Source organism: Enterobacter cloacae subsp. cloacae ATCC 13047 (genome assembly GCF_000025565.1).
GTDB lineage: Bacteria > Pseudomonadota > Gammaproteobacteria > Enterobacterales > Enterobacteriaceae > Enterobacter > Enterobacter cloacae.
Genome location: NC_014121.1, coordinates 4,365,146 through 4,595,831 on the forward strand (window position 1 = coordinate 4,365,146; position 230,686 = coordinate 4,595,831).

A 230,686-nucleotide genomic window follows, 5' to 3' on the forward strand; every position below is an offset into this window, starting at 1 on the left:
AAAACAGCTAGTAAAGCGTCTTCTGCGGCGGCCCGGCAAACTTCAGCGCGCCAATTTGTCCCATCCGCACTTCCACTACCGACGGTCCCGGCATCGCCAGCGCTTCCGTCATCACCGCATCAAAATCCTCTGCCCGCTCAACGCTCCATGACTGCAGGCCAATCGCCTGTGCCAACAGGGTAAAGTCCGGCGTATGCAGCTCGTTATAGTACTGACGGCCACCGAAATATTTGTCCTGTATACCGCGCATCACGCCGTAGCCGCCGTCATTCATGATAAGCAACGTCACGTTGGCCTTCTCCTGCGCCAGCGTCGCCAGTTCGCCCAGATTCAGGCTCAGACCGCCGTCCCCCACCAGCCCCACCACTTTGCGCTGTGGGTTGGCAATCGCGGTGCCAATCGCCATCGGCAGACCCATGCCAATTGCCCCGGCCAGAGAGTGAATATTCATCAGCGGCCCCCTGGCGCGGAACAGTCGGCTGCCCCACAGGCTACCGGAAACGGTAATATCGCGCACCAGCAGACCATCTTCAGGTAGCGCTTTCTCTATGGCATCGTTGAGTTGCGCATAGACGCCGCACTGTTCACGCAGCCCACGTTCTGCCTGTGTCACCGCCTCCTGAACCAGACCATCCCACTGAGCATTCCCCCATTCACGCCCCTGTGCTTTTTCAGCCAGCGCGCTCAGCAACGCTGAGCAGTCGGCTACCAGCGTGTTATCCATCAGATAGTTACGGCTTGCCGCCGCCGGGTCGATATCGATCTGTACGCGCGGAGAAGGCAGTTCGAGCGTCCATGAACGGGTCTCATTGCTGCGCAGACGTGAACCGGCGATCAGCGTAAAGTCACACTGCGCGATCAGCGCTTCAACCGATGGCGAGTTGTGGAATGCCCGCAGGCTGGCGCGATGGCTGTCCGGCAGTACGCCGCGCGCGTGAGTGCTGGAGATCACGGTGATACCTGCATCCGCCAGCTTTTTCACTGCGTCCGCGCAGCCCAGCGCACCGCCGCCCAGCCACAGCAGCGGCTGTTTCGCCTGCTTGAGTTGCGCCCAAAGCGCATTAACACTCCCGACATCTACCGGCGAAACCGACGCCGGTTTCACCGGAGCGGTCACCAGCGACAGCGGAATTTTCGCGCCCTGAATATCAATCGGGATCTCCACGGAGACCGGCCCGCACGGCGGCGTCTGCGCCTCCTGAATCGCTTTATGCAAAATCGCTATCGCCTGACTGGCATTGCTGATGCGATACGCCCGTTTTGAGCTGGCCTTCAGGAAAGTCAGCTGGTCGCGGGTTTCATGGATAAACCCGGTGTCGGCATCCAGCCAGGCTTTTTCTACCTGCCCGGTCAGGTGCAGCAGCGGCGTGCAGGCGTTCATCGCCTCCACCAGCGCGCCTACGGCGTTACCCGCGCCCGCGCCGGTGCTGGTCAGCGCCACGCCAAGGCCGGAAAAACGTCCGTGGGCATCAGCCATGGTGACAGACCCCGCTTCGCCGCGTGCCGGTACAAAGCGGATGTTGCCGCGCTGCCCTACTGCATCCGCGATGGGCAGGTTGTGAATAGAGATGACGCCGTAGATGGCCTCAACCTGATACTGCTCCAGCGTTCTGGCGATGGCGTCGCCGACGGTTATCATTTCGCTCATTGCTCACCCTTTCTCAGTCGCACCAGTGGTTGACGCTGTTACCCGTCGCCAGATAAATGCTCTTTTGCTGCATCCAGGCTTTCAGCCCCTGAATGCCCTTCTCGCGGCCCAGACCGCTCTCTTTAAAGCCCCCGAACGGGGTCGAAATCGCAAATACTTTGTAGGTGTTGATCCACACCGTGCCGGCCTCAAGCTGTTCGCTTAAGCGCAGCGCGCGCCCGGTATCGCGTGTCCAGATCCCGGCGGCCAGGCCGTAAACCGAGTCGTTGGCCTCGCGGATAAGCGAGGTTTCATCGCGAAACGGCATCGCCACCAGCACCGGGCCAAAGATCTCCTCCTGGCAGACACGGGCGCTGTTGCTCAGCCCTTCGATAATCGTTGGCAGGAAGAAGCTGCCGCTTGCCAGTGTGGGATCGGCCGGGATCTCTCCACCGCACAGCACGCGGCCCTCTTCACGCTTTGCCAGCTCAACGTACGCCTGTACGCTCTGACGATGTTTTTCATTGATCAGCGGCCCAACGTGGACACCGTCGGTAAACGGATGTCCGACGCGCAGACCGCGGGTTAACTCCAGCAGCCGCGCCATCAGCGGGGCGTAAAGGCTCTCGTGGATAAACAGCCGTGAACCGGCGATGCACGCCTGCCCCGCCGAGCTGAAAATGCCGTAGCAGATCCCGCGCGCGGCCTGCTCGATATCCGCATCCTCCAGCACGATAGTCGGCGATTTTCCGCCCAGCTCCAGCGATGCCGGGATCAGTTTTTCCGCCGCCACGTGGGCCAGGTGACGGCCCGTGGTGGTACCGCCGGTAAAGGAAATTTTGCGTACCTTAGGGTGGCGTGCCAGCGCGTCGCCAATCACCGAGCCTTTGCCCGGTAGCACGCTCAGCAGCCCGGCGGGCAGCCCGGCCTGTTCAAATATCCGCGCCAGCTCCAGCGCCATCAGCGGCGTGGCTTCGGCGGGCTTGAGGATCACCGCGTTACCCGCGGCAATGGCCGGAGCGACCTTCTGCATCTCGCTGGCAATCGGCGAGTTCCACGGCGTGATGGCCGCCACCACGCCGAGCGGCTCATAGCGGCTCAGGGTCAGTAAATCCGGCTGGCGCGGCGTCGGAAGTTCCCCTTCCAGCAGCTCGCAGGCGGCGGCAAAGTAGCGCGCCGTTCCCGCCGCGCTCATTACCAGCCCACGGGCCTCCGCCAGCGGCTTGCCGTTATCGCGGCTCTGCATCTGCGCCAGCTCGTCGACGCGGGATTCAATGAGATCTGCCACCTTGTGCAGGATCTTCGCCCGTGTATGCGGCAGGCTGTGGCGCCAGGCGGGATCGCGCCACGCGCGCTCGCCGGCCTCGATCGCGTCATGCAGATCGTCGGGACTGGCCGCATTCAACGTCGCGTTGATCGACCCGTCTGCCGGGAAATAGCTCTGCATCGGGTTGCCGCCACCGTGTCGCCACTGGCCGCCGATAAATATCTTCAGATCGTCCATCGTCACTCCTCAGCTCATGGCCAGCTCGCGGCAGGCGCGTACCGCGCTGAGTGCCGCCAGGGTGGAGGTTTTCGGGTTAGAGGCAAGCGGCAGGCCGCTTAGCTCCAGATGGAATTCACCAAACGCGCCTTCAACGTGCAGTGTGTGGGTGTTACGTTTCGTTGACGGGTCGACCATCAGCTGTACGCGCGTGTCGTCCATTCCCACGCCGCCGAGTGCCACGGTGGCCGCCACGTTGGCGTTGGCCGGAAACAGTCGTGCCGCCTCGCGGGCGCTGCCTTCAAAAAAGACCTGCGCAGCAGTTACCGAATTAAGATCGATAAGCTGCTCGGCATAGCTGCCGCGCCAGCTGGCTGGGCTTTTACGCGACTGGTAGGTCACGCGCGCCAGCCCGCCCTCTTTCGCCGCCGCCAGCCCGTCGATACCGGCTACCGCCCCGGAGAGCAGCGTCAGTCTGCCGCCGGCATTGAGCAGGCGCTGATCAAGCGCGCTGTCCGCCAGTGCGCCGGTCGAAATAACCGCCAGATGCCAGCCGCGACGTAAAATGTCCTCACCGTACTGCGCTACCGCCTGCTGGCTGGCGCACTCCAGCACCAGGTCGGGCGTTTGCGCGCATTCCTGCGGTGAGGTCAATGCCACTACCGCATCACCAAGCTGCGCGTGAATCGCCGCATGATGGGCCTCGCGCGCCACAATCCAGCCGATAGCCACGCCAGCGGGCAGGCGCTCAATCACCGCCTGCGCCATGGCGCCAAAACCAATCAACATAATCTTTTTCATGATGTGTCCTTACAGATGGCGGCAAAAGCCGCCGGAAACGTCCAGTGCCGCACCGGTGGTAAACGAAGCCAGCGGCGAGGCGAGGAACAGCAGCGCCTGCGCGGGCTCCTGCGGCTTGCCGAGACGCGCCATCGGAATACCGCGTTTGCGGGCGATCTCCGCCGTCCACTCCGGCCAGCTCTGGCTTTTGTCTGTCCGGTTTTCAAAGCGACGCTGCCACTGCCCGGACTCCACCATGCCAAGCAATATCGAATTCACGCGGATGCCTTTGCCCACCAGCTCTTTTGAGAGCGTCAGCGTCATATTCAACAGCGCGGCGCGGGCGGCAGAGGTGGCAATCATGTGCTCCTCCGGCTGCAGCGCCAGCAGGGAGTTCACGCAGGTGATGGAAGCGATGTCGGACTGCGCCAGCAAAGGCTGAAACGCCTGCACCGGGTTGATCACGCCAAACAGTTTGAGTTCAGCTTCATGCAGCCACGCCTCGCGCGGGGTGTCATGAAAGTGCGCCACGTATCCCTGCCCGGCGTTGTTGATCAGCATGTCCACGGCACCAAAGCGCACCTGAACGGCATCCGCGAAGGCCTGCATCTCGTCAGCGTTCAGCACGTCGCAGCGATAAGAGAAAACCTCCCCGTCGGGGTATTCGTTATGCAGCGCGGCATGGGCGCTGGCGAGGCGATCCGGATCGCGGCCACAGAAGGCCACTTTTGCCCCCTCGCCCAGCAGCAGGCGTAGCGTTTCAAAGCCAATACCAGAAGAACCGCCGGTGACGACCGCTACGCGTCCGTCAATTTGTGCATTCATCGCGCACCTCTTCGTTAATACGTAAAAGCTGTTGGTTAAAAAACGCGTCATTATCGAGATAGCTGGCATGTCCCGCCTGGGCAATGGCGATAAACGGCATGCCGTAGCGCAGCGCCAGCCCCTGCACCAGCTCGGGTTGCGTGATCGCATCCTGCTCGCCGCACCACACTTCAAAGTTGCCTGAATAGCGCTTCAGCCAGCCATGAATATCGTCGTGCGCCAGCATCCACGCGGCGGCGAGGTAGCCCTCGGGGCGAAGCCTGCGCATGCCCGCTGCCACGGTGGCGATATCCGCTTCACGCGCGCCGGGACGCAGCAGTTTTGCGGCGCGGGTCTGCGCGAGGATTTCGCCGCCGAGTGCCATCTGCTGCTCGCGACTGCGCCAGACCTGCTCGCGCTGCTCCGGCGCGGCCTGGCCGTAACCTTGCGCGGCGTCCGCCAGCACCAGATGCAGCACTCGATCCGGATATTTCGCCGCAAAGGCGCTGGCAACCAGTGCCCCGAGTGAATGGCCCACCAGCACCGCCTGCCACACGCCAGCCCGGTCAAGCATCGCCGCCAGCGCATCGGCGTAATCCCCCGCGTTCGCCCGTTCCGCGGCCAGCATCGGGCTTTCGCCATAACCGGGCATGTCCCACGCCAGCACGCGAAAACCGTTCAGCGCCATCTGCTTGTGCCAGGAGGCTGCGCCAGAGCTGATCCCGTGCAGCAGCATCAGCGGAATGCCGCTTCCCTGTTCACGAAAACCCGTCATCATGCCCCCTTAGTTCCGCTTCACTTTCGAGAGCGGATGGTCCGCCGGGTAGGTCGGAATTTCCGGCTTGTTGGTGCCCAGCATGACGCACATCAGCGCCTCTTCTTCGCCGTGGTTAAACAGCCCGCGATAGATCCCCGGCGGAACGGAGATCAGGTCACGCTCGCGCAGCACGGTTTCGGTGTAGTTATCGCCGTCCTGGATCATCAGCGTGATCTGCCCTTTGAGCATGAAGAACACCTCTTCCACATCGTCGTGCAGGTGCAGCGGCCCTTCGCACTTCGACGGCAGTACCATGGTGGAAAAGGTAAAATGCTCCGCCTGTACGGTGTTGGTGTCGCTCGCCACGCCGGTAGCACCGGTGCCGATATAGCGCATCTGCGCGCGGCGGTATTTCGGGTCAAAATCGGCCTGGAACTTCAGCGCGTTCCAGTCGTATTTGCGGCCCTCAAAGCGCGCAATACGGGACTCGACCCACTCTTCCATCGTCAGGTGGTCAGGTTTGATGCCAGATGGGTTGGTTACGGTTGAATCAGTCATGACACTCTCCTCAGTAACGTCTCAGCAGCGGCAGTAACAGGACGCAGCCCACCGCCGCCATCACCGCCAGAAAAATCAGCCCGGAATCCATGCTGTGGGTGAAGGCGATAAGCGCGCCCATCACCGCTGGCGACAGCGCGCCCGCAAAGTTTCCCAGCCCGTTGAAAATGCCGCCCGCCGTGGCGCTCACCCGTGGATGGGTGGCCTTTGCCAGCAGGGCGAAAATGTTGGGTGCCCCGGTGCCCCACATGAATGTGCTGAAGCTCATCGCCGCAATGATGGTCAGCGGGGTATCGAGGTGCATTACGGCCGTGAGCCCGACAGCGGCCCCCGCCATGGAGATGAAGCAGGCCGCTGCGCGCTTATCGGCCCGGTCAGAGAGCCATGCGCCAATCACTTCCCCCGCCAGCATGGCGATGAACGGCATCGACGACAGCCAGCCCGCATGCTCCAGATGAATGCCCTTCCCCTTGATCAGGTAGCCCGGCAGCCAGCCGTTAATGCCCCACAGGTAGGTCAGGAAAGCGATGTTAAAGATGCAGATGATCCAGAAGTGCGGGCTGACAAACAGCTCGCGCCGTGCAGCACGCCGTTCGTCCCGGGAGGTCTGTGACGTACCGCTCTTCGCCTCCAGACGGATCCCGCGCAGACCGACGCGCACGAAGATCAGCACCGGTACGGTCAGCATCGCCATCACGAAGAAGGTGCTCTGCCAGCCGAAGGTGTTCAGCAGCCAGAGTGAGAGCGGGAAGCCAATCGCCGCCCCTACCGGCGTGCCCAGCAGCCACAGCATGGTGGCGCGCGCCTGCAGATGCTGTGGGAAGTTGTGGCGCACAATGGCGAAGGCCAGCGGGAACAGCGGCCCCTCCGCCACGCCCAGCAGAATGCGCAGCACGATCATCAGCGTGTAGTTATGGGTAAAGCCCATCGCCACCATCAGCACGCACCACACCACCATCATCCCGGTGAGCAGCCGCAGCGGGGCGATTTTGTCCCCCAGCCCACTGAGAAAGACCGATGAAAAGCCGTAGCTCAACAGGAAGGCGCTCATCAGAATGCCGAGGCGCGTGGTGTCAAAATCGATGCCCATCGCCTGCTGGAAGTGGCCGTCAGAAAACAGCGCGGCAATGCTGATTTTGTCGAAAAACGCCAGCAGCACGCAGGCCAGCAGCGACAGCGGGATGGCCCAGCGCACCGCTTTTTCAGGCGTGCGGGTCCCCTCACCGCTCGCCTCAACGGGCGCGGTGTTGGTCTCTAATGTGGTCATGTCTCCCCCTACGGGTGCGGGTTAGCTATCGCAATGACATCAGTGAAAAAGTCGGGTCGGCGAGCGGCACGTCTGATAAATCCCGCCCGGCCGCCATCCAGCGCTTCGCCAGCTTGACGGTGCGCGCATCGTTGAACGCCACCAGTTGCGTCAGGCGCCCGTTTTCGTCCAGCGAGAAGTACAGCGCGTCTTCACGCACTATGGTGCGGCTGCCCGGCTGCGGAATGCCGAGGATCTGGATGTTGTGCTGGTATTGATCCGACCACAGCCACGGCGCGTCGTCATAACCTGCCGCATCGGGGTTAAGCATCGCTTTTGCCGCCGCCACCGCCTGATTCTGGGCGAAGGCCCAGGACTGAATACACAGGCCGTAATGATGATGCTGTGCCACATCCCCGGCAGCGAAGATGGACGGATCCGACGTGCGGCCCTGCGCATCCACCACGATCCCGCGTTCGGTTTGCAGCCCCGCGTCGCGCGCCAGTTCCAGATTGAGATCGACGCCGATCCCTACCACCACCGCATCAAAGGTTTCACGTTTGCCATCACAGTGAATGACCGGCAGGCCGTTATCGTCTTCCAGCTCCAGCGCGCCGCAGCCGGTTCGGATCTCCACGCCCTGCTCACGGTGAATGGTCTCTAAGCGCTGCGATACCTCGCCGCTCACCGAGCGCATGCACAGCGCAGGCTGCTGCTCGAACAGGGTGACCGCGACGCCGCTTTTGCGCGCAGAAGCGGCAATCTCCAGGCCTATCCAGCCGCCGCCCACAATCGCCAGCTTTTGACTTTCCGCAAGCCGACGTTTCAGGCGCTGCGCGTCCTGCCAGTGGCGGAGGGTGTAGACCTGCGGATGCGCAGCCCATGCCTCGCCCGGCAGGCGCGCCCGCCCTCCGGTGGCAATTAATAGTATGTTGTAACTAAGATGTTCGCCGTTGCTCAAACGCACCGTTTTCGCATTGCGGTCAATCTGCTCCGCGCGCAGCGGACGGTACCAGGTCAGATTCAGCGCCTGCTGAGCCTCTTCAGTAAAGAGTCGCGGAAGCGTCGCGTCCGTCTCCAGCAGAGCCGCTTTCGACAGCGGTGGACGTTCATAGAAATCCCACGCCTCTTCCGCCACCACGCAGATCTCACCGTCAAAGCCCTCGTCGCGCAGGGTTTTCGCCGCCCAGCCTCCCGCCTGACCGCCACCAATAATGACAATGAGCGACGTCATACCACCTCCGGTTTTTTCTGCTGGCGGCGCGTGTCGTGATCGATCCCGCCTTCCACCGCCCACTCGGTAAAGGAGACCAGCGAATGCTCCAGCTCGCGCGGCTGCCAGTTTTCCGTCAGGTAGTCGTCATTGGTGTAATACTCGAACGCCCCGCCGGTCGGGCTGTTGACGTACCAGAAGTAGGCTGACGACACCGGATGGCGGCCGGGTCCGATAAACGTGCTCCAGGCGTTTTTGTTCATCGCAATCCCGCCGCCGATCACTTCGTGAATATCGCGCACGGTAAAGGCCACGTGGTTCAGGCCGCGCTTGCGGTTCGGCAGCTGCAGCAGGAACAGGTTGTGATGACCCCCGCGCACGCAGCAGCGCAGAAACACGGCGCGGTTGATGTAGCGGTCAGAGACCTGGAAGCCGAGCACCTCGCGGTAAAATGTCTCCACCGCCGCGAGCTCCTCCACGAAGAACACCACGTGCCCCACGTTAATGGGCTGGGCGCGATCGTAAACCGGGCTGGGGGTGTCGATACGGCGAGCGTCGCCCCACTGGTTGATCGGCTCAACATTCAGTTCCACGTCGCTCTGCTGGCTGACCTGCACACGCAGCGTCATGCCGTTCGGGTCAAGACACTCCAGGGCATCACCCACTTCGCGAAAGCCGGGCTGCTGCGCAAGCTTCGGGCGCAGCGCATCCAGATCTGACTGTGCGGCAACCGCCCATGTCATGCGGCGCAGGGTGTTGCCCGCTTCAAACGCCGGGGGCAGGTCGGGGCTGTCGATCGGGTTAAGTTCCACGCGCGCGCCGCTCAGGGTGGTAAAACGCTGGCCGCTGGCATCGCCCGTCAGGCCAAAATCACGCATAAATTTGGCGCAGTGCGTCAGGTCTTCAACGCCAAATTCCAGCTTTTCAATTCCGGTTACACTCATCGTTCGTTGCCTCATCTGGCCCAAATTGGGCGTAAAACATGCCCGACGCAGCAAAGCGCCTGACGTTAACTCACTGATTTAACTGGCCTGTGATAAATACCCTAAGAAGCCAGAAATTTTGTCCGCCGCCAGACGAACCTCGTTTTGCAGTCGCTCGCGGTCGGCTTGTGGGATCTCTTCCGACGGCACCAGAATGCTCACTACCGCCGCCACGCGATGGCTTCGGTCAAACACCGGATAAACGATGGAGGAGATACCGTGGCGGAAGAAGGATTCACCGATCACGTACCCCCGGGCTTTGTCCTGCTGCACCATCTGCCACAGGGCTTCACGATCGTGAAGCTGACCCGGTGTGTTGCCCGGCAGGCGCTCGTGCGGGAACAGCTGTTCGAAATCGGCGCGGGAAATATCGGTCAAAAGCATGCGGCCAAGCGAGGTGCAGTGCACCGGCAAACGGGTACCAATGCTGACCTGGTTGATGCGTGATCCGGCGGCGCTGACGCGGGCGATGTAGATGATGTCGCGCCCGTCGCGGATCGCCAGATGGCTGCTGCACTGGCTTACGTCGCGCAGCTGTTCAATCACCGGCTGACCCACCTGCGCCACATCCAGCGAGGCGATGTACTCAAAACCCAGACGCAGCACGTTCATGCCGAGCGAGAAGGTATTGGTACGGGTGTTGCGTTCCAGAAAGCCCATATACTCCAGGGTCTGCACCACGCGGTAGGCGGTGGCCTTCGGCATATCCACCAGCCGGTGCAGCTCGGCAAAGGTCAGTTCGCGATGCTGCTCGCCAAAGGCTAACAGCAGCTGCAGGCCACGCTCCAGCCCCGGTACCAGATACTTCACTTCCTGATCGTTTGCCATCATCGCCCTACCTTAGTTAAAGACAAAACCGCCGTTGACCGGGATCAGCTGCCCGGTGATAAACCGCGACAGATCGCTTAACAGCCAGACCACGCTGCCGGTGACATCTTCCGGCTGCTGTGCCCCTGTTAACGCCCGGCCGTTTTCGTAGAGTTGGTGTCGTTCGGCGGGAACATATTCCGTTGCCTCGACGCGGGTCAGCCCCGGCGCGATGGCGTTGATTCGAATACGCTTTTCACCAAGCTCGCGCGCCATTGAGCGGGTCATGGCAATCACGGCCCCTTTGCTGGCCACGTAGGCCATCAGGCGCGGCGCACCCCAAAGTGCTGTGTCGGACGCCACGTTCACGATCCCTGCGCCATCGCGCAGCAGCGGCACGGCGGCGCGCGTCACCAGCCAGGTGCCTTTGACGTTGACGCGCATTACCCGGTCCCACAGATCCGGGTCGTAATCGAGCATGTTTTTGCCGCCCACGCCGGTCGCCATCGCCGCGTTATTTACCAGCCCGTCAATCTGCCCCTGCTCGCCAATCGCATTGAACACCTGCTCAATGGAGGCCGGATCGGCGAGATCGATAACGTGCGATTCGATCGTAAAACCCTGTGCCCGCAGAGCGTGTGCGCTTTCGGCCAGCTCGCCTTCAAGAATGTCGCACATCACCACCGCGGCGCCCTGCTCCGCGCAGGCGCTGGCGAAGTGATAGCCCAGCCCGCGCGCGGCGCCGGTCACCACAATGCGTTTTCCGCTCAGCAGCGCATTCATCAGGCCGCTCCCTGCTGCGCTTCACGCATCGCCAGTTGCTCTTTAGCGGCCTTTTGCATCATGCGGCGCAGGCGCGAGAGGCCGACATCATGCTGGTACAGGTATTCGTGGTCGCGGGCGTTTGGCGCCAGGCTTTCCAGTACTACGCGGTCCTGCTCCAGCACCTCCCAGTGCAGCTTTTCCAGGCGGTTGCGGTACATGAAGCGCCACATATCGCGCTGCCAGCCCTGTACGCGGCGGATACGCCAGAAGAAGACGCGGCAGTTGTCGTTATCTTCCGGCACCACCATGCCAACGATGAAGAAGTGGCCACCCGGTCCGAAACGCTTCTTATAGGGAATGGACAGTCGCATCCAGCAGGTGCCACTATTGCCCAGCTCCACCCAGTCGAAGTTGACGCCGCTCTGCCCTTTTTTCTCGAAGATAAAGCCGGTCTTCGTCGGCTGCAGGACCATGTCGGCCTTGCGATCCCCTTCCGCCATCGAGTGCGAGGAGGAGTGGAGATACGTACCGTGCATTGGATCCATCACGTTTTCCAGCGCGTACTGGTAGTTACATTTCCAGGCTGCGGTGCAGAGGAAGTTGCTGAAATGTTCCGTGTCGGCGAGTTCATCCGGGAAGGTCAGCTCGTCCGGCTGCTGATCGGCGGTGACGCCAAACCACAGGAAGATGGCACCGTGCGCCTCCTGCACCTGATAGCTGCGCACGCACTGCTGGCCGACCAGCGGACATTTGTCCACGGCGGGCACGTCTTTCACTTCACCGTTTCCCGCCACTTCCACGCCGTGATACCAGCAGGCGATGCGGTCGCCAAGGTTCCAGCCCATCGACAGACGCGCGCCGCGGTGCGGACAGCGGTCTTCCAGCGCCTGCACCTGACCGTCTTTATTGCGCCAGACCACAATCTGTTCGCCCAGACGAGTAATGCCCACGGGCGCAGACTGCACTTCCCAGCTCGCCAGCACCGGATACCAGAGGCCACGCAGACCTTTATCGAGATAGTTTTGTACGGTAGTTGTCATCGCGTCGTCCTCAATAGCCGTTAACCTGTAAGAATGCCTGGAAGCTGGCATTGCTCCATGGCTCGCCCTGCTGGTCATGCATGCGCACTGCGTTCAGCCCGTTGACCAGCTCCGGCAAGGTTTCAACGCCCTGCTCAAAGAGATCTTCCAGCGTGGCGATAAGGCTCATTTCCCAGTTTTCCGGCACCCGGCTGCGGGTCTGCCAGATCAGGTTCTGATACTCACCCGGTTTATGAATGGCGCCGTTCCCGCCCTCTGCCGGGGGCGTAAACTGGCGGCTTTCGGGCAGCGCCGGGTTGAAGTTCAGGATGTCGCTCATGCCACGGTCTCCTCGACAAAAGTAATCTGGATTTGGTTTTCAAATACCCGAACCGGGTAGCGGTTGAGGTTTCGGCCGCCGGGGCCGTGCAGGCACTGGCCGGTTTTGACGTCGAACACCGCCTCGTGCAGCGGGCATTCCACTTTGCCGTCCTCGACAAAGCCCTGACTCAGCAGCGCATAGGCGTGCGGGCATACGTCTTCCAGCGCGTAATATTCGCCGTCGATTAAATAAACGCCGATCTCTTTACCTTCAACGTTGCCGCTAAAAGGGAAATCTTCCTGTACTTGTTCTGCGTCACATACGCCTATCCAGCTCATCACGATCCTCCAGGCTTTTGTTTCATATATGAAACTCTGTTTCTTATTTAATACGGTCAATATAAAAGCGATGAATGTTTCGTCAAGCGTCAATGTGACGAATTTGTTAATAAATCGGCAATTAATAAGCTAAGTGTGCAAGGGATCACGAAAAAATGCAGCGATATGAAATTTTCATTATTAAGGCGTGAATGAATACGTTTTAGTGATGAACTCAAAGCGCAAATAAAAAATATTGACTTCTTTTCTTTTTCTTCCTTAAAAATAAACAACTGAAAAAGCACCGTGTTTCACCTGTGAAACACATTTAAAAATACATCTTTAAAAACAACAAGTTTCACTGGTGAACCATTTTACATCCGTGACAATCACATTGATAAAAATATAAATGCGAGAACGCATAAGGCGGGCAATATGACGGCAAGATGGCAAGGCACAATTGCACTGTTATTTCTCATTATTATTTCCTACATTGACCGGGTAAATATCTCGGTGATGATTTTAAACCCGGAATTTGCCGAACATTTCCAGTTAAATGAAAACAGAATGTTACAAGGAATGTTAATGACCTGCTTTCTTCTGGGTTATGGATTATCGGCTTTATTATTAACACCGGTTATCGAAAGCAAACTGCATTATCGACATGGATTATTAAGCAGCATTGCGATTTGGGCTCTGGTCTGCGCCATTTCTCCCTTACTCGGATCGCTAATGGGAATGCTCATCGCCCGTGTGATTCTGGGGATCGCTGAGGGACCGCTCTTTTCACTCAAAACTCGCTTTATCAGCGATAACTTTCGTGCGGAAGAGGTTGGCAAACCCAACGCCGTGACCGCACTGGGCGTCTCACTCGGTCTGGCCGTGGGCTTTCCGCTGGTGACCTGGCTGATGGCCCATCTGGGCTGGGCCGGATCGTTTTATGCGCTGGCGGCAATCAACCTGGTGCTCGGTGGCGGCCTGATCTGGCGTTTCCTACCGGCACCGCGCGGTACAGTAAAAATGCACAAACGGGGGCTCGCAGAGACAGTGATGCTTGCGTGGCAAACCCCGCTGTTGGGCTGGATCCTGCTGGTTGAAATCGCCACGCTGAGCTATCTCTGGGGGAGCAGCGCCTGGCTCCCGGCGTGGCTACGCGACGAACATCACTTCTCGCTGCACGCCACGGGCATGCTCGCGGCCATCCCCTTCCTGTTGAGCCTGGGCTCAAAATTCCTTGGCGGGGTACTGCTCGATAAAATGCGGCCGGAACAGGCACCGCTGCTGTTTGTCGCGGGCGGGGCGCTGACGGCGTTGTCCGTGATCGCGCTGATGCTCAGCCATCAGCCTGCCTGGCTGGCGCTGTTTATGCTGTCGGCTAACGTCTTCTGGGGACTTCAGGGCGCGGCCATTCCGGCGGTGATCCAACATCACGCCGCGCGGGAGGCGGTGGGAAGCGCGTACGGCATCATTAATGGGATCGGCAATATTTGTGCCGCCTTTATTCCACTGCTGATGGGGATGGTGATGAGATCGGTGGGGTCGGTCAGCTCTGGCTTTTCCGTGCTGGTGGTGTCGCAGATTATCACCCTGCTGGCGGGGGGAATGTTGCTGCTGCGCATGCGTCGCGCAGCAGCAATCAGCGCGTAAGGTTTATTCGCCTTTTTTCGCAGCCTGGATATAGAGCATTTCCAGTGCCAGGGTCGCCGCGGCCAGCGCGGTGATCTCGGACTGGTCATAGGCAGGCGCCACTTCCACCACGTCCATCCCGACAATGTTCAGATCCTTCAGGCCGCGCACCAGTTTGATGGCGCGGTCTGAGGTCAGCCCGCCGATCACCGGCGTACCGGTACCCGGGGCAAACGCCGGATCCAGACAGTCGATGTCGAAGGTCAGGTACACCGGCATATCACCGACGATCTGCTTAACCTGCGCGATGATGTCATCCACACCGCGATCGTTCACCTGACAGGCGTCCAGTACGGTGAAGCCGTTGTCTTTGTCAAACTCGGTACGGATACCGATCTGCACGGAGTGGTTAGGATCGATCAGACCTTCGTTCGGTGCGGTGTAGAACATGGTACCGTGGTCGAACTCGCAGCCGTTCGCGTAGGTGTCGGTGTGCGCATCGAAGTGCACCAGCGCCATTTTACCGAAGTGTTTCGCGTGGGCGCGCAGCAGCGGCAGGGTCACGAAGTGGTCGCCACCGAAGGAGAGCATGCGTTTACCGGCAGCCAGCAGTTTCTCGGCGTGGGCCTGCAGCTTTTCGCTCATTTCACGGGCGTCACCGAAGGCATACACCAGGTCACCGCAGTCCACCACGTTCAGGCGTTCGCGCATGTCGAAGTTCCACGGGAAGCGGTTATGCTCCCAGGCCAGGTTGGTGGAAACCTGACGGATCGCCGCCGGGCCGTGACGACCGCCCGCACGGCCTGATGTGGCCATATCAAACGGCACGCCGGTGATCACCCAGTCAGCATCGCTGTCGTACGGCTGGAAGTTCATCGGAAGGCGTAAAAAACCAAACGCGTTAGATACCAGAGAGTTGTCGTACTGATGACCTAAAGTGCTCATGTCCTGACCTCTTTTAAAGTCGATGCGTTAAAAACAGATGAAAAAAAATCCCCTCCGCGTCGTTAAACCCGACGAGGAAGGGATTGATTCGTAAATCGCTTATTGGGGCGAATTATCGCCGTTAATTCATACGGGTTCAAGTGAGTATAGGGCATTGTGCGGTCTTTGCCCCTCACCGTAACCCTCTCCCACGGGGAGAGGGAGGTTTGCCTTACTCGTCTTCCAGGTAGGTGTACCCGTACAGACCCGCTTCAAACTCTTCCAGGAACTGCTGCTGCAGCGCGTCATCCAGACCGGTGTTTTTCACCTGATCGCGGAATTGCGTCAGCAGGGTTTTCGGATCCAGCTGCACGTATTCCAGCATGTCCGCCACGGTGTCACCTTCGTCAGACAGCTCCACTTCCACGCTGCCGTCAGGGAAGACAAACACGTCAACCGCTTCGGTATCACCGAACAGGTTATGCATGTTGCCAAGGATCTCCTGATACGCGCCGACCATAAAGAAGCCCAGCATTGGCGGGTTCTCCGGGTCGTATTCCGGCATTGGCATGGTCGTTGCGATACCGTCGCCGTCAACATAGTGGTCGATGGCACCGTCGGAGTCACAGGTGATGTCCAGCAGCACCGCACGACGTTCCGGGGCGTGATTCAGCCCTTCCAGCGGCAGAACCGGGAACAGCTGATCGATACCCCAGGCATCCGGCATCGACTGGAACAGCGAGAAGTTGACGTAAATCTTGTCCGCCATACGTTCCTGCAATTCGTCGATAATCGGACGGTGCGCACGGTTGCTCGGGTCCAGCTGTTTCTGCACTTCATGGCACATGTTCAGATAAAGCTGCTCGGCCCACGCGCGCTCCTGCAGGCTAAAGGTGCCTGAAGAGTAGCCGACGTGGATATCATGCAGGTCCATCTGGCTGTCGTGCAGCCATTCGCGCAGTGAACGGCGCGTGCCCGGCTCGTGCATTTCCTGCCAGGTTTCCCACATGCTTTGCAGCGAACGCGGGGCATCGTCTTGCGGAGGCGTCGCTTCGGTGATTTCGCTGCGCTCAACGCCGATGATGTTCGAGACCAGCACCGTATGGTGCGCGGTCACCGCGCGGCCAGACTCGGTGATCACCGTCGGGTGCGGCAGGCCGTGCTCTTCACAGGCATCGCCAATCGCCCAGATAATGTTGTTCGCGTATTCGTTCAGGCCGTAGTTCACGGAGCAGTCGGACTGCGAGCGGGTACCTTCATAGTCCACGCCCAGGCCGCCACCCACGTCAAAGCACTGAATATTGACGCCGAGCTTGTGCAGCTCAACGTAGAAACGCGCTGACTCACGCACGCCGGTAGCGATATCACGAATGTTGGCCATCTGCGAACCGAGGTGGAAGTGCAGCAGTTGAATGCTGTCCAGACGACCGCGCTCGCGCAGAATTTCCACCAGCTGCAGTACCTGGTTTGCCGCCAGACCGAATTTAGATTTTTCGCCGCCGGAGGACTGCCATTTACCGGAACCCTGCGAGGCCAGACGCGCACGCACGCCAAGACGTGGCACCACGTTCAGGCGCTCGGCTTCTTCCAGCACGATAGCGATTTCTGTCATCTTCTCGATAACCAGATAGACCTTATGGCCCATCTTCTCGCCAATCAGCGCCAGACGAATGTATTCACGGTCTTTATAGCCGTTACAGACGATCACTGAACGGGTCATGCCCGCATGCGCCAGTACGGCCATCAGCTCTGCTTTTGAACCCGCTTCCAGGCCCAGCGGTTCGCCGGAGTGGATCAGGGATTCAATGACGCGGCGGTGCTGGTTCACCTTGATGGGGTAAACCAGGAAGTAGTCGCCTTTGTAACCGTAAGATTCACGCGCACGCTTGAACGCGGCGTTAATAGAACGCAGACGGTGTTGCAGGATCTGCGGGAAGCAGAACAGTGCAGGCAAACGCTGGCCCTGCGCCTCACGTGCTTTCACCAGTTTGGCGAGATCCACGCGCGCTTCAGGGACGTCCGGGTCCGGGCAGACGCTGATGTGGCCCAGCTCGTTGACGTCGTAGTAGTTATTGCCCCACCAGGCAATATTATAAGTGCGCAGCATCTTGCTGGCTTCCTGGGAGCTCATCGCAACCTCCTGCATGGAACGTAGTACACCCTGTTCGCCCGCTGACGAAGGCGAAAAAGAAGACATGTCGTCAGACATAGCGAACCTCAACTCTTTGTATTAAGTGTAAAACAGTTGACTACTATCGCAGCGTTATACGGCGATAACAACCCATAAACGGCTCCGTTTCCCAGCAGAGTATGCTGAAATCCAGACCGTGCGACCGGTTTCTTATTCATATCATTGTAAAACACGTATCCGAACTCTGTATGACAAGGTTCGGCGAAACCACGAGAAAACTCTTGTATTAACAAGAGCGCCCTTGTTCAGTTTTCACAAAGCGTGACCGGCTCTGGAATCCTGAGAAGCGCCGAGATGGGTATAACATCGGCAGGTTTGCAGACTAGAAGTGCGGGTTGCGGGAATCAAATGCGCGCCAGAACGGCTGCGCTGAATTAGCGGAAAACGATGGTTCATTATCTCGTATCACCTCCACGGCCGCCTCTGCTGAAACGGACCACAAGCCAAAGCTAAAAGTTCACTGCTTAACCCGGCTGGAAGTGGCGACACGATGAGTTCATCGAGCGCTTTTTTGGTATGAGCCGCGCGCCGCGTTTTATACCGAGAACAGGGGTAAAAAGCAAAAGATAAATACGCGGGTTGCCAGTAGCGTCAGGAAAAATTTCCAGTAATGAATTCAACTCAGTGACAGCGTTGTCAAAAAAAACTGGAAATCGGGCGAAGAAGTGACCTAAAATAGCCATCCAGATGTTAATCCATCTATACTGATTAACACTCATACTGCCAGTGTCAAAAAACCTGCGGCCTTGGTAGAATTATCTCCTTTGGCTATTCCACACAGCAGCTTGAGCTAACCAAATTCCTCTTAGGTGAAATAAAACATGGCAAAACACCTGTTTACGTCCGAGTCCGTATCAGAAGGACATCCTGATAAAATTGCTGACCAAATCTCCGATGCGGTGCTGGATGCGATCCTGACTCAGGATCCGAAAGCGCGCGTAGCGTGTGAAACCTATGTCAAAACCGGCATGGTTCTGGTTGGCGGTGAGATCACCACCAGCGCATGGGTTGATATCGAAGAGATCACCCGTAACACGGTACGTGAGATCGGTTATGTACATTCTGATATGGGCTTTGATGCCAATTCCTGCGCGGTTCTGAGCGCAATTGGTAAACAGTCTCCAGACATCAACCAGGGCGTTGACCGTGCCGATCCGCTGGAACAGGGCGCGGGTGACCAGGGCCTGATGTTCGGCTATGCAACCAACGAAACCGACGTGCTGATGCCAGCACCGGTGACCTACGCGCACCGTCTGGTGCAGCGCCAGGCTGAAGTGCGTAAAAACGGCACCCTGCCATGGCTGCGCCCGGATGCAAAAAGCCAGGTGACCTTCCAGTACGACGACGGCAAAATCGTCGGCATTGACGCGGTGGTTCTGTCTACCCAGCATGCCGAAGATATCGATCAGAAATCCCTGCAGGAAGCAGTGATGGAAGAGATCATCAAGCCTGTTCTGCCAACCGAATGGCTGAGCAGCGCAACCAAATACTTCATCAACCCAACCGGACGCTTTGTGATTGGCGGCCCAATGGGTGACTGCGGTCTGACCGGTCGTAAAATCATCGTTGATACCTACGGCGGCATGGCGCGTCACGGTGGCGGTGCATTCTCCGGTAAAGATCCATCAAAAGTGGACCGTTCTGCTGCTTACGCTGCACGCTATGTGGCGAAAAACATCGTTGCTGCAGGCCTGGCTGACCGCTGTGAGATCCAGGTTTCCTACGCCATCGGCGTGGCAGAGCCAACCTCCATCATGGTTGAAACCTTCGGTACTGAAAAAGTGCCTTCAGAACAGCTGACCCTGCTGGTGCGCGAGTTCTTCGACCTGCGTCCATACGGCCTGATTCAGATGCTGGATCTGCTGCACCCAATCTACAAAGAAACCGCTGCATACGGTCACTTTGGTCGCGAACATTTCCCATGGGAAAAAACCGACAAAGCCGCTCTGCTGCGTGAAGCTGCCGGTCTGAAGTAATCGACTACCCGCTGCTTAAACAGGCCAGCCTTTGTGCTGGCCTTTTTTATGTCGGGTGGCGGCAATGTTTGGAACCGCTTACACCTCACTTTCTAAACCCCGCTTTCAGAATATTCTCTTTGCATGATCGCCTTTCTTCTGCTGTTACATTTCCTTTCAGTTAAGTCTGAAATTCACACAAACGCGATGCGCATCAATTAATTTACCTCTATATTTTCAAAGCTTTAATTATTTTTACGGTTGCAGCTTAGTGTAACCGATTACACCATTGTGATTTGTCTCACATATTTTTACGGGTCGCTCACCTACCCTTAACATCGATAAAACTGATAACCCAACTGGAGGGCATAATGCCTGACAATAATAAACAGGGGCGTACGTCCAACAAGGCGATGACTTTCTTCGTCTGCTTCCTTGCCGCCCTGGCAGGATTACTCTTTGGCCTGGATATCGGCGTGATTGCCGGCGCTCTTCCCTTCATCGCAGACGAATTCCAGATTAACGCACATACCCAGGAATGGGTGGTCAGCTCCATGATGTTTGGCGCGGCCGTTGGTGCCGTCGGCAGCGGCTGGCTCTCTTTCAAGCTGGGACGTAAAAAGAGCCTGATGATTGGCGCGATCCTCTTCGTCGCCGGTTCCCTCTTCTCTGCCGCCGCCCCTAACGTTGAAGTGCTTATTCTTTCCCGCGTGCTGTTGGGGCTGGCCGTGGGCGTCGCGTCTTATACCGCGCCGCTTTACCTGTCAGAAATCGCGCCGGAGAAAATCCGCGGCAGTATGATTTCGATGTACCAGCTGATGATCACCATCGGTATTTTGGGTGCTTATCTTTCCGATACCGCGTTCAGCTACAGCGGCGCATGGCGCTGGATGCTGGGCGTGATCATCATTCCTGCCGTTCTGCTGCTGATTGGCGTCTTCTTCCTGCCGGACAGCCCGCGCTGGTTTGCCGCCAAACGCCGCTTCCACGATGCTGAACGGGTACTCTTACGCCTGCGAGATACCAGCGCAGAGGCGAAGAACGAGCTGGAAGAGATCCGCGAAAGCCTGAAGGTGAAACAGTCTGGCTGGGCGCTGTTCAAAGAGAACAGCAACTTCCGCCGCGCGGTGTTCCTTGGCGTGCTGTTACAGGTAATGCAACAGTTCACCGGGATGAACGTCATCATGTATTACGCGCCAAAAATCTTTGAACTGGCGGGTTATACCAATACCACCGAGCAGATGTGGGGCACCGTGATCGTGGGGCTGACCAACGTGCTGGCGACCTTCATCGCCATCGGTCTGGTCGACCGCTGGGGACGCAAGCCAACGCTGACCCTGGGCTTCCTGGTGATGGCCGCCGGTATGGGGATTCTCGGTACCATGATGCATATGGGCATTCACTCTCCAACCGCGCAGTACCTGGCGGTAGGTATGCTGCTGATGTTTATCGTCGGGTTTGCAATGAGTGCCGGTCCGCTGATTTGGGTTCTGTGCTCTGAAATCCAGCCGCTGAAAGGGCGTGATTTCGGTATCACCTGCTCTACCGCGACCAACTGGATTGCCAATATGATCGTCGGTGCCACGTTCCTGACCATGCTCAACACGCTGGGTAATGCGAACACCTTCTGGGTCTACGCCGGTCTGAACCTGTTCTTTATTATTCTCACCGTCTGGCTGGTTCCTGAAACCAAACACGTTTCACTGGAACACATTGAACGTAACCTGATGAAAGGTCGTCCGCTGCGCGAAATCGGCGCACACGACTAATCCTCTTGCGGGAGGCGCCTCTTGCGCCTCCCCGCTTCGCGCTTTATGCTCTGCCCCTATGAAAGCACCCCGTCTCCCCATCGCCATTCAGCAAGCCGTTATGCGCAGCCTGCGGGAAAAACTCGCCCAGGCCAACCTGAAGCTCGGCCGTAATTATCCGGAGCCGAAACTCGTCTACCACCAGCGAGGAACCGCGGCGGGTACCGCCTGGCTGGAATCCTATGAGATCCGCCTGAACCCGGTTCTGATGATGGAAAACCAGCAGGCGTTTATCGAGGAGGTGGTACCGCACGAACTGGCACACCTTCTGGTATGGAAACACTTCGGCCGCGTGGCTCCGCACGGCAAAGAGTGGAAATGGATGATGGAGGCGGTACTCGGCGTTCCGGCACGCCGTACTCATCAGTTTGAACTGGAATCGGTACGCCGTAATACCTTCCCCTACCGCTGCCAGTGCCAGCAGCATCAGCTCACCGTTCGTCGCCATAATCGTGTGGTACGCGGCGAGGCAACCTACCGCTGCGTGAAGTGCGGCGAGCCACTGGTCGCAGAATAACCAACTGAACTTTCAGGAACTTTCCTGATCTGGCTGATTGCATACCGGAACAACTTTCGCTACGTTGCGGGCTCGTTTTGACACGGAGTGTAAGATGTCCCGTAATTTCTCTCTCGCGGTTGCCTTTTTGACAACGGCCCTCTCCGGCCAGGCTCTGGCCGACGGTATCAACAGTTTTTCCCAGGCCAAAGCGGCAGGCGTGAAGGTCAACGCTGACGTGCCGGGCGATTTCTACTGTGGCTGCAAAATTAACTGGCAGGGTAAAAAAGGGATCGTTGACCTTGAATCCTGCGGCTATAAGGTGCGTAAAAACGAAAACCGCGCCAGCCGCATCGAGTGGGAACATGTGGTTCCGGCATGGCAGTTTGGTCACCAGCGCCAGTGCTGGCAGGATGGCGGACGTAAAAACTGCGCCAAAGATCCGGTCTATCGTCAGATGGAAAGCGATATGCACAACCTGCAGCCGGCGGTTGGCGAAGTCAATGGCGATCGCGGCAACTTTATGTACAGCCAGTGGAACGGTGGCGAAGGTCAGTATGGCCAGTGCGGTATGAAGGTTGATTTTAAAGAGAAAGTCGCTGAGCCACCCGCCCGGGCACGCGGCAGCATTGCCCGCACGTACTTCTATATGCGCGATCGTTACAACCTCAACCTTTCCCGCCAGCAAACCCAACTGTTTAACGCCTGGAATAAACAATATCCGGTCACCGAGTGGGAATGTCAGCGCGACGAACGCATCGCCAGGGTCCAGGGGAATCATAACCCTTACGTCCAGCGGGCTTGCCAGGCGCAAAAGAGCTAACCTACACTAGCGGCAATTCGCTTACACAGCATGACACATGGAATTTTTGACTATGCGTATTCCTCGCATCTATCACCCTGAACTGATTACCGCTGGCCGCGAAATCGCCCTGTCTGACGATGCCGCCAACCATGTTGGCCGCGTGCTGCGCATGGGGGCAGGCCAGGCGATTCAGCTGTTTGACGGCTCCAACCAGGTTTTCGACGCGGAAATTACGCGGGCGGATAAAAAAAGCGTGCACGTCAATGTGCTGCGCGGCGAAATCGATGACCGTGAATCGCCGCTGCACATTCATCTGGGCCAGGTGATGTCGCGCGGGGAAAAGATGGAGTTCACCATTCAGAAATCCATTGAACTGGGTGTAAGCCTCATTACGCCACTTTTTTCTGAGCGCTGCGGCGTTAAACTGGACGCGGAACGTCTGAACAAGAAGATCCAGCAGTGGCAGAAAATTGCCATTGCTGCCTGTGAACAGAGTGGCCGCAACCGTATTCCGGAGATCCGCCCGGCGATGGACCTGGAAGACTGGTGTGCAGAAGAGGAGAGCGGGCTCAAGCTCAATCTCCATCCGCGCGCCAGCGCCAGCATCAATACGTTGCCGCTGCCCGTTGAGCGTGTACGCCTGCTGATTGGCCCGGAAGGCGGCCTGTCGGCAGATGAAATTGCCATGACGGCGCGTTACCAGTTTACTGATATTCTGTTGGGACCTCGCGTTCTGCGCACTGAGACAACGGCACTCACAGCCATCACCGCGCTACAGGTGCGGTTTGGCGATCTGGGTTGACCCATTAACGGAGAAGAACATGATCAAGCTCGGCATCGTGATGGACCCCATCGCAAACATTAACATCAAGAAAGATTCCAGCTTCGCCATGCTGCTGGAAGCGCAGCGACGCGGCTATGAGCTCCACTATATGGAGATGAACGATCTTTATCTGATCAACGGTGAAGCCCGCGCACGCACCCGCATCGTTAACGTCGAGCAGAATTACGACAAATGGTACGAATTCGGCAGCGAGCAGGATATTGCGCTCGCCGATCTCAACGTCATCCTGATGCGTAAAGATCCTCCGTTCGACACCGAATACATCTACTGCACCTATATCCTTGAGCGCGCAGAAGAAAAAGGGACGCTTATCGTCAATAAGCCGCAGAGCCTGCGCGACTGCAACGAAAAGCTCTACACCGCCTGGTTCTCCGATCTGACGCCGGAAACGCTGGTGACCCGCAGCAAAACACAGCTTAAGGCATTCTGGCAGAAGCACGGTGATATCATCATGAAGCCGCTGGACGGCATGGGCGGTGCGTCTATTTTCCGCGTAAAAGAAGGCGACCCGAATATCGGCGTGATTGCCGAAACGCTGACCGAACTGGGTACGCGTTACTGCATGGCACAGAACTATCTGCCCGCGATTAAAGATGGCGATAAACGCGTCCTGATCGTGGATGGTGAACCCGTGCCTTACTGCCTGGCACGTATCCCGCAGGGGGGCGAAACCCGTGGCAATCTGGCGGCCGGTGGCCGTGGCGAACCGCGTCCGTTAAGCGAAAGCGACTGGGAAATTGCCCGCCGCGTCGGCCCAACGCTGAAAGCCAAAGGCCTGATCTTTGTTGGCCTGGATATCATTGGCGATCGTCTGACCGAAGTGAACGTCACCAGCCCGACCTGCATTCGTGAAATTGAAGCGGAATTCCCGGTCTCGATCACCGGAATGCTGATGGACGCCATCGAAAAACGTCTCCAGAAATAACTTACCAATACTATTAGTGACAGCACCCCGGTTTGTCCGCATACTGGGGCTGTCGCTTTTTAAACCAGGAAACAGTACCTCTGACAATGAATTTACAGCATCACTTTCTTATTGCCATGCCTGCTCTCCAGGACCCGATTTTCCGCCGCTCCGTGGTTTATATTTGTGAATACAATGAAGACGGCGCGATGGGCATTATCATCAACAAACCGCTGGAAAACCTGCAGGTTGAAGGGATTCTGGAAAAGCTGAAAATTACAGCTGAAGCGCGCCTGCCGGAAATCCGTCTTGATAAACCGGTAATGCTGGGTGGCCCCCTTGCAGAGGATCGCGGTTTTATCCTGCATACGCCGCCCATTTTCTCTTCCAGTATTCGTATCTCTGACAACACGGTGATCACCACCTCCCGCGATGTGCTGGAAACGCTGGGCACCGCAGAACAGCCTTCCGAAGTGCTGGTGGCACTGGGTTACGCCTCCTGGGAGAAGGGTCAGCTTGAACAGGAGATCCTTGATAACGCCTGGCTCACCGCACCTGCGGATATGAATATCCTGTTTAAAACCCCTATCGCCGATCGCTGGCGTGATGCGGCGAAACTGATTGGCATTGATATTCTGACCATGCCAGGCGTAGCGGGGCACGCGTAATGAGCGGCACACTTCTGGCCTTCGACTTTGGCACGAAAAGCATTGGCGTCGCCGTCGGCCAGCGTATCACCGGCACCGCTCGCCCGCTCACGGCCCTTAAGGCGAACGACGGCACACCGGACTGGAACCTCATTGAGCGTCTGCTCAAAGAGTGGCAGCCAGACGATGTGATTGTCGGTCTGCCGCTGAACATGGATGGCACTGAACAGCCGCTTACCGCCCGCGCGCGTAAGTTTGCCAATAAAATCCACGGTCGCTTTGGCGTTTCCGTGAAACTCCACGACGAACGATTGAGTACCGTCGAAGCGCGTGCCGGCCTGTTTGAGCACGGGGGTTTCCGCGCACTCAACAAAGGCAGCGTCGATTCGGCTTCTGCCGTCATTATCCTCGAAAGCTATTTCGAACAGGGTTACTGAGCGCCGGGGCTTACAACCGCCCCTGCGCCCGTCGCTCTGCCAGGCTCTGGTCAAAGTTCTGCATCCCCGCCTGCTGACCGGTTTGAATAATCCCGGGCAACTGCCACGTTTTACCTTCGCGGATAAGGTTCGCTGCCGCTGGCGTATTCACCAGCAGTTCATACAGCGCGACGCGCCCACCCTGCAGGTCGGGAAGCAGTCTTTGCGCCAGCACCGCCCGCAGGCTGCCGGCCAGCTGATTACGCACCGGGTCTTTCTCCTGCGCCGGGAACGTATCGATCAGCCGTTCAATCGCCTGAGAGGCACCGCGGGTGTGCAGCGTCGCCAGCACCAGATGCCCGGTTTCAGCGGCCGTCAGCGCCAGGCGGATCGTTTCGCTGTCGCGCAGTTCTCCCAGCAGGATGACATCCGGATCTTCACGCAACGCAGCGCGCAGCGCCTCGGCAAATGAGGGACTGTGCAGGCCGATCTCTCGCTGCTGAATCAGGCAACGTTCACTCTGATAGACAAACTCCACCGGATCTTCCAGCGTCAGAATATGCCCATCCGTCTGGTGATTAAGAAAATCCACCATTGCCGCAAGGGTGGTAGATTTGCCGCGGCCGGTTGCCCCCGTCACCAGTATCAGCCCACTGTCGTGGGATAAGAGTTCCGGGATAGCCCGGGGAACACCCAAAGCGGAGAGCTGCGGACAGGCCCGGGGCAACAGGCGTAGCGTGATGGAGTTGCCCTTCATCTGTTTAAAGGCACTTGCGCGCAGACGCTGGTTTCCCGTAAGGGTCACGGCAAAATCCACCTGCCCGCTTGCCCACCATGCCCCCTGCTGCTCATCGTTGAGCCACGTTTTCAGTAACGCATCCACATCGGGAGAGGGAAAGGGAGCCGGTTCAAGGCGGCCTACTCTGCGCCAGCGCGGTGGCGAATCACTGCACAGGTGTAGATCGGAGACATTATGCTTTACACTAAGGGCCACAATTTCTTCCACATCCATACATTACTCCTCGGAAAATGAACAACATTGCGCATAACCTGGCACAGGTCCGGGACAAAATCTCAGCCGCAGCAACACGTTGCGGCCGTGCTTCAGAAGAAATTACGTTACTTGCAGTGAGCAAAACCAAGCCTGCGAGCGCCATCGCAGAAGCGATTGATGCAGGCCAGCGTGCATTTGGTGAAAACTACGTGCAGGAAGGCGTGGATAAAATTCGCTACTTCCAGGAGCAGGGGAATACCGGCCTGCAATGGCACTTTATTGGCCCACTGCAGTCGAATAAAAGCCGTCTGGTGGCAGAGCACTTTGACTGGTGCCATACCATCGACCGTCTGCGCATTGCCACACGTCTGAACGATCAGCGCCCGGCGGAGATGCCCGCGCTTAACGTGCTGATTCAAATCAACATCAGTGATGAAAACAGCAAGTCCGGCATTGCGCTGAGCGAGCTGGATGCGCTGGCGGCTGAAGTGGCCGCGCTGCCGCGCTTAACCCTGCGCGGTTTGATGGCAATCCCGGCGCCTGAGTCAAGTTATGAAAGGCAGTTTGCCGTGGCACAGCAAATGGCTGTAGCATTTGAGGCGCTTAAAGCGCGCTATGAAAAGATAGACACGCTTTCTCTGGGCATGTCGGATGATATGGAAGCCGCCATCGCGGCAGGCAGCACTATGGTGCGCATCGGCACGGCAATATTCGGTGCGCGCGACTACACCCAATAATAAGGAAACCTGAGGAACGCCATGAAGACGTTGACTTTCCTGCTCTCAACGGTCATTGAGCTGTATACGATGGCGCTTTTGCTGCGCGTCTGGATGCAGTGGGCCCGCTGTGATTTTTATAACCCGTTCTCGCAGTTTGTCGTGAAAATCACCCAACCTGTTGTGGGGCCGCTGCGCCGTATTATTCCGGCGATGGGCCCCATTGACAGCGCATCGCTGCTGGTAGCGTTTATTCTGAGCGTTATCAAAGCGATTGTGCTGTTTATGGTCATCACCTTCCAGCCGATCATCTGGATTGCTGCCGTCCTGATCCTGATTAAAACCATCGGTCTGCTGATCTTCTGGGTGCTGCTGGTCATGGCCATCATGAGTTGGGTCAGCCAGGGCCGTAGCCCGGTGGAATATGCATTGATTCAGCTGGCCGAACCGCTGCTGCGCCCTATCCGCAACCTGCTCCCGTCAATGGGCGGCATCGACTTTTCCCCGATGATCCTGGTTCTGCTGCTGTATGTCGTTAATATGGGCATTGCCGAGCTGTTACAGTCCACGGGCGATATGCTGCTGCCGGGGCTGTGGATGGCGCTATGAGTGCAGTAAGTACCTGCGCTGATGGGCTGGTTTTACGGCTGTATATTCAGCCGAAAGCCAGCCGTGACAATATTGTTGGACTGCATGGCGACGAGTTAAAAGTCGCCATAACCGCCCCACCGGTAGATGGCCAGGCAAATGCGCATCTGACCAAATATCTGGCAAAACAGTTTCGCGTTGCTAAAAGCCAGGTCATCATAGAAAAGGGTGAACTTGGGCGGCATAAACAGGTAAAAATCCTTAATCCGCAATCCATCCCGACGGAAGTCGCGGCTCTGATTTAACAGGATAAAACGATGCAGAAAGTTGTTCTCGCTACCGGCAACGCCGGTAAAGTGCGCGAGCTGGCCTCGCTATTAAATGATTTTGGGCTGGACGTGGTGGCGCAGACCGAGCTGGGCGTGGAGTCCGCCGAAGAGACCGGCCTGACGTTTATCGAAAACGCGATCCTGAAAGCACGCCATGCCGCACAGGTCACCGGCCTGCCCGCGATTGCCGATGATTCCGGTCTGGCGGTTGATTTTCTGGGCGGTGCTCCGGGCATTTACTCTGCCCGCTATTCAGGCGTGGACGCCACCGACCAGCAGAATCTGGAAAAGCTGCTTGTCGCCCTGAAGGATGTGCCTGACGAACAGCGTACCGCGCAGTTCCACTGCGTGCTGGTCTATATGCGTCACGCTGAAGACCCCACGCCTGTCGTCTGCCACGGCAGCTGGCCGGGGGTGATTACCCGTGAAGCAGCCGGTAACGGCGGCTTTGGCTACGATCCGATTTTCTTTGTCCCGACTGAGGGCAAAACCGCTGCGGAACTGACCCGCGAAGAAAAAAGCGCGATTTCCCACCGAGGACGCGCCCTGAAACTGTTACTGGAAGCCCTGCGTAATGGCTAATTTGCCGCCTCTGAGTCTTTATATTCATATCCCCTGGTGCGTGCAGAAATGTCCGTACTGCGATTTCAACTCGCATGCGCTGAAAGGTGAAGTGCCGCACGATGATTACGTTGCGCATCTGCTGGCCGACCTGGATGCCGATGTACCTTACGCACAGGGACGTGAAGTGAAGACCATTTTTATTGGTGGCGGTACGCCGAGCCTGCTGTCAGGCCCGGCGATGCAGTCACTGCTGGACGGCGTGCGTGCGCGCCTGAATCTGGCAGCGGATGCTGAAATTACGATGGAAGCCAACCCCGGTACCGTTGAGGCCGACCGTTTTGTCGAGTATCAGCGGGCGGGCGTGAACCGGATTTCCATCGGCGTGCAGAGCTTTAGCGAGCCGAAGTTAAAACGACTGGGGCGTATTCACGGCCCGGAAGAGGCGAAGCGGGCGGCAAAGCTGGCTACTGAGCTGGGTCTGCGCAGTTTTAACCTCGACCTGATGCACGGCCTGCCGGATCAGTCGCTGGAAGAGGCGCTGGACGATTTGCGTCAGGCGATTGCCCTGAACCCGCCGCATCTTTCGTGGTATCAGCTGACTATCGAGCCCAATACGCTGTTTGGCTCTCGTCCGCCGGTGCTGCCGGATGACGATGCGCTGTGGGATATCTTCGAGCAGGGCCATCAACTGTTGACCGCCGCAGGCTATCAGCAGTACGAAACGTCGGCCTATGCGAAGCCGGGCTACCAGTGCCAGCACAACCTGAACTACTGGCGCTTTGGCGACTATCTGGGCATTGGCTGCGGCGCGCACGGTAAAGTGACGTTCCCTGACGGGCGTATCCTGCGTACCGCAAAAACGCGCCATCCGCGCGGGTATATGGAAGGTCGTTATCTCGAACGTCAGCACGATGTCGAGGCGGTGGATAAGCCGTTTGAGTTCTTTATGAACCGCTTCCGCCTGCTGGAAGCCGCGCCGCGTAAAGAGTTTGCCCTTTATACCGGGTTGCCGGAAACCGTGATTCGCCCACAAATTGACGAGGCGCTGGCACAGGGGTATCTCACGGAATGTGAGGAATACTGGCAGATCACCGAGCACGGCAAACTGTTCTTAAACTCCCTTCTTGAGCTGTTCCTCGCCGAAGAATCTGAAGGCTGATTCAGGATTTTGCATCCCGTTCTGCCAGCTAAGGGAAAGGCTGGCATGTCATTCGATTCTGGAATAACGAACTCTGGAACAACGAAGAGGCGGTATTAGAACAAATACGGGAAACCCTGCAAATGCTACTACCCTCACCCCGGCCCTCTCCCTGAAAGGGAGAGGGAGCAAACCATTCCCTCGCCCCCTTGGGGAGAGGGTTAGGGTGAGGGGTGAAGTTAATTACTTCAACGTCCCCACCAGCGCCTTCCTGCTGTCTTCCAGCGACACCACGCGTTTACACACGTCTTTACCGAACTGCTGGAAATCGGCTTCCTGATTCTTCCACTCGTTCTGAATCGAGGTCTGCAGCCCCCCCAGGCTACCCAGCACGCCCTGCAGCGGGTTACCGCCGCCTTTCAGTACCGCTTTGGCGCCCATCTCGTTAATACTGTCCTGCAGGATGCCGCCCATGGCCTGATTCACCAGCTGCTGGCCGTCAGCACGCACCTGATCAATCGCTTTGTAGTGGAACATCAGGCCGTCGGTACGATGCTCGATAATCCGGTTCATCTGCTCTTTCAGCTGTTTGTCGAGCTTCGTCAGGCGGGTGCGCATGTTGCTGCTCTCACCCACCTCTTTGGTAATGATCTTATCCAGCGCAACGCGGCCTTTCTCAACGCGGGTCAGGGCGCCTTCGTCAATCCACGGCAGCGCAGTACGCAAATCGGCCTGGTAGTCTCTGGCCTGCTCACGCTGCGCGGCGGTCAGGTTGTACTGTTTGCCATTGAACGTGACATCACCCTGCGGCGTGATGACCAGATTGCCGTTCTCACCTTTAACCTGAACGGTTTGCGGACTTAACACCACGTCATCACGCGGGGTGACGCTACATTTATACTCCGCATGGGCGGTGAATCCGGTTGCCATTAAGGCAACAGCCAGCAACGTTTTGCGCATCTTTAACACTCCCTCAGACAAAATGGGCCAGCTAATGCTGGCCCCTGACTTCTTTATTAGTCCCACCAAACGTCGAAAAGTTCGCTGACGCGGACATCTTCCAGTTTGTGGTCTTCAAGCCATTTACGTACCAGCGCCTGATGTTCTTCGGTGCATTTACCCACTTCCTGGGTGCAGATAAGACCTTCCCACGCCAGATAGCCGCTACCGTCGAAGGCCAGCTTGTTTGGCTCGATCACCTCGTTGATGAACGCATCAACGTCCTGATCGATCTGCTCAACGCTGGTGCCTTCCGGGAAACGCCAGGCAACGGAGAAGCCCACTTCCTGGAATTCTTCGATGTGCATCTTTTTACGCAGACGACGGCTACGATTCTTTGCCATTATTTCACCCTCTCGAACATTAAGTCCCATACGCCGTGACCAAGACGATGGCCACGCTGTTCAAATTTCGTTACCGGACGCGATTCCGGACGCGGTACATAGTCGTTGCTCTCTGACTGGTTTTTATACCCGTCCAGAGACGACATCACTTCCAGCATATGTTCCGCATACGGTTCCCAGTCGGTCGCCATATGGAAGACACCGCCCAGTTTCAGCTTACTTTTTACCAGCTCAGCAAACGGCGCCTGAACGATACGGCGCTTATTATGACGTGCTTTGTGCCACGGGTCAGGGAAAAAGAGCTGAACCATGTTCAAAGAATTGTCAGGAATCATTTTGTGCAGCACTTCCACCGCGTCGTGACACATCACGCGCAGGTTCTCTACCCCCTCTTCGTGGGCGGTGGCCAGACACGCGCCAACGCCTGGAGAATGCACTTCTATGCCGAGGAAGTTCTGGTCCGGGCGGGCTTTCGCCATGGTCACCAGCGAGGTGCCCATACCAAAGCCGATCTCCAGGGTCACTGGCGCATCGCGACCGAACAGGTCGGCAAAGTCGAGCGGCTGCTCGCTGAACTCAACGCCCATCACCGGCCAGTAGTTGTCCAGCGCGTGTTGCTGCCCTTTTGTCAGGCGACCCTGACGGCGGACAAAGCTGCGAATACGGCGCAGCGGGCGACCGTTTTCATCAAATTCCGGTGAAATGACGTCGTTTTTCATAAAAGAGTTGTCTGCTTGTGAGAATGTTCGGGAAACGGGCATTATCCAAAGTTAAGGCTTCTATGCAAGCATGGGAAAGATCCGGTTTACAGCAGATTGACGCTGTGCTGCAATCGGCGTCCCTGATTATACGAATCGATGACCATGCAAGCCTCTCAATTTTCAGCCCAGGTGCTGGACTGGTACGACAAATACGGGCGTAAAACCCTGCCCTGGCAAATTGAAAAAACGCCTTACAAAGTATGGCTCTCCGAAGTAATGTTGCAACAAACGCAGGTTGCCACGGTGATCCCTTACTTTGAGCGTTTTATGGCGCGCTTTCCCACGGTAACCGATCTGGCCAACGCGCCGTTAGATGAGGTGCTGCACCTGTGGACAGGGCTTGGCTATTACGCCCGCGCGCGCAATCTGCACAAAGCCGCACAGCAGGTCGCGACGCGCCACAACGGTAAATTCCCGGAAACCTTCGACGAGGTGGCGGATTTACCCGGTGTCGGACGATCCACCGCGGGTGCCATCCTCTCACTGTCCCTCGGCAAGCATTTCCCGATCCTTGACGGTAACGTGAAGCGCGTGCTGGCACGTTGCTATGCGGTTGACGGCTGGCCGGGGAAAAAAGAGGTCGAAAAGCGGCTGTGGGAGATCAGCGAAGCGGTAACCCCGGCAAAGGGCGTGGAGCGGTTTAACCAGGCGATGATGGATCTCGGTGCGATGGTCTGCACGCGCTCGAAACCAAAATGCGAGCTCTGCCCGCTCAATAACCTGTGCGTGGCGTACGCAAATCATTCCTGGGCGCAGTATCCCGGTAAAAAGCCGAAGCAGACGCTGCCGGAGCGCACCGGTTACATGCTGTTGATGCAGCACGGGGACGAGGTCTTTCTGGCGCAGCGCCCGCCGAGCGGCCTCTGGGGTGGTCTATACTGCTTCCCACAGTTTGAAGATGAAGCCACGCTGCGGGCCTGGCTTAAACAGCGCGGCATTGCTACCGATAACCTGACGCAGCAGACCGCGTTTCGCCACACTTTCAGCCATTTCCATCTGGATATTGTGCCGATGTGGCTTCCCGTGTCCTCCTTCGCCTCGTGCATGGATGAAGGCACCGCTCTCTGGTATAACTTAGCGCAACCGCCATCAGTCGGGCTGGCGGCTCCCGTGGAGCGCCTGTTACAACAATTACGTGCCGGTGCAATGGTTTAGCATCGGCTAAAAAAGAGGAATGAGTATGGCCAGAACCATTTTTTGTACTTTCCTGCAGCGCGACGCTGAAGGCCAGGACTTCCAGCTCTATCCGGGCGAACTGGGTAAGCGCATTTATAACGAGATCTCCAAAGAAGCCTGGGGACAGTGGCAGAAAAAACAGACCATGCTGATTAACGAGAAAAAACTCAGCATGATGAACCCGGAACACCGCAAGCTGCTGGAGCAGGAGATGGTGAACTTCCTGTTCGAAGGTAAAGACGTCCACATCGAAGGCTATACGCCGCCGGAAAAATAACAGCGCGCGGGGGAAACCCCGCCGTTCAAGCAAACACAACACGCACTCCCGGAATGATGAAAAAAATTTTAGCGCTAGCCCTTGTTGCGCCGTTGCTTGTCTCGTGTTCATCAAAAAAAGGCGATGAATACAACGAAGCCTGGGTTAAGGACACCAACGGTTTTGATATTTTGATGGGGCAGTTTGCCCACAACATCGAGAACATATGGGGATTTAACGAAGTTCTTATCGCCGGACCTAAGGATTACGTTAAGTACACCGACGCCTACCAGACCCGTAGCCACATCAACTTCGATGACGGTACGATCACGGTTGAAACCATCGCGGGGACTGACCCTGCGGCGCATTTACGGCAGGCCATCATCAAAACCCTGCTGATGGGCGACGATCCGGGTTCTATCGATCTCTACTCCGACGCCGACGACATTACCATTTCTAAAGAGCCGTTCCTGTACGGTCAGGTCGTGGACCAGACCGGTCAGCCAATCCGCTGGGAAGGCCGCGCCACGAAATTCGCCGACTATCTGCTGCAAACGCGTCTGAAAAGCCGTACCAACGGCCTGAAAGTGATTTATAGCGTCACAATTAACCTGGTGCCGAACCACCTCGACAAGCGTGCGCATAAGTATCTGGGCATGGTGCGTCAGGCGTCACGTAAATATGGCGTGGATGAGTCGCTGATCCTGGCGATCATGCAGACCGAGTCGTCCTTTAACCCGTACGCCGTGAGCCGTTCCGACGCGCTGGGGCTAATGCAGGTTGTCCAGCACAGCGCCGGTAAAGACGTGTTCCGCGCACAGGGGAAATCGGGCACGCCGAGCCGTAGCTATCTGTTTGACCCGCAAAGCAACATTGATACCGGTACGGCCTATCTGGCGATGCTGAATAATGTTTATCTGGGCGGGATTGATAACCCAACCTCACGTCGTTATGCGGTCATTACCGCGTACAACGGCGGTGCAGGCAGCGTGCTGCGTGTCTTCTCGAATGACAAAGTGCAGGCCGCAAATATCATCAACAGCATGGCGCCGGGGGATGTCTACGCCACCCTCACCACCCGCCATCCGTCTGCGGAATCCCGTCGTTATCTGTATAAGGTGAATACGGCGCAGAAGAACTATCGTCGCCGCTAGAAAATAACACCCCTCACCCTGCCCTCTCCCAAAGGGAGAGGGTATTCAAGTTCCCTCTCCCTTTGGGCTGAGGGATCCCCAGTAATATGGTCATGCCACCATGACCATATTACTGTACTCTTTTCCCAGCTTTTTCATCTCGTTAACTATATTCAGCCGTCTCACTTTCCCGGGCTCATGCCGGATGACTTCTTCTGCCAGACTCAGGTATGACAGAACCCGTCTGTGCCTGATGCTGCTTGCCTGATAGTGCCAGTGTAAACACTGCCTTTCTGCCCTGTAACCTGCCAGCCACATCACCAGGCTTGCCATTGCCGCGACCATATTCAGCACTTCCAGTCGCCCTTTTCCCTGACTCCGGCTCAGCCTCAGACCGAACCAGAAGCGTGGACTTTTGTCGTCCCGGAAGTTTTGTTCTATCTGCATTCTGCGGCTGTACAGGGCCATTATCTGGTGCGGCTCCAGTCCCTCTGCATTACTGAACAGCAGCCAGGGCTCCCGCGCGCTACTGCGGTGTTCCCGCTGTGTTTTCGGCATCCCCCCTTTTCCCTGACGCCCTGCGTCAGGGCGCTTATGCAGATAGAACCGGCCGTAACAGGGCGTTCGTGGTTTACGGGACAGGACACCGTAACCCACGCAGACCGGTTGTCCGGTAGCCTCAAGCTCACTGATTTTCATCCATTTTTTATCTCCGTCCAGCCGGAAGCTGATGCAGCCCCTGACCCTGCCGGTGAAGCTCCAGCCCAGCTGGCTGACATGCCGGAACCAGTCTGTCCGGAAGCCTGCATCCGTAATGATGGTGACGGCTTTATCTTTCGGGATGGCATCATGCAGGCGGTCAAGGAAGCGGCACTGTACATCGCTGTTCTGCGCCAGCTCTGCGGGGACAACCTCACTCATAAGCGGCAGTGAGCGACCATTACAGACCAGGCTTGCCCGCAGAAGATACCAGTTCCTGTCATGCCAGCCTGTCCAGTCGACAGCAATCACACAGAAGGGCATCAGGGAGGTGATGGTATGTGTGAGCAGGTGCTGAATACGGGGAATATCCCGGTGAAGGGCGGTATTACCCAGGGCACGGTCAACACGTTTAATTTTATTTTTGACGTGCGCCCTGCCGGGAAGAGAGCGACCAAGGCTGGTCAGGGTCAGATCCGCACCGTGCGTGAGGGCAACGGCCATGGAAACAAGGACATTAATCCGGAAGCTGTGAACGTCCGGTAAAGACGCGGAGAAAAATTTCTGGCAGACTGTCTGTAAAGGCACGATGAGGTCTCTTCTGATTTGTTAGCGCAACCAGTAGATCACACTTCATCGTGCTTTTCATTTTTCTGGGGAACCCTCAGCCCACAGGGAGAGGGTTAGGGTGAGGGGGCATCAGGCCGCACCTACCCCATCTCACCCCACCCATACGAAAATGTTATTTGCATCACAATCCAAACTGCAAATTAATGTGGATTGCATTTTTTTGCGGGAGGTAACAAAACATATCGTTGCCAACTGATAGAATTGCATCAAATAACAACCCTGAATGTTCCTATAACAACATATCTCCCGCTCACTTGTGAGGAAAGTAACATGAACCTTAAGCTGCAGCTTAAAATATTGTCGTTTCTGCAGTTCTGCCTGTGGGGTAGCTGGCTGACTACACTCGGCTCCTATATGTTTGTGACGCTCAAGTTCGATGGTGCGTCAATCGGTGCCGTCTACAGCTCGCTGGGTATCGCGGCGGTCTTTATGCCAACGCTGCTGGGGATCGTGGCGGATAAATGGTTGAGTGCGAAATGGCTGTACATGCTTTGCCACCTGGTGGGTGCGGGCACGCTGTTTATGGCAGCCCAGGTCACCACGCCGGGGGCGATGTTTATGGTGATCCTGCTTAACTCGCTGGCCTACATGCCAACGCTTGGGCTGATCAACACCATCTCCTACTACCGCCTGAAATCCGCCGATATGGATATCGTGACCGACTTCCCGCCTATCCGTATCTGGGGCACCATCGGTTTTATTATGGCAATGTGGGGCGTGAGCTTCGCGGGCTTTGAACTGAGCCATATGCAGCTCTACATCGGTGCGGCGCTCTCCGTGGTGCTGGCACTGTTTACCCTGACGCTGCCGCATATTCCGGTATCTAACCAGCAGAAAAACCAGAGCTGGAGCACCATGCTCGGCCTGGACGCTTTCGCGCTGTTTAAAAACAAACGCATGGCGATCTTCTTTATCTTCTCCATGCTGCTGGGCGCGGAACTGCAAATCACCAACATGTTCGGCAATACCTTCCTGCACAGCTTCGATAATAACCCGCTGTTCTCAGGCAGCTTTATCGTTGAACATGCGTCGGTAATGATGTCCATCTCGCAGATCTCTGAGACGCTGTTCATCCTGACCATTCCGTTCTTCCTGAGCCGCTACGGCATCAAGAACGTCATGCTGATCAGTATTGCCGCGTGGATGTTGCGCTTCGGCCTGTTCGCCTACGGCGACCCAAGCCCGTTCGGCACCGTGCTGCTGGTTCTGTCGATGATTGTTTACGGCTGCGCCTTCGACTTCTTCAACATCTCCGGTTCGGTGTTTGTGGAAAAAGAGGTGAAACCTGAAATCCGCGCCAGCGCACAGGGTATGTTCCTGATGATGACCAACGGCTTCGGCTGTATCCTGGGCGGCGTGGTGAGCGGTAAAGTGGTTGAGATGTATACCACCAACGGCATTACCGACTGGCAGCCAGTGTGGCTTATCTTCGCCGCATACTCGCTGGTGCTGTTCTTCGCGTTTATCGTGCTGTTCCAGTACAAGCATGTACGCGAACCGCACGGCGCACAGCCAGTCGCGCATTGATTATTGTGCCGGGTAGGCGAAGCCGCCACCCGGCTATTTTATTGCAGCAAGCACCCACCCCACCGACAGCAAATCCGCGCTGCCGCCCGGGCTCAGGTTGCGTTCAATCAATGCGTTATCCATTCTACGCAACGCTTCACCATCCCAGCCGTCAGCCAGCAGTTCCCGCGCATAGTCCTGAACGTAGCCCAGCCCCTCAATGCCGCCGCGCGACACCAGATTGCTGTCCTGATTGATTGCCATCAGGCGTAACAGCAGGCCGTGAAGTGAATGTCCGTTCCACTGCGCCAGCGCTTTACGCACCGTCGCAAAACCACTCTCCGCCTCGCCGCGCGCGCCGGTTAAGCCGTACTGCCGGAACTGCCGCTCCCCCGCCGTCGCCTGCCCGCTGCGTTCGGCCAGCTCTCGCGAAACCAGCCCGTGGCAGATGTTACTCACCTCACAACAGAGGCTTTCTGCGGAGATATTTTTCACACGCCCGGCGGCGAAGCAGAGTAAACCAAGGGCAAAAATGCCCCCTTTGTGCGTGTTCACCCCGTTCGTCGCGGCATACATCGCCTGCTCACAGGCCATCCCCATCGGGCGGAGGAGCCGTAACTGTTCGCCTGCGGGTTTATCGGCATGCGTGTTACCCAACTCAGCAAAGCGCGAAAACCACGGCGTAATCGCCATAATGCTGCGGACAAACAGCGCGTGATCCATATCGCGATGGGAGCCGTTATTGAGCCTGTCCACCAGCCCCGGTTTCGGTGTCAGCGCCAGCTCCTGCCACAGCGCCTCTGCGGCAAGCGCGGGGACGTCATGCGGGCGCGGTTTAGTCGCGAGCAAACCAGTCATCGATCATCTTCTCCACGCGCGCCACCACCTGCTCCACAGGATGTTTGCGCGAACGGGAACAGGCGTGGGCCGGTTCATCACAAATCAGGCAGCGTCTGAGATGGGAGCCCAGCGACTGACGTCCAACGTGGCCGTTTTCAGGGCAAATCACATCCAGATCCCACAGCCTGCCAAGCGGGTGCGTCTGCTCCAGCTCCGCACAGTGGGCTTTGATTTCTGCCGCGGGATGGGCCACACACCACAGCGCTTCGGGCCCGGTCGGGAGCCACAGCACCTGGCGGTCCAGCACCTGCCAACGGTTTTCCCACAATAGCTGGTCGCACATTTGTAACGCCACGCCCATGGTGTTGCGATAGCGCAGGCTGTCTTTGATCTCCCCGGGTGTTACCAGCGTGAGGGAGATCACCGGTTGTTGATAGTGCGTAAGCCAGTCAGCCTGACGGGCTGCGCGGCGCTCTTTCGCCGCCAGCAGCGCGTCCAGGCTGACACCCGCCCGCACGGGTGTCGCAATGGTCATATTCACTCCTTTACCTGTCGAACGGTGTCGATCACGCTGCCGTCGCGGTAGCGGATCACCCCGACAATTTTGTCTGTGAATTCAATCGGTTTCGGTACGCCTGTCAGCGAAATTGCCCGCTCATAGAGGGCGTTGATATCCACAACCTTCAGCCCTGCTTCCATGAGGCGTTCGCGGATCTCCGGGCGCGCCGGGTTGACCGCAATGCCGTGATCGGTGACCAGCACGTCGATGCTTTCGCCCGGCGTGAGGCGTGTGGTAACGCGCTTCACCACCGTCGGAATGCGGCTACGCAGCAGCGGCGCAACGACGATGGTCAGGTTCGCCGCGGCGGCCACGTCGCAGTGCCCGCCGGACGCGCCGCGCATCACACCATCGGAGCCGGTAATGACGTTAACGTTAAAATCGACGTCAATCTCCAGCGCGCTGAGGATCACTACGTCCAGCTGGTCGCAGCTTGCCGCCTTACTGCCGGGGTTGGCGTAGACGTTAGTGGAGATCTCCACGTGGTTCGGGTTGCGCGCCAGCGAGGCCGCCGCCTGGCCGTCGAAGCACTGGGTATCGAGCAGCTTTTCGATCAGCCCCTTCTCGTGCAGATCTACCAGGCTGCCGGTGATGCCACCCAGCGCAAAGCGTGCCTTCACGCCGCTGCGCTCCATCTTCTCTTCCATAAAGCGGGTGCAGGCGGTGGCCGCCGCGCCGGAGCCGGTCTGCATCGAGAAGCCCGGTTTAAAATAGCCGGAGTGCTCAATCACATCCGCCGCATAGCGGGCAATCATCAGCTCGCGCGGGTTGCTGGTGACGCGCGCCGCGCCGACGCTGATTTTTGCCGGATCGCCCACGCTCTCCACCTGCACGATGTAGTCCACCTGATCCTGTACCAGGCTGGCAGGCATATTGGGGAACGGCACCAGCGCTTCCGTCAGCAGCACCACCTTGCGGGCAAAATGGGCGTCCACCATCGCGTAGCCCAACGAGCCGCAGCACGATTTCCCGTGCGTGCCGTTGGCGTTACCAAACTCATCGCTGCACGGCACGCCAAGAAACGCCACGTCAATGTTCAGCTCACCGTCCTGCAGCAGCTTTACGCGCCCGCCGTGAGAGTGAATTTGTACCGGCTCGTCCATCAGCCCGTGGGAGATGGCATCCGCCAGCTTGCCACGCATGCCGGAGGTGTAGATCCGGGCGATCACCCCGCTTGCAATATGCTCGATCAGCGCGTCGTTGCAGGTCATCAGTGAGCTGGAGGCGAGGGTCAGGTTTTTGAAGCCCATCCGCGCCAGCAGCGCCACGACGGTGTTGATCACCCGGTCGCCTTCACGAAACGCGTGGTGGAAGGAGATGGTCATTCCGTCCGTCAGGCCGCTACGCCTCACCGCCTCTTCAATGGAGGCGCAGAGTTTGCGGCTGTGTTTCGCGTCGCTGTCCGCCAGCCACGGCGTGGCGCTGTGGGCGGTATCAAACGGTTTTAACTCCCGCAGATGGGGAAAATTCACATGGAGAAGTTCTGTCTGGTTCATTGTGTCATCCTTACCGACGCACGCCGGAAGCCGCCGCGCGTTCGAGCACCACCTGCGCGTGGTTAATAATCGGTGCATCCACCATCTTGCCGTTGAGCGACACCACGCCAAGGCCGTTACGTTCGCCCTCTTCTGCCGCTTCAATCACCCGCAGGGCGTGATCCACCTCTTCCTGGGTCGGCGCGTAGGCGTTATGCAGCAGGTCTATCTGGCGCGGGTTGATCAGCGATTTGCCGTTAAAGCCCATCTTGCGGATCAGATCGACCTCGCGCAGGAATCCGGCCTCATCGTTAACGTCTGACCACACCACGTCGAAGGCGTCGATGCCTGCCGCGCGGGCGGCGTGCAGCACGGCGCAGCGGGCGTAGAACAGCTCGGTGCCGTCGCCGCGCTCGGTCTGCATGTCCATCACGTAGTCAAAAGCCGCCAGCGCAATGCCGATCAGGCGCGGCGAGCTGCGGGCAATCGCCACGGCGTTGATAACGCCAATGGCCGATTCAATCGCCGCCATCACGCGGGTGGAACCAACCTCGCGCCCGCACTCCTGCTCGATACGCTCAAGGTGACCTTCCAGCTCGTAGATGTCGTCCGGGGTGTCGGTTTTCGGCAGGCGGATCACGTCCACACCGGCGCGCACGGCGGCTTCCAGATCCAGCAAGCCAAACGGCGTGCTCAGCGGGTTTATGCGCACCACGGTTTCGATGTCCTGATACATCGGGTGCTGCAGGGCGTGGAACACCAGCATTCGCGCGGTGTCTTTCTCGCGCAGAGCAACGGCATCTTCAAGGTCAAACATGATGGAGTCTGGACGGTAGATAAACGCGGTTGAAAGCATGGCGGCGTTGGCGCCCGGCAGGAACAACATACTGCGGCGGAGTTTGCTCATTTCAGCGCCCCCCAGTTAATGGCCTGTTCATCGGCAGCACGCAGAAGCGCACTTTGCAGGCGGGCGCGGATCACACAGTCCAGCGCCCCTTTGTCTTCAATAATGATAAGTCCCTGGTGCACATTCATGGCGCGCAATGTCTCGTTGACCACCTGGCGAATTTGCTCGCCAAACTGCTTAATCACTTCACTGTGGATGACTATCTCCAGCTCGCCGTGAGCGGGAGCAATTTTCACCATCAGGTCGCTGGACTCCTGCGTTCCGGCCAGCGCCTCCCTTACAATTTTCATGATAAATTCCTGGTAGTTAAGCGACTTCGGCACTCGCACGGTAGTGTGTTTCGAGGTGCGCGAAGGTGGAGTCCGGGACAATCTCCCGGATCCGGGAAAACTGCTGAGTCTTGAGCAAGCGGCGCACTTCGGACGCTGAAATGGCATTGCCGGTGGCCTTGATGCGCGGCATTTCCACCACCTCAATCTGCGGGCTCAGCAAGGCGTGCAGCGTCTGGTTGTACTGACGGGTGATATCGCAAAACGGCTCGGAGCCGATAAAACGATGGGTAATGCCCAGCGCCGGTGCGATAAAGTCGCGGAAGATCAGCACGTCGATTTCGCTCCACGCCTGCTGCACTTTGCCGGTCTCTTTCAAAAAGTAGGCCGGGAAGGTGGCGCGGGAGATGATGTACTGCGAGCCTTCGTGCACGGTCACATTTGGCAGATGCGCGACGCCCGCACGCACCATTCCGAGGCGCGCGCTGAACGGAAAGAACGAGGCATCTTCACGCACCACAAACAGGTGCAGGGCGTCACACTGCATCGCCGCCTGCTCCACCAGATGACGGTGGCCGAGGGTGAACGGGTTGGCGTTCATCACTATCGCGCCAGTCTTCTCCCCGCCCTTGCGCATCCTGCCCAGGGAACGGCAGTAACGCTCGATCCCCTGCGGAGTGTTCTCCATCAGCACGGCGTTGTTGCCGCTCTGGGCAATCGGCCAGAAGCCGCTACGCGCAAAGCGCTCCTTATTGCACGGTCGCGTGCAGAGGAAGAGGTGAAAATGACCGCGCTCCAGCGCCGCATTCTGCACCTCCGCCAGCAAGCGCGCACTGAGGTTCTCGCCGCGAAGCTGCTCGTTCACGGCCACACACTTGATGACGTTGGCGGCAAGACCGGCGCAACCCACCAGCTGCGCGCCGGACCAGGCTTCGACAAACAGCGTGATGTCGTTGTCCAGGCCAAGGCCGCTGTCTGCCAGCAGATAACGGATCTGGCTTAAGCGTTCCGGGTGTTTCGCCACCAGCGTGTGGCGAAAATCGATGGGTTGACTGTTCATGCCGCCTTTCTCAGTGTGCCGCCGCAAGCCCGCTGGCTAGCGCTTCCACAATCACGTTGCTCAGATGACCGATATGCTCGATCTCCACTTCAATGCGATCCCCCTCTTTCATAAACAGCGGCGGATTACGCTTTTTACCCACCCCGCCCGGGGAGCCGGTGATGATCACATCGCCCGGACTTAAGCGGGTAAAGGTGCTGATGTACTCGATCAGCTCCGCAACCTTGTGGATCATGCTGCTGGTGTTATCTTCCTGCACCATGCGGCCGTTCAGCCAGGTGCGGATCGCCAGCCTGTGCGGGTCCGGGATCTCATCGGCCGTTGCCATCCACGGGCCAAACGCGCCGGTCTGACGCCAGTTCTTACCGGCAGTAAACCAGGTGTGCTGCCAGTCGCGGGCGGAGCCGTCCATGTAGCAGCTGTAGCCCGCCACGTGGCGCAGCGCCTCGTCACGGCTGATGTTTTCCCCGCCCTTGCCGATGATCACCGCCAGCTCGCCTTCGTAGTCGAATTCGCTGGAGTGACGCGGCTTCAGCACCGGCTCGTTGTGGCCGGTCTGCGAATCCGGGAAGCGCACGAACAGCGTCGGTGCCGGGTTGTGCTGGTCAAACTCCTTGCGCTTGTCGGCGTAGTTCATGCCCACGCAGAGGATTTTTTCCGGCTGCTCAATCACCGGTAAGAAGGTGATGGCGCTCATCGGCACGTCCACGGCATCGTTCAGGTAACGGGTGGCCTGCGCCAGCCCGTTGCCCTGCAGCAGCGCTTTGAGGTCGCTGTAGCGGTCGCCGAGACGGCGACCTAAATCAATCACACCTTCGGCCTGGACGATGCCGTAGCTGCGTTTTCCCTGGTATAAAAAGCTTGCGAGTTTCATTGTTCTTTCCTGAAAACTTAAACGAGGAAGTTGCCCAGAATCAGCAGTGAGATAGAGACGTTAATCGCGCCGCCGATACGGGTAGCAATCTGGGCGAAGGGCATCAGGCTCATACGGTTGCCTGCGGTCAGGATCGCCACGTCACCGGTACCGCCCTGGCCACTCTGGCAGCAGGAGACGATGGCGACATCAATCGGGTGCATACCAATCTTTTTGCCGACGAAGAAGCCGGTCGCCACCAGTGAAGAGACGGTACTGATAATCACCAGCAGGTTAGTCAGCGTGAAGGCCGCGACCAGTTCATGCCATGGGGTGATCGCCACACCGACCGCGAAGAGGATGGGATAGGTCACTGAGGTCTGGAAGAATTTGTACACCACCTGAGAGCCTTCCAGCAGACGCGGAGAGGCACCGTTGCAGAGCTTCACCAGCACCGCCATAAACAGCATGCCAACCGGCGCAGGCAGACCAATCAGCTTGTGGCCGAGCATGCCCAGCATGTAGAGCAGCACCGCCAGCAACGCACCGGAGGCGATGGTGGTGACGTCCGCTTTGCCAGAGAACGCCGGTTGAGAAACGGTGGCATCGGCATTCGCGCGGTTCGGCATCAGCTGACCTTCACCGGTCAGGTGCGGATAACGCTTGCCCAGTTGGTTCAGACAGCCGGAGATGATGATAGCGGTCAGCCCGCCGAGCATGACCATCGGCAGCACGCGACCGAGCGCCACGCCCTGATCCATGTGCAGCAGGGTGGCGTAGCCGATGGAGAGCGGGATAGCCCCTTCGCCCACGCCGCCTGCCATAATCGGCAGAATGATAAAGAAGAAGATCTGGAACGGCTCAAGACCCAGCGCCAGACCCACGCCCATCCCCACCAGCATGCCGACGATCTCGCCGCACAGCATCGGGAAGAAGATGCGCAGGAAGCCCTGAATCAGCACGGTGCGGTTCATGCTCATGATGCTGCCGACAATAATGCAGCAGATGTAGAGATAAAGAATGTTGGTGGATTTATAGAACTTAGTGGTGGATTCCACTACCACATCCGGCAACAGGCCGTAATAGACCAGCGCGGAGGGGATAAAGGTGGCGCAAATCGCCGCCGCGCCGAGCTTGCCGACAATCGGCAGGCGTTTGCCGAACTCACCGCAGGCAAAGCCGAAGAACGCCAGCGTCGCCACCATCACCACGATATCGCTTGGCAGTTTTCCGCCCAGACAATCAATGGCAATCAGCGCGCCCGCAAGGACAAACAGCGGCAGAGGAATAATCCCGATTTTCCAGGTATCCATAATATGCCACCAGCGCTCTTTGAGCGATGGCCGCTGAATATCAATCGGGTCGTGGGTAACAGAGAAAGAATCGTCAGTTGTGCTCATAATAAGCCCCTTAGTTATTTTGTGCGTTCAGCTTAGAGTCACAAAGGCTTACTTTATGTGAGGAATGGCATATTAAAAGCGAAGTTTTAATGGCGACTATGGTTTTAATGGTTTCTTTTATTTAATGTGATTTGCCCCTTATTTATTGCCGTGGTTTTTATGGTTTCTTTTCTAAACCGAACAAACAAATAACATTTACACGGTGGTGTTTAAGGGAAAACCCTTTCAGATAATTCTTTTGCAGGCCTTGCTGTGCAAGGGATCACAAGTTTTCGGCAAAGCGGGTATCCACGCGAAAAAAGATGATATATTGACAAACTTCGTTGATACCACGCGTGATTGTTATGAAAGTATCGTTTCAGATTAAGCTGTTTGTTTCGCTGGTTGTCTTTTTCTCAGTGCTTTTTGCTTTACTGGGCGGATATTATTATGTCGACGTTAGCCGACAGCTTTATCAGGAAATGAGCGCACGCGCAAAAATACAGGCGGAAGAGATCGCCCTTATTCCGTCATTACGAAAAGAGGTCGAACAAAAAGATATCAACGCCATTCACGATTTTATGCAGAAAATAGCCACCCACAGTGATGCCAGTTTTATTGTGATTGGCGATAACAAAGGGCTGCATCTGTTTCATTCCGTTTTTGCGGACAGAGTGGGCCATACGCTGGTCGGCGGAGACAACGAAGAAGTCCTGCGCGGTAAAAGCACCACCACCATCCGCAAGGGAGGATTAGGCATTTCGCTGCGCAGCAAAGCGCCCATTTTTAACGATGCCGGTCAGGTAGTGGGGATTGTCTCGGTAGGCTATCTCACCAGCTATCTTGAAACCATCACCGTCAGTAAAGTGGTTAACATCCTGATCGCCGCCGTACTGTTACTGCTTGCCCTCTTTATCTTCTCCTGGTTCTTTACCCGCAGTATCAAGAAGCAGATTTTCTCCCTGGAGCCGCGAGAGATTGGTCTGCTGGTGCGCCAGCAGAAGGCGATGATGGAGTCCATTTATGAAGGGGTGATCGCCATTGACGATGAACGGCGAATAGAAGTGATTAACCAGGCGGCACGCAAACTGCTGGGCCTGAGCCAGCCGGCCCGGGAACTGCGCGGGCAGCTGATAAGCGAAGTAATCGATCCTGTTCCGTTCTTCGAAACACAAACGATGCTCGCCAAAGATACCCATGACGAGATTTGCCGCTTTAACGATCTCACGGTGATCGCCAGCCGGGTGCGCATCATGCTTGAGAACTCTCTGCAGGGCTGGGTGATCACCTTCCGCGATCGCAACGAGATCGACTCGCTCAGCGCCCAGCTCAGCCAGGTCAAACGCTATGTTGATAACCTGCGCATTATGCGTCACGAGCAGCTGAACCGGATGACCACTCTCTCCGGCCTGCTGCATATGGGCCGCTACGAGGAGGCGATTGGCTACATTCAGGCGCAGTCGGAACACGCTCAGGAGCTGCTGGACTTTATCTCTTCGCGCTTCAGCTCCCCGACACTGTGCGGCCTGCTGCTGGGGAAAGCCGCGCGGGCGCGGGAGAAAGGCGTCGAGCTGAACTTCGACCCGACCTGTCGTCTGGACAGACCGTTCCTGGCGCTGCCTGAAGAGGCGCTGATTTCTATCATTGGCAACCTGCTGGATAACGCCATTGAAGCGACCCAGCGCTCGCCGCTTCCGCATGCACCTGTGGAAGTGCTGATAAAACTGAGCGAACAAGAACTCATCATCGAAGTGGCCGATCAGGGCGTGGGCATTAAACCGGAGATCCGTGACAGGATATTTGAGCGCGGCATCACCACCAAAACGCGCGGCGATCACGGCATTGGTTTGTATCTGATCGAAAGCTATGTCACACAGGCTGGCGGTGCAATTGAGGTTGCCGATAACACGCCGCGGGGGGCGATTTTCTCACTGTTTATCCCCGCCACGTGAACCGCCCGGCATCCCGCACAGGAACAGGAAGATACCGATTATGCAACATGAACTTATCGACGTACTGATAGTTGAAGACGAGAACGAACTGGCGCAACTGCACGCAGAGCTGATCGGCAAACATCCGCGTCTTAGACTGGTGGGGATTGCCTCGTCGCTGGCGCAAGCGCAGGTTGAGCTTGAAAGTAAACAGCCGCAGCTGATGTTGCTGGATAACTACCTGCCGGACGGGAAAGGCATCACTCTTATCAGTAACCCGATGCTCGCCCGCGCCAACTGTTCGGTGATTTTCATCACCGCCGCCAGCGATATGGACACCTGCAGCCAGGCCATTCGTAACGGGGCGTTTGATTACATCCTGAAGCCGGTTTCCTGGAAGCGGCTCAGCCAGTCGCTGGAGCGTTTTGTGCAGTTTGCTGAGCAACAGCGGGTCTGGAAGATTGTTGACCAGCAGAACGTCGATTCTTTATACCAGCTACAGGCGAAAAACTACCGCCAGGACAACGGCAGCAAAGGTATTGAGGAAAATACTCTGGCGCGGGTGCAGGCGCTGTTTAACGACAAGGCGACGCACTGTTTTACGGTGGATGAGGTGGTGAGTGAAACGGGGCTGAGTAAAACCACCACCCGGCGCTATCTGGAGCACTGCGTGGAGGCAGGTTTTCTGACGGTGGAGATGCTGTACGGCAAGATTGGGCATCCGCGGAGGATGTACAAGCGTAGTGCGGCTTAACACCCCTCACCCCGGCCCTCTCCCCAAAGGGGCGAGGGTGAAAAGACGGCTCCGTGCAATCCCCTCTCCCCTTTGGGGAGAGGGTTAGGGTGAGGGGGCTACTTTAATACATACCCATAAAGCCGCTTAATCCCGTCGGCATCCTTTTCGCTGTAAACGCCCTGCAGCTCCGGCGAGAAGCCCGGCAGCAGGTTAATCCCCTCTTCCAGCGCCAGGAAGTAACGCTGCACCGCCCCGCCCCAGACTTCTCCCGGCACCACGCACAGAACGCCAGGCGGATACGGCAGCGCGCCTTCAGCAGCAATGCGCCCTTGCGCATCACGGATGCGCACCAGCTCCACGTTCCCGCGAATGTACGCCTGATTGGCATCCTGCGGATTCATCACTACCGCAGGCAGGCTCTCCTTGCGGAACATCGCTTTCTGCAGATCTTTCACATCAAAACTGACGTAGAGATCGTGCATCTCCTGACACAGCTGGCGGAGTGTGTAATCCCGGTAGCGTACCGGGTATTTCTGATAGATGGTCGGCAACACGTCCGCCAGCGGCGTATCGTCTTCAATATGCTGTTCAAACTGGCCAAGCATCGCCACCAGCTGCGCCAGCTTCTCGCTGCTTTCGGCAGGCGTCAGCAGGAAGAGGATCGAGTTGAGATCGCACTTCTCCGGCACGATGCCATTTTCCCGCAGATAGTGCGCAAGGATGGTCGCCGGAATACCGAAATCAGTATATTCCCCGGTTTCAGCATCGATGCCCGGCGTGGTCAGCAGTAGCTTGCACGGATCGACAAAGTACTGATCGCGGGCATAGCCCTCAAATCCGTGCCATTTGGCCCCCGGCTCAAAGCTGAAGAAGCGACGTTCGCTGGCGATGACCTGAGTTGGATGATCCTGCCACGGACGGCCTGCCACCACTGGCGGAATAAACGGTTTGATCATATGGCAATTTGCAATGATCGCCTTACGCGCTTCAATCCCCAGCTCGACGCACTCCGCCCACAGCCTGCGTCCGCTCTCCCCTTCGTGAATTTTTGCGTTCACATCCAGCGCCGCAAACAGGGGATAAAACGGGCTGGTGGAGGCGTGCAGCATAAATGCGTTGTTCAGGCGTTTGTGCGGACAGAAACGCGCCTGGCCCCGGATGTGGTTATCCTTTTTATGGATCTGCGAGGTTTGCGAGAACCCGGCCTGCTGTTTATGCACCGACTGGGTCACGAAAATGCCCGGATCGTTCTCGTTCAGCTCCAGTAACAGCGGGGAGGTTTCCGCCATTATCGGAATAAATTGCTCGTAGCCCACCCAGGCAGAGTCAAAGAGGATGTAATCGCACAGATGGCCGATCTTGTCGATCACCTGACGGGCGTTGTAGATCGTGCCATCGTAAGTACCAAGCTGGATCACTGCCAGGCGGAACGGGCGGGTCTCGTCTGCCTTCTCCGGCGCAACGTCGCGGATCAGATTGCGCAGGTACGCGTCGTCAAAGCAGTGTTCGTCAATCCCACCGATAAAGCCAAACGGGTTACGCGCCGCTTCCAGATACACCGGCGTCGCGCCCGCCTGAATCAGCGCCCCGTGATGGTTGGATTTGTGGTTATTGCGATCAAACAGCACCAGATCGCCACGGGTCAGCAGCGCGTTGGTCACCACCTTGTTGGCCGCCGACGTACCGTTCAGCACGAAGTAGGTTTTATCCGCGTTGAACACTTTCGCGGCGAACTTTTGCGCATGCTTGGCGGAACCTTCGTGGATCAGCAGATCGCCGAGCTTCACGTCGGCATTGCACATATCGGCGCGAAAAACGTTCTCGCCAAAGAAGTCATAGAACTGTCGTCCCGCCGGGTGTTTTTTGAAAAACGCCCCGTGCTGGTGGCCCGGACAGGCAAAAGTGCTGTTGCCCATTGCAACATACTGGCTCAGGGTGTCGAAAAACGGCGGTAACAGGTTCTCTTCGTAACGGCTGGCGGCAGATTCCAGTTCCAGGAACTCCTGCGCTTTACCCGAGATGACAGCCGTGGCGCCATCGGGCACGTCCGTCGGCTCTTGCGTGAATAAATAGACCGGTAAATGAAAGCCCGTGCGTTTCAGCAACGCAAGAATGCCACTGCGACTCTCCGCGAGCGTAATGACGACTGCCGCCACATCGGTGAAATCAGTGTTATCCAGCGTCACCTTTTCGCGATGCGTGGACACAGAAGAAACCAGCTCACGGCTGACGGCGATTTTCATGGTTTTCATAGGCGCTATATACCCTCACCGAACGGTGAGACAGGGAGGAGAAAATTCGCGCAATAATGTCACCTTTTATTTTGAGGTGCAAGAAGGAATCAGTATGCACTTCACCACCCAAAGCTAAGCGTAAAGAAGCACTGGCGTGTCATAATCATGCAATACCTATGATTAAGTAACAGGAGTTTTCCGTGGTTATCGGGCCATTTATCAACGCGAGTGCCGTATTGCTGGGCGGCGTACTCGGAGCAGTGTTAAGTCAGCGATTACCGGAGCGTATTCGCGTCTCTATGCCCTCCATTTTTGGCCTGGCCTCCCTCGGGATTGGCATTCTGCTGGTGATCAAATGCGCCAACCTGCCGGTGATGGTGCTGGCCACCCTGCTCGGGGCGCTGATTGGCGAGTTTTGTTATCTGGAAAAGGGGATTAACAACGCGGTCAGCAAAGCGAAAAACCTGATAGCCCGTCCGGGCAAAGCCAAACACGGCACCCACGAGACGTTTATTCAAAACTACGTTGCCATCATTATTCTCTTTTGCGCCAGCGGCACCGGGATTTTCGGTTCGATGCAGGAAGGGATGACCGGTGACCCCAGCATTTTAATCGCGAAGGCGTTTCTCGATTTCTTCACCGCTACTATTTTTGCCACCACGCTCGGTATCGCGGTGGCCGCGATTTGTGTGCCAATGCTGCTGATTCAGCTGGCGCTCGCCACCTGCGCCACCCTGATCCTTCCGCTGACCACGCCCGCGATGATGGCAGATTTTACCGCCGTTGGCGGTCTGCTCCTGCTGGCAACAGGGCTGCGCATCTGCGGGATCAAGATGTTCGCGGTGGTGAATATGCTGCCCGCCCTGCTGCTCGCCATGCCGCTTTCCGCGCTGTGGACCCACTTTTTCGCTTAAGATTGCGACGAACTGGTGAGAGATTGTGCATCCTGTAACGAAAACAACATTTTTCGTTGACGGCGGAGAGTGAATCGGGTTTAATGCGCCCCGTTGCCCGGATAGCTCAGTCGGTAGAGCAGGGGATTGAAAATCCCCGTGTCCTTGGTTCGATTCCGAGTCCGGGCACCACTATTTAAAGAACCCGCCCAAAAGGCGGGTTTTTGCTTTTGAGCCAGTCTAACAGCTCAATGCTTCCTTCTTTATGTTCTTAGCCAACGCGGTGCTTTTAACGTTTCGGCACAGGATCATGGCGCTTCCCTAAAACGCTCGCAGTTACCCGCGAGTTCCGTGAAGTCGGTTTTGTGATTGAAGGGAACGGTAAATAAAGGGCGAATCGAGGTTGGGATAGTAGCCATAGCGCTCTTTATTCAATACTAAAGAGTTCTGTATATCTGCTAAATACTCGCCATCAAATCCCCCAACGTCACCATCAATATCATCGGATCCATTGGCGATGGCTCAAACCCCACCCGCAGATAAAATTCCCGCGCTTCATCCGACAGCGCATGAACCAGCATTCCGCGAATGCCGATGGTCTCCGCCACCTGGATCACCCGCAGCCCGGCGTCGCGTACCAGTGCCCGACCAACGCCCTGCCCATGCAGAGACTGATCTACCGCCAGGCGTCCCAGCACGACAACCGGGATGGGATCGGGCATATTGCGACGAAAGCGACCGGGTGCGGTATTCGTCATGACCGCGCTGGATGCCAGCGAGTAATAAGCCAGAACGTTAGAATCGTTGCCACAACAGACAAAGGTACGGGATGCACCACTGACCTGATTTTTCATCGCCCGCTGCTTCAGCCAGTTATCCATCGAATCCACACCACAGCAAAATGGAGTAAGAATATGACCGGCGTGAAGGGGCTCTGGGGCAGAGATCATTTTTCCCGCTCCCACGGCGCAGGGGTCTGCATAGTTTTACGCAGTGTGGCATTAGGTGCTGGAGCCTGATCCAGACGAGCCAGAAATTCCTGATAAGCCTCTGGATCGGCCATTATGATGCGTTGTTCGATCAGTGCCTCTTCCGCAGCAGCGCGGGCTGCTTCCAGCACAAAGTCAGTGCGGTTTTTCCCTCTCGCTTTCGCCGCCCGATCGATAAGATCTCGCTCGGCAGGCTTGATACGCAGGTTCAGGGTTTCGCGTTTCATCGCCATAGTGTTTGCAGTTGGCATGGTGTTGTCATCCTGTGTTTCATTGGGTATTAAGTATACAACACGTGTAACGCAGATGTCATTACGATGATTCTAAAGGAATCGAACCGAAAGGATTTCTACTTATTAATATTCACCTTTATGTTTTATAAAATGAAATAAGACTCACTCTCTGGGACTTCACAATAAATAACAAAAGAATTTTCGAAAGAAATCAAATCGGTAAGTAATTTGGAACCCGCAAAAAATCAATACTTCTACACGCCCTTCTATCCACGACTCCCCGACCACTGTGTCAGCAACGCATGCAGTTTAGCCGGCTCCAGAGGCTTACGTAGCACCATGTACCCTTCCTGCTCCGCCTCCAGCAGAACCGGCGAATTAAATTCGCCGCTGACCATCGCGCCACTCATGTCCGGCAGACGTTCAAATAGCGCTTTCAGGATGTCGAAGCCGCTTTCGCCGGATCGCAGACGCTGGTCGCACAGCACGGCGAACGGCGTGAAGCCATCGTCGATGATAGCGAACGCTTCTTCAGCGGAGGCCGCACAGCGCACGTTGATTCCCCAGATGCTCATCAGGCTCTCCCAGGCAGACGTCACCAGCGGGTCGTCATCAACCACCAGACAGGAACCGTGCAGCGGCGCATAGCGTACTGGCGTGGCGATGTTGTCATAGGTGGGTGGCATCTCCGGCGCGATCTCTTCGCCAGCATATTGGGTAAAGCACATCCAGAAGCGTGAACCTTTACCTTCAATGGATTGCATCCCGTATTTCACCTTCATCAGCTTGGCACAGCGGGCAACGACAGCCAGACCCAGCCCGTGTCCTGCACTGTCGATCTTCCAGGCCAGTTCGGGGCGATAGTAAGGTGAGAAGATTTTACCTTTCTCGTCATCGGCAATACCGACACCTGTGTCCCACACCTCCACCATACACCTGTCACCACGTGGTCGGATGGCGACCAGCACGCCGCCCTGTAGCGTGTAGCGGAGGGCATTTTGAATAAGGTTAATGAGCGATTGTCGCACCAGCAGCGGATCGCCCATCACGTAGATGCGGCGTTTAGGCCGCCAGGTGCGCAGCCTGAGTGCACGGCTGTTGGCCTCTTCGCGAAACAGCGTGATCACGGAGTCGAGCAGCGCGCCGATGTCCACTCTGGCAGGGGCAGTAAGCACATTCCCGGATTCAATCTTGCTGAGGTCAAGGAGGGAATTGAACATCAAATGCACCGAGCGGACGCTCTGCTGCAGATCAAGCAGCTGAGGCGTGAGGCTGTCGTCCCGGTTTCGGTGGATAATCGCTTCGATCAGAAACCCCATGGCGTGTACCGGTTGGCGCAGGTCGTGGCTGGCGGTCGTCAGGAACTGATTTTTATCCAGCAGCGCCTGCTCAGCTTCCTCTTTGGCCTGGCGAAACTGTTCTGCCAGGCGTGAGCTTTTTTCCTCAAGCAGCGCCTGCTGAATAAAGAACGCGTGCGATGTTAATGCATGGCGGTAAATGGCGAAGCCGTACAGCAGGTTCAACATCAGCACAATGAACATCAGATCGTCCAGCCGCCAGATAATGCCAAGATTCAGTACACCCCAGGAGGCGAAGAAAAAGCATGTAAAGGTGCTGATGACCGGCGTCAGATGCGTCGCATTGGCGGCAACGATGGCGGCAATACTGATATTGAGGAGCAGGAAAAAGTCAAAGTTCTGCGTCTGCGGCGTAATTAAATAGAGAGATGAAATCCCCAGCCCGTGAATAAAAGCGATCTTATTTATACGCGGCAGCCAGCGGCGCAGGACGTCCGCTTCATCATGCTCTTTCGCTTCGCGCTGGTAGCGTCGGTGCAATATTCGGATCGCCACGGCACATAGCAGGTAAATAATTATCCAGGTAATGGTTGGGCCGAGTTCATCGCCCAGCAAATTAATCCAGATGGCGAAAGGAATACCGACGAAAGGGACAGCGCTGAAACTGAACACCAGCCGCAAAAAGGTATTATTTAGCAAACGGATCTGCGCGGGAGGAGAGATGCCAGCGTTCTGTAAGCTCTGTAAAAATCTCATTCCGACGGTTCCCGTTTGCCATGCAGAAGCGTGATGGCTTCGACCCGACTGTTAACGCCTATCTTTTTCAATATATTGCTGATGTGCTCTTTGACTGTAGGCTCAGAAATAGAAAGTTGCGCGGCAATTCTTTTATTTGGCAGGCCACGCATAATCATATTTAACACGTCTATTTGTCGCGGCGTTAAGTTAAATTTACTTAACTTCTCATTATTCGACTCAACGGAAAATTCGTTTCCCTCAGGAAACCAGGTGAGATTATCAGTGAGGGCAAAAACGGCCCGTGAAAACATTTCAGGTGGCTCGCTTTTCAATACGAAACCGTGCCCCCCGGCGGCGTGAACTTTCTGCCAGATATCGTTATTGTCATCCCCACTAACCACCAGGAGCCTTACCTGTGGGTAAAGTTGTTTTACTTCTTTGAGTAATTTCAACGCGGTACCGGACGAGAGCCAAAAATCGATTACCAGCAAACGTGGCGGGCCATTATCCCTAATTTGACGGTAGCAATCATCCTCATTCGTCACCACACTCGCCTGCTTAAATCGGCAATGTGTAATCAGAAAATTGGCGATACCGCTTGCTACCAATGGATGGTCATCAACGACCAACGCATAATTCTGCCCCAAAGGATCCTCCTTTTACCTTCGCATATTAGAGAGTACGGATGAATTATTATCTACCCACCCTACTTTAGGAGGGTTTTTTCGATTAGGAAAGGGAAATATATTATTCGCAGATTTGAGTAATAGAAAACATAAATACAATCAGCGAAATTAACTGATTGGATATAAAGGATAATTTATGAAAAAACCACTACTCTTTTTAACCGTTACGTTGATGCTAGCCGGTTGTTCCACGCTAAAAACCGATCAGGCCATTCCACTTCTGCAGGCGGAAACCGCTAAAATGCTGGGGCTGGGCTCATCGGATGAAATAACCGTAACCAATGTTAATGGCGCCCAACCGGATGCACTGGGAGGGCAAAAGCTGTCTTATCGCGCTACGACGGAAAAAGGGCGTATTTTCGATTGCTCATCGATGATGATGCCAGGGATTTTAGGATCCGCCCCGACGCTGAGCGCGCCAACCTGTACACCTGTGGTCACCCATAAATAATTAACTTCACATCATAAGGCGTACACATATTACGCCTTTTACTTTTTCTGTCGTATCGCATTTTTCATATAAAACCGATTTTCCAGACATCACGCTAATGAGTACGGAGATACCCTGTGAATAACTCTACATCGCATTCTTTAGCGGTAAAGACGCCGCTTTCCAGGCTTTACCTCGCTCTATTTTCCGCGCCGCTGTTACTGCTTTCACCTGCCGATTTCGCGCGTGCAGCCGATGCCATTTTTGATGGCGACTCACGTATTACCGAAACGCTGGGTTACACCGGAGACGTTTACGTTGGACGCAATCAACGTGGAAACCTGCTGATCGATAATGGCAAAATCACCGCCTATAACATCAATATCGGTCGGCTGTTCGACGGCCAAATTTATGAAAGCGTGGTCACAGTCCGTGGGCCAAACGCTGAGCTTAACGCGGTGAACGATCAGTACGTCCTGCGCGGCGACCTGAATCTTGGCCTCGGCACCCTGCGAGTCGAAGAGGGCGCGCTGGCGAGCGCAAAAGAGATCGTTGTCGGCACCACCCGCGGCTACGACAGCCACCTTATCGCCACGGGCGCCGGATCTCGCGTAACCAGTAATTTCCTTAGCGTAGGTACCGATCTGGGCGCACGCTCCACGCTGGCTATTGAGGACGGCGCCGCGCTCAATACCACCTACGATGCGCGCATCGGCAATGGTACCGGGCCAGATGAAACCGACACACTGAGCCCGAAAGCCACCGTCACGGGGAGCGGCTCACAGTGGAATGTTGGCCGTACGCTGACGCTTAATGGCGACCTGGACGTGCTGAACGGCGGAGCGGTTAACGTTGGCGGCGTGCAGGTGGCGGGCGTCTCCGGGGCCGGGAAAACCGCCGAGCTGGTTATTGCAGGCAAAGACTCGCGCTTTACCAGCGACAGCAGCGTTAGCGTGGGCGATTATGGCAATGGCGTGCTGTCGGTTATTGACGGCGGTTCATTTTCCGCAGGCAGCAATGCGCTGATTGTAGGGACATCGGGCTCCGGTTCGAACCGGGGGGCGCTCATCATCGGCAGCCGCGGCAACATGGACACCGGCACGGGTATAACTGAGCCAACGCTTGGTACGGCAGGCGGCGCGGGTACCCTCGATGCGAAGACGGCAATCAGCCTGCGTGGCGGGCTATTCGGCAGTTATGTCTATTTCAACCATACCGACGAAAATTACATCTTCAGCAACAAGATGAGCGGCGAAGGTGAGGTGATAAATACCTCCGGGCAGACAACGCTGAACGGCGATCTTTCAGCGCTTCAGGCGAACGTGACCGCGCGCGGTGGCAAAGTCATTATTGCCAGCAACATCAACACCCAGCCAGAAGACGATATTTTTTAAATTCAGACCCTTAGCGCCGAAAACGGCGGTACGCTGATCCTCAACGCAACGGCGGGATCCGACGTTAACAACGGACAAGGTTACAGTAGCGCCGCGTCAATCAAGGCCGGTGGCACGCTGGGGGGGAACGGCACGTTGGGCCAGACTGAGATCCTGTCCGGCGGGCATATCTCACCAGGGGATGGCGATATCGGCACGCTGACGCTGAAACGTTATCTGAATTTTATCGGCGAATCCTTCTATGACGTTGATATCGCGGGAGATGGCCGCAGTGACCAACTGCTGGTATTGGGCAAAACCACCATCAGCAATCAGGCTAAGGTACAGGTCACCGCGCTGGATCCGCAAACCAGCTACAAAACGGGCCAAAGCTATCGCATTTTAACCTCGAACGGGGGTATTGACGGCCAGTTCGCCGGAGCGATTTCCAAATCCGCCTTCCTGGACGTGGCGCTTAAGCAGAGCACCGACGCCGTCGATCTGACCATCGCGCAGAAAGAGACCGGCGGCGAGAATCCTGGAGGTGAAAACCCGGGCGGTGAAAACCCGGGGGGTGAGAATCCAGGAGGAGAAAACCCCGGCGGTGAAAACCCGGGTGGTGAGAACCCGGGAGGAGAAAACCCCGGCAGCGGCAAGCCAGGGATTTTCCAGACCGTGGCAAAGAGCAGCAACCAGTGGAATACCGCCGGCGCGCTCTCCACGCTCACGCAAAGCGGCCCGTCGCTGGCGCTGTATAACTCACTGCTGGTGCTGAGCGCACCGAAAGCGCGCGAGGCGTTTAACCAGCTGTCCGGAGAAGTTTATCCGTCAATGCAATCCAACCTGATAGCCGGCAGCACGCAGGTGTTTAACGTGTTAAACCAGCGTATGCAGCGCGCGTTTGATAACGACAGCCTGCCGATACCACCGTTAGCGATGTCGCTGGTGCAGCAGCCGGAGCCGCAAAACAATGGCGTCTGGGGCCAGACCTTCAGCTCCTGGAGTCGAAACAGCGGCGACGGTAACGTGGGCAAGCTGGACGGCAACACCACCGGTTTCCTGCTGGGGGCAGATCGTAAGCTGGCGGATCATAACGTACGTGTCGGTGGTTACTTCGGCTACAGCCGCGGTGATTACGACGTCGACAGCCGTCGTTCCTCAACAGATACCGACAACTATCACCTCGGCCTGTATGCAGCGGGTCAACAGGATGCGTTCTCCCTTCGCGGCGCACTGGGTTACACTTGGCACAAGATCGAAGGCGAGCGCAATGTTGATTTCAGCGGCTTCTCGGATCGGCTGAAGTCTGATTACGACGCCAACTCGCTGCTGGCGTTCACCGAAGCGGGCTACCGTTTCGGCCAGCCAGAGATGAATGTCGAGCCCTTTGTTAACCTCTCCTGGATTCGACTGCATACCGACAGTTTCAGGGAAGACGGCGGTGCCGCCGCGCTGAGCGTTCACAATGAAACCATGAACACCTTCTATTCCACGCTCGGGGTGCGTGGTGTGACCGGATTGCCGAAGAACGTTAACCTCTACGGTTCGTTGGGCTGGCAGCACGCCTATGGCGATAAGAATACCTCTTCGCGCATGGCATTTGCGGGCAGCGACGCCTTCATTACCCAGGGTCAGGCCGTGGATGAGGACGTGATGGTGGGTGATATCGGCGTGAGCGTACAACTGTCGCGTGCAGCGACGCTGGATGTGGGCTATCAGGGGCAATATGGTGCCGATACCCGCGTCAACTCGGTTAACGCTAATCTGCGCTGGTCGTTCTGATTGATATCAACGCTAAAGTGCCGGGTTGCGCTACGTCGACCCGGCCTTCGTGGCGGTTTTTTCTTTTGGTTTATGACCCAATCAGGGATCGTTCCCATCTCCATCCAGCAGTTTGTTTTTAAAGATAAACAAACACGCCTCGTTAAAATTCTCCGCCCCCAGTCGTTCAGAGAGCGCCGTTCGCGTCCGGTAGAGGCTTTTAATCGAGGTGTTCAGTTCGTCCGCCACCTCTTCCATCGACATGCCCGCCCTGAGCAACCGCAGCATAATCGCTTCATGGGTACTCAACCGTAAGTTAAGCAGCCATTTGGTCGTCAGGCGCCTGCCTTTCATATTCAGCACCAGATTAAACAACGACGCCATGTCAGCCACCGGAAGCGCAGTATTCATAAACATCCTCATGCTGAGCTGATTCTCCTCCCGGTGCCGCATATCGAGCATGACGCAGCCGATTGTTTTTCTCGTTCTGGCCGGATGGCGTATCAGATAATCATACAGACGGAGCGGTGAACGGCTGTCAATCAGCACAGAATATTCATCTGCACTGTTATCAAATATCTTTCTGTCAATCGAGTCCAGCAGGATAATATCCGGAAAAAATATCCTCATTCCTCTGACGAGGTAGCGATCCTGTGTCACTAACACTATTGAAGTTGCCACTAACCATCCCTTTTAGATTAAAGCAAGAACGACCCTTCAGAAAGAAGACGCCTTCGTTTTATAGCGCTTTTACATGAACGATAAATGTATTCTGGCTTTGATCATCCCTCGACACGCACATTGATTTGTAAGACTTCCCATAGACTATCACTCAATGTCTGCTATTAATTATAAGTAAAAAACAATCGCAGAAAAGTCACCTCTCAAGATATTAAGAATTTTTGTCACGAAACTTCCCAAACATGCACCAGAAAGTACTTTAATTTATGCACCAAAGCCGCATTAAAAATATAAACAAAAACGTCACAATAAAAATAAATACATTATATATCAACGCATTACAAATATAGACTCCGTTAAAAATAATCATAAAAATCACCCGGATACAGAATTATCTCAAAACAACAACCCGGCTTTTCAACATATTTATCCGTCAACATATCAGGTGTACATTACCTTTCACCGGTCCATAACGATAAGGATCCATAATTACCTTTAAGTAAGTACCTCATAACGTAACTGCATTCACATTTTACGCTCTCATTTATGGCCTTTAACGCTACGTATAAAGGCGGCCGTGTTGCGCAATGGATTTATGATAAACAAATGGCAAATAGATATGGAAAGATCACTTCGCTTCAATACTTTATTCTTTTACCGCGTTCCAAAATTATTGTGTCTGCTATTACTGTTTCCCATTCTGGTTCAGGCTGCCGAATCCGTATATGAACAACAGATTCAGCAGGCGCGCAATGGTAATTACACTTCGTTTCTCCATTACCTGCAGCGTTATCAACAACAGCATGCTCTGACGCCAGAACAAGTGGCAGACTGGCTGCAGGTTGCCTCCTGGGCGGGACGCGATGATGAGGTTATTGAGGTGTGGTTGCGTTATCACGTTTATATGCCCCTGCCCGCCCGGGGAGTGGCCGCAGCCGCGCAATCCAGGAGAAATCAAAAGCAGTGGCAACCTGCGCTCGCGCTCTGGAAGCAGGCCTGTAGCCTTGCACCGGAGAACGACGACTACCGTATCGGGTATATCAAAACCCTGGCCGATGCCCGCATGGATCGGCTGGCCCTGCAGGAAGCGCAAAAACGGGTAACAGCCCACCCCAGCCAGATAAACCTTGAGACGCTCGCCTATGTGTACTTACGCCAGGGAAAAAGCTGGGATCGTCTATTAGCGGACACCCGCGCCCTGAAGAGCGCCCCCGAGAATCACGTACTGCTCAGCGCGCTCGTCGACGCCCTGAACGATAACCGGGTCAGTACGCCTGCCCTGCGGCTGTCACAGGGGATTTCTCTGCCGCCCGCACAACGGCGCCAGCTTGAACTTAACGCCGCCGCCGAACAGGTACGCCTTGCCGATGCGCCTGGGCGGACGGAAAAAGAGCGCCTGCGTCTCGCGCAAGCCGCACTGAATCGCTATGACGCCCTGCTTGCCCGCTGGCAACACGAACCGCAGGCGGCAGAAGATATCATTCGCGCCCGCGTCGACCGTCTTGGCGCGCTATATGCGCATGGTGATTACCCGCAGGCGATCGCTGAATATCGTGCGCTGACGTCAGCTCACCATCCAGTGCCGGGCTGGGCAATCGGCTGGGTGATCTCTGCGTATCTTCAGGAGCAAAACGCCGATGCAGCCCTGGCACTCCTGCAAAAGTATCCTGACTATGCGCGTAACCCACAGGATGAAGAACATCAGCTTTTCTATGCATATCTGGACACCGGACAGTATCAGGCCGCCCGTCACTATCTTGCGCAGATGACCCGCAACGTTCCCTGGGCTCGCTACGATTACGGCTCGCCAACCGCCCAGCCCAACGATCAATGGCTTATCGGCCAGTCGCTCACGTTTCAGTATTTGCTGGCAACCCATGCCCTGCCGCAAGCAGAAGCCGTGGCGCACCGTCTGGCTGCCACGGCACCCGGCAACCAGGGGCTACAGATTGATTATGCCGCCCTGCTTCAGGCCCGCGGCCTGCCACGGGCCGCAGAGCAAAAGCTCAAAATGGCGGAGGTACTGGAGCCGTCAAATACAGAGCTGGAGCAGCAGCAGGCTTACGTCGCGATGGATCTGCAGGAGTGGCGACAAATGGAACTTCTGACCGACGACGTGCTCGCCCGTGCGCCACGTGACCGCAGCGTCCAGCGCCTGGACAGGCTCAGAAATGTGCATCATATGTCTGAACTGCGTCTGAATGCAGGCAAGGGATTGCACTCCGACAACCCGGTCAGCGGGACACACGATCTGAACTGGGACGCCACGCTCTATGGCCCACCAGTCGCTGATAACTGGCGACTGTTTGGCGGCACCCGCTTTGCCGAGGGCAATTTTGACGAAGGCAAAGGCACCAGCCGCCATCTGGTCGGCGGCGTCGAATGGCGGTCACGGGATATCTGGCTTGAAGCAGAGCTCTCCGGCAACCGTTATCACGGCACCCACACGCCTGGCGCTCGCCTCTCCGGTCAGTACAGCCTGAACGATCGCTGGCAATCTGGCGGCAGCCTTGAACGTCTGTCACGCACCACGCCGTTGCGGGCGTTACGCAATGGGATCCGTGCAGACCGCGCAGAAGGCTGGGTGCGCTGGTATCAGAACGAGCGTCGTGAGTACCAGCTCAGCGCCGCCATCAGCCATTTTTCCGACCATAACCGCCGACAGGAGTACACCCTCACCGGCAAGGAGCGGCTCTGGCAAACGCCGACCCTGACGCTGGATCTTGAACCGGGCATCTCCGCCAGCGCGAATAGCCAGCGGGATACGCTCTATTACAACCCCGAGCGGGATCTGTCCGCGACGGCTGCGTTGTCCGTCGATCATCAGCTGTACCGCTATTACGACACCCTCTGGAGCCAGCAACTGGTCGCCGGAGCCGGAGGATACTGGCAGAAAAATCAGTCTGCTGGCGCCATCACCCTGCTCGGCTACGGGCAACGCGTTCAATGGAACAACGTCGTGGATACCGGCGTGATGTTGAACTGGGATAAGCGCCCTTACGACGGCAAACGAGAAAGCAATCTCGCCGTCACTTTCGATGCGACTTTACGGTTTTAAGGATGAATATGTTGACCATTCGTTTTCCTGTGGGCCTGCTCATCATCGGCTGGTTATGCTTCAGCGCGAGCGTCTGCGCCCAGGCCATTTCGTTTATTTCGCCCAACGAGAGACCTCAGCCGGAAGCCAGTAAACCCTGGCCGAAGAATCACTTTCTCGTGCTGGCCTATCACGATGTGGAAGATGACGCCGCCGATCAGCGCTATCTCTCCGTGCGGACCAGCGCCTTAAACGAGCAGATAAGCTGGCTTGTGCATAACGGGTATAACGCCATCAGCGTGCAGGATATTCTGGATGCCCACGACGGTAAAAAAACGCTGCCGCCAAAGGCCTTTCTGCTCAGTTTTGATGACGGCTACAGCAGTTTTTATACCCGCGTCTGGCCGTTGATCCAGGCCTGGAATGTGCCGGCGCTGTGGGCCCCGGTAGGCAGTTGGGTGGATACGCCAGCACATCAAAACGTGAATTTTGGCGGTTTGATGACACCCCGGGACCGTTTCGCGACGTGGGACATGGTGCGCGAGTTAAGCCAGTCCCCGCTGATTGAGATCGGCTCGCATACCTGGGCTTCGCATTACGGTATACCGGCCAATCCACAGGGAAGCCGCGAACCGGCTATTGCCAGCCGCTTTTACGATAACGCGACAGGGCGTTACGAAACTGACCAGCAGTTCAGCCAGCGCATCGGCGATGACGTGCGGAAAGTCACCGAAAAAATCGCCCAGGTGACGGGCAAAGCGCCGCGTGCCTGGGTGTGGCCCTACGGTGCTGCCAACGGCACGTCGCTCGCCATTGCCAGAAAGCAGGGTTATCAGCTGGCCTTTACCCTTGAGGACGGGCTGGCAGATGTGCGTCACCTCGACAACATCCCGCGCCTGTTAATCTCCGGGAATCCTTCGCTTAAAGCCTTTGCCAGCAGCATCGCGCAGATTCAGGAGACCGATCCTGTGCGCGTCATGCATGTCGATCTGGATTACGTTTATGACCCCGATCCGGCTCAGCAGACCAAAAACATCAATACGCTGATCCAGCGGGTCTACGACATGAAAATCAGCCATGTTTTCCTGCAGGCATTTTCCGATCCCCTCGGCAACGGCACGATTAACGCGCTCTACTTCCCCAACCGTCGGCTGCCCGTGCGTGCCGATCTCTTTAACTTTGTCGCCTGGCAACTGCAAACCCGCGCGGGCGTAAAAGTCTACGCGTGGATGCCGGTTCTCTCGTTCGATCTCTCCCCTGCACTGCCGCGTGTGCAGCGTCGGGATCGGCAAACGGGCCAGGTACGCGTCGCCACCGAGCCCTATACCCGGCTTTCGCCGTGGGATCCGCAGGTTCGACAGCAGGTGACAGAAATCTATGAAGATCTGGCCCGCTATGCCAGCTTCAATGGGATCTTGTTCCATGACGATGCGGTGCTGACGGATCAGGATGATGCCGGGCAGCAGACAACGCGCCAGAAAAGCCAGACGCTAATCGGGTTTACCCACGCCCTGAGCCTGGCGGTGAAGCATATCCGCGGTCCGCAGATAAAAACCGCGCGCAATATGTTCGCCCTGCCGATCCTAGATCCAGCGAGCGAGGCGTGGTTTGCGCAGAATCTTGATGACTTTCTGGCGGAGTATGACTGGACGGTGCCGATGGCCATGCCGCTGATGGAGTCCGTCCCGGCAGACGAGAGCAACGCCTGGCTAACGCGCCTGGTTAAGACCGTCGCCACTCGCCCCGGCGCGCTGAATAAAACCATTTTTGAGCTGCAGGCCCGTGACTGGGCGCAGACACCGCAACGCGCCGTACCCGATAGTCGCCTGGCGGAGTGGATGCGCGTGCTCCAGCTTAACGGCAGCAAACATTACGGTTACTACCCCGACGATTTCATCCATAACCAACCTGATCTTTCCCGTATCAGGCCTGAATTCTCTTCGTACTGGTATCCTGACAATGACTGATCGCCTTATCGCCTTCTCAATTTTATGCCTGGTATTTGGGTTGCCATTAGGCGTGGCCGCCCTCTTTACTGGCGAACTGATTCTGGATTTTGTCTTCTTCTGGCCCCTGTTCATGTCCGTATTCTGGATCACCGGGGGGCTCTATTTCTGGTTTCAGCTTGAACGACACTGGTCATGGAACAGAAAAACGCCCGCCCCGACGTTAGAGGGCGATCCGTTAATTTCGATCCTCATTCCCTGTTTCAATGAGGAACGCAACGCCCGGGAGACGATCGGTGCCGCGCTGGCCCAGCGTTACCCGAATATTGAGGTCATCGCCATCAACGATGGTTCTTCCGATAACACCGCGCAGGTGCTGCAACAGCTGGCGCAGGAGCAGCCGCGACTGCGCGTCATTCATCTGGCGGAGAATCAGGGGAAAGCCGTGGCGCTGAAAGCGGGCGCAGCGGCGGCCCGGGGAGACCTTCTGGTCTGTATTGATGGCGATGCCCTGCTCGATCGCGATACCGCCGCTTATCTGGTTGCCCCGCTGATCCAATACCCCCACGTGGGCGCCGTGACCGGGAACCCGCGTATTCGCACGCGCTCCACGTTGATTGGCCGCATTCAGGTGGGCGAATTCTCCTCCATCATAGGGCTCATTAAACGCACGCAGCGGATCTATGGCCGGGTCTTTACCGTCTCTGGCGTCATCGCGGCCTTTCGCCGTCAGGCGCTGGCGGACGTGGGATACTGGAGCCCGGATATGATCACCGAAGATATCGACATCAGCTGGAAGCTTCAGCTTCGCCACTGGGATATTTTTTTCGAGCCGCGCGCGCTGTGCTGGATCCTGATGCCGGAGACGCTAAAAGGGCTGTGGAAACAGCGCCTGCGCTGGGCTCAGGGCGGCGCGGAGGTGTTTCTGGTCAATCTTCGCAAGATCCTGCGCTGGGAGCATCATCGCATGTGGCCGCTGTTTTTAGAGTACGCCCTGTCAACGCTGTGGGCGTTTGCGTATGCGGTGACGGTGCTGTTATTTATCATCAGCTCCCTCACGCCGCTCCCGGCAAACCTGACCGTCACGAGCCTGTTCCCGCCGGAATTCACCGGGCTCCTGCTGGGGGTGATGTGCCTGCTGCAGTTCCTCGTCAGTTTGTATATCGAGCGACGCTATGAACGTAACGTGGCGAGTTCGCTTTTCTGGATCATCTGGTTTCCGATGGTGTACTGGATGATCGGCCTGTTCACCACCCTCGTCGCCTTCCCAAAGGTCATGCTTAAACGCCAGCGCTCACGCGCGCGCTGGATCAGTCCGGACAGAGGTAAAGGGAGCATTCAATGAACGAAAACACGTTAATCCTGACTGAACATCGGCTGGTGCCCCGGCTGTTTGATGCAGCGTTAACCCTGCTGGCCTGGGGAGGATTTCTCTTTTTCCTCTATGCCAACCTGTGGATGCAGATAACCAACGAGAGCGACTACCGCTGGGGCGTGATTATTGCCTCCTTTAAGACGGTGCTGATCTATTTGCTGATCGCCGCGCTAAACGGCTGGCTGCTGATCCTGTGGTATCAATATAATCGCCGCCGCGCGCATGCAAGACGACATCGCCGCCCTGCAACGCTTAAGCACGACGAGCTGGCCCGCAGCTTTAACGTGACGCCGCAAATCATCTCTGAGATGAGCCAGTACAATTTACTGACGGTCTATCATGACCAGATCGGCCGCATCATTGATTTGAAAATCAGTCAGCAGGACGAGGAATAAACCTCAGGCATCCGCAGGTTCTCCCTGCGGATGCTGATTCTACCCGGTTACTTATCCTTCACTACAATCAGCGGTTCAATATCGCTCTCTTTTTTCACCACCAGCGTTTCATCCCCACGCAGGCAGGTTCCGCCGTAATTCCCGCCCACGGTAAAGGTACAGACCTGAATATATTTGCCGTCCACCTTCGGCAAACACCACAGCTGCTGATAGATATTCTTGCGATCGACAAACTTGCCGCTGGATTTATCCAGCAGTTCATCCTGGGCGCTGATCAGATCGATATTACTGCCGCAACGGCCGGCAATGGGTTTGACGGCATAACCTGTCTGCTTCAGCAGCGCGTTAACCTCAAAATCGGTATCGAGCAGGTAGCGGTGGTTCGGGAACAGCTGCCACAGCACCGGCAGGATCGCCTTATTGCCAGGGATCACCGTCCACAGCGGTTCAAACACCAGCACTTCCGGGCGCAGCAGGACGTCAATCAGCCGCACCTCGCCTGCCGGGTGACCGGTGCGGATTGGCACGGCAGCGTATTCGGTTTCGCTGACCTCCCGAATCTGCTCGATTGCCGTCTCCCACGCCCAGGTTTTCCACACGCAGTTGACGTGGCGACCTTCGTCGTCGATTAACTGCCCGGCAGCATCCCAGCTCAGCGCGCCCAGACCGTGCAGAATTTTGGTCTCAAACCCGGCCTGCAGCAGCGAGCGCTGAATGAAGAGCGCGTGATAATCCTCTTCGACATCGTTGTCCTGCATGATGTGCACGAACGGACGCGCATGGCTGTGTTTCCACGCCCCGGTCAACTCTTCCAGCAGACCTTCTGCCGGGTTGTGCCCATTGCCGCGATAGCCGTTTTTGACCCACTCTTCCAGAATTAACCCGCCCTCGGTGTGGCAGGAGGCGGAATCAGCGTTGTACTCGTAAACCTTAATGCCGCGCTCATCCATACAGAAATCCATACGACCGGTGATCATATGGTGGCGACGCCACTGCCAGGAGAGACGCAGGCGCGGCCAGAGGATTTTGGGGATATCGAAAAGCGCCAGTAAGTTATCATCTTTCAGCACTTTGTCGGTGGCATGCAGGTACATCAGATGCAGTTCATTGGTCGCTTTAATCAGCTCCTGCTCGGCGCTTTCGGTAATCGTGAAATAGTGGCAGGGATCGTTATTAATAACGTGGCCGTTGGCGCGGATGTAGGCCTGCTGCAGGGCGTCATTTTCGTTGAGCCATTTTCCGTCGTATTGACGTTTATTCTTCAACCGCGCACCGCTGATTTTCAGCAGTTCGCCGTCAGGTTCGGGCTGGAGAATGCTGTGCTCCGTGTCGTCCGTCTGGATCATCCAGCCAAGGATTTCGGTATCGCTGAAGGTGTCATGAAGCGTGTAACAGCCGTTCTCAACGGTCATGCGCAGTTCGCGGGTCCACTGCTGTCCGAGCGGAAGCGGGGAGTGAATAACATTCTGCTCGGCAATGCGGACCTTACCATCCAAAAGCTGGGTGATTATTGCGACATGGCCGGTTTCATGGAACTCGCCGCCCTTTTGCCAGATGAGCAGCGCCCCGGCCTGCGGCGCGCGTTTCGAGCCGTTGGCAAAAGCCTGTAACGGCAGAATATTATCGTTCACCACCTGGCGCAAAAAACGCAGGGAGAAGATCTCCCACGCCATCCCGACATCGGTAAACACAAAGCCATAGTTGAGGAACAGAAAACGGCGGGCGAACTCTACACACTGCCACTTGTGGCCCATGTATTCGTTGCCGATATAGCTGCGGAAATCCGCGTCTTGCGGGTACTTACGCGGGTCCAGACTGCCGTAATTTGAAGAGTAAATCGCCACGCCACCGGGCGCATAGCCTAACAACGTCCCGAATGGCGCATCACTGCTTAACTTTCCTTTACGCATGTATCCAACCTAAAACAGGCAGGCGGCAATTTTTGGAAGGGTTGTCGTCGTCTGCACGTTGTAATTAACCTGACAGAGGTAGGGTTATCATACACCTCCCCTGACCTTTGCGCTCAGTTCGTTAAACGGTCTATTCATCTCCTGCTACACTGCCTCAACACATCACAAAAAAGGCAGGTCAACATGTCAGACGAAAATACCTATCAGCCACCCAAAGTGTGGGAATGGAAAAAGAACGGCGGCGGGGCGTTCGCCAACATCAACCGTCCTGTTTCTGGTGCCACGCATGAGAAAGATCTGCCCGTCGGTTCGCACCCGCTACAGCTTTACTCCCTGGGCACGCCGAACGGCCAGAAAGTGACGATCATGCTCGAAGAGCTGCTGGCGCTGGGCGTAACGGGCGCGGAGTACGACGCGTGGCTGATCCGCATCGGTGAAGGCGATCAGTTCTCCAGTGGCTTTGTTGAGGTGAACCCGAACTCGAAAATACCGGCGCTTCGTGACCACTCCACCACCCCGCCAACGCGCGTATTTGAATCCGGCAACATTCTGCTCTATCTGGCAGAGAAGTTCGGGCATTTCCTGCCAAAAGATCCGGCTGGCCGCACGGAAACCCTGAACTGGCTGTTCTGGCTGCAGGGCGCGGCCCCGTTCCTCGGTGGCGGTTTCGGCCATTTCTACAACTATGCGCCGGTGAAGATCGAGTACGCGATTGACCGCTTCACGATGGAAGCCAAGCGCCTGTTCGACGTGCTGGATAAACAGCTCGCCCGCGGCCGCTACGTGGCGGGTGAAGAATACACCATCGCCGATATGGCGGTCTGGCCGTGGTTTGGCTGCGTGGCGCTGGGCAGCGTCTACAACGCCGCCGAGTTCCTGGACGCAGAAAAGTACACCAACGTCCAGCGCTGGGCGAAAGACGTAGCGAACCGCCCTGCCGTGAAGCGCGGACGGATTGTGAACCGCACCAACGGTGAGCTTAACGAGCAACTCCACGAACGCCACGCGGCGAGCGACTTCGAGACCAAAACCGAAGATAAGCGTCAGGCGTGATGCAATGCCGGGCGGGTAACCGCCCGGCCAGGCAAATCCTTGCCCAGGGCATGATTAGCTTAAGGGTTGGGCCGGTATTACTGGCACTATGCGGACGTTTTTCTCCAGCCAGACGGCGAGAAGCGACGTTTCAACCGACAGCAGTCACAAAGGATTTGTTATGAAATCAATCAATACAGCGCTGGTGATCAGCATCCTTCTTTTTTCTACCTCAGGTATGGCGATGGATAAAACCGCCGCCGGTGCGGTAGCAGGCGCGGCGATTGGGGCGGCCACAGGTAAAGATCTGAAATCCACCGTAGGCGGCGCGGTCGTAGGTGCAGGCACGGGTGCGATGTTCAAAAACGGTGACAAAGGTAAAGCCGCGCGTAAAGGCGGTGCCGTAGGCGCTGTTGTTGGTGCAGGTGCCGCTGCCGTAACGGGCAACAGCGTACTGAAAGGTGCAGCTGTCGGTGCGGGTTCAGGCGCGCTGATTGGTGAAGCGACGCACTGATAAACGCCGTAGGTCTGCATTTCAAACCGATATGATAAAGAAACCCAGCTATTACGCTGGGTTTTTATATTCTCTCGGTTCCGATTGAGAAACAGGAAGTATTGCCGCAATCGTTACGGGTAGCCCCCTGCTTGCGGTTTCCTTATGTACTGAACTTTCTTCGGTAAGTTTTCAGCGTCCATTCTCCGTAATTTCTTTTATTTTGCTTACGCTGGTCACCTGGGGATTATTGGTCTGATACTGTATACTTTCGCCTGATTAGGGAGGACGTGATGGCTATCAGTGAGAAAGACCTGCTTGAGGCGGGTTTCAGCAAAAGCGAAGTAGACAATTTACAGGGCCGACTCACAGCAGCCGGAGGCACAATGCAGCATCTCATCGATGCGCTCTCACGGCGCTTCCGAGTTTCGGTATGGGTCACGGTCGCGCTGGTTCTGGTTATGCTGGTCACCCTTATCATCGGCAGCCTGACACACATTCTTTCCGGGGGCATGAGTTCCCTTGTTGTCCTGATCATCGCCTGGGTGACCTTTCCACCAGTTCTGGGCTGGAAAGCATTCCGCCTGCAAAAGACTATTTCCCGGCAGGCTCGATAGTCAGTAAATCAAGCGCCACTTTGGCTTTAACACCCCATCCCGCAATTTTAAGCGCCATCGCGGGACGTGGCGTATCGGATACTTTCCTGAAGAAATCGGGCCTGGTCCAGTACCACAGCCGTTGTGCTTCGGGTTTCAGCCTCAGACCATACGCGCCGTAGACTTCACTGAAGAGCGTGACAGCCTTATAGGTCCCCAGCCCTTGCTGCCGGCTGAAGCCCAGGAATTCTGCGACCTCCATCGAGCCGTCAGCGAAAATTCCCTCCGTTTGCTTATCACCGAGGAGGTTGTGTGCGGCCTCACGTGAAATAGTGTTAAGCCCGTTAACAACAATCACGGCACCGGCCACCACGCCCACCGGCGTCATGGAGGACATCATGACGATCCCGCCAAAGATAGCCGCCCCTGCTACCACCACGTCAACAGCCGAGATGATGTAGCCCACAATTTTGTTCTCGTCCCGGACAACCTTCACCTCGGCATAGAGTTTTGCATAGCCGGTTTTAAGAGCACGGGACTGTTCAAGCAGACTGGTATTCTCAGCACGCAATGCCTGCAGACAGGCCATACAGTCATCATCCGTTTTTGCCCGGCGTGCGGCCTCAAATTGAGCCATGATGAATGCCCTGATCTCATCTACAAACTGAATCCGGATAAAACCATCCTGAAGATGCATAGCCGCTACCGTATTGGCCGTATTAACCAGTTTCCTGGCCTCCAGGTTGATCATAGTTTCTGCCCAGGCACGGGGGTTCTGGCCGGGTAAAAGCAACGTGTCCATTTATTGCCTCGCTTATCGGTTTTTGAAAGCATATTCCCGAAACGATTTTTGACAACAAATAATAGCGTTGAAATTCCCCTGTCCGTCGCCCACTGAGTGAAAACTTGCCACCACATTCCTGAGAACAATCCGGTGAAAGGCCGCACGAGGCGGCCTTTACATGTTATGCCGTGAGGCGGAACTTCTGCACCGAACGCTGAAGCTCTTCGGTCTGCCGCTCAAGTGCCGCTGCCGCGGCGGAGACCTGCTCCACCAGCGAGGCGTTTTGCTGGGTCACACCGTCCATCTGCGTAATGGCAACCCCGACCTGGGAAATGCCTTTGCTTTGCTCCTCAGAAGCTGACGCAATCTGCTTCATGATGGTGGTCACTTCCGTTACATCGCGCAGAATCGCTTCCATGGTGGTCCCCGTGTCGTTCACCAGTTGAGCCCCCTGCTCGACGCGAGCGACGGAATCGGCAATCAGCCCTTCAATCTCTTTCGCCGCGTTGGCGCTGCGGCTGGCCAGATTACGCACCTCACCTGCCACCACGGCAAAGCCACGGCCTTGCTCACCCGCTCGCGCCGCTTCCACTGCTGCGTTGAGCGCCAGGATATTGGTCTGGAAGGCGATACTGTTAATCACGGTGGTGATTTCAGCAATTTTCTTCGAGCTGTCGGAAATACCGCTCATGGTGGTCACCACCTCCTCCACCAGCGAGCCACCGCGGCTGGCCGTGGTCGATGCCACATCCGCCAGCTGGCTTGCCTGACGTGCACTTTCGGCGTTCAGCTTCACGGTGGCAGTGAGTTGCTCCATGCTGGCTGCTGTCTCTTCCAGCGCGGCAGCCTGCTCTTCGGTACGGGAGGAGAGATCGTTGTTACCGCTGGAGATCTCGGTCGCCCCGCGCCAGATATTTTCACTGCCCGCGCGGATCGTGCTGACCGCCTCGCGCAGGCTGTCCTGCATGGCACTCAGCAACGGCACCAGCTGTCCCACACAATTACGACCAAACGGTTCAATGGGCTGGCTGAGATCGCCCTGCGCAATCTGGCGGAACTGCTGACGAATTCGGTCCAGCGGTTTCACCAGCATCGCCACCAGGTAACGGTCGCTAAAGAGCAGGATCAGCAGACCAAACACGGTGGCGGCAATAATCACCGTGCGGGTCATGCTGGTCAGGCCATCCACCACTACGCGGGTACTGTCGAGGGCCTTCGCAGCGGCGTTATTGAACTCCTCAGCGGCCGCACCAAACGCACGGCTCAACTGTGGCGTGACGTTATTAGCCTGCTGGCGATAACCATCCAGCGCGCCCAGCTTCGCCTGCTGCATTTGTGGCGTAACGCCCTGCTCGAGCAGCGCCTGCCAGGTGCCGATCACCCGGGAGGAGACCTGTTCATCCATCGGGCCCGGAGAGATCGCTTTCATCTCGGCCAGTTTTTTGCCCATGTTATCCAGCGCCTGCTGGGCGGAGGCCAGATCCGGCGTACCGCCGGCGGCTTTGACTTCCATCGCGCGGCTCAGTCGGGTGACAAAGCGGAAATACTGATCGTTGCCCTCGCTGAGTATGGTCATCTGTTTCACCAGCTGGCGATCGACTTCATTGCCATCCGAAACGCGAGAGAGGGACCAGGTGCTGTAGAGTCCAACGCCTGCCCACATTAAACAAAAGATCCCCAGGATCGTCAGCATGACGAAACGGATCGTGAAATTACGGAGCATGTTCATAAGTGTTCCTTGCCGTGAGGGTGAGTTCGCCCAGAGGCGAGTACTACTCTCGTTATCGGCAGGAACCGCGGAAATTATAACCTTTTGTAACTATTTTTCGTTAGCGTGGCTTCACAGGTACCACAGCACCGGTTAACGCTTAGAGGCCTTTCCCGCCGCGACATCGCTTCACGAGCAGATTTATGGTTTGATAATCAAAGAATGAAAACGCTGTTTCGAAAATTCATCGATAAGAAAGGAGACATCATGTCCTGGCACCCTAACCCCGGCCGTTATGAAAATATGCAGTACCGCTACTGTGGCAAAAGCGGGCTGCGCCTGCCTGCGCTGTCGCTTGGCCTGTGGCATAGCTTCGGCCACGTTCAGCCGCTCGACACCCAGCGTGCGCTACTGCGTAAAGCCTTCGACCTCGGTATCACCCATTTCGATCTTGCCAATAACTACGGCCCGCCTGCGGGGAGCGCGGAAGAGAACTTTGGTCGCCTGCTGCGGGAGGATTTTGCCGCCTGTCGCGACGAGCTGATTATCTCCACCAAAGCGGGTTACGACATGTGGCCGGGACCGTATGGCTCGGGCGGCTCGCGCAAATATCTGCTCGCCAGCCTCGACCAGAGCCTGAAGCGTATGGGTCTGGAATATGTCGATATTTTCTATTCCCATCGCGTGGATGAGAACACGCCGATGGAAGAGACCGCTGCCGCGCTGGCCCATGCGGTGCAGAGCGGTAAAGCGCTGTATGTCGGAATTTCGTCCTATTCAACGGCGCGCACGCAGAAAATGGCTGACCTGCTTCGCGAATGGAAAATCCCACTGCTCATCCATCAGCCGTCGTACAACCTGCTTAACCGCTGGGTGGATAAAACCGGCCTGCTGGAGACGCTAAAGCAAAACGGTACTGGCTGTATTGCGTTTACCCCACTGGCGCAGGGGTTGCTGACCGGAAAATACCTCAACGGTATTCCTGAAGGTTCGCGGATGCAGCGCGAGGGGAATAAAGTGCGCGGGCTGACGCAGAAGATGCTGACCGAAGCCAATCTGAACAGTCTGCGCTTGCTCAATGAGATGGCACAGGCACGTGGTCAGACAATGGCGCAGATGGCGCTAAGCTGGCTGCTGAAAGATGAGCGCGTAACGTCCGTGCTGATTGGTGCGAGCCGCCCGGAACAGCTGGAAGAGAACGTTCAGGCGCTGAAAAACCTGCGCTTTAGCGAAGAGGAGCTGATACGCATTGATAAGCATGTTGCGGATGGAGAGTTGAATCTGTGGCAGGCGTCGTCGGATAAATAGTGCGGTCTGTTGCCCTCTCCCACAGGGAGAGGGTGGTTAAGAAGGAAATTACTTCTTGCTGATCTTATCCAGATACCCCATCACAAACGCCGAAAGCACAAACGTCAGATGGATAATGACATACCACATTAGTTTGTTGTCCGGGACATTCTTTGCGTCCATGAACACGCGTAACAGGTGGATGGAGGAGATCGCCACAATCGAAGCGGCCACTTTATTCTTCAGCGACGTGGCATCCATTTTGCCCAGCCAGCTCAGCTTTTCTTTACGCGCGTCGATATCAAGCTGGGAGACAAAATTCTCATAGCCAGAGAACATCACCATCACCAGTAAGCCCCCCACCAGCGTCATATCCACCAGTGACAGCAGAACCAGAATCAAATCTGCTTCGGCAATGGAAAAGATGTTCGGCAGAACATGCAAGATTTCCTGGAAGAACTTAATCGTGAGCGCAATCAGCGCCAGCGAAAGGCCAAAATAGACGGGTGCCAGTATCCAGCGCGAGGCGTACATAGCGTTTTCAAAGAAGCGTTCCATAAAGTCCTGTCTGCAAACGAAACCAGCACTCAGTATATCGCAACGGCGCTAACTGTTTGCAACAACTAACCATTACACGTTGTCAGGATCCACCTCAGGGCGCGCATACTCCGGCCAGACCAGCACCACCAGCTCCGGATAGGCTTCCAGGCTGAACTCGCGAAAGCACTGACGCAGGTTTAATACGTCTAAATCGGAATACGAGACCTTCTCACCATTCAGACAGCGCTTTTTGATATTGTCGTAATATTTATAGACCGCTGAATTCAGGTCACTGCAGCGACGCTGCGCTTCAAACAGGCCCGGCGTGTCATTAATTTCCGACATTTTCATCCGCTTTATTGTCGCGTGCAAAAAGTCGATATATTCATGGTTCACCCGCCAGTACCAAACCGGCGTCACCGAGTTCATCAAAACAGAGAAATGGTCTTCACCTTCCTCTTTAGTCATCAGTTCAGGCTGTGGGGTTTCACTGGTGTCTTTCGACTCTTTCGTTTTATTGAACTCCTGCATCAATAAAAGAACACCAGCGGTCAGTAATAGTAATGTAATGACCGTAAAAAAGATGCTGTTCATGGGTTGGCTCCATTTTTTTTGATTTTAAAATTGCCTCATGATATTGTCAACGAATCTCACGCCTTTATCTTCCCCACCTTGTTGAAATTAAAGGAAATTAAAAAATGTTGCCCGACTATCTCGTCCCGGCTAAGTACCACATCACGCCTGTGGAACAGCAACCGACGGAAGCAGAAAAAGAGGCTAATTTCACTCAGGGAAAAAGAAAGCTCGCTGATTTTGAGCCTGACATATTAATTGGTGTTTCCCGGAGCGGCAAATCCCGTAATATGTTGCTGGAAGAACACGATCGTCATATAAAAGATCGCTTATTTCGCGCCATCAAAATTGAAGCCTTTGTCCACCTGTTAAATGACCTGCAGGCAGAAGGCGAAATAGATGCCCAGAAACTAAGCCAAATAATGGCCGAAAAGACCAAAGAAATAAATGAAGCGGGCAATGAAATTTGGCTTAATCTAATTACGCGAGAAAAAAACAACCCTATTTTTTATAACCTGGGGGAAGATTAATGTGAAAGACGTTAAAGATAACGATGTCTATTTGACTTTAGATGAGAAAAAAAGTGACGAATTTATCTTAAAGCAAAATCTCGAGGCTTTGCGTAACACCAAAAACGCCGAAATGACGCGTATTACCCAGGATCTGGTTTCCATTCCGGCGACGCTGGTGCGCCTGAAATGGCAGAACCGCCGCGAGATTTATCCCTTACAGGTCAAGGAAGAGATTTACGGCGCCGTGATGAATGCCATCATCGAACAACGGCCCGAGCTGAAAGAGAAGCTTCTGGGGCGTCTGGAGGCCAATTATCAGTATCTGCTGGCCAGAGAAACCGCGACCCTGCGCCTGACGCGCAAACTGTCCGACGGCGAGTATCGTACCTCAAACATCACCAGCGTCGCGCTTGACGAGGACGCGCTGGCAACCCTCTCTCCCGCGTCGACGGATAACAAAAACGAATAACCCGACAGGCATAAAAAAAGCCGGCTTTCGCCAGCTTCTTCGTTATTTCGCGGCCGCTTTCTCTTCGCCGACCAGCCCAATCTTCAGATAACCCGCCTGATGCAGTGTATCCATGACCTTCATCATGGTCTCGTAATCAACGGTTTTATCCGCACGGAAGAAGACCGTCGTGTCTTTCTTACCGCCAGTGAGCTGATCCAGCGCCGGGATGACAGAGTCAGCCGTCACCGGGTCGTTGCCGAGGAACATCGATTTATCTGCTTTCACCGACAGATAGATGGGCTTTTCCGGGCGCGGCTGCGGCTGGCTGGACGAGGCCGGCAGGTTTACCTTCACGTCGACCGTCGCCAGCGGCGCAGCAACCATGAAGATAATCAGCAGAACCAGCATAACGTCGATAAACGGCGTCACGTTGATTTCATGCATTTCGCCGTTATCGTCCAGATTTTCATTAAGACGCATTGCCATAATTCATTAACCTACGCGCAGTTTGGACGCCGCGTGCACCGGTTTAGCGGCACTGGCATTCAGATCAAGATCGCGGCTTTGCAGCAGCAGAACCTGCGCGGCGACGTCACCGAGGGTGGCTTTATAGCTGCCAATCATGCGCGCGAAGACGTTATAGATAACCACCGCAGGGATCGCCGCAACCAGACCGATAGCGGTCGCCAGCAGCGCTTCGGCGATACCCGGTGCAACTACCGCCAGGTTCGTCGTTTGGGTTTGCGCAATCCCGATAAAGCTGTTCATGATGCCCCAGACCGTACCGAACAGACCCACGAATGGCGAGATGGCCCCGATGGTCGCCAGATATCCATTGCCCCGGCCCATATGACGGCCCACGGCGGCGACGCGACGCTCCAGACGGAAGCCGGTACGTTCTTTAATACCTTCGTTATCTTCACTGCCTGCGGAGAGTTCCAGCTCGTTTTGCGCTTCGTTAACTAACAGGGTGGTCAGGCTTTTCGCGTGGAAGGATGAGGTCATGTCAGACGCCTGATCCAGAGAGCGGGCTTCAGCCAGCTGCTGTTGCTCACGCTTGAGGCGGCGCTTCTGAGAAATCAGCTCGGCGCTCTTGCCAAAGAAGATAGCCCACGTGATCACGGACGCCAGAATCAGGCCGATCATCACAATCTTAACCACGATGTCAGCATGATGATACATGCCCCAAACGGAGAGATCCGTCTGCATCAAATTATTACCCACTCTGTATCTCCAGGACGCAAATCACAAAATCTGAACGTAATAATATCAAAACATCGTCGAATTGATAGTCGTTCTCATTACTATTTACATAGTGCCGCAATTTTCGCTCATATTCCTTGCGCTTACGCAGTAAAAATTTCTTATGCGGTTTTTTGCTAATATTTTCTGCTTATTCGATAAGCATCCGGGTGCAGATTTTCACATTCGTGGTAGTCTGGACGTCCAGACGTATAAAAACAGGGTTAGCGAACATGACCAAGAAGCATCTTGATACCACGCTGGTACAGGCCGGGCGCAGCAAGAAATATACTCAGGGTTCGGTGAACAGCGTGATCCAACGGGCCTCCTCGCTGGTGTTTGATACCGTAGAGGACAAAAAAATCGCCACGCGTAACCGCGCCAAAGGCGGGCTGTTTTACGGACGTCGTGGCACGCTAACCCACTTCTCACTGCAGGAAGCCATGTGCGAGCTGGAAGGCGGCGCAGGCTGCGCGCTGTTTCCGTGCGGTGCGGCGGCAGTCGCCAACACCATTCTGGCGTTCGTGGAACAGGGCGACCATATTCTGATGACCAACACCGCCTATGAACCGAGTCAGGATTTCTGCACCAAAATCCTCTCCCGACTCGGCGTAACCACGGGCTGGTTCGATCCGCTGATTGGCGAAGGCATCGCAGAGCTTATTCAGCCCAACACGCGCATTGTGTTCCTGGAATCTCCGGGTTCGATCACCATGGAAGTACACGACGTGCCGGCCATTGTGAAAGCCGTGCGCAGCAAAGCGCCAGAGGCGATTATCATGATCGACAACACCTGGGCGGCAGGCGTGCTGTTTAAAGCGCTGGAATTCGACATTGATATCTCCATTCAGGCGGCGACCAAATATCTGATTGGCCACTCAGACGGGATGATCGGCACGGCCGTGTCTAACGCCCGCTGCTGGGATCAACTGCGGGAAAATGCCTACCTGATGGGGCAGATGGTCGATGCCGATACCGCCTACATGACCAGCCGAGGCATCCGCACGCTGGGGGTGCGCCTGCGTCAGCATCACGAAAGCAGCCTGAAGATAGCTGAGTGGCTGGCGCAGCACCCGCAGGTTGAGCGCGTCAACCATCCGGCACTGCCGGGCAGTAAAGGGCATGAATTCTGGCAACGAGACTTTACGGGCAGCAGCGGTTTATTCTCATTCGTTCTAAAAAAACGGCTGAATAATGACGAGCTGGCAAGCTATCTGGATAATTTTACCCTCTTCAGCATGGCCTACTCCTGGGGCGGGTTTGAATCCCTGATCCTGCCTAATCAGCCGGAGCAGATTGCGGCCCTGCGCCCCGGCGGTGAAGTGGACTTCAGCGGCACCCTGATTCGCCTGCATATCGGTTTAGAAAACGCGGACGATTTAATTGCCGATTTAGCAGCAGGGTTTGCGCGTATCGTGTAGAGTGCTGGCAAACATGTACTCCATGGATGCTTTTGTGGACACCGCCAACAGAAAAGTCTGCATTAGTTGCGCCCGCGATCAACCCCATCGGGCAAATAAGGGAGTACAATAGTGCTATATCTGTTGTTCCACAGGAAAGTCCATGGCTGTTATTCAAGATATTATCGCGGCGCTCTGGCAACACGACTTCGCCGCACTGACCGATCCTCACGTTGTAGGTATCGTCTATTTCGTGATGTTCGCGACCCTGTTTCTGGAAAATGGATTACTGCCAGCCTCATTTTTACCCGGTGATAGCCTCCTTTTGCTTGCGGGGGCGTTAATCGGTAAAGGTGTCATGGACTTCGCGCCGACCATGGTGATCCTCACCTCCGCGGCAAGCCTGGGCTGCTGGCTGAGCTATCTGCAGGGCCGCTGGCTCGGCAACACGCGCGTCGTGAAGGGCTGGCTGGCGCAGCTACCGCATAAATACCATCAGCGTGCGACCTGCATGTTTGACAGGCATGGCCTGCTGGCCTTGCTGGCCGGGCGTTTTCTGGCCTTTGTTCGCACCCTGCTGCCCACCATGGCAGGCATTTCCGGCCTGTCGAACCGCCGCTTCCAGTTCTTCAACTGGCTGAGCGCGTTGTTATGGGTGGGTGTCGTTACCACTCTCGGCTACGCACTGAACATGATCCCGTTTGTGAAGCATCATGAAGACCAGGTAATGACCTTCCTGATGGTGCTGCCGATGTTTCTACTGGTGGCTGGACTGGTGGGAACGATTGCGGTGGTGATTAAGAAGAAGTACTGCAGTGCATAAATAAAAGCCGGGTGGCGCTATCGCTTACCCGGCCTACGTTTGCCGTCAGACTCCCTGCATGGTTCGGATGCGTGACGCATCTTCCCCCGGCGTGACGCCGAAGTAGCGCTTAAACTCCCGACTAAACTGCGATGCACTCTCATACCCGACCCGCATCGCCGCCGCGCTGGCCTTCATGCCGTCGTGGATCATCAGCATCCGCGCCTTATGCAGACGGTAGGTTTTGAGGTATTGCAGCGGCGAGGTGCTGGTCACTGACTTAAAGTTGTGGTGAAACGCCGAGACGCTCATGTTCGCTTCCGCCGCCAGCTGGTCAACGCTGAGGTTTTCCGTGTACTGGCTTTCGATGCGCTTGAGCACGCGGCTTATCAGGCTGAAGTGGGTCTGCCGACTGACCAGCGCCAGTAGTGCCCCGCCCCCGGCCCCAGCAGCACATGATAGAGAATTTCGCGGATGATTTGCTTACCCAGAATACGCGCATCCAGCGGCCTCTCCATCACGTCCAGCAGACGCTCAATGGCACAGAGGATCTCCTCTGACAGCGTGGCTGAGTTAATGCCGCTCGCCGCCATCGACGGCTGGAAAAGCTCGTCTTCGCCAATGTCCATCAGCAGCTCCTGAAGCTGAAGAATATCGACATTTACGCGGATCCCCGCCAGCGGTACCTCCTCTGTCGCGAAGGTTTCACATTCGAAGGGTAAAGGTACTGTCAGCAGCAGATATTCATTGGTGTCATAACGGAACACGCGTTCATTGATATAACCAATTTTATGGCCGGAAAAGAGAAAAACGATGCCCGGCTGATACATCACCGGCGTCCGCGTTCCCGGCTGCGTCCCGTAGAGCAGGCGAATATCCGGCAGCAGTTCGCCTGGGTTATTTTGCTTATCAATCAGTCTTTTAATCTGCGAAGTGAGCTGAAGACAGATGGCTTCACGGTTCATTTAGCGTTACTCCGGGTACGGTTTGCGACCCTCACAGTCTGCGCATTTTCCTGACGTTTCTCCAGTGCTCTGTAGAAATGGGCAAGACATCGGCAGGAATGTGCATTGAGAGGATATCCCCGGGCAGCCACAATGTGCAGCATCAGGTAGCCATCCGCGCCGCCACGATTTTTCACCCACGATAGGGAACGAGCCATGAATAATTTTAATCTCCATACCCCAACCCGCATCCTGTTTGGTAAAGGCGCTATCGCCGATCTGCGTGCACAGATCCCCGCTGACGCCCGCGTGCTGATCACCTACGGTGGCGGCAGCGTGAAAAAAACCGGCGTGCTGGATCAGGTTTACAGCGCACTGGAAGGTCTGGACGTGCGCGAGTTTGGCGGTATCGAGCCAAACCCTTCTTATGAAACGCTGATGAACGCGGTGAAAATCGCCCGCGAAGAAAACATCACCTTCCTGCTGGCTGTCGGCGGGGGTTCCGTGCTGGACGGCACGAAGTTCATCGCCGCGGCAGCACACTACGCCGACGGTATCGACCCATGGCATATCCTGGAAACCCGCGGCAGCGACATTAAAAGCGCGATCCCGATGGGCTCCGTGCTGACCCTGCCAGCCACCGGTTCTGAATCCAACAAAGGCGCGGTGATCTCCCGTAAAACCACCGGAGACAAACAGGCCTTTATGAACGAGCACGTTCAGCCCGTATTCGCGATCCTCGATCCGGTGTACACCTACACCCTGCCCGCGCGTCAGGTCGCGAACGGCGTGGTCGACGCCTTTGTTCACACCGTTGAGCAGTACGTGACTTATCCGGTGGATGCCAAAATTCAGGATCGTTTTGCGGAAGGCATTCTGCTGACGCTGGTCGAAGAGGGTCCGAAGGCGCTGAAAGAGCCAGAAAACTACGACGTGCGTGCCAACGTGATGTGGGCTGCAACGCAGGCGCTGAACGGCCTGATTGGCGCAGGCGTGCCGCAGGACTGGGCAACCCACATGCTGGGCCATGAACTGACGGCGATGCACGGTCTGGATCACGCCCAGACGCTGGCGGTGGTTCTGCCGGCCCTGTGGAACGAAAAACGTGATACCAAACGCGCCAAACTGCTGCAGTACGCGGAACGCGTCTGGAACATCACCGAAGGTTCTGACGACGCGCGTATCGATGCGGCAATCGAAGCGACCCGCAACTTCTTTGAAGGCCTGGGCGTGCCGACGCGTCTGTCCGGCTATGGTCTGGATGGCAGCTCTATCCCTGCCCTGCTGGCTAAACTTGAAGAACACGGCATGACTCAGCTGGGCGAACACGGCGACATTACGCTGGACGTTAGCCGTCGTATCTACGAGGCGGCGCGCTAAGCGTTTTTGGCATCCTGCCTTTCGTTTTTTGACATTTCGTCCAGACTTAATGCACACCCCATCGCCGGAGTCCCCCTCCGGCGATGCGCACCTGAAGGAGGAAAAATGGCAAACCAAACCGTAATCAAGCTGCAGGACGGCAACGTGATGCCCCAGTTGGGGCTAGGTGTATGGAAAGCCGGTAACGACGAGGTCGTCTCCGCCATTCATAAAGCACTGGAAGTCGGCTATCGGTCCATTGATACCGCCGCCGCCTACAAAAACGAGGACGGCGTGGGGAAAGCACTGGCCAGCGCCGGTATGTCCCGCGACGACCTTTTTATCACCACCAAACTGTGGAACGACGACCAAAAGCGCCCACGCGAAGCGCTGCAGGAGAGCCTGGAGAAACTCCAGCTCGATTTCGTCGATCTGTATCTGATGCACTGGCCGGTTCCGGCTATCGACCATTATGTTGATGCCTGGAAAGGGATGATTGAACTGCAAAAAGAGGGGCTGGTGAAAAGCATCGGCGTCTGTAACTTCCAGGTTCATCACCTGCAGCGTCTGATTGACGAAACGGGCGTTGTGCCGGTGATTAATCAGATTGAACTGCACCCGCTGATGCAGCAGCGCCAGCTTCACGCCTGGAACGCCACACACAAAATCCAGACCGAATCCTGGAGCCCGCTGGCTCAGGGCGGTGAAGGGGTGTTCGACCAGAAAATTATCCGCGATCTGGCGGATAAATATGGCAAAACCCCGGCGCAGATTGTCATTCGCTGGCACCTGGACAACGGCCTGGTAGTGATCCCGAAATCGGTCACGCCATCGCGCATCGCCGAGAACTTCGACGTCTGGGATTTCCGCCTGGATAAAGATGAGCTGGGCGAGATTGCGAAACTGGATCAGGGCAAGCGTTTAGGGCCCGATCCGGATCAGTTTGGCGGGTAGTAAAAAGCCGGGTGGCGGCTGCGCCTTACCCGGCCTACGCTCTGAGTTGTAGGCCCGGTAAGCGAAGCGCCACCGGGCAATGAGACTAGCCGCTCTTACGTTTCACATTCTTTTTCGTTCCCGCGCTACCGTTCGAACGCTGATGCACAATTGGCGTATGCTTGGTCAGCGCCGGGCGCGTATGGCGGTTCTGGCGACGCGCTTCGCGCATCTCATCCAGCGTTGGTGCCGGCACCAGACAGTCGCGACGCGAGCCAATCAGATGCTTTTTCCCCATCTCTTCCAGCGCCTGGCGGATCAGCGGCCAGTTAGCCGGATCGTGGTAGCGCAGCAGCGCTTTGTGCAGACGACGCTGTTTATCCCCTTTCGGCACCACCACGTCTTCACTCTTGTAACCAATTTTACTCAGCGGGTTTTTGCCGGTGTAGTACATGGTTGTGGAGTTGGCGAGCGGTGACGGATAGAAGTTCTGCACCTGATCCAGACGGAAGCGACGCTGTTTCAGCCACAGCGCCAGGTTCACCATGTCTTCATCGCGCGTACCCGGGTGGGCGGAGATGAAGTACGGGATCAGGTACTGCTCTTTCCCTGCCTGCTTTGAGTAGGTATCGAACAGCTGTTTAAAGCGATCGTAGCTGCCCATCCCCGGCTTCATCATTTTCGACAGCGGGCCTTCTTCGGTGTGCTCCGGCGCAATCTTCAGATAGCCACCGACGTGGTGCGTCGCCAGCTCTTTGATGTAACGCGGATCTTCCACAGCGATGTCGTAACGTACCCCGGAGGCAATCAGGATTTTCTTGATACCCTTCAGATCACGCGCGCGGCGATAGAGGTTGATCGTCGGCTCGTGGTTGGTGTCCATATGTTCGCAAATGCTTGGATAGACACAGGAGAGACGGCGGCAGGTTTGCTCCGCGCGCGGCGATTTACAGCGCAGCATGTACATATTGGCCGTTGGGCCGCCGAGGTCGGAGATCACCCCGGTAAAGCCAGGCACGGTATCGCGAATGGCTTCGATCTCGTTGATGATCGAATCTTCAGAACGGCTCTGAATAATGCGCCCCTCGTGCTCGGTAATGGAGCAGAAGGAGCAGCCGCCGAAGCAGCCGCGCATGATGTTGATCGAGAAGCGGATCATCTCATACGCCGGGATACGGGCGTTGCCGTACGCCGGGTGCGGCACGCGTTTGTACGGCAGCGCAAAGACGCTGTCCATCTCTTCGGTGGAGAGCGGGATCGCCGGTGGGTTGATCCAGATAAAACGCTCGCCGTGCTTCTGCATCAACGCACGCGCACAGCCGGGGTTGGTTTCATGGTGCAGAATACGGGACGCATGGGCGTAGAGCACCTTATCGGCTTTCACCTTCTCGTAGGACGGCAGCAGCACATAGGTCTTTTCCCACGGTTTCGGACGCGGCGGCTGCACGACGATTGCCTTCGCTTCCGCTTTCTTTGGCTCAACCGGTTTGTTATCGGCGCACGGCAGATCTTCGCCATACGGGTGCGGGATAGGATCGATTTTGCCCGGCATATCGATGATGCGGGAATCCACCCCGCGCCAGCCCGGCAGCGCTTCTTTCACCATGATGGCGGTGTTGCGCACGTCGCGGATGCTGCTCACCGGCTCGCCCTGCGACAGACGGTGCGCCACTTCTACCAGTGGACGCTCGCCGTTACCGTAAATCAGCATGTCGGCTTTGGAGTCCACCAGCACCGAGCGGCGCACGGTATCAGACCAGTAATCATAGTGCGCGGTACGACGCAGGCTCGCCTCGATGCCGCCCAGGATCACCGGCACATCTTTCCAGGCTTCTTTACAGCGCTGGGTGTAGACCAGCGTGGCGCGGTCAGGGCGTTTGCCCGCCACGTTATCCGGTGTGTACGCATCGTCATTGCGCAGCTTACGGTCGGCGGTATAGCGGTTGATCATCGAGTCCATGTTACCGGCGGTCACGCCGAAGAACAGGTTCGGTTTACCCAGACGCATAAAGTCGTCTTTGCTGTTCCAGTCTGGCTGGGAGATGATCCCCACGCGGAAGCCCTGCGCTTCAAGCATGCGGCCGCAGATGGCCATACCGAAGCTCGGGTGGTCAACGTAGGCATCGCCCGTGACCAGAATGATATCGCAGCTATCCCAGCCCAGTTGGTCCATCTCTTCCCGGGACATCGGCAGGAACGGCGCCGGTCCAAAGCAGGCCGCCCAGTACTGGGGCCACGAGAAAAGGTCACGATCCGGCTGGATCAGGGAAATTGCGCTCATAATGCTTCCGAAGAAAAAATAGACAAAAGGAGCCGGATTATACGCTGTTCATCCGCCGGATTTGAAGAAAAGGATGCAAGAGGCAGACAGATATTCACAGAAGTCGTTAAAATACAGCGCCCTGATTATTTTGGCTCATAATATTCACTCTAACTTCCGGTGATTTTCCCCCGGAACAGGTTCTTGCGCGGAGTTCTGTTGTGAAGTTCAACGATTCGTTACATGTCTCCCAGCTGCGGGTTGTGCTTCATCTCTGCGGGTTTCTGGTTCTTCTGTACAGCCTGTCTATGCTGCCGCCGATGGTTATCGCTCTGCTGAATAAAGAGCGAACCTATTTTGCTTTTTTGACCACCTTTTTGACCTTTTTCAGCCTCGGCGGCCTGGCCTGGCGGGCAACCCGTCACGCCGGTATACAGCTACGCACCCGCGACGGATTCGTGATTATCGTCCTGTTCTGGCTGCTGTTCTCATTAATCAGCGCCATGCCGCTCTGGATGGACGATGGCCTGCAACTCTCCTTTGCTGACGCACTTTTTGAAGGCGTTTCCGGGATCACCACCACGGGCGCAACGGTGATCGGCGACGTCAGCGCCCTGCCCAAATCGTACCTCTATTATCGCGCGCAGCTCAATTTCATTGGCGGGCTGGGCGTCATCGTGCTGGCCGTCGCAGTCCTGCCGCTGCTGGGCATCGGTGGTATGAAGCTGTACCAGTCAGAAATGCCCGGCCCGTTTAAAGAGGAGCGTCTGACGCCCCGGCTCGCCGATACCGCACGCACCCTGTGGGTCACCTATCTGGCACTGGGGATAACCTGCACGCTGGCGTACTGGCTGGCGGGGATGCCCTTTTTTGATGCCGTTTGTCACGGGCTCTCCACCGTATCCCTGGGCGGCTTTTCAACCCGCAGCGAGAGCATCGGTTTTTATGACAGCCACGCGATTGAGCTTGTCGCCGGCACCTTTTCGCTGCTTTCGGCGTTTAACTTTACCCTCTGGTATGTCGCCCTTGTCAGACGCACGCTGAAGCCGATTCGCCGCAGCCCGGAGGTGAGATTCTTTCTGGCCGCTGCCGCGGTGCTTATCGCCATTACCGCCTGGCAGGTCTGGCACGCGGGAATGTATAACCCTCTCGACAGCCTGGTGCACGCCTTCTTCCTGGCAAGCTCAATGATGACCGATAACGGCCTTTCAACGGCCGATTACGCCCACTGGCCTGCCCACACCATATTCCTGCTGCTGAGCGCCAGCTTCTTTGGTGGCTGCGTGGGTTCGACCTGCGGTGGGATTAAGGCCCTGCGTTTTCTGATGATGTTCAAGCAGAGTATCCAGGAGATGAATCAGCTGGCGCATCCGCGGGCGCTGCTGACCATCAAGGTTGGCAACAGCGTGGTGAATGAGCGCGTCCTGCGTTCGGTATGGAGCTTCTTCTTTCTCTACGTGATGATCACAGGCTTTTTCGTCTGGGCGCTCAATCTGATGGGCTATGACCTCTTTACATCATTTGCGACGGTGGCTGCCTGTATCAACAATATGGGGCTGGGCTTTGGCGAAACGGCATCAACCTTCGGGACGTTAAAGGAAGAGGCCAAGCTGTTGATGTGCGCAGCGATGATCTTAGGACGTCTGGAAATTTATCCGGTGTTGATCCTGTGCTCGCGCTTTTTCTGGCGGGCATAACGCATTCCCGGCGCACCGGGAATGATGTGCTTACGGCGCCGGGTTAACCAGCATTTGCCCTACGGAGCCCCTGTCCATCATCTCCAGCGTCTGGCTGTGGAACAGGAACGGGAAGTGCGGCCAGGAAGGCTGGCCGTAGTAGACAAGCAGTTCAACCTGACCATCCACCCAGACGGTGTCTTTCCAGCCCCTGTCTTCCGGGAACGGCATCGCGCCGTTCACGTTGCGGATCAGGAATGACACACCTTCAATATGGAACGACTGCGGCATGTCGGAGCGAACGGTCCAGCGCTCCCAGGTGCCCTGCTGCGCGGTAATGTCGATACGGTTAACGTCCCACAGCGCGCCGTTGATGCCCGGGTCGTCGCCGAGGCTGATATCACGGCTGCGTACCGGCGAACCGCTCATGATCTCCTGCGGCAGCAGGCGCATAGGCAGGCTGTCGGTCACCAGCGGCAGCAGACCGGTTGGGCGCAGGGTCAGCACCAGCGTGGAGACCAGAATGCTCGACGGCTCAAAGAAGCCACGAATGCGATCCACAATGCTCGCCGCTTCGCCGCAGGTCACCGAGACTTCATCGCCGTTGGTCATATCCACGAGGATTTCACGGCGTTCACCCGGGGCAAGCGCCAGCTGTTTAACGGACACCGGCGCGGGTAAAAAGCCCTGGTCGCCAGAGATCACATGCAGCGGGCGGCCATCGCTCATCTGCAACAGATAGCGGCGCGAGTTAGAGGCGTTCAGCAGACGCAGGCGAACCCAGCCGCGCGAGACTTCGACATAGGGACTTTGCGCGCCGTTGACCAGCAGCGTGTCGCCAACAAAGCCACCGCTGCCCGGCTCGCTGTATTCCGGTGTGCCAAAGTTATCCAGACGCTTGTCCTGGATAATGACCGGGAAATCATCCACGCCGTAGTGGTTTGGAATGGGCAGAGATTTACTGACCTCGTCTTCTATCAGCCACATCCCGGCCAGGCCGTTATAAACCTGCTGGGCAGTGCGGTTAGGGGTATTAGCGTGATACCACAGCGTCGCCGCGCTCTGACGGATTGGCAGTACGGGAGCCCAGTCGGCGTTAGGCGACATCATGCGCGCGGCCCCGCCAATCAACGGGCCGGGAACCTGCAACCCGCTGATGGTCATCGCCACATTTTCAGGCGTGCGGTTGCTGTAGATGAGCTTTACGTCATCGCCATTCCACACGCGGATGGTCGGCCCAAGGTAGCGCCCGTTAATGCCCCAGACTGGCGCGCGGGTTCCCTGGGTAAACGACCAGTGGCTTCGCTGTAGCGTCAGGAATAGCGGCTGCCCGCGACGGGATTCAATCAACGGCGGAATGGGCAGCGGCTGTTGCTGCCCGGCGGCGCTGGCTGTCAGCGGCATCGCACCCGCACAAAGGGCGATCCCTGAAGCCTGAATAAACTGACGCCGACTGAGTGACATATAAGCTCCATCTGAAACGACTAACAACGCGGGAATTCGTTTTCCCTTTTAACGCCGGATTAGATCTTCCCGGCAGCTTCTCTCTCTGCGACTTCTTTGTCGAGCTGAGCAATATGCTGAACCATCAGTTCACGGCAGTGCGCTGCCAGCTCGCGGACCTGATCTTTACCGTATTTGCTGGTATCGACCGGCGGCAGCATCTCGACAATCACCAGCCCGTTATTCAGGCGGTTAAGATTAATCTTATTCGATGTATTGGAAACACACACGGGAATAATTGGAACGCCCGCCGCAATTGCGGCATGAAACGCCCCGGTTTTAAACGGCAGCAGACCGCGACCGCGGCTGCGCGTGCCTTCCGGGAACATCCAGATAGAAATGCGGCGCTTTTTGAAGTGGTTCACCACTTCCGCAATGGTACCGTGCGCTTTTGCGCGGTTATTACGGTCAATCAGCAGGTTGCCCGTCAGCCAGTAGAGCTGGCCGAAAAAGGGGATCCACAGCAGGCTCTTCTTACCCACCGTCACGGTCGGCGGCAGCACGATGTTAGAGGCAGTCACCATATCGTAATTATTTTGATGGTTTGCGATATAGATGGCGTTACCGAAATTCTCCGCCCCTTCCGGCAGACGCTTTTCAACCTTCAGGCCAAACAGCGGCGCAAGACGACCAAACATGTGGCCGAAGGTGGCGACATGCTTCGGGTTACGCGGGCTGAACAGGCAATAGATGCAGCCGAAAACACAGACCAGAATGCAGTAGATAACGGTAAGAATAAGACGAACAATGTATAGCATAGCGACCTCTGAAGCCCTGACAGCTGACAATTATACTTCACCTGTGGCCAGGTAAGGACTTTATTACGAGCGCGTATTGTTAATCGCAACGCACGAATTAACAACGGTTTTACGGGAAATTTTATTGGATATCCCCCTCCGGAACAGAGGGGGATCGAAACGCGTTACTCTTCGCTGTCGCCCGCGTTGCTGCGTGCAGGAGAATCGATCTCCACGCGGTCGATACGCTGCAGGCCGCGCATCAGCGAACCGCGGCGTCCGCGCTCGCCCACCACCTTCTGCAACTCTTCCGGACGCAGCTTGATTTTACGCTTTCCGACATGAATGGTCAGCGTGCTCTGCGGCGGCAGAATGAAGAGATGCGCCAGGCCATCTTCACCTTTTGCGGCTTCCGCCGACGGGATGTTGATGATCTTATTGCCCTTCCCTTTTGACAACTCCGGCAGGTCGCTGACCGGGAACATCAGCATGCGCCCGGCAGACGTGATGGCCAGCAGCATGTCGCTCTCGTTCTCAACCACCAGCGGCGGCATAACATGTGCGTTATCCGGCAGGCTGATCATGGCTTTACCGGCACGGTTACGTGACACGAGATCGTTAAAGGTACAGATAAAACCGTAACCCGCATCTGAGGCCAACAGCAGTTTCTGGTCGTCGGCTTCCATCAGCATGTGGTCAACCGTCGCCCCCGGCGGCAGCGTCAGCTTGCCGGTCAGCGGTTCGCCCTGACCACGCGCGGAAGGCAGCGTGATCGGATCGATGGCGTAACTGCGGCCCGTGGAGTCAATAAACGCCACCGGCTGGTTGCTCTTGCCTTTCACGGCCGCCTTGAAGCTGTCGCCCGCTTTGTAGCTCAGCCCCGGCGCGTCGATATCATGGCCTTTGGCGCTACGCACCCAGCCGCTCTGGGACAGGACGATGGTGACCGGCTCTGAAGGCTGCATGTCATGCTCGTTCATCGCCTTCGCTTCTTCGCGCTCATGCAGCGGAGAACGGCGGTCGTCGCCGAAGGCATCGGCATCGGCCTGCAACTCTTTCTTCAGCAGGGTGTTCATTTTGCGTTCGGACGCAAGGATCGCCTGCAGCTGATCGCGCTCTTTTTCCAGCTCGTTCTGCTCACCGCGGATCTTCATCTCTTCCAGCTTAGCGAGATGGCGCAGCTTCAGTTCGAGGATCGCTTCAGCCTGGGTTTCACTGATACCAAAGCGCGACATTAATACGGGCTTCGGCTCGTCCTCGGTACGGATGATCTCAATGACTTCATCAATATTGAGGAACGCCACCAGCAAACCTTCGAGGATATGCAGGCGCTTAAGCACTTTCTCCAGACGGTGGTTCAGACGACGGCGCACCGTATCGCGACGGAAGGTCAGCCATTCGGAGAGGATCTCCAGCAGGTTTTTCACCGCCGGGCGTCCGTCCAGACCGATCATGTTCAGGTTGATGCGGTAGCTTTTTTCCAGGTCGGTGGTGGCGAACAGGTGGTTCATCACCTGCTCCATGTCCACGCGGTTAGAGCGCGGCACGATCACCAGACGGGTTGGGTTTTCGTGGTCGGATTCATCGCGCAGGTCGTCCACCATCGGCAGCTTTTTATTGCGCATCTGGGAGGCGATCTGCTCCAGCACCTTGGCACCAGAGACCTGATGCGGCAGCGCGGTGATCACTACGGCGCCATCCTCTTTGGTCCACACCGCGCGCATGCGCACGGAGCCACGGCCGTTCTGGTAGATTTTGCGGATTTCCGCACGCGAGGTGATGATCTCAGCTTCGGTCGGGAAGTCCGGCCCCTGAACGATATCCAGCAGCTCGTCCAGCGAGGTTTTCGGCTGTTCAATCAGGGTGATGGCGGCTTTCGCCACTTCACGCAGGTTGTGTGGCGGGATGTCTGTCGCCATACCGACCGCGATACCGGTGGTGCCGTTCAGCAGGATATTCGGCAGACGCGCAGGCAGCATTTTCGGCTCCTGCAGCGTGCCGTCGAAGTTTGGCACCCAGTCCACCGTCCCCTGGCCGAGTTCGCCCAGCAGCACTTCGGCATATTTAGACAGGCGGGATTCGGTATAACGCATCGCCGCGAAGGATTTCGGATCGTCCGGTGCCCCCCAGTTCCCCTGACCGTCCACCAGCGGGTAACGATAAGAGAACGGCTGGGCCATCAGCACCATCGCTTCATAGCAGGCGCTGTCGCCGTGCGGATGATATTTACCCAGTACGTCACCGACGGTACGGGCGGATTTCTTGAACTTGGCGGTGGCGTTCAGCCCCAGCTCGGACATCGCATAGACGATGCGACGCTGAACGGGCTTCAGGCCATCCCCGATAAACGGCAATGCCCTGTCCATGATGACGTACATGGAGTAGTTCAGGTAGGCGTTTTCCGTGAATTCATGTAGCGCGAGGCGCTCTGCCATATCGCTCATTACGTGTGATTCCTCAACTCAGAAACCGATGGGTTTCAGGCAATATTGCCGCAGATACTACCCTATCTGGCGAGTTGAGTCACAAAGAAAAAGGGCCGGATAAGCGGCCCTTTCTGGGTTATTTCGTCAGCTTGATAACCTGCTTCACGTCGATTTCAAATTCGTTCCAGTCTTTATCGACCTTACCCTGCAGCTCGACTTTATCTTGCGGGGACACGGTCACACCGTTCCAGCGCTTATGATCAATCTCAACCACCACCGTGCCGGTCTCGTCGCGGAAGGTGTAGCGGTCATCGGACAGGCGTTCGGTGATGTTCCCGCGCAGCTTCACCCAGGCGTCGTCCTTCAGGTCTTTGACTTTCGCGGCCGTTGTCAGGTTGGCGTTGTTATCAACAAAACCGCCTGCCTGCGTCTGAGTCTGGGGTTGGGTAGCTGATGGGCCCGTAAAACCGCCCTGAGCAGCGAAGACCGGTGCGGTGGTCATCATCATGATAGCAGCCATTGCAGCGAATTTTTTCATATTCATCTCTCCCTTTAATGTGGTGTCGCAATCCATTAAACAGGGTAATCCTTAACAACTTCTTAAGGGGAAAATTTATATTTTTTTACTGTACAGCAGGCGGATCCAGAGGGTTTACTGACGCCATCAAGGAGGGGATATGCGCATATTACTGGTAGAAGACGACAAGCTGATTGGTGATGGCATCAAAGCGGGCTTAAGCAAAATGGGCTTCAGCGTGGACTGGTTCACCGACGGAAAAACCGGCCAGGCGGCGCTCTGTTCTGCCCCTTACGATGCGGTGGTGCTTGACCTGACGCTACCGGAGATCGACGGTCTGGCGATCTTGCGCGCCTGGCGCGAAAGCGGGCGCAGCGAGCCGGTGCTTATCCTGACCGCGCGGGATGCGCTGAATCAGCGCGTCGAGGGGCTACGCCTGGGGGCCGATGATTATCTCTGCAAACCCTTCGCGCTGATCGAAGTGGCCGCCCGCCTTGAGGCGCTGGTGCGTCGCAGCCACGGTCAGACGCGCAGCGAGCTGCGTCACGGCAAAGTGACGCTCGACCCGACGAGCCTTATTGCCACGCTGGAGGGGGAAACGCTGGCCCTCAAGCCCAAAGAGTTCGCCCTGCTGGAGTTACTGATGCGCAATGCGGGCCGCGTCCTGCCGCGTAAAGCGATCGAAGAGAAGCTCTATACGTGGGACGATGACGTCTCCAGTAACGCCGTGGAAGTTCACGTCCATCATCTGCGGCGTAAGCTGGGCAGCGAGTTTATCCGCACGGTTCATGGCATCGGCTATACCCTGGGTGACGCATGAAACTGAGCCTGAAACTCCGTCTGACGCTTCTTTTTCTGCTGCTGTCGCTGACGGCCTGGTTTGCCGCAAGCCTTGTCGCCTGGCAGCAGACGACCCACAAGCTCGATAAGCTGTTTGATACCCAACAGATGCTGTTTGCTAAACGGCTGCTGACGATGGATCTGGATGAAATACGCGCTCCGGAGCGGATGCGCGAGATCCCCAAAAAAGTGAAGCACGGTCGCCTGGACGACGATGCTCTGGCCTTCGCCATTTACGCTACCGACGGCACGATGATCCTCAATGACGGGGAAAACGGCCGCGACATCCCGTATCACTATCGCCGCGATGGGTTTGATGACGGCAGGCTCAAAGACGACAACGATGACTGGCGTTTCTTATGGCTGTCCTCGCCGGACGGGAAGTACCGCGTGGTGGTCGGTCAGGAGTGGGAATACCGGCAGGAGATGGCGCTGGATGTGGTCAGCTCGCAGCTGACGCCGTGGCTGGTGGCGCTACCGGTGATGCTGCTGTTGCTGATTGTCCTGCTGAGCCGGGAGCTTAAGCCATTGAAAAAACTGGCGCAGACGTTGCGCCTGCGCTCGCCGGATGCCACCGACACCCTGCCGACACAGGGCGTGCCATCAGAAGTACGCCCCCTTCTGGACTCCCTGAACCACCTCTTTACCCGAACCCAGGAGATGATGAGCCGCGAGCGCCGCTTTACCTCCGATGCCGCCCACGAATTACGTAGCCCGCTGGCGGCCCTGAAGGTGCAAACCGACGTGGCGCAACTCTCTCTGGACGACCCGCAGGCGCAGGAAAAAGCGCTCTCGCAGCTCCACGCGGGGATCGACCGGGCATCCCGGCTGGTGGATCAACTCCTCACTCTCTCGCGTCTGGATTCTCTGGAAAATCTCGACGATGTCGAACCGATAAAGATGGCCGATTTACTGCAATCAGCGGTTCTGGACATCTGGCATCCGGCGCAGCAGGCGGGTATCGACCTTCGCCTGAACATCAACGCCCCGCAGGCTGAACGCACGGGTCAACCGCTGCTGTTGAGCCTGCTGGTGCGTAACCTGCTGGATAACGCCGTTCGTTACAGCCCGCGCGGCAGCGTGGTTGAGGTTACGCTGGACGCCCGTTGCTTCTCCATACGCGACAACGGACCAGGGATCGCCCCCGAGGCGTTGGCCCGTATTGGCGAGCGTTTTTATCGTCCACCCGGCCAGGATGCCACGGGCAGCGGGCTGGGATTATCGATTGTAAAACGCATTGCTGCCCTGCACGGTATGCATGTTTCACTGGATAATGCTGCGGAAGGCGGCGTTGACGTAAAGGTGTGCTGGTAAGGGATTATTGCATTTAACGCAAAAGACTTTGCACATTTTGCTCATTTTACCGTATCGCCCTCGCGCGTAGAATACTCGCCATACTCTCATCGACGAGGACAAATAATGAGCAACATTCTGATTATCAACGGTGCGAAAGAATTCGCCCACTCTAAAGGCCAGTTGAATGACACCCTGACCGAGGTCGCGGACGGCTTCCTGCGCGACGCCGGGCATGATGTTAAGGTTGTGCGCGCAGACAGCCATTACGACGTGAAAGCCGAAGTGCAGAACTTCCTGTGGGCTGACGTGGTTATCTGGCAGATGCCGGGCTGGTGGATGGGCGCACCGTGGACCGTGAAAAAATACATGGATGACGTGTTCACTGAGGGCCACGGTTCACTGTATGCCAGCGACGGCCGTACCCGTTCAGACGCGTCTAAAAAATATGGCTCAGGCGGCCTGATTCAGGGTAAGAAATATATGCTCTCCCTGACCTGGAACGCCCCGCTGGACGCGTTCACCGATAAAGATCAGTTCTTTGAAGGCGTAGGGGTAGACGGCGCATACCTGCCGTTCCACAAGGCTAACCAGTTCCTCGGCATGGACCCGCTGCCGACCTTTATCGTCAACGACGTGATTAAAATGCCTGACGTCCCGCGCTATATCGCAGAATATCGCAAGCATCTGGCTGAAATTTTTGCTTAACTGGTAACCTGGAATTAGAAGGAGTTAATTATGCTTACCGTTATTGCTGAAATCCGTACGCGTCCTGGCCAACATCACCGCCAGGCGGTGCTGGATCAGTTCGCGAAAATTATCCCAACCGTACTGCAAGAAGAAGGCTGCCACGGCTATGCGCCGATGGTTGACGCCGCAACCAACGCCAGCTTCCAGGCCACCGCGCCGGACTCCATCATCATGGTTGAGCAGTGGGAAACCGTGGCGCATCTCGAAGCGCACCTGCAGACAGCACACATGAAAGCGTGGAGCGATGCGGTAAAAGGTGACGTGCTGGAAACCCACATCCGTATTCTGGAGCAAGGGGTGTAAAACCTGCCTTCCCTCTCCTTTCGGAGAGGGAAATATCTCTGACCTGCTATGCTTATTCTGACTTCATGATTAACAGGAGGATGGAATGGGACTTTTTAACTTCGTAAAAGAAGCAGGCGAAAAGCTGTGGGACAACCTGACCGATCATAAAGGCCAGAGCGACAAAATCACCGAGCACCTCAAGAAACTCAACATTCCCGGCGCGGATAAAGTGCAGGTCAACGTTACCGACGGTAAAGCCAGCGTAACGGGCGACGGGCTGACCCAAGAGCAGAAAGAAAAAATCCAGGTCGCCGTCGGCAATATTGCGGGCGTCAGCGAGGTGGAAAACAACATCACCGCCACTGATGCCAAAGATGAAGCCACCTACTATACGGTGAAATCAGGCGACACCCTCAGCGCCATCTCCAAAACCGTTTACGGGGATGCCAACCAGTACAACAAGATTTTTGAAGCGAACCGCCCGATGCTCTCCAGCCCGGACAAGATTTATCCCGGCCAGACGCTGCGTATTCCTAAGGCGTAACCCACACGTCGGGGGCGCGCCCCCGACCTTTTACCAGTACGGCTTCCAGCTCTGGGTGAACCGCACCAGCGCCTCAACGTAGAAGTAATCGCCCCAGCTCGCACACTCATCCACGCCTTTGTTGCTCGCCAGGTGATAGACAGCGTGCTTAAGCAGCCCGTTCCCCTTCTCGTCTTTGCCCATCAGATAGTGCTTTGTCAGTGACGACATAATCCCTTTAGCCCAGTCCAGATAACGTTCACGATCCGGATCCGTGACCGGCAACTGTTTTACCAGCTCCAGCAGCCCGCAGACGGCAATGGCCGCCGAGGAGGAATCCCGCAGCGCATCTGTCCCCAGCAGCGCCAGATCCCAGTGGCAGACATAATCCTCCGGCAGACGATTAAGAAAGTAGTTTGCCAGGCGTTTTGACAGCGCAATCATCGTCTTATCGCCGGTATAGAGATAGCTCAGCATAAAACCGTAGATCCCCCACGCCTGCCCGCGGGACCAGCAGGAGTCGTCCGCGTATCCTTGCTGCGTGTTGCCGTAACGAGGCGCGCCGGTAACCACATCCATGTAGTAGGTGTGGAACGTCGAGGCATCTTCACGAATCAGGTACCTGGCGGCCTGCATCACGTGGGCTTTTGCGGCGTCAGCAAAGCGCGCGTCGCCGGTTTGTTCCGTCGCCCAGTAGAGCAGCGGCAGATTCATGTTGCAGTCGATTATCATCCGTCCGGCCTGCTCCGGGTCTGACAGATCGCCCCAGGCCTGAATAATCTTCGCCTTCGGGTGAAAGCGCTCCAGCAGGGCTTCAGCCGCCAGCAGGGCGAACCCGCGCGCCTCGCGGTTGCCGGTCAGTCGCCAGGCCGCCACGCAGGAGAGCGTATACAGGAACCCCAAATCATGAGTGTTGGTATCATTACGCCCGGCGATGCGCAGGCCAAACGAGCGCACGTGTTTTTCAGCCATCTCGCGGAACGTTGTCTCACCGCTCATCTCCCACGCCAGCCATAGCTGACCGGTCCAGAAGCTGGTGGTCCACTCCACATTCTCCGTCAGCGGATAAACCCCGTTCTGGCAGGTTTCTGCCGGGAATCGGTCACCGAACGCCACCAAATGACGGCTAATCAGCTCAAGCACGTGGCTGCGGGCAGAGCTGAGTTCATCACGTAATGTCCGCGATTCAACGGGGACAGGAATAGCCTGCAGGTGTTCCTCTTTGATACGACTTAACATGTTTCGGGTCCTTTAAATTACCGGGATGAGGGTTCTGCTGCGTTCAGCGAGCGGGTACCGCGCCATTTGCTCTGGCAGGCGGATAACGTAAAGGCAGAGATAAACGTAAAGGTCAGCGCCGTGGCTCCCATAATGATATAGGTGTGCTCAAAGCCGATGCGGTCATACAGATAGCCGGCAGGCGAAGAGACAACCACGTTGCCCACGTAGAGCATGGCCTGATAGCCCAGCAGATACATGGTGGCGTTAACGCGTTTATCGAAATGCTCAGCAATATATTTAAAGACCGATACCAGCAGCAGACATATTTCCAGGCCATACAGCGGTTTCAGTACGGAAATTAACAGATGGGAATCGCACAGGCCGGAAATAATCAGTCGCGCACCAACCACCAGCCCGACAATTAACAGTCCACGCTTGGCACCAATACTATTCACCAACAGCGGGATCACCATATACATCACAAATTCCATACCCGACTGTACGGTTCCCAGATAACCGAACACCGCGTTACCCTGGTGAATATCATCAAAGAACGTGACGAAATAGCGTGAGAACTGCTGCTCGGCAATAAACATCATCCACGCCACGCCCGCCACATACAGGCAGAACGCCCAGAACTTGCGGTTACGCAGCAGGGCATAGACATCCGCAGGGGCGATTTTCTCTTTGGTCAGCACCTCGCTGGCGTGAGCGGAGTTAGTGTTCACTTTCAGGCTCACAAGGACGATCAGCATGATGATGGATGCGACGCTGCCCAGAATAAAGTTATACGCCGGTGAGAGATTAAACAGCAGACCGGAGAACGAGGACGCCACGGCCCAGCCAAGCGATCCCCACATGCGAATTTGCCCGAACTCCATACCGTTTAAACGGCTAAATCGGTCAGAATAGGATTCACACGCCGCCACGCCCGCGTACCAGGCAAAACTTAAATAGAGCGCGCCAATGATGATCCCCACCAGGGTATTGGACATCAGCAGCGGCTGGTAAACATAAATAAAGAACGGCGCCATCAGTGCGGACATGGCAACCACAAAATAGAGCAGGTATTTACTCATGCCGATCTTATCGAGAATATAGCCGTAGATCGGTTTAAGAATGACTGAGAAGATACCGTTGACCGCAAAGACAGTGCCAATTACCGAGCCGCTGAGATTCGCCTTTTGGCCGAGCCAGATGGCTAATAGCCCAATACTGGCGGACCAGGTAAAGAAATAGAGAAATATAAAGCTGCTGATTTTGTAATATTCGGTTCTATTCGTTGTAGATGCACTTTTCATATCATCCTCGCCGACGTGTAGGGTCAGATTTTTTATAATGTGAACGACAGCTTACGTTCGCCTCCGGGTTCGCGGATCGCGACCTGGTCAGGGGTCATCTTCAGTTCAGGTGCCAATGCCGCGGGGGGTTTCTCGCTGGCCACGACGGCGCAACAGAGCCAGCTCTCTCCCTGAGGGAGATCGGTTTTTAACAGCGGAATGGATGCGCATTCCGGGAACATAATGTTGCTGTTCGGCGGCGTGACGATGCTGTCTGGCTCCCGGGCAATGACCGGGGAGAGATCGACAATCATGCTGCTGCCGTTGCTGGCCGTCAGGTAACAGCCACGCTCATGAATGTGGTGTTCGGTTTTCATCACCGCAAAACCGCCCTCCACTGCCTGAAGGGTGCGAGCGCTGTTAATGCGGTGCAGACGCACGTGCCACTCGCCAAAGGGAATTTGCCAGGTTTCGACATGGACATCATGCCAGGGTGACCAGCGTGAATAGAGGTAGTTCTCATCCACCCGCACCTCCGCGCATTCACGACGCCCGCGGAAGTAGTTATCCCCCTCCGCCAGCAGTAACATCGAGTCGCAGGCGGCATGTTTCAGGCCAAAGCGCCCCCGTTCGAGGGTGAAGCCAAAGCGGCTTGAGTACGCAAATTTGGTGTATTTGGCTTCGGTGTTGACGTAGTTATTCAGCTCAAGCTGACCGGCAGTGAGCATCGTGACGTGCTGTGAGTTATCCGCATGCATCAGGATGTGCTGCGCTGGGTGGATCACACGTTTTTCCGCCAGCGAGGGGAGCGGCTGCTCTTCTGCCTGCCAGAACGGGTGTGACTCCGGCAAGGCCAGAATCAGGTACGTTTTCAGCGCCCAGTACGGTGAGCCGGGGGCGTTATAATCCTCGCACATCACCAGGTTGGGATAAGTAAAACCGAGGGTCAAAATACCGTCGCGATCGGTCATCGGCTGCCGCTGCCACCAGCGAAGATGGCGCAGCACAATGCCCTTCACGATGCCCGGCGAGAAGACATTCAGCCCGGAAAAGGCCACGGCGCTCCAGAAAGCGACCATCGCGAAGCGATAGGTAAGGCTCCGGCCAAACGGTACCGACGCGCCGTCGGCGGCAGACCAGTAAATAAAATCTTCGGCAAACTGACGGGCACGCTCACGTAACACCTCCGCCCTTTTTTCATCACCGCTGAGGGTGGCATAAATCAGGCCGTAGAAGTGGAACGCCATTGAGATGTAGTAATCCTTCGGGCGGCCCGGACCGTCAGAATACCAGCCGTCACCCAGATAATACGCCTCCATCATCGCAAACCGACGGTCGATGGCGCGCGGATCATGCGGCAGCCCGGCACATTTGAAGCCAAGCTGCACCATAATCGCGAAGTAGTTCCAGTTGCTGTCCGGCATCTGCGCATCGGTGATCTGGTTGAGCCACGTGTGCAGGTTCATTACCTCACGTTCGCTGAAGCGGCGGGTGAGCTTATCCCCCAGCAGCGCCAGCCCCAGGCCATAAGCCGCCATCTCCACCAGACGCTGGTCGTACGGGCCGGTTTCCCCCCAATAGCCCGGGCTCTGCGGATCGGTGCCGAGCTTAATGGCGGTCAGGTACTTCTCACTAAACGGCTCGTCCCCGCCGCCCGCCATCAGCGGAAACAGCCCCCACAGCGCACGGGATAGCCCTTCCATCTGCGCAATCTCCGTGGGGTAGTGCGCACAGGTTTCTCCCAGCGAGAACCGGGAACAATCCTGCGGAAAGGACTTATCCAGCGCGCCCAGCAGGTCATGTAACGACGCCACCACCTCCTGGCGCGAAGACAATGGATTTGATTTTTTAGACATACGCTCGCCCTCGTCATCAACTGCGACGAAGGATAGTGAATCCGCAAGGGGGATAAATGTTAGCCACGTCACAGCCGTGAAGGCTAAATAAACCTCCAGTTGAGAAAATTTAAAAAGGTGGTTTATAACGAGAAGATAACGGCAGAAAATTGAGTTTTATTGCACTATGCGCGACACGCCCACCTCCGACCGGCTGGAACTGATCACCTTAAATGACACCGTCGTGTCATTCAGCCGTCTGTTTGCCAATACCGTGCGTTATCATCACTGGCATCAGTGTCTGGAGATTCTGTATGTAGAAGAAGGATTTGGCGTCGCCATTGTCGATAACCGTCACTACACCATGCGCCCCGGGCGGCTGTTTTTCTTTCCGCCGTTTACCCTGCATAAAGTGAGGGTGGATGAGCAGGCAGAAGCGATTTACCGACGTACCATTATTCATCTCGACCCTCACGCGGTGCTCACAGCCCTGCGCGATTTTCCCCACACGCAGCAGCGGCTGCAGAAACTTTCTGCCCGCGGCGCGGGAGCGTGGGTCGCCGATCTGGCGCACTGCCATCACCATGTCGATCATCTGCTCGGCTGTTACCCGTCGCCTTTAACCCGCGAGGGAATAGCCGCGCTGTTGATTGGTTTATTCGCCATGCTCCCGGACGATAATGCCCGTGCGCCGGGCAGTAGCCTTGGGCTCGCCAGCCAGGTGATGTTCTGGCTGGACGAACATTACCAGGAGAAATTTCGCCTGGATGCACTGGCAGAAACGCTGGGGAAATCCCGCAGCTACGTATCGCGAAAATTCCATGCGGAAACGGGCGAGAAGATCCATGACTATCTGAATACGTTAAGGCTGCGCAAGGCCTGCGAGCACCTGCTGCACAGCGAGGCGAGCGTACGCGAGATTGCCACGCAGGTGGGATTTTCCGACGTGACGTGGTTTATCAGCGCGTTTAAGAAGGGGATTGGCGAGACGCCGTTGCAGTACCGGAAGAACCATGCTGACCGATAAACGACGTGAGCGCCCGGCATGCTTTAACCGCTCTTCTTCCCCGGCTTTAACCCACGATGAAACTCGTTGATGCGCTTCATGGATTTGATGGTGCGCTGCGGCTCGGTGGAGGCGACGGACAAAATAATCATCTCCAGGCACAGCAGCACCGTACCGTGCAGCGGGATTTTGCCCTTTTCTCCGCCGCGCGGCACATGGATCACCACGCTGGCCTCTTTGCTGAAGCGTGAGTCCAGGGCGTTGGTCAGCAAAATCGTCGGGATCCCCAGACGTTTGGCTTCCCGCAGCGTGGTTTGTCCTTCCCGGTGTGCAGATTTTTGCGCCATCATCACCAGCACATCGCCGCGCTGGAGCGCAATCAGCTGTTCGGCAAGACCTATCCCGGTGCGGTTGAGCGGCATGGCGGGGAGCCCCATCCGGCTGAATAATCTGGCGGTGTACTCGGCCAGAATGCCGGAGGCACCAATGCCGAAGATCGCCACCTGCCTGGCCTGTGCCAGCAGCGACACCGCCTGCGCCATCGCATAACGGTTGTGCGGTTGCGACAAGACCTCACAGGTGTGCTGATGCCCTTCCAGCACAAAATCGATGCTCGCGTTGACGTCGCTGGTGAGCGTGTTAACCGTCGAGGAGATCTTTTCGCTGGACGTCACCACCGGACCAAACCACTGCTCCAGCGTCTGCTTCAGATCGCGCAGCCCGGCAAAACCCAGCGCCTGGATCGCGCGCACCACGGTGGCGTCCGAGGTTTTTAGCAGCGTGGCGATCTCCATTGCCGTCTGCTCCATCACCGCTTCCCGGTTCTCGTTGATGTAGCGCGCCACCTGCAGCAGACGCGGCGTCAGGTGATGCGCACGTGCGCGAAAGCGCTCCCCGTAAACATCCACGCGCCCTTTCTCTTTACGGATCACGGTGATACCTCCGGCAATGGCCGCCCGGCAATCTGCGACTGTACCTGCGCGGCCATCAGCCCTAAAGAGGCGAAGGAGTTCGAAATGGCCTCTTCGCGTGAAATCAGCACGTAGTGGCCGGTCCGACAGGCGTTCAGGAACTGGCACCAGCCCGGCATCACCGCCTCCATCGCCGCCAGCTCGTCCTGCGGTTTACCCCCGGTGTCGCCGCGCCAGGTGGCAAAGACAAAATCGGCGTCCAGCTCCGGCAGACGTTCGGCGCTGACGTCAATCCGTCCCCCTTCCGGGATATTCTCAATCAGCGGCGGGAAGGTAAATCCGGCGTCACGCAGCACGCGGCCTAAAGAGTGGTAGCTGTGCATGGCATTGATTTTTCCCTGGTTAGCCTGAATCACCGACACGGTGATTTTGCGCGTATCGATGGTCGCCTTCAGCGCCTTGATTTGTTCCTGATAGCGGCGCTCCAGGATTTTCAGCCGCGCCTGCGTACCGGTGAGCTGCGCCAGCTTGCGGTAGATCTCCGGTGCACCGCCGTCGAGATGGTCGATACTCACCGTCGGGGCAATCTTCTCCAGCTGTTCCACCGGCGTGTTGCGGGTCGGCTCGGTGATGATCAGATCGGGTTTGGCGGCGGCAATGGCTTCAATGTCGATATCCGCCGTGCCGATGAATTTGATGTCGGAATTATCGAAATCCACCCCCGTCAGCATGCCGCTGGCGCGCAGAAAATGGCTGCCGTCCGGGCGCGTGCGGCCGTGGCTGGCGACGGGCGGTACGCCAAGCTCAATCAGTGGAATGGTGATATCCAGGTCGTGCAGCGAGACGATCCGCTTCGGGTGAAGCGGCACCTCCACCTTACGCCCGAGATCGTCAGTGAACGTCTGCGTCGGCTCTGCCGCACCCACCGCAAACCCTATCAGCAACAGCATCGAAACAAATACGCGCATCATAGTCCTCTAAAATCTGTCCCGACGCTGCCAGAGCAGCAGCAGGAAAAACGGTCCGCCAATCAGTGAAATCACAATCCCCGCCGGTAACTGCAACGGCAGGAATGCCAGCCGCCCGACGGTATCCGCCAGCAGCACCAGCAGCGCCCCCAGCACGGCACTGCCCATCAACAACGCGGTTTGCCCACCGCGCATCACCAGACGCGCCATATGCGGCGCAATCAGCCCCACAAAACCAATACTCCCCACGCAGGAGACACAGGCCGCCGTTAACACCACCGGCGCGAGAACGCGCAGTAGCGCTAATCGTGCGGTGCGAACCCCGAGCCCCGTTGCGGCGTGGTTACCCAGCAATGCCACGTCAGCCGCGCGGGCAGTAAAGAGCAGCAGCGCAAACGCCGGGGCCGCCCAGGCTGCGGCGATACCGACCAGCGTCCAGTTTGCCGCGTGCAGGCTCCCTGCCAGCCACAGCATCGCCGTCTGCACATCGCGCACGTCGGCGGTGGTCATAAAGATCCCCATTGCCGCAGAGAAGGCCCATGACACGCCAATCCCAATCAGAATAAAACGCGGACGCGAGATATCGCGGGCCAGCGCCACCACCAGCAGCGCGGTAATGAGACCACCGGCCATCCCGACCAGCGGACGCCAGGCCAGCCCCAGCGCAGGGAACTGAAAAATCAGCAGCAGTACCGCCGCGCTGCAGCCCTCTTTCACACCAATAAGCCCCGGATCGGCCAGGCCATTGCGGGTGATGGACTGCATCGCCGCTCCCGCCATGCCCAGCATCGCGCCGCTTAAAAATGGCCATCAGCAGCCGTGGCAGGCGGATATCCATCACGATATAGCGCGCATCGGCCTCCAGGGGTTCTCCGGAGAACAGCGCGCGCCCGATGGCGGAAGTGGGAATGGGAAGCGAACCGTGCGTCAGGCCAAACCCCAGCAGGAGAATGCCCATTAGAGCGATAAGCGTAACGCGCACCACTGCCGCCGGGCGTACCTGCCCGGAAAACGGCCCGACACGCCATGCACGCAGCCCGGCCCGGCTCATTTGAACATCCTCGATGCCATCAGGATAAAGAGAGGAGCCCCCACCAGCGCGGTCATGATCCCGGTCGCCAGCTCATACGGCGTAAACAGCGTACGGGCCGCGATATCCGCCAGCAGTAACACCAGCGCCCCGCACAGGGCAGAAAGCGGCACCATCACGCGTAAGTCCACCGACACCAGACGGCGGATCAGCTGTGGCACGACCAGGCCAATAAAACCAATTGGTCCGGCAATGGAGACGGCTGCGCCGCAAAGCAGCGCAATCGCCAGCAGAGCCAAAAGCCGAGTTTTGAGCAGCGACACGCCCAGCCCCTGCGCCATCCGGTCGCCCAGAGCCAGCATATTGAGCGACGGCGACAGCCAGAGCGCCAGAGCGAACCCCACAGCGGCAACCCAGGATGCGCTGCGAACGATCTCCGCCTTAAGGCCGGCAAGATCTCCCGCCAGCCAGGTGCGCATGGCAAGCAGCGTCTGTTCATCCAGAATCAGCACCGTGGCGGTAATCGACGACGCAAACGCCGACATCGCCACGCCGCATAAGGTAATTTTCATTGGCGTGAGGCCGGTTCGCCCTAAAGAGGAGAACGTCAGCACCAGCATAAACAGCGCGGCGGCACCGACAGCGGCAATCAGCGGGCGGCCAAACGGCAAGATAAACCCAAGCGCGCTGGTCAGCACCACGGCCAGCGCCGCCCCCGCGTTAAGCCCCAGAATATGCGGCTCGCCCAGCGGGTTACGGATCACCGACTGTAACAACACGCCCGCCACGCCCAGCGCCGCCCCGGTGACCATGGCGGCAGCCAGCCGTATCAGGCGTAATCTGACAATCACGTTGTGATCGAAATTGCGCGGGTCGAAATGAAGCAAGGCCTGCACCACCGTCTGGGGAGCAATGACACGCGCACCGATACCCAGGTGGGCAATCGCGCCCATCACCAGCAGCAAGGCAAACAGCAGGAAAGCCAGTGACGTTCGCATCATGATTTTTCCGCCGCCTGGCGGAATGGCATAAAGAACGGCTTACCGGTCAGCGGATTAACCGACATATGGACATCGACATCAAACACCGCTTTGATGAGTTCCGGCGTGCAGACGTCGCCTTCATGCAATACCCCCTCGACTTTGCCCTGGCGTAAAAAGACCAGGGAATCGCCATAGTTGACGGCGAAGTTGAGATCGTGGAGCACCACCACCACCGTACGGCCATGCTGGCGGGTCAGGGTATGCAGCAACTCGAGGATCTCCACCTGATAGCGGAGATCGAGAAAGGTTGTCGGTTCATCCAGCAGGATATAGGGCGTTTGCTGCGCCAGGGCCATTGCGATCCAGCAGCGCTGGCGCTGGCCGCCGGAGAGGCTTTCGACGGGCTGATGTGCAAACTCTGCCGTACCGGTCAGGTGCAGAGCCTCTTCAACGGCCTGCTCGTCTTCATCGCTCCACTGGCGCATAAAATTTTGCCAGGGAAAACGGCCGCGTGATATCAGCTCAAACACGGTCAGCCCTTCCGGCAGCAGCGGAGATTGCGGCAGGATCCCCAGCTGGCGGGCTACCGCTCTGGTTGGTTGCTCGTGAATGGCTTTGCCATCAAGCAGTGCGGCCCCGCCAAGTGGTTGCAGCAGACGCGCGATAGTGCTCAGCAGCGTGGATTTTCCACAGCCGTTCGCCCCTACCAGCACGGTCATTTTCTGCCGGGGGATCGCAAGGGAGATATCATCGACGATGATTTTTTTCTGGTAGCCCGCGGAGAGGTTCTCCAGAACCAGCCCCGGTTTATGGGTGTTGTGCGCCACGTGAATGCCAACTTAATAAAAAACGAACAAATAAAAATAAAACTCATTCTCTTTTGAGAGTTTGCCGCTGCGCCATGTAGTAGTCAAGGGGATAAACACCCTGATAAAGCCAGGGTTAAATAACAGGTACTACAGCAGCGGTGTTATTTTTTTAATAAATATTTTCAACAAGTTATATGCGCTTCGTTTGTCTCAAAACGGGAGAGTTCAGGCTGTAGCCGATTTTTGCTTTTTTCCATTTACTACTACATTGCCGCATGATTGAATGATTCTCAATTACATGTTCGATGCCACACGGCTAACGAGCAGACAATTAAGGGCAATGACTCATACATTCTTCCGCGCCCTTCATGCGCGGGATCTTTTGGGAAAACAGATGTAATGGCTACGTTCACACCTTCTCTCTCTGGGGTAAAAGGGCGCGCGCTCTTTTCACTGCTGTTTATGGCACCGCTGGTGCAGGCGGCCGACACCGCAACGGCTAACGACGGCGAAACGCTGACCGTCACCGCCGATCCCCATGCCGTGGCTGAGGCCACAACCGGCTATCAGCCGCTTAACACCTCCACCGCCACGCTAACCAACATGCCGATGCTGGATATTCCGCAGGTGGTGAATACCGTCAGTGATAAAGTGCTGGAAGATCAGCACGCTACTTCGCTTGATGAAGCCCTTTATAACGTCAGCAACGTGGTGCAGACCAACACCCTGGGCGGTACGCAGGATGCGTTTGTGCGCCGGGGATTTGGCGCGAACCGCGACGGGTCAATAATGACCAACGGTCTGCGCACGGTGCTGCCGCGCAGCTTTAATGCCGCGACCGAGCGCGTGGAGGTGCTGAAAGGGCCGGCCTCGACGCTGTATGGCATTCTCGATCCTGGCGGCCTGATCAACGTGGTTACCAAACGCCCGGAAACCCGCTTCGGCGGCTCAATTTCCGCTACCTCCTCAAGCTTTGGCGGCGGCACCGGGCAGATTGATGTCACCGGCCCGATTGACGGCACGCGGCTGGCGTATCGCCTGACGGGCGAGTATCAGGATGAAGATTACTGGCGTAATTTTGGCAACGAGCGCAGCACCTTTATCGCCCCGTCGTTGACCTGGTTTGGTGATGATGCCACCGTGACCGTGCTCTATTCACATCGCGACTATAAAACGCCGTTCGATCGAGGAACCATTTTCGATCTCAGCACCAAACAACCGGTAAACGTAGATCGTAAAACCCGCTTTGACGAGCCGTTTAACGTTACCGACGGGCAGTCCGATCTGGCGCAGCTTAACGCCGAATACCGTCTTAACAGCCAGTGGACCGCAAAGTTTGACTACAGCTTTAGCCAGGATAAATACAGTGATAACCAGGCGCGCGTGATGGCCTATGACGCCAAAACGGGTAACCTGACCCGCCGCGTGGATGCCACCCAGGGCTCGACTCAGCGTATGCACAGTACGCGTGCGGATCTGCAGGGGAACGTAGATATCGCGGGCTTTTACAATGAGATCCTGACCGGTGTGTCGTATGAGAATTACGATCTGCTGCGTACGGACATGATGCGCTGTAAGAACGTTAAAGATTTCAATATCTACCATCCGACCTACGGCAATCTCAGCAAATGCACCACCGTCTCCGCCGCTGATAGCGACCAGACGCTCAAACAAGAAAGCTACTCCGCCTACGCGCAGGACGCCCTGTATCTCACCGATAAATGGATTGCCGTTGCCGGGCTGCGTTACCAGTATTACACCCAGTATGCGGGCAAGGGCCGCCCGTTCAATGTGAATACCGACAGCCGCGATGAACAGTGGACACCGAAGCTGGGGCTGGTCTACAAGCTCACGCCATCCGTCTCGCTGTTTGCTAACTATTCCCAGACGTTTATGCCGCAATCATCCATTGCGAGCTACATTGGTGACCTGCCGCCGGAAACGTCAAATGCTTACGAAGTGGGGGCTAAATTTGACCTGTTCGATGGCATTACCGCCAATATCGCGCTGTTTGATATTCACAAGCGCAACGTGCTGTACAACGAAAGCGTGGGGGGTGAAACCATCGCCAAAACCGCTGGCCGCGTACGCTCGCAGGGTGTGGAGGTGGATCTTGCCGGATCGCTGACTGAGAATACCAATATTATCGCCAGCTACGGCTACACCGACGCCAAAGTGCTGGAAGATCCAGGCTACGCGGGTAAGCCCCTGCCAAACGTGCCGCGTCATACCGGTTCCCTGTTCCTGACTTACGACATTCATAACGCGATCGGCGGGAATACCCTGACGCTTGGCGGCGGTGGGCACGGCGTGAGCCGTCGTTCAGCGACCAACGGTGCGGATTATTATTTACCGGGATACTTTGTTGCCGATGCCTTTGTGGCCTACAAAATGAAGCTGCAGTATCCGGTGACGCTGCAGGTGAACGTGAAGAACCTGTTTGATAAAACCTACTACACCTCGTCCATTGCGACCAACAACCTGGGCAACCAGATTGGCGACCCGCGCGAAGTGCAGTTTACGGTGAAGATGGCGTTTTGATGTAAAAAAGCCCGGTGGCGCTAGCGCTTACCGGGCCTACGATTGCTATGGCTGAGGCATCAGGCCTCAATATCCGCCATATCGCCTTTCTCCTGCAGCCAGTTGCGTCGGTCTTCCGAGCGTTTTTTGGCCAGCAGCATATCCATCATGGCGTTGGTTTGCTGTTCATCTTCATCGCTGATGGTCAGTTGAACCAGACGACGAGTGTTAGGATCCAGCGTGGTTTCGCGCAGCTGCATTGGGTTCATCTCGCCCAGCCCTTTAAAGCGCTGAACGTTTGGTTTGCCCTTCTTGCGCTTGAGCTGCTCCAGCACACCCGCTTTCTCTTCTTCCGTCAGCGCGTAGTACACCTCTTTGCCGAGATCGATACGGTAGAGCGGCGGCAGCGCGACGTAGACGTGGCCGTTTTTCACCAGCGTGCGGAAGTGCTTCACGAACAGTGCGCACAACAGCGTGGCGATGTGCAGACCATCGGAGTCCGCATCCGCGAGGATACAGATCTTGCCGTAGCGCAGCTGGCTAAGATCTTCGCTGTCCGGATCGATACCGATCGCAACAGAGATATCATGCACTTCCTGCGAGGCCAGCACTTCATCGGACGAGACTTCCCAGGTATTCAGGATCTTACCTTTAAGCGGCATGATCGCCTGGTATTCACGGTCGCGCGCCTGCTTGGCCGATCCCCCTGCCGAGTCCCCTTCCACCAGGAACAGCTCGGTACGGTTAAGATCCTGCGCGGTACAGTCCGCCAGTTTGCCCGGCAGCGCAGGGCCGCTGGTGAGTTTTTTACGTACCACTTTCTTCGCCGCACGCAGACGACGCTGCGCGCTGGAGATCGCCATTTCCGCCAGCATCTCTGCAGCCTGAACGTTCTGGTTCAGCCACAGGGTGAAGGCATCTTTGACCACGCCGGAAACAAAGGCCGCGCACTGACGCGAGGAGAGACGCTCTTTGGTTTGCCCGGCAAACTGCGGATCCTGCATCTTCACGGAAAGCACGTAGGCGCAGCGATCCCAGATGTCTTCCGCCGACAGCTTCACGCCGCGCGGCAGAATGTTGCGGTATTCGCAGAATTCACGCATCGCATCCAGCAGACCCTGACGCAGCCCGTTAACGTGCGTACCGCCGAGCATGGTTGGGATCAGGTTGACGTAACTTTCGGTCAGCAGCTCACCGCCTTCCGGCAGCCACAGCAGCGCCCAGTCCACCGCTTCGGTGTCACCAGTGAAATTACCGACGAACGGTTTTTCCGGCAGCGTCGGCAGGCCGTTTACCGCTTCGCACAGGTAGTCGTTCAGACCGTCGGCATAGCACCAGCTCTGCTCGGTATTGTTAACGTTGTCCTTAAACGTGATTTCCACGCCAGGGCACAGCACCGCTTTGGCTTTCAGCAGGTGCGTCAGGCGAGAAACGGAGAAACGTGGGCTGTCGAAGAAGCTTTCGTCAGGCCAGAAGTGGACGCTGGTGCCGGTGTTGCGTTTACCGCACGTGCCGACAACCTGCAGATCCTGCACTTTCTCGCCGTTTTCAAACGCGATGTTATACACCTGGCCGTCGCGGCGAACGTTTACTTCCACGCGCTTAGACAGGGCGTTAACCACGGAGATCCCCACGCCGTGCAAACCACCGGAGAACTGGTAGTTCTTGTTGGAGAACTTACCGCCCGCATGCAGTCGGCAGAGGATCAGCTCAACGGCCGGTACGCCCTCTTCCGGGTGGATATCCACCGGCATGCCGCGACCGTCGTCGATAACTTCCAGCGACTGATCGGCATGCAGGATAACGTCGACACGTTTGGCATGGCCTGCCAGCGCTTCGTCGACACTGTTATCAATAACTTCCTGGCCCAGATGGTTTGGGCGCGTCGTATCGGTGTACATCCCCGGGCGGCGGCGAACCGGCTCAAGCCCGGTGAGTACCTCAATGGCATCAGCGTTATAGGTTTGCGTCATGATTTAAACTAGCAATTCGCATTGATTGTCAGAGGCTGTGCAGTCCAAGAAAATCGACAATCTGGGTGAAATGATCTTCAAAGCCCGTGAAAGCATGATTTCCGCCCTCTTCTATAGTCTGGCGGCAGGAGGCGTAATACGCCACTGCCTGGCGGTAATCCAGCACTTCATCACCCGTTTGTTGCAGCAGCCAGATCAGGTCCGGTGCTTCAGGCGGGTCGACCTGCATAACTTTGAGATCGTAAATATGGCGTGACTCTAGCACATATTGTTGGCCGGTGTAGGGGTTCTCGTTTTCGCCAAGAAAGTCCCGCAGCAGCTCAAACGGTCGAACCGCCGGGTTAACCACAACGGCGGGCAGCATAAAGCATTGCGAGAGCCATGTGGCGTAATACCCTCCCAGCGAGGAACCCACCACGCCGAAAGATTCGCCGCCGTGTTCCAGAACAATGGATTCCAGCATCTCCGCCGCCTCTGCCGGATAAGGCGGCAGCTGCGGGATAATCATCTCAACGTGCGGATGATGCTCGCTCAGCCACTGGCGTAACTGTGTCGCTTTGGCAGATCGCGGCGAGCTGTTGAACCCATGCAGGTAGAGGAGCGTAGACATCAATAGCCTTCTGAAGCGGTATCGGGGCGGAATTGCGCGCCTGCCAGACGGCAGACTTCCGTGGTCAGTGAACCATCCGCATGCAGTTCCAGCCAGCGCCAGCCCGGCGCGATGGTATCCAGGGTAAAGTTCGCGCAGTGCGGCTTAAACTGAACGCAGGTCGACGGCGTCGCCAGCAGACGGCGGCCATTCCAGTCGAGATCCTGTTCCTGATGAATGTGTCCGCACAGCAGATTCTTCACGCGTGGGAATTTCGCCAGCACGCTATCCAGGGCGGCAGAATTGCGCAGGCTGTGTTGATCGAGCCAGCTACAGCCCGCCGGAAGCGGATGATGATGAAGCAAAAGCAGCGTATGTCGCGCCGGTTCGGCGGCCAGTTTGGTCTCCAGCCAGTCGAGCTGAAACTCGCTTAACTCACCGTGCGGGACGCCAAACACCTGGCTGTCGAGCAGCAGGATCTGCCACTGCTCACCGGCAAACACACACTTCGCCGGAGAGATCCCCGCCTCCTGAAGAGAGCTGTACATCGCAGGCTGAAAGTCGTGGTTGCCCGGAAGCCAGACGCACGGCACGCTAAAGCTCGCGATGCCTTCAGCAAAATGCTGGTAGGCCGCGGAGGATTGATCCTGCGCCAGATCGCCCGTTGCAACGATCAGATCGCAGGCACGATTTTCAGCGTGAATAGCGCTAAGTACAGCCTGATAACTCTCCCAGGTGTTCACCCCCAGCAGCGTTTCATGCTTTTCGGCAAAAAGGTGAGTATCGGTGATTTGTAATATCCTGACTGGTGCCCCACCAGCAACAGTCAGGTTCAACAGGCTTTCCAAATGGTGTCCTTAGGTAGGTTTATGACGCTAACAAACCGGAATCGCCATTGCTCCATGTGCTAAACAATATCTTAGCCAGTCGGCTAAAAACTGGTTAATTTGATGCTTTTCGTCGCGTTGATGCAACTTTTTATTCGGGTAATCATACCGCGCTTTAAAACGAAAGATCTGCTGACTTGAACACACTTCAGCGACCATCGCGTCGTGGTAGAGCCGCACCGTCATTGACGGCAGGCTCCAGTAGCTAATGCTGGGTGCCGTTTGTTCGATTTCCACCAGCGTAGTGTAGCGCGTTGATTCTGTTATCGTTAATCGATACTGCGCGTTGCTCACCTGATAGCTTACCGTTTCGCCGGGTGCGTCGTTTCTCGGCAGCAGGCGGCGCAATTGTGCGAAATTGGTTTCGCACAGGCGCATCATTTCTGGGAAGTCAGGTGTATAACGCTTCATTTTTTCCACTCGTTTCGTAATGTCTGATAATGCAGTTGCAGCCATTGCAGGGCGATGACAGACGCTGCGTTGTCGATTTTCCCCTCTTCTACCCACTGGTAAGCCTGCTCCCGACTCACCACATGAACCCGAATATCTTCGTTTTCATCTGCCAGACCGTGGATCCCATCCGCGGTCGTGGCGTCCACTTCGCCCACCATGATGGACAAGCGCTCGCTGGTCCCTCCCGGACTGGCCAGATAGCTGAGCACCGGTTTTGTGCGGCCAACGATCAGCCCCGCCTCTTCCAGCGCCTCGCGGCGGGCAACGTCTTCAACCGACTCGCCCTCTTCGATCATGCCGGCGACCATCTCCAGCAACCACGGGCTTTCACTGACGTCATACGCCGCAATGCGAATCTGCTCAACCAGTACGACTTCATCACGCACTGGGTCAAAGGGTAGCAAGACTGCTGCATGCCCGCGCTCAAAAATTTCGCGCCTGATTTCGCCGCTCATCTCTCCGTTAAACAGGCGATGCCTGAAACGGTAAAGTTCCATTGAAAAAAAACCGCTATAAAGCGTTTCTCGTGCAATAATTTCTACATCGTTTTTGGCGAATGTCACGGGCAACTTATCTGGTTTTTGCATGAGTCGAGTCCTGGTAGCAATGGTGATGAAATTATGAATTTCAAGGCTGTTTGGCTGCCGTTTGCAAGGCTATATGGTAGATTGGTGCAAATTAACGCCACATGGCACATTACGCCAACCTTTTGGTGTGGATGATTCTGTTAGAATCGGCAATTATTTTTAATTAGATCAGCGCTAATACTGCTTCACAACAAGGAATGCAAATGAAGAAATTGCTCCCCATCCTTATCGGCCTGAGCCTGACGGGCTTCAGTGCAATGAGCCAGGCGGAAAACCTGTTACAGGTCTACCAGCAGGCACGTCTGGGCAACCCTGATTTACGTAAATCAGCGGCCGATCGTGATGCTGCGTTTGAAAAGATTAACGAAGCGCGTAGCCCACTGCTGCCGCAGTTAGGTTTAGGTGCAGATTATACCTACAGCAACGGTTTCCGCGACGCTAACGGCGTTAACTCCAATGCTACCAGCGCCTCACTGCAATTAACACAGACGCTGTTTGATATGTCCAAATGGCGCGCACTGACCCTGCAGGAAAAGAGCGCGGGTATCCAGGATGTGACCTATCAGACCGACCAGCAAACGCTGATCCTGAACACGGCGACTGCGTACTTCAACGTGCTGAGCGCGATTGACTCGCTCTCCTATACTGAAGCGCAGAAACAGGCAATTTACCGTCAGTTAGATCAAACCACCCAGCGTTTCAACGTGGGCCTGGTCGCCATCACTGACGTGCAGAACGCCCGTTCACAGTACGACAGCGTACTGGCCAACGAAGTGACCGCGCGTAACAACCTCGACAACGCGCTGGAATCTCTGCGTCAGGTCACCGGTAATTACTATCCAGAACTGGCTTCCCTGAACGTAGATAACTTCAAGACCGATAAGCCGCAGGCGGTGAATGCCCTGCTGAAAGAAGCGGAAAACCGCAACCTGACCTTACTGCAGGCGCGTCTGAGCCAGGACCTGGCCCGCGAGCAGATTCGTCAGGCGCAGGATGGCCACCTGCCAACCCTGAGCCTGAGCGCCTCCACCGGCGTGTCTGATACCAGCTACAGCGGTTCTAAAACCAACACCGCCCAGTATGACGACAGCAACCAGGGCCAGAACAAAGTCGGCCTGAGCTTCTCACTGCCGCTGTATCAGGGCGGTTTGGTGAATTCTCAGGTGAAACAGGCGCAGTACAACTTTGTTGGCGCAAGCGAGCAGTTGGAAAGCGCCCACCGCAACGTGGTGCAGACCGTGCGTTCGTCGTTCAACAACGTGAACGCTTCTATCAGCAGCATCAACGCGTATAAACAGGCCGTTGTGTCTGCCCAAAGCTCCCTGGATGCAATGGAAGCTGGTTACTCCGTCGGTACCCGTACCATTGTTGACGTGCTGGACGCGACCACCACGCTGTATAACGCGAAACAGCAGCTCTCCAGTGCACGTTACCAGTACCTGATTAACCAGCTGAACATCAAGCAGGCGCTGGGTACGCTGAACGAGCAGGACCTGCTGGCGCTGAACAATGCGCTGGGTAAACCGGTCTCAACCTCGCCGGACAGCGTGGCACCGGAGAATCCGGAGCAGGTTGCTGCGGTTGATAACTTCAACGCTAACAGCAACGCCCCTGCTGCACAGCCAGCCGCTGCGCGTACCAACACCGGCAGCAATCCGTTCCGTAACTAAGAGTGTCATCACGCCCACTGCGGCCTGATGCCCTCACCCCAGCCCTCTCCCACAGGGAGAGGGAGCATCTGAATCACATCCGAACGTAAGCCAACGTAAAGATCCCCCTGATTCCGACCCTCTTCGCTTCATTTTCAACCACTCATCCTCTATCCTGAGCGTTATAACCACTGGGTCCTGGAAGACAAATATGAAACGGACAAAATCCATAAATCACGCTTCGTTCCGCAAAAGCTGGAACGCGCGTCACCTCACCCCTGTTGCGCTGGCGGTTACCGCTGTCTTTATGCTGGCAGGCTGTGAGAAAAGCGATGAAACGGTCTCTCTGTATCAAAATGCGGAAGACTGCTCAGCCGCAACCGGTAACGCGGCAGAATGTAAGACCGCCTATAACAACGCCCTGAAAGAAGCGGAACGTACCGCACCGAAATATGCCACACGCGAAGACTGCGTGGCAGAGTTCGGTGAAGGCCAGTGTCAGCAGACACCGGCTCAGGCGGGAACGGCGCCAGAAAATCAGGCGCAGGCTCAGTCCAGCGGCAGCTTCTGGATGCCACTGATGGCCGGCTATATGATGGGCCGCCTGATGGGCGGCGGGGCGGGTTACCAGCAGCAGCCGCTGTTTAGCTCGAAAAACCCGGCCAGCCCGGCCTACGGCCAATACACCGATGCCAGCGGCAAAGGCTATGGCGCAGCAACGCCTGGCCGCACCGTGACCGTACCGAAAACGGCGATGGCTCCGAAACCGGCTACCACCAGCACCATCACCCGCGGCGGGTTCGGTGAATCTGTGGCGAAACAGACCAGCATGCAGCGCAGCGCGACGGGCACGTCTACTCGCTCAATGGGCGGCTGATCATGGAACGAGTCAGTATCACCGAGCGCCCGGACTGGCGCGAAAAAGCGACCGAATACGGTTTTAACTTCCACACCATGTATGGCGAGCCGTACTGGTGTGAAGACGCTTATTACAAACTGACGCTCGCCCAGGTGGAAAAACTGGAGGCGGTGACGGCAGAGCTCCATCAGATGTGCCTGAAGGCTGTCGAGAAAGTGATCGACAGCGACGAGCTGATGGCTAAATTCCGCATTCCGAAGCACACCTGGGGCTTTGTGCGCCAGTCGTGGAAAACCAGCCAGCCCTCGCTCTATTCTCGCCTTGATCTGGCGTGGGATGGCGTGGGTGAACCTAAGCTTCTTGAAAATAACGCCGATACGCCAACCTCTCTGTATGAAGCGGCCTTCTTCCAGTGGATCTGGCTGGAAGACCAGATGAACGCCGGAAACCTGCCGGAAGAGAGCGACCAGTTCAATAGCCTGCAGGAAAAGTTGATTGAGCGTTTCGCCGAGCTGCGTGAACAGCACGGTTTCAACCTGCTGCATCTCGCCTGCTGCCGTGACACGGAAGAAGATCGTGGAACGGTTCAGTATCTGCAGGATTGTGCTGCCGAAGCGGAAGTCGCCACCGAGTTTCTCTATATAGAGGATATCGGTCTGGGCGAGAAAGGTCAGTTTACTGACCTGCAGGATCAGGTGATCAGTAACCTGTTCAAGCTCTACCCGTGGGAATATATGCTGCGTGAGATGTTCTCCACCAAGCTGGAAGACGCTGGCGTGCGCTGGCTGGAACCAGCGTGGAAGAGCATCATCTCCAACAAAGCCCTGCTGCCGATGCTGTGGGAAATGTTCCCGAACCACCCGAACCTGCTGCCGGCATACTTTGCGGAAGATGATTATCCGCAAATGGAAAAATATGTCGTGAAGCCAATTTTCTCCCGCGAGGGGGCAAACGTCTCCATTATCGAAAACGGTAAAACGCTGGAAGCGGTTGAAGGGCCTTACGGCGAAGAAGGAATGATCGTCCAGGCATTTTATCAGCTGCCGAAATTTGGCGACAGCTATACGCTGATTGGCAGCTGGCTCATCAACGATCAGCCAGCCGGGATTGGCATCCGCGAAGATCGCGCGCTGATCACGCAGGATCTGTCACGGTTCTATCCGCACATCTTCGTCGAATAAGGCTTGCCCGGTGGCGCTACGCTTACCGGGCCTACACGCGAGATGTAGGCCCGGTAAGGCGAAGCCGCCACCCGGCATGTTTTTTACCCCACCTGCACCGACAGCATACTCAAACTCCCCATCTCAATACCGTCGACCGGGATCATCACCGGTTCCTGGCCATCCCACGCGCCAAGAACGTACAGCAGCGGCAGGAAGTGTTCCGGCGTTGGGTTAGAGAGCGAACCGCCTTCGTGATCCAGATAGTTCACCAGCGGATGCTGCTCAACCGGGCCTTGCCAGGTCAGATTGTCTTTAACGTAATCGTTAAAGGACGTTGCCCATGGGTAAGGTGTATTTTCACCGTGCCAGCGCGCCGTACGCAGGTTGTGTACCACGTTACCGCTTGCCACCAGCATAATGCCTTCATCACGAAGCGTAGCCAGCTTGCGGCCCATCTCCATGTGCCAGGCTGCCGGTTTAGTACTGTCGATACTCAACTGCACCATCGGGATGTCGGCGTCCGGGTACATTTTTATCAGCACGCCCCATGAGCCGTGGTCAAAGCCCCAGGCCTCTTTATCCAGCGCGACCGGGACAGGTGCCAGCAAATCCACCAGCTTCTGTGCCAGCTCGGGCGAGCCGGGGGCCGGATAATGCGTGTCGTACAACGCCTGCGGGAAACCGCCAAAATCATGGATTGTTTTTGGCGCCTCCATGGCAGTTACGCCAGTGCCACGGGTGAACCAATGTGCAGACACCACCACAATCGCCTTCGGACGCGGCAACGTCTCGCCCAGGTGACGCCATGTGCGGGTGTAGACGTTGTCTTCCAGAACGTTCATTGGGCTACCGTGGCCTAAAAACAGTGCTGGCATACGTGAAGAAGTCATGGCGATATCCTTACAGAAGGTGTCAATTTGATGGTGCTACATTACGCTTAACACGATGAAGATGAACGCAGATAAGCGTGAAGATCATCATCAGGAAATTTGAATGTAAGGAATATGTAAAACAGAGGTTCCCCTCTCGCTTTGGCCAACGTGAATTATTAGTATTAATGAGAATCATTATCACAAGGAGCATTGCATGTCCGTCCCCTTGATCCTGACCATCCTGGCGGGTGCCGCCACCTTTATCGGTGCGATCCTCGGTGTGCTTGGTCAAAAGCCGTCTAACCGCGTGCTGGCCTTTTCACTGGGATTTGCTGCCGGCATTATGCTGCTCATCTCTCTGATGGAGATGCTGCCTGCCGCACTGGGCACAGAAGGCATGTCTCCGGTACTGGGTTACGGCATGTTTGTGTTTGGTCTGTTGGGCTATTTTGCGCTCGATCGCATGCTGCCCCATGCACATCCGCAGGATTTGATGCAAAAAAGCGTCGCGCCGGTGCCGCAAAAGATTAAACGTACTGCCATCCTCCTGACGCTCGGCATCAGCCTGCACAACTTCCCGGAGGGTGTCGCGACCTATGTCACCGCCAGCAGCAACCTGGAGATGGGTCTGGGTATCGCCCTGGCGGTGGCCTTACACAATATTCCTGAAGGGCTGGCCGTTGCCGGACCGGTTTATGCCGCCACGGGATCAAAACGCACCGCCGTGTTCTGGGCCGGGATATCGGGAATGGCGGAAATTCTCGGGGGCGTACTGGCGTGGCTGATACTGGGAAGCCTGGTTTCACCGGTGGTGATGGCCGCCATTATGGCCGCGGTTGCGGGGATTATGGTGGCGCTGTCGGTTGATGAACTGATGCCGCTGGCGAAAGAGATCGATCCTAACAACAATCCGAGTTATGGGGTGTTGTGCGGAATGTCTGTAATGGGATTAAGCCTGGTGTTGTTACAAACGGCGGGTATTGGCTGAACGGTTGCGCTTCCTTATTTGAGGGAGCGCAATTTCTTTTAATGTCAGTGAATACCAACTATCAGTATTAATGATATAAAGTCCGGCACCATACTTTCTAATCGGCATAGAATTCACTTAAGAAATATTATTTATAACTATTCCCCGTAAAATAATTACCGCTTCGTGTATTTAAAAAAACTCAAAAGATTGATGTCAATCACTATTTAAACCGAGTATTCTGGCTGTTGAGTAACAGCATTTTTCCCATTTATAACTTCAAATGATTTATTAATAGTCTCTAAATCCCCCATTTAGAAATGCTCACGAGATGAACCATATTGCGACTGGTATATTTCGACCGCTTTAATGAAATAAAAGTGTTGCAATATTAATTCATTAAAATTATTGCGCCATCCATTCCTAGATAAAGGATTATATCTTCATGTTTAACAAGACTATTCTGGCAGTTGCGACAACTGCATTGCTTTCTGGTCTGTCATTTACTGCTATGGCAGCAGATAACCAGGGCTCGGGGAAGATCACGTTCACCGGTGAAGTTATCAGTGCGCCTTGCTCTATCACCCCGGGAGATGAAAATCAGACGATTGAATTAGGAGAAGTCGCGGATAGCGTGCTGAACAGCGGTAAAAACTCGCTGCCGGTTGACGTGAATATCCACCTGCAGGATTGCATTCTCTCTTCTACCACCGGACAAACCACCACCACGATCGACAAAGTGAAGGTCACCTTTGCCTCCGCAAGTACCGATTCGACCGACACCAGCCTGATGAAAAACACGCTTGACGGCAACATCGGCGGTGCAACAGGTGTGGGCGTTCGCTTGCTGGATAGCGGCAGCAATAAAGTCACGCTGGGTACGCCGATTGAAGTGTCATTCCCTACCACAAATGCCTATCAGGAACTGAACTTCAAAGCCCGCATGGAACCGGTAGCTGGCAGCCAGGCTACCCCGGGTAACGTTCAGGCCCAGGCGAACTATATCCTTGAATACAAGTAATTTGATTGCCGTCTGAAAACGTAGCCGATGAAGGACTCATCGGCTTTTATGCCTTCTTTTTAAAAGCGAAACGGATTTATGCTAAAACACTCAGCGCATCAACTCTCCCGCCTCTCTGCTTTTATAAAGTATTCGCTGAGTGTCACACTTTACTCAGCTTTATTCGTGTTGCCTGTCTCCGCGGTTGAATTCAACACAGATATGATTGACGTTGAAGACCGAAGTAATATTGATATTTCCCAGTTTGAGAAAAAAGGCCACATCGCACCGGGTATCTATCTCGTCCGCATTCAGGTCAATAAAAACACGTTGCCTCAATCCGCAACAATGGAGTGGATCGCAACGGAAAACGAAAGCGGTTCGCAAATTTGCGTGAATGCCGGGCAGTTATCCGCTTTCGGACTGAGCACCGATTTTATTTCGCGGCTCCATTATTCTCAGGACGGACGTTGCCTTGATCTTTCGGCTGTTCCGGAACTGGGCTTTTCCCTTAATAAAGGGACGATGGTGCTTTCTGTCACCGTTCCCCAGGCATGGATGAAATATCAGGCGAAGAACTGGACGCCGCCGGAATATTGGGATGAAGGCATTGCGGGTGTTTTACTTGATTATAATCTCTATGCCAGCCAGTACGATCCGTACGGGGGCGACGACAGCCAGAATATCAGCGCCTACGGCACGCTCGGGTTTAACCTCGGCGCGTGGCGTCTGCGTTCAGATTATCAGTATAACCAAAACTTTCGTCACGGTGAGTCTACAGGCAGCGACAGCAGTCTGGCACGAACCTATCTCTACCGCCCTATCCCTTCGCTGTCATCAAAAGTGACGCTGGGGCAATATGATTTAAGCTCAGATATTTTTGATACCTTCCACTTTACCGGTGCCTCACTGGAAAGTGATGAAAGTATGCTGCCGCCTGATTTACAAGGTTATGCACCACAAATTAACGGCATCGCGCAGACCAATGCCAAAGTGACCGTCTCCCAGTCTGGCCGCGTTCTTTATCAAACAACCGTCGCGCCGGGCCCGTTCACCATTTCTGACCTGGGTGAAACCTACCAGGGACAGCTGGATGTGGTGGTCGAAGAGGAAGATGGACGCAAAACCACCTTCCAGGTGGGTTCATCCTCAATCCCCTTCCTGACCCGAAAAGGCCAGGTGCGCTATAAAACATCCATCGGTAAGCCCACCGCTACGGGCCATAACGACATCAATAACCCGCTTTTCTGGACAGGTGAACTCTCGTGGGGCTGGCTGAGTGATGTGTCACTGTATGGCGGCACCCTGCTGACGGCGGATGATTATCAGGCCATGACCACCGGTATCGGCTTCAACCTGGATTCGTTCGGCTCGATCTCTTTTGATGTGACGGGCGCCGAGGCCACGCTCCATCAGGGAAAAAATGAGACACAGCGTGGGTACAGCTATCGCGCCAACTACGCAAAACGTTTTGAGGCGACCGGCAGCCAAATCACCTTCGCAGGTTATCGATTCTCGGATAAAGAATATGTCTCAATGAGTGAATATCTCGCCTCCCGGGACGGAGATACCTCAACGACAAACGAAAAAGAGAGTTACGTTATCTCCTTCAACCAGTACCTTGATTCGCTGGCATTAAATACCTATCTCAACGTCACCCGTAACACCTACTGGGACAACAGCAGCAACACAAACTACTCCTTTTCGCTGAGCCGCAATTTTGATATCGGCAACTTAAGAGGTTTATCCGCATCGCTGGCGCTAAGCCGCGTGAGCTGGGATGACAGCGACGAAAACCAGGTCTATTTCGCCTTCACCCTCCCGCTGGAGCAAAATCGTAGCATTATGTACAGCTACCAGCGTTCAGGCGGCGACAGCGCGTCTCATATGGCTTCTTACTATGACGCCTCCGATCGCAACAATACGTGGAATCTCTCGGCCTCTACGACGGAAGACGATTTGCGCGAAGGCGAACCGTCATTGCGCGGCGGATACCAGCACTATTCTCCTTATGGACGCCTGAATCTTTCAGGAAGCGTTCAGCCCAATCAATACCGTTCGATCAGCGCGGGCTGGAACGGCTCGATCACCGCCACGCGGTATGGCGTAGCCCTGCATGATTACAGCCCGGCCAATAACGCCCGCATGATGATCGATGCCGATGGCGTTGACGGAATTGAGGTCAACAGTTCGCGCACGCGCACTAACGCATTCGGTATTGCTGTCGTCCCCTCACTCAGCAACTACACCACCTCCACGGTGCGCGTTAACAGCAACACGCTGCCTGATGGCGTGGATATAGCAACCTCCGTTATTCGCACCACGCTGACGGAAGGTGCCATTGGTTACAGCAAGCTGAACGCCACCACGGGCTACCAGATTGTCGGCATTATTCGACAAGAAAACGGTCAGTTCCCTCCTTTGGGCGTCAGTATCGTCGACAGCGCTACGGGTAAAGAGGTCGGTCTGGTTGCCGAAGAAGGGTTCGTTTATCTCAGCGGGATTCAGGAAAACAGTACGTTACGTCTCACCTGGTCTGACAAAGCGTGTGAAATCACGCCGCCGAACCAAAGTAACCTTAACGGTGACGCTATATTTTTACCTTGTAAAACAGTGCATTAATTCAGGATGAATAAAATGAACATCACGATGATTTCAAAAGGACTTATCTGTTTCCTTGGCACGTGCAGCTTTGCCTGGGCCACCGTATCGCCCGACAGAACACGCATCATTTTCAACGCCTCCGCAAAAAGCGTGTCGGTCAGACTGATAAACCAGAGTAAAACCGATCCTTATCTGGCTCAGTCGTGGATTGAGGATAAAGCGGGTAAAAAAACGCGCGAGTTTATCTCTCCTGTTCCGCCACTGCTGCGTATCGAGCCGGAGGAACAGGCGCAGGTTCGCCTGATGGCGCAGCAAAACCTCAGCCGACTTCCAGCCGATCGCGAGTCGCTGTTTTATTACAACATGCGGGAGATCCCACCCAAAGCCGAGCAGAAGAACGTGATGCAAATCGCCATGCAAAGCCGCCTTAAACTGTTCTGGCGGCCAAAAGCCATTGAGCTTAAGGAGGGCCAGTTTGTTCCGCTGGATAAAGTGGTTATATCCCGCGCCTCGGGTACGCTGCAGTTTAAAAACAGCAGCCCCTATTACATCACCGTGGGCTATATCGGACTGAACGGTAAAACCTTATTGCCGGGCGCAGAGAGCGTAATGATTGAGCCGTTTGGTCAGGCCAGCCAGTCACTGGCTAAGCTGCCCGCTGAATTTCAAGTCGGGTATATCAGCGATTATGGCGGTCTGGAAATGTTTAAGGTGAGTTGTAACGCGGTGCAACCTGCCTGCCAGAGCAAACCGGTGAATAAGGGATAATGATGAAAAAAATATATCTCGTGGTGATTGCCCTTTTATGTTTGTTCTCATCCTCCGCATGGGCGATGGACTGTTACAAAGATTCATTGGGCGGTCAAAGTCTGGTCACAACAACGCTCCCGACGTTCACGGTCCCAGCCAACGCCCCAGCCGGACAAAAAATTTGGGAAAGCGGCGATTTGCTGGTGACGGTATATTGCGATCACGCCACCCGCGACAGTACAAAACCTGTCTCGCAGGATCCCTGGAGTGAACACGTTTATGCCTATATCCTGGACAGTTTTCATAACACCGATAGCCTGATGACCAACAATCCCTATCTGGCGTTTGGCGTAACCTATAACGGTATTGACTATGACATCCCCGATATCAAAATTGATACGGGAGCCTGCCTTGATAAGCAGGATGATAAGTGGGGTGACTACAAGGAAGCAGCCTGCAATGGCGTCACAATTCAGAAAAACATCACATTTAGCGTGCGCTTTCGTCTCTACGTGAAGCTAAAAGCGATACCAAAAGAGCAGTTTGACTATACCTTTCCCTCCGTCACCGTACTGACGTTTGACGGTTCAGGCGGAATCAACACGCTTCCAAAAGCAAAAAACCTGCATTACGACATTACCGGGCTGTCAAATATTCACTTCCTGGACTGCGGTGTGGATATCCGGATCTACCCTGAAAATCAGATCGTGAATTTTGGCCAGTTTACGGAGAGCGCAGTCAACGCCAACGCCGTCACCTCACCGTTTAGCATTTCGACAATCCGGGATGCCACTGCTGGCTGTTCAGAACAATTTGACGTGACGACCAGCTTTTACACCACCGATACGCTCTACGATAATACGCATCTGGACATGGGAAATGGTTTACTCATGCGTCTCATTGATAAAACCAATGGCGATGTGACGTACAACCAGTATCTTCCTTTTGCAACCTATCACCCTGATGATACGGAGACGACGCTGACGCATGACTATACGGCGGAGCTAACCCGTAAACCTGGTGAAGCCGTTATTCCTGGACCATTCAGTAAAGACATTATTGTCAAAATCAATTATCAATAATTGATCAAAAAGCAGACCAGCATCTCCTGTTGGTCTGCTTATTTAGCCCCTCGCCCTCTTTTTTCTATGTAAGCCATTCACTTCAATAATTAATAAACGCAAACTTAAAGAGTCTTTAATTATTTTTTAATCACGCATTGTTACAATTAGTTTTAGAATACAACCGCCTCAAACATCAATATCTCTTAAATATTATTCATAACAAGGATATTTCATGCGAAATATTTCAAAAACACTTTTGGCGGTTGCTTTAGGCTCTTTTATCTCTGGCAATGCACTGGCAAGCGATCAGGGCTCCGGTAAAATCACCTTTAAGGGCATTATTATTGACGCACCATGCAATATTGCACCAGACAGTATTGATAAAGAGATTGAACTTGGCCAGTTCACCACGGCGGTGATGAATGTGAATAAAAAATCCACGGCGGTACCGGTTGATATCAACCTGGAAAACTGCCAGCTTGACGCTGCAGATGAAACCGCAACACCCGTCACCAAAGTGGACGTAACCTTCAGCAGCACCGCTACCGACGCAACCGATACCAGCCTGATGAGCAACACCTATGCGGGCGGCGCGCAGAACGTGGGCGTTCGTCTGCTGGATAATGCAGAGTCCCCTATCACGCTTGGTACGGCTCAAACTGTCGATCTTTCTGCGGGTTCAGCGACCCAGACGCTGCACTTCAAAGCGCAGATGGAAGTGGTCGATGGTAAAACAGCAACGGCAGGCCAGGTCGAATCTACCGCGAATTACATCCTGTTGTATAAATAAGCCCATACCGTTAATTATATTTCGGCTGGCAATATATTTGCCAGCCATTGCCGTAATTTTATTTGAGAGCTGAATGATGAAATACAGTGCATTTTCGATCATCATTGCTGGCTTTCTTACGCCTCTTCCACTGGCCGCCGTTGAATTTAATATTAACGCTATCGATAAAGATCAGCGCGGCAATGTTGATTTATCCCAGTTCAAAGATAAGAACCACGTTGCGCCGGGTCATTATTTCGTTACCGTTGCAATTAATAATACGCCACTCGCTAATGGCTGGCAGTTAGCCTGGTATAAAAAAGACGATACAACGGAAGTCTGCATTCCGTCCGATCTGGCGGACACTTTTGGTCTGGACGATAAGTACCGCAGCATGCTGACGGTTAACGCGGGCTGTGTCGACTTTTCCCCGCTGCCGCAGGTTCGTTTCGAGTTTATTCAGGCGACGCAAACGCTGGAAGTCACCCTACCTCAGGCCTGGCTACAGTACCGTTCCACCAACTGGATGCCGCCCGCGACCTGGGACAACGGTGTTTCAGGCGTGCTGCTGGATTACAATCTGTTTGCCAGCCGCTATCAGCCAGATGAGGGGTCAAGCAGCGATAACGTCAATACCTACGGGACCGCTGGCGCCAACCTGGGCGCCTGGCGACTGCGGGGAGATTATCAGTACGCCCTTAACCGTACGGATGGGAGGTCGCAGAGCGACGGCCGCCTTTCTCGCGCCTACCTTTTTCGCCCTCTGCCTGCACTCGGCTCAAAGTTCACGCTGGGTGAGTCAGATTTTCAGTCGGATATTTTCGACGGATTTTCCTACACCGGAGCCTCACTTATCAGCGACGAGCGTATGCTTCCCTGGTCTCTGCGCGGCTACGCGCCACAAATTTCTGGTATTGCTCAGACGAATGCCACCGTGACCGTCAGCCAGGCGGACAGAATTATCTATCAAACCAAAGTCCCACCGGGCCCTTTCGTCATCCAGGATATCAACCAGTCCGTACAGGGAACGTTGGACGTCACCGTCGCCGAAGAAGACGGTCATACCAGCACCTTTCAGGTTTCTGCTGCTTCTGTGCCTTTCCTGACGCGAAAAGGCCAGGTTCGCTATAAGCTGGCGGGCGGTAAACCCCGTCAGGACAGCTCGCATCAGGTCGAAAACGAGGCCTTTTTAAGCAGCGAATTCTCCTGGGGCGTACTGTCCCGGACCTCCCTGTACGGTGGGATCCTGAACAGCGGTAATGATTACCGCGCGCTGGCGGCTGGTATCGGGCAGAACATGGATATGCTGGGCGCGCTGTCATTTGATGTCACCCAGGCCAGCAGCCAGCACGAGGGAGAAGCAAAGCAGACGGGATACAGTTACCGCATCAACTACAGCAAGCGTTTCGATACCACCGGGAGTCAGCTCACGCTTGCCAGCTACCGCTACTCCGACAGCCGCTTTCTCAGCTATGCCCGCTTTCTTGAAAAAGACCGGGATCACGCGGAAACGGAAAAACAGACGCTGAGCATCACTGCCAGCCAGTACATTCCCGCCCTGTCGCTAAACCTTTACCTTGGTATGCTGCGCCAGACCTGGTGGGACAGAGCCCCCTCCACCACCGGCACACTCACGGCAGGATACAACTTCGACCTTGGTCGCTGGAAAAATCTTGGCGTGACGGCCTCATGGAGCAAAACACATTATCAGGATCAAGGCGATGACACGCAGGTTTACTTCTCTTTAAGCATCCCCCTCGATCCGGATCATCGCCTCAATTACGATCTGAGAAACAGCGACACGACGCGTCAAACGCTCTCCTGGTATGACTCTTCAGACAGTAACAATACCTGGGGTATATCCGCTGGTACCGAGAGCGAAAAAACTGACGCCGGGGCGCAAGTCAGCGCAAATTATCAGCACTATGCCGGGACGGGAGATCTGAACCTGTCCGGAAGCTACAAAGCCCATGACTACCGTTCCGTCAGCGCGAGCTGGAACGGCTCGTTTACCGCAACCGCCCACGGGGCGTCGCTTCATCGCCGGAGCTACGGCAACGAACCGCGTGTGATGGTCAGCACGGAAGGGATCGGCAATATACCGCTGAATATGTCCCGCGATGCCACCAACATGTTTGGTATTGGCGTCCTGCCCGCCTTTTCGAGCTATATGCCCGCCAGCGTACAGGTCAATCTGAATAACCTGCCAGAGGGTGTCGATGTCGATAACCACGTCATTCGCTCCACCTGGACCGAGGGTGCAATCGGTTATCGGCTGATTGCCTCCCGTCAGGGTCAGGATGTTGCCGGGATCGTGCGTACCGCCAGCGGCACGCCGCCTCTCGGCGCCCAGGTGCGTGAGCAGGATTCAGGCAAAGAGGTGGGCATTATCGCCCAGGACGGACATATCTGGCTGGGGGCGGTAAAAGCTGAACAGCACTTTATCGTCACCTGGGGAGACGATCAGCAGTGTCATTTCTCCCTGCCAGCCTCTCTCGACAACACCACGCAGCTGATGCTGCCCTGCCAGTAACTTATCACTATGAAATCATACGTTTATTTAGCAGCACTCCTGTTTTGTGGCTCCGGCGTCTCGCAGGCGGCAATTAACCTGGACAGGACGCGCATCGTCTTTGCCGAAAGCGATAAAGCCAGCAGCCTGACCATTGAAAACCAGAGCAAATCGCTTCCCTACCTTGCCCTCGCCTGGGTGGAGGATCGGGACGGGCGCAAAGAGGACACCCATTTTATGGTCCTGCCGCCTATTCAGCGCATTGAACCCGGCGCCTCGTCACAGGTGCGGATCGTGAAACAGGCCGCGACGCAACAGCTGCCGGAGGATCGGGAAACGCTGTTTTATTTCAATCTGCGTGAAGTGCCGCCCAAAAGCGGGAGCCTGAAAGAGGAGCGCAGCGTCATGCAGGTGGCTATGCAGAGCCGCATAAAGTTGTTCTGGCGGCCGGAAAGCATTCGTAAAAAAGCAGGTGAAGAGACGGAGATGCAGCTGTCGGTGACGCTGTCGGGCAAAACCATGCGCCTGAAAAACCCAACGCCCTATTTCATTACGCTGGCATGGCTGAGCAATAACGGAAAAACCATGATGCCAGGCTTCGACAGTCTGATGATTAGCCCGTTTGCGACCAGTACGCTGACGCTAAGTGAAACAGAAGGAACGGGCTACAGCATAGGTTATATTGATGATTATGGTGCGCTACGCAAGGTCAATTTAACCTGTACCGGGTCAACACCATGCACGCTAACGCCGCGCAAGGTAGGGCAAAATGCGACATCTCGCTAAGCTTTTCCTTTTAATGCTGGTGATGTGCCCCCTTAAGCAGGCGCTGGCGCTGAACTGCTACCTTGGCACACAAAATGGCCCGGTGGAGCAAACCAAAACGGTGTCAGAATTCTCAATCCCCAGCACAGCCAGGGTTGGGCAAAAGATTTGGGAATCCAGCGATATCAAAATCCCCGTGTATTGCGACAGAAATACCGCGTCAAATCATGAGAACGAAGACGTCTTCGCCTGGGTGAACCCTTATCCGTCGGTGTCGGATCCTTACTACGAGCTCGGTGTAACCTACGAGGGTGCAGATTACGATGCCATCGGGCAAACCTACGGCGTGGATACCCGTCAGTGTCTGGACAACAACAGCCTGAGCAAATACACGGCCGAACAGTTAAAAGCAATGGGCTGGGAGAAATACATCTGTTCGGGGAATGCGTGGGATGTACATACCTCACGAACCTTTGCGGCACGCTTCAGGCTGTATGTTAAGCTCAAAGCGATACCGCCTCAGGGCTACGTCAGCACGCTTGGTGATTACATCGTCGTGCAGTTTGACGGCAAAGGCGGCGTAAATGCGCTTCCTGATGCCAAAAACCTCAAATACCACATTAACGGGCTGGAAAACATCAGGGTACTGGACTGCGGAGCGACGTTCAGTATTTACCCTGAAAATCAGGAGATCGACTTTGGCACCTTCAGCGCACGTGACATCGTCAATCAGGGCACGCGTACGCGAACGTTCTCGGTTAAAACCAGTAAAGTACAGGATGCGCAGTGTTCAGACGGATTTAAGATCGACTCGTCGTTCTATACCGATAGCGAGCTGACGGCCAGTGATACGGCGTTGCTGATTGGTAATGGCCTGAAGCTGCGCATTCTTAACGGCACACAGCCCTACACCTTCAATCAGTATGACGAGTACGCTGATTTTACCGGTTCGGTGCTGCATTTCGAGACCACGTACACCGCTGAGCTTTCACGTGCAGAGGGAAAGGGTATCGATTCTGGCCCTTTTGAAACGGTCGTGCTGTTTAAAATTAACTACCACTAGAGACAAAAAAGCCGGGTTTCCCCGGCTTTTTCATTCGTGCACCGTTCAGCTGGCTTTGCGCTCGTGCGCCTGACGGTACTCGATCAGATCTTCAATTGTCACGACCGGCATGTTGTGCAGGCGTGCAAAGGTAATGCACTCTGGTGCGCGCGCCATGGTGCCGTCATCGTTGGTCAGTTCACACAGTACGCCCGCAGGTTTGAAGCCTGCCAGCGTCACCAGATCGATGGTCGCTTCAGTGTGGCCACCACGGGTCAGCACACCGCCCGCCTGCGCACGCAGCGGGAAGACGTGGCCAGGACGGTGCAGGTCGGATGGCTTGGCGTCATCGGCAATTGCTGCACGGACAGTAGTCAGACGGTCAGCCGCGGAGACACCGGTAGTCACACCATGCGCGGCTTCGATGGTCACGGTAAAGCCGGTACCAAAGGCGCTGGTGTTGTTTTCGACCATCATCGGCAGCTCGAGCTGCTTACGGCGGTCTTCGGTAATACACAGGCATACGATGCCGCTGCCGTGACGGATGGTCAGTGCCATCTGCTCAACGGTCATGTTTTCGGCGGCGAAAATCATGTCGCCTTCGTTTTCACGGTTTTCATCGTCAAGCACCATCACGCCGCGGCCTTCGCGCAGGGCATCCAGTGCATGTTCAACACGTTGAGTTGAAGTGCCAAAAGAGGAAAGTAGCGTCTGATTCATGGTAAAAAAACCTCATTAACATTATGGTTACCAGAATCAGGGCAGTCTTAGGAGCGCCGTATAAGCGGCAAAAAGATAACGTGAGCGGGCCCATGCCCGACTGGATCGTTACTCTCTCCCATCCGGACTTTAACCGTCGGCCCCGGAATTACACCGGATCTGCTGACCTTTGAGAGTTCACCCAAAGCGCTCGCGGGCTTTCAGCATGACGCTGATTTACCGCCGGTGGGGAATTTCGCCCCGCCCTGAGAATAAGCGAGATAACTATAACGCTATTGATTAACCTGGGCAATGCATAAGCTTCAAACAAATCTGCTTTATCCTGGAGCATGACGCGCTACAATGTTCATCAACACCGTCTTATCAAGGGAAGCCACTATGATTGACCCGAAGAAAATTGAGCAAATTGCGCGTCAGGTTCATGAGTCCATGCCAAAAGGTATTCGTGAATTTGGTGATGACGTTGAGAAGAAAATCCGCCAGACGCTGCAGGCGCAGTTGGTTCGCCTTGATTTAGTGAGCCGCGAAGAGTTTGACGTGCAGACACAGGTTCTGCTGCGCACCCGTGAAAAGCTGGCGCTGCTGGAACAGCGTCTTACCGAGCTGGAAAACCGCAATACCCCGGAAGAAGTGAAGCCGGCACCAGCGATACCGCCGGTGGATGACCAGGCCTAAGTGCGGCCTGATGCCCTCACCCCAGCCCTCTCCCACGGGGAGAGGGTGAAATAACGGGCCAACTGGCCCGTTTTTTACTGACTGTCTTTCTGGATCTTTTTGATGATGTTGGTGGTTGAACACCCGTCCTCAAAGTTGAGCACCATCACTTCACCGCCGTTGGCCCAGACCTCTTCGCTGCCCGCAATTTGCTCCGGTTTGTAATCGCCGCCTTTTACCAGCAGGTCAGGCAGAATGCCTGCAATCAGACGCTGAGGCGTATCTTCTTCAAACGGCACAACCCAGTCCACCGCTTCCAGCGCGCCGAGCACAATCATACGCTGCTCCAGTGGGTTCACCGGACGCGTTTCGCCCTTCAGACGTTTGGTCGAGGCATCGCTGTTCACCGCCACAATCAGACGATCGCCCAGCTTGCGTGCATTCGCCAGATAAGAGACATGGCCCGCGTGCAGAATGTCGAATACGCCGTTGGTCATCACCACTTTCTCACCGCGTTTACGCGCGGCGGCAACGGCCACTTTCAGCTCTTCTTCCGTCATGACGCCAAAACCGGTATCGGCGCGGCCGCGCACAGCGTTTTCCAGTTCGATTGGCGAAACGGTAGAGGTCCCGAGTTTACCGACAACCACGCCCGCCGCGGCGTTCGCAAAGTAGCACGCTTCTTCGAGGGAGTTACCCGCCGCCAGCGTTGCCGCCAGCACGCCAATCACCGTATCACCGGCACCGGTCACGTCATAGACTTCCTGCGCCTGGGTTGGCATATGCAGCGGCGCCTTGCCCGGCTGCAGCAGCGTCATTCCCTGCTCGGAGCGGGTCACCAGCAGTGCAGACAGCTCGAAGTCAGCGATGATCTTCATGCCGCGCTCGACGATCTCCGCTTCCGACTTACACTTGCCCGCCACCGCTTCAAACTCAGAAAGATTAGGCGTCAGCAGCGTTGCGCCGCGATAGCGCTCAAAGTCAGTGCCTTTCGGATCGATCAGTACCGGCACATTGGCTTTACGCGCCAGCTGGATCATCTGCTGTACGCTTGCCAGTGCCCCTTTGGCATAATCAGACAGTACCAGCGCGCCGATATTGCCCAGCGCCTGATTAATGCGCTCGTGCAGCGGCTCAGGATCCACACCCTCAAACCCTTCTTCAAAGTCGAGGCGGATCAACTGCTGGTTACGCGACAACACGCGCAGCTTGGTAATGGTCGGGTGCGTCGGAACAGAAACGAAATCGCACTTCACGTTCACGTCCGCCAGCGACTTGCTCAGCGCGCGCGCCGCATCGTCGATACCGGTGAGGCCCACCAGACGCGAATGCGCGCCCAGAGAAGCAATGTTCATCGCCACGTTTGCCGCGCCGCCAGGACGCTCTTCAATGGTATCGACCTTAACGACCGGTACCGGTGCTTCCGGGGAGATACGGCTGGTCGGCCCATACCAGTAGCGATCCAGCATCACATCGCCGACAACCATAACTCCAGCACGTTCAAACTCTGGCAGTGTTACTTTCATTCCTGACTCCAGAAAGATTCACAATTTGCGCGCGATGATATCACACTTGTTTTGTTACGCACGGTTCCACCAGCCACTTCTGCCAGCTCGCTTTCACCTGGTCGCGTTCACGGGTAAAGCAGTCGAGCGCCACGTGGCCCGGCTGTTCCTGCAAGGCGAGGTGGTGCAACTCATCGCGCAGCGTGGTGTAGGCGCGGGTTAAAGCCTGCGCCTCCTGCTCATCCATGATGTCGTTTTGCGCAAGCAGCTCCAGAATGCGCACATTATCAGACCAGCGGGTCAGCTTCGGCTTGTCATGCGCGTGCAGGAGCACCAGATACTGGGTGATAAACTCAATGTCGGTAATGCCACCCTCATCGGCTTTAATATCAAACCGATCGCGGTGTTTATTGCCCAGATGCGCACGCATTTTTTCACGCATTTCGCGCACTTCGGTCTGCAACTTACTGCCTTCACGCGGGGTGGTCATCACCGCTTTACGAATGGCATCAAACTGCGTTTTTAACTGCGGATCGCCATACACCACGCGGGCGCGCACCAGCGCCTGATGCTCCCACGTCCAGGCTTCGTTTTTCTGATAATCGGCGAAGGATTCCGTTGAGGTCACCAGCATGCCAGCCGCGCCGGACGGGCGCAGACGGGCATCCACTTCATACAGAATCCCCGATGACGTGCGGGTGCTGAACAGGTGCATAATGCGCTGGGCCAGACGCAGATAGAACTGGCGTCCGTCAATTTCTCGCTCGCCGTCGGTCATCACGTCTGCCGGGCAGTCGTGCAGGAAGATTAAATCCAGATCGGAGCTGTATCCCAGCTCCCACCCGCCGAGCTTGCCGTAGCCCACCACGGCAAAACCACGGCCTTCTCGTTCAGCAAGATGTTTTGGCTGACCGTAACGCGCCACCATCTGGATCCACGCCTGGTGCACCACCGCATCGATGATCGCTTCCGCAAGCCAGGTTAAGTGATCGCTCACTTTCATCACCGGTAGCGTTTCGGCAATATCTGCCGCCGCGACGCGCAGCATCTGGGCCTGTTTGAACTGGCGTAGCGCTTCCAGCTGCTGCTCTTCATCTTCTTCCGGAACGCGTAGCAGATACTGGCGCAACTCATCGCGGTAGGCATCGGTCGCCGTCGGCTGATAGAGGGTATTAGGATCGAGCAGTTCATCCAGCAGCAGCGGGTAACGCGCCAGCTTGTTGGCCACCATCGGTGACGCCGCGCAGAGCGTAATCAGGTGCTTCAGCGCCCCCGGGAATTCGCTCAGCAGTTCAAGATAGGTGGTACGCGTAATGATGCCGCTCAGCAGCGGCATCATGCGGGAAAGCGGCACCGGGGCGTCGGCACGGGAACAGACATCGCTCAGCAGGTGCGGCATCAGGTGATCCAGCACCTGGCGACCACGCGGACCAATGGCACGCTTGTTGAGTTCGAGGCGGAAATCGGCGATCAGCGCCACCACCCGATGGCGATCGTCGTCGCTCAGGTGCGCCAGCACGGGCGTGGTGTCATCTTCCTGCAGGGCATCCTGCCACAGTTCACGCCAGTGTTCAGAGAGCGTATCGTCCTGCGATTCGCTTTCATCATCGCCAATCAGCTCGTTAAAGATACGGCGCACGCCTGCCATATGCGCCTCCAGCCGTTCGGTCAATGCGGCCCAGTCGTCCACGCGCATGCCCCACGCCAGACGCGCCCGGTTCAGGTCATCCCCCGGCAGGGTCTGGGTTTGCTCGTCATTGATGCTTTGCAGCAGGTTTTCCAGACGACGCAGAAACAGGTATGCCTCACGCAGGGTTTGCGCGTCCCCCTCTGGCAGGAGATGGAGTTGCTCAATCGCCGACAGCGTCGGGATCAACGAGCGGGATTGCAGCGACGGCTCGCGACCACCGCGGATAAGCTGGAAGACCTGGACAATAAACTCGATTTCACGAATGCCACCCGCGCCGAGCTTAATGTTATCTTTCAGCCCACGACGGCGTACCTCACGGGCGATCATCCCTTTCATGTTACGCAGGGACTGGATCACGCTGAAGTCGATATAGCGACGGAACACAAACGGGCGCAGCATGGCGCGTAGCTCGTTGGCGTAAGCGTCGTCGCTGTCACCCATGATCCGCGCTTTGACCATCGCGTAACGCTCCCAGTCGCGCCCCTGCTCCTGGTAGTAATCTTCCAGCGCCGCAAAGCTCAGCACCAGCGGGCCGCTGTCGCCAAACGGACGCAGACGCATATCCACGCGATAGACAAAACCGTCCTGCGTCGGCTGATCCAGCGCCTTGATCAGACGCTGGCCAAGACGGGTGAAGAACTGGGCATTGTCCAGTTCACGACGGCCTCCGCGCGTGGAGCCGTTCTCCGGCCAGGCAAAAATCAGGTCGATATCGGAGGAGAAGTTCAGCTCGCAGCCGCCCAGCTTGCCCATCCCCAGAATCAACAGCGGCTGAGGAACCCCTTCCTCGCTGCACGGCGTGCCCCACTCTTTACAGCAGGCGGCGTAAAGCCAGTCTCGCGCAGCGACAATCAGCGTCTGCGCCAGCTCGCTCAACTGCTGGAGCGTGCTCTCTTCGCTGACCAGCTCAAGCGCCTGCGCCCAGGCAATGCGCACCATCACCCGGCGGCGAAACTGGCGCAAAACGCGCATCAGCGTGGCTTCATCCGCCACCTCAGCCAGCGCGCTTTGCAGCCAGCCTGCATAATGCCGCCACTCGTCAGCCTGCGGCGGGGCGTTTTCAAGCTCCACCAGCCAGTCCGGGTTAGCAGTAATACTTTCCTGCACAAAATCACTGAACGTGAGCACGCGCTTTGCCTGCTCGCTTAACGATGACGCCGGTAATGACTCAGGCAGACGTTCGCAAACGGTCTGCCACTGCTGCTGTAACTGCGAAGAAAGCGGCATTATAGGGGTTCCTTGCCAGAGTTAACGTTTTCCGCTGTGCAGCCAGAATGGCTCCTGCGAAATGGCCTCGTTGCGGAAATGCTCAATCTCAATATGCTGACGGGTTTCGATGGCATGTTTCAGCCCCTGCCAGTTTTCCAGCCATGCCTGCGTTTTGACGTCATCATAGGCACCCGACAGCAGTAGCATGCAGTCGATGTTGCGCGTCAGACGGATCAGCTGGTCGCCGTACTGGTCACCCAGCGGATAAGCAAAGGTGGTTTTCAGCTCTGCGGCATGGCGGGAGAGGTGGATATCCGCGAAACGTTTAAAGTTTTCTGCGATTTTGGTCTGGGCTTTCGCGTCCAGGAAAGTGCGCCAGCCGCGCGTCACCAGAAACTCGGTCAGCGCCAGTTTGGCGGCCGCGGTTTGCGGGCTGTAGATCGCCGTTTGCGCAGACACATCAGAGAGCATCAGCGTTTCAGTTTGCGTCAGCAGATCGCGTAAGTGAGCACTTGCTTTGCGAGGCACGATGCCGCCAAACAGCATCAGAGTATGACGAACCAGACCGATGGCGGCCAGGACGTGGGCTTTTGCGTTTTTCACATTACGCACCCAGAGCTCTTCGTGGTACTGCCACTGCGAAAGCGCCAGCTCCAGAGCCGCCTCCATGCCCTGCTCAACGCTGGCTTTTGGGGCTACGCGTAACACAGGGGTCTCTTTCAGCGCCCGTGGCGCATTCCCGGCGGCAAGATGATAGCCGCGGGCGGCTTTGCTAAGGCTGCCCTGACGCAAGCCTGACTGACTCACTAGCTTACGCGCCAGCTTCAGCACATCGTTCGTCTCGCCTTCCAGCAGTTCAAGCTCCAGTTCGCAAATTGGCTCCTGGTATTCCCCCGCTTTCACCTCGCCCAAATCAAGGGCGATTTCAATGCGGCTTTTGCCTTCCGTTACCAGCCATTTCTCGCGCCAGAAATCGGTGCTGAACAGCGGCTGCACCTCAGCTGCCAGGGTGGATGGCAGTTCGCCGTTTGGCCACACTTCTGCCGGAAAACGTTCCAGCTCAAGTTCTGGCTGATTGATGTCGATATTGTATTCGGGGCGCTGATGCAAACCGCCCACAACGCGGCCGGCGATTTTCATCGTCATCTCGTAGCGCCCGTTCGCGCCGCGGATGCGCAAGCCCATATCATGACGACGCAGCCAGTTGTCCGGCGTTTCGTAATAGATATTGAGCAGCTGTACGGGTTCATGGTGTTCGCCGGACAGCGTTTGCAGATGCTGGCGGAGCGCGTCAACGCTGTCTTTTTCGACGATAAACTTTAATTCGATCTCTTGTGCCATAGCCTTGTACTTTTGCGTGCGTCACAGACGCGTCGATGAAGGCGAACTTCCTCGCCATTTGTTTGTCAGTACATAGTATTTTGCGCCAAATTGCCACGCAATGAGCAATTTGACGGGCGTAAAAAGTTTGCAGCGGCGGCGATCGGGACACAGATGATTCTGATTGATGACGAATCCTTTGCGTAGAGACACTGATGCCACTACTATCGTTCCACTATTTATGAAAATAACGACTGATATGCTTAAATTACGCCTGATTGGACTTACTTTACTCGCTTTTAGCGCCGCGACTGCGGTCCACGCTGAAGAAAAGCGTTACGTTTCTGACGAACTGAACACCTGGGTACGTAGCGGCCCCGGAGATAATTATCGCCTCGTGGGTACGGTAAATGCCGGCGAGGAAGTCACCCTGTTACAGACCAACACCGAGACCAATTATGGTCAGGTTCGCGACAGTTCCGGCCGTACCTCCTGGATCCCCCTGAAAGAGCTGAGCACCGTGCCAAGCCTGCGCACCCGCGTGCCGGATCTGGAAAACCAGGTGAAAACCCTCACCGACAAGCTGAACAACATTGACGGTACCTGGAACCAGCGCACCGCTGAAATGCAGCAGAAAGTCGCGCAGAGCGACAGCGTGATTAACGGTCTGAAAGAAGAGAACCAGAAACTGAAAAATGAGCTAATTGTGGCGCAGAAGAAGGTAAATGCCGCTAATCTGCAGCTCGATGACAAACAGCGCACCATCATCATGCAGTGGTTTATGTATGGCGGCGGCGTGCTGGGTGTCGGCCTGGTGCTGGGTCTTGTTCTGCCACACCTGATCCCAAGCCGTAAACGTAAAGACCGCTGGATGAACTAATTCGTCTTCTCTGCCAGACTTACGTATTATCTTGCCAAAAGAGAAAACGGGAGTGTAGGGCGTGAAGAGTTATCTGGTCGGTGGTGCGGTACGTGATGCGTTGTTAGGTCTGCCGGTCAAAGATAAAGACTGGGTGGTGGTAGGCGCCACCCCCGAAGAGATGCTTAACGCGGGCTACCAGCAGGTAGGCCGCGATTTTCCCGTGTTTCTCCATCCGCAAAGCCGGGAAGAGTACGCCCTGGCGCGTACGGAGCGTAAATCCGGTTCCGGCTATACTGGCTTCACTTGCTATGCCGCGCCCGACGTCACGCTGGAGCAGGATCTCCTGCGTCGCGATCTCACCATCAACGCGCTGGCGCAGGACGAGAACGGCCAGATCGTTGATGCTTATGGCGGCCAGGACGATCTGCGCAACCGTCTTTTACGTCACGTCTCCCCGGCGTTTTCGGAAGATCCGCTCCGGGTGCTGCGCGTGGCGCGCTTTGCCGCACGTTACGCCCATCTCAGTTTCCGTATTGCCGATGAGACGATGGCGCTGATGACCGCCATGACCAAGGCGGGTGAGCTTGAACACCTGACGCCAGAACGCGTCTGGAAAGAGACGGAGAACGCCCTCACCACCCGCAATCCACAGGTCTTTTTCCAGGTGCTGCGCGACTGCGGCGCCCTGAAGGTGCTGTTCCCGGAGATAGACGCGTTGTTTGGTGTACCCGCCCCGGCGAAATGGCACCCGGAAATCGACACTGGCGTGCACACCCTGATGACGCTCAGTATGGCGGCCATGCTCAGCCCGGAGGTGGACGTGCGCTTCTCGACGCTGTGCCACGATCTCGGTAAAGGCTTAACACCAAAAGAATTCTGGCCTCGCCACCACGGGCACGGCCCGGCTGGGGTGAAGCTGGTCGAGGGGCTGTGCCAGCGCCTGCGGGTGCCGAACGAGATCCGCGATCTGGCGAAACTGGTGGCCGAATTCCACGACCTTATCCACACCTTCCCGATCCTGAAACCGGCCACCATCGTTAAGCTGTTCGATAACATCGATGCCTGGCGTAAACCCCAGCGCGTCGAGCAGATCGCGCACACCAGCGAGGCTGACGTGCGCGGGCGCACCGGGTTCGAAGCGTGCGACTATCCGCAGGGGCGCTTGCTGCGCGCCGCGTGGGAGGTGGCCAAAGCCGTGCCAACCAAAGAGGTCGTCGAAGCAGGATTTAAAGGCCCGGAAATTCGCGAAGAGCTGACGAAACGGCGGATTCAGGCGGTATCAGAGTGGAAGGAAAAGCATTGCCCTCAGCCAAAAGACTGAGGGCAGCCGGTCAGAAGAAGACCACGTAAACCGCAGCCGCGACGATAAAGCGGTAGATCGCGAACGGGATAAACGAGATACGCTTAATCAGTTGCAGGAAGGTTTTAATGGCAATCAGCGCCACGATAAAAGCGGTGATAAAGCCCACGGCGAACATCGGAATATCGCCCGTGGTGAGAAAACCAATGCTTTTGTAGAGGTCCAGCGCGGTGGCGCCCATCATCATCGGCACCGCCAGCAGGAACGAGAACTCAGATGCCGCGTAACGGCTTACACCCATCAGCATCCCGCCGGAAATCGTTGCTCCTGAACGGGAGAAGCCCGGCCACAGCGCCAGACACTGGAAGCAGCCAATGATAAAGGCCTGGCGATACGTCATATCATCCAGACCTTCTGCGCGCGGCGTTTTTGGCTTCAGCACTTCCGCCGCAATCAGCAGGAAACCACCGACCACCAGCGCGTACATCACGTTAATCGGGTTAAACAGCGATTTGATGGTGTCGTGGAAAACCAGCCCCAGCACCACCGCCGGGATCATCCCGAGCAGGATATGAATCAGCGTCAGGCGGCCCTTGCTCTCTCCTTCACGCTGTGGCAAACGCCCGAAGTGGATGCCGATCAGCCCAAACAGACGACGCCAGAACATCACGACCACAGCCAGAATGGACCCCAACTGAATGACCACCTCGAACGTCTTTGCGGTATCGCCTTCAAAGCCCAGCAGGTGGCCAACAATAATCATATGGCCCGTACTGGAAACCGGCAAAAACTCCGTCAATCCTTCGACCACACCCAGAATTGCCGCCACCAGCAGCGAGTGCATATCGCTCATCTATAAACCCCTAAAAAAATATAAAAAAAACGGTCGCCCCAACAGCTACCGTGAAAGATACAGCTTTAAGACCGATATAACCTAAAATGGTTTAGCTATTATGACGTTAAATCTTTCCTTTCAGATTTGTGCCACGCTCGATGATGACCCCCACATTGGCGGCACGCGCCACCGCGCCCGGCTTACTCAGCTTAATGCGCACCCACGGCGAGTTGAATTTGGTCAGCAGTAACTCTGCCACCTCTTCTGCCACGCGCTCCACCAGCGCAAAACGCTGCCCTTCAACGTGGGCGATGACCGTTTCACTGATGTCGGCATAGCTCAGACAGTCATTCACGTCGTCACTTTTTGCCGACTTGCGGTTATCCCAGCCCATTTCGATATCGAACACCAGCTTCTGCTCGATGGTCTGTTCCCAGTCGTAAACACCAATAGTGGTGATTACCGAAAGTTGCTCTATAAATACAATATCCATCACGACCTGCCTGCTTTTTGGCTAAACCGGATACCACTTCCGGTGAATTATGCGTATTATCCACAGATGCTGAGAATACAGATACATTTTCAAAACGGAACAGCGTTATGAGTGCAATCGCGCCTGGAATGATTCTCCTCGCCTACCTTTGCGGCTCAATCTCCAGCGCCATTCTGGTCTGCCGCATTGCCGGGTTACCTGACCCGCGCGAAAGTGGCTCCGGGAATCCGGGAGCGACCAATGTACTACGAATTGGCGGCAAGGGAGCAGCCGTAGCGGTTTTGATTTTTGACGTTCTGAAAGGGATGTTACCCGTCTGGGGCGCGTATGCGCTGGGCGTGACCCCGTTCTGGCTGGGGCTTATTGCCATCGCCGCCTGTGTCGGCCACATCTGGCCCGTATTCTTCGGTTTTAAAGGTGGCAAAGGCGTCGCGACGGCTTTTGGTGCCATCGCGCCCATCGGCTGGGATCTCACCGGCGTAATGGCGGGCACCTGGCTGCTGACTATTCTTCTGAGCGGCTATTCGTCGCTGGGCGCCATCGTCAGCGCGCTGATCGCCCCGTTCTATGTCTGGTGGTTTAAACCCCAGTTTACCTTCCCGGTGTCGATGCTCTCCTGCCTTATCCTGCTGCGTCATCACGATAATATTCAGCGTCTGTGGCGACGTCAGGAGACGAAAATCTGGGCGCGGTTAAAGCGGAAGAAGAGAGAGACGCGGTAGGGCTTTATTTACTTTTAGTGGAATTGTTCCGTTCACTTTATGACCAACAGAATATGACGTTCCGGAACCCGTGAACGTGATAAGGGGGCCACCGCGGCCCCCTTATCAATCCCCGCGGCCCCGCGACGAAATCGGTGCTTCGCACTGCGCTCACCTCACGACCCGCTGCCTGCGGTCGGCTCAACTCGACATCCTGTCTCGATTCGCCTCTGGCCGCCATCCCTGGCGTCCAGCCCTTGTCATCCGGTCTCCGGTTCGCCGATTTCAGCGGGGACTCAACACCCGTGCCACATTCAAACTGCTGAGAAGGTTGAGGAAACGCCTGATCCGGCTGAAAATCGCTGAGGCGTTGACCGCTGGCCGGGGCGAGGCGCATGGATGCGCCAAGAGGGCGTGACCTACATGGATGTAGGATCACGCCCGACCCGATAGCCGGAGGGAATAAGCCGAAGGGACCGCGCAGCGGCGATTTTCTTTGCCGGGAGCCGGGATTGTTAAGGGGGCGGCGGGAGCCCCCTTAACACGTTCACCGCAGCGGGATACCCATAAAGCAGAAAAGCCATAGTGAACGGAACCCTTCCACCGCAGCCCCAAAATACAGGCCCCCATCCATAAGCGACTCATATGACAGCCTTCATTTCCGCCAGGGCATACTGAAACGTATCTCCCGGGCGCGCGAATGGAAGCACCATGTTAGCAACTCAGGTCACTGATAGTTCGTACAAAGGCTGGCAGGCCTCGCTTGACCTGCGGTTTTGCCACACGCCTGAGAAAACCCTCCTCCATGCCGCGCACCACGTCGGGCCGCTCACGGTACAGCGTCCGTTCTACCCCGAAGGGGAAACCTGCCACCTTTATCTGCTGCACCCGCCGGGCGGTGTGGTGGGCGGTGACAGGCTGGATATTACCGTACGTCTGGACGCCAATAGCCACGCGCTTATCACCATGCCCGGCGCCAGTAAGTTCTATCGCAGCAGCGGCCCACAGGCCCGCCTTAACCAGCACTTTTATCTCGATGAGGCGTCCACGCTGGAGTGGCTGCCGCAGGACACCATTATCTTTCCCGGCGCCAATGCCGCGCTGCGCTCCGTCTTCCACCTGAAGGCCTCCAGCACGCTGCTGGCGTGGGAGCTGTACTGTCTGGGTCGCCCGGTGATCGGCGAGACCTTCAGCCACGGCACGCTGGAGAGCCGCCTTGAGGTCTGGGTGGATGACGAGCCACGTCTGATTGAGCGTCAGCATCTCAGCGACGGCGATCTTACCCCTGTTGCCGGGCAGCCGTGGCTCGGCACGCTGCTGTTCTATCCGGCCGGAGACACGCACCTCGACACGGCGCGTGAGCTGCTCGCACCACTGAATACCTTTGCCGGGGCGACGCTCACTGACGATCTGCTGTCGGTGCGTTTTCTCTCCCACGACAACCTGATTTGCCAGCGGGTGATGCGCGATATCTGGCAGTCGCTTCGCCCGCTTCTCACTACCAAAACCGCCTGTTCGCCGCGTATCTGGCAGACATAAGAGAAACGTTATGGAACTGACCCCCAGAGAAAAAGACAAGCTGTTGCTGTTCACCGCCGCGCTGGTTGCCGAACGCCGCCTTGCGCGCGGGGTAAAGCTCAATTACCCGGAATCGGTCGCGCTGATCAGCGCCTTCATTATGGAAGGCGCGCGCGATGGCGAAACCGTCGCCTCGCTGATGGAAGCGGGCCGTCACGTCCTGACGCGTGACCAGGTGATGGAAGGCGTACCGGAGATGATCCCGGATATTCAGGTGGAAGCCACCTTCCCGGACGGGTCAAAACTCGTCACCGTGCATAACCCGATCGTGTAAGGAGCGCGTGATGATCCCAGGCGAATACCAGATCCAGTCCGGCAATATAGCCCTCAACGTCGGGCGAGAAACCCGGCTTATCATCGTCGAAAACCACGGCGACCGACCTATCCAGGTAGGGTCGCACTATCACTTTTACGAGGTGAACCCGGCGCTGAAATTTGACCGGGAAGCCACCCGGGGCTTTCGACTGAATATCCCGGCAGGCACCGCGGTGCGGTTCGAACCCGGCCAGAAGCGCGAAGTAACGCTGGTGAAGGTCACCGGGGCGCAACGCATTTTCGGTTTCCGGGGGGACGTGATGGGAGAAGTGAAAAATGGCTGAGATTTCGCGCCAGGCTTATGCCGATATGTTCGGCCCCACCACCGGCGATAAAGTGCGTTTAGCCGACAGCGAGCTGTGGATCGAAGTCGAAAACGATCTCACCGTCTACGGCGAAGAGGTCAAATTCGGCGGCGGGAAAGTGATCCGCGACGGTATGGGCCAGGGGCAGATGACCGCGGATGACTGCGTGGATCTGGTGCTGACTAACGCGTTGATTGTCGATCACTGGGGGATCGTGAAAGCGGATATCGGCGTGAAGAACGGGCGGATCTTTGCCGTTGGCAAAGCCGGTAACCCGGACATTCAGCCCGGGGTGACGATCCCGATCGGTGCCGCCACAGAAGCGATCGCCGCCGAAGGAAAGATCGTCACCGCTGGCGGGATCGACACTCACATCCACTGGATCTGCCCGCAGCAGGCCGAAGAGGCGCTGGTTTCCGGCGTCACGACGATGATCGGCGGCGGCACTGGTCCCGCGGCAGGGACCAACGCCACCACCTGCACGCCGGGGCCGTGGTATATCGCCCGCATGCTGCAGGCTGCCGATACCCTGCCAGTGAATATCGGCCTGCTGGGTAAAGGCAACGGTTCTAACCCGGATGCCCTGCGCGAGCAGATAGCCGCCGGGGCCATCGGGCTTAAGATCCACGAAGACTGGGGCGCGACGCCTGCGGCCATCAACTGCTCGCTGGAAGTGGCGGAAGAGATGGATATTCAGGTGGCGCTGCACAGCGACACACTGAACGAATCCGGTTTCGTCGAAGACACGCTGGCAGCCATCGGCGGGCGCACCATCCATACCTTCCACACGGAAGGGGCCGGTGGCGGCCACGCGCCGGATATTATTACCGCCTGTGCGCACCCGAATATTCTGCCCTCCTCCACCAACCCGACCCTGCCCTATACGGTTAATACCATCGATGAACATCTCGATATGCTGATGGTCTGCCACCACCTCGACCCGGATATCGCCGAGGATGTGGCTTTTGCCGAATCGCGTATTCGCCGGGAAACCATCGCTGCGGAAGATGTGCTGCACGATATCGGCGCATTCTCGCTGACCTCCTCTGATTCCCAGGCGATGGGCCGCGTGGGCGAAGTGATTCTCCGCACCTGGCAGGTGGCGCACCGCATGAAGGTGCAGCGCGGCGCACTGCCGGAAGAGACTGGCGATAACGACAACTTTCGCGTGAAGCGCTACATCGCCAAATACACCATTAACCCGGCGCTGACGCACGGTATCGCCCATGAAGTGGGCTCCATCGAAGCGGGTAAGCTGGCGGATTTAGTGGTCTGGTCCCCGGCATTCTTTGGCGTGAAACCCGCCACCATCGTTAAGGGTGGGATGATTGCCTGCGCTCCGATGGGGGATATCAACGCCTCGATTCCCACGCCGCAACCGGTCCATTATCGTCCGATGTTTGGCGCACTGGGTGCTGCGCGTCACGCCACCCGGCTGACGTTTGTCTCGCAGGCTGCGGACGCGCAGGGGATAACGCAACAGCTCAACCTGCAGAGCGCCACGGCGGTGGTCAAAGGCTGCCGCACGGTGAAAAAGGCCGACATGATCCACAACGGCCTGCAGCCAAATATCACCGTCGATTCGCAAACCTATGAAGTGCGCGTCGACGGCGAACTGATAACCAGCGAACCGGCTGACGTTCTGCCGATGGCGCAACGCTATTTCCTGTTTTGAGGAGTGATGATGATCTATTTAACCCAACGCCTGGACCATGCGCATCCGATTACCGCCAGCGTCACGCTGCCGATTGACGTGCGGGTGAAAAGCCGTGCCCGCGTGGCGCTGAATGACGGGCGCGAAGCCGGGCTCATGCTGCCGCGCGGTTTACTGTTGCGCGGCGGCGACCTGCTCTGTAACAAAGACGGCAGCGAAGTCATCGAAGTGATTGCCGCCCCGGAGTCCGTCTCCGTGGTGCGCTGCGACGATCCGTTCCTCCTCGCCCGCGCCTGCTATCACCTGGGCAACCGCCACGTGCCGCTGCAAATCATGCCCGGCGAGTTGCGCTATCACCACGATCACGTCCTCGACGACATGCTGCGCCAGTTTGGGCTGGCGGTCACCTTCGCCAGCCTGCCGTTTGAACCTGAAGCGGGGGCCTACACCAGCGAGGCCCACAGCCATAGCCACTCTCACGCTCATTCACATTAAGGATTAATCATGCGTAAGTATTTACCCCTGTTACTGCTGGCCTTTTCCCTGCCTGCGCTGGCACATCCGGGACACGGTGCCGACAGCTTCCATGCTGGTTTTTTCACCCGCTGACCGGACTTGATCATCTGCTGATGCTTGCCGGTGCGGGCGTGCTCTCCGCGCTGAGCGGCCGCAAGCTGCTGCTGCCTTTTGCCACTCTCGGGATGATGCTTGTCGGTGCCATTGCGGGCAGCCTGCTCGGCGGCTTTAGCGGCATGGAGATGCTGATTATCGCCTCGCTGGGCGTCTGCGGCGTGATGATGTTTAAAACTGAAAATCGTCTGCTGCTGGCGGTGCCTGCCCTGGCGATGTTCCACGGCTGGGCGCACGGGGTGGAGATGTCCGGCCACAGCTTCTGGCTCTTCACCAGCGGCTTTATGCTGGCCAGCGCCACGGTGCTGTGCGCCAGCTTCGCCGCCGGATTACTGCTGCGCCGCCACGACGGACTGCGTAAAACCTTTGGCGGTGGGCTTATCGTCTCTGCCCTGCTGGCGCTGATGAGCTGATGGAACTCGCCCGCCAGCGGCTGCGTCTGATGCAGCTCTCCAGTAGCAGCCTGCCGGTCGGGTCGTTTACCTGGTCGCAGGGGCTGGAGTGGGCCGTCGAGACAGGCTGGGTTACCGACGCAGAGGCGTTCAAAAACTGGCAAACCCTGCAGATGGAGCAGAGCTTTTTCTGCGTCGACCTGCCGCTTTTTGCCCGGCTCTACCGGGCCTGTGAAGAGGGCGATCTGGCGGCAGCAAAACGCTGGACGTCATACCTGCTTGCCTGTCGGGAAACCCGTGAACTGCGGGAAGAAGAACGCAATCGCGGCGCCGCCTTTACGCGGCTCATCAAAAGCTGGGAGCCGGACTGCCCGCCCCTCTGGCAGCCGCTGTTTATGCAAAGCCAGCTCAGCGGCATGGCGTGGCTTGGCGTGCGTTGGGGTATTAGCGCGCACGAGCTGGCCCTGAGTCTGGGCTACAGCTGGATTGAGAGCGCGGTAATGGCCGGCGTCAAGCTGGTACCGTTTGGGCAACAGGCCGCACAACAGCTGATTATCGAACTCAGCGACCATTTTGCCGCCGGGTTTGAACAGGCATTTTTACGTGACGATGAGGCACTGGGCGCGGCGACGCCGCTTTCCGCCATCGCCTCTGCCCGCCACGAAACACAATATTCACGGTTATTCCGTTCCTGAGGATGCAACATGGCTGATTACAAACATCCCCTGCGCGTTGGCGTGGGCGGCCCGGTCGGTTCGGGCAAAACCGCGCTGCTGGAAGCGCTCTGCAAGGCGATGCGCGATACGTATCATCTGGCGGTGGTGACGAATGATATCTACACCAAAGAGGATCAACGCATTCTGACCGAAGCGGGCGCGCTTGAGCCGGAGCGCATTGTGGGCGTAGAGACGGGCGGCTGCCCGCACACCGCCATTCGCGAAGATGCCTCGATGAACCTGGCCGCGGTGGAAGCGCTCAGCGAGAAGTTCGGCAATCTGGATCTGATCTTCGTCGAAAGCGGCGGCGATAACCTGAGCGCGACCTTCAGCCCGGAGCTGGCGGATCTGACGATCTACGTGATCGACGTCGCCGAAGGGGAGAAGATCCCGCGCAAGGGCGGGCCAGGGATCACCAAATCCGATTTTCTGGTGATCAACAAAACCGATCTCGCGCCGTACGTGGGTGCCTCGCTGGAGGTGATGGCGCGCGACACTAACCGCATGCGCGGCGAGCGTCCGTGGACCTTTACCAACCTGAAAGCGGGTGACGGTCTGGCAACGATTATTGCGTTTCTGGAAGAGAAAGGGATGCTGCGGATCTGAAAAAAGGCCTGGCGCAATGCCAGGCCGTGAGGGTTATTTACAGCTGTTACTGGAAGAACCCTGCTCGCGCCACGCGCCCCACTGGCCGCCGGTTCCCGGGGTTTCCTGACCCGGGTTGACATACCACTGGTTGAACCAAATTTTACCGTTGTAAGAGACTTTGGTGCATTTGGTCGGGTAAGCGATTTTGGCGTTATAGGCCGGTGCGGCAGGTTTTACCGGCGTATCGTCTTTTTCCGGGGTGTCGTCTTTCTCGGGTACCGCCGGCTTAGTGACCTTAATGGTCATGCTGTCCGTCGCGGTCCGGCCATCCGCGCCGGTTGTGGTCAGCGTGAAGACCGCTTCTCCCTCGCTGTTGGCAGGAATAACGGCATAGGCATGCGCGCTATCCACGCTCTTCACCAGCGTGCCGTTCAGGTTCGCCTCCAGCGAGAAGGTTTCCGCCCCTTTTGTCACGCTCCAGTTATAGGATTTGGCATTCAGGCTCTTGCTGCCATCCAGCGGGTAGGTGCTCACGCCCGTGGTCGGGGAGACCATGGTGTAATCCGCGCCTGCCGCAGCGGTTGGGGCCGGAGCGACAGGGGTGTTACCGTCTTTCAGCGCCATAATACGGGCTACCGCACGCTCCATGTCAGGCTGTGTCCCCACTTTTGCCGAATCCCCGTTCGCCAGCGGCGTACCGGTCTCCGCCAGAATCTGACGCATCTGACGCGGTGTCACGGTAATACCGTTGGCTTTGGCGATGCCTGACAGGCTTGCTACCACACCCGCAATAATCGGGTTCGCGGAAGAGGTTCCGGCAAAAGTCGCGGTATAGGAATCGTTAACGCCAGCGTTTTTATACAGATCGCCATAACCGGTGGTCACCACATCCCAGCAACCCCAGGCAGAGCTGGTGATGCGCGAGCCATAGGAGCTGAACGACGCTTTTTTACCGTCTTTCGCACAAAACGCACCCGCCAGAATAGCCCCGGAGTCCCGGACATTCACGTCATACTCCCCCCGGAACCCTGGGCTGTCCATGTTGATATTCCCGTTACCTGCTGCCTCAATAACGTGAACACCTTTGTCGGTCAGCGCCTTAATAATATCGTAATAGGCGGTCTGGGATTCCATTGCGACCCAGCAATCCTTCTGGCAGCCCGCCGGATAACCCCCCGCAACTTGTATCCCGATCTGCACCACATCACCCGCTTTTAGCTGGGGGATTAAATTATAGAGGTTATTACTCGCGGAGGCCGCATACCCCATCCGGCTTTTCCAGGCTAAACCGCGAATACCGGTGCCCATATCTTTCGCCGCCATAATCCCCACTGAAGCGGTGTCGTGATCATGGCTTGCAACATACGTCGTCTTGCCAGAGCTGAGGCTCATCGGCGGTAAGTTGGCATGGCTGGTATTCCAGGCATCAATCTCCGCCGAAATAATCGTTACCCCTTCACCCGCACTGCCTGCATAGCGATCAACACTGTCACGGTTGACGCCCCCCATATAATAACCGGTGCGCTTAACATCCGGCGCTTTGAGATAATCCTGCTTATTGCGGAAATCCGGAACGGCGGCAGACGTTAAATTATCATTCAGTGAGGACTTTAACTGTGGCTTAAGGGCCGTGTCATCCAGCGATACCGGCTCGGCTTCCGGGTACACAAACTCTACGTTCTGATTTTGTTCAAGCTCGGTGATAATATGGTTAATATATGTTTTATCCTGACTTTTATCTTTCGGTAACTCGATGCGCAGATAACGGTCAAAACCATAGCGTTTATTAAGCTCCGTCAATTCAGAGGACTGAGTAGAACTACGCAAGTTGGTCGGACGGAACATATTTGTTGTTGTCAGGGAAGCGTCGCTCAAGGTAATTTTATTGTTTGTGGCTTTTAACAGACCTGTCGTCGGTTTTAGCTTGAGCACAATTGCGGTGTAGGTGGCATTATCCTGTGCAAATTCATTTTGCACCAGGGTTTCAGCCGCAGCAGAGAATGAAATTGCTGCACAAATAAAAAGAGATAAAGCGCTTTTTTTCATGATAATCACGGTTCCTGTGTGAATTGAAATTTTTCCTTTTTCAGTATCACTGACACACGGACCGCGAAGAATAAGAGTGGCCTACTCTGATGAACAGAGTTTTCTCTAAATAATTAAGAAAATTCCATACTGCGTTAATTTATATTTCGCAATACAACGATACACTTAGATACAAAAAACGTAAAGCTTAATCATTATGAAATAATCAAGAGCCGTCGGCGTTAAAAATATTCTCGTTGCTGCTGCGACTTTACCGCAAAATGAATTTTAATAACATTATATCTTGCGAGGTGCTCCAACCGCCGTTGGCCCCGCCATTTCATGAAAGGGTTAATACGACGCATCATTATGGACATTAAAATCGTTATCGCTGAAGAATCCTCGTTAATTCGACGCGGCTTATCCTCCATGATGCAGTCCCTCTCGTTACCCGCCGTTGGCATGGATCAGAGGTGCGTTCTGATCGGTGAGGCAGCGGCCTCCGCTGAACTTCAGTCGCTTCTTGGCCAGCATAATCCGGATATCGCTATTCTTGGCTATTCGCTGACAACCAGCCTCAGCCGCCCTCCGCTCGGGGGAATGGACGGGCTGAAGCTCTTGAGATGGCTTAAACAGACCTATCCTGCGCTTAATATTATCCTGCTCTCGCCCTATGCAAACGCCACGCTTATCCGTCAGGCGCTAAAGGAAGGAGTCAGAGCGTACTTATCACGTGATATCAACGAGAAAACCTTAAGCCAGGCGATTACCACGGTCCTGAAAGGCGAGATTTATATCGAAAACCAGCTGGTGAATATGCTTTTCCGTCATGAAAAGACGGACGTGGAGAAACTCTCTCCGCGGGAAATTGACGTGCTGCGCCTGATTTGTAAGGGATTAAATTTGAAGGAGATTGCACAGTTTATGCATTTGAGCATCAAAACGGTCAGCGCACATAAGGTCCGGGCGATGGAAAAGCTGGACGTACAAAACGATTGCCAGCTTTACTCTTTGATCATCAAGAACCAGATGTTTGAGATCGGGATGTAAACGTCTCCCGCCGCTAAGACGGGAGCGTCGGTCAAGCTTCCGGCAGCTCCGCCAGCGGCCAGCGTGGACGTACGGAGACGCTCAGATCCGCCGTTGCGCCAGCGTTCAGGCGCACCATCCCGGCGTAGGCGATCATCGCCCCGTTATCGGTACAGAATTCCGGGCGCGCATAAAACACTTCCCCGCGACGCTTTTGCATCATCTCCGCCAGCTTCGCACGCAACGTACGGTTAGCGCTTACGCCACCCGCCATCACCAGGCGCTTAAAGCCGGTCTGATCCAGCGCGCGTTTACACTTGATCATCAGCGTATCGACCACCGCATCTTCGAATGCGCGAGCGATGTCCGCACGGGTCTGCTCGCTGTCATCGTTATTGCGGATGGTATTGGCGGCGAAGGTTTTCAGGCCGGAGAAGCTGAAATCCAGCCCCGGACGGTCGGTCATTGGACGCGGGAAGACAAAACGCCCTTCCGTGCCCTGCGACGCCATTTTCGAGAGCATCGGGCCGCCCGGGTAATCCAGACCCAGCAGCTTAGCGGTTTTGTCGAAGGCTTCTCCGGCGGCGTCATCAATCGACTCGCCCAGCAGCTCATACTTGCCAATACCCGTCACGCTAATCAGCTGGGTATGGCCGCCAGAGACCAGCAGCGCCACAAACGGGAATTCGGGCGGATTCTCTTCCAGCATCGGTGCCAGAAGATGCCCTTCCATATGGTGAACCGGAATGGCCGGAACATCCCACGCGAAGGCCAGGGAACGGCCCACCGTCGCACCGACCAGCAGCGCGCCGACCAGACCCGGGCCTGCCGTGTAGGCGACGGCATCAATATCAGTTGAGTTCAAGCCGGCCTCTTTCAGCGCCGCCTGAATCAGGGGAACCGTTTTACGCACGTGGTCACGAGAGGCCAGTTCAGGCACGACGCCGCCGTAGTCAGCATGCAATTTCACCTGACTATACAGTTGGTTGGCAAGAAGCCCTTTTTCGTCGTCGTAAATGGCGATGCCGGTTTCATCGCAGGATGTTTCAATACCCAGTACACGCATGACTTGTTTTACCTCGTTTCAGTACCGCGCAGTGTAGAGCCTGGGCGGGTTGATGTAAAACTTTGTTCGCCCCAGGACATCCGCTCGTGTATACTCTTCCCCCTTATAAAAGTCCCTTTCAAAAACGCGTCGGTGCTTTACAAAGCAGCAGCATTTGCAGTAAAATTCCGCACCATTTTGAAATAAGCTGGCGTTGATGCCAGCGGCAAACCGAATTTATCAAAGGTGAGAGTTACATGCCGGTAATTAAAGTACGTGAAAACGAGCCGTTCGACGTAGCACTGCGTCGCTTCAAACGTTCATGCGAGAAAGCAGGTGTTCTGGCTGAAGTTCGTCGTCGTGAGTTCTATGAAAAACCAACGACTGAACGTAAGCGCGCTAAAGCTTCTGCAGTGAAACGTCACGCGAAGAAACTGGCTCGCGAAAACGCACGCCGTACTCGTCTGTACTAATCCGTTGAGGGCGACAGTCCTCAATTGACAGACAGAGTAATAGTCGTAAGGCCGTGCTTCCGGAAGGAATGCGCGGCTTGTTTTCGTTTATGAGTTGCTAAAAACTTTTGGGGCATATGGCCGGACGAATCCCACGCGTTTTCATCAATGACCTGCTGGCAAGAACCGACATCGTCGATCTTATCGACGCGCGGGTAAAGCTGAAAAAGCAGGGCAAGAACTACCATGCGTGCTGTCCTTTCCATAACGAAAAAACCCCCTCCTTCACCGTCAACGGTGAAAAGCAGTTTTACCATTGCTTCGGCTGTGGCGCACACGGTAATGCCGTCGATTTTTTAATGAACTATGACAAGCTCGAGTTCGTTGAAACCGTCGAAGAGCTGGCGGCGATGCACAACCTTGAAGTGCCGTATGAAGCGGGCAGTGGACCAAGCCAGATAGAGCGCCATCAGCGTCAAACGCTGTATCAACTGATGGATGGCCTGAATTCGTTTTACCAACAGTCTCTTAAGCACTCTGCGGCTGAGCCTGCGCGTCAGTATCTGAACAAGCGCGGACTGAGCGACGATGTCATTGCGCGTTTCGCTATTGGTTACGCCCCGCCCGGCTGGGACAACGTGTTAAAGCGTTTTGGCGGCAATAGCGAAGATCGTAAATCGTTGATCGACGCAGGTATGCTGGTCACCAACGACCAGGGACGAAGCTACGACCGCTTCCGCGAACGGGTGATGTTCCCGATCCGCGACAAGCGTGGCCGGGTGATTGGTTTTGGTGGTCGCGTGCTGGGTGATGCCCTGCCCAAGTACCTCAACTCCCCGGAAACTGACATTTTCCATAAGGGCCGTCAGCTTTACGGCCTTTATGAGGCGCAGCAGGCAAATGCGGAACCTCCGCGTCTTCTCGTCGTCGAAGGGTATATGGATGTCGTTGCGCTGGCGCAGTATGACATCAATTACGCAGTAGCCTCGTTGGGCACGTCCACCACGGCCGATCATATTCAGCTGCTGTTTCGGGTGACCAAAAACGTCATCTGCTGCTACGACGGTGACCGCGCAGGGCGCGATGCCGCCTGGCGTGCGCTGGAAACTGCGCTACCTTATATGACCGACGGGCGGCAGTTACGCTTTATGTTCCTGCCCGACGGTGAAGACCCGGATACGCTGGTGCGTAAAGAGGGCAAAGCGGCGTTTGAAGCGCGGATGGAGCAGGCTCAGCCGCTCTCCACGTTCTTGTTTAACAGCCTGATGCCGCAGGTTGATTTAAGTACCCCTGACGGGCGCGCGCAGCTCAGCACGCTGGCGCTGCCGTTAATCAGCCAGGTGCCCGGCGAAACGCTGCGCATCTATCTGCGTCAGGAGTTAGGCAACAAGCTCGGCATTCTGGATGACAGCCAGCTTGAACGTTTAATGCCAAAACAGGCTGAAAACGGCACGGTTCGCCCCGCGCCTCAGCTAAAACGCACAACCATGCGTATACTGATAGGGTTACTGGTCCAAAACCCCGAACTTGCACCGCAAGTGCCATCGCTGGCGGGTTTGAACCACGAAAAATTGCCCGGGCTTGGCTTATTTTCAGAACTGGTCAACACATGTTTGTCTCAGCCAGGTCTGACCACCGGACAACTTTTAGAACATTATCGCGGCACAAAAGAGGCCGCTACCCTTGAAAAATTGTCGATGTGGGACGATATAGCAGATAAGGACATTGCAGAAAAAACGTTCACCGACTCACTCAACCATATGTTTGATTCGATGCTCGAGCTGCGCCAGGAAGAGTTGATTGCTCGCGAGCGCACGCACGGTTTGAGCAGCGAAGAACGCCGGGAGCTCTGGATGATAAACCAGGAACTGGCGAAGAAATAAGCAAAAAGACAAAAGTATTTAACGGCTTAAGTGCCGAATATCGATCGGGAAGCCCCCGGCAGCCGCACTGAGAGGCAGCGGCAAAAATATAAGTACGCCCTCGCTTTAAAGGTTGGCAAACCATCGCCGACACCAATCAAACGAATTAAGTGTGGATACCGTCTTATGGAGCAAAACCCGCAGTCACAGCTGAAACTTCTTGTCCAACGTGGTAAGGAGCAAGGCTATCTGACCTATGCCGAGGTCAATGACCATCTGCCGGAAGATATCGTCGATTCAGATCAAATCGAAGACATCATCCAAATGATCAATGACATGGGCATTCAGGTGATGGAAGAAGCACCGGATGCCGATGATCTGTTGCTGGCTGAAACCTCCAACAACACTGACGAAGATGCGGAAGAAGCTGCTGCACAGGTACTGTCCAGCGTGGAATCTGAAATCGGGCGTACCACTGACCCGGTCCGCATGTACATGCGCGAAATGGGTACCGTTGAACTGTTGACCCGCGAAGGCGAAATTGACATCGCAAAACGCATCGAAGACGGGATCAACCAGGTTCAGTGCTCTGTTGCTGAGTACCCGGAAGCGATCACCTATCTGCTGGAGCAGTACGATCGTGTTGAAGCGGAAGAAGCGCGTCTGTCCGATCTGATCACCGGTTTTGTCGACCCGAACGCTGAAGAAGATATGGCGCCAACCGCCACTCACGTCGGTTCTGAACTGTCTCAGGAAGAGATGGATGACGACGAAGACGAAGATGAAGAAGAGAGCGACGACGACAGCGCCGATGATGACAACAGCATCGACCCGGAACTGGCACGTGAGAAGTTCGCCGAACTGCGTACCCAGTACGAAGTGACGCGTGACACCATCAAAGCCAAAGGTCGCAGTCACGCTGCTGCCCAGGAAGAGATCCTGAAACTGTCTGAAGTCTTCAAACAGTTCCGCCTGGTGCCAAAACAGTTCGACTACCTGGTGAACAGCATGCGCGTGATGATGGATCGCGTACGTACCCAGGAACGCATCATCATGAAGCTGTGCGTTGAGCAGTGCAAAATGCCGAAGAAGAACTTCATCACCCTCTTCACCGGCAACGAAACCAGCGAAACCTGGTTCAACGCGGCTATCGCAATGAACAAGCCATGGTCTGAAAAACTGCACGACGTGAAAGAAGACGTGCATCGCGGTCTGCAGAAGCTGCAGCAGATTGAAGAAGAGACCGGCCTGACCATCGAGCAGGTCAAAGACATCAACCGTCGTATGTCCATCGGTGAAGCGAAAGCCCGCCGTGCGAAGAAAGAGATGGTTGAAGCAAACTTACGTCTGGTTATCTCTATCGCCAAGAAATACACCAACCGCGGTCTGCAGTTCCTGGATCTGATTCAGGAAGGCAACATCGGTCTGATGAAAGCGGTAGATAAGTTTGAATACCGTCGTGGTTACAAGTTCTCCACCTATGCGACCTGGTGGATCCGTCAGGCAATTACCCGCTCTATCGCGGATCAGGCGCGCACCATCCGTATTCCGGTGCATATGATTGAGACCATCAACAAGCTCAACCGTATTTCCCGCCAGATGCTGCAGGAGATGGGTCGCGAGCCGACGCCGGAAGAGCTGGCTGAACGCATGCTGATGCCGGAAGACAAGATCCGTAAAGTGCTGAAGATCGCCAAAGAGCCAATCTCCATGGAAACACCAATCGGTGATGATGAAGATTCGCATCTGGGTGATTTCATCGAGGATACCACCCTCGAGCTGCCGCTGGACTCTGCCACCACCGAGAGCCTGCGTGCTGCCACGCACGACGTTCTGGCTGGCCTGACCGCCCGTGAAGCGAAAGTACTGCGTATGCGTTTCGGTATCGATATGAACACCGACCACACGCTGGAAGAAGTGGGTAAACAGTTTGACGTTACCCGCGAACGTATCCGTCAGATCGAAGCGAAGGCGCTGCGTAAACTGCGCCATCCGAGCCGCTCTGAAGTGCTGCGTAGCTTCCTGGACGATTAATCCAGGTAAACAGCAAAAAGCTCCCAATCGGGAGCTTTTTTTGTTTATGCCCTCTCCCTGTGAGAGAGGGCCAGGACGAGGCATCAGGCCGCAGAGGCCCCTGCCCCTACTAAAGCCCCCGCACCACCAGCGCCTCGTCGAGCTCCCTGTAAGCTTCCACCAGTTTATCCAGCGTTGCCCTGTTAAGTCCGCTCGGGTTTGGCAGCACCCATACCTGCGTCACACCGATGGTGATGGCCTGTTTACCCCATTTCACCCCGCGCTGGCTGAACGCCTGCTCATAGGCCTGTTTCCCCAGAATCGCCAGCGCGGCAGGCTGGTAGTCTTCGATCTTCTTAATCAGTTCCCGCCCGCCAGTGCGCAGCTCATGCAGGTTGACTTCGCTCGCCTGCACGGTTGGTCGCTCCACCAGCATGGTGATCCCGCAGCGCGTATCCAGCAGATGTTGCTCCTCTTCAGGCTTGAGTAACCGGTCGGTAAACCCGGCCTGGTAGAAACGGTTCCCCGGATGAGCAAAGTGAAAACCGGTATGCGCCGAGGATTTACCGGGGTTGATCCCGCAGAACACCACCCGTAGTCCCGGGGCCAGAATATCGTTGATCATATTTACTCCCGATTGATACATCATCATGGAAGTATAAAGGATTGATTATGCGTTGTTTATAAAAACAGCAGGCGGGTGTGAATGGCTGGATTGCTGCGGGGAGTTACATTATAATCCACCGCCACGGCCCCTTAGCTCAGTGGTTAGAGCAGGCGACTCATAATCGCTTGGTCGTTGGTTCAAACCCAACAGGGGCCACCAAATTTTAGCTTTAGAATCATATAATTAAGCCACTCGAAAGAGTGGCTTTTTTGTTATCTGGATATCCGTTGGCAGCAAAATGGCAGCAGGATTTCAGCTACCATCAACAAAAAACCCGCCTAAGCGGGTTAATTTGTTAGAAATTCATGTGTCCCTGACCACTATTTAATGGGTGTGGCGGAGCATGATCGACAAGTCCAGGGGTAACAATGTAGCGCACGACGGTTTCATGGGTAACAAAAGTGGTGCCACAATTAATATTTTGGCACTGGCAGTAGCGTTCTTTTGTGTTATCAGACACCCGAAAGCTACTACGAGTATGTGCAGCATGTCCGCATTTCGGACAATTCATCATATCCGTCTCTCCCCACCGATTCCTCGCAATCACATAATGATACACCACGCATCCATTTTGTGAACAAAATCATTCCATTTCTAAATCATCAATTTTTACTTCAAGCTCCAGACTGGTAGTAAAACCATTATCTGGGCTGACCGTATGCGTCAAAGTTGTAATGGTCCATTCGGCATCGTCGATAGGCTGCTTAAAGCCGCTCACCTTTACCGGCATTTCGGTGTAGAGATCTGCCCGGCCCTCAGCGAGCTGCAGGGAGAAAGACGCAACACCACGCTGCAGGCGCTCCCATTGCATTTTTGCCGCACGCTCAGCATTGCTGCGGTTTGCGTAAGTACGATTAAGAACCAGAACGTTTTCATCCGTTCCCACCAGATAATCACCCTGTTTTGCTTCCGGCTCTTTGGGCGCGGTGGTTTTCTTCCGGCGGCGCTTAACCTTAGTTGTTTCTTTTTTCTTGGGTTCGCGGGTATGCAGCCAGCTGGCAATTACACCGGTATAAGCACCACGATCAGCCAGGGTAAAACGATGACCGTCACCGGCTTTACGTTGAATGGTGATAACCGGCAACAGCTTTCCGCTCGCCGTTCTTCCCTGCCCCTGCCTGATAAACAGCAGGTTTCCATCCTTAACGGAAGCAATCGCCCCATACTGGCGCGCCAGCTTCATCAGGAAACTGGCATCGCTTTCATTGGTCTGGTCCATGTGATCCAGTGCCTTGTCCGTCAGGTCTTTATCCAACGCCATTTTGAGGTTATGCCGTGCTGCGATTTCCTTTACCACATCGCCAACGGTTGTCTGGTGCCATGACTTTTCGCGCCGGGTGTTGAGGGTTTCACGGAAATCAGCGCTACGGGCACGGATAGTCAGGCGATCAGGAGCACCGCTGTGCTCAATCTCATCCACCGTAAATGCCCCTTTTGGGAAAAGCGGCTGGCCCTTCCACCCCAGCGCCAGCTGAATAACGGCACCACGTCGCGGCAGAACGATCTGCCCATCGGCGTCGTCCAGCTCCAGATCAAGCTGGTCAGCCTCAAAACCCCGGTTATCGGTCAGCGTCAGACTCATCAGGCGCGCATCCAGCGCGGTGGTCACGTCCTTACCTTCAATAGTGATACTGAAAGCCGGGCTTCTGCTGTTCAGGTCAAAAAGATCAGAGCTAAAATTCACTGCAGCAACCCTCCAACCGTATTTTTAATATTACCTATCGCAGACGTTGCAGAGTCCTGCAGGTTACTGAGCTGATCGCTGAGACTGCCGAACATATCAGACAGCGACTCATCAACCCTTTTCAGGGTCAGCGTAAACTCAATACGGCGAGGCATTCCGCTTTCAAAAAACTCTGTTTTTGTCTGACTCAGGCTCTCGATCACAAACATGCCGTAAATGGTCCCGCTTCCCTCAATCAGAGGCCATGCTTTGCCCAGCTCTGCCATTTGCTCCAGCGCGAGCAATGACAGCCTGCCCCCGGTGACTTCCGGCAGCAGTACGCCAGATAACGTCAGCGAGTCATTATCCGGGCCAAGAAACTGCGTTGATGGTCGCCGGTTCACCCGACTGTTGGCGGCGTGTCGCCAGCTTCGCTGATACTGCAGCTCCTGATATGGCACTGTACGCAGCATGAAGACATATAACCCCAGTACCATCATCATGATTCATATCCCCCTTGATCACTGAAATTGCTGCGTGCTTTAGCCCTGGTCTTGCGCTCGCGTTCGTCAAGCTGTCGGGCAACTTCACGGGCAATATCCTGCGCACTTTGCCCTGGCTGAGCATAGATAGTGATCGGCGCGTGGGTTTCAAAGTGCATCACAGGCGGCACGCTGGCAGATTTCGCTGGCTGGCTTTGTTTATATGCCACAGTAGGCAGACTGTAAGGATGTAGTGGAGCAGCCTCTGCAGGCGCTGCCGCTACGCCCATGACGCCTGCAACGACGGAAGCCAGCGCAGCAGTGCGCCGTCTGCTGGTCACATTTGCGGGACCGTTCACTATTTCTGGTCCGTTCTCCCCAACGATGCCAAACTGACCACGCGGGATCGTGCCACCGTTGTCATACATGCCTGCAAACGGAACCGCAGCAGCCTCTGCAGGCGCTGCCGCTACGCCCATGACACCTGCAACGACGGAAGCCAGCGCAGCAGTGCGCCGTCTGCTGGTCACATTTGCGGGACCGTTCACTATTTCGGGGCCGTTCTCCCCAACGATGCCAAACTGACCACGCGGGATCGTGCCACCGCTGTCATACATGCCTGCAAACGGAACCGCAGCAGCCTCTGCAGGCGCTGCCGCTACACCCATGACACCTGCAACGACGGAAGCCAGCGCAGCAGTGCGCCGTCTGCTGGTCACATTTGCGGGACCGTTCACTATTTCTGGGCCGTTCTCCCCAACGATGCCAAACTGACCACGCGGGATCGTGCCACCGCTGTCATACATGCCTGCAAACCCCATCGACGGAAATCCGCCAGGCGGCAACACCACCTTACCGTCACTGTTCACCGTAGCAGGCTGCTGTCGTGTAACCTGTTCAGGTAGTTTTGCTTTTGCCGCTTCCTTACTGACGATGCCAAGTTTTTCCAGCAACCACGACACGCCTGACTTGAGAGACTCAAGCGGGTGCATCACCATATTCAGCCCTTCCGCCAGCGCTTCGCCAAACTGCCGCCCCATCGAAGCCGCGCTTTGCAGTTCTGCAGAGGTGGATTTAACCGGCGTCAGCAGATCAGTAAACCAGCCCCACAACGCCTGGACCTTGTCACCTATCCACTGGAAAACAGGCTGCAGTGGCTCAAACGCCGCACTGATAGGTGCAGCTGCAGCTTTGAATCCTTCAACCACTCCGCCTAAAAATGCGCTTATCGGCTGCCAGTATTTCCAGACGACCAGCGCCACGCCAGCCAGAGCCGCCACGACCAGCCCTATAGGGCTAAGCAACACCCCAAGCACACTACCCACTCCCATCAGAGCTGTGCGCAAAAGTGCAAATGGTGACATGACCAACCACCGGATAACACCTCCCGCCCCCCTTACAGAAGTAACTAGCGGTGCTAACGCAGCGCTTGCCAGCCCTCTGATTTTCGTACCAAGCTGACGGATAGCTTCACCTGGATTACGAAAAGAGGACACCAGGCCTTCGCCCGCCTGCTGGGCATGTTCTTTGACTTTATCCAGCATCCCGCCTCGGAACGCATCCAGGATACCGTCACCGTCATCTTCCCCACCGCCGCTGAGCGCCTCACGAATACGACTTATCCAGCTAACGGCCTCACTCGCTTCATTTCCCGAAAACAGCCCAAACAGCTTTTTCAGTGCATCACCTGACTGGAATAAACCAGGTGTGAATGATTTGAATGCCTGGCTCAACCGGCCCAGCAGTGGACCGAACCTCCCCAGACTAGTGATGGCTAGCGATTTCATCCCAAAGCGCAATAATGCCAGCGGCCCCAGAACAGCAGCCATGGCAATAGCTAATGTCCCAAGCGCCAACGTCACTGAGGCGACCACAGCGGCAATCTTCATCAAAGTGCCCGCCAGCTGCGGGTTAGTCTCAACCCATCGACGCAGCGCCCCGGTCACGCTTTTGACGTAACCCATGATATCCATCAGCGGCTGGCGCAGCGTTTCCCCCAGACTGCTAAAAGCGTTCTGCGCGCCCGTTTTAACAAGCAACCACTGCGCAGAAAGTGAATCCTTATTGATATCGGATTCTTTCTGCATGGAGCCGTTAGCCTCAGTGCCTGAAGTTAATTTCAGCTGTCGCTGCAGCTCCGGCAGGTTGTTCGCAAGCTTCGCCGCATCATCGCCAAACTCCTTGCCAAATATCATCGTCATGGCGGACAGGCGTTTATCCTGCGGCAGCTTGTTGACCTTCTCCAGCACCCGCTGAATAGTCCCTATTGCATCACGGGTCATATCCTTCTGAATCTTTTCCGGGTTTAGCTTTAGCAGGTCCATGCCTTCATAAAAACCCTTACTTTGTTGCGTTGCAATCGACAACTCACGGACCATCGCATTAGCTGCACTGGCTGCTACATCCGGCGCTGCACCAAGTGACAAAAAGGTAGAACCCAGCGCGGCAGCTTTACGGAAGTCGAGCCTGTCAGCCACGCCCCCCATGCGCTGCAGCACGTCGATAATATCCGCGCCCTTCGACATAGCGTTATCGTCCAGGTAGTTCATCGCGTCGCCCAGCTGTTCAATATTGCGGGTTGGTACTTTATACAGCTGCGCAATTTTACCCAGCCCTTCCGCCAGCTCGTCAGCGGGTAGCTCAAATGCCGTTGCGGCTTTTGCCGCCGTGGATGCAAAAGCCAGCAGGTCACGCTTCTGGTCTTCGTATGGATCGTCCTGGTTGGTTACGCCCATACGCGCACCACCTTCAACCAGAGCGGCATAGTCTATAGCCCCGTTCTCCATCGGCAGCTGTTCGCTGGCGGCCTTGATGGCATCCTGCATGTCATAAAACTGTTTCGTGCGGTTGCCGTTATCGTCCCGCAGCCCGTTTACCTGCTTTGCCACGCCTTTCATGGCATCTTCCATGCTGGCGTAGCTTTTTACCGCTGCCATGACCGGCGCGCCCATTGCCAGACCCGCTGCCGTGGTGGTTGCCCCTGCCCCTGCAATGCGATCCCTCACCTCAAGACGGCGTGAATATTGCTCACGTGCGGCATTCATTTTCGCTTGCTGTTCGCCCAGGCGTTTGAGGGATTTCTGCTGACGTTCCAGAGCCTGCCGGGTTTCGTCGGCATTTTTACGCAGTTCCCGCTGGGCGCTACTGAGCTGTTTAGTATCAATGCCGGATTCTTTCAGTGCTTGCCGCTGCCGTTGTACCGAACCCAGCAGGCCGTTGTAGGTCTGCTGCAGCTCCTGCACACGGTTTTTTGCCTGGCTAAATAATTTAGCCTGAGCAGCAGTTGGGCGATTTGTTGCAGCAAACTGCGTGGCAAGTTTTGCGGCTTCTTCGCGTGCAGCACTGAGATTTGTTGCAGTGATTGCAAGCTGTGACCGGGTTTTACGGAATTCATCAATACGCCCGGCCTGTTTATTCAGTTCTTTCAAACTGTTCCGGGTAGTTTGAAGCGCAGTAGCCAGCTCTTTTGAGCTGGCCTGCGCGGATCGGAATGGGCGGGTGAGCTTGTCAACCGCATTAAGAATCACCTGCAAACGCAGGTTAGTATCACTCATCGCTGGCCCCGCTTCTCTGAATCGCTTTATGCCGCCACTCCAGCACTTCGGTCAGCGGCATAACGTCAGTGACGGACGGCGGCCAGTGAAAAATGGTGGCGATATCAGCCACCAGGTCTTCTACCGTCAGGCTGTCGGCAAACCGGCAAGCACCGATTTCTTCAACAAAAAAGTGACCACCTCAACCGACAGCGCGGTGAGATCGGCGGGGTCCATTTCAGCCATTTCCTGAGCGGTCAGCGCGGGCGTGGAGATGCGGGGAATAATCGTCATCATCGCGCCCACGTCCATATCCATGATCGCCTGCAGACGGGTGCCACGCAGCGCGCCGGACTGCGGCTTGCGCAGCACAATTTCGGCAATTTCGGTTTTACCGCGTTTGATTGGGGTGTCCAGCTGTACGGTTTTTTCAGTCAGTTGTTCGCTCATTGTCATTTCCTGTTAATAAGGTACTGGCGCGGCTGCCCGCGCCTTTAAAGTAGATCAGAGGCCCAGGGCGTTGCGGTGTTCTTCCATCAGGTCCACGCCATCAACGATTTCAATCATGTTGATCACATCAACCTCATAGAGCACCTCGCCGTTAATGGTCAGCTTCGCGTAGCTGTTGGTGCTGCTGACTTTTGTGGTGTTGCTCTCGCCGGTTTTCCATTCGCCGGAATCGACTTCTTTATGTCGCCCGCGCACAACCAGCTCAACGGCCTGCACTTCGCCGGTATCATCACGTTGAATGGAGCCGGTGAAACGCAGCTGGATTCCGTCAACGGTGGCTTTACCCATCTGCTTGAATAACAGCAGTTCGGTGCCACCGATTGAAAACTCCGTGTCCAGCGCGCCATCATCAAGCCCCAGGTCAACATCAGCCGAACCGGGCATACCGCCGCCGCGATACTTTTCAAACTTGCGGCCGAATTTAGGCAGGGTCAGGGACTCAACGATCCCCTGATAGTTATTCCCGTCGTTAAACAGGTTCAGGTGTTTTAACTTGCGTGGTAAAGCCATTTTGTCCCCTTACGCGCTGACCTGGCTGGAGAAATCCAGCAGATACTGATCGGTGATGCGCTGGCGCAGCATCAGGTTTTCCAGAGGCGGTACCGGCGTATAGTCGTAATCGATTGTGAGCTTCCCGGCTTTCAGGGAATCTTTATCGTTTACGGACTCATCCAGCCAGCAGTCGGCGCCGATGATGTAGCCCTGCGTTTTCAGGTTACGCAGTTTGGCGCGGATACCTTCGATAATGTCGCGGGCCAGCGACGGGTTAAGCACGCCATCCACCGCCCACATGTGCGCTTCTGCGATGGTATCAGCCAGTACCTGCGCGGTGCGGGTGTAGTTTTCAAAGGCAAACAGAGGATCGTCACTGAGGCAGCGGGAACCCCAGAAACGGAAACCGTCTTTGCGGATCAGCGTGGTGACATCGTTCTGGTTCAGCAGCCCCGCATCGGTTGCCGGGTCCTGCAAATCCCAGAACACATCAGCAGAAATGCCGGTGACACCATTCACGCCCACGTTTGACAGGGATTTGTGCCAGCCGGTCTGTTCGTCAATTTTGGCACGCAGACCAAGCGCACGGGCTGAGGCGTAAGCCGTTGCGTCAGCATTCAGCACGGTGTCAAAACTGATGAAATCAGGCCAGATCAGCATTCCCTCGCGCTGGCTGAAATTAGCGCGGTAGGCAATTGCTTCCTCTACCGTTTTGCATCCATAGGCGGACAGATAAGCAAACCCGCGCAGACTTTGCGCCACGCTCAGCAGCTCAGTGGCAACCGCCTGCGTGTCGTGCCCCGGCACGCCCAGAATGCGCGGCTTAACGCCGAGCTGGGACTGCGCAGATAACAACGCTTTCATGCCCGTTTTTTTACCGTCAGCGGTCACGCCGCCGATAATGTTGGAGGTGGTTTCCGCTTCGGTTTCGCCCTGCGCCACGCGCACAACGACGGTCACGGGTTTAGCCTGGTCTGCAATCGCATCCAGCGAACGGGCCAGCGTGCCGGACTCGCCCGCTTTACCGCTGGCAGTCAGCACATCAGTCAGCAGGACCGGCTTATTGAGGGGAAACATGGACGCATCAGCATCATCGCCGGTGCAGACCATACCCACGATGGCGGTGCTCACCGTGGTAATGGATCGGGTGCCCTCGTTGACTTCAACAACGCGCACCCCGTGGTGGTAATCCTGAGCCATAAGGCAGTCTCTCCGGTTTACAGGGGGGTGTGCCTATGTTCTGGTTGATATGCGCGCGGCGCACGCGCCGGGCTATGTGTGGGGAATGGCACAATGGAAGAGGTAAAAAAAATCCCCGCAGCTGCGGGGACGTGATTAATCTTCTGGCGGCTCAGGCCAGTCAATATCAGGAGCCAGCGATGTATCTACGCGATTAAGATTCACTCGATACCTTTTCCAGAGTTGTAAAAGAGACGCCTCCTTTTCCGTTGAAATGCCTAAATCAACTGCGTCCTGTAATGGCTGGATAATCTCATTTGCCTGAGACATCAGCTGCGTGCGCTTGTACTCAGCAACTCGAAGTAATTCAGCACCAGTAACTGGAGGGGTGTCAGACCAGGCAGGAAAATTATCAGCACCGCAAACCCTTATTTTTCCATCAGGAGGCGTTGCCGAAAAGGTCATAAAGACTGATTCGCTAACAATCACTCCATCACTAGGCCAGTTGCCACTTTGCTTGTATTCCTCCTCTAGAGAAGCATCATAAAAGAGATTTCTGGATGGGCTGTAAATAAAGTCAGTCATAGTTAGTACCCATATACAAGATAGACAGTTGTCTGTAGCCGGTTCGGAACGTGCGGATAAGGTGAATTCGACACGTCACGAAATACTGCAGTGAACCCTGAATTTGTACGCTGATTAAACGAAACACTGAAGCCACCGTTTTCAGTATCAAGCGGCCCAAATGATCCGCCCAGACATGCCGACGGGAAAACGACTGGAAACGTTGTACTACCGGATATCCCAGAGCCACCATTAGAAACAGTGCCCCACTGGATGATGAAAACGCGTTCAACAGAACCGATCAATACAGGTATTTTGATATAACCACTACCTGATAACGCACCGGTTATACCGTTACGCTTGGAAGCATCTGACATACCGAGATATGCAAGAATATCACTCGCTGTTTTCCCGGAAAGGGCTGTCAGCGTGCTGTCCAGTGGTTGCTTACCGGCAAGCGCGTTTGTCATGGTGGTGGCAAAATTCGGATCGTTACCCAACGCAGCCGCCAGTTCATTCAGCGTGTCCAGCGCCGCCGGGGATGATGCCACCAGTGCAGCAATAGCTGATTTCACAAATGCCGTGGTGGCAATCTGGGTATTGTTGACTGTCTGCGCAGCAGTTGGTGCCGTTGGCGTTCCGGTCAGAGCCGGACTTGCCAGCGGGGCCTTAAGCGCCAGCGCGTTATTTAGCGCAGTGACCACAGCCTGCACAAACGCTGTGCTGGCAATCTGCGTGGTATTGGTTCCGGCTGGCGCAGTGGGCGCTTTTGGCGTGCCTGTCAGCGTCGGGCTTTCTTTCGGCGCGTACTGCGTGTGCGGATCAGCGGCGGCGATATGCTTCGCCATCAGATCATCCACATACACCTTAAGCTCCAGCACCTTGTCATCCACGTATTTGCGGGTTGCCAGCACCACTGCCGGGTCAATTTTCAGGGTGATATTATCGGTACTGCTGGTAATCAGCACCATGCGCACGGTCTGCGTGCGCCCGCTCCCCTCCGCCAGCTGCGGCTTGTAGCTCTCCGGGCAGTTGCCCACGGCAATCAGTGCGCCGGCATCATCGAACAGACCGACCTCACGAATCCACCAACCGCCCTCAGTTTCGGGGATCACCTGCTCAGCAATAATCTGGCTACTGTTCTGCGGATCGATGTACAGCATATTGAGGGAAGCGCGGCGTTTTTCAGCAACCAGCGCTGTCTGCTGTGCGCTTGGAGTCGGCAGGACGCCGCCACCGTCGCCCACCGCCATCTGGGTAATTTTCAGCGGGACACCGAGCGCGGCGGCGCTTGCCAGTTTCGCCGCGCCGATATCCGTCAGCAGGGTATAAAATTTTGCGCTCATGGATTCACTCTCATTGTGTCAATAACATGGACCGCCCCGCCCTCGTAGGCGGTGCCGCCGGAAATAATGGTTTCGTTGATATACGGGTAGATCGTGATTTCTTCGCCGCTGTAGGTGGCTGCGCCCACAAAATAGGGGCCGCTGGTCTGCAGGTTGATGGACATGCCGATCAGATGGCGGCTGCACGGCTTGGCGTCACCGATCAGGCGCTCCAGTTCCAGATAGGTTTCTTCCGTTATGCCCTGGTCCTGCACGCCAATATCCAGGCGAAACGTCCCCGGCGTCTCGCCGGTCTGCCACCACTCAATGATGCGGATCAGGAAGCCGAACGGCTCCACCACGCGCCGCACGGCGCTGGTTGTCCCCTTGTGCTGATGGATATAGAAAGCGTCCTGCACCACGCGGCGCTTGACGCTTTCCGTCCAGCTTTCATCCCAGCGGTCAACGGAAAACGCCCACGCCAGATACGGCAGAAAGCTGACCGGACACGTTGCCGGGTTCCACAAGTCGCGCAGCGGCACCTGCAGATCGGAAATGCCGCTGCAGGTCTGCGCCAGTCGGCGCTCAAGCGGCGATGAACCGGGCGGCAGCAGGCTATTCATCCGTGCCCCCGTTGGTCACGCTCCATTCCGTACAGGACGCCGCCTGCGTCTTATCCAGCACCACATCATCCAGCGGAGAGGCCAGCTCCACACGCTGGACGCCCTCAACGTGCAGCGCGGCATAAATGGCGCTGCGGCGAATATCGCGCCCCAGCCGCGTCTGACTGGCGATGTACTTCTGCAGGCTGGCTTTTGCCGCCGCCATCACCGGCTCAGCTTCCGGTCCCGGATAAAGAAAAATCGTCGCATACACGCTGTACGGGATAATTTCGGCGCTGCGCACCGTCAGGCGGTCTGCTACCGGGCGCACGTTCTCGCTGTTAAGCGCCTGCTCCACCACTGACAGCAGATCAGCCTCTGCCGTACCGTCACCTTCACGGCTCAGTACGGTAAGCACCACCTCCGCCGGTGCTGGGCTGGTTGCGCTGGCATCTGCTACGCGCCCGTCCGCGCTTTTGGCGTGAAACTCATAGGCCGCCGTCGGTCCTGCAACGGACAATCCTTCAAACGCAGCCGGAACACGCAGGCGCAGCGCCTCATCGCTTTCCATGACAGCAGCAACCGGCGGCACCGCGTCATTGTCAGCAGGCGTTACCGTCAGGCGTTTCACGTTGTAGTTGGCTGCCAACTGATCGAGATCGCCGCCGATGGCATACGCCACCATGACCGCCTGCGCGGCCTCGTTAATACGCTGGCGCAAAAGGATTTCGCGGTAGGTGCTTTCCTGCAGCAGCTTGGTGACGGGTTCAGATTCCAGCGCCAGCGTGCGCCGCACCGCGTCCTGCTCATCCGCCGGATAAAGGGCCACAAAAGCGGCCTTGCGCTCAGCCAGCAGCGTCTCAAAATCCGGCACGTCCACTATCTGCGGCGCGGGCAGCTGGGAAAGGTCAATCACTGCCATTGTCTGCTCCTGTTGATACGGAAAGGGAAACCGGCTCGCCGTTATTGCGCTGCCCGGTAAGTTCAACCACCATGGAACCGTCAAAATTGCTGCTGATGGTGATGGAATCCAGCGTAAGCCGTGGCTCCCAGCGACTCAGGGCCACATAGACCGCAGACATGACCTGCAGGCGTAGCGCCGGATTCTGCGGCTGGTCAATCAGGGCGGACAGCAGGGAACCATATTCCCGACGGGCAATCCGGCTGCCCTGTGGGGTCAGCAGAATATCCCGCACTGACTGGCGCAGATGGTCAGTATCAGTAATGGCCTTGCCGTTACCCTGGCTCATGCCGATATACAGCGTCATACCGGTCCTCCTGACGTATCGCCGCCGGACTTAACGCCGGTGTGACCGTGTTTATCCACCACGATCCCGTTGGAACTCATCGCGCCGCCGCCCTGGGTGACGCCGCCATTGATCACCATCTCGCTGTTAATGCGCGTGGTGTCAGCCTCCACCACAAACTCACCGGTTTTGAGAGTGATATTGTCCGCCGCCTCGATCACCATGGATTTGATGCCCCGGACATGCCACCGCCCGGTGGCGGGTTCATACTCAAACCAGCCCCCGTCCGGGTACTCCGTCACGCAACCGTCCACGGAATCCGACGGCGGCGCAAACTGATTGGAGTAGATGGCAGGCAACGCAAAAGCAGTTTCCAGATTGCCGCCCATGCTCAGCACCACCACCTGCTCATCCGGCGACGGACACCACCATGTACGGGCACCACCTGCACGCAGCGTCAGCCAGTTAATCCAGTTGGTTTCAAGCTCGCCCACTCTCACCCGGCACAGCCAGTTTTCCCGGTCCACTTCGGTCACGGTGCCGGTGCGGATCAGGTTGGTGATAAGGCGCATGATTTCGGTCAGTTGTGCATTCATAACGAAAGGTTGCCATCAGAGGGAAAAGGGAGGCAGCGCGGGCGCTTGTGCCAGCGGTGGCACAAAAATCACCCCGCCAGCCAGCGCAGCAGAGTGTCACGGGTGATGGTTTCCACCTCATCATTCACGCCCAACAGGCGGCGCTCTGCGTAGCGGACCTCCGGGCCTTTTCGACTGACGCGATCCCGCAGGCCGTAATGGTGAACACGGGCAATGCGCTGCACCTTGCCATCAAACTGCACGCTGGCGGAGTCCGCATTGGCGGTGGTTTTCAGGTATTTTGTGGTGCGAAGCTTTGCAAACATCTGGCGTTTGATGCGTCCCTTCTTGCTGCGGGCAGTCACCCGGCGCGGCTCATAGCCGCTGCCGTCAGGATTACGCTGCAGCCTGATGTTCTGCTGCTGCGTCCGGCGCAGCTGTTGCGCCAGTTGCCGCATCATACGGCTGCGCGCGGCAGGCTCCAGATTCGCCAGTAGCGCCGTCAGCCAGTCATCCATCCTCTGCAGTTCATCCACGTTTCACCGTCCACATTTCTTCGGGTTCGTCCGGCTCCGGCACCGCTTCAACGCTCGACACGCTGCCGTCAGTGCTGACCAGCACGCGCTCCGTCAGCTGCAGGTTCAGGCTGATATCGCACACATCGTTGCGCAGAATATCTACTTCAAAGGTGAACAGTTTTTCGCGCAGCTCCGGGTTATTGATAGCATCCGGCTGGTTGTCACTTAGCCACAGCAGCACAGGAGCCATCAGCAGATTCTGGTCGCCGCTGAAATCTTCGATCACCACATTCAGGGTGTAGCGGTACTCCCATGACATGGAGCTGGCACCGGTTGCCACCAGTGAGCCGTTATCAACGAAAAGGTGCAGCTTGTCCGGGTTGTCCCGGACATAGGCAACCGCTTTATTCAGGGCGCTGCGTAAGGACTGCGGTTTGTTCACTGTCTCGCTCCTGACACGCAATAATCGTGTCCACTTTGTCAGCACAGACCGCCCAGGCGGCCTCGGTTTCATCCAGCACCGCATTCAGATCGCCGTTACTGCGCGGCGCTGACCTTTCCAGGCGGCACTGCGTCACTCTGGGACAGCCACTCACGGTAAGCTGCACCTCCGGCGAGGGCCGGACGCTCCCGCAGCCGGATAATGTCAGCAGGCAAAGGAGTATCAGCCCAGCGGCGCAAATCCTCGTTTTCACGTTTCAGTTCCTCGATCCGGTGCTGGCGGCTGCGCAGTAGTGCGGTGGTCTGTTCCGCTGCCGCATAAAGCCGCGTCTGCTCCCGGCTGTTGGTTTCAGTCAGAATGGACAGGCCGATCAGCTGGCTGTTTTTCTTCGTCAGCTCCTGCGTTTTGCTTTTCAGAGCCGCGCCCTGCGTCTCGATGGTGTGGCTGGCATTGTTAAGCCGCCACGACTGCCAGCCCAGCGCCGCAAGTGCCAGCGCCAGCACTACCGCCAGCGCACGCATCAGGCCGCCATCGGCTCATGAAGCTGCGCGCGGGCAATCTGATACAGAACCAGCGTCAGCAGGTAAAACACCAGGGTGATCACCCATCCCGAAAACGCCAGGCACAGAACAATAAGCAGCCTGATTATCCATGTACGCACGGGTTTTACAGGGTGCGCCCTGAATTTCAGCAATGCCGCCCTGACCTCATCGCGCGCCCGATCTCCGGCGAACCACCCGACAGCGCACAGCGCAGCAAGCAGCCAGGCGAGGAAGCATGACACCCAGACAGACGCACCAACCAGAACCGGCGCACCACTGCGCGGATACAGCAGGCTGATAACCAACAGCGCAGTCCATGCCAGCTGGAAAAAAACGCTCATGACTTTCTTTTTCATTCCGTTATGCTCCTTTTAAGCACCAGGCCATTTCCCGCGCGCGGCGGTTGTCCAGCCCCTGATTAAAAACACCTTTGACATATACCCAGCGCGGCAGCTGATGGCAGGCATCCGCCCAGCGCCGCTGGTTCAGCAACTTAACCAGCGTGGAGCTGCAGGCGTTGCCAGTGCCCACGTTGAAAGCAAACGACACCACCGCGTCATAGACCTTTTGCGGCATCGGCTGCACCACACATTTATCCAGCGCCCTCTCTACGCGCAGCACATTGGTGATAAGTCCCTGCGCCGCCTGCCGTTCCGTGATGGTTTTGCCCGGCACCACACCAGATGTATTGCCGATCCCGTCGGTCCATACGCCCGCGCTGCACTGATAAGGCTGCAGGCGGCATCCCTCGTAATCGGCGATCAGTTTCAGCCCCTCAACGGAGGTATGAAGCGACTGGAAGCCGGGCAGCGTGGCGGCGATAGCCAGCACCGCCCCGACAAGGCAGCGCTTAACGATTGAAGGATTCATATTCCCCCCGCGAAATTTTGCCGCCACGTAACAATTTGAAAGACTGGTGTTTGTAGTACCAGTTGATAGCCAGCATCAGTACACCAATCAGTACGCCGCCAACCGTTGACGCATCCTTGAGCGACAGATCGCCCAGCCATGCCAGCAGCACGGCGATGCAGTAAGTGATAAAGGCGCTGATTCGTTCAAGCGTCATAATTCAGTCCCATAGCTGGACGGTCTGCGCCGTGGTTGACGCCGTAATGTCCGGCAGCTCCACCTGCAGCCCGTGCGGTAAAAATGGGCCGTACTCAGCCAGCCCCGGATTTGCCTGCAGAACCTGCTCAGTGACACCCTGCGTGTGCCCGTAATGACGCCAGCAAAGCGCGTCCACCGTGTCATACTGATGCGCACGCACTTTCATCAGATAAGCTCCACCGTACAGTGCGGTGCATCCTGCACCCGGCTGATAGCCCAGCGGGCATCACGCCACAGATCGCCGCTGGCCTCCGCCAGCTCCTCCCCTCGCTTCACACCTGACGCCGTGGCGTCATAGTCCTGATAACGCTCATTGAGCACAGCGCGCGCCCAGCAAAAAACAGCGTTGTGGTAGTGCCGGATACGCTCGCTTTTGCCGTCCAGCATTTCTGCGGGAACCTCAGCAAGTGTCCGCCAGCCCAGCATCTGCTGACGGTTGCGGAAGTCGTACAGCTCAGCGTTAACTTCAGAGATCGCCGTCAGCACGACCTGCTTTAAACGCGGCTGCGTCACCGTGCCATCAGTGCGCATCACACTGCGAAATTCCGACAGGTCCACATCAGGCCAGAACGGCGTATTTTTGATGACCTCCGCCTGTTCCGGTGCCTGTTCGGGCGCAACAAACTTCATGCGGCTTTCTCCTGAATAAGTGGGCGGTGGACGGGGTTTTGATGTGGCAGTGCCTTTCGCCACCCCGTGCCGCCCGTGCGCTGGGCACGTTCTTTAGCGGCTGTCATTGCGCAGTCTGCGCTCCAGCTGCTGCTTTTCTTTTTTAACGCCACAGCGGGGATCGAGCTGCAGCGCATGGGTAAGGTGATTCAAAGCTGATGCCGGGTTGCTTTCGCTCAGTACAGCGCCGATGGCTTTATGCAGACGCGCCCGCGACTGGTCCGGCATATCCAGATCGGTTGTCAGGTCCAGCGTCTGCAAAAGCAGATCGGCATCAAAACCGGCTGCGGCCAGCAGAGCGCTTTGCGCCGCGTCTGCCATTTCTTCTGCCAGCACGGTCTGCACGTTACGGTTGCCCAGCGGCATTACCCAGCCATGGCGCAGCGCATGACGCCCGATTTCCAGCGCACCGGCATAATCACCGGCGTCGATACGCCACAGCATCACGTACATCAGCACGTCATCCTGCTGCGTACCTCCGGCAGCCAGCACGCCCTCCGCCCAGGCGGAATATTTCGGCAGCAGCTCCACCTTGATTTCCGCCTTTTTCACCGTGGACTGGACGCCCTTGAGGCGGCGACGGTCTTCTGCCAGCTGCAGCAGCATCAGGTCATAGCCCGACGCATGGCGAACACTGCCGCCCTCACGGGCGGCCTGTTCGGCCTGAATGCGCAGGCGGTGCTGCCGTGCGGGACTCAGGCTCATACGTTATTCCCCACCTTCCGGTGCGGCAGGTGCGCTGAAATCACCGATTTCAATGTTTTCAACCAGCGCCGCACAGCGGTAGTCCTCGACCACATACGCCTCGTTGACGGATTCAAAGTTTTCAATCCGGTCACGTTTCGGGTTGTCGATAACAGAACGGCGGCGGGTATCTTCCTGCCAGTAGATGGACAGGTTATCCAGACGGGTGATCAGCAGGGCATTTGCCGGGAAATAAGGCGCGCGCACAGCCTGCAAGCCGCCCATACGTTTCTGGCTGATGATCAGATCGGCGGCGATTTTCTCGCTGTTGTCCTGCTCTTTGTTGACCAGCGGGAAATACTTGTCAGACAGCAGTTCACGTCCGCAGACGACAACCAGATCGTCATCATCCTGATAAACCGCGTCGATCAGCTCGTTGACGGCATCCATCACCACGGCGTCCAGGTTGGCATAGTCGCCGCCCTTGCCCACCTTGACCGCGCCTGCAGTCGTTGCACCGTCTTTCGTGGTGCTGCCCATGACGTGATCCGGCGCGTCTTCGCGGATTTTCTGCAGCCAGCCTTTATTGACGTCCTGCAGCAGCGGGTTTTCAGCACGATTGGACGTTTTGGCGCGCTTCACGCCGTTAAAGCCGATCATGATGCGGTCCAGCGCCTGACGCTTGACGATGGCGTTGCGGATACGCACCTGGAAGTCCTGGAATTTCGCCCACAGGTCCAGTTTTGCGTAGGTCAGCACCGTATCAAAGTTGGTCTGCTCGCATTTGTATTCCACGTCTTCCATCAGCGTCGGATCGGTAGGCTCGCGCTCTTTGGTGGTGGTATCGGTGGTTCCGGCAATGGTGCTGCCAACGCCCAGCCCCAGCAACTGACCGGACTGCTCAGTGACCGGCGTGATGTTAATCAGCGTCAGGAAAGCGGCGGACTGCTGGATCTGGTCTTCCAGCGTCTGCTGCACGGACGGCTCTACGGTGAACTTACTGGAGAGTTCTTCAATCTCCACACCGTTCAGGCGCGCCAGCTGCTGCAGGTAAGCGTTAAAGGCAAAGCGGGTTTTCTTTTTCATCGGGTTTTATGCTCCATCAGCAATTGGTCAGGGTGCCTGCCGGTGCGTCACCGCCCGGCGCGCGCTGGCGGTAGTCTTTACGGCTGTCTTCGCTGCTCAGCTTTTTCTCAAGCTCGGCAAAGGCGGCCTGCTGCTCCTGCAGGGAGGACTCCAGCTCAGAAAGGCGCTTGTCCTGTTCGGACAGGGATTTATCAGTGCGTTCGCTCAGGTTCTGCTGCTCGGTGGCGACCAGTTCCACGGCTTTATGCACATCGGAGAAACACGCCTCATCGGTCTGCTCTTTTTTGGTGAACAGCGCGGTGACGCGGGCAAAGATGGACGGCTTTTCGTCCTGGGCTTCTTCCAGTTCAATCAGCGTTTCAACCGCTTCCGAAAACAGGTTTTCAGGGTTCTGCTTACGGTTCGCCAGCGGGTTATGCGCGGCGCTGGCGCTGAATGCCAGCATTTCGGTGCCAAGGCTCGCCGGATCGTCCGTCGCACCCAGCCCCACAAGGTAGGCTTTGCCGGTGTCGGCAAACTTCGTGCTGACCTCCATGGAGGTGAAAAGCTTCTGGCCTTTCTTTACCAGTTCCACCAGGGCGTCCGTGGGTTCGATATCGGCATAAAGCGCCATCTTGCCCGCCAGCGGCCCGTCCTTGATTTCTTCTGCAACCAGCCCCGTCACCCTGCCGTAGCGGTTAAAGGTGCTGTCCGGCAGATAAGACTTGATGTGCTCAAGGTTAATCAGCGCGGTATAGACCGTCTGGTTGTAGCTGGCAGCCATCTGTACCAGCCATTCACGCTGGATTTCGCGCCCGTCAGTGGTGGCACCTTCCACCCCGATACGGAAACGCTTTGCTTTCACTGTCATGAGCCGTGCTCCGTTAGAAAAAACTTACTGGAGCCTTATGTTTGCGGTGATGGGGGGAGTGAAACAACGCGCGGCACTTGTACGGTAAACCACACAAACCGCAGCCGGGGAAAGCCGTCAGGCAAGGCCGTATGTTTGGGCCATGAACACGACACTAACCCCCGCAGACCTCGATCCCCGTCGGCAGGCCATGCTGCTGTACTTTCAGGGATACCGCGTAGCCCGCATTGCTGAAATGCTGGGCGAGAAAGTTGCAACCGTTCACAGCTGGAAGAAGCGCGACAAATGGGGCGACTATGGGCCGCTGGATCAGATGCAGCTCACCACCGCCGCACGTTACTGCCAGCTCATTATGAAGGAGCAGAAAGAAGGGAAAGACTTCAAGGAAATTGACCTGCTGGCGCGTCAGTCAGAGCGCCACGCCCGGATCGGTAAATTTAACGATGGCGGGAACGAAGCAGACTTAAACCCGAAAGTTGCCAACCGTAACAAAGGGCCACGCCGCCAGCCCGAAAAGAATGTTTTCACTGATGAACAGACCGAAAAACTGGAAGAAATCTTCCGCAACGGCATGTTTGAATATCAGCGCCACTGGTGGCAGGCGGGCGTAAAACACCGCATTCGCAACCTGCTTAAATCACGCCAGATCGGGGCAACATACTTTTTTGCCCGTGAGGCGCTGATTGACGCCATCACCACGGGGCGCAACCAGATTTTTCTCTCAGCCAGTAAGGCGCAGGCACACGTTTTTAAGCAGTACATCATCGACTTTGCAAAAGAGGTGGATGTTGAGCTGAAAGGCGACCCGATGACGCTCAGCAACGGCGCGTGCCTGTACTTCCTCGGCACCAACGCCCGCACGGCGCAGAGCTACCACGGCAACCTGTACCTTGATGAATATTTCTGGATACCGAAATTCCAGGAGCTGCGCAAGGTTGCCTCCGGCATGGCCATTCACAAGAAATGGCGACAAACCTACTTCTCCACGCCGTCCAGCCTGACCCACAGTGCCTATCCGTTCTGGTCCGGCGCGCTGTTCAACAGGGGCCGTGCCAAAGCGGACAAGGTGGATATTGACCTGACCCACGGCAACCTTGCGCGCGGCGTGCTCTGCCCGGACGGACAGTATCGCCAGATCGTCACCGTGGAGGATGCGGTGCGCGGCGGCTGTAATCTGTTCGACCTGGACCAGCTGCGCATGGAGTACAGCCCGGACGAATACCAGAACCTGCTGATGTGCGAATTTATTGACGATCTGGCGTCAGTGTTCCCGCTCAGCGAGCTGCAGGCGTGCATGGTGGACAGCTGGGAAGTGTGGGCAGATTTTCAGGCGCTGGCGCTCCGCCCGTTTGGCTGGCGCGAAGTCTGGATCGGATACGACCCGGCGAAAGGCACGCAGAACGGTGACAGTGCCGGGTGCGTGGTGGTGGCACCGCCAGCCGTACCGGGCGGCAAGTTCCGCATTCTTGAGCGGCACCAGTGGCGCGGGATGGACTTCCGCGCCCAGGCTGACGCCATCAAAAAGCTGACGCAGCAGTACAACGTGACCTATATCGGCATCGATTCGACCGGTGTCGGTCACGGTGTCTACGAGAACGTGAAAGCGTTCTTTCCTGCGGTGCGGGAGTTTGTCTACAACCCCAACGTCAAAAACGCCCTGGTGCTCAAGGCATACGACATTATCAGCCACCGGCGTCTGGAGTTCGACGCCGGGCATACCGACATTGCGCAGTCCTTTATGGCTATCCGCCGGGCCACAACCGCCAGCGGCAACCGCCCAACCTATGAAGCCAGCCGCAGCGAAGAAGCCAGCCACGCAGATTTGGCCTGGGCAACGATGCACGCACTGTTTAACGAACCGCTGCAGGGCGAAGCCGCCAATACCAGCAATATTGTGGAGATTTTCTGATGGGAAAGAGTAAGAAGAACCGCGCTGCAGCTAATCAGAGCGTTCAACAGAGCAGCGGCATGTCTGCAGAAGCTTTCAGCTTTGGCGACCCGATACCCGTGCTGGACCGCCGGGAATTGCTGGACTATGTGGAATGCGTGCAGATGGACCGCTGGTATGAGCCGCCAGTGAGCTTTGACGGACTGGCGCGGACCTATCGCGCCGCCGTGCATCACAGCTCACCGATTGCCGTTAAGCGTGACATTCTCAGCAGTACCTACATTCCTCACCGCCTGCTCAGCCAGCAGGCTTTTGCCCGTTTCGTCCAGGACTATCTGGTGTTCGGTAACGCCTATCTGGAAAAGCGCACAAACCGGCTCGGCGGCGTTCTCTCGCTGGAGCCAGCACTGGCGAAGTATACACGGCGCGGCGTGGACCTCGACACCTACTGGTTTGTGCAGTATGGCATGACCACGCAGCCCTATGAATTTACGCAGGGCAACATCTTTCATCTGCTGGAGCCGGATATTAATCAAGAGATTTACGGGCTGCCCGGATATCTCTCCGCCATCCCGTCAACCCTGCTCAACGAGTCCGCAACACTGTTCCGCCGGAAGTATTACATCAACGGCAGCCATGCGGGTTTCATCATGTATATGACCGATGCAGCACAGAATCAGGAGGACGTTAACAATATCCGCCAGGCAATGAAAAGCGCCAAAGGGCCAGGCAACTTCCGCAACCTGTTTATGTACTCGCCCAATGGTAAAAAAGACGGCATCCAGATCATCCCGTTGTCGGAAGTTGCGGCAAAGGATGAGTTTCTCAACATCAAGAACGTTAGCCGCGATGACATGATGGCAGCGCACCGCGTGCCACCGCAGATGATGGGAATTATGCCGAGCAACGTTGGTGGGTTTGGAGACGTGGAAAAAGCTAGTCGAGTATTCGTTCGTAATGAATTGATTCCACTTCAAAAAAGATTAATGGAATTAAATGAATGGCTTAATGACGAAATTATTCGTTTTGACGAATATAAATTAGGCGATGCTTGATTAAAGCCTGTTTAAACTGGCTGTCGAAACAGCCAGTTTAAACACCGGCACCAATGAAATCGCCATATGAATCTTCTTCAAGGCTGATGTATTCCACCCTCCATTGATCCATCCGCCTCAATGCATACAGGGAGAAATGAGTATCGGCAACAGCAATGCACGTATTCAATTCTATAAGCTCTGAATGTCCCAAGATTGGATCACCATAAAACTTATAAAACAATGCCTTTAGATCAGAACAGGTTTGTTCAGCCGCCCCTCTGGCATCGGGGCCACCTTCAGTTGCATCATAAACAACATTGATAGAAAGCTCATATGGTATGCCTTCCTCAAGATCGTTAAATCTTTCTTCGCCCAAATCGAAAAAAACTCCGATCAAATGCTCTGCGTTTGTGGCGATAATGTCCGCAACTTCTTTTTCGAAAATAAACTTTTTATCCTCGTCGTAAGCCCGCAAGCGCTCTTCAAACGAGTTAGGAAACGCTGGACGACCATACTTAGCTGCTAACCATTGCTTAAGAGCTTGTTTCTCTTCTGTGCTAATGGAGAATGCCGGATCGTTTTCCTCACAACGGAAAGCTTCTTTAGAAATGATGACTTTTCTTTCATGCCGAAGCTCTACTGCGTTCTTCTTAGCACTTTCTGGGTTTTCAAAGCATAGATCGAGGATTCTCGGATGCTTAGCTCTTTTCATCTTGCTTGACCCCTTTTTCAAGGGGCCAAACATCAGTTCCACGTTTTTTTCAGAATTACTCTGTAAATCACAATCATGCGTTATAACTACAACTTTATGGTTCGTTTCATCAGGCTTCAGAAGTCCAAGTGAAACGGCATCATCATGTTTAAGAACATGCCCCTGACGCCATGATGTTCCTCGTACCAACATAAATGTGATTTATTCCTCTACTGTTCCAGGAATTGAAATAGATGACTTCCAATCATCTGTCGGTTTCGCCTTGCTTGCTAAGTAATTGGCCGATTCAGCAGCTGCATTCATCGCTTTAGCTTCATCAATCAGTACCTGAACTGGCTTGTTCCAATCCTCACCTTCTTTTACTAAGTCCATCAATGACCTACCATTGAATGCTTTCATTTTCACCAATAGCTTCGCATCATTGAGTCCAGCTTTGGAAAAAGAGTCAGCAACATTACTGAGGTTGGTAATGAATTGGACTTTTGAAGCATCATCAGGCTGGTTCTCCCCTGACAACCATTTATAGAGAGCCTGCCGAGTTATCCCCAAATCCTTAGCCAGTTCTGACATTGATGGAGACAGCACTTCTCGAATATTAGCCAAATGTTGGGCAACATTCCTGACATCAACCTCAGGAGAAATTGCAGGCGTGTACGTTGACTCTAAGGAATCAAATGCAAACTGAACCCTTGGCTGAACATACTGACGCCATTGCTTATAAGCATTTACAGGGTATGAAGCCCCCGTACCAACTAATAGTAAAGATGCGGCGACAGCAACAACACCTGATACACATGAGCTTGACTGCGAATCTGGAGTATACCGATCTACGGAGCCTATGCTTCCAGTAGGAATTGCATACATTTTAGTCACCTCCGTTGTTTCAGTGCCATCTAGCACGGGCAAAATCTGAAACCATGCCTTCAAATGCTTCTTTAACTTTACTATGCAACGAAAGAATCTGTTTTTCAATTAACTGCAAATCAGTTGACATGTTGCCTTCAACATAATGATCTGTATCAATTATTGCGTGCATACGATGCTCTGTGTTACTAAATCTCGGCAGCGGCAGTAAACCATTAGGAATCATATCTGGCGGAAAACCTAGTTGACCATTCATCTTATGTATGCGTGAAACCATAAATCCATTAGAGATCAATGGCTCAACACATGTCTGATATACAGACTCTTGTATGGACTGTATTGGCGTCCATCCAAAATCAACACCATGAAGTTCCTTTACAAGATACTGCTCAATTGTTTCGCTTTTCTCAGGAAACACAGCATCCAAATATCGAAGACCAATCCGGCTTACCAACGATGGCTTAGCAAATTCAAGAACTTTGCTCAGACCAAGTATTAATGACGAGATGAAAGGTACATGATTATCATAATCTGTTGTATGGAACGTAATGAAATCGTTGCCTAAAACAAAACCAGACCTTCTATCTGCATCAATCATCAACCAACTTGTCACAGGCTCAAATGAATGTACCGGTGGCTCATTGGGGTTTTTCATTTCAAATTTCAGCTGAGTTGTATTGGAAACTTCAAATAAAGGAAATCCTTCAACTCTTAGCGCATCTTGTATGTCTGGAACATACTTACTCATTGCAGCTACTGGAGTAAACTTTACTTGCACCAATGCGTAGTAAACGGGCGCATTGGACATACGTTCGCTGTTAGTTCTCATGCCGCCCTCCTTGAAGTTGTTTCATCTCATATCTCTCTATCTCACTAACTGTAGTTTACACATAGGTTGACACTTTCTCCATCATTAAGTTCACTATGACATCAATAGCCAAAACTCTTACATAATCGCTTCGGCGCGCGCTCGTATCCCCGCCACGCCTGCCCGCTTTGTGTAGTGGTTTTCATGCACCTGCATGACATAAGCAAAAGCCCGCCAGTTCTGGCGGGCCTGAGCAAAAACGATCCTCAAACGATCATGCGATTTCATGCGGCATAGACATGCACAACAGCACTAACGCCTCGCGTGGCTCGTTGTTCAACCTTGCGGACGGTAAAAACCAGTTTTATCGTCCGCAACGTTCGCTAGTGTAACCAGCTGTCATCCTCCCAGACCTGCTGCATTATTTCCATCACTCGCTTTTTGTCTTCATCCAGTTTTAACCCGCTCAGCTCAACGCCGTTGGCGCTGCCCTTACGGATACGAATTGCTGTTTTGGGATACAGAGGGCGCAAATTACGGTAAAGCTCGGATTCAAGGGCGTCCAGTGTAGCCTGGCTAATCTTCTGCTCTTTATCGATCATTATTTCAATGCGCATACAGATTCCCCTTAACTGGTTACATCCATTGACCGGCAGTATTCATGGCTGCGGATTTTCGCCATCAACTCGTCGGTCAGTTCGGACACCCACTGGATAGCCAGTCGCTTTTCTTCGTCGCTGCACTCACTAGCCGCTACAAGCTTGATAAAAAAATCAATGCGCTGGAGCTTCAACGACTCCAAAAGATAATCCTGCATTTTCCCTCCTATCACTACCACGGACATACAAATACTGTATATATATCCACTGTTTATAATTACAGTATAGTAGGAATTTGCGAATGTAAACCGTTTTTTATCTGTCAATTAGATCGCTCTGATGCGGATCAATAAGAGCAAGAATTGTTAAATCCTTGGCATCAGTACCACTGACGCCATTTGTCATCTTCCTGCAGGCGGTAGTTGCGGTAAAAAATACGCAGCCCGCCACCTGACGGAATACTGCCGCCGCGCAGAAGCAGGTCAATCTCTGACTCGCTACCATCGAACCCTCTTGAACTCAGCTCTGCCTCAAGCTGCAGGCGCTGCTGATCCGAAATATTCTGTTTGTATGCTTTTTTCCGCTTCGGTTTTACCAGCCTTAACCTGGCTGTCAGCTCCCGCCGTTCCTTCTGACCCATGTTGTGGAGATATTCCTGCAACTCCTTCTCATCCATGGTTTTAATATCGGGTAAATCACCCCCTGATTTGTTCAGATTTTCAACAGGGGGACAGTTATTGCCACGAGTCCAAGGGGCGCAAGCGCCCTGGTCGGCTGCCGCCTCCTGAACGTCAACGGCCTTACGAACCTTTTTCCACTTCACCGCGTGCGTGCAAATCTTGCCCTCCGCAATCGGGGACCAGATGCCATAGATACGGATACCGTGATCGCCGTAGGCGCTCGGCTCGTCGTTAAGCTCATATGCCGTGCGGACAAGGTGATGTTTGCGGGGAACCAGCACACCACCCTGCTTCATGATGTAGGTGGCAAAGCAGCCCGCATCAGCCGCCGCCAGTACCGCATCCAGACGCGGATTATCCAGTACCGGCGCACCCGCTTTGCGTTCGCCCTGCACTCTCGCCGCCTGACCAGCCAGCAATCGCAGCTCGCGGTATGCCTGACGCCCCGGAATACCAAAGAAGCGAAATTGCTGGACACGGTGCAGTGACGCCCAGGCGCTGACATGTTCGGCGCTGTCACGCAGTGATCTGCCGGTTTCTTTGCTGATTTCTTTAGCCAGCCCGCGCCCGTCGATGTTCTTGCTGATGTATTTGGCGATGTAGCTGGTCGGCGTGCCCTTGCGCGGGTTGATTAGCTCGGATTTGAAACGCGGCCCGGTGTTGGTGCCCAGCTCCTCGCGGTCTTCACGGATGGCAAACTTACGCAGCATCGCAGTGATGGAACGGCGGTCTTTTTTGCGCATGAAGCACAGAAGGTGCCAGTGCACGGTGCCGTCATGGTGTGGCTCTGCAACGCGGACGCCATACCAGCGCAGCCCGGCCTTGTGCATTGCCTTGCGGAAAGCGGCGAACGTATCAACCAGATAGTCACTGCTCTGGCGGACAGTGGCACTGGTCCACTTCGGATTAGGTCTGCCGTTGTTGAGGGTTGCGTGGAAGCGTGACGGGCAGGTGATGGTATAGAACACTGCGCAGTCTCCGCGCATTTCCGCGATCAGCTCCAGTCCCTTAACGCAGGCCATCATTTCATTACGGCGGTGTGCCGGGTTGCTGTTGCTGGCGTTCACCACGTCTTCCATGTCCAGCGTGTCGCCGTCCTCGTTGACCAGCTCATGCGAGCGGAAGAACTCCAGCGATTTGCGGCGCTGCTCGCGTTTGTGGATCACGGCTTCATAGCTGACATACGGGGACGCTTTCTTGTTGACCAGGCAGACGGCGCGCAGCTGTTCCTCCCGCCACTCGCAGCGCATCTGCCACAGTTTGCGATACCACCAGTCCGCGCACAGCATACGGGCCAGCGACGGTGGGATCAGTTCATAAGGCACCGGCTTGCGGCGGCGCTTTTTGCGGCGCAACTGCTCAAAGGCAGGCGGGATGACCTCAAGGCGCATCGCCTCTGCTGCAACCCTTTCCCATGCCTGGCGGATTTCTTCTGGTTTAACATCATCGCTGACAAACAGATCACCACAGGCCGCATCGAGACACATGCTCATATGTGCCGCAACCAGCGTGGAAAGGCGCTTGACCTGATCCTGATTCATTTCAGGCAGTACCAGCAGCCCCTCCAGCCCGTCATGGCTCGCCATGAACCGGAAAGAGGCAGACACCTGACTGTCACGCACGCGCTCCAGCCGCTCAAGACACGGCCTGATTGTTTCGCGCAGGTAGCGGGAATAAGCCTTTACCCTACCCAGGCTATGGAAATATTTAATCCGTTCCAGCAAAGGCTTGCTGATGTGTGGCGGCATGGCGTTAACGTCAGCCAGAATGACCAGATCAGGATTAAAACGCTGCTGCTCGCGCGCCATTTTGGTACGACTAATCAGCCGGTCCTGCTCCATTTCGCGCTGGACAGGATCACGGGATTCAATGAAGAAATAGCGCTCCCAGACCTCATCGCTCAGCGCCTCACGGCGCAGCTGCTCCTGCTCGTTATCCGCAGCGTAAAGAGCGATCAGGTTTGAAAGCGCAGACTCCGGCGCAACTTCCGCCGGGTCCAGATAGGGGTTAACCGCTTTTTTGGGGTTATTCCATGAAAAGGCCACGGCGGCCTCATTCGAGCCGCCGGTGGTTGGTGCATTATGTAATGTGAATTTACTCACTGCCACGCCCGCACCTCAGTTTCCACCGAGATATCTGGACCGGACGCCAAATCGACACCAAACCAGCCTGCTGATTTTGTGGCGATGATTTCTGCTGCAGATTTACCATCACCGGCAGCGACACCCATGCTGCGCTTTGCAATGATACGATGGCGGGTAAAGTTACGATAAATCGAACGGGTCAGGGACGTGTCGCTGTTGGACACGATAACCGGATGACCTTCTGATGACCGGCGTTCAAGAATAGACGCCAGATGATACCGATCGTCCTCCGTAAAACCGGCAGTGTGATAAGCGGTAAACGTGCCATCGTATGGTGGGTCACAATAAACAACATCACCTGTCCGCAGCAGCGCCAGTGTTTCGTCATAGCTGGCACAGATAAACGTTGCGCGTTGAGCCTTTTCTGCAAAAGCACGTATCTCATTTTCAGGAAAATACGGATTTTTATAATTACCGTAAGGGACATTAAAATGACCGCTCAAGTTGTAACGGCACAGCCCACGATAACCATGACGATTGAGATAAAGGAAATATACTGCTTTCATGAAATCAGTAATTTCAGAGGAATGATTAAATTCATGCCTAATGTTGTAATAAGCCACTTCTCTATTCGCAATCGCAAAAATACTTTTTGCGCGTGATATGAAAGCTTCACAATCAAGGGCAATTTTTTTATAAAGATTGATAAGATCTGGATTAATATCCGCGACAAGATAATGAGGATAGTCTGTTGCCATCATCACAGCACAGGAACCGGCGAACGGCTCTACCAGTCGCTGACCTGCAGGCAGATGCTTAATCAGTTCCGGCATGATGGCGGTTTTATTTCCCGCCCATTTCAAGATAGTGCTCATACAGCACCCCCGTTGTAGTGTTTGCCTTTCAGCTCTGCGATTTCCTGACAAGTGACGCAGCACTGCACGCCCGGAATGGCGCGGCGGCGAGCTGGCGGGATCGGCGCATCGCAATCAATGCAGAGAACACGGGAAACACCCGGTGCCTTATTGCGGGCGGTGTGGATGTGGCGCTGGCGTTCTTCTTCAACGCGCTGCTGTACGAGGTCCATTGAATCAGCCATCAGTGGATCTCCTGCGCTTCGTTCTGAATCTTCACAGCTTCCTGACGCAGCAGTTCAGCCGCTTCCGTGTGGTTAAGCTGACGTGACACGATACGGGCAGCTAAAGAATCCAGACGCGCAGCCATCACATCTGCGCGTCCACGGCGTTCTTCTTTGCGTGCCTCAGTCAGCAGCAGGTTGAGTCCAGCATCATCTGGTACTGTTTTAGTGGTACGGGTTTCAATATTTCGCATAGCTGTTTCTCCTGAATTTGGGCAATAAGAAGCCCGGCGGGTTTACGCCATTAATTTCTGTTGTGGGTTAATTCGGCATGGTTAGCCGCTTTGGAAATAAGCTCACCACTGCACGAAAATGATTCATTGCTTTCACCAGTTCCCGCTTTTCGTCAGTAGTCAGATCACTAATATTGACGCCGTGACGTTCTGCCGGAATTTTTGCCATATAAAAAATGGCTGCCAGTGCCCGCTCATTCTGTTTATTATTTACGTCGCGTGGATCGCGCATATCTTTAATAAACCTTTCAAGCTCCGGCTCAATATTCAGACCAAACACTTTAGCCCTCAATTCCGCAATATGGTTCAGTCCGTCCAGGCGTTTACCGGGGCTTAATGGAACAGTCGCCGTAGCGCCTTCAATAGCCATGATTTCCCCTGTTTGTTTGTGGACAGGTCAGCCAGCAGTTCATCCTGAGAGCGGCACGGGTGCCAGCGTTTGCCATCCTTGCCCATGATCCAGCCGTGACCGTAGTGCATTGCCGGGCTTTGCTTTACGAGAAGTGATGCGAAAGATGGTTCCTTAGTCAGCATAACCACCTCAGATCAGACCAAACGAAGCGCCGAGGCCCGTCACGGTATCCACCGCGCTTGCCATCGCCGGATTAGCCTGCAAACGCGCCTGCATCGAAACGGCAGCCAGAGCCATCAGACGAGTAACAGAGTTAATGCTGCTGATAACATCGCGGCGGCCTGCGGTGGTTTTCACATCACCCGATACGGCACCGGCAGCAACACGTCCGATTTCAGCAGTAGCGCTCATGACGTAATGCGGCAGCTTCTCTTTTGCCACTTCGTTCATCGGTACGCATGGCAGGCAGTGAATCTGAGCCAGAAAACCGTCAACCAGCGTGGAGTCCTCAGTAAGATCGGTAAGCAGCCAGATTTCCGGCGGCGTCAGTTGATGTGGCTGGTCCGGGTTCAGCTTATTGCGCAGAGTCTGAACATTCATCCCTGCGCGGACGGCCAGCTGTGCCATGTTGTGGCGTAGCGCGAATGACCGGCATGCTTCATCGAAATGTGGATGTTTGGAAATTCTGAAATCAAACATGTTTGTAATCCCTTTTTATCCCAAAATGGAACTATCAGGCTTGCATTGTGACTTCGCAGCCTTGGGCTGCTTCCATAGTCAGAGCGAACATGTTTACTTCGACGAGGCTGTTTACCCCCTCTTTTTTGCGGATGGGTAGGCGACCCTCACGGATCATCTGGCGGGCATAGCTGAGTTTGTAACCGGTACGGCGGCAGAACTCATCAAGGGTAATGAATGGCTCTGACACCACAAGATTGATGCTAGGACGCATTGAAAAATTACGATTCATGATGCACTATTCCTCAGTTTGCGGCGCTTTCTACACTATTCGCGAGCGTTAAACACTATTCGACAACAAATCACATTACGTAAATACTATGATCCAAAAATGGAACGGTCAACAAAAAGATTTAACGAATCGTAAGTCCATAAAACTACCGGAAGGTGGCAAGGACCCAATCGACCGCATTTGCGCTGCGTATGGCTTCACATCTAGGCAAGCTCTATGCAGGCATCTCGATGTATCGCAAAGCACTATGGCTAATAGAGTTATGCGAGGAAACTTCCCTTCAGACTGGGTTTTAATATGCGCAATGGAGACCGGTGCATCACTCGACTGGTTAGTTTATGGGCGCGGAGAAGTGCCCGATTTTGCCGCCGAAAGCGAAAAAACCCAAAATGAACATGATGCAGATAAAAAAACCCTTTTGAGATATACAAAAATTCAAAATGGAGTCATTCACCATCAAAAGCAGATTGTAGTCTCCACCGAACTGATCCCTGTCGGCACGACCTCCCCTCAGTTCGTCAGTTCTGACGGTCTGATCTGGGTAGTCGATGATTTCTCTGGAGAGCTTGTTGATGGTTTTTGGATGGTTGAAATGGATGGCGTGATCAGTATTCGTGAAATATATCGTCTTCCTGGTGGACGTGTCCGTGTTGAGAATGGGAAGGCCTCTTTTGAGTGCAGCGCTTCTGATATGAAAGTTCTTGGTAAAGTAGTTAGTAAAACGGAACTGTTAAATGCGTAGCTTAATATCATTCGCAATATTTTTAGCCTTCTCTGGCTTCGTGCTACCAGAGAGGTCTTATAGTTCCGATTCATATTCAGAAAGATATTCAATACCGGACAGTCTATATGACCAGTTGGATCAAATTGGTTTCAACGAAAACGAGCTTGAAGAAATCGCAGTAGATGGCAGTGTGCTTTCTATTAAATTTGACTCTGAAAAATTGAATACTAAAAGAGCATACAAAATAATATCCGTCATTTGTGACTACACAAGAAACAATCCAGCAGAATGGCAAGGCCTCGAATTCGCTACAATTGAAATCATGGATTTTTTACAATCCAACCGATTAATTTTCTTTGGTGGTATTAAAGGCTGCTTACGACTCCCTGCGCATCCAAACGATGAGCAAATTAAACCTTATACGGAAATAAAAAGAGGTTATTAGATATGAAAAAAATAACTGCAATAGCTACCTTAGTATTTCTACTTTTGTCCACACAAACATCATACGCACGCAACTACCCCTGCTCAGGTAAAAAAGGAGGCGTATCTCATTGCACATCAGATGGTAAGTTTGTTTGCAAGGACGGCACCATTAGTAAATCCAAGAAAATTTGCTCAAAAAACTAATTATGGCTGTATCGAAACTCACTAACGGTAAGTGGCAAGCACAGGTTTTCCCGAACGGTAGGGATGGGCGGCGCATTCGTCGGCAGTTCGCTACGAAGGGGGAAGCCCTAGCTTATGAGCGCCACATAAAAGAGCAGTCACAGGATAAGCCCTGGTTGGGTGAAAAGGCAGATAAGCGACGGGTGAGGGATCTGGTTACAGCATGGTACAACGCGCATGGCGTGACTCTAGCCGATGGCGAAAAACGCAAAGGTGCAATGGAGTTTGCCTGTTATGCCATGGGCGACCCCCTCGCAACTGAATTTAACGCTAAAATATTCTCGACCTACCGCGAGCAGCGCTTGAGCGGAAAAATAACACGCTCTGATCGAGTTAAGACAGTAACTCCACGCACTGTAAACCTTGAACTGGCTTATTTCCGGGCTATGTTCAATGAACTGAAAAGACTTGATGACTGGACCGCGCCCAACCCTCTTGAAAACGTCAGAGAGTTCAAGATTGCTGAGGTTGAATTAGCCTGGCTTACAGTTGAGGAAGCAACGCGTTTGCTGGAAGAGTGCGAGAAAAGCAAAGCAGATGACTTAACAGCCATCGTTAAAATTTGCCTGGCAACCGGAGCAAGATGGGGTGAGGCGGAAAGTTTAACTGGAAAGCAGATAAGCCCCGGAAAAATCACTTTTATCAAAACGAAAGGCAAGAAGAACCGAGCTGTTCCAATCAGTGAAGAGCTTTATGAATTACTACCCAAAAGCCGAACCTCTAAACCGCTCTTTACCGGATGTTACTCAGCATTCAGGAGCGCAATAAAACGGGCGGGAATTGAGCTTCCTGACGGTCAGCTTTCGCATGTTTTACGGCATACTTTTGCCAGCCATTTCATGATGGGCGGCGGCAATATTTTAGTCTTACAACGCATCCTCGGACATACAGACATCAAAGTCACTATGCGTTATGCTCACTTCGCCCCTGACCACCTTACAGAAGCGGTTCAACTTAACCCATTAAACCTGATAAGTGGCAGCAAAATGGCAGCACAGCGCAGCACTATGCAATACTTTTCGACAATATACGAAATGCTATGCGTTTGATTTAACTGTATATCTTTGTTTTTATTAGAATATAGTTCGGACTCATAATCGCTTGTATCAAAATGCCAAAAAAGCCAACCCCGCACTCCCACGGTGTTGGCCCTGTTTTAAAGCAGTGACGGCCACAACAGGTTAAAACACGTAACGCATACCCAGCGTAAATTCGTTGGAGACAATATGCGCTTTCATCTGCTCGTCTTTTAAGCCGCGCGCGTTAGTGAAATTGTTATATCCGCTTTCGATCTTACCCATATCGATATAGCGATAGCCCAGGTCGACATACAGACGCTCAACCGGCGTGTAGCTTACGCCCGCTCCTAACGCGTAGGTCAGGTTGCTTTGGGTGGTCGAGGCGTATTCACGTCCGGCGTTACCCTGCCAGCCGCCCGCTTTGATCTTGCTTACGCCAAGCCCTGCGGTACCGTAAACAGAGACACCGTAGCCGAGTTCATAATCGCGGTAGACATTCAGCATCAGTCGTTCAGTTTCGGTCTGCAGGTGGTTAAAGCTGTTCGCGAATGTGCTGGAGCCGCTGGTGTACTCCGTTTTTTGTTTAAAGGTGTATTCACCTTCGGTACGCCAGCCGTTACCGAACTGGTAACCTGCGGCAATCGCCGCGCCGCCAAAATGCTCTTTCTCTTTACCGCCCACAAACTGCCCGACACCCGGACGCGCGCTGGTATCCATCTCTTTCGCACGCTGTTCAATCTGCAGGTATTTTGCCGAACCGTAATACCCTTCTTCCGTATTTGCTGCCAGAACGGTAGCCGGGATCATCGCCACAGGCAGGGCGATTAAAATTGCTTTCATCTTCATCTACACTCCATTGAAAAACAGTCAGTGAGACGAATCATAAGCAGTCCCGAAAGGGCAAACTATTAGGATGAATACGCGTTTTACCTGGTAATTTTACGTAGGAATTTGTCTCGCTTTTTGTCCTGTTTATTTTTATTTCAATCGGTTACTGGTTGGGGAAAACGCAGCAGGACAATCGCGCCATCGGTGGGCACCGATTCCAGTTCCGTCACATCCAGCGCGGTGTTTTCCGGCAAGCTGAGGCTATCGACCGTAATGCGGTTCACTCGCCATGGCGTTAAGTAACTCACCAGCAGCTCACCTCTGGCATTGGTTGTGGAGCCAAACTGGTTATAGAAGCCAATGCCAGGCGAGTCCGGCACGTCCACCAGCGCAGCGGTGCTGCCGAGCTGTTGGCCCAGCGTCACGCCGCCTGCGTGTACCAGAATGCTGCCGCTGGTGTCGGCATGATAATCACGGCGCGTTCCCCCGCGCACCATACTGAGGTTCAGCTCGCCCGCGTTGTACTGATAGCCCAGGCTCGCAGAAAACTCATCATTGCGGTGTAGGGTATGCGTCGCCTGCAGATCGTAACGCAGGCTGTAATCACTCAACGCCGAACCGTACACAGTCACTCCATGGCTATCTTCCTCCCGGCTGGCGAGCTCGGTGATATAGCCGACATTACTCATCGTCCCCCAAAGGGATAAAGGCACACTGATGTTGATACCCACGGTGGTTTCATCCGGGTTTTTACCGTAGCGTTCATAACCGCCGTACAGGCTGACATCCACGTTCTGTAAGGTCGCATCCAGGCTCAGCGTCATCCCCATGCTGCCTGCGTCAGGTTCACGTGACTTCAACCCGTGCCACGACAGGCTCAGGCTGGCGTCCTCGCCAAGATTCTGGTTAAGCTCCAGCTGCCCGCGCAGCGCCCGCCGGGTGACGTCATCGTCCCAGCCATATCTCAGCAGCTCCGCCCGCGTGATTTTTTCTTCCAGCGACCGGTAATGTTCATTACGTGGATACCACTGGAGCTGGGCAGTGAGGCTGGTTTCGGTCGTAAAGAACGCTTTGGCATAGCGCAGACGCCACACCTTGCCCCGTAGCGTCTCCGCCTCTTGCGTATAGCGAGCCGCGCTGACATCTGCGGAAAACGCCCCCCACCGCCCGAGGTTAGCGCCAAAACCCGCGACCTGGCTGAAATAGTGCTCCCCTTGCTGCAGGCCGGCAAACACGGTGACCTGCGGGGCAACTCCCCACGAGAACGTACTCTGCCAGAAGCGATCCGTGTCCCTGTCGATACCGTGAAAAGGCTTATACCGACCGGCGGCCAGTTCGTAGCTAAAGAGCCCGTGATGCACCAGATTAGGCATGCTGGAATAAGGCAGCAGGCGGGTACGCTCCGTACCGTCGCTCTCCTGCACCGTCAGCTCCAGGTTGCCGTCCGGGTCCGGCGGATAAAAATCGCGAATGGTAAACGGCCCGGGCGGGACGTGAATACGGTAAACACGTACCCCGTTCTGGTGAATGGTGACTTCCGCCTCTGTGCGGGCATAGCCGTTGATCCACGGGGAATAGGGTCGCCAGCTATCAGGGTACATCGCCTCGTCACTGGCGAGTGATGCACCGCGAAACGCCAGGCTGTCGAACATATTTGAAGAGGTATTGCCGTCGCCCAGCGTCACGCGCGAACGCAGCGGTGTGATGCTGCGCCAGAGCGACATCGCATTGGTGTACGAACCGTGTTGCCCCTCTTTTTCACGCCAGAAGGTGTTTTGATAACGCAAACGCCAGGGGCCCACATTAAGGCCGTTGTCCAGGCTCAGCGTAGCGTCAGTACCGGAACGCTCCCAGTCATACCGCGCCTGGCTGTTATCCGCATCCAGACAGTAGTTGATAAACAGTGCGTTGATGCCATCATCCCAGCGGCTGGTGCTGACGCCGTTCTGCTGCGGGCTAATGGCGTCTGTCGGGAACAGAAGCGTCAGCAGTTGCGCCTGCGGGCGATACCAGTATTTGAGGTTAAACTGCTCTGCAGACTGTGGTGTCAGGCACCCTTTGGCATCCCAGACCAGACGCGCAAGCACCGCGTCACGTACACCCCACTCCTCCATCAGCGGCTGGCTAAGGCAAGGCCCTGAGGCAGACACCTCAAACGAAATCGCCCCTTTATAGAGGTTATTGAGGATCACCCACGTCTTTTGGCTTACCGCACGACTTTCTGCCATGGCGAACAGCAGCATAAAACAGAGAAGACGGAGTAACGTCATGATGGCAGGCAGCGCAAAAAGGTGAGGAGGCTCACGCCCCCTCACCTGTTTTACAAAAAAGCGTTATTTCTGCAGGGAGGCAAGCGCGGCGCGTGCGCGGCTCAGCTCTTGCTGAATGCTGCTCAGATCGCTCTGTTTTTCAGCCAGTTTGCGCTGGTATTTCGCCACTTTCTTGCTGTCGCCTTTGGCTTTCGCTTCACGCAGATCGGCCTGAACCTCGGCAATATCTTCGCGCTTCTCGGCCAGTTTCTTCTCCAGCTTCTTCACCTCTTTTTGCGCGTCAGCCTGTACGCTTGCCGGGGTGCAGTGCGCTTTCACTTCAGCCAGCGCTTTTTTCAGGCCGTTGACCTTGTAGGTATTACCGTACTGCTGGGCGATACGGATCTCTTTTTCCAGTGCCGCGGCTTTGGCAGAGCAGCTTTCTGCCGCCTGGGCGGAGGTGAACATACCAACAGAAGCAATAACGGCCAGCGCGGATACGAGTTTTTTCATCGGGATATCTCCTTTATATGTGAACGTCCTCGAATAAAAGAGTACCCCGGCGGACGGGAAGCTTACGCTGTACGCCCGTCCTCATTCTGCTGTAGGACGGTCTCGCCCGGTTGTAGTCCCGTCTCGCGCCAGCGCTGTAATGCGGCCCTTAATGCCTGAATCTCCTCCTCAAGCTGACGGATGCCGCCGCTGTCGGCAGCCTGCTCCTGCTCCAGACAGCGCGCCTCAAGCGCCGTCATACCGAGCAGTTGAATACCGCCCCGCAGCCGGTGCAGCGCCTCCTTCAAGGGTGTACCGGGGTCCTTTCGCCACAGCGCAATATCGCCCAGCGTCTCCTCCAGCACGGTTATCTGCAAATCCAGAAACGTTGCCAGATGCTCACCGTCCAGCAGTGCTGGGGGGAGCGTGATGGAATATAGCGAAGCAACCGGCGATTTACCGGAGGGGGCCAGAGGGGCAAGCAGATTTTCCAGCGCAACCAGCGTGACCGGCTTGAAGATACAGTCGCGCATGCCTGCTTCCCGCGCCTCATCCCGCACGGATTCACGCGCGTCCGCCGTCATGCCAAACACCGTGACACTGGGGTAATGTTCATTGATGATGCGCGACAGGGCATAGCCACTCATCTCGGGCATGTTGCAGTCGGTGATCACCGCGTCCGGCTGTCGGATTGCCAGGCTCTCAAGCAGCTTTGCCGGGCTGTCGTGCTGGGTGACCGCATGCCCCAGCCACTCAAGCTGCTGGGTAAGCAGCATCCGCCCGACCGGATTATCATCTACCACCATGATGGTCAACGCTGCGCGTTTGCCGGGTGGCACACAAGCTTTAGTCTCTTTCTCTGGCAGTGCGGCCATGACGGGCAGCCTGAGCGTCACCGTGACCGTTGTCCCCTCACCCGGCACGCTGTTCAGCGTCAGATCCCCGTCCATCATGTCCGCGAGCTGGCGGCAGATATAAAGCCCCAGCCCACTGCCCTGCGCCCGGGTACGGCTCTCACCCTGACTAAAAGGCTGGAACAGACGCTGTTGCGTCGCGATATCAATCCCCTCGCCGGTGTCTGCTATTGTCAGTTCCAGCAGCATAAACTCACCGTTCTGCCATTGCGGCTGCGCCCGCAGCATCACCTGACCGTGGTCGGTGAATTTAATGGCGTTACCCAGCAGGTTGGTGACGATCTGACGAAAACGCATCACATCGATCAATACGTCCCCTTTCAGGGCGGTATCCATTTCCAGCATCAGCTTCAATGATTTCTGCGCCGCCAGCCCCTCAAACTGCGACACCGTTCCTTCAATCAGGTTTCGAAGCGAGGCGCGCTCCGGGCGGAGCACCAGACGGCCGGACGCAATACGCTCCACATCCAGGATATTCCCGATAAGCAGCAACAGCGACTGCGCCGCGTCCCAGGCGACCCGTATCGACTGCGGGTTTTGCGGGGCATGGTCGGGACGTTTCATCACCAGCTCCAGCATGCCGATAATGGCGCTGACGGGCGTGCGAATTTCATGGCTCATGGTCGCCAGAAAGGCGCTTTTTCCCCGACGGGCTCGCTCTGCGCGCTGTTTCGCCGCACGCAGCGTCTGAATAAGCTTGCGGATGCGCGCCTGTTGGATGCGCCGCCGACGGTAGATCCATCCTGCCACCAGCGCCAGCAAGGCCAGACCGGCGGCGGTGAACGTCACCAACCACGTTATCGACAGCGCCGACGTCGACACAGAGGCAAACGCATTGCCCGTATTACTGCCGCGCGTCAGGGCGTGGAGATCTTCCGGCGGGATGTTGATCAGCGCTTTATTTAGAATGGTGATCAGCGGCCAGGCCTGCCGCGATGCGCCAAAGGCAAAGCGCAACGGTTCGGCATCGATGCTGGCGAGAATTTTCAGTGAGGCAAACTCTTTGCGGGTGAGCTGGGCGTTGGCAATGATCAGCGGCACCACCATCATGTCGTTTTTATCCTTCACCACGCTGTTAAAACCCTGCCACCAGGTATCGACCTTCGCCGTCTGGCCGCTATTTTGTCGGCCAAGCCAGCCATCTGGCGCTTCACCGCGCAGGCTCACCACACGGGGCTGAAGCGCCTCCTTCCCCGGGAGAGCACGTCCAACCATAACCCAGGAGTTATACAACCAGGTTCGGGTGGTGAGGAGATCCGCCTGCCAGATCCCCTCCTGCGTGACGCCTGCAATCAGCTCGGCCTCTCCGCGATTTATGGCCCTGAAGGCGGCGGCCTGGCTGGGATAACGGCGGATCTCAAAGGTAAACCCGGTACGCAGGCGGAGCGCGGTCAGCAGATCCGCCAGGATGCCGCGCAACTGCCCGCGCTCGTTGAAAAAGGCAATGGGGGCGTTATCCTGCGCCACCGCGACGCGGATCCGGGAATGTTCTTTGATCCATTTATGTTCGAGCGAGGTGTAACGCGGTGGCTCTTCGCTCAGGGAAAGCGGGATCCCCCCGCTCCAGCGACGGTGGATCTCCACCCCCGCGTTCTCCGGCAGCGCCGTCAGCATCTTGTTGAGGATCGCGATCCAGACCGCCATCTTTGGCATCGCGGCGAACGAGAATCCCGACGCCTCGAACGTGTCCGCCACCGGACGAATACTGAGATTGCTTAAATTGGACTGACTCGCCAGATAGCGCGCGGTGATCGCATCGCTGAAGAACAGATCGATTTCACGAAACGCCAGCGCCTCCAGCGCATGTCGCGTGGAGGAGAAATTCACAATGTCAGCCCCCGGATAACGGGCCAGCACGTCGCTGCGGCTGTAGACAGGCGAAACGGCGATCCTTTTCACCGGCTCATCGGGCGAGGCATCGGTATTCACCACTTCAACCGGGATGTTGTCGCTGTAGGGTACACTCAGCATCAGCCCCTGTTTTTGCTGGCTATCCCCTGCCTGAGGCATAAAATCCGCCTTGCCTGCCCGCAATGCTGACAAGGCATCGTCATAGGTGGGATAACGCACCACCTCGATCTCCAGACCGAGGTTTTCCGCCACCAGCCCGGTGAAATCCGCATTGATACCACCGTAATCATTCAGCCCGGTGGTGATGTCGTAAGGGGGCATCATCGGCTCCCAGACCGCCAGACGGATTTTGCGGTGTTCGCGCACCCAGCGCCATTCGCTACCGCTGAGTCCCGGCTCGATCACCTTTTCATGGCTACGCGCCAGCAGGCGAAGGGATTCCCCCGGTTGCGTGGCGCACACGGTAAAGGCAATACAAAAAAGCAGGATAAAGGTAACGGCTCTCACGTCTCTGGCTCTGAAGTATCAATAAGATCGAAAAGTTGTTCAAAATGCGCAAAGCCGCTTTTTTTCATCATTCGTGCCTTATAGGTGCTGATGGTTTTGTTGCTGAGCGCCAGCCGGTCGGCAATCTCCTTGTTGCTTTTGCCCTGCTTCAGATAGTTCAGCACCGCGATTTCACGATCGGAGAAACTCGCCAGCAGCGCCCGGGTATCATGTTGTATTTCAGTAGCCTCGACGATTTTCGTGAACGTCTCTTCCGGGAAACAGTGATAGCCGTCCAGCAGCAGCTGGCAAACCGGCTCGACGCGCTCCAGCGCCAGGCTTTTATTGATAAACCCGCTCGCCCCGGCCTTCAGCGTGCGCAGTGCGTAGATCCCCGCAGACTGGTTGGTATAAACCAGCACCCTGAGCGCAGGGAAGTGGTGCTTGATACGCGGAAGAAGATCCAGCCCGTCAGCGTTTTTGAGTTCCAGATCGAGGATCAGCAGCGACGGCTGTTCACGATGCAGCAGCGCCAGCAGGTTCTCGCCGGAGGATGTCGTCACGGTAAAATCCGGATTCTTTTCCAGCAGCACCTTGAGCGCAAAGCAGATTGCCGGATGGTCATCCACAAGCAGTATTTTTGTCATTGGTGTTTATTCTTTCCTGAGGCATTAACGGCTCCATTACACGCTATACACCATAGCCTACCACGTGTTGAATCAGGACAAGGTTTGTCTGGTTTGAGAATAATTCAGAAAAAATACGAAATACACGACCACAACCTACTTTTCATTAGGCATAATGATTTAAATAAATGGGTTTGGAATTTAAATGCCGGATATAACAGGGTTGGTTTAATGCAGCAAAACGCTAAACCTGTCCTGTGATGAAAAAGGTTCTGGAAACCTCAGTCACAAACTCGAAATCACTTATCAGGCCATGAGAATGACTCAGAAAAACAGGCGAAACAGAACTTTCCTTCCTTTCAAAACAAGCAGTCTGGATACTTTGTATTTTTGTTTTATCATCCTTACCCTCAATTAATGAGAGCAGGAAATGCATACCATCCGAATGGATGATGAGCGTTTTTTGATTATCAACATCTACAATATTAACGCTTCCCGTATTCCTCCTGAGCTGATGAAGCGCATCGTAAACATCTGACCATAAGGGGAAGTCCTTTTTACTTAAACCTGTATTTGCGCAAAACAGGGAAAGCTTCATTTTCATCGTTTGTCCTTTAACAATGTTGTTTGCTACGTATTTTAACATGGAAGATGAACAATCCAGAGCAGGATAAAGTGATGTCGCTGGCAAATTACACATTTTAGGAATTTTATGGTAAACCGGGCATAGGGGGGCGGGGTAATCAGAATGACAACTGCTAACAAGCCCCGCAACGTGTAATGAGAGTAAATGTAACAATTGATATAGGATTTCCAGCACGGAGGTAGGGATCATTCAATGATATTGTTCAAAAATATTTTCCGAAGCTACTTCGCCATTCCCATAATTATTTTTATCAAAAGCTAATTTTCATACAGATAACATCCCGGTTTTAAAACCGGGACTGTTTTGATACATATGCTATTTCTTCAGCAAGCGCGGGAGTTGATTATTTAATTCCATGATACACGCATCCATATATTTTTGGGTTTCAATCGTCACCTTCTTATAATTATCGCGTTCCCATTCTGACAGATTCGCTTCCACAGGAATGGGGGAACATTCAGCTACAGTATACGCGGAAAACATATTCCCACCCTCAGGTTTCTTATAGAAAAGCACCTTATATTTCAACTGATAAACGGGAGTGGTTGCTGTAGCATCTTTAAAAATCAATGCCCAGGTAGCATGGCCAATATTGAGTTGTTCTTTATAAACATAACCGCTGGATTGGGAGTCCATCCACTTACTGATACTTTTCTTTGCACCTTGAACAAGATAGGTATCAGTAGGATTTTTGATCGACTCGATGATTTCCCCTTTATAATTTTCTTTATCAAAACTGCTGGGTTTTATGTTTCCGGTTAACACAGACAAAACGGCCAACCCTTTTCCTACAGCGTTATGAGTCGGAGTAACTACGCGTAGTGAATTATCTGCGATACGATTATTGTTAAGATCTGCCTGTGCTGACACAGCCATAATCTCAATTGAACTACCATTGGAAGAGGTTACTGTTTCAGGCTTTATTTTGCTGGCACAACCCGTTAGCGCTACAACGAATAGTAAAGTAGTTACTGTGAATGTTGTTACTTTCATTTTCTTTCCTTGAGATAAAATAATGAAGGAGAATATCCTTCTGCTTGCTTACGCTTACCGCTCTTTCGTACTTAATTCAGGGCTAATTCGGCGTTTACCCCTTCCTGAAATATCCATGGCCGTTGAGGTCAACAATCTGTCAGTGATCCAGCGCAGATACGGGAACTTCGAGTAAAGCCTGACAGAAAGCTCCCGGCTCGGTAGTGAGCTCTGTTTCAGTTGTTAAGACTATGATAAAAATCTAAAACACTATTTAGATCTGTATGCCATTCAGATATTTTCATGCCATCTCCGTCATGCGTAGTACGGCTCTCTATAAACTTATTTATATTTTCCGGGGAAAAACCATGGCATTCCTCTAAAAAAATGACGTTATTTTGCACGTAAACTTTCTCATCTTCAAAATATAAAACCCATGTAAATATAAAGTTAGTTTTTTCAGGCTCATACATTGAAACAGCTAATGCTGAGTGAGTCTTATTGGATAGCCCTTCGCCGAGAGACTTTAACCAAGAATTTTTGTAATCTTTAATATCCCAATAGGATAAGGGCAAATGCAATTCTTCCTCATAATCATTGATAACAATGGATGATGGTTGTACCAACTCACCTTCCATACTCACTGGTTCACCTTTAGAGAATATTCCAAACATACCACTAGTCCTTAATCCTGTTTAGTCCGCTATCGTAAGTACCGATACGCTTACCTTTACTATTGAACATCTTCCAGCCATTAGTAACATTATGACTATCAATATCGGGGGTAATGTAGTTCTTGCCATCATAAAATACAGGCTGACCGTGTGAATTAAATGGCGCTTTCTGAGGTGGAATTCTGCGATCGAAACCTAAATTGCTTGCAGCCTCCTGAGCTTCTTTCCCTTTTAATGCCAGATAAGCAATATCATCTTTACTCGGCCCGTTAGGGATCGGCGTTATCGTCGTGTTCCCACCTGTATTCGGTGCACCTTCTGTATTGCCGGTGTTATTCGAACCGGAATCATTCTGACGATTCGTATTCCCTGTGTGATTTGGCCCCGTATCCACAGACCCTGTGTTATTACCCGTATGACCAGGCAATGTTTCAGGTAGCAGGTTACCACCAGTATGGGAAGGCGCATATTTATCGTGGAGTAAACTGACGTACTTAGCAATAATCTCATCATTACCCATCATTTCTAGGGTAACCAAATGCTCCAGTTCATCGGAGGTCATCTTATCAGCCATATCCTTGACCGCCGCTCCGGCAAGTCCCGCGATACCCGCTTTCGCACCGATCTCCAACAACTGCTCTGCGACCTTCGTCCGGCAGGGTGCAGCAACCGCGCAACCTCTGGCAACCAGTGCCAGCGAGTTATTCTCAGCCGCATTCTTCCCTGCCTGCCCCCCGGCCACCGCCGAACCCGTACTGTCTCCAGCAAGCCCGCCAGCCATCCCGGCCGATATCGTCGCCAGTGCACTGACCGTCTGCTTCTGCTCTTCGCTCAGCGTCGATAAATCTTTGACGTCAGGGTACAGCATACCCGCTATCGCCTTCGCCGCAAGCTCACCGGTCGCCGCTCCGGCCGCACCCGCTGCGGCACTGTTTCCCTGCAGCGCCGCAACCGCACCGCCCAGGATGGCATGCGCAATGGTTTTCGCTGCCGTATTGTTATCGATCCCCATGCCGTGACCAATACGATACGCCAGCTCCGGCGCGGATGCCCCCGCCAGTGCTGCAGTCAGGTCGCTACCCGCCAGCCCCTGAAGCGCGGCCGTCGCCGCCTGGATCCCCCTCTGCAGGTCGCTACCCGTCCCGTATTTTGCCGTCGTGGTCTTATATGCATCGGTCTCGCGCAGGGCATTCTGATATGCGGCTTTAACCTCGTCGCTGGCATCCGCCCCCGGCTCGGTTATCCCTTTATCTGCAAGCTCTTTTCTGCCTGCGTTCAGCCCGTTTATTTCCCCCTGCGTGTTCGCAATATCCACCACCTGCGAGCCAATCTCACCAATCAACTGCACTTCCTGCAGGCGCTGCTGCTCCTTCTCCTTGTCAAATATCGGGCTGATGCTGCCGTTCGCATGCTCCGCATCGCGGCTCAGGTCAGCCACATCCTGCTTCTGGTTCTCCTTATCGCGGATGATGAGCGTCCCTTCGCTCACCGCCGCCTGTGTTGTCCCTTCCGCGTGACCGCTGTTACCGCCTCCGGCCAGCAGAGCGTTCGCCATATTCCCGGCAAACTGCTTGCCGATGCTGCCGCCCGAACTGATACCCGCGCCCTGATGCTCCGTCTTAAAATCCGCCTGGTTGTGGATATCGCTAAAGCCCAGCGTGCCCGTATCTAGACGGTTTTTATCCGCCGTCGCCGTGGAGGCAATCACCCCGCTGTCGAGCTGCGTATGGTTGCCCACCGTCACGTCAAACCCGCCGTTGCCTGCAAACAGCCCGCTCTGCTCCTGCACCGAGTCGTAGTCGCTGGTCATTTTGTCGCGGCTGACATTGATGCTGCCGGAGAAACCGCCTGCACCAAAGGTGTAACCCGCACCTCCGCTGACGCTGTTCTGCTTGCTGTTGTAGTGATCGCTGTCCTGGGTGCTGGCAATCGTCAGGTCGCGCCCGATATCCGCCACCACGGTTTCGCCGCTCACCTGCGCCCCGGCGATCGTCGCGTCGCGCCCGGTGTTGATGGTCACGCGGTTACCCGCATCAACCGTGGTCTCGTTCTGCCAGACACCGTTGCCCTTCTCGTGCCCCTTGCTGCTGTTTGCGTTCGCCGAGATGCTGATGCCCGCCCCACCGGAACCGACACCCACTCCAACACCCAGGCTACCACCGCTGCTGCTGTTTTTACCCGTTGTCTGCTGCGTGTCCTGCGAGGCAATCAGGTTGACGTCCCGTGCTGCATCAAGCGTCACGTCCTTCCCGGCCTTAATCTGGCTTCCCGCCACGGTGATGTCGCTTCCGGTGGCTTTTATCGTGACGTTATTGCCCGCGCTCAGGGTGCTGCCCGTGGTCGTTTCGCTCTCCATGTGCGATGAGGATTTGGACGACTGTGACCCAATCGACGCGCTGACGCCGATGGTGTTGTTATTGCGTTTGTCAGAGTCGCCCTTCACCTGGTCCAGCGCCACGGCCTGTCCGGCCTGTACGCCTGACAGCGCCGCCTGCGTACCCTGCAGTGCCGCCAGACGTGAGTCGCTGCTCTGCTTCGCGCTCTGGGCCGTGGTGACCGCGTTATTCACCGCGCTCCCCGCCGCCCCGGACAGCGCCACCGTCAGCCCGCTGCTCTTCTGCTCAAATTTCTCATCGCGGGTGCGTTTGTCATGTCCTGGCTCAATCACCACGCTGTCACCGGTCAGGCTGATATCCTTCTGTGCGATGATATCTGCCCCGCCGATATGCGCCTGTTTGCCCGCTGCAATGCTGACGTTGCCGCCCGTCGAGCCGACGGTGCTGAAGCTCTCGCTCTGGGTGGTACCCTGCTCGCGAAGATCGTGGGTGGACTTGCTGCTGCCGATGGTGAAGCCAATGCCGCCCGTGCCCATCAGGCCGGACTTTTTGGTCTCCTTAAAGCGCCAGGCCGTGTCGGTGTTGGTCGCCGCCACGATGTCCACATTGTTGCCTGCGGAAAGGGCCACATCGCCATCGCCAGCGACCGCAGAACCTAACACCCGCAGGTTGTTACCCGCCGACACCGTCACATTATCGCCGCTCAGCAGCGAGCCTTTCTCCCGTGTCGCGCTCTCTTCCTCGATGGTGTGGGTGGTCTTTTTGCTCAGGAAGCCGCTACTGGTTTTAGTTTGTTCCCGATAGCGGTAATCGCTCTCCGTCGCCGTCGTCAGATTTACGTCGCGGCCTGCCGCCACGCCGATATCGCCCTGCGCTGTCACGTCAGCTGCCTGCGCGGTTACGTCGCGCCCTGCGAGGATCACCGTATTCCCCCCGCTGGCAATCTCCGTACCCTGCTGACGAACAGATTCGTCAATGGCGGTTTTTTTCTTCGCCTGGCTGCTGGAGCGTTCCATCGACGCTTCCGCCAGCAGGTCCACATCCCGACCGGCCTGAATGCCCACATCGCCTTCCGCCGCTATCGCTGCCGCACGGGCATTCACATCGTTACCTGCCTGCAGGGTGAGGTCATCGCCCGCGCTCAGGGTGCTGCCCTGATGTGTGACGGACGCCGTCTCCGTGGTCGCGCGGTTGCGCCCGGCGCGTCCTTCGCTGGTCACAATCTCGTTGGCGGTGATGTTGATATCATTCCCCGCCGCCATTCCCAGGCTGCCACCCGCCGACACGTTTGCGCCGGTCACGTTGATATCCTGTCCGGCGCGCATCGTCAGCCCGTCGGTGGCGGTGATGGAGGCCGTCTTGCCGACATCGGTGCCACTGAAATGCACATTTCCCGCATCGACATTCCACTGCTGTGCGCGGGTGATGTTGTTAATGCTGCCCGCGACGCTCTCCAGCCCTACCGTTTTGCCGCTGATGGTGGATCCGATGTTATTGATATCCCCCAGCGCGCTCAGGTTCAGCCCGCCACCTGCGCTCAGCAGCCCGGCGTTGAGGTTGCTCAGGCTGTTGCTGCTGTCGATTGAGAGCCCATTCTGCGCCGCAATTGTACTGCCGCTGTTAATGACGTTACCGCCCGCCAGCTGGACGTTATTGCCGCTAATCACGCTGCCGCTGTGAACGGTGACATCCTTCGGCGACAGGTAGACTTTCGGGATCATCACCGTCTGACCATTGATGGTCGCTGACTCCCACCAGAGCATGCTTTTATCGAGCGCGGCAACCTGCTCAGCCGTAAGCGCCACGCCGAATTTCAGCCCCAGCGTTTTTTGTTGCTCTGCGGCGCTGTCCATCAGGTAGCGCATCTGATCGAGATCGGAGCCGATGCCATTGATATAGCGGCTACCGGTCTGGTTCAGAATCGCGTTGCTGACGTAACGGGTATCAAACGCCGCGTCGCCGAGGAACCGGTAGTCGCGATCCGGGTTCAGGCCGAGCCTGTCCAGGAAATAGGACGAGCCAAGGAACTGGTTCCGATCGGTATACGCGCTGTTGGTTTCACGCGGTGTGGCACCGGGTGTTATGCCAAGCAGGTCATACAGTCCATTAAACAGGCTGTCGTCCATGTTGCCGAGTTCATCGAGCTTCGGGTTCACCGTAATCAGATACGGGCTATCGGGATCGGTGGATGGAACAAAATAGCCGTTGTTGCCGGACGGCAGTGGATAGTTACCGCTGCTGCCGTTTTGGTCGGAGAGCGATGAACCGCCGGAGATATCTTTCAGGGCGTCAGTGATATTGCCCAGTTGTTCAGGGAAACGAATGTCCGCACTGCCACCTTGTGCCAGTGATTCACTGTTAAGGCCCTTACCAATAGCTTCAGGCGAGAGCGTATTCAGCGTTGGGGCATCAATCGTATTACTGAACTCACCCGAATTTGCGGTGACGTTAGTATTGCTGATATCACTCGTAAAGTTTGCGCTAACGTTACCGCCAGCACTGATGACTGAGCGGTATACACCGCCATCAGCCACAAATTCGGTTGTGCGTTCACCGAGGATATAAGGCACCCAGCCATACCAGCCGTAGTCCTCATCAAACCAGCCCCAACTTCCGTCCGGATATTGTGTCAGAGGCTCCCATTTGCTATCGCTGCAGTCCCGGTAAAACCACTCGCAACGGTATTCAGCCTGAACGTACGTAACGCGGCGTCCACCTTCCGCAGAAAGGTTATTCAGTGTTCCCCCAGCAAGAACGGCATTACGGCCAGCAAGAATATGGCTGGCACGGTTATCCAGCGTTCCGGCATTAATCGTAATATCGCGTCCGGCAGCAATTCGGGCTGAACTGCCAGTGGCGGATACGGAAACCACAGACTCACTCAGCAGGAACTGCCGGATGTCCTCCCCTGTGAGGCGATAATCAACCCTGTCCCTGCACTGACCACTGCCATTAGCACCACTCCCAAGGCACTGCTCATACCAGTCATACACAACCTTACTGCCATCGTTTTTCCAGTCTTCAAGAAGGAGGACAAAATCCGAACGTCTGCCGTTGAGATCATAACTAAAGTAGTGTTCATCTGCGGCAGGAATGGCATCCGGGTATTCCCGTTCAGACTGGCTGACAGTCAGGCCATCGGCTTCATTGAGTAAATGGCCGGTATTAACGGTGATATCACCGCGTGTGGTCTCAATCGTACCGGAGCGGTTAACAACTTCAGCGTTTGCCTCCCCGACTGCATTCTTCTGCATCCAGAGGCTGTTATCCGCAAGAATATCGCCGTATATGTTGTGGATACGTGCAGCAAACAGAGAGATATTATTGCCCGCATAAATCAGCGCCGTGTTCAGCAGCGTACCGGCGGCCGTCATCGTCAGACTGCCCGCTGTACCGGTGAAACCGTTGACGGTGATATTTTCACGTGAGGTAAGCTGCACATCTCCGCCTGCCTGAAGCGAGCCGGACGCATTGAGCAACAGGCTCTGCGCGTTGAAGGTACTGCTACCGTTCCCGGTGGTGAGCGTACCGTTGTTCGTGAACGCTCCGCCAGCACTGAGGGCAATGGCATTGCCCTGCATTACGCCGCTGTTCGTCATGGCATTCTGCGATGAGACAGACAGCGTTTTACTTGCCGCCAGGGTGCCGGTGTTAACGAGCGCGTTAACCAGTTTCAGCGTGGTGTCGCCCAGAGAAACCACATCACCACGGCCGCTGTAATTACGCACGTCGAGCAGCAGCTTATCCCCGCTGTAGAGCTTACCGCTCTCGGTATTATCAAGAGCGTCACCGTTTATCGTAAGCGAAGTGGTGCCTAATACCGTTCCGCTGTTGGTAACGCTCTGGTAATTTGCCTGCAAATCAGCGCCCTGGAGTGTGCCGCTGTTATCAAGCGAGCTGCCGCGCAGTTCTGCGCGTGTCGTTGCGAGGACATTTCCGCCATTCACGGCTTTCACCACATCCAGCAGCAACCTCACCGCCTGAACCAGCCCGCTGCTGCTGTTCGCCAGTTCCGGTGCGGTCAGTGTGAGTTTGCCACCGGAGAGCATTTTGCCGTCGTTCTGTACGCGGGTGGTGGCCTTCACCGAAGATTCCCCACCGCCCTGCAGCGTGCCCTGATTGTTCAGCGTGGCTGTCGATACAGTCAGCGCATTCTCGCTCAGCAGCACACCGCTGGCGGTATTGTTCAGCGCGCCCGAGGCATTCAGCGTCAGCGCTTCTCCCTGAAGCCGTCCGCTGTTAATGAGTTGACCGGCGGTAACCGTGGTCGCTTTCCCCTGGATTTGCCCGGCGTTCGTTGCATTTTCCACATCAAGCGTCAGCGCGCCTGCGCTGAGCAGTTTTCCTCCGGCCTGGTTATTCAGCTGCGTAAGGGCGACCGAAAGCGCAACAACGCCGGTGATCTCACCGCTGTTGTTCAGGGTACTGGCCCCCAGCGTGAGGTGTTTTGCAATCCACTGCCCGCTGTTTGCCAGCGTCAGTGCTGAGAGCGCCAGTTCTCCATTGGAGGTGATTTTGCTGCCCGCTGTCCCGGTAAGGGTGCTGTCGATTTGCGCATCCAGTAAATTTTCTGCCTGGATCGCACCGCCGTTCGTAAGCGCCTGCGCATGAATAAGTACCCGTTTCCCCTGCCATTGCCCTGCGTTACGCAGATCGCCGCCAGTCACGGACAACTCGCCCGCAGTCAGTAACGATCCCGACGCGTCATTTACCAGCGTCAGTAATGGCGCCGCCATCTCCAGGCGGGCGGCCAGCATCAGGGCGGCAATCCCGGTCAGCGTTCCGCTGTTCGTGATGGTGTCCTGATGCGCGGTGACGCGATTCCCCTGAAGCGTACCGCTGTTGCGCAGCGTCTTTCCGTTAAGCGAAAGGTCACCGGCCGACAACATATTGCCGCTGTTAACGGTAGTGACCGCATTCAGCGTCCCGTTGCCCTGGCTCATCAGTTCGCCGGTATTGCTGAGCGTTCCAGCGGTCGTAACGTCAAGTGAGCCGGTCGCGAGGGAACTTCCGCGGTTAGTCCAGTCGTGGGAACGGATGCTGACATCCTGTCCCTGGAGCTGCCCTGCGGTAGTCAGCGTGGTACCTGAAAGGCCGAGCGCTCCGCCCGTCAGCGTGCGGGAGCCTGTCAGTAAATTCAGGATTCCGGCGGTCAGTGATAATGCGCTATCGCCCTGTAACAGACCGGCACTTTCCAGGCGATCGGCATTCAGCGTCAGGGTGTTGCCCACCATGCTGCCCGCACTGGACACCGACTGTGCCGTGATGCGGTTTGCACCTTGAGCCAGCAACATCCCCTCCGCGCTGTTCTTCAGCGTCTCGTAATCAATTGCCAGTGAAGTCCCGCTCAGCTCGCCGCTGTTGGTCAGATTTGAACCAGAGAGGGAAAGCGCCGCGTCGCTGGTGATAATACCGGCGTTGTTCAGTTCAGAGAGGGAAAGTGACAGTGCCGACGGGCTGTACAGCACGCCGCTGCTGCGGTTATCCAGCAGACGGGTAACCAGCGACAGCGTTTGTCCGGCGTGGATCAGACCACCGTTAATGACCTCAGGACTGTCGATTACAAGCGCGGAGGCCGTCAGGGTTCCACTGTTGCTGAGATGGCCGGTTTCAACCTTAAGCCCTGAAGCTGATGATTTCCCCGTGTGGTTGAGACTGCTGTCAGCCTTCAACGTCATGTTGCCTTTGGCAGCCTGAGTTCCTTCAAGTTTTGCGTTTTGCACGGCCACGCCGACGCTGTTGCCCTGTGTCTGTGCCGTGGCCGTGGTGTTGAGGCTGCGGCCCTGCACGGTAACGGCGCCACCGGCACTGGTTTCACCAGCAAGCGTGGTATCGGTGTTGTTCAGCGCCACATCCCCGTCGCTTTGGGTCACTGACGTTGCGCTGGCGGTGAACGTCTTCCCTGAGGTGGTGAGCCCCCGGACACCGGAAAGCGTACCGCTGTTGACGATTTGCGCCGCGTTCAGCGTTAGCGTGTCATCGCTGATAAGCGTGCCGCTGTTGTTCAGATTGCCGCTGGCGGTTACGGTGGTTTTCCCTTTCGCGCCGGTCTCACCGGAAAGCGTGGCATTGTCTGCGCGGATATCCAGCGTGGAGGCGCTCTTCAGCGCGCCGGAGCTGGTGATATCCGTCCCGGAGACGGTAAGACTGTTGCCCTGAACGGTGCCGGTATTGCTGAATATACCGGTGTTTATCCGGGTATCCGCCACGGCGGCTAATGCGCCATGGTTAGCGAGGCTGCCCGCGCTGACGGCGAGAGATTGTCCGGCGGTTGTGCTGCCTTTCAGTTGGCTGTGGCCAGACGTGGTGAGCGTGATATTCCCGCTGGCATTTGTTGTGCTACGGCTCTCTTGGGTCAACGTCTGCGCGTTGAGGGCAATCTCGGAAGCACTGAGATTTCCCTGCTGCACCAGTTCGCCACCCTTAACCGACAGTTGCTGCCCCGCCACAACAGAACCGTTAAGCGCCGCGTTTTTCTCAGCATTTACGGCAAGATGACGACCCGCGCTTGCCTGGGCATCTACGCTCTGGATCAGGGTGGTCGCGGCAAGCGTAGCGTCATTTGCCGCCGTGAACGCACCGCCGTTTTGCGTCAGCGTGCCGCGGGTTGTTAACTGAAGGTTGTTATCGGCGGCAACGTGAGCCTGGTCAAGCGTCAGCGCCGTCTGGCCGGAGACCGTGACGTTGCCACCCGCTTTATGGTCCCCGCGTAACGTTACGTCCGCTGCGCTGACCGTGGTGCTGCCGCTGGCAAGGGTGTTTTTCAGCACCACTTTTCCCGCACTGCTGAGCGCAATATCCCCCTGTCGCGCGTTAAGGTTGCCCAGGTTTACGCCCACCCCCGTTTCACTGGAGACCAGACGGATCCGGTTGGCATACATGCCGCCCAGCGCGCCGGTGTCTACCGCGACCTTCGGGGCTGTACCTTCACCTTTTAACGCACTGACGCTGCCATCCGCCGCTACGCGGTTCGCCCCTGCAACGACACGTAAATCTTTCGCATGCAGTTGCACGTTGATCTCCGTCGCACGGGAGATGATCGACACCGCATCGCTCTGCGAGCCATTGAGGCCCGCGCCCTCGATGGTGACCGCCCCCTGGGTTACATCAAGAGATTGCAGCTTACCGCTGGCATCAAGCACCGGTTTACCCGTGGTGAGGGTCACATTCGGCGTGTTGATAAATCCGCAGCCGTTACAGGTGATACCGTAGGGATTCGCCACGATGACGTTCGCCGCCTTGCCGGCCACTTCGGTATAGCCCTGCAAATTTGAGCGGTTAGCGCCGGTGACTTCGTTGATGATGCCTTTGGCTTCCTGCCCGGCCTTCAGGTTGGGGTTATTCTGGATAAGCCCGCCAAGCTGAGTCTGGTTAAGCTGCCCGGTCGCGTTATTGAGGATCAGCCCCTCTTTCCCGACGTTGTAGTCGTTGTATTTGTTATGGGAAATACCGGACTGGTTCGGCGTGGCGATGTTCACCACCGGCACGCCGTTAGCCGCCTTATCCATCTGCGTATTGCCGGACGGGGTGATGGATGCCGCCACCGCAGGTAACAGCGGCTGCGTCGCCAGCAGAACGCTCAGTAACGCGCTCAGCGCGCGCTGTGAAAAACGAACCTGATCCTGTTTCATCATCCCTGTCCCTTAGAAAGCCACTGATACGCGGTAGTAAATCGTGAGGTGATCCGGTGCCAGCCAATCCGGATACGCCATCGGTGTGCCAACGGTAAACTGGCTTGAATAGCCGCGATGAGCCGTCGTCAGACCAAACGCGGCGCCCCACAGTGTGCCGGAGGCGTAACGGTCAAATCCGTCCTTCTTCAGCCAGCCACCGTCAACTGCCGCCAGCAGGCCGACATCCCCCACCCACGGCAGCGTAAAGAGCGAATAATTGAGTTCATTTCGCCAGTAACCGCCGTTATCACCGGAGAGGTACTGCTCTTTGAAGCCGCGCACGGAGGCCTCTCCCCCCAGCGTCAGGCGCTCGCTGCCGTACAGCCGGTCCGGCGACCACTGAAAATAGACGCTGGTCAACCACCACAGCCCGTCAGCAACCGGGCGCTGAAAACTGCCGTTGACGCTCCATTTGCGGAACTCGGCTTTCGGCACATCGCCATGTTTGTCGTTATCATCTTCGGCGCCAAACCACGGCACACCCTGAGTGAAGGTCGGGTTCAGGGTCGCCACGCCGGAGGCAATTTTTTGCGTGTGGTTAAGGCCCAGGGAGAAACTTGAAAGTTTGCGGCTGCTGGTAGCCAGCAGAACATCGTCGAGATAGTTATGGTTGATGCGGTGGGTGATGCCCGCCGACACGCCGGTTTTGATATCGCCATTGCGGAACAGGACCCATGAGCCATTCAGACGGTGGGTTTCGGTGTCGCCCGTCGAACGCCAGAGCCAGCCGTTATTATCGATGGTGCTGAGGTAGTTGCTCCAGCTGTAGCTGTAGTCCAGCAAGCCGTAGCCGTAAGGCACGCTGACCCCGGCGGCAAAATTCTGAGCATCATGGCTGTTCGAAAAATCGCTGCTGCGCCCGCCGCTGATAAACCACTTATCCGCCAGCCCCAGCAGGTTATTGCCGTACAGCGCGCCATTGAGTTGTCCGGTACCGGTACTCTTTTGCCCGCTGTTATCGAAACTCACTGAACCGCTGAGCGGGAATTCAGGCGAAGCCGTCAGATTGACGATTGAATAGCCCTGTCTGTCGCCGGGCAAAATTTCTATTTCAACCGGCGTCTGGCGCACGCGATTAAGCTGCTCCATGCCCTGTTCGATATCGCGCAGGTTAAGAATTTTCCCTTCGAGGCCGGGGAAGGTCATGCTCAGCGTGCGGGCGGGAACCCCTTCAAGCCGGATTTGCTGGAGTTTGCCTTCCAGTACCGCGAGATGCAGTACGCCACCAGAGAGATCCTGCTCGGTTAAAAATGCGCGGCTGGTGATATACCCCCGGCTGATATACCAGTCAGAGACGGCGTTGGTCAGGGCGTTGAGACGCGCCATATCAAGACACTGGTTCACCCACGGCGCAACCAGGCGATCTTTGGCTAACGGAGAAAGAAGGGTGGTACCCGTCAGCTCAATGCGCGAGATAACAAAACAGGGACCTTGCGGAGTCGCGGCACTGTCGGGCTGAACAGGACGCGGTAATACCACGCTGCGCTCCAGCTCTTCACGCTGGCGCTGGTTTTCATCCAGCAGCTGCTGCTGTTGCTGCTGAATAGTATTACGGTCGGCCGGAGACAGGGGGGCCGCCTGCGCAGCACCTGCCAGCAAGGCCATGCCAGCCAGCACCTGTAGTATCGACGTTTTCCCTGACATCACTGCCACTCCTTGCTAAAAGTCCGTTTTCAGACTTGCCTGTCAAAAAACGCGCAACTTATGTCAAAAAGTAAACAGTGTAAATACACACATTTAATTTAAGGTCTATTTTGCTGCATTTTCAGAATTTAGCGGGTGACACTGCGTAAATCTAAAGAAATCCCCCATCGCGCCGATCATCATCCGTGTGTATTATTTCCTGTAGCGTTTCCAACAACTAACCTTAACTCAAATACTTAAGCGCCAAAGCGAAAGGCATCATGAGCACACCGATCAAACGGCTAGAAATCATTAAAAATGCCATTGAACTGGAAGATGACGACATCATTCAGAGCCAGCTAACCCGGCTGAAAAATGAAGCGTTTGACGATGAGCTACAGGCAATCGTCGTGGCGCTTGAGCAGAAAAACTACACCGCGGCCATCGCCGCGATCGTCGCGTGGCTACAGAGCCAGCGTGCCGTGACGCCATGGCGCGATCCGCAGGTCGCCGCGAGCAAACTGGAACTGAAAGCGCTGGAAGAGCGACTGCGCGATCTGATTGACCGCCGTAACGCGCGCGTACAGCAGCTTGATGAGTTCAACGATCTCTATTTCTCCCGCCTGGGTCCGCTGATGCAGCAGATCCTCGCCCTGCGTAAAACGCTGGCCGAGCTGAACCTGCGCCGCCAGCAGGCTGAGGCCCGTCGTCGCGAGGAAGACTATCGCCGCTGTCAGCGCTACATGGCCCAGGCCGTGGAGGTGCTGGCAACACTCACCCAGCGCTGGCGCGAACTTCCTGCCGATTCCGTACAGGCAGCCGAGGCGCGTAAGCATCTGCAGCAGCAAAGTAACCTGATTGCCAACCTGCTTGCCGAGGCGCTGGAGCTGGAGAGCGGCTTAACGCGTGAGGAAGAGCCTGCGCGTCAGGCGCGTGACGAGGCCAACGAAGAGTACGAGAAATACCGCGAGCAGCATCAGGATGCCGAAGTGCGTCTGCGTAAAGGGAAAGATCTTTCACAGGAGGATCGGGACGAGCTGAAACGGCTCTGGCGGCAGGCGAGCAAGCTGTGTCACCCGGATCTGGTGGCGGACGATTTGAAAGAAGAAGCCAACGCGATGATGGTGCAGCTCAACCAGGCTAAACAGCGTGGAGACGTCAAAGCCATTCGTTCTCTGGTGGCGCGCCTGCAGCAGGGCTTCGAGCCGCTGATGGCCAGCGACAGGCTGAACGATCTGGAGCGCATCCGCAAAAAAATGGCTCAGGTTCGCGAGCAGATCGACACCTTAGTGAACGAGCTGGCAGAACTGGAGAAAGAAGAATCCTGGCTGCTGGTGTCGTCGCTCAGCAATATGGAAGCGTACTTCGCGCAGCAGGAAAAGGCGCTGAACGAGGTCCGCGCCTCGCTCGAACATCAGGTGAGCGAAGCGCAGCTCGATTCAGCAGCGTAATTATTTCGCGTGCCAGTACGCGCTGGCACGCACCAGCTGCTGATCGATAGCCTCAGTCTCAAACAGTCGGCTCAGGTTTTTAACCACCTTCCCTTCCCCGGTCAGCCAGATAAAGTAATCTTCCGCCGGAACGTTCAGCGACGGCAGCTGCTCAACCACCGCCTGCTCGCTGTGGCCGATCACCCAGGTGATGTTGAACGCGCTCAGGTGCGCCAGATAATCCTTGTATGATTCATCCCCGACGGTGACCACCGCGTGAATTTCCGGGCGTTTCGGCAAGCTGGCGATGCCTTCCAGGCGGCGACGCAACGCCGGCATCCCGGACTCATCGCACACATACAGCTGCCAGGCGTAATCCTTCGGTACCACCAGCGAACCGCGCGGGCCACCAATCGTCAGCCTGTCGCCCACTTTCGCCTCTAGCGCCCACTGGCTGGCAACGCCACCGTCATGCACGAAGAAATCAAGCGCCAGCTCGTGCTTCGCGGCGTCGTACAGCGGCGTGTAATCCCGGCTTTGCGGGCGCACGCCGTCGCCCCAGTCAATGCCCTCGTCGGTGACCACCGGTGGAACAAACGTCGTTCCCGGGGCCGGGAAAAACACTTTGGTGTGATCGTCGAAACCGCGGGAGCTAAAGCCCTCCAGCGCTTCGCCGCCTAAAACTATGCGCTGAAAACCAGCGCTTACGCGCTCAACACGGAGCACGGTCAGTTCACGAAAACGCAGTTCGTTACGCACGCGTTGTGGATAGCGGGTGGTTGCCATGTTAAGACCCTTCTCAGGTGAATACGATATATCTAAATTGATTTTAAATGATAATGATTGCTAATCAGCAAGAATGCAAGATCTTTTAGATTGCATCTGAATATATCTTAGATATAGTTTAGATATATCAATTTACGAGGCACACTATGCGACACGAACATGATGGCGGCGGACGACGACCGCGCTTTTTTGGTCACGGCGATCTGCGGCTGGTGATTCTGGATATTCTGACCCGCAACGCGAGCCACGGTTACGAGCTGATCAAAGAGATTGAGAACCTGACCCAGGGGAACTACACCCCGAGTCCTGGCGTGATTTACCCGACGCTGGATTATCTTCAGGATCAGGCGTTTATCACCATTACGGAAGAAGAGAATGGGCGTAAGCGCATTGCCATCAATGCGGCAGGACAGCAGTGGCTGGAGGAAAACCAGGAACAGCTTGAGCAGATTCAGGCGCGTATCAAAGCCCGCGCGGTCGGTTTCCAGCTACGCAAAAACCCGCAGATGAAGCGGGCACTGGATAACTTCAAAGCGGTGTTAGATCTGAAGGTGAATCAGGGAGCGCTCAGCGACGCGCAGCTTAAGCAGATCGTTGGCGTGATCGACCGCGCGGCGCTGGAGATCTCCCAGCTGGATTAAGCCGGTGCGTGCGCGCTCACGCGGAAGACGCGTACCAGCTCTTTCAGGTGCATCGCCTGCTCGTTGAGGGAGGCCGCCGCAGCAACAGACTCCTCCACCAGCGCGGAGTTTTGCTGGGTGGTGGCATCAATCAGGCCAATCGCGCTGTTAATCTGCGAGATCCCCTCTGTCTGCTCGTGGCTGGCCTGGCGGATCTCACGCAGGATCACATCCATCTCTTCCACGTTGCCCACCATGCCATTGATAAGCTCGCTCGCCTTCTCGACCAGGTTCATCCCGTCCTGCGTCTGGCTGGTGGAGCTTTCAATCAGCTCACGGATCTCACTGGCTGACGAAGCACTCTTCTGCGCGAGCTGGCGCACTTCACCAGCCACCACCGCAAAGCCACGACCGTGCTCGCCCGCCCGGGCCGCTTCCACCGCCGCGTTCAGCGCCAGAATATTGGTCTGGAAGGCAATGGCATCGATCAGGTCGATAATGTCGGACATCCGGTTCGAGGTCTCGTTAATCAGGCGCATTTTGCTGGTCACCTGCTTCATCATCTCACCGTTGTTTTTGACCACCTTCGCGGCATCCGCCGACAGGTTGGTCGCTTCTCCGGTATGCGAAGCGGTGTTTTTCACCGTCGCGGTGATCTGTTCCATCGAGGCGGCGGTCTGCTCCACAGAGCTAGCCTGCTCTTCCGTGCGCGCAGCCAGATCCTGGTTCCCGGCGACAATCTGCGCGGCGGCGCTGGAGATATTCTCCGAGCCGGTCTGCACCTGCTGCACAATGTCCAGCAGACGCGTTTTCATCTCCATCAGGGCATGCAGCAACAGGCCGGTTTCGTCTTTACCGTGCGAGGTGATACTGCCGGTGAGATCGCCATCCGCAATCGCCGCCGCAAAATCCACGGCCTGGCCCAGCGGACGGGTAATGGAACGCACGATAAACCAGCCAATCAGGCTGCCTGCCGCCACGCTGAAGAGAGTAATGAGGATGAGCAGCAGACGGTTGCTCCTGAAATCACTTTCCACCTGCACCCCGGCGTTCTGCATCTCAGTGTTCTGAATCGCAATCAGCTGCTGCACTTTGGCTTTATAGGCCTGCTGCAGTTTGAGGGTGTTGGTCATCATCTCCTGAAGCGCACCCGCGCGATCGTGGTTCTGCACCGCCTGCAAAATACGATAGCGCGAGTCCAGATACTGCTGGCGCACGCCGCGTATCTCGGCGAGCACCTGCTGCGATTGCTGATCCTGCAGCACGTTGTTCAGCTCACCGAGGAGCACCGTGATGTGCTCGCTAATCTCTTTAAGATGCTGCTGCGACTGCGCCGTGTACGTTCCCTGTTCATCCAGCAGCATGAGCTGCTGAGTGCTAATAAATTCCTGGAAGTTATCGATTAACTGGTTCGCTTTTACCGTGGTTGGATAATCACTGGTAATAATGGATTGCATCCCGTTGTTTGCCCGGTTCAGACTCATTAAAGACAAACTCGCGCTCACCACCATCAGGACAATAAAGAATCCAAACGCCAGAAATAATTTCGTGCCGATTTTTACGTCATGTAAGAACATATTTACTCCATCGATGTGATTATTTCTCAGACGATCACCGTTATCGGTAACGAAACCGCTAACTTTATGACTTTGATCGTTTTTTTATTTCATAACCATCACAATGGATAGGCAGAGGCTATTAATATAGCCGTATCGATCGTTACTCAACCACCAGACGGGGCATTTATGAAATAGCATCGGGGAAAAATGACTTAGGCAGGGATAAATAACTGAGGCACTTTCTTTAGTTATTTAATATAAAATTAACAATAAATCGCAGGAATAATTACAAATGAAGCGACGAAAGCCGTTTATGCCTGGCAGAATAAACGGCTTTTCTGGAACATTACAGACTCAATGGAGAACCGTCACTGCATCCTGAAGACGTCCGGCCCGGTGTTTTACCATCGCGGAGATCTGCGCACTCTCTTCAACCAGATCGGCGTTTTTCTGCGTGATGCTGTCCAGTTCAGCCACTGCGCGGGTTAACTCCGAAAGCCCGGTAGCCTGTTCAGAGGTGGCATGGCTAATCTGCGCGATCAGCTGCGTGACGTTTTTCACCTGCTCAACGATATCATCCATGGTGCGTCCTGCGGCGTGTACCTGCTCGGAGCCGGACTGTACCTTGCTGGCGCTGGCATCAATCAGCTTACGGATATCGTTGGCGGCATTAGCGCTGCGGCTGGCAAGATGGCGAACTTCCCCTGCCACCACCGCAAAGCCTTTGCCCTGCTCACCGGCCCGTGCCGCTTCTACCGCCGCATTCAGGGCGAGGATATTGGTCTGGAAGGCAATATCGTTGATCAGGGTGGTAATGGAGCCGATACGCTGGGTACTGTCGGCGATATCGTCCATGGTTTTGACTACCGTCTGCATCGCGTTCCCGCCTTTGGTCGCCGCACTGCTGGCGGCTACGGAGAGCTTATCGACCTCGGTGGCGGTTTCAGAGTTACTCTGAACGGAGGCCGCCATCTGGTTCATCGTCGCCACGGTCTGCTGCACGTTTGCAACGGTCTGACGCGTGCGGTCGTTCAGATCCTCATTACCCTGTGCCAGCTTGTCGCTGCCGTCGCGCACGCTCACCACCTGGCTTGATACGTCATTGATTAGCCAGCGACACATCAGCCCCAGTTGCCCCACCGCGCGAAGGGTCAGGCCCAGTTCGTCGCTGCGGTTCAGGTGCTGCACGCTATTGCGCTCGCCGGTTGCCACCTTCAGCGCCTGTCGCGCCACATTCTCTACCGGCCGGACAATCTGCTGTTCAAACAACAACGTGCCCAGCAGCATCATTATCGCTGCTGCGACCAACGACACCCAGCCTGCTGAGGTTGCCACCAGCGTAGCGGCGAGCGCGCCAAAGAGCACCGCCATCACGCCGCGTACCCGCCAGCGCAGCGGCATTGCCGGTAGTTTTCCGAACCAGCCCTGACGCACCACCAGCCCTTTATGGATCCGTTTAGTACAGCGTCCGGCATTCAGGGCCTTATAGAGTGGCTCCACGGTAGCGATCTCTTCTGCCGTCGCTTTGGTGCGAATCGACATATAGCCGGTGACCTTCCCGTGGCGCACCATCGGCACCGCGTTGGCGCGCACCCAGTAGTGATCGCCATTTTTACGGCGGTTTTTGACAATTCCGCTCCACGGCTCGCCCTGTTGCAGGGTGTACCACATATCGGCAAAAGCGGCTTTAGGCATATCAGGATGGCGCACCAGATTATGCGGCTGACCCATCAGCTCATTAAGCTGATAGCCACTCACCTGAACAAAGGTGTCGTTAGCATGAGTCAGATAGCTGTGGACGTCTGTGGTAGACATTAAGGTGGTGTCATCGTCCAGAAGATATTCATTCTGGGTGACATAGGTTGGAGAGGACATCGTGAGCATCCCTTGCAGGTTATTTGAATGTTAATTTTGTGGTTTATTGTTTTTTCGGCGGTAAACAATTTATCTTTAGTTGTTAAACTTGATGGAGATCGCAGATTTCACTTAAACCGCACTTTTTGTGAGATTTTATAATTGATTGATTTTAAATACTTTCACAATGAAATTACCTGCAAAGGATGATCTGTTAACGCCCACTTAAGTCGCACCGCCTGCCCCCCCCTGGTGCAATTGACCCCATCCACGTCTTCCTGCCCCCGTTTTCCGTACCGCTAAATCCCGTCTGGAAAACATCGGCATGATTAAATATTGCGCAACATTATTTTAACCTGGCGTTTATCCCGATTTTCGTTAAGTCCGCTGAAGTGGCGTAATCCCTGCAATACTTAACGCAGTATCATGTGATACGCGATCCCCGGGAGCATATTTTGAACAGGTTACCTTCCAGCGCCTCGGCTCTTGCCTGTACCGCGCACGCACTGAATCTCATTGAGAAGCGAACGCTTGATCATGAGGAGATGAAACAACTTAACCGAGAGGTCATCGATTACTTTAAAGAGCACGTCAATCCAGGTTTTCTGGAGTATCGCAAATCTGTTACCGCCGGCGGGGATTACGGAGCCGTAGAGTGGCAAGCGGGAAGTCTGAATACGCTTGTCGACACCCAGGGACAGGAGTTTATTGATTGCCTGGGTGGTTTTGGCATTTTCAACGTGGGGCACCGTAATCCAGTAGTGGTTTCCGCCGTACAGAATCAACTCGCGAAACAACCTCTTCATAGCCAGGAACTGCTCGACCCGCTTCGCGCCATGCTCGCGAAAACGCTGGCAGCCTTAACACCCGGCAAACTGAAATACAGCTTCTTCAGCAACAGCGGCACGGAATCGGTCGAAGCGGCGCTTAAGCTCGCCAAAGCGTACCAGTCGCCGCGCGGGAAATTCACTTTTGTCGCCACCAGCGGCGCGTTCCATGGTAAATCCCTGGGCGCCCTGTCTGCGACCGCCAAATCCACCTTCCGCAAACCGTTTATGCCGCTGCTGCCGGGCTTCCGCCACGTGCCGTTCGGCGACATTAATGCCATGCGCACCGTGCTCAGCGAATGCCGTAAAACCGGCGATGACGTAGCCGCGGTGATCCTGGAGCCGATTCAGGGCGAAGGCGGCGTGATCCTGCCTCCACAGGGCTATCTGCCTGCCGTACGTCAGCTGTGCGATGAGTTTGGCGCGCTGCTGATCTTCGACGAAGTGCAGACCGGCATGGGGCGTACCGGCAAGATGTTCGCCTGCGAGCACGAGAATGTTCAGCCGGACATTTTGTGTCTGGCGAAAGCGCTCGGCGGCGGCGTAATGCCGATTGGTGCGACGGTTGCCACCGAAGAGGTCTTCTCGGTGCTGTTCGACAACCCGTTCCTGCATACCACCACCTTTGGCGGTAACCCGCTGGCCTGTGCGGCCGCGCTGGCCACCATCAACGTGCTGCTGGAGCAAAACCTGCCTGCGCAGGCGGAGCAGAAAGGCGACATGCTGCTGGACGGTTTCCGTCAGCTGGGACGTGAATACCCGGATCTGATCCAGGAGGCACGAGGTAAAGGGATGCTGATGGCCATTGAGTTTGTTGATAACGAAATCGGCTATAGCTTCGCGAGCGAGATGTTCCGCCAGCGGGTGCTGGTGGCCGGCACGCTCAACAATTCCAAAACCATCCGCATTGAGCCACCGCTGACGCTGACCATTGAGCAGTGTGAGCAGGTGCTGAAGGCGGCACGTAAAGCGCTGGCGGCACTGCGCGTGAGTGTGGAAGAGGCGTAAAAAAATGCCGGGTGGCGCTGCGCTTACCCGGCCTACAACACCAGCCCGGTAAGCGTAGCGCCACCGGGCTGCTTTTTATCGGTGAAACTCCGCCACCGTCATGGTAAAGCGCAGCACCTTTTTTCCCTCATTGGCATAGCCGTGCGCAGCTTCCGTTTTCGCCACCGCCGATGCCCCGGCAGCAACCTGCGTAACCGTCTCGTCCACCGTCAGGGTTAATATGCCTTCGTTCACGTGCAGCAGCTCAAAGGTGCCCGCAGGATGCCCCGAAGAGGTAAAACGCTCTCCCGGCTGCATCTCCCACTGCCATAGCTCAATCATATCCGGGCCCGCGGTTCCTGCCAGCAGTCTGGCGCGTCCGCCCTTTTCCCCCTGCCACAGCACCGGGATCGCGGCTTCTTCGATAACGTGCACCAGCGGCTCGCTGGAGACGTTAACGATATCCGCCACTGAGATACCGAGCGCGGCAGCCAGCTTGCACAAAATGGCGATGCTGGGGTTGGCTGCGCCCTTTTCGATCTCCACCAGCATGCCTTTGCTGACGCTGGCACGCCGCGAGAGTTCATCCAGCGACAGTTTTTTCTCTTTACGCCAGTTGCGTATGCGGTTCGCTACGGCCAGGCTTACCTGGGCGATATCGGCACCCTGTTCAGTCATTATATTGACTTTTTCAGTCATTGGTCACTACCATGGTATAAAACAGTCAATACAGGATTATTTATGTCTCTCGTTACGCCGTCAATAGACCCGCGCCTTGCCGCAATTGCCCCGGGCTTTCGGGCGCTGAGCATTCTGGTTGAAGCTGCGCCGGTTACCCACCCGGAAGTCGCTCCGGCCGTGCTCACGCAAGCCTGCCAGCAGATGCTTAATGATGATGTGCCGTGGGCTGACGCGCACCTTTCCGGCTGGGATGAGGTATTTAAGGCCTTCGGCGCAAAACCGAAACGTACGCCCTGCTCGGCATCCGCCTTACGTAAGCGGGTCTTAAAAGACGGCTCGCTGCCACCGCTCGATCCGGTGGTGGATATCTACAACGCGGTGAGCATTCGCTACGCCATCCCGGTTGGTGGAGAAAATCTTGCGACTTATTCAGGCGCGCCGCGCCTGACGCTGGCGGACGGCAGCGAGCCGTTTGATACCTTTAAAGAGGGGCAGCCGGTGGTGGAATACCCGGAGCCGGGCGAGGTTATCTGGCGCGACGACCTCGGTGTTACCTGCCGTCGCTGGAACTGGCGCCAGGGTATACGGACGCGTCTTGACAGTCAGGCGCAAACCATGTGGTTTATTCTGGAAAGTCTGCCGTCAATGCCGCTTACGGCACTGGAAGAAGCCGGAGCGGATCTGATTGATAACCTGCAACGTCTGATGCCGGGTGCAGTGGTGCACAGGCAGTTACTGACCCTGTAAGAGGATAAAAAATGTTTCGTGGAGTCAGCGCATTTCCGTTAACGCCCCTGAAAAACGGCACGTTTGATGAGCAGGCCTTTACGCATCTGCTCTCTCCCGTGGTTGAGGCAGGCGTCGATTCACTGGGCATTCTTGGCTCGACCGGGAGCTATGCCTATCTGACCGTTGAAGAGCGTGCCCGGGTGACACGCTGTGCGGTGGAACATGCCGGTAACATACCGGTTATCGTCAGCATCGGCGCAATGCGGCTGGACGATATTCTGCGTCTGGCTGACGACGCGCAAACGGCCGGAGTCTCCGGCGTGCTGATGGCACCCGTGTCGTACCAGCGATTAACGGATGAGGAAGTATTTAAGCTCTATGAAACGGTGACCCGCCAGCTCTCCGTACCGCTGTGCATTTACGATAACCCTGCCACGACCGGTTTTGCGTTTAGCAATGAATTGCTGTTTGCCGTCGCGTCTCTGCCATATGTGGGCTCCATCAAGCTTGGCCGCGTGCCGGAGGACCTGTCGCAGGTACGTGCCCGGCTTCCTGATACGGTCACACTGGGTATCGCCGGTGACTGGCGGGCAGCCTCAGCCCTGCAGGCCGGGTTTGACGTCTGGTATTCGGTTCTCGCGGGGTTGTTCCCAAAAGCGGCGCTGGCGATAGCGCGTTCGGGGAAAAGTACAGAGTCAGAACGGTTAGAGCCGCTATGGGATCTGTTCCGTCGTTACGGTAGCGTAAGGGTCATCGCGGCAGCGGCGGAAATGAGGGGAAAAGTGGCAACACCCGGCTTGCCGTTCCCGTTGCAGGCAATTCAGGGAGAGCCGCGCGAGGCGCTTTCAGCGATCCTTGCGGAATTGGAACTGGCCTGAAAAACGCCGGGTGACGCTGCGCTTACCCGGCCACACCGCATCATTCATAAAGTAATCATTCTCAGGAATGGTTGAGAAAGCAACGTCCCCGCCCTCGCAGTTTGTCCCTCTGTCTACGTGTAATTATCCCGGTAAAAATACGTCTTCTCGACTCTTAATAGAAATCAGAAGATTGAATAATAGTAGCGCTAAAATTATAATGCTTAGATTCATTTGCGAGGACGTTTAAGCTATGCAGTACCTACTTGACGGGATAGTGCATTATAATGATGAATCGCGCATTTTAACCGATAATAAACGCGAAGTTGAGCTTTCACTGGCGACGTCGCGATTATTAAATGCACTTATTGACGCCAATAATTCTCAGGTCAGCCGTACTGAACTCCTTGAAAAAGTCTGGGAAGAACATGGTCTGGTTGCTTCTGATAACAACCTGAATCGAAACATATCCCTGTTGCGAAAAGCATTTCTTGAATTCTCGCTTGAAGACAAAATCGAAACAATACCAAAGCAAGGATTTGTACTGCACTGTCAGTGTACTCGTGTTAGTACTACACGTAGTAGCACGTACGAAAAATTTAAAAAAATCTGTTCCTCCCACAAAGGTTTTTACATTAGCACAATAGCATTAACCGTTTTAATGGTGAGCACCATCACTGCCTTTTATTTGTACCATTTAAACGATAGCACTATGCATAAATATAAGTCAGTCGGATTATGCGATGTCTATACTGACGAAAATGGCGTCAAACAAGAGAATATTGACTCATTTTTTAATACAAATTTAGGGCAAAGAATCGCATTAAAATGCCAGCAATATCCCAAAAATATCTATTTTGATGACAACAGAGCGCCTTTAAAAAGCAAGGTGTACTCAACTCACATTGCCCTGTGTGGCAAACAAAATACAGGGAAAGGACATGAATGCGAAAACTTCGTCAATATTAACAACAATTAATATTGTTTTATGCCTGTTGATGCTTCCCTTGCTTGCAATGGGAATATACAAGCTTGTTGGTGTTTATGATTACCTGCCGATGAACTGTATGTCGACGGTACATATCAACTATGAAGATTCAAATAATGTCCAGCAAGGGATTAATGGAAATATCAAAATTGTTTTCCACATTACCAACGATGGTCTCGTCACGGTGAGCGAATACGGCACGTTGAACTATTATGGTAAAGAGTATCTTGTCGATCGTACAGGAAACATGACCATCGACACAGACGTGCAAAACGGATTCCACAAAGTCACAAAAGGTAAATTTCTTGCTAATCCGCAGGATAATGCACCTTCTTTGCTGATTGAAAAACTCACCACCAGCCAACCTGTCCTGCACTATAAGATCCAGAAGCTTGACCCCAAAACCTGGAGAATAAGCGATTTGCAGCGTGCCATATTTATTTGCCGAAAATGAGTTTATTGACGCAAGCACATGGCTCATTGTGCTAATGTTATGAATGCAAGACAGATGTATAGATTGTTAAATCAAGAAATAAAATTCGCACTTAACTCTTAACAAAAACCCAACCAGAAAGCAATTGGAGCAACCATACGTTCATCTAAACAAACACTCCACACGCCAAAAAATCAGAACAAAAATCTTATTAAATGTGATTTTTCTTGATTAAATTCTACTTCCTCTGCTTTTCTCATACTCTTCCCTTCACTTCTTTTATTCTGCATTTTTTTATTTTGTATTTCTAATATCCTTCATAAAAGAATTGTTTGAATTTATTTCGAAAGTATTATTTAGCCAACTTTTTGGTGACGATGCTTTTATCTTAAAGCATAGAAATCCATTTCATAAAATGTCATTAACCCTAACAGGCGAAGCAACAAAGTGAGAGGAAGATATGCGCGTGTTAATATTAGATCCTAACATTATAAATCAGCATTATTTGAAAACCCAAATTGAAGAGGCAGGTATTTTAACTGATGTATCTTCGAGTATTGAGGAAGTGGAAATGTTTATGTTTTCAAATAAAGCTGAACTCCTGATTATGGCATCTGAAACGCTTTCCACTGCTGAGTTACAGGCGATTCGTAAGTGGCGACGCGAAGGGCGCACTATCCGCATCATGATCCTTAACAGCAGCAACGATATTGAACACAAGGTGAAAGCGTTTGAAAGCGGTGCTGACGATTATGTTGTCAAGTCTAGTCATATTGAAGAGATTATCATCAGAATTTGGGTTTTAGTACGCCGGAATTATCTCACCCCTTCCAGCCGTATTACTGCAGGTAATTTAGAACTCGACTTAAACAGCAAGGTACTCTTCATCAACAAGCAAAAAATTCGACTGACCCGTTTTGAATTTGAAATTATGAAGCTACTGGTGAAGAACAAAGGCAAGGCGCTGAGCAAACGTAAAATCATGAAACATCTCTACCACGACTGGATGGGTAAAGAAAACAATACCGTCGAGGTGCTTATTGGTCGTCTGAGAAAGAAACTGGCACCCTACAACAGCGGGCAAATCAGAAATCAAAGAGAAGAGGGTTATTATTACGATCTAAACGGTGCGATCTGAGTTACACCCAGCCCCTGTGCTGCCTTGATGGCATAAAAATTAACTTCATTTAAGTACGGTATATTTAACGCTTTTAAACTCACACTTCATCAATCACAGCTTCATTGTTAAGAAAATTATATGAACAAATCTACGACCAATACGCTATCGCTTTGGTCTTTAACGACGCTTGTCGTCGGAGCGATGATCGGAGCGGGTATATTTTCATTACCTGCTGCATTCGGACGAGCAACCGGTGGGCTTGGTGCAATTATTGCCTGGGTGATTGCCGGTGGCGGTATGCTGATGCTGGCATTTGTATTCCAGAACCTTGCGCAAAGAAAGCCTGAACTCAATGCGGGCGTCTTTAGCTACGCTAAAGCCGGTTTCGGCGAATATCCGGGCTTCATTTCGGCACTTGGTTTTTGGGCGGGTACATGTATCGGCAACGTATCCTATTTTATTTTAATTAAATCAACATTAGGCGCTTTTTTCCCTGCATTTGGCGAAGGTAATACGCTGCTGGCAATCGCTGTCTCATCAGTTGTTTTATGGTCTTTTCATCTCCTGGTATTGCGGGGTATTAAAGAAGCGGCCTTTATAAATACCCTGGCCACCTGTGCCAAGATCATCCCTATTTTTGTATTTATCGCCATTCTGATAATGGCATTCAAAAAAGAGATGTTTATGCTTAATTTCTGGGGCGGGGCCGCCGGAGAGCCACCTCTCTTCAGATCAATCTTTTCCCAGGTCAGAAGCACCATGTTGGTGACCGTATTCGTATTCCTTGGAATCGAAGGGGCAAGTATTTACTCGCGTTATGCAACTAACCGGAAAGACGTTGGCCTGGCGACCGTATTCGGCTTCATCGGGGTGTTGTGCTTACTGATGTTAGTCACCATGCTTTCTTATGGCGTTATGCCCCAGGCTGAACTGGGGGCCTTACGGCAACCCTCAATGGCCGGTGTCCTCGAAAGCATAGTGGGACGTTGGGGCATGATTTTCATCAGCGTGGGGTTAATTATCTCTGTCCTCGGAGCCTATCTTTCCTGGTCATTGCTCGCTGCGGAGGTTATTTATTCCGCGGCGTTGAAAAAGAGCATGCCTGCCGTTTTTGCACGCGAGAATCGCTGGCGGGTTCCCTCTTCAGCCGTATGGTTGACGAATATCGCGATACAGTTGTTCTTAGTTATCACTTTTTTCAGCGATTACGCATTCCTGTTAGCCCTTGAGCTAACCAGCGCGATGACGCTTATCCCTTATCTTCTGGTTGCCGCGTATAGCCTGAAGCTGGTTATTACACGAGAAACCTACGAACAGTGCACAAAGGGATATTATAAAGACCTGGTGATCTCTGTCATTGCCACTGCCTATGCCTTTTTGATGATTTATGCCGGCGGATTAACGTATGTGCTGCTGTCCGCCGTTATTTATGCGCCTGGCACACTGCTTTATTACATTGCTAAGCGTGAGCAAAACAAAAAAATATTCTCTGGTACCGAACGAATATTATTTACCGCCATCGTGCTCGCGGCTTTGGCCTGTATTTATGGAATTATAAACGGAAATATTACCATTTAATTACTCTCTTAAGGAGACACTATGCAAGATATACCACTGGGTGTTCACTCCGAGGTCGGCCAGTTACGCAAAGTGATGGTGTGCGCCCCTGGGTTAGCACATAGCCGTCTTACACCGGGCAATTGCGACCGACTGTTATTTGATGATGTCATGTGGGTAGAGCGTGCCCGTCAGGATCATCTCGATTTTATTAACAAAATGCGCGGATGCGGTGTTGACGTTGTTGAGATGCATGATCTGCTCTCCGAAACGCTGGCTAACCGTCAGGCACGCAACTGGCTCATCGAACAGCAGATTACTGCTGATGAAATCCCGTTGGGTTTGCTTAATGAAACACGCTCGTTCCTGGATTCGTTACCCGCAGATCGGCTGGCTGAGTTTATGATCGGCGGGCTTTCAACCTATGATTTGCTGAACAGACACAGGGGCGATAAAGAAGAACTTGAACTCGTCGGAAGAGCGACAGGGCTGCGTGAATATTTGCTCCCGCCGTTACCGAATACGCTTTATACGCGAGATACCACCAGCTGGATTTATAACGGGGTTACGCTTAATCCCCTTTACTGGCAGGCTCGCCGTGAAGAAACGTTACTGACGACTGCTATCTATAAGTTCCATCCGGACTTCACCCGTCAGACGATCAATACATGGTGGGGAGATCCAACGCGTTATCACGGATCCGCCACCCTTGAAGGCGGCGATGTTATGCCTATTGGCAACAAGACCGTTTTAATCGGTATGAGCGAACGAACGTCCTATCAGGCCATTGCCCAGCTTGCATCTGCCCTGTTTTCGAACCCGTTTAGCCATGTCGAGCGCGTTATTATTGCCGCGATGCCGAAGCTCAGAGCGGCGATGCACCTGGATACCGTATTCACCTTTTGTGACAGAGATTTAGTGACGCTATATCCCGCCATTGTTGATCAAATCGAAGTCTTTTCACTGATTAAGGACGACTCCCCAGGCGGAATGCGTCTGGAGCATTATTCAGAGCCGTTAACAGAGGTGGTAGCCAGGGCACTCAATTTACGCTCGCTCAGGGTCGTTGAAACCGAAGGCAATGTTTACGACACCGAGCGTCAGCAATGGGATAGCGGAAATAACGTGGTCGCCATGTCTCCAGGTGTCGTTATCGCCTATGACCGCAATACCAAAACAAACGACCGTTTGCGTAAAGAAGGCGTTGAGGTCATTGAAATTGTTGGGAGTGAATTAGGGCGTGGACGCGGTGGCGGCCACTGTATGACATGTCCATTAATTCGTGATGTCGTTGATTACTCATAAGGAAGAGAGATGTTTACACGTTCTGTTTTAATGTTGGCCGGTTTGCTGGCATTGGCTGGCTGTACTGAGAAACCCGTTGGTTCTGCCCATCATGCAAGTGCTGCGCTTTCCGGTCAGGTGATGGCACTGTCGCACGGCACAATCACAGGGGTGAGATACATAACAATCCAAAACGACACCGGAAGCAGCGCTGCCGGTACAGTCGGGGGCGCGTTGATTGGCGGTGCTGCCGGTAATGCTATTGGTGGCGGAAGCGGCCGTCTGCTGGCGACGGCTGGCGGTACCGTTGCTGGCGCGATGGCAGGACAGTCGATACAACGAGGAATGGCGCGACATAATGCGGCTGAACTCTTTATTCGTCCTGATAACGGGCAAGAGTTCGTCACCGTGCAGCCTGCCCGTGAAGGTGAATTTGTCGTAGGGCAACGTGTAAATATTACCTCGCATCGCGGTCAGGTAACGATCTCTCCAGCTCGATAACGCGCTTTATCATATCTGCCACAACAGGATGATTGTCCTTTTCATTAAGGATGAAATTTTTTTGTGGCAGGTTTTTATCTTTTATTTATTCCATGTGACCATTTATATCCTTAAGAGGGCATCATTGTGACGACTCATCTATTACAATATTGGAATATGGCAGCCACCCTGTTTTCCATATTCTTTTTTATTGCGTATCTGTTTGTTATTTTCCAGATCGTTACTGATTTATTCCGTGACAATACACTCAACGGCTTCTTTAAATCGCTTTGGATAATGCTGTTACTTTTCATCCCGCTGATCACCTCTGTTTTTTATCTCATTCTGAGAGGTAAGGGAATGGCCAAAAGACAACGTGCTTACAGACTGGATGCGAATGCCGCAGCACAATATAGTCTTTGTAAATCACCAGCGGAACAAATATCAGACGCCAAAAAACTATTAGACCAGGACGTTATTAGCCAGGAGGAGTTCGAACTCCTTAAAAAGAAAGCCATAAATTAAATCACAATGACTAAGGATGGCGTAATATCCAACCTTAGTCATTTCGTTTTAGAAAATCAGTCATCTCTGGCGCTATTAACAATTCGTCTCATGTTTTGTTAATGCGCTGGCCTATTTATTATTTTTAACTACTTTTATCCACTGGAGTGTTCGCAATGAAAAGCACTACCCCCTGGCAGCCCTGTAAGGAAAAAATCGACTTTATCGGCGGCTTTTATCATTTATTTTTGTTGATTTGCTCTGTTTTACTCTGGAGCGGGTTACTTCTTTTTGCCACACGTGCCTATGGCCAGACTCATGCTGATGAAAATGCAGCAAGCTGGGGCAGCAGGATTGTTTCCGATATTACGCAAACCTGGACAGATTATGATAGCCACGATATTTATCTTCCTTTTATCAGCTGGCATAACCGGTTCATGTACGATAAAGAAAAGACCGATCGCTATAATGAAATGCCCTGGGGTGCCGGAGTGGGGGTTTCTCGTCATCACAGCAATGGCAACTGGAGTGCACTGTATGGAATGGTGTTTAAAGACTCACATAATGAGTGGCAACCGGTCACCGGCTATGCATGGGAGAAAGGATGGCATCCAGGCCAACAAAAAGATTTCAGGTTGGGATTAGGGGTGACCGCCGGGATAACGGCGCGTAAAGATATGGGCAACTACATTCCCTTACCGATTATATTCCCGCTTTTTTCAGCGAGTTATAAAAATGTGAATGTCCAGTTCACCTATATTCCTGGCACCTATAATAACGGAAACGTACTCTTCGGGTGGTTACGTTACAACCTGTAGCAGGGCTCAGCCCTGCATTACACTCTCGGTCTTTTTACTATCAGCGCAGGAAAGGAAATGTTTTAAGAGAAAAAGGAAGAAGAGTATCTGGATAAAAAGGAGGGTAAAGAAAATGACTGGATTATATGCAACGACTCACCGCGAGCGTAGGGCTCGCGGTGAGTGTTTGTTTAGAATTGAAGTGCGGCGCCCAGGTAAGCACCATCAAGCAGCGTATGATTAGGCGTACCGGATTTACCATGAACGCTAATATGACGGTAACCCGCTTTGAGTTTCACCTCATCTCGTACCTGCCAGGCCAACCCTGCATCAACTTCAACATAGTTTTCGACGGCATTGTTCAGGCCACGTGGCGCGGTATAACCTTCACCATAGGCATACACCTCATCGCTAAAATGGACACGAACCCCGCCACCAATCGGTGCCGCAAATCCATTATCACCTTTCTTAGGCGCCATATAGATGGCCTTGGCACCTGCGTAAAGATCGGCTTTACCCAGAGACACCTGATAACCCAGGCCGACACCGCCAGAATTACGGCCATCATTATAATTGTTAGCCCAGTTTGCAGTATAAAAAATACCGGTCGGCTCTGGCGCAATTAGTGCATTTAACTCCGTATGTTGTGTACCTAACTGAGCGCCAATTTCAGCGGCGTTAGCACCAACAGAAAGAGTTGAAAGAATTGCCACTACTGTGAGTGTTTTTTTAAACATTTGTTATCACCTAATCTACATTAAAAAAAAGAAGTCAGAACCTTAAACAAGCTCTGTCTGGTGGCTTATTTTAGGGGGCGATGTTATATGAAGTTCAAACAAACAAGAGATCCTCACTCACCATACTCTCATTCATTAATCATCGAGGTGACAGCTGCGTACGCTATAAAATGGGCTTTGTTGAATAAATCAGATTTCGGGTAAGTCTCCCCCCGTAGCGGGTTGTGTTTTCAGGCAATACGCACGCTTTCAGGTATACCTGCTTTCGTCATTTTGTTCAGCGCTCGTACCAGGGCCATAGCCTCCGCAACCTGACCATCGTAGTCACGCAGCGTCAGTGAACCCCCGAACAGCTGTTTTACCCGGTACATCGCCGTTTCCGCTATCGAGCGACGGTTGTAATCTGTTGTCCATTTCCACCGCGCATTACTCCCGGTCATTCGCTGATTAGCCACTGCACGGTTACGGTCTGCATATTCACCGGGCCAGTAACCCGCACCTTTTCGGGGAGGGATAAGCGCGCTGATTTTCTTACGCCGCAGTTCATCGTGACATAGCCGGGTATCGTAAGCGCCATCGGCGGCGGCTGACCTGATTTTCCGGTGGGTTTGCCGGATTAACCCGGGGAAGGCCTCTGAGTCCGTAACGTTGTTCAGCGACAGGTCAGCGCAGATGATTTCATGTGTTTTACTGTCAACGGCGAGATGCAGCTTACGCCAGATACGGCGGCGTTCCTGGCCATGCTTTTTGACTTTCCACTCGCCTTCACCGAAGACCTTCAGCCCGGTGGAATCAATTACCAGGTGTGCGATTTCACCCCGGGTGGGCGTTTTGAAACTGACATTAACCGACTTTGCCCGCCTGCTGACACAGCTGTAATCCGGGCAGCGTAGCGGAACGTTCATCAGAGAAAAAATGGAATCAATAAAGCCCTGCGCAGCCCGCAGGGTCAGCCTGAATACGCGTTTAATGACCAGCACAGTAGTGATGGCAAGGTCAGAATAGCGCTGAGGTCTGCCTCGTGAAGAAGGTGTTGCTGACTCATACCAGGCCTGAATAGCTTCATCATCCAGCCAGAAAGTTATGGAGCCACGGTTGATGAGGGCTTTATTGTAGGTGGGCCAGTTGGTGATTTTGAACTTTTGCTTTGCCACGGAACGGTCTGCGTTGTCGGGAAGATACGTGATCTGATCCTTCAACTCAGCAAAAGTTCGATTTATTCAACAAAGCCTATAAAATGACGTGTGTTTAAGTTCCATCTATCTTTTCGCACTAGAATGCCTCTTTATTTTCACCGAAACCAGTGAGGAAACCATGTTCCCGGAAGAAAATATCAGACGGCCCAAAAAACCAAACTTTATCCGTTATCTTTTTCTGTTCAACCTTTTATTGCTGCCCCTTTTCATGATTGTGGCACGCCTGGTCTGGGGACAGGATTTCTTTTCTGTTTCCCCCAATGGCGCTTTGTTCTGGCCGGGTGCTGTCTCGCACGTTTTGTTGCTGGGCGGGGTTTGGTTGTTTTTAGATGTTCTGTTTATGATTTGGTTTTACCTTACCAACAAAAAAACTGAGGAGCAACGCTTATGCTGCTATTTATTTCATGGCTTTTTGCATTAGTTGGCAGTGAATTACTGCTGTTACAGGGCTTTGTTGAATAAATCGAACTTTTGCTGAGTTGAAGGATCAGATCACGTATCTTCCCGACAACGCAGACCGTTCCGTGGCAAAGCAAAAGTTCAAAATCACCAACTGGCCCACCTACAATAAAGCCCTCATCAACCGTGGCTCCATAACTTTCTGGCTGGATGATGAAGCTATTCAGGCCTGGTATGAGTCAGCAACACCTTCTTCACGAGGCAGACCTCAGCGCTATTCTGACCTTGCCATCACTACTGTGCTGGTCATTAAAACGCGTATTCAGGCTGACCCTGCGGGCTGCGCAGGGCTTTATTGATTCCATTTTTTCTCTGATGAACGTTCCGCTACGCTGCCCGGATTACAGCTGTGTCAGCAGGCGGGCAAAGTCGGTTAATGTCAGTTTCAAAACGCCCACCCGGGGTGAAATCGCACACCTGGTAATTGATTCCACCGGGCTGAAGGTCTTCGGTGAAGGCGAGTGGAAAGTCAAAAAGCATGGCCAGGAACGCCGCCGTATCTGGCGTAAGCTGCATCTCGCCGTTGACAGTAAAACACATGAAATCATCTGCGCTGACCTGTCGCTGAACAACGTTACGGACTCAGAGGCCTTCCCCGGGTTAATCCGGCAAACCCACCGGAAAATCAGGTCAGCCGCCGCCGATGGCGCTTACGATACCCGGCTATGTCACGATGAACTGCGGCGTAAGAAAATCAGCGCGCTTATCCCTCCCCGAAAAGGTGCGGGTTACTGGCCCGGTGAATATGCAGACCGTAACCGTGCAGTGGCTAATCAGCGAATGACCGGGAGTAATGCGCGGTGGAAATGGACAACAGATTACAACCGTCGCTCGATAGCGGAAACGGCGATGTACCGGGTAAAACAGCTGTTCGGGGGTTCACTGACGCTGCGTGACTACGATGGTCAGGTTGCGGAGGCTATGGCCCTGGTACGAGCGCTGAACAAAATGACGAAAGCAGGTATACCTGAAAGCGTGCGTATTGCCTGAAAACACAACCCGCTACGGGGGAGACTTACCCGAAATCTGATTTATTCAACAAAGCCCTGTTACAGATCAATTCAGTAAGCATTATCATGCCTCTCTTATATTTATCTATGGGGATAATGTATTTATATCAAAAGAATAAAATAAGGAATATGTTATGGCTGGATGCAAACTTAAAAAAAACACGCATCCTCAACCTCAAGGTTCTGTTTGTGGCAGCGCTTAGTATTATGTTATCTATCGTCGCGCATATCAATTTCGCCATTAACTCCTTGCTTATCATGCAATGGTTAAAAGCATAGTTTATGCGATGTCCATATCTTTATTCTGTGCCCCCATCATCAACCACGCTGCGCTTTAAAACCTAAATACAGCAGATATCAGGTTGAATATCTATGTTTAGAGGATTTATGCGCAAGAAAAGTATTAGAGTGTTGAAGCGTTGTATTTTTATCCTTTTGGGCTTCACGCTTTGTGCAATGACAGGCCTGTTTTATTGGGTACAGCGTAGCGGCGAACTCCAGCCCTGGCACACTTTTGTCCCTAATGAATTACGCGAAAACGAGATCGATCGTGCCGACTGGGATGACTATATCAATGCTGAAAACGCCCTCTTCATGGAAGTGCATAACAATGTCGTTATGAAGCAAACCGATCAGGATACAACGAGTTTAAATCGTTATAACCCGTCAAGCCCGGTATTTCCGGACACCCTTCCCACAGACTGGAATCGATCCTACATCATGCGCCCACAGGCGGAACCGAGAGGGGCTGTCGTGTTACTGCATGGACTTACGGACTCCCCTTACAGCCTGCAGCATATTGCCCGGCTCTATCAAAAAGAAGGGTTTGTCGCCATCGGGATCCGTCTACCTGCCCATGGAACCGTACCCGGGGCATTAACGGATGTAAAATGGCAGGACTGGCTGGCAGCAACGCGTCTTGCGGTGCGCGAGGCAACAAAAATGACCCATGCGGACGCGCCGCTGCATATTGTTGGCTTTTCCAATGGTGGGGCGCTGGCCATGAAATATGCCATCGATGCCCTTGATGATGAGAGCCTGAAGAAGCCACAACAAATTGTCCTGATTTCTCCCATGATAGGCATAAGCCGCTTTGCTCGTTTTTCGGGAATGGCCGAATGGACAGCCTTTCTCCCGGCCTTTTCTCGTGCGGCCTGGTTAGGTCTGGTACCAGAATTTAATCCTTTTAAATATAACTCTTTTCCCGTGAATGGTGCGCGGCAGGCTTATCTTCTGACTGAAACATTGAAACGGGATCTTACGCGGCGCAAGTCATCGGCTGGCTGGAAAGATCTTCCTCATGTGCTTACGTTTCAGTCCGTTCTTGATTCCACAGTCAGTACCCGGGCAGTGCTGGACGTGCTCCATCACAATCTACCGGATAACGGTAGCGAGCTGGTGTTGTTTGATATTAATCGTGCGGTCAATTTTCGTGCACTGTTTCGCCACTCTTCGGATCGCGCGCTATCACACTTACTGGCAACACCACAGCGTACTTACACGACGACTATCGTCAAAAATGCCTCTTCAGAGAGTATGAACATGGTCGCTTCGACGCACTTAGCACACTCAACAACAGCAGACGTGCAGCCCCTTAATGTGCGCTATCCGAGAGATGTTTTTTCACTATCTCATGTCGCCCTCCCGTTTCCTGTCCATGACTCCTTATATGGAAGTGAACCCTATGAACCGAATCACTATGGTCTGAGTCTGGGTGTTTTACGCGTCAGAGGGGAGCGAGCGGTACTGCTGGCAGATATGGACTCCTTAATGCGTATCACCTCGAATCCGTTCTATCCCTATCTGATTGAAAGGATTGCTGGCGTCATAAGATAATGGAAGAGGCGTTTTTTAACGTCAGCTCATCGTTGGGGATAGATGAAATAAAAGACAACCGGCGCCAGAGTATAACATCCGTTATTCTTCGCCTCTTTCACCACTATCCCCATTGAATCGCTGGCTGCCGGTTAATTTGTCACTCCGGCAGCAGCCCCACAAAACTGCGCTTTTTGCGCGGCTCCGACATCAGCTCTTCGAGCTTATCCACGCAGGCCAGGTAGTGCGGCGTTTTTTTATGCGCCAGCACCGCCTCTTCGTCTTTATAGGCCTCGTAGATAAAGAACCGGGTTTTCACCCGGGGGTCCTGCAATACGTCAAAACGCAGGTTTCCCGGCTCCTGAATCGCGCCCTCGTGGTTGGCGCGAAACACCTCCAGAAACTCGTCCACCCGCTCGGGTTTGATGTTGATCTCCACTAACGTCACGTTCATTCTGCTTCTCCCTGTTTCTCTTCCTGCCAGAACTGGAACGCCTCCCGGGCGCTCATGTTCTCGTGAACCACTTTCTTCACCGCCTTCAGCATG

Annotated in this window: 221 protein-coding genes, 2 tRNA genes, 6 pseudogenes and 1 riboswitch (1 of these 230 only partly in view); of the genes and pseudogenes, 98 read left to right on the forward strand and 131 right to left on the reverse strand. The window is 55.3% G+C overall.

The annotated features are described in order from the left end of the window. Positions 1–7 precede the first annotated feature (7 nt). From ECL_RS21200 to ECL_RS21265, 14 genes are all read right to left on the reverse strand, one after another. On the reverse strand, positions 8–1,648 hold the full coding sequence (locus tag ECL_RS21200; protein ID WP_013098641.1) for a thiamine pyrophosphate-binding protein: 1,641 nt from the start codon (positions 1,646–1,648) through the stop codon (positions 8–10). A gap of 13 nt (positions 1,649–1,661) precedes the next feature. After that, positions 1,662–3,131, reverse strand: coding sequence for an aldehyde dehydrogenase (locus ECL_RS21205; protein WP_013098642.1), 1,470 nt, complete (start codon positions 3,129–3,131; stop codon positions 1,662–1,664). A 9-nt stretch (positions 3,132–3,140) separates the two neighbouring features. Continuing rightward, positions 3,141–3,911: an aspartate dehydrogenase gene (locus ECL_RS21210; protein ID WP_013098643.1), complete on the reverse strand. Its 771-nt coding sequence runs from the start codon at positions 3,909–3,911 to the stop codon at positions 3,141–3,143. 9 nt (positions 3,912–3,920) lie between these two features. Continuing rightward, positions 3,921–4,715, reverse strand: coding sequence for an SDR family oxidoreductase (locus ECL_RS21215; protein ID WP_013098644.1), 795 nt, complete (start codon positions 4,713–4,715; stop codon positions 3,921–3,923). Beyond that, positions 4,699–5,469, reverse strand: a complete 771-nt coding sequence (locus tag ECL_RS21220) for an alpha/beta fold hydrolase (protein ID WP_013098645.1) — start codon at positions 5,467–5,469, stop codon at positions 4,699–4,701. Before ECL_RS21220 ends, ECL_RS21215 begins: the two co-directional genes overlap by 17 nt. Positions 5,470–5,478: 9 nt before the next feature. Then, on the reverse strand, positions 5,479–6,009 hold the full coding sequence (locus tag ECL_RS21225; protein ID WP_013098646.1) for a cupin domain-containing protein: 531 nt from the start codon (positions 6,007–6,009) through the stop codon (positions 5,479–5,481). A 10-nt stretch (positions 6,010–6,019) separates the two neighbouring features. Continuing rightward, positions 6,020–7,276 (reverse strand): MFS transporter, encoded by a 1,257-nt coding sequence (locus tag ECL_RS21230; RefSeq protein ID WP_013098647.1) that lies wholly within the window; start codon positions 7,274–7,276, stop codon positions 6,020–6,022. A 25-nt stretch (positions 7,277–7,301) separates the two neighbouring features. Further along, a complete protein-coding gene (locus ECL_RS21235) occupies positions 7,302–8,489 on the reverse strand; it encodes an NAD(P)/FAD-dependent oxidoreductase (RefSeq protein WP_013098648.1) in 1,188 nt (395 codons plus the stop codon). Beyond that, a complete protein-coding gene (locus ECL_RS21240; protein ID WP_013098649.1) occupies positions 8,486–9,412 on the reverse strand; it encodes a VOC family protein in 927 nt (308 codons plus the stop codon). Before ECL_RS21240 ends, ECL_RS21235 begins: the two co-directional genes overlap by 4 nt. Positions 9,413–9,490: 78 nt before the next feature. Continuing rightward, the gene (locus ECL_RS21245; RefSeq protein ID WP_038983568.1) at positions 9,491–10,279 is read right to left on the reverse strand and encodes an IclR family transcriptional regulator; all 789 of its coding nucleotides are present in this window, start codon (positions 10,277–10,279) and stop codon (positions 9,491–9,493) included. A 12-nt stretch (positions 10,280–10,291) separates the two neighbouring features. After that, positions 10,292–11,041 carry an SDR family oxidoreductase gene (locus tag ECL_RS21250; protein WP_013098651.1) on the reverse strand — a complete coding sequence of 250 codons (750 nt, stop codon included), beginning with the start codon at positions 11,039–11,041 and terminating at the stop codon, positions 10,292–10,294. Next, positions 11,041–12,063 carry an aromatic ring-hydroxylating oxygenase subunit alpha gene (locus tag ECL_RS21255; protein ID WP_013098652.1) on the reverse strand — a complete coding sequence of 341 codons (1,023 nt, stop codon included), beginning with the start codon at positions 12,061–12,063 and terminating at the stop codon, positions 11,041–11,043. The genes ECL_RS21250 and ECL_RS21255 overlap by 1 nt, the downstream gene beginning before the upstream one ends. Positions 12,064–12,073: 10 nt before the next feature. Further along, positions 12,074–12,382 carry a recombinase-like helix-turn-helix domain-containing protein gene (locus ECL_RS21260; protein WP_013098653.1) on the reverse strand — a complete coding sequence of 103 codons (309 nt, stop codon included), beginning with the start codon at positions 12,380–12,382 and terminating at the stop codon, positions 12,074–12,076. After that, positions 12,379–12,702, reverse strand: coding sequence for a Rieske (2Fe-2S) protein (locus ECL_RS21265; RefSeq protein ID WP_013098654.1), 324 nt, complete (start codon positions 12,700–12,702; stop codon positions 12,379–12,381). The genes ECL_RS21260 and ECL_RS21265 overlap by 4 nt, the downstream gene beginning before the upstream one ends. 414 nt (positions 12,703–13,116) lie before the next feature. Between ECL_RS21265 and ECL_RS21270 the strand changes: the two genes are divergently transcribed. Further along, positions 13,117–14,328: an MFS transporter gene (locus ECL_RS21270; RefSeq protein WP_013098655.1), complete on the forward strand. Its 1,212-nt coding sequence runs from the start codon at positions 13,117–13,119 to the stop codon at positions 14,326–14,328. A 3-nt stretch (positions 14,329–14,331) separates the two neighbouring features. Here the strand turns inward: ECL_RS21270 and speB are convergent, their stop codons facing one another. From speB to ECL_RS28040, 4 genes are all read right to left on the reverse strand, one after another. Beyond that, positions 14,332–15,252, reverse strand: coding sequence for an agmatinase (speB, locus tag ECL_RS21275; protein WP_002434404.1), 921 nt, complete (start codon positions 15,250–15,252; stop codon positions 14,332–14,334). A 211-nt stretch (positions 15,253–15,463) separates the two neighbouring features. Continuing rightward, a complete protein-coding gene (gene speA / locus ECL_RS21280; protein ID WP_014833212.1) occupies positions 15,464–17,440 on the reverse strand; it encodes a biosynthetic arginine decarboxylase in 1,977 nt (658 codons plus the stop codon). A gap of 8 nt (positions 17,441–17,448) precedes the next feature. Then, positions 17,449–17,580, reverse strand: coding sequence for an acid stress response protein YqgB (gene yqgB, locus ECL_RS21285; protein WP_127312443.1), 132 nt, complete (start codon positions 17,578–17,580; stop codon positions 17,449–17,451). 94 nt (positions 17,581–17,674) lie between these two features. Continuing rightward, positions 17,675–17,818: a hypothetical protein gene (locus ECL_RS28040; protein ID WP_419763060.1), complete on the reverse strand. Its 144-nt coding sequence runs from the start codon at positions 17,816–17,818 to the stop codon at positions 17,675–17,677. A 425-nt stretch (positions 17,819–18,243) separates the two neighbouring features. Here ECL_RS28040 and metK point away from each other — a divergent pair, with 425 nt between their 5' ends. The 8 genes from metK (at position 18,244) to ruvX (ending at position 25,318) form a co-directional block, all read left to right on the forward strand. Then, positions 18,244–19,398, forward strand: coding sequence for a methionine adenosyltransferase (metK, locus tag ECL_RS21300; RefSeq protein WP_013098658.1), 1,155 nt, complete (start codon positions 18,244–18,246; stop codon positions 19,396–19,398). A 350-nt stretch (positions 19,399–19,748) separates the two neighbouring features. Further along, positions 19,749–21,146 carry a galactose/proton symporter gene (gene galP / locus ECL_RS21305; RefSeq protein WP_013098659.1) on the forward strand — a complete coding sequence of 466 codons (1,398 nt, stop codon included), beginning with the start codon at positions 19,749–19,751 and terminating at the stop codon, positions 21,144–21,146. Between the two features lie 58 nt (positions 21,147–21,204). After that, on the forward strand, positions 21,205–21,702 hold the full coding sequence (locus ECL_RS21310; RefSeq protein WP_028027997.1) for a SprT family zinc-dependent metalloprotease: 498 nt from the start codon (positions 21,205–21,207) through the stop codon (positions 21,700–21,702). Positions 21,703–21,796: 94 nt separating this feature from the next. Beyond that, positions 21,797–22,504 (forward strand): deoxyribonuclease I, encoded by a 708-nt coding sequence (gene endA / locus ECL_RS21315; RefSeq protein ID WP_013098661.1) that lies wholly within the window; start codon positions 21,797–21,799, stop codon positions 22,502–22,504. A gap of 52 nt (positions 22,505–22,556) precedes the next feature. After that, positions 22,557–23,288: a 16S rRNA (uracil(1498)-N(3))-methyltransferase gene (gene rsmE, locus ECL_RS21320; protein WP_013098662.1), complete on the forward strand. Its 732-nt coding sequence runs from the start codon at positions 22,557–22,559 to the stop codon at positions 23,286–23,288. Between the two features lie 19 nt (positions 23,289–23,307). Further along, entirely contained in the window at positions 23,308–24,255 is a 948-nt protein-coding gene (gene gshB / locus ECL_RS21325; protein ID WP_013098663.1) for a glutathione synthase, read from the forward strand. A gap of 86 nt (positions 24,256–24,341) precedes the next feature. Beyond that, on the forward strand, positions 24,342–24,902 hold the full coding sequence (locus ECL_RS21330; RefSeq protein ID WP_013098664.1) for a YqgE/AlgH family protein: 561 nt from the start codon (positions 24,342–24,344) through the stop codon (positions 24,900–24,902). Continuing rightward, a complete protein-coding gene (ruvX, locus tag ECL_RS21335) occupies positions 24,902–25,318 on the forward strand; it encodes a Holliday junction resolvase RuvX (RefSeq protein WP_006811925.1) in 417 nt (138 codons plus the stop codon). The genes ECL_RS21330 and ruvX overlap by 1 nt, the downstream gene beginning before the upstream one ends. Positions 25,319–25,328: 10 nt before the next feature. On the opposite strand, the gene ECL_RS21340 is transcribed toward ruvX, so the two are convergent. Next, positions 25,329–26,309: a type IV pilus twitching motility protein PilT gene (locus ECL_RS21340; RefSeq protein ID WP_044157573.1), complete on the reverse strand. Its 981-nt coding sequence runs from the start codon at positions 26,307–26,309 to the stop codon at positions 25,329–25,331. 17 nt (positions 26,310–26,326) lie between these two features. Between ECL_RS21340 and ECL_RS21345 the strand changes: the two genes are divergently transcribed. The 6 genes and pseudogenes from ECL_RS21345 to ECL_RS21370 form a co-directional block, all read left to right on the forward strand. Further along, positions 26,327–27,028 (forward strand): YggS family pyridoxal phosphate-dependent enzyme, encoded by a 702-nt coding sequence (locus ECL_RS21345; RefSeq protein WP_013098666.1) that lies wholly within the window; start codon positions 26,327–26,329, stop codon positions 27,026–27,028. A gap of 21 nt (positions 27,029–27,049) precedes the next feature. Further along, positions 27,050–27,616, forward strand: coding sequence for a YggT family protein (locus ECL_RS21350; RefSeq protein WP_013098667.1), 567 nt, complete (start codon positions 27,050–27,052; stop codon positions 27,614–27,616). Further along, on the forward strand, positions 27,613–27,900 hold the full coding sequence (gene yggU / locus ECL_RS21355) for a DUF167 family protein YggU (protein WP_013098668.1): 288 nt from the start codon (positions 27,613–27,615) through the stop codon (positions 27,898–27,900). Before ECL_RS21350 ends, yggU begins: the two co-directional genes overlap by 4 nt. A gap of 12 nt (positions 27,901–27,912) precedes the next feature. Then, positions 27,913–28,506 carry an XTP/dITP diphosphatase gene (locus ECL_RS21360; RefSeq protein ID WP_013098669.1) on the forward strand — a complete coding sequence of 198 codons (594 nt, stop codon included), beginning with the start codon at positions 27,913–27,915 and terminating at the stop codon, positions 28,504–28,506. Further along, positions 28,499–29,647 (forward strand): radical SAM family heme chaperone HemW, encoded by a 1,149-nt coding sequence (gene hemW, locus ECL_RS21365; protein ID WP_013098670.1) that lies wholly within the window; start codon positions 28,499–28,501, stop codon positions 29,645–29,647. The genes ECL_RS21360 and hemW overlap by 8 nt, the downstream gene beginning before the upstream one ends. 35 nt (positions 29,648–29,682) lie before the next feature. Then, positions 29,683–29,802: pseudogene (locus ECL_RS21370) on the forward strand (DUF559 domain-containing protein); the annotation flags it as partial. Positions 29,803–29,869: 67 nt separating this feature from the next. Here ECL_RS21370 and ECL_RS21375 read toward each other — a convergent pair. Genes ECL_RS21375 through trmB form a run of 3 tightly spaced genes read right to left on the reverse strand, consistent with a single transcriptional unit; the run spans position 29,870 to position 31,688 of the window. Beyond that, a complete protein-coding gene (locus tag ECL_RS21375; RefSeq protein WP_013098671.1) occupies positions 29,870–30,586 on the reverse strand; it encodes a YggN family protein in 717 nt (238 codons plus the stop codon). A gap of 56 nt (positions 30,587–30,642) precedes the next feature. Beyond that, the gene (locus ECL_RS21380; protein WP_003862421.1) at positions 30,643–30,969 is read right to left on the reverse strand and encodes a YggL family protein; all 327 of its coding nucleotides are present in this window, start codon (positions 30,967–30,969) and stop codon (positions 30,643–30,645) included. After that, the gene (trmB, locus tag ECL_RS21385; RefSeq protein WP_013098672.1) at positions 30,969–31,688 is read right to left on the reverse strand and encodes a tRNA (guanosine(46)-N7)-methyltransferase TrmB; all 720 of its coding nucleotides are present in this window, start codon (positions 31,686–31,688) and stop codon (positions 30,969–30,971) included. Before trmB ends, ECL_RS21380 begins: the two co-directional genes overlap by 1 nt. A 144-nt stretch (positions 31,689–31,832) precedes the next feature. Between trmB and mutY the strand changes: the two genes are divergently transcribed. From mutY to mltC, 3 genes are read left to right on the forward strand one after another with little or no spacing between them, the layout of a single operon-like run. Then, complete coding sequence (gene mutY, locus ECL_RS21390; protein WP_169746047.1) at positions 31,833–32,885, forward strand: A/G-specific adenine glycosylase; 1,053 nt, start codon at positions 31,833–31,835, stop codon at positions 32,883–32,885. Positions 32,886–32,910: 25 nt separating this feature from the next. Next, positions 32,911–33,183, forward strand: coding sequence for an oxidative damage protection protein (locus tag ECL_RS21395; protein WP_013098674.1), 273 nt, complete (start codon positions 32,911–32,913; stop codon positions 33,181–33,183). 56 nt (positions 33,184–33,239) lie between these two features. Beyond that, positions 33,240–34,316, forward strand: a complete 1,077-nt coding sequence (mltC, locus tag ECL_RS21400) for a membrane-bound lytic murein transglycosylase MltC (RefSeq protein ID WP_013098675.1) — start codon at positions 33,240–33,242, stop codon at positions 34,314–34,316. A gap of 90 nt (positions 34,317–34,406) precedes the next feature. On the opposite strand, the gene ECL_RS21405 is transcribed toward mltC, so the two are convergent. Next, the gene (locus ECL_RS21405; RefSeq protein ID WP_013098676.1) at positions 34,407–35,582 is read right to left on the reverse strand and encodes an IS4 family transposase; all 1,176 of its coding nucleotides are present in this window, start codon (positions 35,580–35,582) and stop codon (positions 34,407–34,409) included. A gap of 312 nt (positions 35,583–35,894) precedes the next feature. Between ECL_RS21405 and ECL_RS21410 the strand changes: the two genes are divergently transcribed. Beyond that, entirely contained in the window at positions 35,895–37,151 is a 1,257-nt protein-coding gene (locus ECL_RS21410; protein WP_013098677.1) for a nucleoside permease, read from the forward strand. 33 nt (positions 37,152–37,184) lie between these two features. Here ECL_RS21410 and citG read toward each other — a convergent pair whose 3' ends face one another. The 8 genes from citG to ECL_RS21450 are packed head-to-tail and all read right to left on the reverse strand — an operon-like array spanning position 37,185 to position 44,493. Then, positions 37,185–37,988 carry a triphosphoribosyl-dephospho-CoA synthase CitG gene (gene citG / locus ECL_RS21415; protein ID WP_013098678.1) on the reverse strand — a complete coding sequence of 268 codons (804 nt, stop codon included), beginning with the start codon at positions 37,986–37,988 and terminating at the stop codon, positions 37,185–37,187. After that, complete coding sequence (gene citX, locus ECL_RS21420; RefSeq protein ID WP_013098679.1) at positions 37,966–38,505, reverse strand: citrate lyase holo-[acyl-carrier protein] synthase; 540 nt, start codon at positions 38,503–38,505, stop codon at positions 37,966–37,968. Before citX ends, citG begins: the two co-directional genes overlap by 23 nt. A gap of 2 nt (positions 38,506–38,507) precedes the next feature. Beyond that, positions 38,508–40,025: a citrate lyase subunit alpha gene (gene citF / locus ECL_RS21425; protein WP_013098680.1), complete on the reverse strand. Its 1,518-nt coding sequence runs from the start codon at positions 40,023–40,025 to the stop codon at positions 38,508–38,510. 10 nt (positions 40,026–40,035) lie between these two features. Then, positions 40,036–40,911, reverse strand: coding sequence for a citrate (pro-3S)-lyase subunit beta (citE, locus tag ECL_RS21430; protein ID WP_013098681.1), 876 nt, complete (start codon positions 40,909–40,911; stop codon positions 40,036–40,038). Then, positions 40,908–41,201: a citrate lyase acyl carrier protein gene (gene citD / locus ECL_RS21435; protein WP_013098682.1), complete on the reverse strand. Its 294-nt coding sequence runs from the start codon at positions 41,199–41,201 to the stop codon at positions 40,908–40,910. The genes citE and citD overlap by 4 nt, the downstream gene beginning before the upstream one ends. Before the next feature lie 16 nt (positions 41,202–41,217). After that, the gene (gene citC / locus ECL_RS21440) at positions 41,218–42,240 is read right to left on the reverse strand and encodes a [citrate (pro-3S)-lyase] ligase (protein WP_013098683.1); all 1,023 of its coding nucleotides are present in this window, start codon (positions 42,238–42,240) and stop codon (positions 41,218–41,220) included. 10 nt (positions 42,241–42,250) lie between these two features. Continuing rightward, on the reverse strand, positions 42,251–43,114 hold the full coding sequence (locus tag ECL_RS21445; RefSeq protein ID WP_013098684.1) for a fumarylacetoacetate hydrolase family protein: 864 nt from the start codon (positions 43,112–43,114) through the stop codon (positions 42,251–42,253). Positions 43,115–43,131: 17 nt separating this feature from the next. After that, positions 43,132–44,493: a 2-hydroxycarboxylate transporter family protein gene (locus ECL_RS21450; protein ID WP_013098685.1), complete on the reverse strand. Its 1,362-nt coding sequence runs from the start codon at positions 44,491–44,493 to the stop codon at positions 43,132–43,134. Between the two features lie 344 nt (positions 44,494–44,837). Here ECL_RS21450 and ECL_RS21455 point away from each other — a divergent pair, with 344 nt between their 5' ends. Further along, entirely contained in the window at positions 44,838–46,424 is a 1,587-nt protein-coding gene (locus ECL_RS21455) for an ATP-binding protein (protein ID WP_013098686.1), read from the forward strand. Positions 46,425–46,464: 40 nt separating this feature from the next. Next, a complete protein-coding gene (locus tag ECL_RS21460) occupies positions 46,465–47,157 on the forward strand; it encodes a response regulator (protein ID WP_013098687.1) in 693 nt (230 codons plus the stop codon). Positions 47,158–47,255: 98 nt separating this feature from the next. Here ECL_RS21460 and ECL_RS21465 read toward each other — a convergent pair whose 3' ends face one another. Further along, the gene (locus ECL_RS21465) at positions 47,256–49,391 is read right to left on the reverse strand and encodes an ornithine decarboxylase (protein WP_013098688.1); all 2,136 of its coding nucleotides are present in this window, start codon (positions 49,389–49,391) and stop codon (positions 47,256–47,258) included. Positions 49,392–49,573: 182 nt separating this feature from the next. Between ECL_RS21465 and ECL_RS21470 the strand changes: the two genes are divergently transcribed. After that, on the forward strand, positions 49,574–50,287 hold the full coding sequence (locus tag ECL_RS21470) for a DUF554 domain-containing protein (protein ID WP_013098689.1): 714 nt from the start codon (positions 49,574–49,576) through the stop codon (positions 50,285–50,287). 95 nt (positions 50,288–50,382) lie between these two features. After that, a tRNA-Phe gene (locus tag ECL_RS21475) sits at positions 50,383–50,458 on the forward strand. A 266-nt stretch (positions 50,459–50,724) separates the two neighbouring features. Here ECL_RS21475 and ECL_RS21480 read toward each other — a convergent pair. The 4 genes from ECL_RS21480 to ECL_RS21495 all read right to left on the reverse strand — a co-directional run bounded on the left by ECL_RS21480 (position 50,725) and on the right by ECL_RS21495 (position 54,171). After that, complete coding sequence (locus tag ECL_RS21480; protein WP_029882967.1) at positions 50,725–51,216, reverse strand: GNAT family N-acetyltransferase; 492 nt, start codon at positions 51,214–51,216, stop codon at positions 50,725–50,727. Beyond that, positions 51,213–51,506 (reverse strand): type II toxin-antitoxin system TacA family antitoxin, encoded by a 294-nt coding sequence (locus tag ECL_RS21485; RefSeq protein ID WP_013098691.1) that lies wholly within the window; start codon positions 51,504–51,506, stop codon positions 51,213–51,215. The genes ECL_RS21480 and ECL_RS21485 overlap by 4 nt, the downstream gene beginning before the upstream one ends. Before the next feature lie 248 nt (positions 51,507–51,754). Next, a complete protein-coding gene (locus tag ECL_RS21490; RefSeq protein WP_013098692.1) occupies positions 51,755–53,542 on the reverse strand; it encodes a hybrid sensor histidine kinase/response regulator in 1,788 nt (595 codons plus the stop codon). Continuing rightward, a complete protein-coding gene (locus ECL_RS21495) occupies positions 53,539–54,171 on the reverse strand; it encodes a response regulator transcription factor (protein ID WP_013098693.1) in 633 nt (210 codons plus the stop codon). Before ECL_RS21495 ends, ECL_RS21490 begins: the two co-directional genes overlap by 4 nt. Positions 54,172–54,346: 175 nt before the next feature. On the opposite strand from ECL_RS21495, the gene ECL_RS21500 reads away from it, so the two are divergent. Together ECL_RS21500 and ECL_RS21505 are read left to right on the forward strand one after the other, a co-directional pair. Beyond that, positions 54,347–54,661, forward strand: coding sequence for a lipoprotein (locus tag ECL_RS21500; protein WP_013098694.1), 315 nt, complete (start codon positions 54,347–54,349; stop codon positions 54,659–54,661). Positions 54,662–54,777: 116 nt separating this feature from the next. After that, positions 54,778–57,795 (forward strand): annotated as a pseudogene (locus ECL_RS21505) (autotransporter outer membrane beta-barrel domain-containing protein). Positions 57,796–57,876: 81 nt separating this feature from the next. On the opposite strand, the gene ECL_RS21510 reads toward ECL_RS21505, so the two are convergent. After that, the gene (locus tag ECL_RS21510) at positions 57,877–58,404 is read right to left on the reverse strand and encodes a helix-turn-helix domain-containing protein (protein WP_013098695.1); all 528 of its coding nucleotides are present in this window, start codon (positions 58,402–58,404) and stop codon (positions 57,877–57,879) included. A 670-nt stretch (positions 58,405–59,074) separates the two neighbouring features. Between ECL_RS21510 and pgaA the strand changes: the two genes are divergently transcribed. The 4 genes from pgaA to pgaD are packed head-to-tail and all read left to right on the forward strand — an operon-like array spanning position 59,075 to position 65,208. Beyond that, a complete protein-coding gene (gene pgaA, locus ECL_RS21515) occupies positions 59,075–61,513 on the forward strand; it encodes a poly-beta-1,6 N-acetyl-D-glucosamine export porin PgaA (RefSeq protein ID WP_038420571.1) in 2,439 nt (812 codons plus the stop codon). 8 nt (positions 61,514–61,521) lie between these two features. Next, positions 61,522–63,459 (forward strand): poly-beta-1,6-N-acetyl-D-glucosamine N-deacetylase PgaB, encoded by a 1,938-nt coding sequence (pgaB, locus tag ECL_RS21520; protein ID WP_013098697.1) that lies wholly within the window; start codon positions 61,522–61,524, stop codon positions 63,457–63,459. Then, complete coding sequence (pgaC, locus tag ECL_RS21525) at positions 63,452–64,783, forward strand: poly-beta-1,6-N-acetyl-D-glucosamine synthase (protein ID WP_013098698.1); 1,332 nt, start codon at positions 63,452–63,454, stop codon at positions 64,781–64,783. The genes pgaB and pgaC overlap by 8 nt, the downstream gene beginning before the upstream one ends. After that, positions 64,780–65,208, forward strand: coding sequence for a poly-beta-1,6-N-acetyl-D-glucosamine biosynthesis protein PgaD (gene pgaD, locus ECL_RS21530; protein ID WP_013098699.1), 429 nt, complete (start codon positions 64,780–64,782; stop codon positions 65,206–65,208). The genes pgaC and pgaD overlap by 4 nt, the downstream gene beginning before the upstream one ends. A 47-nt stretch (positions 65,209–65,255) precedes the next feature. On the opposite strand, the gene gss is transcribed toward pgaD, so the two are convergent. Next, complete coding sequence (gene gss, locus ECL_RS21535; protein WP_013098700.1) at positions 65,256–67,118, reverse strand: bifunctional glutathionylspermidine amidase/synthase; 1,863 nt, start codon at positions 67,116–67,118, stop codon at positions 65,256–65,258. A 183-nt stretch (positions 67,119–67,301) separates the two neighbouring features. Here gss and yghU point away from each other — a divergent pair, with 183 nt between their 5' ends. The 3 genes from yghU to ECL_RS21550 all read left to right on the forward strand — a co-directional run bounded on the left by yghU (position 67,302) and on the right by ECL_RS21550 (position 69,260). Beyond that, positions 67,302–68,171, forward strand: coding sequence for a glutathione-dependent disulfide-bond oxidoreductase (gene yghU / locus ECL_RS21540; protein WP_013098701.1), 870 nt, complete (start codon positions 67,302–67,304; stop codon positions 68,169–68,171). Positions 68,172–68,331: 160 nt separating this feature from the next. Next, complete coding sequence (locus ECL_RS21545) at positions 68,332–68,664, forward strand: glycine zipper domain-containing protein (protein WP_013098702.1); 333 nt, start codon at positions 68,332–68,334, stop codon at positions 68,662–68,664. Positions 68,665–68,936: 272 nt separating this feature from the next. Next, complete coding sequence (locus ECL_RS21550; RefSeq protein WP_044157580.1) at positions 68,937–69,260, forward strand: hypothetical protein; 324 nt, start codon at positions 68,937–68,939, stop codon at positions 69,258–69,260. On the opposite strand, the gene ECL_RS21555 is transcribed toward ECL_RS21550, so the two are convergent. Both ECL_RS21555 and ECL_RS21560 read right to left on the reverse strand, forming a co-directional pair. Then, positions 69,238–70,041: a DUF4225 domain-containing protein gene (locus ECL_RS21555; protein ID WP_013098704.1), complete on the reverse strand. Its 804-nt coding sequence runs from the start codon at positions 70,039–70,041 to the stop codon at positions 69,238–69,240. The two genes, ECL_RS21550 and ECL_RS21555, sit on opposite strands and share 23 nt — an antisense overlap. A gap of 163 nt (positions 70,042–70,204) precedes the next feature. Then, positions 70,205–71,752, reverse strand: coding sequence for a methyl-accepting chemotaxis protein (locus tag ECL_RS21560; protein ID WP_013098705.1), 1,548 nt, complete (start codon positions 71,750–71,752; stop codon positions 70,205–70,207). Positions 71,753–71,998: 246 nt separating this feature from the next. Between ECL_RS21560 and ECL_RS21565 the strand changes: the two genes are divergently transcribed. Further along, positions 71,999–73,039: an aldo/keto reductase gene (locus ECL_RS21565; RefSeq protein WP_023622102.1), complete on the forward strand. Its 1,041-nt coding sequence runs from the start codon at positions 71,999–72,001 to the stop codon at positions 73,037–73,039. Between the two features lie 48 nt (positions 73,040–73,087). On the opposite strand, the gene ECL_RS21570 is transcribed toward ECL_RS21565, so the two are convergent. Continuing rightward, entirely contained in the window at positions 73,088–73,576 is a 489-nt protein-coding gene (locus ECL_RS21570; protein ID WP_013098707.1) for a TIGR00645 family protein, read from the reverse strand. 72 nt (positions 73,577–73,648) lie between these two features. Further along, entirely contained in the window at positions 73,649–74,152 is a 504-nt protein-coding gene (locus ECL_RS21575) for an ESA_00282 family adhesion-associated protein (protein WP_013098708.1), read from the reverse strand. Between the two features lie 104 nt (positions 74,153–74,256). On the opposite strand from ECL_RS21575, the gene ECL_RS21580 reads away from it, so the two are divergent. Further along, complete coding sequence (locus ECL_RS21580; RefSeq protein WP_013098709.1) at positions 74,257–74,661, forward strand: hypothetical protein; 405 nt, start codon at positions 74,257–74,259, stop codon at positions 74,659–74,661. A gap of 1 nt (position 74,662) precedes the next feature. Continuing rightward, on the forward strand, positions 74,663–75,112 hold the full coding sequence (locus tag ECL_RS21585; RefSeq protein ID WP_013098710.1) for a hypothetical protein: 450 nt from the start codon (positions 74,663–74,665) through the stop codon (positions 75,110–75,112). Positions 75,113–75,154: 42 nt separating this feature from the next. Here ECL_RS21585 and exbD read toward each other — a convergent pair whose 3' ends face one another. Both exbD and exbB read right to left on the reverse strand, forming a co-directional pair. Next, the gene (gene exbD / locus ECL_RS21590; RefSeq protein WP_014833267.1) at positions 75,155–75,580 is read right to left on the reverse strand and encodes a TonB system transport protein ExbD; all 426 of its coding nucleotides are present in this window, start codon (positions 75,578–75,580) and stop codon (positions 75,155–75,157) included. 6 nt (positions 75,581–75,586) lie between these two features. Continuing rightward, positions 75,587–76,318 carry a tol-pal system-associated acyl-CoA thioesterase gene (exbB, locus tag ECL_RS21595; RefSeq protein WP_013098712.1) on the reverse strand — a complete coding sequence of 244 codons (732 nt, stop codon included), beginning with the start codon at positions 76,316–76,318 and terminating at the stop codon, positions 75,587–75,589. 251 nt (positions 76,319–76,569) lie between these two features. On the opposite strand from exbB, the gene metC reads away from it, so the two are divergent. After that, positions 76,570–77,757 carry a cystathionine beta-lyase gene (gene metC / locus ECL_RS21600; RefSeq protein ID WP_013098713.1) on the forward strand — a complete coding sequence of 396 codons (1,188 nt, stop codon included), beginning with the start codon at positions 76,570–76,572 and terminating at the stop codon, positions 77,755–77,757. A 142-nt stretch (positions 77,758–77,899) separates the two neighbouring features. Further along, entirely contained in the window at positions 77,900–78,559 is a 660-nt protein-coding gene (gene yghB / locus ECL_RS21605) for a DedA family general envelope maintenance protein YghB (RefSeq protein ID WP_013098714.1), read from the forward strand. A gap of 45 nt (positions 78,560–78,604) precedes the next feature. On the opposite strand, the pseudogene ECL_RS21610 reads toward yghB, so the two are convergent. Beyond that, positions 78,605–79,503, reverse strand: a pseudogene (locus tag ECL_RS21610) (AraC family transcriptional regulator). 195 nt (positions 79,504–79,698) lie between these two features. Here ECL_RS21610 and yqhD point away from each other — a divergent pair. Both yqhD and dkgA read left to right on the forward strand, forming a co-directional pair. Continuing rightward, on the forward strand, positions 79,699–80,862 hold the full coding sequence (gene yqhD / locus ECL_RS21615; protein ID WP_013098716.1) for an alcohol dehydrogenase: 1,164 nt from the start codon (positions 79,699–79,701) through the stop codon (positions 80,860–80,862). A gap of 105 nt (positions 80,863–80,967) precedes the next feature. Continuing rightward, entirely contained in the window at positions 80,968–81,795 is an 828-nt protein-coding gene (gene dkgA, locus ECL_RS21620) for a 2,5-didehydrogluconate reductase DkgA (RefSeq protein WP_013098717.1), read from the forward strand. Positions 81,796–81,880: 85 nt separating this feature from the next. Here dkgA and ECL_RS21625 read toward each other — a convergent pair whose 3' ends face one another. Beyond that, positions 81,881–84,055 carry a YgiQ family radical SAM protein gene (locus tag ECL_RS21625; protein ID WP_044157585.1) on the reverse strand — a complete coding sequence of 725 codons (2,175 nt, stop codon included), beginning with the start codon at positions 84,053–84,055 and terminating at the stop codon, positions 81,881–81,883. A 200-nt stretch (positions 84,056–84,255) separates the two neighbouring features. Here ECL_RS21625 and ECL_RS21630 point away from each other — a divergent pair, with 200 nt between their 5' ends. Then, the gene (locus ECL_RS21630; RefSeq protein ID WP_013098720.1) at positions 84,256–85,731 is read left to right on the forward strand and encodes a TrkH family potassium uptake protein; all 1,476 of its coding nucleotides are present in this window, start codon (positions 84,256–84,258) and stop codon (positions 85,729–85,731) included. Positions 85,732–85,761: 30 nt separating this feature from the next. On the opposite strand, the gene ftsP is transcribed toward ECL_RS21630, so the two are convergent. The 4 genes from ftsP to ECL_RS21650 form a co-directional block, all read right to left on the reverse strand. Then, positions 85,762–87,174 (reverse strand): cell division protein FtsP, encoded by a 1,413-nt coding sequence (gene ftsP, locus ECL_RS21635; RefSeq protein WP_013098721.1) that lies wholly within the window; start codon positions 87,172–87,174, stop codon positions 85,762–85,764. Between the two features lie 59 nt (positions 87,175–87,233). Then, positions 87,234–87,971: a 1-acylglycerol-3-phosphate O-acyltransferase gene (gene plsC, locus ECL_RS21640; RefSeq protein ID WP_013098722.1), complete on the reverse strand. Its 738-nt coding sequence runs from the start codon at positions 87,969–87,971 to the stop codon at positions 87,234–87,236. Positions 87,972–88,135: 164 nt separating this feature from the next. Next, the gene (parC, locus tag ECL_RS21645) at positions 88,136–90,394 is read right to left on the reverse strand and encodes a DNA topoisomerase IV subunit A (RefSeq protein ID WP_013098723.1); all 2,259 of its coding nucleotides are present in this window, start codon (positions 90,392–90,394) and stop codon (positions 88,136–88,138) included. Between the two features lie 118 nt (positions 90,395–90,512). After that, positions 90,513–90,914 (reverse strand): YgiW/YdeI family stress tolerance OB fold protein, encoded by a 402-nt coding sequence (locus ECL_RS21650; RefSeq protein ID WP_020689494.1) that lies wholly within the window; start codon positions 90,912–90,914, stop codon positions 90,513–90,515. A gap of 139 nt (positions 90,915–91,053) precedes the next feature. Between ECL_RS21650 and qseB the strand changes: the two genes are divergently transcribed. The 5 genes from qseB to lysM all read left to right on the forward strand — a co-directional run bounded on the left by qseB (position 91,054) and on the right by lysM (position 94,605). Further along, complete coding sequence (qseB, locus tag ECL_RS21655; RefSeq protein ID WP_013098725.1) at positions 91,054–91,713, forward strand: quorum sensing response regulator transcription factor QseB; 660 nt, start codon at positions 91,054–91,056, stop codon at positions 91,711–91,713. Then, entirely contained in the window at positions 91,710–93,047 is a 1,338-nt protein-coding gene (gene qseC, locus ECL_RS21660) for a quorum sensing histidine kinase QseC (protein ID WP_013098726.1), read from the forward strand. The genes qseB and qseC overlap by 4 nt, the downstream gene beginning before the upstream one ends. A gap of 105 nt (positions 93,048–93,152) precedes the next feature. After that, positions 93,153–93,734, forward strand: coding sequence for an NAD(P)H-dependent oxidoreductase (locus ECL_RS21665; RefSeq protein WP_013098727.1), 582 nt, complete (start codon positions 93,153–93,155; stop codon positions 93,732–93,734). 30 nt (positions 93,735–93,764) lie between these two features. Next, positions 93,765–94,079, forward strand: coding sequence for a putative quinol monooxygenase (locus ECL_RS21670; RefSeq protein WP_013098728.1), 315 nt, complete (start codon positions 93,765–93,767; stop codon positions 94,077–94,079). A gap of 85 nt (positions 94,080–94,164) precedes the next feature. After that, positions 94,165–94,605 carry a peptidoglycan-binding protein LysM gene (lysM, locus tag ECL_RS21675; protein WP_013098729.1) on the forward strand — a complete coding sequence of 147 codons (441 nt, stop codon included), beginning with the start codon at positions 94,165–94,167 and terminating at the stop codon, positions 94,603–94,605. A gap of 30 nt (positions 94,606–94,635) precedes the next feature. Here the strand turns inward: lysM and ECL_RS21680 are convergent, their stop codons facing one another. The 3 genes from ECL_RS21680 to ECL_RS21690 are packed head-to-tail and all read right to left on the reverse strand — an operon-like array spanning position 94,636 to position 98,941. Then, positions 94,636–95,823, reverse strand: coding sequence for a glycoside hydrolase family 88 protein (locus ECL_RS21680; protein WP_013098730.1), 1,188 nt, complete (start codon positions 95,821–95,823; stop codon positions 94,636–94,638). A gap of 17 nt (positions 95,824–95,840) precedes the next feature. Then, the gene (locus tag ECL_RS21685; RefSeq protein ID WP_013098731.1) at positions 95,841–97,106 is read right to left on the reverse strand and encodes an oligosaccharide MFS transporter; all 1,266 of its coding nucleotides are present in this window, start codon (positions 97,104–97,106) and stop codon (positions 95,841–95,843) included. A 32-nt stretch (positions 97,107–97,138) separates the two neighbouring features. Beyond that, a complete protein-coding gene (locus ECL_RS21690; RefSeq protein ID WP_013098732.1) occupies positions 97,139–98,941 on the reverse strand; it encodes a DUF2264 domain-containing protein in 1,803 nt (600 codons plus the stop codon). Between the two features lie 166 nt (positions 98,942–99,107). On the opposite strand from ECL_RS21690, the gene ECL_RS21695 reads away from it, so the two are divergent. Continuing rightward, positions 99,108–99,947: a helix-turn-helix transcriptional regulator gene (locus ECL_RS21695; protein WP_013098733.1), complete on the forward strand. Its 840-nt coding sequence runs from the start codon at positions 99,108–99,110 to the stop codon at positions 99,945–99,947. A 23-nt stretch (positions 99,948–99,970) separates the two neighbouring features. Here ECL_RS21695 and ECL_RS21700 read toward each other — a convergent pair whose 3' ends face one another. The 5 genes and pseudogenes from ECL_RS21700 to ECL_RS21720 all read right to left on the reverse strand — a co-directional run bounded on the left by ECL_RS21700 (position 99,971) and on the right by ECL_RS21720 (position 104,645). Further along, entirely contained in the window at positions 99,971–100,858 is an 888-nt protein-coding gene (locus ECL_RS21700; RefSeq protein WP_013098734.1) for a MurR/RpiR family transcriptional regulator, read from the reverse strand. Then, positions 100,855–101,805 carry an iron-siderophore ABC transporter substrate-binding protein gene (locus ECL_RS21705; protein WP_013098735.1) on the reverse strand — a complete coding sequence of 317 codons (951 nt, stop codon included), beginning with the start codon at positions 101,803–101,805 and terminating at the stop codon, positions 100,855–100,857. The genes ECL_RS21700 and ECL_RS21705 overlap by 4 nt, the downstream gene beginning before the upstream one ends. 9 nt (positions 101,806–101,814) lie before the next feature. Beyond that, positions 101,815–102,856: pseudogene (locus tag ECL_RS21710) on the reverse strand (FecCD family ABC transporter permease). After that, positions 102,853–103,836, reverse strand: coding sequence for a FecCD family ABC transporter permease (locus ECL_RS21715; protein WP_013098737.1), 984 nt, complete (start codon positions 103,834–103,836; stop codon positions 102,853–102,855). Before ECL_RS21715 ends, ECL_RS21710 begins: the two are co-directional and overlap by 4 nt. Beyond that, on the reverse strand, positions 103,833–104,645 hold the full coding sequence (locus ECL_RS21720) for an ABC transporter ATP-binding protein (RefSeq protein ID WP_013098738.1): 813 nt from the start codon (positions 104,643–104,645) through the stop codon (positions 103,833–103,835). Before ECL_RS21720 ends, ECL_RS21715 begins: the two co-directional genes overlap by 4 nt. Before the next feature lie 381 nt (positions 104,646–105,026). Here ECL_RS21720 and ECL_RS21725 point away from each other — a divergent pair, with 381 nt between their 5' ends. Continuing rightward, a complete protein-coding gene (locus tag ECL_RS21725) occupies positions 105,027–107,168 on the forward strand; it encodes a TonB-dependent siderophore receptor (RefSeq protein ID WP_013098739.1) in 2,142 nt (713 codons plus the stop codon). 59 nt (positions 107,169–107,227) lie between these two features. Here ECL_RS21725 and parE read toward each other — a convergent pair whose 3' ends face one another. The 5 genes from parE to nudF are packed head-to-tail and all read right to left on the reverse strand — an operon-like array spanning position 107,228 to position 111,636. Then, a complete protein-coding gene (parE, locus tag ECL_RS21730) occupies positions 107,228–109,120 on the reverse strand; it encodes a DNA topoisomerase IV subunit B (RefSeq protein WP_013098740.1) in 1,893 nt (630 codons plus the stop codon). Between the two features lie 28 nt (positions 109,121–109,148). After that, positions 109,149–109,730: an esterase YqiA gene (gene yqiA, locus ECL_RS21735; RefSeq protein WP_013098741.1), complete on the reverse strand. Its 582-nt coding sequence runs from the start codon at positions 109,728–109,730 to the stop codon at positions 109,149–109,151. Further along, on the reverse strand, positions 109,730–110,557 hold the full coding sequence (gene cpdA / locus ECL_RS21740; RefSeq protein ID WP_013098742.1) for a 3',5'-cyclic-AMP phosphodiesterase: 828 nt from the start codon (positions 110,555–110,557) through the stop codon (positions 109,730–109,732). Before cpdA ends, yqiA begins: the two co-directional genes overlap by 1 nt. A gap of 27 nt (positions 110,558–110,584) precedes the next feature. Next, positions 110,585–111,007, reverse strand: a complete 423-nt coding sequence (locus tag ECL_RS21745; protein WP_003862516.1) for a DUF1249 family protein — start codon at positions 111,005–111,007, stop codon at positions 110,585–110,587. Next, the gene (gene nudF / locus ECL_RS21750) at positions 111,004–111,636 is read right to left on the reverse strand and encodes an ADP-ribose diphosphatase (protein ID WP_013098743.1); all 633 of its coding nucleotides are present in this window, start codon (positions 111,634–111,636) and stop codon (positions 111,004–111,006) included. The genes ECL_RS21745 and nudF overlap by 4 nt, the downstream gene beginning before the upstream one ends. A gap of 203 nt (positions 111,637–111,839) precedes the next feature. Here nudF and tolC point away from each other — a divergent pair, with 203 nt between their 5' ends. From tolC to ECL_RS21765, 3 genes are all read left to right on the forward strand, one after another. Continuing rightward, entirely contained in the window at positions 111,840–113,306 is a 1,467-nt protein-coding gene (tolC, locus tag ECL_RS21755; RefSeq protein ID WP_013098744.1) for an outer membrane channel protein TolC, read from the forward strand. A gap of 190 nt (positions 113,307–113,496) precedes the next feature. Beyond that, positions 113,497–114,162 (forward strand): DUF1190 family protein, encoded by a 666-nt coding sequence (locus tag ECL_RS21760; protein ID WP_013098745.1) that lies wholly within the window; start codon positions 113,497–113,499, stop codon positions 114,160–114,162. Positions 114,163–114,164: 2 nt separating this feature from the next. Next, positions 114,165–115,325, forward strand: coding sequence for a glutathionylspermidine synthase family protein (locus ECL_RS21765; protein WP_013098746.1), 1,161 nt, complete (start codon positions 114,165–114,167; stop codon positions 115,323–115,325). Between the two features lie 83 nt (positions 115,326–115,408). Here ECL_RS21765 and ygiD read toward each other — a convergent pair whose 3' ends face one another. Next, positions 115,409–116,197: a 4,5-DOPA-extradiol-dioxygenase gene (ygiD, locus tag ECL_RS21770; RefSeq protein ID WP_013098747.1), complete on the reverse strand. Its 789-nt coding sequence runs from the start codon at positions 116,195–116,197 to the stop codon at positions 115,409–115,411. 196 nt (positions 116,198–116,393) lie between these two features. Between ygiD and zupT the strand changes: the two genes are divergently transcribed. The 9 genes from zupT (at position 116,394) to ECL_RS21815 (ending at position 127,673) form a co-directional block, all read left to right on the forward strand. Next, on the forward strand, positions 116,394–117,167 hold the full coding sequence (zupT, locus tag ECL_RS21775; RefSeq protein WP_013098748.1) for a zinc transporter ZupT: 774 nt from the start codon (positions 116,394–116,396) through the stop codon (positions 117,165–117,167). 424 nt (positions 117,168–117,591) lie between these two features. After that, a complete protein-coding gene (locus ECL_RS21780; protein ID WP_013098749.1) occupies positions 117,592–118,167 on the forward strand; it encodes a fimbrial-like protein in 576 nt (191 codons plus the stop codon). Between the two features lie 78 nt (positions 118,168–118,245). After that, complete coding sequence (locus tag ECL_RS21785; RefSeq protein ID WP_044157590.1) at positions 118,246–120,768, forward strand: fimbria/pilus outer membrane usher protein; 2,523 nt, start codon at positions 118,246–118,248, stop codon at positions 120,766–120,768. Positions 120,769–120,783: 15 nt separating this feature from the next. Beyond that, positions 120,784–121,518, forward strand: coding sequence for a fimbrial biogenesis chaperone (locus tag ECL_RS21790; RefSeq protein ID WP_013098751.1), 735 nt, complete (start codon positions 120,784–120,786; stop codon positions 121,516–121,518). A 2-nt stretch (positions 121,519–121,520) separates the two neighbouring features. Continuing rightward, positions 121,521–122,582 (forward strand): fimbrial protein, encoded by a 1,062-nt coding sequence (locus ECL_RS21795; RefSeq protein WP_013098752.1) that lies wholly within the window; start codon positions 121,521–121,523, stop codon positions 122,580–122,582. Positions 122,583–122,796: 214 nt separating this feature from the next. Continuing rightward, a complete protein-coding gene (locus ECL_RS21800) occupies positions 122,797–123,354 on the forward strand; it encodes a fimbrial protein (protein WP_013098753.1) in 558 nt (185 codons plus the stop codon). A gap of 76 nt (positions 123,355–123,430) precedes the next feature. Then, the gene (locus tag ECL_RS21805; RefSeq protein ID WP_165444165.1) at positions 123,431–125,866 is read left to right on the forward strand and encodes a fimbria/pilus outer membrane usher protein; all 2,436 of its coding nucleotides are present in this window, start codon (positions 123,431–123,433) and stop codon (positions 125,864–125,866) included. A 9-nt stretch (positions 125,867–125,875) separates the two neighbouring features. Then, positions 125,876–126,631 (forward strand): fimbrial biogenesis chaperone, encoded by a 756-nt coding sequence (locus ECL_RS21810; protein ID WP_013098755.1) that lies wholly within the window; start codon positions 125,876–125,878, stop codon positions 126,629–126,631. Further along, on the forward strand, positions 126,615–127,673 hold the full coding sequence (locus tag ECL_RS21815; protein WP_013098756.1) for a type 1 fimbrial protein: 1,059 nt from the start codon (positions 126,615–126,617) through the stop codon (positions 127,671–127,673). Before ECL_RS21810 ends, ECL_RS21815 begins: the two co-directional genes overlap by 17 nt. Positions 127,674–127,718: 45 nt before the next feature. On the opposite strand, the gene ribB is transcribed toward ECL_RS21815, so the two are convergent. Beyond that, positions 127,719–128,372 (reverse strand): 3,4-dihydroxy-2-butanone-4-phosphate synthase, encoded by a 654-nt coding sequence (gene ribB / locus ECL_RS21820; protein ID WP_008502964.1) that lies wholly within the window; start codon positions 128,370–128,372, stop codon positions 127,719–127,721. Between the two features lie 106 nt (positions 128,373–128,478). After that, a riboswitch (FMN riboswitch) is annotated at positions 128,479–128,629 on the reverse strand. Positions 128,630–128,750: 121 nt separating this feature from the next. Between ribB and ubiK the strand changes: the two genes are divergently transcribed. Further along, on the forward strand, positions 128,751–129,047 hold the full coding sequence (gene ubiK / locus ECL_RS21825; RefSeq protein ID WP_013098757.1) for a ubiquinone biosynthesis accessory factor UbiK: 297 nt from the start codon (positions 128,751–128,753) through the stop codon (positions 129,045–129,047). 74 nt (positions 129,048–129,121) lie between these two features. Here the strand turns inward: ubiK and hldE are convergent, their stop codons facing one another. Genes hldE through ECL_RS21840 form a run of 3 tightly spaced genes read right to left on the reverse strand, consistent with a single transcriptional unit; the run spans position 129,122 to position 134,771 of the window. After that, positions 129,122–130,552: a bifunctional D-glycero-beta-D-manno-heptose-7-phosphate kinase/D-glycero-beta-D-manno-heptose 1-phosphate adenylyltransferase HldE gene (hldE, locus tag ECL_RS21830; protein WP_013098758.1), complete on the reverse strand. Its 1,431-nt coding sequence runs from the start codon at positions 130,550–130,552 to the stop codon at positions 129,122–129,124. Between the two features lie 40 nt (positions 130,553–130,592). Further along, a complete protein-coding gene (gene glnE / locus ECL_RS21835) occupies positions 130,593–133,451 on the reverse strand; it encodes a bifunctional [glutamate--ammonia ligase]-adenylyl-L-tyrosine phosphorylase/[glutamate--ammonia-ligase] adenylyltransferase (protein ID WP_109455527.1) in 2,859 nt (952 codons plus the stop codon). A gap of 18 nt (positions 133,452–133,469) precedes the next feature. Continuing rightward, positions 133,470–134,771, reverse strand: a complete 1,302-nt coding sequence (locus ECL_RS21840) for a CYTH domain-containing protein (RefSeq protein WP_013098760.1) — start codon at positions 134,769–134,771, stop codon at positions 133,470–133,472. Positions 134,772–135,009: 238 nt separating this feature from the next. Between ECL_RS21840 and ECL_RS21845 the strand changes: the two genes are divergently transcribed. Both ECL_RS21845 and ECL_RS21850 read left to right on the forward strand, forming a co-directional pair. Continuing rightward, positions 135,010–135,630 carry a TIGR04211 family SH3 domain-containing protein gene (locus ECL_RS21845; protein ID WP_013098761.1) on the forward strand — a complete coding sequence of 207 codons (621 nt, stop codon included), beginning with the start codon at positions 135,010–135,012 and terminating at the stop codon, positions 135,628–135,630. A 61-nt stretch (positions 135,631–135,691) separates the two neighbouring features. Next, positions 135,692–136,933 (forward strand): multifunctional CCA addition/repair protein, encoded by a 1,242-nt coding sequence (locus ECL_RS21850; RefSeq protein ID WP_013098762.1) that lies wholly within the window; start codon positions 135,692–135,694, stop codon positions 136,931–136,933. 10 nt (positions 136,934–136,943) lie between these two features. On the opposite strand, the gene bacA is transcribed toward ECL_RS21850, so the two are convergent. Both bacA and folB read right to left on the reverse strand, forming a co-directional pair. Further along, positions 136,944–137,765: an undecaprenyl-diphosphate phosphatase gene (gene bacA / locus ECL_RS21855; protein WP_014833310.1), complete on the reverse strand. Its 822-nt coding sequence runs from the start codon at positions 137,763–137,765 to the stop codon at positions 136,944–136,946. A gap of 106 nt (positions 137,766–137,871) precedes the next feature. Then, on the reverse strand, positions 137,872–138,240 hold the full coding sequence (gene folB, locus ECL_RS21860; RefSeq protein WP_013098764.1) for a bifunctional dihydroneopterin aldolase/7,8-dihydroneopterin epimerase: 369 nt from the start codon (positions 138,238–138,240) through the stop codon (positions 137,872–137,874). A gap of 107 nt (positions 138,241–138,347) precedes the next feature. Here folB and plsY point away from each other — a divergent pair, with 107 nt between their 5' ends. The 9 genes and pseudogenes from plsY (at position 138,348) to ureG (ending at position 145,137) form a co-directional block, all read left to right on the forward strand. After that, positions 138,348–138,962: a glycerol-3-phosphate 1-O-acyltransferase PlsY gene (gene plsY / locus ECL_RS21865; protein WP_013098765.1), complete on the forward strand. Its 615-nt coding sequence runs from the start codon at positions 138,348–138,350 to the stop codon at positions 138,960–138,962. Positions 138,963–139,652: 690 nt separating this feature from the next. Further along, positions 139,653–140,480 carry an urease accessory protein UreD gene (locus ECL_RS21870; protein ID WP_013098766.1) on the forward strand — a complete coding sequence of 276 codons (828 nt, stop codon included), beginning with the start codon at positions 139,653–139,655 and terminating at the stop codon, positions 140,478–140,480. Between the two features lie 10 nt (positions 140,481–140,490). Next, on the forward strand, positions 140,491–140,793 hold the full coding sequence (locus ECL_RS21875; protein ID WP_003862556.1) for an urease subunit gamma: 303 nt from the start codon (positions 140,491–140,493) through the stop codon (positions 140,791–140,793). 10 nt (positions 140,794–140,803) lie between these two features. Further along, positions 140,804–141,118: an urease subunit beta gene (locus ECL_RS21880; RefSeq protein WP_013098767.1), complete on the forward strand. Its 315-nt coding sequence runs from the start codon at positions 140,804–140,806 to the stop codon at positions 141,116–141,118. After that, on the forward strand, positions 141,111–142,814 hold the full coding sequence (gene ureC / locus ECL_RS21885; protein ID WP_013098768.1) for an urease subunit alpha: 1,704 nt from the start codon (positions 141,111–141,113) through the stop codon (positions 142,812–142,814). The genes ECL_RS21880 and ureC overlap by 8 nt, the downstream gene beginning before the upstream one ends. A 9-nt stretch (positions 142,815–142,823) precedes the next feature. Beyond that, on the forward strand, positions 142,824–143,288 hold the full coding sequence (ureE, locus tag ECL_RS21890) for an urease accessory protein UreE (RefSeq protein WP_013098769.1): 465 nt from the start codon (positions 142,824–142,826) through the stop codon (positions 143,286–143,288). 9 nt (positions 143,289–143,297) lie between these two features. Then, positions 143,298–143,836 (forward strand): annotated as a pseudogene (locus ECL_RS21895) (HupE/UreJ family protein). Beyond that, the gene (locus ECL_RS21900) at positions 143,836–144,510 is read left to right on the forward strand and encodes an urease accessory protein UreF (protein ID WP_013098771.1); all 675 of its coding nucleotides are present in this window, start codon (positions 143,836–143,838) and stop codon (positions 144,508–144,510) included. The pseudogene ECL_RS21895 and the gene ECL_RS21900 overlap by 1 nt, the downstream one beginning before the upstream one ends. A 9-nt stretch (positions 144,511–144,519) precedes the next feature. Further along, entirely contained in the window at positions 144,520–145,137 is a 618-nt protein-coding gene (gene ureG, locus ECL_RS21905) for an urease accessory protein UreG (RefSeq protein WP_013098772.1), read from the forward strand. Between the two features lie 33 nt (positions 145,138–145,170). Here the strand turns inward: ureG and ECL_RS21910 are convergent, their stop codons facing one another. After that, the gene (locus ECL_RS21910; RefSeq protein WP_013098773.1) at positions 145,171–147,165 is read right to left on the reverse strand and encodes a S8 family peptidase; all 1,995 of its coding nucleotides are present in this window, start codon (positions 147,163–147,165) and stop codon (positions 145,171–145,173) included. Positions 147,166–147,513: 348 nt separating this feature from the next. Between ECL_RS21910 and ECL_RS21915 the strand changes: the two genes are divergently transcribed. Continuing rightward, entirely contained in the window at positions 147,514–148,194 is a 681-nt protein-coding gene (locus ECL_RS21915; RefSeq protein WP_029883055.1) for a LuxR C-terminal-related transcriptional regulator, read from the forward strand. 31 nt (positions 148,195–148,225) lie between these two features. Here the strand turns inward: ECL_RS21915 and tsaD are convergent, their stop codons facing one another. Next, positions 148,226–149,239 carry a tRNA (adenosine(37)-N6)-threonylcarbamoyltransferase complex transferase subunit TsaD gene (gene tsaD, locus ECL_RS21920; RefSeq protein ID WP_013098775.1) on the reverse strand — a complete coding sequence of 338 codons (1,014 nt, stop codon included), beginning with the start codon at positions 149,237–149,239 and terminating at the stop codon, positions 148,226–148,228. Positions 149,240–149,475: 236 nt separating this feature from the next. On the opposite strand from tsaD, the gene rpsU reads away from it, so the two are divergent. The 3 genes from rpsU to rpoD all read left to right on the forward strand — a co-directional run bounded on the left by rpsU (position 149,476) and on the right by rpoD (position 153,566). Then, positions 149,476–149,691 carry a 30S ribosomal protein S21 gene (gene rpsU / locus ECL_RS21925; protein ID WP_001144069.1) on the forward strand — a complete coding sequence of 72 codons (216 nt, stop codon included), beginning with the start codon at positions 149,476–149,478 and terminating at the stop codon, positions 149,689–149,691. 116 nt (positions 149,692–149,807) lie between these two features. Next, positions 149,808–151,553: a DNA primase gene (dnaG, locus tag ECL_RS21930; RefSeq protein WP_013098776.1), complete on the forward strand. Its 1,746-nt coding sequence runs from the start codon at positions 149,808–149,810 to the stop codon at positions 151,551–151,553. A gap of 165 nt (positions 151,554–151,718) precedes the next feature. Beyond that, positions 151,719–153,566: an RNA polymerase sigma factor RpoD gene (gene rpoD, locus ECL_RS21935; RefSeq protein ID WP_013098777.1), complete on the forward strand. Its 1,848-nt coding sequence runs from the start codon at positions 151,719–151,721 to the stop codon at positions 153,564–153,566. 109 nt (positions 153,567–153,675) lie between these two features. On the opposite strand, the gene mug is transcribed toward rpoD, so the two are convergent. After that, complete coding sequence (gene mug, locus ECL_RS21940) at positions 153,676–154,170, reverse strand: G/U mismatch-specific DNA glycosylase (protein WP_013098778.1); 495 nt, start codon at positions 154,168–154,170, stop codon at positions 153,676–153,678. Between the two features lie 125 nt (positions 154,171–154,295). Between mug and ECL_RS21945 the strand changes: the two genes are divergently transcribed. Next, positions 154,296–154,371 (forward strand) — tRNA-Ile (locus ECL_RS21945). A 136-nt stretch (positions 154,372–154,507) separates the two neighbouring features. On the opposite strand, the gene ECL_RS21950 is transcribed toward ECL_RS21945, so the two are convergent. The 26 genes from ECL_RS21950 to ECL_RS22070 form a co-directional block, all read right to left on the reverse strand. Further along, entirely contained in the window at positions 154,508–154,726 is a 219-nt protein-coding gene (locus tag ECL_RS21950; protein ID WP_024146528.1) for a DNA-binding transcriptional regulator, read from the reverse strand. Between the two features lie 69 nt (positions 154,727–154,795). Further along, positions 154,796–155,896, reverse strand: coding sequence for a phage late control D family protein (locus tag ECL_RS21955; RefSeq protein WP_013098779.1), 1,101 nt, complete (start codon positions 155,894–155,896; stop codon positions 154,796–154,798). Continuing rightward, the gene (locus tag ECL_RS21960; RefSeq protein WP_013098780.1) at positions 155,893–156,378 is read right to left on the reverse strand and encodes a phage tail protein; all 486 of its coding nucleotides are present in this window, start codon (positions 156,376–156,378) and stop codon (positions 155,893–155,895) included. Before ECL_RS21960 ends, ECL_RS21955 begins: the two co-directional genes overlap by 4 nt. Further along, positions 156,375–159,911 carry a phage tail tape measure protein gene (locus ECL_RS21965; protein WP_054442331.1) on the reverse strand — a complete coding sequence of 1,179 codons (3,537 nt, stop codon included), beginning with the start codon at positions 159,909–159,911 and terminating at the stop codon, positions 156,375–156,377. Before ECL_RS21965 ends, ECL_RS21960 begins: the two co-directional genes overlap by 4 nt. Continuing rightward, positions 159,904–160,023, reverse strand: a complete 120-nt coding sequence (locus tag ECL_RS21970) for a GpE family phage tail protein (RefSeq protein WP_007848878.1) — start codon at positions 160,021–160,023, stop codon at positions 159,904–159,906. The genes ECL_RS21965 and ECL_RS21970 overlap by 8 nt, the downstream gene beginning before the upstream one ends. A gap of 14 nt (positions 160,024–160,037) precedes the next feature. Continuing rightward, entirely contained in the window at positions 160,038–160,340 is a 303-nt protein-coding gene (locus tag ECL_RS21975) for a phage tail assembly protein (RefSeq protein WP_007848877.1), read from the reverse strand. 54 nt (positions 160,341–160,394) lie between these two features. Then, a complete protein-coding gene (locus tag ECL_RS21980) occupies positions 160,395–160,910 on the reverse strand; it encodes a phage major tail tube protein (RefSeq protein WP_007848874.1) in 516 nt (171 codons plus the stop codon). Positions 160,911–160,919: 9 nt separating this feature from the next. After that, positions 160,920–162,092 (reverse strand): phage tail sheath protein, encoded by a 1,173-nt coding sequence (locus tag ECL_RS21985; RefSeq protein ID WP_013098782.1) that lies wholly within the window; start codon positions 162,090–162,092, stop codon positions 160,920–160,922. Positions 162,093–162,227: 135 nt separating this feature from the next. Beyond that, the gene (locus ECL_RS21990; RefSeq protein ID WP_044157605.1) at positions 162,228–162,656 is read right to left on the reverse strand and encodes a tail fiber assembly protein; all 429 of its coding nucleotides are present in this window, start codon (positions 162,654–162,656) and stop codon (positions 162,228–162,230) included. Positions 162,657–162,658: 2 nt separating this feature from the next. Continuing rightward, positions 162,659–163,981, reverse strand: a complete 1,323-nt coding sequence (locus tag ECL_RS21995; protein WP_013098784.1) for a phage tail protein — start codon at positions 163,979–163,981, stop codon at positions 162,659–162,661. Continuing rightward, on the reverse strand, positions 163,978–164,583 hold the full coding sequence (locus ECL_RS22000; protein WP_013098785.1) for a phage tail protein I: 606 nt from the start codon (positions 164,581–164,583) through the stop codon (positions 163,978–163,980). Before ECL_RS22000 ends, ECL_RS21995 begins: the two co-directional genes overlap by 4 nt. After that, positions 164,576–165,484 carry a baseplate assembly protein gene (locus tag ECL_RS22005; RefSeq protein WP_013098786.1) on the reverse strand — a complete coding sequence of 303 codons (909 nt, stop codon included), beginning with the start codon at positions 165,482–165,484 and terminating at the stop codon, positions 164,576–164,578. Before ECL_RS22005 ends, ECL_RS22000 begins: the two co-directional genes overlap by 8 nt. Continuing rightward, positions 165,471–165,830 (reverse strand): GPW/gp25 family protein, encoded by a 360-nt coding sequence (locus tag ECL_RS22010; RefSeq protein WP_013098787.1) that lies wholly within the window; start codon positions 165,828–165,830, stop codon positions 165,471–165,473. The genes ECL_RS22005 and ECL_RS22010 overlap by 14 nt, the downstream gene beginning before the upstream one ends. Further along, positions 165,827–166,405 (reverse strand): phage baseplate assembly protein V, encoded by a 579-nt coding sequence (locus ECL_RS22015; RefSeq protein ID WP_013098788.1) that lies wholly within the window; start codon positions 166,403–166,405, stop codon positions 165,827–165,829. Before ECL_RS22015 ends, ECL_RS22010 begins: the two co-directional genes overlap by 4 nt. A 68-nt stretch (positions 166,406–166,473) precedes the next feature. Further along, a complete protein-coding gene (locus tag ECL_RS22020; RefSeq protein ID WP_044157606.1) occupies positions 166,474–166,920 on the reverse strand; it encodes a phage virion morphogenesis protein in 447 nt (148 codons plus the stop codon). Further along, positions 166,913–167,344 (reverse strand): phage tail protein, encoded by a 432-nt coding sequence (locus tag ECL_RS22025; protein WP_013098790.1) that lies wholly within the window; start codon positions 167,342–167,344, stop codon positions 166,913–166,915. Before ECL_RS22025 ends, ECL_RS22020 begins: the two co-directional genes overlap by 8 nt. Further along, positions 167,307–167,555 carry an Rz1-like lysis system protein LysC gene (lysC, locus tag ECL_RS27810; RefSeq protein ID WP_223151184.1) on the reverse strand — a complete coding sequence of 83 codons (249 nt, stop codon included), beginning with the start codon at positions 167,553–167,555 and terminating at the stop codon, positions 167,307–167,309. Before lysC ends, ECL_RS22025 begins: the two co-directional genes overlap by 38 nt. Further along, entirely contained in the window at positions 167,440–167,868 is a 429-nt protein-coding gene (gene lysB, locus ECL_RS22030) for an Rz-like lysis system protein LysB (RefSeq protein WP_164928070.1), read from the reverse strand. The genes lysC and lysB overlap by 116 nt, the downstream gene beginning before the upstream one ends. Further along, positions 167,865–168,242 carry a DNZ54_00345 family protein gene (locus ECL_RS22035; RefSeq protein WP_013098792.1) on the reverse strand — a complete coding sequence of 126 codons (378 nt, stop codon included), beginning with the start codon at positions 168,240–168,242 and terminating at the stop codon, positions 167,865–167,867. Before ECL_RS22035 ends, lysB begins: the two co-directional genes overlap by 4 nt. Positions 168,243–168,246: 4 nt before the next feature. After that, entirely contained in the window at positions 168,247–168,756 is a 510-nt protein-coding gene (locus tag ECL_RS22040; RefSeq protein ID WP_001069919.1) for a lysozyme, read from the reverse strand. Beyond that, positions 168,737–168,952, reverse strand: a complete 216-nt coding sequence (locus tag ECL_RS22045) for an HP1 family phage holin (protein ID WP_000171565.1) — start codon at positions 168,950–168,952, stop codon at positions 168,737–168,739. Before ECL_RS22045 ends, ECL_RS22040 begins: the two co-directional genes overlap by 20 nt. 3 nt (positions 168,953–168,955) lie before the next feature. Next, a complete protein-coding gene (locus ECL_RS22050) occupies positions 168,956–169,159 on the reverse strand; it encodes a tail protein X (RefSeq protein ID WP_013098793.1) in 204 nt (67 codons plus the stop codon). Continuing rightward, complete coding sequence (locus tag ECL_RS22055; RefSeq protein WP_010835209.1) at positions 169,159–169,623, reverse strand: head completion/stabilization protein; 465 nt, start codon at positions 169,621–169,623, stop codon at positions 169,159–169,161. Before ECL_RS22055 ends, ECL_RS22050 begins: the two co-directional genes overlap by 1 nt. A gap of 93 nt (positions 169,624–169,716) precedes the next feature. Next, positions 169,717–170,367 carry a phage terminase small subunit gene (gene gpM / locus ECL_RS22060; protein WP_013098794.1) on the reverse strand — a complete coding sequence of 217 codons (651 nt, stop codon included), beginning with the start codon at positions 170,365–170,367 and terminating at the stop codon, positions 169,717–169,719. A 3-nt stretch (positions 170,368–170,370) separates the two neighbouring features. Further along, entirely contained in the window at positions 170,371–171,432 is a 1,062-nt protein-coding gene (locus ECL_RS22065) for a phage major capsid protein, P2 family (RefSeq protein ID WP_013098795.1), read from the reverse strand. A gap of 16 nt (positions 171,433–171,448) precedes the next feature. Continuing rightward, positions 171,449–172,282 (reverse strand): GPO family capsid scaffolding protein, encoded by an 834-nt coding sequence (locus ECL_RS22070; protein ID WP_013098796.1) that lies wholly within the window; start codon positions 172,280–172,282, stop codon positions 171,449–171,451. Between the two features lie 142 nt (positions 172,283–172,424). On the opposite strand from ECL_RS22070, the gene ECL_RS22075 reads away from it, so the two are divergent. Beyond that, positions 172,425–174,191, forward strand: a complete 1,767-nt coding sequence (locus ECL_RS22075; RefSeq protein WP_044157610.1) for a terminase ATPase subunit family protein — start codon at positions 172,425–172,427, stop codon at positions 174,189–174,191. Next, positions 174,191–175,225, forward strand: coding sequence for a phage portal protein (locus ECL_RS22080; protein WP_013098798.1), 1,035 nt, complete (start codon positions 174,191–174,193; stop codon positions 175,223–175,225). Before ECL_RS22075 ends, ECL_RS22080 begins: the two co-directional genes overlap by 1 nt. Before the next feature lie 37 nt (positions 175,226–175,262). Here ECL_RS22080 and ECL_RS22085 read toward each other — a convergent pair whose 3' ends face one another. The 14 genes from ECL_RS22085 to ECL_RS22145 form a co-directional block, all read right to left on the reverse strand. After that, on the reverse strand, positions 175,263–176,111 hold the full coding sequence (locus tag ECL_RS22085) for a hypothetical protein (protein WP_013098799.1): 849 nt from the start codon (positions 176,109–176,111) through the stop codon (positions 175,263–175,265). Between the two features lie 9 nt (positions 176,112–176,120). Beyond that, on the reverse strand, positions 176,121–176,783 hold the full coding sequence (locus ECL_RS22090) for a hypothetical protein (RefSeq protein ID WP_013098800.1): 663 nt from the start codon (positions 176,781–176,783) through the stop codon (positions 176,121–176,123). Between the two features lie 19 nt (positions 176,784–176,802). Beyond that, positions 176,803–177,612 (reverse strand): TIGR04255 family protein, encoded by an 810-nt coding sequence (locus tag ECL_RS22095; RefSeq protein ID WP_013098801.1) that lies wholly within the window; start codon positions 177,610–177,612, stop codon positions 176,803–176,805. 117 nt (positions 177,613–177,729) lie between these two features. After that, positions 177,730–177,879, reverse strand: a complete 150-nt coding sequence (locus tag ECL_RS27530) for a hypothetical protein (protein ID WP_013098802.1) — start codon at positions 177,877–177,879, stop codon at positions 177,730–177,732. 95 nt (positions 177,880–177,974) lie between these two features. After that, positions 177,975–178,208 (reverse strand): DinI family protein, encoded by a 234-nt coding sequence (locus tag ECL_RS22100; RefSeq protein WP_001217561.1) that lies wholly within the window; start codon positions 178,206–178,208, stop codon positions 177,975–177,977. Between the two features lie 11 nt (positions 178,209–178,219). Continuing rightward, positions 178,220–178,408: a hypothetical protein gene (locus ECL_RS22105; protein WP_001154443.1), complete on the reverse strand. Its 189-nt coding sequence runs from the start codon at positions 178,406–178,408 to the stop codon at positions 178,220–178,222. A gap of 161 nt (positions 178,409–178,569) precedes the next feature. After that, positions 178,570–180,978: a replication endonuclease gene (locus ECL_RS22110; protein ID WP_013098803.1), complete on the reverse strand. Its 2,409-nt coding sequence runs from the start codon at positions 180,976–180,978 to the stop codon at positions 178,570–178,572. Further along, positions 180,969–181,829, reverse strand: coding sequence for a DNA adenine methylase (locus ECL_RS22115; RefSeq protein WP_013098804.1), 861 nt, complete (start codon positions 181,827–181,829; stop codon positions 180,969–180,971). The genes ECL_RS22110 and ECL_RS22115 overlap by 10 nt, the downstream gene beginning before the upstream one ends. Continuing rightward, positions 181,826–182,053 (reverse strand): TraR/DksA family transcriptional regulator, encoded by a 228-nt coding sequence (locus tag ECL_RS22120; protein ID WP_013098805.1) that lies wholly within the window; start codon positions 182,051–182,053, stop codon positions 181,826–181,828. Before ECL_RS22120 ends, ECL_RS22115 begins: the two co-directional genes overlap by 4 nt. After that, a complete protein-coding gene (locus tag ECL_RS22125) occupies positions 182,053–182,286 on the reverse strand; it encodes a DUF2732 family protein (protein WP_013098806.1) in 234 nt (77 codons plus the stop codon). The genes ECL_RS22120 and ECL_RS22125 overlap by 1 nt, the downstream gene beginning before the upstream one ends. 67 nt (positions 182,287–182,353) lie before the next feature. Beyond that, complete coding sequence (locus ECL_RS22130) at positions 182,354–182,695, reverse strand: DUF5347 domain-containing protein (RefSeq protein WP_013098807.1); 342 nt, start codon at positions 182,693–182,695, stop codon at positions 182,354–182,356. Next, positions 182,659–182,859 carry a phage filamentation protein Fil family protein gene (locus ECL_RS22135; protein WP_072072160.1) on the reverse strand — a complete coding sequence of 67 codons (201 nt, stop codon included), beginning with the start codon at positions 182,857–182,859 and terminating at the stop codon, positions 182,659–182,661. The genes ECL_RS22130 and ECL_RS22135 overlap by 37 nt, the downstream gene beginning before the upstream one ends. Positions 182,860–182,866: 7 nt before the next feature. Beyond that, the gene (locus ECL_RS22140) at positions 182,867–183,376 is read right to left on the reverse strand and encodes a phage regulatory CII family protein (protein ID WP_013098809.1); all 510 of its coding nucleotides are present in this window, start codon (positions 183,374–183,376) and stop codon (positions 182,867–182,869) included. A 34-nt stretch (positions 183,377–183,410) separates the two neighbouring features. Further along, positions 183,411–183,647, reverse strand: a complete 237-nt coding sequence (locus ECL_RS22145; RefSeq protein WP_013098810.1) for a hypothetical protein — start codon at positions 183,645–183,647, stop codon at positions 183,411–183,413. Positions 183,648–183,735: 88 nt separating this feature from the next. Here ECL_RS22145 and ECL_RS22150 point away from each other — a divergent pair, with 88 nt between their 5' ends. From ECL_RS22150 to ECL_RS22160, 4 genes are read left to right on the forward strand one after another with little or no spacing between them, the layout of a single operon-like run. Then, on the forward strand, positions 183,736–184,389 hold the full coding sequence (locus ECL_RS22150; RefSeq protein WP_072072161.1) for a phage repressor protein CI: 654 nt from the start codon (positions 183,736–183,738) through the stop codon (positions 184,387–184,389). Then, positions 184,382–184,816 carry a hypothetical protein gene (locus ECL_RS22155; RefSeq protein WP_044157615.1) on the forward strand — a complete coding sequence of 145 codons (435 nt, stop codon included), beginning with the start codon at positions 184,382–184,384 and terminating at the stop codon, positions 184,814–184,816. Before ECL_RS22150 ends, ECL_RS22155 begins: the two co-directional genes overlap by 8 nt. 2 nt (positions 184,817–184,818) lie before the next feature. Continuing rightward, positions 184,819–185,001 carry a YdcA family protein gene (locus tag ECL_RS27915; RefSeq protein ID WP_072072162.1) on the forward strand — a complete coding sequence of 61 codons (183 nt, stop codon included), beginning with the start codon at positions 184,819–184,821 and terminating at the stop codon, positions 184,999–185,001. 2 nt (positions 185,002–185,003) lie between these two features. Further along, positions 185,004–186,089: a phage integrase gene (locus ECL_RS22160; protein ID WP_013098812.1), complete on the forward strand. Its 1,086-nt coding sequence runs from the start codon at positions 185,004–185,006 to the stop codon at positions 186,087–186,089. Between the two features lie 132 nt (positions 186,090–186,221). On the opposite strand, the gene ECL_RS22165 is transcribed toward ECL_RS22160, so the two are convergent. The 10 genes from ECL_RS22165 to ECL_RS22210 all read right to left on the reverse strand — a co-directional run bounded on the left by ECL_RS22165 (position 186,222) and on the right by ECL_RS22210 (position 207,411). Continuing rightward, on the reverse strand, positions 186,222–186,905 hold the full coding sequence (locus ECL_RS22165) for an outer membrane protein (RefSeq protein ID WP_013098813.1): 684 nt from the start codon (positions 186,903–186,905) through the stop codon (positions 186,222–186,224). Between the two features lie 137 nt (positions 186,906–187,042). Continuing rightward, positions 187,043–189,157 (reverse strand): fimbria/pilus outer membrane usher protein, encoded by a 2,115-nt coding sequence (locus tag ECL_RS22170; protein ID WP_109455526.1) that lies wholly within the window; start codon positions 189,155–189,157, stop codon positions 187,043–187,045. A 63-nt stretch (positions 189,158–189,220) separates the two neighbouring features. Beyond that, complete coding sequence (locus ECL_RS22175) at positions 189,221–189,649, reverse strand: DUF1090 domain-containing protein (RefSeq protein ID WP_013098815.1); 429 nt, start codon at positions 189,647–189,649, stop codon at positions 189,221–189,223. Between the two features lie 62 nt (positions 189,650–189,711). Beyond that, on the reverse strand, positions 189,712–192,900 hold the full coding sequence (locus tag ECL_RS22180) for an ATP-binding protein (RefSeq protein ID WP_013098816.1): 3,189 nt from the start codon (positions 192,898–192,900) through the stop codon (positions 189,712–189,714). Continuing rightward, positions 192,897–193,526, reverse strand: coding sequence for a response regulator transcription factor (locus tag ECL_RS22185; protein WP_013098817.1), 630 nt, complete (start codon positions 193,524–193,526; stop codon positions 192,897–192,899). The genes ECL_RS22180 and ECL_RS22185 overlap by 4 nt, the downstream gene beginning before the upstream one ends. A gap of 223 nt (positions 193,527–193,749) precedes the next feature. After that, on the reverse strand, positions 193,750–194,109 hold the full coding sequence (locus tag ECL_RS22190; RefSeq protein ID WP_226835174.1) for a hypothetical protein: 360 nt from the start codon (positions 194,107–194,109) through the stop codon (positions 193,750–193,752). A gap of 357 nt (positions 194,110–194,466) precedes the next feature. Further along, on the reverse strand, positions 194,467–195,144 hold the full coding sequence (locus tag ECL_RS22195; RefSeq protein WP_044157618.1) for a hypothetical protein: 678 nt from the start codon (positions 195,142–195,144) through the stop codon (positions 194,467–194,469). Between the two features lie 215 nt (positions 195,145–195,359). Beyond that, the gene (gene cdiI / locus ECL_RS22200) at positions 195,360–195,797 is read right to left on the reverse strand and encodes a toxin-immunity protein system imunity protein CdiI (protein WP_044157619.1); all 438 of its coding nucleotides are present in this window, start codon (positions 195,795–195,797) and stop codon (positions 195,360–195,362) included. A 4-nt stretch (positions 195,798–195,801) separates the two neighbouring features. Continuing rightward, positions 195,802–205,767, reverse strand: a complete 9,966-nt coding sequence (gene cdiA, locus ECL_RS22205) for a contact-dependent inhibition effector 16S rRNA endonuclease (protein WP_013098820.1) — start codon at positions 205,765–205,767, stop codon at positions 195,802–195,804. A 9-nt stretch (positions 205,768–205,776) separates the two neighbouring features. After that, positions 205,777–207,411 carry a ShlB/FhaC/HecB family hemolysin secretion/activation protein gene (locus ECL_RS22210; protein WP_370626775.1) on the reverse strand — a complete coding sequence of 545 codons (1,635 nt, stop codon included), beginning with the start codon at positions 207,409–207,411 and terminating at the stop codon, positions 205,777–205,779. 299 nt (positions 207,412–207,710) lie between these two features. On the opposite strand from ECL_RS22210, the gene ECL_RS22215 reads away from it, so the two are divergent. Then, positions 207,711–208,880, forward strand: coding sequence for a DNA repair ATPase (locus tag ECL_RS22215; protein ID WP_013098822.1), 1,170 nt, complete (start codon positions 207,711–207,713; stop codon positions 208,878–208,880). Here ECL_RS22215 and ECL_RS22220 read toward each other — a convergent pair whose 3' ends face one another. After that, positions 208,881–209,645 (reverse strand): siderophore-interacting protein, encoded by a 765-nt coding sequence (locus ECL_RS22220; protein WP_013098823.1) that lies wholly within the window; start codon positions 209,643–209,645, stop codon positions 208,881–208,883. Between the two features lie 146 nt (positions 209,646–209,791). Between ECL_RS22220 and ECL_RS22225 the strand changes: the two genes are divergently transcribed. Then, entirely contained in the window at positions 209,792–210,286 is a 495-nt protein-coding gene (locus ECL_RS22225) for a PadR family transcriptional regulator (protein ID WP_013098824.1), read from the forward strand. Here ECL_RS22225 and ECL_RS22230 read toward each other — a convergent pair. Further along, entirely contained in the window at positions 210,283–211,842 is a 1,560-nt protein-coding gene (locus ECL_RS22230; protein WP_013098825.1) for a methyl-accepting chemotaxis protein, read from the reverse strand. The two genes, ECL_RS22225 and ECL_RS22230, sit on opposite strands and share 4 nt — an antisense overlap. Positions 211,843–212,178: 336 nt before the next feature. After that, positions 212,179–213,699: a methyl-accepting chemotaxis protein gene (locus ECL_RS22235; protein ID WP_013098826.1), complete on the reverse strand. Its 1,521-nt coding sequence runs from the start codon at positions 213,697–213,699 to the stop codon at positions 212,179–212,181. 434 nt (positions 213,700–214,133) lie between these two features. Here ECL_RS22235 and ygjG point away from each other — a divergent pair, with 434 nt between their 5' ends. After that, the gene (ygjG, locus tag ECL_RS22240; RefSeq protein ID WP_013098827.1) at positions 214,134–215,513 is read left to right on the forward strand and encodes a putrescine aminotransferase; all 1,380 of its coding nucleotides are present in this window, start codon (positions 214,134–214,136) and stop codon (positions 215,511–215,513) included. Positions 215,514–215,588: 75 nt separating this feature from the next. Here the strand turns inward: ygjG and ECL_RS22245 are convergent, their stop codons facing one another. Then, a complete protein-coding gene (locus ECL_RS22245) occupies positions 215,589–216,191 on the reverse strand; it encodes a helix-turn-helix domain-containing protein (protein WP_013098828.1) in 603 nt (200 codons plus the stop codon). Between the two features lie 42 nt (positions 216,192–216,233). Between ECL_RS22245 and ECL_RS22250 the strand changes: the two genes are divergently transcribed. The 10 genes from ECL_RS22250 (at position 216,234) to pagP (ending at position 224,943) form a co-directional block, all read left to right on the forward strand. Further along, entirely contained in the window at positions 216,234–216,920 is a 687-nt protein-coding gene (locus ECL_RS22250) for a B3/B4 domain-containing protein (RefSeq protein ID WP_013098829.1), read from the forward strand. Positions 216,921–216,931: 11 nt separating this feature from the next. Next, a complete protein-coding gene (locus ECL_RS22255; protein ID WP_013098830.1) occupies positions 216,932–217,780 on the forward strand; it encodes a dihydrodipicolinate synthase family protein in 849 nt (282 codons plus the stop codon). A 232-nt stretch (positions 217,781–218,012) separates the two neighbouring features. Next, entirely contained in the window at positions 218,013–218,738 is a 726-nt protein-coding gene (locus ECL_RS22260; RefSeq protein ID WP_023622408.1) for a winged helix-turn-helix domain-containing protein, read from the forward strand. After that, entirely contained in the window at positions 218,701–219,201 is a 501-nt protein-coding gene (locus tag ECL_RS22265) for a hypothetical protein (RefSeq protein WP_044157636.1), read from the forward strand. The genes ECL_RS22260 and ECL_RS22265 overlap by 38 nt, the downstream gene beginning before the upstream one ends. Positions 219,202–219,640: 439 nt before the next feature. Then, positions 219,641–220,318 (forward strand): winged helix-turn-helix domain-containing protein, encoded by a 678-nt coding sequence (locus tag ECL_RS22270; RefSeq protein ID WP_013098832.1) that lies wholly within the window; start codon positions 219,641–219,643, stop codon positions 220,316–220,318. A gap of 120 nt (positions 220,319–220,438) precedes the next feature. Next, entirely contained in the window at positions 220,439–221,878 is a 1,440-nt protein-coding gene (locus ECL_RS22275) for a basic amino acid/polyamine antiporter (RefSeq protein WP_044157638.1), read from the forward strand. Positions 221,879–221,899: 21 nt separating this feature from the next. Further along, the gene (locus tag ECL_RS22280) at positions 221,900–223,162 is read left to right on the forward strand and encodes an arginine deiminase (RefSeq protein WP_013098834.1); all 1,263 of its coding nucleotides are present in this window, start codon (positions 221,900–221,902) and stop codon (positions 223,160–223,162) included. 9 nt (positions 223,163–223,171) lie between these two features. Further along, complete coding sequence (locus ECL_RS22285; protein ID WP_013098835.1) at positions 223,172–223,642, forward strand: outer membrane lipoprotein; 471 nt, start codon at positions 223,172–223,174, stop codon at positions 223,640–223,642. Positions 223,643–223,768: 126 nt separating this feature from the next. Next, complete coding sequence (locus tag ECL_RS22290; protein ID WP_044157640.1) at positions 223,769–224,146, forward strand: zinc metalloprotease HtpX family protein; 378 nt, start codon at positions 223,769–223,771, stop codon at positions 224,144–224,146. A 155-nt stretch (positions 224,147–224,301) separates the two neighbouring features. Further along, entirely contained in the window at positions 224,302–224,943 is a 642-nt protein-coding gene (gene pagP, locus ECL_RS22295) for a lipid IV(A) palmitoyltransferase PagP (RefSeq protein ID WP_013098837.1), read from the forward strand. A gap of 170 nt (positions 224,944–225,113) precedes the next feature. On the opposite strand, the gene ECL_RS22300 is transcribed toward pagP, so the two are convergent. Both ECL_RS22300 and ECL_RS22305 read right to left on the reverse strand, forming a co-directional pair. Then, entirely contained in the window at positions 225,114–225,659 is a 546-nt protein-coding gene (locus ECL_RS22300; RefSeq protein ID WP_013098838.1) for a YfaZ family outer membrane protein, read from the reverse strand. 230 nt (positions 225,660–225,889) lie between these two features. Further along, positions 225,890–226,858 (reverse strand): IS5-like element IS903B family transposase, encoded by a 969-nt coding sequence (locus ECL_RS22305; RefSeq protein WP_013087110.1) that lies wholly within the window; start codon positions 226,856–226,858, stop codon positions 225,890–225,892. Between the two features lie 115 nt (positions 226,859–226,973). Here ECL_RS22305 and ECL_RS22310 point away from each other — a divergent pair, with 115 nt between their 5' ends. From ECL_RS22310 to ECL_RS22320, 3 genes and pseudogenes are all read left to right on the forward strand, one after another. Beyond that, positions 226,974–227,276, forward strand: coding sequence for a hypothetical protein (locus ECL_RS22310; RefSeq protein WP_013098839.1), 303 nt, complete (start codon positions 226,974–226,976; stop codon positions 227,274–227,276). Between the two features lie 58 nt (positions 227,277–227,334). Beyond that, positions 227,335–228,304 (forward strand): annotated as a pseudogene (locus ECL_RS22315) (IS5-like element IS903B family transposase). Between the two features lie 407 nt (positions 228,305–228,711). Then, a complete protein-coding gene (locus ECL_RS22320) occupies positions 228,712–230,160 on the forward strand; it encodes an alpha/beta hydrolase (RefSeq protein WP_038985790.1) in 1,449 nt (482 codons plus the stop codon). 139 nt (positions 230,161–230,299) lie between these two features. On the opposite strand, the gene lsrG is transcribed toward ECL_RS22320, so the two are convergent. Together lsrG and lsrF are read right to left on the reverse strand one after the other, a co-directional pair. Continuing rightward, entirely contained in the window at positions 230,300–230,593 is a 294-nt protein-coding gene (lsrG, locus tag ECL_RS22325; RefSeq protein ID WP_013098845.1) for a (4S)-4-hydroxy-5-phosphonooxypentane-2,3-dione isomerase, read from the reverse strand. Further along, a protein-coding gene (lsrF, locus tag ECL_RS22330) for a 3-hydroxy-5-phosphonooxypentane-2,4-dione thiolase (RefSeq protein ID WP_013098846.1) crosses the window boundary here: on the reverse strand, positions 230,590–230,686 show its 3' end. Its footprint extends 791 nt past the window's final position; only the last 97 of its 888 coding nucleotides appear in the window; its start codon lies beyond the right edge, outside the window; it ends in the stop codon at positions 230,590–230,592. Before lsrF ends, lsrG begins: the two co-directional genes overlap by 4 nt.

Coding starts and splice junctions, on each gene's coding strand:
- ECL_RS21410 (WP_013098677.1), top strand. CDS start 35,895: ATGAACCTTAAGCTGCAGCTTAAAATATTGTCGTTTCTGCAGTTCTGC.
- ECL_RS22210 (WP_370626775.1), bottom strand. CDS start 207,411: ATGGCCTTGCTGGCAGGTGCTGCGCAGGCGGCCCCCCTGTCTCCGGCC.
- metK (WP_013098658.1), top strand. CDS start 18,244: ATGGCAAAACACCTGTTTACGTCCGAGTCCGTATCAGAAGGACATCCT.
- ECL_RS22140 (WP_013098809.1), bottom strand. CDS start 183,376: ATGTTTGATTTCAGAATTTCCAAACATCCACATTTCGATGAAGCATGC.
- parE (WP_013098740.1), bottom strand. CDS start 109,120: ATGACGCAAACCTATAACGCTGATGCCATTGAGGTACTCACCGGGCTT.
- ECL_RS21240 (WP_013098649.1), bottom strand. CDS start 9,412: ATGAGTGTAACCGGAATTGAAAAGCTGGAATTTGGCGTTGAAGACCTG.
- ECL_RS22115 (WP_013098804.1), bottom strand. CDS start 181,829: ATGAGCACTATCTTGAAATGGGCGGGAAATAAAACCGCCATCATGCCG.
- ECL_RS22190 (WP_226835174.1), bottom strand. CDS start 194,109: ATGAAAATGAAGCTTTCCCTGTTTTGCGCAAATACAGGTTTAAGTAAA.
- ECL_RS27530 (WP_013098802.1), bottom strand. CDS start 177,879: ATGAAATCGCATGATCGTTTGAGGATCGTTTTTGCTCAGGCCCGCCAG.
- citF (WP_013098680.1), bottom strand. CDS start 40,025: ATGAACCAGACAGAACTTCTCCATGTGAATTTTCCCCATCTGCGGGAG.
- zupT (WP_013098748.1), top strand. CDS start 116,394: ATGTCCGTCCCCTTGATCCTGACCATCCTGGCGGGTGCCGCCACCTTT.
- ECL_RS21575 (WP_013098708.1), bottom strand. CDS start 74,152: ATGAACAGCATCTTTTTTACGGTCATTACATTACTATTACTGACCGCT.
- ECL_RS22285 (WP_013098835.1), top strand. CDS start 223,172: ATGTTTACACGTTCTGTTTTAATGTTGGCCGGTTTGCTGGCATTGGCT.
- ECL_RS21760 (WP_013098745.1), top strand. CDS start 113,497: ATGAAACGGACAAAATCCATAAATCACGCTTCGTTCCGCAAAAGCTGG.
- yqhD (WP_013098716.1), top strand. CDS start 79,699: ATGAATAATTTTAATCTCCATACCCCAACCCGCATCCTGTTTGGTAAA.
- ECL_RS22310 (WP_013098839.1), top strand. CDS start 226,974: ATGTTCCCGGAAGAAAATATCAGACGGCCCAAAAAACCAAACTTTATC.
- ECL_RS21330 (WP_013098664.1), top strand. CDS start 24,342: ATGAATTTACAGCATCACTTTCTTATTGCCATGCCTGCTCTCCAGGAC.
- ECL_RS22145 (WP_013098810.1), bottom strand. CDS start 183,647: ATGAATCGTAATTTTTCAATGCGTCCTAGCATCAATCTTGTGGTGTCA.
- ECL_RS22055 (WP_010835209.1), bottom strand. CDS start 169,623: ATGAAGTTTGTTGCGCCCGAACAGGCACCGGAACAGGCGGAGGTCATC.
- ECL_RS21990 (WP_044157605.1), bottom strand. CDS start 162,656: ATGACTGACTTTATTTACAGCCCATCCAGAAATCTCTTTTATGATGCT.
- ureE (WP_013098769.1), top strand. CDS start 142,824: ATGATCTATTTAACCCAACGCCTGGACCATGCGCATCCGATTACCGCC.
- ECL_RS21915 (WP_029883055.1), top strand. CDS start 147,514: ATGGACATTAAAATCGTTATCGCTGAAGAATCCTCGTTAATTCGACGC.
- parC (WP_013098723.1), bottom strand. CDS start 90,394: ATGAGCGATATGGCAGAGCGCCTCGCGCTACATGAATTCACGGAAAAC.
- ECL_RS21690 (WP_013098732.1), bottom strand. CDS start 98,941: ATGTCTAAAAAATCAAATCCATTGTCTTCGCGCCAGGAGGTGGTGGCG.
- ECL_RS21785 (WP_044157590.1), top strand. CDS start 118,246: ATGCTAAAACACTCAGCGCATCAACTCTCCCGCCTCTCTGCTTTTATA.
- ftsP (WP_013098721.1), bottom strand. CDS start 87,174: ATGTCACTCAGTCGGCGTCAGTTTATTCAGGCTTCAGGGATCGCCCTT.
- ECL_RS22195 (WP_044157618.1), bottom strand. CDS start 195,144: ATGAAAGTAACAACATTCACAGTAACTACTTTACTATTCGTTGTAGCG.
- ECL_RS22070 (WP_013098796.1), bottom strand. CDS start 172,282: ATGACAGTGAAAGCAAAGCGTTTCCGTATCGGGGTGGAAGGTGCCACC.
- cdiI (WP_044157619.1), bottom strand. CDS start 195,797: ATGTTTGGAATATTCTCTAAAGGTGAACCAGTGAGTATGGAAGGTGAG.
- ECL_RS22170 (WP_109455526.1), bottom strand. CDS start 189,157: ATGACGTTACTCCGTCTTCTCTGTTTTATGCTGCTGTTCGCCATGGCA.
- nudF (WP_013098743.1), bottom strand. CDS start 111,636: ATGCAAAAACCAGATAAGTTGCCCGTGACATTCGCCAAAAACGATGTA.
- ECL_RS21230 (WP_013098647.1), bottom strand. CDS start 7,276: ATGACCACATTAGAGACCAACACCGCGCCCGTTGAGGCGAGCGGTGAG.
- ECL_RS22130 (WP_013098807.1), bottom strand. CDS start 182,695: ATGGCTATTGAAGGCGCTACGGCGACTGTTCCATTAAGCCCCGGTAAA.
- ECL_RS22015 (WP_013098788.1), bottom strand. CDS start 166,405: ATGAATGCACAACTGACCGAAATCATGCGCCTTATCACCAACCTGATC.
- yqiA (WP_013098741.1), bottom strand. CDS start 109,730: ATGTCTACGCTCCTCTACCTGCATGGGTTCAACAGCTCGCCGCGATCT.
- ECL_RS22135 (WP_072072160.1), bottom strand. CDS start 182,859: ATGCTGACTAAGGAACCATCTTTCGCATCACTTCTCGTAAAGCAAAGC.
- ECL_RS21450 (WP_013098685.1), bottom strand. CDS start 44,493: ATGAGCACAACTGACGATTCTTTCTCTGTTACCCACGACCCGATTGAT.
- ECL_RS21395 (WP_013098674.1), top strand. CDS start 32,911: ATGGCCAGAACCATTTTTTGTACTTTCCTGCAGCGCGACGCTGAAGGC.
- ECL_RS21500 (WP_013098694.1), top strand. CDS start 54,347: ATGAAAAAACCACTACTCTTTTTAACCGTTACGTTGATGCTAGCCGGT.
- ECL_RS22185 (WP_013098817.1), bottom strand. CDS start 193,526: ATGACAAAAATACTGCTTGTGGATGACCATCCGGCAATCTGCTTTGCG.
- ECL_RS21695 (WP_013098733.1), top strand. CDS start 99,108: ATGCGCGACACGCCCACCTCCGACCGGCTGGAACTGATCACCTTAAAT.
- ECL_RS21840 (WP_013098760.1), bottom strand. CDS start 134,771: ATGGCACAAGAGATCGAATTAAAGTTTATCGTCGAAAAAGACAGCGTT.
- tsaD (WP_013098775.1), bottom strand. CDS start 149,239: ATGCGTGTACTGGGTATTGAAACATCCTGCGATGAAACCGGCATCGCC.
- ECL_RS21560 (WP_013098705.1), bottom strand. CDS start 71,752: ATGAACATGCTCCGTAATTTCACGATCCGTTTCGTCATGCTGACGATC.
- ECL_RS22080 (WP_013098798.1), top strand. CDS start 174,191: ATGGGAAAGAGTAAGAAGAACCGCGCTGCAGCTAATCAGAGCGTTCAA.
- ECL_RS21545 (WP_013098702.1), top strand. CDS start 68,332: ATGAAATCAATCAATACAGCGCTGGTGATCAGCATCCTTCTTTTTTCT.
- ECL_RS22230 (WP_013098825.1), bottom strand. CDS start 211,842: ATGTTCTTACATGACGTAAAAATCGGCACGAAATTATTTCTGGCGTTT.
- ECL_RS22000 (WP_013098785.1), bottom strand. CDS start 164,583: ATGAATAGCCTGCTGCCGCCCGGTTCATCGCCGCTTGAGCGCCGACTG.
- ECL_RS21795 (WP_013098752.1), top strand. CDS start 121,521: ATGAAAAAAATATATCTCGTGGTGATTGCCCTTTTATGTTTGTTCTCA.
- plsY (WP_013098765.1), top strand. CDS start 138,348: ATGAGTGCAATCGCGCCTGGAATGATTCTCCTCGCCTACCTTTGCGGC.
- ECL_RS21845 (WP_013098761.1), top strand. CDS start 135,010: ATGCTTAAATTACGCCTGATTGGACTTACTTTACTCGCTTTTAGCGCC.
- qseC (WP_013098726.1), top strand. CDS start 91,710: ATGAAACTGAGCCTGAAACTCCGTCTGACGCTTCTTTTTCTGCTGCTG.
- ECL_RS21255 (WP_013098652.1), bottom strand. CDS start 12,063: ATGACAACTACCGTACAAAACTATCTCGATAAAGGTCTGCGTGGCCTC.
- ECL_RS21310 (WP_028027997.1), top strand. CDS start 21,205: ATGAAAGCACCCCGTCTCCCCATCGCCATTCAGCAAGCCGTTATGCGC.
- ECL_RS21460 (WP_013098687.1), top strand. CDS start 46,465: ATGCAACATGAACTTATCGACGTACTGATAGTTGAAGACGAGAACGAA.
- ECL_RS22095 (WP_013098801.1), bottom strand. CDS start 177,612: ATGAGAACTAACAGCGAACGTATGTCCAATGCGCCCGTTTACTACGCA.
- endA (WP_013098661.1), top strand. CDS start 21,797: ATGTCCCGTAATTTCTCTCTCGCGGTTGCCTTTTTGACAACGGCCCTC.
- ECL_RS21765 (WP_013098746.1), top strand. CDS start 114,165: ATGGAACGAGTCAGTATCACCGAGCGCCCGGACTGGCGCGAAAAAGCG.
- ECL_RS22245 (WP_013098828.1), bottom strand. CDS start 216,191: ATGACTGAAAAAGTCAATATAATGACTGAACAGGGTGCCGATATCGCC.
- ECL_RS22275 (WP_044157638.1), top strand. CDS start 220,439: ATGAACAAATCTACGACCAATACGCTATCGCTTTGGTCTTTAACGACG.
- ECL_RS22010 (WP_013098787.1), bottom strand. CDS start 165,830: ATGACGCTGTATATCGGCATGAGCCAGGGTAACGGCAAGGCCATTACT.
- ECL_RS21490 (WP_013098692.1), bottom strand. CDS start 53,542: ATGAGATTTTTACAGAGCTTACAGAACGCTGGCATCTCTCCTCCCGCG.
- ECL_RS21350 (WP_013098667.1), top strand. CDS start 27,050: ATGAAGACGTTGACTTTCCTGCTCTCAACGGTCATTGAGCTGTATACG.
- ECL_RS21965 (WP_054442331.1), bottom strand. CDS start 159,911: ATGAGTGATACTAACCTGCGTTTGCAGGTGATTCTTAATGCGGTTGAC.
- ECL_RS21790 (WP_013098751.1), top strand. CDS start 120,784: ATGAACATCACGATGATTTCAAAAGGACTTATCTGTTTCCTTGGCACG.
- ECL_RS21665 (WP_013098727.1), top strand. CDS start 93,153: ATGAGCAACATTCTGATTATCAACGGTGCGAAAGAATTCGCCCACTCT.
- plsC (WP_013098722.1), bottom strand. CDS start 87,971: ATGCTATACATTGTTCGTCTTATTCTTACCGTTATCTACTGCATTCTG.
- ECL_RS21555 (WP_013098704.1), bottom strand. CDS start 70,041: ATGGACACGTTGCTTTTACCCGGCCAGAACCCCCGTGCCTGGGCAGAA.
- ECL_RS22160 (WP_013098812.1), top strand. CDS start 185,004: ATGGCTGTATCGAAACTCACTAACGGTAAGTGGCAAGCACAGGTTTTC.
- ECL_RS21975 (WP_007848877.1), bottom strand. CDS start 160,340: ATGAGCGAACAACTGACTGAAAAAACCGTACAGCTGGACACCCCAATC.
- ECL_RS21225 (WP_013098646.1), bottom strand. CDS start 6,009: ATGACTGATTCAACCGTAACCAACCCATCTGGCATCAAACCTGACCAC.
- mug (WP_013098778.1), bottom strand. CDS start 154,170: ATGATCAACGATATTCTGGCCCCGGGACTACGGGTGGTGTTCTGCGGG.
- ECL_RS21880 (WP_013098767.1), top strand. CDS start 140,804: ATGATCCCAGGCGAATACCAGATCCAGTCCGGCAATATAGCCCTCAAC.
- tolC (WP_013098744.1), top strand. CDS start 111,840: ATGAAGAAATTGCTCCCCATCCTTATCGGCCTGAGCCTGACGGGCTTC.
- ECL_RS22320 (WP_038985790.1), top strand. CDS start 228,712: ATGCGCAAGAAAAGTATTAGAGTGTTGAAGCGTTGTATTTTTATCCTT.
- ECL_RS21380 (WP_003862421.1), bottom strand. CDS start 30,969: ATGGCAAAGAATCGTAGCCGTCGTCTGCGTAAAAAGATGCACATCGAA.
- ECL_RS21715 (WP_013098737.1), bottom strand. CDS start 103,836: ATGATGCGAACGTCACTGGCTTTCCTGCTGTTTGCCTTGCTGCTGGTG.
- ECL_RS21465 (WP_013098688.1), bottom strand. CDS start 49,391: ATGAAAACCATGAAAATCGCCGTCAGCCGTGAGCTGGTTTCTTCTGTG.
- gshB (WP_013098663.1), top strand. CDS start 23,308: ATGATCAAGCTCGGCATCGTGATGGACCCCATCGCAAACATTAACATC.
- ECL_RS21445 (WP_013098684.1), bottom strand. CDS start 43,114: ATGAAACTCGCAAGCTTTTTATACCAGGGAAAACGCAGCTACGGCATC.
- ECL_RS22175 (WP_013098815.1), bottom strand. CDS start 189,649: ATGAAAAAACTCGTATCCGCGCTGGCCGTTATTGCTTCTGTTGGTATG.
- ECL_RS21680 (WP_013098730.1), bottom strand. CDS start 95,823: ATGTTAAGTCGTATCAAAGAGGAACACCTGCAGGCTATTCCTGTCCCC.
- ECL_RS21345 (WP_013098666.1), top strand. CDS start 26,327: ATGAACAACATTGCGCATAACCTGGCACAGGTCCGGGACAAAATCTCA.
- ECL_RS21265 (WP_013098654.1), bottom strand. CDS start 12,702: ATGAGCTGGATAGGCGTATGTGACGCAGAACAAGTACAGGAAGATTTC.
- dnaG (WP_013098776.1), top strand. CDS start 149,808: ATGGCCGGACGAATCCCACGCGTTTTCATCAATGACCTGCTGGCAAGA.
- exbD (WP_014833267.1), bottom strand. CDS start 75,580: ATGGCAATGCGTCTTAATGAAAATCTGGACGATAACGGCGAAATGCAT.
- ECL_RS21950 (WP_024146528.1), bottom strand. CDS start 154,726: ATGATGAATTGTCCGAAATGCGGACATGCTGCACATACTCGTAGTAGC.
- ECL_RS21235 (WP_013098648.1), bottom strand. CDS start 8,489: ATGACGTCGCTCATTGTCATTATTGGTGGCGGTCAGGCGGGAGGCTGG.
- ECL_RS21565 (WP_023622102.1), top strand. CDS start 71,999: ATGTCCTGGCACCCTAACCCCGGCCGTTATGAAAATATGCAGTACCGC.
- ECL_RS22215 (WP_013098822.1), top strand. CDS start 207,711: ATGAGCACACCGATCAAACGGCTAGAAATCATTAAAAATGCCATTGAA.
- ECL_RS21805 (WP_165444165.1), top strand. CDS start 123,431: ATGAAATACAGTGCATTTTCGATCATCATTGCTGGCTTTCTTACGCCT.
- ECL_RS22260 (WP_023622408.1), top strand. CDS start 218,013: ATGCAGTACCTACTTGACGGGATAGTGCATTATAATGATGAATCGCGC.
- ECL_RS22105 (WP_001154443.1), bottom strand. CDS start 178,408: ATGCAGGATTATCTTTTGGAGTCGTTGAAGCTCCAGCGCATTGATTTT.
- yqgB (WP_127312443.1), bottom strand. CDS start 17,580: ATGAATAAGAAACCGGTCGCACGGTCTGGATTTCAGCATACTCTGCTG.
- ECL_RS21705 (WP_013098735.1), bottom strand. CDS start 101,805: ATGCGCGTATTTGTTTCGATGCTGTTGCTGATAGGGTTTGCGGTGGGT.
- ECL_RS21245 (WP_038983568.1), bottom strand. CDS start 10,279: ATGGCAAACGATCAGGAAGTGAAGTATCTGGTACCGGGGCTGGAGCGT.
- ECL_RS21570 (WP_013098707.1), bottom strand. CDS start 73,576: ATGGAACGCTTCTTTGAAAACGCTATGTACGCCTCGCGCTGGATACTG.
- lsrG (WP_013098845.1), bottom strand. CDS start 230,593: ATGAACGTGACGTTAGTGGAGATCAACATCAAACCCGAGCGGGTGGAC.
- ECL_RS22270 (WP_013098832.1), top strand. CDS start 219,641: ATGCGCGTGTTAATATTAGATCCTAACATTATAAATCAGCATTATTTG.
- ECL_RS21200 (WP_013098641.1), bottom strand. CDS start 1,648: ATGAGCGAAATGATAACCGTCGGCGACGCCATCGCCAGAACGCTGGAG.
- ECL_RS22255 (WP_013098830.1), top strand. CDS start 216,932: ATGTTTCGTGGAGTCAGCGCATTTCCGTTAACGCCCCTGAAAAACGGC.
- ECL_RS22005 (WP_013098786.1), bottom strand. CDS start 165,484: ATGGCAGTGATTGACCTTTCCCAGCTGCCCGCGCCGCAGATAGTGGAC.
- hldE (WP_013098758.1), bottom strand. CDS start 130,552: ATGAAAGTAACACTGCCAGAGTTTGAACGTGCTGGAGTTATGGTTGTC.
- ECL_RS21745 (WP_003862516.1), bottom strand. CDS start 111,007: ATGAAGCGTTATACACCTGACTTCCCAGAAATGATGCGCCTGTGCGAA.
- ECL_RS21875 (WP_003862556.1), top strand. CDS start 140,491: ATGGAACTGACCCCCAGAGAAAAAGACAAGCTGTTGCTGTTCACCGCC.
- pgaB (WP_013098697.1), top strand. CDS start 61,522: ATGTTGACCATTCGTTTTCCTGTGGGCCTGCTCATCATCGGCTGGTTA.
- ECL_RS21870 (WP_013098766.1), top strand. CDS start 139,653: ATGTTAGCAACTCAGGTCACTGATAGTTCGTACAAAGGCTGGCAGGCC.
- ECL_RS22065 (WP_013098795.1), bottom strand. CDS start 171,432: ATGAAAAAGAAAACCCGCTTTGCCTTTAACGCTTACCTGCAGCAGCTG.
- ECL_RS21270 (WP_013098655.1), top strand. CDS start 13,117: ATGACGGCAAGATGGCAAGGCACAATTGCACTGTTATTTCTCATTATT.
- ECL_RS22250 (WP_013098829.1), top strand. CDS start 216,234: ATGTCTCTCGTTACGCCGTCAATAGACCCGCGCCTTGCCGCAATTGCC.
- folB (WP_013098764.1), bottom strand. CDS start 138,240: ATGGATATTGTATTTATAGAGCAACTTTCGGTAATCACCACTATTGGT.
- ECL_RS21810 (WP_013098755.1), top strand. CDS start 125,876: ATGAAATCATACGTTTATTTAGCAGCACTCCTGTTTTGTGGCTCCGGC.
- yghB (WP_013098714.1), top strand. CDS start 77,900: ATGGCTGTTATTCAAGATATTATCGCGGCGCTCTGGCAACACGACTTC.
- ECL_RS21685 (WP_013098731.1), bottom strand. CDS start 97,106: ATGAAAAGTGCATCTACAACGAATAGAACCGAATATTACAAAATCAGC.
- yggU (WP_013098668.1), top strand. CDS start 27,613: ATGAGTGCAGTAAGTACCTGCGCTGATGGGCTGGTTTTACGGCTGTAT.
- ureC (WP_013098768.1), top strand. CDS start 141,111: ATGGCTGAGATTTCGCGCCAGGCTTATGCCGATATGTTCGGCCCCACC.
- ECL_RS22300 (WP_013098838.1), bottom strand. CDS start 225,659: ATGTTTAAAAAAACACTCACAGTAGTGGCAATTCTTTCAACTCTTTCT.
- hemW (WP_013098670.1), top strand. CDS start 28,499: ATGGCTAATTTGCCGCCTCTGAGTCTTTATATTCATATCCCCTGGTGC.
- metC (WP_013098713.1), top strand. CDS start 76,570: ATGACCAAGAAGCATCTTGATACCACGCTGGTACAGGCCGGGCGCAGC.
- ECL_RS21510 (WP_013098695.1), bottom strand. CDS start 58,404: ATGAGGATATTTTTTCCGGATATTATCCTGCTGGACTCGATTGACAGA.
- speB (WP_002434404.1), bottom strand. CDS start 15,252: ATGAGCACTTTAGGTCATCAGTACGACAACTCTCTGGTATCTAACGCG.
- ECL_RS21260 (WP_013098653.1), bottom strand. CDS start 12,382: ATGAGCGACATCCTGAACTTCAACCCGGCGCTGCCCGAAAGCCGCCAG.
- ECL_RS21455 (WP_013098686.1), top strand. CDS start 44,838: ATGAAAGTATCGTTTCAGATTAAGCTGTTTGTTTCGCTGGTTGTCTTT.
- ECL_RS21220 (WP_013098645.1), bottom strand. CDS start 5,469: ATGACGGGTTTTCGTGAACAGGGAAGCGGCATTCCGCTGATGCTGCTG.
- ECL_RS21780 (WP_013098749.1), top strand. CDS start 117,592: ATGTTTAACAAGACTATTCTGGCAGTTGCGACAACTGCATTGCTTTCT.
- citD (WP_013098682.1), bottom strand. CDS start 41,201: ATGAAAATTGTAAGGGAGGCGCTGGCCGGAACGCAGGAGTCCAGCGAC.
- ruvX (WP_006811925.1), top strand. CDS start 24,902: ATGAGCGGCACACTTCTGGCCTTCGACTTTGGCACGAAAAGCATTGGC.
- ECL_RS28040 (WP_419763060.1), bottom strand. CDS start 17,818: ATGAACCATCGTTTTCCGCTAATTCAGCGCAGCCGTTCTGGCGCGCAT.
- citX (WP_013098679.1), bottom strand. CDS start 38,505: ATGACCATTGCGACACCCGTGCGGGCGGGTGTCAGCCTGGACGCGCTG.
- ECL_RS21800 (WP_013098753.1), top strand. CDS start 122,797: ATGCGAAATATTTCAAAAACACTTTTGGCGGTTGCTTTAGGCTCTTTT.
- ECL_RS22045 (WP_000171565.1), bottom strand. CDS start 168,952: ATGACGCTTGAACGAATCAGCGCCTTTATCACTTACTGCATCGCCGTG.
- ygiD (WP_013098747.1), bottom strand. CDS start 116,197: ATGACTTCTTCACGTATGCCAGCACTGTTTTTAGGCCACGGTAGCCCA.
- ECL_RS27915 (WP_072072162.1), top strand. CDS start 184,819: ATGAAAAAAATAACTGCAATAGCTACCTTAGTATTTCTACTTTTGTCC.
- cdiA (WP_013098820.1), bottom strand. CDS start 205,767: ATGATGAAACAGGATCAGGTTCGTTTTTCACAGCGCGCGCTGAGCGCG.
- citC (WP_013098683.1), bottom strand. CDS start 42,240: ATGAACAGTCAACCCATCGATTTTCGCCACACGCTGGTGGCGAAACAC.
- pgaA (WP_038420571.1), top strand. CDS start 59,075: ATGGAAAGATCACTTCGCTTCAATACTTTATTCTTTTACCGCGTTCCA.
- ECL_RS21485 (WP_013098691.1), bottom strand. CDS start 51,506: ATGCCAACTGCAAACACTATGGCGATGAAACGCGAAACCCTGAACCTG.
- yghU (WP_013098701.1), top strand. CDS start 67,302: ATGTCAGACGAAAATACCTATCAGCCACCCAAAGTGTGGGAATGGAAA.
- ECL_RS21985 (WP_013098782.1), bottom strand. CDS start 162,092: ATGGCTCAGGATTACCACCACGGGGTGCGCGTTGTTGAAGTCAACGAG.
- ECL_RS21650 (WP_020689494.1), bottom strand. CDS start 90,914: ATGAAAAAATTCGCTGCAATGGCTGCTATCATGATGATGACCACCGCA.
- ECL_RS22225 (WP_013098824.1), top strand. CDS start 209,792: ATGCGACACGAACATGATGGCGGCGGACGACGACCGCGCTTTTTTGGT.
- ECL_RS22220 (WP_013098823.1), bottom strand. CDS start 209,645: ATGGCAACCACCCGCTATCCACAACGCGTGCGTAACGAACTGCGTTTT.
- ECL_RS22280 (WP_013098834.1), top strand. CDS start 221,900: ATGCAAGATATACCACTGGGTGTTCACTCCGAGGTCGGCCAGTTACGC.
- ECL_RS22165 (WP_013098813.1), bottom strand. CDS start 186,905: ATGAAGATGAAAGCAATTTTAATCGCCCTGCCTGTGGCGATGATCCCG.
- galP (WP_013098659.1), top strand. CDS start 19,749: ATGCCTGACAATAATAAACAGGGGCGTACGTCCAACAAGGCGATGACT.
- ECL_RS22075 (WP_044157610.1), top strand. CDS start 172,425: ATGAACACGACACTAACCCCCGCAGACCTCGATCCCCGTCGGCAGGCC.
- mutY (WP_169746047.1), top strand. CDS start 31,833: ATGCAAGCCTCTCAATTTTCAGCCCAGGTGCTGGACTGGTACGACAAA.
- ECL_RS21625 (WP_044157585.1), bottom strand. CDS start 84,055: ATGAGCGCAATTTCCCTGATCCAGCCGGATCGTGACCTTTTCTCGTGG.
- ECL_RS22035 (WP_013098792.1), bottom strand. CDS start 168,242: ATGAAAAAGAAAGTCATGAGCGTTTTTTTCCAGCTGGCATGGACTGCG.
- ECL_RS21360 (WP_013098669.1), top strand. CDS start 27,913: ATGCAGAAAGTTGTTCTCGCTACCGGCAACGCCGGTAAAGTGCGCGAG.
- ECL_RS22050 (WP_013098793.1), bottom strand. CDS start 169,159: ATGAAAGTGCGTGCGCATCAGTATGACACGGTGGACGCGCTTTGCTGG.
- gss (WP_013098700.1), bottom strand. CDS start 67,118: ATGCGTAAAGGAAAGTTAAGCAGTGATGCGCCATTCGGGACGTTGTTA.
- rpoD (WP_013098777.1), top strand. CDS start 151,719: ATGGAGCAAAACCCGCAGTCACAGCTGAAACTTCTTGTCCAACGTGGT.
- ribB (WP_008502964.1), bottom strand. CDS start 128,372: ATGAATCAGACGCTACTTTCCTCTTTTGGCACTTCAACTCAACGTGTT.
- pgaD (WP_013098699.1), top strand. CDS start 64,780: ATGAACGAAAACACGTTAATCCTGACTGAACATCGGCTGGTGCCCCGG.
- ECL_RS21250 (WP_013098651.1), bottom strand. CDS start 11,041: ATGAATGCGCTGCTGAGCGGAAAACGCATTGTGGTGACCGGCGCCGCG.
- ECL_RS21910 (WP_013098773.1), bottom strand. CDS start 147,165: ATGAAAAAAAGCGCTTTATCTCTTTTTATTTGTGCAGCAATTTCATTC.
- ECL_RS21340 (WP_044157573.1), bottom strand. CDS start 26,309: ATGGATGTGGAAGAAATTGTGGCCCTTAGTGTAAAGCATAATGTCTCC.
- ECL_RS21375 (WP_013098671.1), bottom strand. CDS start 30,586: ATGCGCAAAACGTTGCTGGCTGTTGCCTTAATGGCAACCGGATTCACC.
- ECL_RS22100 (WP_001217561.1), bottom strand. CDS start 178,208: ATGCGCATTGAAATAATGATCGATAAAGAGCAGAAGATTAGCCAGGCT.
- ECL_RS21900 (WP_013098771.1), top strand. CDS start 143,836: ATGGAACTCGCCCGCCAGCGGCTGCGTCTGATGCAGCTCTCCAGTAGC.
- rsmE (WP_013098662.1), top strand. CDS start 22,557: ATGCGTATTCCTCGCATCTATCACCCTGAACTGATTACCGCTGGCCGC.
- ECL_RS21725 (WP_013098739.1), top strand. CDS start 105,027: ATGGCTACGTTCACACCTTCTCTCTCTGGGGTAAAAGGGCGCGCGCTC.
- ECL_RS21550 (WP_044157580.1), top strand. CDS start 68,937: ATGGCTATCAGTGAGAAAGACCTGCTTGAGGCGGGTTTCAGCAAAAGC.
- ECL_RS21670 (WP_013098728.1), top strand. CDS start 93,765: ATGCTTACCGTTATTGCTGAAATCCGTACGCGTCCTGGCCAACATCAC.
- pgaC (WP_013098698.1), top strand. CDS start 63,452: ATGACTGATCGCCTTATCGCCTTCTCAATTTTATGCCTGGTATTTGGG.
- ECL_RS22040 (WP_001069919.1), bottom strand. CDS start 168,756: ATGAATCCTTCAATCGTTAAGCGCTGCCTTGTCGGGGCGGTGCTGGCT.
- ECL_RS21205 (WP_013098642.1), bottom strand. CDS start 3,131: ATGGACGATCTGAAGATATTTATCGGCGGCCAGTGGCGACACGGTGGC.
- ECL_RS21980 (WP_007848874.1), bottom strand. CDS start 160,910: ATGGCTTTACCACGCAAGTTAAAACACCTGAACCTGTTTAACGACGGG.
- ECL_RS21960 (WP_013098780.1), bottom strand. CDS start 156,378: ATGATGATGGTACTGGGGTTATATGTCTTCATGCTGCGTACAGTGCCA.
- ECL_RS22150 (WP_072072161.1), top strand. CDS start 183,736: ATGATCCAAAAATGGAACGGTCAACAAAAAGATTTAACGAATCGTAAG.
- trmB (WP_013098672.1), bottom strand. CDS start 31,688: ATGAAAAACGACGTCATTTCACCGGAATTTGATGAAAACGGTCGCCCG.
- citG (WP_013098678.1), bottom strand. CDS start 37,988: ATGACTGGTTTGCTCGCGACTAAACCGCGCCCGCATGACGTCCCCGCG.
- ECL_RS22085 (WP_013098799.1), bottom strand. CDS start 176,111: ATGTTGGTACGAGGAACATCATGGCGTCAGGGGCATGTTCTTAAACAT.
- ECL_RS22265 (WP_044157636.1), top strand. CDS start 218,701: ATGAATGCGAAAACTTCGTCAATATTAACAACAATTAATATTGTTTTA.
- dkgA (WP_013098717.1), top strand. CDS start 80,968: ATGGCAAACCAAACCGTAATCAAGCTGCAGGACGGCAACGTGATGCCC.
- ECL_RS22235 (WP_013098826.1), bottom strand. CDS start 213,699: ATGTCCTCTCCAACCTATGTCACCCAGAATGAATATCTTCTGGACGAT.
- ECL_RS22090 (WP_013098800.1), bottom strand. CDS start 176,783: ATGTATGCAATTCCTACTGGAAGCATAGGCTCCGTAGATCGGTATACT.
- ECL_RS21210 (WP_013098643.1), bottom strand. CDS start 3,911: ATGAAAAAGATTATGTTGATTGGTTTTGGCGCCATGGCGCAGGCGGTG.
- ECL_RS22155 (WP_044157615.1), top strand. CDS start 184,382: ATGCGTAGCTTAATATCATTCGCAATATTTTTAGCCTTCTCTGGCTTC.
- rpsU (WP_001144069.1), top strand. CDS start 149,476: ATGCCGGTAATTAAAGTACGTGAAAACGAGCCGTTCGACGTAGCACTG.
- gpM (WP_013098794.1), bottom strand. CDS start 170,367: ATGAGCCTGAGTCCCGCACGGCAGCACCGCCTGCGCATTCAGGCCGAA.
- ECL_RS22125 (WP_013098806.1), bottom strand. CDS start 182,286: ATGCGAAATATTGAAACCCGTACCACTAAAACAGTACCAGATGATGCT.
- pagP (WP_013098837.1), top strand. CDS start 224,302: ATGAAAAGCACTACCCCCTGGCAGCCCTGTAAGGAAAAAATCGACTTT.
- ureG (WP_013098772.1), top strand. CDS start 144,520: ATGGCTGATTACAAACATCCCCTGCGCGTTGGCGTGGGCGGCCCGGTC.
- ECL_RS21215 (WP_013098644.1), bottom strand. CDS start 4,715: ATGAATGCACAAATTGACGGACGCGTAGCGGTCGTCACCGGCGGTTCT.
- qseB (WP_013098725.1), top strand. CDS start 91,054: ATGCGCATATTACTGGTAGAAGACGACAAGCTGATTGGTGATGGCATC.
- speA (WP_014833212.1), bottom strand. CDS start 17,440: ATGTCTGACGACATGTCTTCTTTTTCGCCTTCGTCAGCGGGCGAACAG.
- ubiK (WP_013098757.1), top strand. CDS start 128,751: ATGATTGACCCGAAGAAAATTGAGCAAATTGCGCGTCAGGTTCATGAG.
- mltC (WP_013098675.1), top strand. CDS start 33,240: ATGAAAAAAATTTTAGCGCTAGCCCTTGTTGCGCCGTTGCTTGTCTCG.
- citE (WP_013098681.1), bottom strand. CDS start 40,911: ATGAGCAAACTCCGCCGCAGTATGTTGTTCCTGCCGGGCGCCAACGCC.
- ECL_RS21580 (WP_013098709.1), top strand. CDS start 74,257: ATGTTGCCCGACTATCTCGTCCCGGCTAAGTACCACATCACGCCTGTG.
- lysM (WP_013098729.1), top strand. CDS start 94,165: ATGGGACTTTTTAACTTCGTAAAAGAAGCAGGCGAAAAGCTGTGGGAC.
- ECL_RS21815 (WP_013098756.1), top strand. CDS start 126,615: ATGCGACATCTCGCTAAGCTTTTCCTTTTAATGCTGGTGATGTGCCCC.
- ECL_RS21995 (WP_013098784.1), bottom strand. CDS start 163,981: ATGAGCGCAAAATTTTATACCCTGCTGACGGATATCGGCGCGGCGAAA.
- bacA (WP_014833310.1), bottom strand. CDS start 137,765: ATGAGCGATATGCACTCGCTGCTGGTGGCGGCAATTCTGGGTGTGGTC.
- ECL_RS21480 (WP_029882967.1), bottom strand. CDS start 51,216: ATGATCTCTGCCCCAGAGCCCCTTCACGCCGGTCATATTCTTACTCCA.
- ECL_RS22120 (WP_013098805.1), bottom strand. CDS start 182,053: ATGGCTGATTCAATGGACCTCGTACAGCAGCGCGTTGAAGAAGAACGC.